Annotated in this window: 177 protein-coding genes, 3 tRNA genes and 3 pseudogenes (1 of these 183 cut by a window edge); 84 read left to right on the top strand and 99 right to left on the bottom strand. The window is 73.0% G+C overall.

All coding sequences use genetic code 11. From position 1 onward, the window contains the following. The 3 genes from AB0H12_RS25755 to AB0H12_RS25745 all read left to right on the top strand — a co-directional run. Window positions 1-280, top strand: partial view of an AAA family ATPase gene (locus AB0H12_RS25755; RefSeq protein WP_499625995.1) — the 3' portion only. 218 nt of this gene lie to the left of the window's left edge; the window shows 280 of its 498 coding nt (coding positions 219-498); the start codon falls outside the window, past its left edge; its stop codon occupies window positions 278-280. 165 nt (window positions 281-445) lie between these two features. Beyond that, window positions 446-685, top strand: a complete 240-nt coding sequence (locus AB0H12_RS25750; RefSeq protein WP_499625993.1) for a hypothetical protein — start codon at window positions 446-448, stop codon at window positions 683-685. Window positions 686-813: 128 nt separating this feature from the next. Continuing rightward, on the top strand, window positions 814-2745 hold the full coding sequence (locus tag AB0H12_RS25745; RefSeq protein WP_499625992.1) for a family 43 glycosylhydrolase: 1932 nt from the start codon (window positions 814-816) through the stop codon (window positions 2743-2745). A gap of 67 nt (window positions 2746-2812) precedes the next feature. On the opposite strand, the gene AB0H12_RS25740 is transcribed toward AB0H12_RS25745, so the two are convergent. From AB0H12_RS25740 to AB0H12_RS25730, 3 genes are read right to left on the bottom strand one after another with little or no spacing between them, the layout of a single operon-like run. Continuing rightward, entirely contained in the window at window positions 2813-3964 is a 1152-nt protein-coding gene (locus tag AB0H12_RS25740) for an SdrD B-like domain-containing protein (RefSeq protein ID WP_499625991.1), read from the bottom strand. Further along, window positions 3961-4521: a hypothetical protein gene (locus AB0H12_RS25735; protein WP_499625990.1), complete on the bottom strand. Its 561-nt coding sequence runs from the start codon at window positions 4519-4521 to the stop codon at window positions 3961-3963. The genes AB0H12_RS25740 and AB0H12_RS25735 overlap by 4 nt, the downstream gene beginning before the upstream one ends. Continuing rightward, window positions 4518-4949, bottom strand: coding sequence for a hypothetical protein (locus tag AB0H12_RS25730; protein WP_499625988.1), 432 nt, complete (start codon window positions 4947-4949; stop codon window positions 4518-4520). Before AB0H12_RS25730 ends, AB0H12_RS25735 begins: the two co-directional genes overlap by 4 nt. 131 nt (window positions 4950-5080) lie before the next feature. On the opposite strand from AB0H12_RS25730, the gene AB0H12_RS25725 reads away from it, so the two are divergent. Continuing rightward, window positions 5081-5857, top strand: a complete 777-nt coding sequence (locus tag AB0H12_RS25725) for a hypothetical protein (protein ID WP_499626010.1) — start codon at window positions 5081-5083, stop codon at window positions 5855-5857. Between the two features lie 336 nt (window positions 5858-6193). Here the strand turns inward: AB0H12_RS25725 and AB0H12_RS25720 are convergent, their stop codons facing one another. The 7 genes from AB0H12_RS25720 to AB0H12_RS25690 all read right to left on the bottom strand — a co-directional run bounded on the left by AB0H12_RS25720 (window position 6194) and on the right by AB0H12_RS25690 (window position 14343). Beyond that, entirely contained in the window at window positions 6194-7243 is a 1050-nt protein-coding gene (locus AB0H12_RS25720) for a LacI family DNA-binding transcriptional regulator (protein ID WP_499625986.1), read from the bottom strand. A gap of 198 nt (window positions 7244-7441) precedes the next feature. Continuing rightward, window positions 7442-8479, bottom strand: a complete 1038-nt coding sequence (locus tag AB0H12_RS25715; RefSeq protein WP_499625985.1) for a LacI family DNA-binding transcriptional regulator — start codon at window positions 8477-8479, stop codon at window positions 7442-7444. A gap of 155 nt (window positions 8480-8634) precedes the next feature. Beyond that, the gene (locus AB0H12_RS25710) at window positions 8635-9933 is read right to left on the bottom strand and encodes an MFS transporter (protein WP_499625983.1); all 1299 of its coding nucleotides are present in this window, start codon (window positions 9931-9933) and stop codon (window positions 8635-8637) included. 124 nt (window positions 9934-10057) lie between these two features. Then, entirely contained in the window at window positions 10058-10867 is an 810-nt protein-coding gene (locus AB0H12_RS25705; protein WP_499625981.1) for a class I SAM-dependent methyltransferase, read from the bottom strand. 36 nt (window positions 10868-10903) lie between these two features. Then, the gene (locus tag AB0H12_RS25700; protein ID WP_499625979.1) at window positions 10904-11575 is read right to left on the bottom strand and encodes a response regulator; all 672 of its coding nucleotides are present in this window, start codon (window positions 11573-11575) and stop codon (window positions 10904-10906) included. A 20-nt stretch (window positions 11576-11595) separates the two neighbouring features. Next, the gene (locus tag AB0H12_RS25695; RefSeq protein ID WP_499625977.1) at window positions 11596-13167 is read right to left on the bottom strand and encodes a sensor histidine kinase; all 1572 of its coding nucleotides are present in this window, start codon (window positions 13165-13167) and stop codon (window positions 11596-11598) included. A gap of 87 nt (window positions 13168-13254) precedes the next feature. Then, a complete protein-coding gene (locus tag AB0H12_RS25690) occupies window positions 13255-14343 on the bottom strand; it encodes a chymotrypsin family serine protease (RefSeq protein ID WP_499625975.1) in 1089 nt (362 codons plus the stop codon). Between the two features lie 269 nt (window positions 14344-14612). Between AB0H12_RS25690 and AB0H12_RS25685 the strand changes: the two genes are divergently transcribed. Next, window positions 14613-19766 (top strand): hypothetical protein, encoded by a 5154-nt coding sequence (locus tag AB0H12_RS25685; protein WP_499625973.1) that lies wholly within the window; start codon window positions 14613-14615, stop codon window positions 19764-19766. Between the two features lie 34 nt (window positions 19767-19800). Beyond that, the gene (locus tag AB0H12_RS25680) at window positions 19801-20079 is read left to right on the top strand and encodes a hypothetical protein (RefSeq protein WP_499625972.1); all 279 of its coding nucleotides are present in this window, start codon (window positions 19801-19803) and stop codon (window positions 20077-20079) included. Between the two features lie 308 nt (window positions 20080-20387). Here the strand turns inward: AB0H12_RS25680 and AB0H12_RS25675 are convergent, their stop codons facing one another. After that, a complete protein-coding gene (locus AB0H12_RS25675; protein WP_499625970.1) occupies window positions 20388-20849 on the bottom strand; it encodes an SRPBCC family protein in 462 nt (153 codons plus the stop codon). A 389-nt stretch (window positions 20850-21238) separates the two neighbouring features. On the opposite strand from AB0H12_RS25675, the gene AB0H12_RS25670 reads away from it, so the two are divergent. After that, complete coding sequence (locus AB0H12_RS25670) at window positions 21239-22405, top strand: serine hydrolase domain-containing protein (protein ID WP_499625968.1); 1167 nt, start codon at window positions 21239-21241, stop codon at window positions 22403-22405. Here the strand turns inward: AB0H12_RS25670 and AB0H12_RS25665 are convergent. Next, window positions 22363-23709, bottom strand: coding sequence for an alpha/beta hydrolase (locus AB0H12_RS25665; RefSeq protein WP_499625966.1), 1347 nt, complete (start codon window positions 23707-23709; stop codon window positions 22363-22365). The two genes, AB0H12_RS25670 and AB0H12_RS25665, sit on opposite strands and share 43 nt — an antisense overlap. Window positions 23710-24067: 358 nt before the next feature. Here AB0H12_RS25665 and AB0H12_RS25660 point away from each other — a divergent pair, with 358 nt between their 5' ends. Further along, window positions 24068-25441, top strand: coding sequence for a pectate lyase family protein (locus AB0H12_RS25660; protein WP_499626008.1), 1374 nt, complete (start codon window positions 24068-24070; stop codon window positions 25439-25441). 92 nt (window positions 25442-25533) lie between these two features. Next, a complete protein-coding gene (locus AB0H12_RS25655; RefSeq protein WP_499625965.1) occupies window positions 25534-26286 on the top strand; it encodes a hypothetical protein in 753 nt (250 codons plus the stop codon). A gap of 105 nt (window positions 26287-26391) precedes the next feature. Here AB0H12_RS25655 and AB0H12_RS25650 read toward each other — a convergent pair whose 3' ends face one another. The 5 genes from AB0H12_RS25650 to AB0H12_RS25630 form a co-directional block, all read right to left on the bottom strand. Beyond that, window positions 26392-26553 carry a hypothetical protein gene (locus AB0H12_RS25650; protein WP_499625963.1) on the bottom strand — a complete coding sequence of 54 codons (162 nt, stop codon included), beginning with the start codon at window positions 26551-26553 and terminating at the stop codon, window positions 26392-26394. After that, complete coding sequence (locus tag AB0H12_RS25645) at window positions 26550-26690, bottom strand: hypothetical protein (protein WP_499626006.1); 141 nt, start codon at window positions 26688-26690, stop codon at window positions 26550-26552. The genes AB0H12_RS25650 and AB0H12_RS25645 overlap by 4 nt, the downstream gene beginning before the upstream one ends. A 75-nt stretch (window positions 26691-26765) precedes the next feature. Next, window positions 26766-27926 carry a thiopeptide maturation pyridine synthase gene (locus tag AB0H12_RS25640; RefSeq protein WP_499625962.1) on the bottom strand — a complete coding sequence of 387 codons (1161 nt, stop codon included), beginning with the start codon at window positions 27924-27926 and terminating at the stop codon, window positions 26766-26768. Beyond that, window positions 27923-28369, bottom strand: a complete 447-nt coding sequence (locus AB0H12_RS25635) for a hypothetical protein (RefSeq protein WP_499625960.1) — start codon at window positions 28367-28369, stop codon at window positions 27923-27925. The genes AB0H12_RS25640 and AB0H12_RS25635 overlap by 4 nt, the downstream gene beginning before the upstream one ends. 217 nt (window positions 28370-28586) lie before the next feature. Beyond that, entirely contained in the window at window positions 28587-28766 is a 180-nt protein-coding gene (locus AB0H12_RS25630; protein ID WP_499625958.1) for a hypothetical protein, read from the bottom strand. Window positions 28767-29551: 785 nt separating this feature from the next. On the opposite strand from AB0H12_RS25630, the gene AB0H12_RS25625 reads away from it, so the two are divergent. From AB0H12_RS25625 to AB0H12_RS25595, 7 genes are all read left to right on the top strand, one after another. After that, entirely contained in the window at window positions 29552-36826 is a 7275-nt protein-coding gene (locus AB0H12_RS25625) for an SDR family NAD(P)-dependent oxidoreductase (protein ID WP_499625956.1), read from the top strand. After that, window positions 36823-38100, top strand: a complete 1278-nt coding sequence (locus tag AB0H12_RS25620) for a cytochrome P450 (protein WP_499625954.1) — start codon at window positions 36823-36825, stop codon at window positions 38098-38100. The genes AB0H12_RS25625 and AB0H12_RS25620 overlap by 4 nt, the downstream gene beginning before the upstream one ends. Next, complete coding sequence (locus AB0H12_RS25615) at window positions 38097-39068, top strand: SDR family NAD(P)-dependent oxidoreductase (protein WP_499625952.1); 972 nt, start codon at window positions 38097-38099, stop codon at window positions 39066-39068. Before AB0H12_RS25620 ends, AB0H12_RS25615 begins: the two co-directional genes overlap by 4 nt. Window positions 39069-39187: 119 nt before the next feature. Next, window positions 39188-39772 (top strand): DUF6230 family protein, encoded by a 585-nt coding sequence (locus tag AB0H12_RS25610; RefSeq protein WP_499625951.1) that lies wholly within the window; start codon window positions 39188-39190, stop codon window positions 39770-39772. Next, window positions 39769-40146, top strand: a complete 378-nt coding sequence (locus tag AB0H12_RS25605) for a DUF6114 domain-containing protein (protein ID WP_499625949.1) — start codon at window positions 39769-39771, stop codon at window positions 40144-40146. Before AB0H12_RS25610 ends, AB0H12_RS25605 begins: the two co-directional genes overlap by 4 nt. Continuing rightward, window positions 40143-40784, top strand: a complete 642-nt coding sequence (locus AB0H12_RS25600; RefSeq protein WP_499625948.1) for an SDR family NAD(P)-dependent oxidoreductase — start codon at window positions 40143-40145, stop codon at window positions 40782-40784. The genes AB0H12_RS25605 and AB0H12_RS25600 overlap by 4 nt, the downstream gene beginning before the upstream one ends. Window positions 40785-41310: 526 nt before the next feature. Further along, a complete protein-coding gene (locus tag AB0H12_RS25595) occupies window positions 41311-42390 on the top strand; it encodes a cellulose binding domain-containing protein (protein ID WP_499625945.1) in 1080 nt (359 codons plus the stop codon). 59 nt (window positions 42391-42449) lie between these two features. Here AB0H12_RS25595 and AB0H12_RS25590 read toward each other — a convergent pair whose 3' ends face one another. After that, window positions 42450-44684 carry a WD40/YVTN/BNR-like repeat-containing protein gene (locus tag AB0H12_RS25590; protein ID WP_499625943.1) on the bottom strand — a complete coding sequence of 745 codons (2235 nt, stop codon included), beginning with the start codon at window positions 44682-44684 and terminating at the stop codon, window positions 42450-42452. Window positions 44685-44798: 114 nt separating this feature from the next. Further along, complete coding sequence (locus AB0H12_RS25585; RefSeq protein ID WP_499625941.1) at window positions 44799-45695, bottom strand: S1 family peptidase; 897 nt, start codon at window positions 45693-45695, stop codon at window positions 44799-44801. Between the two features lie 113 nt (window positions 45696-45808). On the opposite strand from AB0H12_RS25585, the gene AB0H12_RS25580 reads away from it, so the two are divergent. Further along, the gene (locus tag AB0H12_RS25580) at window positions 45809-46654 is read left to right on the top strand and encodes a DMT family transporter (RefSeq protein ID WP_499625939.1); all 846 of its coding nucleotides are present in this window, start codon (window positions 45809-45811) and stop codon (window positions 46652-46654) included. Between the two features lie 41 nt (window positions 46655-46695). On the opposite strand, the gene AB0H12_RS25575 is transcribed toward AB0H12_RS25580, so the two are convergent. Beyond that, entirely contained in the window at window positions 46696-47145 is a 450-nt protein-coding gene (locus tag AB0H12_RS25575; RefSeq protein ID WP_499625937.1) for a hypothetical protein, read from the bottom strand. A 201-nt stretch (window positions 47146-47346) separates the two neighbouring features. Continuing rightward, entirely contained in the window at window positions 47347-47508 is a 162-nt protein-coding gene (locus AB0H12_RS25570) for a hypothetical protein (protein ID WP_499625935.1), read from the bottom strand. Between the two features lie 49 nt (window positions 47509-47557). On the opposite strand from AB0H12_RS25570, the gene AB0H12_RS25565 reads away from it, so the two are divergent. Continuing rightward, window positions 47558-48391, top strand: a complete 834-nt coding sequence (locus AB0H12_RS25565) for an NYN domain-containing protein (protein ID WP_499625933.1) — start codon at window positions 47558-47560, stop codon at window positions 48389-48391. Between the two features lie 52 nt (window positions 48392-48443). Here AB0H12_RS25565 and AB0H12_RS25560 read toward each other — a convergent pair whose 3' ends face one another. Beyond that, window positions 48444-49802, bottom strand: a complete 1359-nt coding sequence (locus tag AB0H12_RS25560) for a cellulase family glycosylhydrolase (protein ID WP_499625931.1) — start codon at window positions 49800-49802, stop codon at window positions 48444-48446. Between the two features lie 243 nt (window positions 49803-50045). Here AB0H12_RS25560 and AB0H12_RS25555 point away from each other — a divergent pair, with 243 nt between their 5' ends. After that, window positions 50046-51212: an ROK family transcriptional regulator gene (locus AB0H12_RS25555; RefSeq protein ID WP_499625929.1), complete on the top strand. Its 1167-nt coding sequence runs from the start codon at window positions 50046-50048 to the stop codon at window positions 51210-51212. 160 nt (window positions 51213-51372) lie between these two features. Here AB0H12_RS25555 and AB0H12_RS25550 read toward each other — a convergent pair whose 3' ends face one another. Next, a complete protein-coding gene (locus AB0H12_RS25550; protein ID WP_499625926.1) occupies window positions 51373-52134 on the bottom strand; it encodes an AfsR/SARP family transcriptional regulator in 762 nt (253 codons plus the stop codon). A 357-nt stretch (window positions 52135-52491) separates the two neighbouring features. On the opposite strand from AB0H12_RS25550, the gene AB0H12_RS25545 reads away from it, so the two are divergent. From AB0H12_RS25545 to AB0H12_RS25515, 7 genes are all read left to right on the top strand, one after another. Next, the gene (locus AB0H12_RS25545; protein ID WP_230568276.1) at window positions 52492-52668 is read left to right on the top strand and encodes a thiazolylpeptide-type bacteriocin; all 177 of its coding nucleotides are present in this window, start codon (window positions 52492-52494) and stop codon (window positions 52666-52668) included. Between the two features lie 63 nt (window positions 52669-52731). Beyond that, window positions 52732-55146, top strand: coding sequence for a lantibiotic dehydratase (locus AB0H12_RS25540; RefSeq protein WP_499625924.1), 2415 nt, complete (start codon window positions 52732-52734; stop codon window positions 55144-55146). Next, entirely contained in the window at window positions 55143-56219 is a 1077-nt protein-coding gene (locus AB0H12_RS25535) for a lantibiotic dehydratase C-terminal domain-containing protein (protein WP_499625922.1), read from the top strand. Before AB0H12_RS25540 ends, AB0H12_RS25535 begins: the two co-directional genes overlap by 4 nt. After that, window positions 56216-57799, top strand: coding sequence for a hypothetical protein (locus AB0H12_RS25530; RefSeq protein WP_499625920.1), 1584 nt, complete (start codon window positions 56216-56218; stop codon window positions 57797-57799). The genes AB0H12_RS25535 and AB0H12_RS25530 overlap by 4 nt, the downstream gene beginning before the upstream one ends. Next, window positions 57796-59466, top strand: coding sequence for a TOMM precursor leader peptide-binding protein (locus AB0H12_RS25525; protein WP_499625918.1), 1671 nt, complete (start codon window positions 57796-57798; stop codon window positions 59464-59466). Before AB0H12_RS25530 ends, AB0H12_RS25525 begins: the two co-directional genes overlap by 4 nt. After that, a complete protein-coding gene (locus AB0H12_RS25520) occupies window positions 59463-60557 on the top strand; it encodes a nitroreductase family protein (RefSeq protein WP_499625916.1) in 1095 nt (364 codons plus the stop codon). The genes AB0H12_RS25525 and AB0H12_RS25520 overlap by 4 nt, the downstream gene beginning before the upstream one ends. Then, window positions 60557-62092, top strand: coding sequence for a thiopeptide-type bacteriocin biosynthesis protein (locus tag AB0H12_RS25515; RefSeq protein ID WP_499625914.1), 1536 nt, complete (start codon window positions 60557-60559; stop codon window positions 62090-62092). Before AB0H12_RS25520 ends, AB0H12_RS25515 begins: the two co-directional genes overlap by 1 nt. Here AB0H12_RS25515 and AB0H12_RS25510 read toward each other — a convergent pair. Continuing rightward, on the bottom strand, window positions 62062-63081 hold the full coding sequence (locus AB0H12_RS25510; protein WP_499625911.1) for an ATP-grasp domain-containing protein: 1020 nt from the start codon (window positions 63079-63081) through the stop codon (window positions 62062-62064). The genes AB0H12_RS25515 and AB0H12_RS25510 overlap by 31 nt on opposite strands. A 256-nt stretch (window positions 63082-63337) precedes the next feature. Here AB0H12_RS25510 and AB0H12_RS25505 point away from each other — a divergent pair, with 256 nt between their 5' ends. The 8 genes from AB0H12_RS25505 to AB0H12_RS25470 all read left to right on the top strand — a co-directional run bounded on the left by AB0H12_RS25505 (window position 63338) and on the right by AB0H12_RS25470 (window position 67466). Beyond that, window positions 63338-63541 carry a hypothetical protein gene (locus AB0H12_RS25505; RefSeq protein ID WP_499625910.1) on the top strand — a complete coding sequence of 68 codons (204 nt, stop codon included), beginning with the start codon at window positions 63338-63340 and terminating at the stop codon, window positions 63539-63541. 18 nt (window positions 63542-63559) lie between these two features. Further along, window positions 63560-64078 (top strand): hypothetical protein, encoded by a 519-nt coding sequence (locus AB0H12_RS25500; RefSeq protein ID WP_499625908.1) that lies wholly within the window; start codon window positions 63560-63562, stop codon window positions 64076-64078. A gap of 95 nt (window positions 64079-64173) precedes the next feature. Next, window positions 64174-64605, top strand: a complete 432-nt coding sequence (locus tag AB0H12_RS25495) for an SRPBCC domain-containing protein (RefSeq protein WP_499625906.1) — start codon at window positions 64174-64176, stop codon at window positions 64603-64605. Between the two features lie 5 nt (window positions 64606-64610). After that, entirely contained in the window at window positions 64611-64952 is a 342-nt protein-coding gene (locus AB0H12_RS25490; protein WP_499625904.1) for an ArsR/SmtB family transcription factor, read from the top strand. A gap of 79 nt (window positions 64953-65031) precedes the next feature. After that, entirely contained in the window at window positions 65032-65739 is a 708-nt protein-coding gene (locus AB0H12_RS25485) for a DUF899 domain-containing protein (RefSeq protein WP_499625902.1), read from the top strand. Between the two features lie 184 nt (window positions 65740-65923). Next, complete coding sequence (locus AB0H12_RS25480) at window positions 65924-66370, top strand: FAS1-like dehydratase domain-containing protein (protein WP_499625900.1); 447 nt, start codon at window positions 65924-65926, stop codon at window positions 66368-66370. Next, window positions 66367-66768: a MaoC/PaaZ C-terminal domain-containing protein gene (locus AB0H12_RS25475; protein ID WP_499625899.1), complete on the top strand. Its 402-nt coding sequence runs from the start codon at window positions 66367-66369 to the stop codon at window positions 66766-66768. Before AB0H12_RS25480 ends, AB0H12_RS25475 begins: the two co-directional genes overlap by 4 nt. Next, window positions 66765-67466: an SDR family oxidoreductase gene (locus tag AB0H12_RS25470; protein WP_499625897.1), complete on the top strand. Its 702-nt coding sequence runs from the start codon at window positions 66765-66767 to the stop codon at window positions 67464-67466. Before AB0H12_RS25475 ends, AB0H12_RS25470 begins: the two co-directional genes overlap by 4 nt. Window positions 67467-67525: 59 nt before the next feature. On the opposite strand, the gene AB0H12_RS25465 is transcribed toward AB0H12_RS25470, so the two are convergent. Beyond that, window positions 67526-68173 carry a response regulator gene (locus tag AB0H12_RS25465; protein WP_499625895.1) on the bottom strand — a complete coding sequence of 216 codons (648 nt, stop codon included), beginning with the start codon at window positions 68171-68173 and terminating at the stop codon, window positions 67526-67528. Continuing rightward, the gene (locus AB0H12_RS25460) at window positions 68170-69339 is read right to left on the bottom strand and encodes a sensor histidine kinase (protein ID WP_499625893.1); all 1170 of its coding nucleotides are present in this window, start codon (window positions 69337-69339) and stop codon (window positions 68170-68172) included. Before AB0H12_RS25460 ends, AB0H12_RS25465 begins: the two co-directional genes overlap by 4 nt. 187 nt (window positions 69340-69526) lie before the next feature. Here AB0H12_RS25460 and AB0H12_RS25455 point away from each other — a divergent pair, with 187 nt between their 5' ends. Together AB0H12_RS25455 and AB0H12_RS25450 are read left to right on the top strand one after the other, a co-directional pair. After that, window positions 69527-69850: a hypothetical protein gene (locus AB0H12_RS25455; RefSeq protein ID WP_499625891.1), complete on the top strand. Its 324-nt coding sequence runs from the start codon at window positions 69527-69529 to the stop codon at window positions 69848-69850. Window positions 69851-69880: 30 nt separating this feature from the next. After that, window positions 69881-70090 carry a hypothetical protein gene (locus tag AB0H12_RS25450; RefSeq protein WP_499625889.1) on the top strand — a complete coding sequence of 70 codons (210 nt, stop codon included), beginning with the start codon at window positions 69881-69883 and terminating at the stop codon, window positions 70088-70090. Between the two features lie 76 nt (window positions 70091-70166). Here AB0H12_RS25450 and AB0H12_RS25445 read toward each other — a convergent pair whose 3' ends face one another. The 16 genes from AB0H12_RS25445 to AB0H12_RS25370 all read right to left on the bottom strand — a co-directional run bounded on the left by AB0H12_RS25445 (window position 70167) and on the right by AB0H12_RS25370 (window position 110063). Continuing rightward, complete coding sequence (locus AB0H12_RS25445) at window positions 70167-70967, bottom strand: ABC transporter permease (protein WP_123742034.1); 801 nt, start codon at window positions 70965-70967, stop codon at window positions 70167-70169. Then, a complete protein-coding gene (locus AB0H12_RS25440; protein ID WP_230568257.1) occupies window positions 70964-71917 on the bottom strand; it encodes an ATP-binding cassette domain-containing protein in 954 nt (317 codons plus the stop codon). The genes AB0H12_RS25445 and AB0H12_RS25440 overlap by 4 nt, the downstream gene beginning before the upstream one ends. Further along, window positions 71914-72522 carry a hypothetical protein gene (locus tag AB0H12_RS25435; RefSeq protein ID WP_499625887.1) on the bottom strand — a complete coding sequence of 203 codons (609 nt, stop codon included), beginning with the start codon at window positions 72520-72522 and terminating at the stop codon, window positions 71914-71916. Before AB0H12_RS25435 ends, AB0H12_RS25440 begins: the two co-directional genes overlap by 4 nt. Before the next feature lie 21 nt (window positions 72523-72543). Then, the gene (gene fabI / locus AB0H12_RS25430; protein WP_499625884.1) at window positions 72544-73368 is read right to left on the bottom strand and encodes an enoyl-ACP reductase FabI; all 825 of its coding nucleotides are present in this window, start codon (window positions 73366-73368) and stop codon (window positions 72544-72546) included. Window positions 73369-73371: 3 nt separating this feature from the next. Beyond that, window positions 73372-74346, bottom strand: coding sequence for a TauD/TfdA family dioxygenase (locus tag AB0H12_RS25425; RefSeq protein ID WP_499625881.1), 975 nt, complete (start codon window positions 74344-74346; stop codon window positions 73372-73374). A gap of 17 nt (window positions 74347-74363) precedes the next feature. Further along, the gene (locus AB0H12_RS25420; RefSeq protein ID WP_499625879.1) at window positions 74364-75137 is read right to left on the bottom strand and encodes a thioesterase II family protein; all 774 of its coding nucleotides are present in this window, start codon (window positions 75135-75137) and stop codon (window positions 74364-74366) included. A 30-nt stretch (window positions 75138-75167) separates the two neighbouring features. Next, complete coding sequence (locus tag AB0H12_RS25415; protein ID WP_498783558.1) at window positions 75168-75380, bottom strand: MbtH family protein; 213 nt, start codon at window positions 75378-75380, stop codon at window positions 75168-75170. Beyond that, window positions 75377-79255, bottom strand: coding sequence for an amino acid adenylation domain-containing protein (locus AB0H12_RS25410; RefSeq protein WP_499625877.1), 3879 nt, complete (start codon window positions 79253-79255; stop codon window positions 75377-75379). The genes AB0H12_RS25415 and AB0H12_RS25410 overlap by 4 nt, the downstream gene beginning before the upstream one ends. Further along, complete coding sequence (locus AB0H12_RS25405) at window positions 79252-90177, bottom strand: non-ribosomal peptide synthetase (protein ID WP_499625875.1); 10926 nt, start codon at window positions 90175-90177, stop codon at window positions 79252-79254. Before AB0H12_RS25405 ends, AB0H12_RS25410 begins: the two co-directional genes overlap by 4 nt. Further along, window positions 90174-101120 carry an amino acid adenylation domain-containing protein gene (locus tag AB0H12_RS25400; protein ID WP_499625873.1) on the bottom strand — a complete coding sequence of 3649 codons (10947 nt, stop codon included), beginning with the start codon at window positions 101118-101120 and terminating at the stop codon, window positions 90174-90176. Before AB0H12_RS25400 ends, AB0H12_RS25405 begins: the two co-directional genes overlap by 4 nt. 49 nt (window positions 101121-101169) lie before the next feature. Then, the gene (gene fabF / locus AB0H12_RS25395; RefSeq protein WP_499625872.1) at window positions 101170-102420 is read right to left on the bottom strand and encodes a beta-ketoacyl-ACP synthase II; all 1251 of its coding nucleotides are present in this window, start codon (window positions 102418-102420) and stop codon (window positions 101170-101172) included. Between the two features lie 28 nt (window positions 102421-102448). Beyond that, complete coding sequence (locus AB0H12_RS25390) at window positions 102449-104191, bottom strand: thiamine pyrophosphate-binding protein (protein ID WP_499625870.1); 1743 nt, start codon at window positions 104189-104191, stop codon at window positions 102449-102451. A gap of 29 nt (window positions 104192-104220) precedes the next feature. Then, the gene (locus AB0H12_RS25385) at window positions 104221-106911 is read right to left on the bottom strand and encodes an aldehyde dehydrogenase family protein (RefSeq protein WP_499625869.1); all 2691 of its coding nucleotides are present in this window, start codon (window positions 106909-106911) and stop codon (window positions 104221-104223) included. Window positions 106912-108202: 1291 nt separating this feature from the next. After that, window positions 108203-108583, bottom strand: coding sequence for a DUF4342 domain-containing protein (locus tag AB0H12_RS25380; RefSeq protein ID WP_499625867.1), 381 nt, complete (start codon window positions 108581-108583; stop codon window positions 108203-108205). A 41-nt stretch (window positions 108584-108624) separates the two neighbouring features. Next, window positions 108625-109596: a magnesium transporter CorA family protein gene (locus AB0H12_RS25375; protein ID WP_499625866.1), complete on the bottom strand. Its 972-nt coding sequence runs from the start codon at window positions 109594-109596 to the stop codon at window positions 108625-108627. 62 nt (window positions 109597-109658) lie between these two features. Next, window positions 109659-110063 carry a hypothetical protein gene (locus AB0H12_RS25370; RefSeq protein WP_499625864.1) on the bottom strand — a complete coding sequence of 135 codons (405 nt, stop codon included), beginning with the start codon at window positions 110061-110063 and terminating at the stop codon, window positions 109659-109661. A gap of 308 nt (window positions 110064-110371) precedes the next feature. Between AB0H12_RS25370 and AB0H12_RS25365 the strand changes: the two genes are divergently transcribed. The 7 genes from AB0H12_RS25365 to AB0H12_RS25335 all read left to right on the top strand — a co-directional run bounded on the left by AB0H12_RS25365 (window position 110372) and on the right by AB0H12_RS25335 (window position 120964). Further along, window positions 110372-111631 carry a LacI family DNA-binding transcriptional regulator gene (locus AB0H12_RS25365; RefSeq protein ID WP_499625862.1) on the top strand — a complete coding sequence of 420 codons (1260 nt, stop codon included), beginning with the start codon at window positions 110372-110374 and terminating at the stop codon, window positions 111629-111631. Window positions 111632-111818: 187 nt separating this feature from the next. Then, window positions 111819-113243 carry a glycoside hydrolase family 30 protein gene (locus AB0H12_RS25360; protein ID WP_499625860.1) on the top strand — a complete coding sequence of 475 codons (1425 nt, stop codon included), beginning with the start codon at window positions 111819-111821 and terminating at the stop codon, window positions 113241-113243. Continuing rightward, complete coding sequence (locus tag AB0H12_RS25355; RefSeq protein WP_499625857.1) at window positions 113240-116635, top strand: glycosyl hydrolase 115 family protein; 3396 nt, start codon at window positions 113240-113242, stop codon at window positions 116633-116635. Before AB0H12_RS25360 ends, AB0H12_RS25355 begins: the two co-directional genes overlap by 4 nt. Window positions 116636-116701: 66 nt before the next feature. Further along, complete coding sequence (locus AB0H12_RS25350; RefSeq protein WP_499625855.1) at window positions 116702-117973, top strand: SGNH/GDSL hydrolase family protein; 1272 nt, start codon at window positions 116702-116704, stop codon at window positions 117971-117973. 142 nt (window positions 117974-118115) lie between these two features. Continuing rightward, on the top strand, window positions 118116-119024 hold the full coding sequence (locus AB0H12_RS25345) for an ABC transporter ATP-binding protein (RefSeq protein WP_499626005.1): 909 nt from the start codon (window positions 118116-118118) through the stop codon (window positions 119022-119024). Window positions 119025-119255: 231 nt separating this feature from the next. After that, window positions 119256-119816 carry an ABC transporter permease gene (locus tag AB0H12_RS25340; RefSeq protein WP_499625853.1) on the top strand — a complete coding sequence of 187 codons (561 nt, stop codon included), beginning with the start codon at window positions 119256-119258 and terminating at the stop codon, window positions 119814-119816. Continuing rightward, a complete protein-coding gene (locus AB0H12_RS25335) occupies window positions 119816-120964 on the top strand; it encodes a streptophobe family protein (RefSeq protein ID WP_499625851.1) in 1149 nt (382 codons plus the stop codon). Before AB0H12_RS25340 ends, AB0H12_RS25335 begins: the two co-directional genes overlap by 1 nt. Before the next feature lie 102 nt (window positions 120965-121066). On the opposite strand, the gene AB0H12_RS25330 is transcribed toward AB0H12_RS25335, so the two are convergent. Further along, window positions 121067-121822, bottom strand: coding sequence for a class I SAM-dependent methyltransferase (locus AB0H12_RS25330; RefSeq protein ID WP_499625849.1), 756 nt, complete (start codon window positions 121820-121822; stop codon window positions 121067-121069). Between the two features lie 206 nt (window positions 121823-122028). Beyond that, window positions 122029-122970, bottom strand: coding sequence for an alpha/beta fold hydrolase (locus AB0H12_RS25325; RefSeq protein WP_499625847.1), 942 nt, complete (start codon window positions 122968-122970; stop codon window positions 122029-122031). Window positions 122971-123220: 250 nt separating this feature from the next. On the opposite strand from AB0H12_RS25325, the gene AB0H12_RS25320 reads away from it, so the two are divergent. The 4 genes from AB0H12_RS25320 (at window position 123221) to AB0H12_RS25305 (ending at window position 127140) form a co-directional block, all read left to right on the top strand. Beyond that, window positions 123221-123910: a response regulator transcription factor gene (locus AB0H12_RS25320; protein ID WP_499626003.1), complete on the top strand. Its 690-nt coding sequence runs from the start codon at window positions 123221-123223 to the stop codon at window positions 123908-123910. Further along, window positions 123907-125370 (top strand): sensor histidine kinase, encoded by a 1464-nt coding sequence (locus tag AB0H12_RS25315; protein WP_499625845.1) that lies wholly within the window; start codon window positions 123907-123909, stop codon window positions 125368-125370. Before AB0H12_RS25320 ends, AB0H12_RS25315 begins: the two co-directional genes overlap by 4 nt. 279 nt (window positions 125371-125649) lie before the next feature. Beyond that, window positions 125650-126147: a hypothetical protein gene (locus AB0H12_RS25310; RefSeq protein WP_499625843.1), complete on the top strand. Its 498-nt coding sequence runs from the start codon at window positions 125650-125652 to the stop codon at window positions 126145-126147. A gap of 183 nt (window positions 126148-126330) precedes the next feature. Beyond that, complete coding sequence (locus AB0H12_RS25305; RefSeq protein ID WP_499625841.1) at window positions 126331-127140, top strand: NPP1 family protein; 810 nt, start codon at window positions 126331-126333, stop codon at window positions 127138-127140. Window positions 127141-127179: 39 nt separating this feature from the next. On the opposite strand, the gene AB0H12_RS25300 is transcribed toward AB0H12_RS25305, so the two are convergent. Continuing rightward, on the bottom strand, window positions 127180-127614 hold the full coding sequence (locus AB0H12_RS25300) for a cupin domain-containing protein (protein WP_499625839.1): 435 nt from the start codon (window positions 127612-127614) through the stop codon (window positions 127180-127182). 70 nt (window positions 127615-127684) lie between these two features. Between AB0H12_RS25300 and AB0H12_RS25295 the strand changes: the two genes are divergently transcribed. Continuing rightward, entirely contained in the window at window positions 127685-128587 is a 903-nt protein-coding gene (locus tag AB0H12_RS25295) for a LysR family transcriptional regulator (RefSeq protein WP_499625838.1), read from the top strand. Here AB0H12_RS25295 and AB0H12_RS25290 read toward each other — a convergent pair. Continuing rightward, window positions 128565-129386 (bottom strand): peptidoglycan DD-metalloendopeptidase family protein, encoded by an 822-nt coding sequence (locus tag AB0H12_RS25290; protein ID WP_499625837.1) that lies wholly within the window; start codon window positions 129384-129386, stop codon window positions 128565-128567. The two genes, AB0H12_RS25295 and AB0H12_RS25290, sit on opposite strands and share 23 nt — an antisense overlap. A 136-nt stretch (window positions 129387-129522) precedes the next feature. On the opposite strand from AB0H12_RS25290, the gene AB0H12_RS25285 reads away from it, so the two are divergent. Further along, entirely contained in the window at window positions 129523-130035 is a 513-nt protein-coding gene (locus AB0H12_RS25285; protein WP_499625836.1) for a hypothetical protein, read from the top strand. 52 nt (window positions 130036-130087) lie between these two features. Here AB0H12_RS25285 and AB0H12_RS25280 read toward each other — a convergent pair whose 3' ends face one another. Together AB0H12_RS25280 and AB0H12_RS25275 are read right to left on the bottom strand one after the other, a co-directional pair. Beyond that, window positions 130088-131251, bottom strand: coding sequence for a histidine phosphatase family protein (locus tag AB0H12_RS25280; RefSeq protein WP_499625835.1), 1164 nt, complete (start codon window positions 131249-131251; stop codon window positions 130088-130090). Window positions 131252-131378: 127 nt separating this feature from the next. After that, entirely contained in the window at window positions 131379-132356 is a 978-nt protein-coding gene (locus tag AB0H12_RS25275; protein WP_499625833.1) for a cellulase family glycosylhydrolase, read from the bottom strand. Between the two features lie 197 nt (window positions 132357-132553). Between AB0H12_RS25275 and AB0H12_RS25270 the strand changes: the two genes are divergently transcribed. Beyond that, a complete protein-coding gene (locus AB0H12_RS25270) occupies window positions 132554-133096 on the top strand; it encodes a DUF6630 family protein (RefSeq protein ID WP_499625831.1) in 543 nt (180 codons plus the stop codon). A 302-nt stretch (window positions 133097-133398) separates the two neighbouring features. On the opposite strand, the gene AB0H12_RS25265 is transcribed toward AB0H12_RS25270, so the two are convergent. The 7 genes from AB0H12_RS25265 to AB0H12_RS25235 form a co-directional block, all read right to left on the bottom strand. Beyond that, the gene (locus AB0H12_RS25265) at window positions 133399-133710 is read right to left on the bottom strand and encodes a hypothetical protein (RefSeq protein WP_499625829.1); all 312 of its coding nucleotides are present in this window, start codon (window positions 133708-133710) and stop codon (window positions 133399-133401) included. A 260-nt stretch (window positions 133711-133970) separates the two neighbouring features. Further along, window positions 133971-134912, bottom strand: a complete 942-nt coding sequence (locus AB0H12_RS25260; protein ID WP_499625828.1) for a Gfo/Idh/MocA family protein — start codon at window positions 134910-134912, stop codon at window positions 133971-133973. Then, window positions 134909-137056 (bottom strand): alpha-galactosidase, encoded by a 2148-nt coding sequence (locus tag AB0H12_RS25255; RefSeq protein ID WP_499625825.1) that lies wholly within the window; start codon window positions 137054-137056, stop codon window positions 134909-134911. The genes AB0H12_RS25260 and AB0H12_RS25255 overlap by 4 nt, the downstream gene beginning before the upstream one ends. A gap of 53 nt (window positions 137057-137109) precedes the next feature. Beyond that, complete coding sequence (locus AB0H12_RS25250) at window positions 137110-138291, bottom strand: ROK family protein (RefSeq protein ID WP_499625822.1); 1182 nt, start codon at window positions 138289-138291, stop codon at window positions 137110-137112. A 50-nt stretch (window positions 138292-138341) separates the two neighbouring features. Beyond that, entirely contained in the window at window positions 138342-139208 is an 867-nt protein-coding gene (locus AB0H12_RS25245; RefSeq protein ID WP_499625820.1) for a carbohydrate ABC transporter permease, read from the bottom strand. Next, window positions 139205-140143 carry a carbohydrate ABC transporter permease gene (locus tag AB0H12_RS25240; protein ID WP_499625818.1) on the bottom strand — a complete coding sequence of 313 codons (939 nt, stop codon included), beginning with the start codon at window positions 140141-140143 and terminating at the stop codon, window positions 139205-139207. Before AB0H12_RS25240 ends, AB0H12_RS25245 begins: the two co-directional genes overlap by 4 nt. 10 nt (window positions 140144-140153) lie before the next feature. Next, the gene (locus tag AB0H12_RS25235; protein WP_499625816.1) at window positions 140154-141545 is read right to left on the bottom strand and encodes an ABC transporter substrate-binding protein; all 1392 of its coding nucleotides are present in this window, start codon (window positions 141543-141545) and stop codon (window positions 140154-140156) included. Window positions 141546-141739: 194 nt separating this feature from the next. Here AB0H12_RS25235 and AB0H12_RS25230 point away from each other — a divergent pair, with 194 nt between their 5' ends. The 5 genes from AB0H12_RS25230 to AB0H12_RS25210 all read left to right on the top strand — a co-directional run bounded on the left by AB0H12_RS25230 (window position 141740) and on the right by AB0H12_RS25210 (window position 146689). After that, window positions 141740-142531 (top strand): TIM barrel protein, encoded by a 792-nt coding sequence (locus AB0H12_RS25230; protein ID WP_499625814.1) that lies wholly within the window; start codon window positions 141740-141742, stop codon window positions 142529-142531. 4 nt (window positions 142532-142535) lie between these two features. After that, on the top strand, window positions 142536-143879 hold the full coding sequence (locus tag AB0H12_RS25225; RefSeq protein ID WP_499625813.1) for an MGH1-like glycoside hydrolase domain-containing protein: 1344 nt from the start codon (window positions 142536-142538) through the stop codon (window positions 143877-143879). Further along, window positions 143867-144937, top strand: a complete 1071-nt coding sequence (locus tag AB0H12_RS25220) for a zinc-binding dehydrogenase (RefSeq protein WP_499625811.1) — start codon at window positions 143867-143869, stop codon at window positions 144935-144937. The genes AB0H12_RS25225 and AB0H12_RS25220 overlap by 13 nt, the downstream gene beginning before the upstream one ends. 145 nt (window positions 144938-145082) lie before the next feature. Next, the gene (locus AB0H12_RS25215; RefSeq protein WP_499625809.1) at window positions 145083-145937 is read left to right on the top strand and encodes a poly(ethylene terephthalate) hydrolase family protein; all 855 of its coding nucleotides are present in this window, start codon (window positions 145083-145085) and stop codon (window positions 145935-145937) included. Between the two features lie 104 nt (window positions 145938-146041). Then, a complete protein-coding gene (locus AB0H12_RS25210) occupies window positions 146042-146689 on the top strand; it encodes a hypothetical protein (protein WP_499625807.1) in 648 nt (215 codons plus the stop codon). Window positions 146690-146764: 75 nt separating this feature from the next. Here AB0H12_RS25210 and AB0H12_RS25205 read toward each other — a convergent pair whose 3' ends face one another. From AB0H12_RS25205 to AB0H12_RS25185, 5 genes are all read right to left on the bottom strand, one after another. After that, the gene (locus AB0H12_RS25205; protein ID WP_499625806.1) at window positions 146765-147952 is read right to left on the bottom strand and encodes an NAD(P)/FAD-dependent oxidoreductase; all 1188 of its coding nucleotides are present in this window, start codon (window positions 147950-147952) and stop codon (window positions 146765-146767) included. Further along, the gene (locus AB0H12_RS25200) at window positions 147949-148149 is read right to left on the bottom strand and encodes a ferredoxin (protein WP_499625804.1); all 201 of its coding nucleotides are present in this window, start codon (window positions 148147-148149) and stop codon (window positions 147949-147951) included. Before AB0H12_RS25200 ends, AB0H12_RS25205 begins: the two co-directional genes overlap by 4 nt. A 29-nt stretch (window positions 148150-148178) precedes the next feature. After that, window positions 148179-149393 carry a cytochrome P450 gene (locus tag AB0H12_RS25195; RefSeq protein WP_499625803.1) on the bottom strand — a complete coding sequence of 405 codons (1215 nt, stop codon included), beginning with the start codon at window positions 149391-149393 and terminating at the stop codon, window positions 148179-148181. A 99-nt stretch (window positions 149394-149492) separates the two neighbouring features. Continuing rightward, on the bottom strand, window positions 149493-150176 hold the full coding sequence (locus AB0H12_RS25190) for a TetR/AcrR family transcriptional regulator (protein ID WP_499625801.1): 684 nt from the start codon (window positions 150174-150176) through the stop codon (window positions 149493-149495). A gap of 111 nt (window positions 150177-150287) precedes the next feature. Continuing rightward, entirely contained in the window at window positions 150288-150701 is a 414-nt protein-coding gene (locus tag AB0H12_RS25185; RefSeq protein ID WP_499625799.1) for a VOC family protein, read from the bottom strand. A gap of 136 nt (window positions 150702-150837) precedes the next feature. Between AB0H12_RS25185 and AB0H12_RS25180 the strand changes: the two genes are divergently transcribed. The 3 genes from AB0H12_RS25180 to AB0H12_RS25170 all read left to right on the top strand — a co-directional run bounded on the left by AB0H12_RS25180 (window position 150838) and on the right by AB0H12_RS25170 (window position 153001). Then, window positions 150838-151701, top strand: a complete 864-nt coding sequence (locus tag AB0H12_RS25180) for a sigma-70 family RNA polymerase sigma factor (protein ID WP_499625797.1) — start codon at window positions 150838-150840, stop codon at window positions 151699-151701. Continuing rightward, on the top strand, window positions 151698-152063 hold the full coding sequence (locus AB0H12_RS25175) for a VOC family protein (RefSeq protein WP_499625795.1): 366 nt from the start codon (window positions 151698-151700) through the stop codon (window positions 152061-152063). Before AB0H12_RS25180 ends, AB0H12_RS25175 begins: the two co-directional genes overlap by 4 nt. A 194-nt stretch (window positions 152064-152257) precedes the next feature. Then, window positions 152258-153001, top strand: coding sequence for an SDR family oxidoreductase (locus AB0H12_RS25170; protein ID WP_499625794.1), 744 nt, complete (start codon window positions 152258-152260; stop codon window positions 152999-153001). Between the two features lie 9 nt (window positions 153002-153010). Here AB0H12_RS25170 and mmuM read toward each other — a convergent pair whose 3' ends face one another. Next, window positions 153011-153910, bottom strand: a complete 900-nt coding sequence (gene mmuM / locus AB0H12_RS25165) for a homocysteine S-methyltransferase (protein WP_499625792.1) — start codon at window positions 153908-153910, stop codon at window positions 153011-153013. A 59-nt stretch (window positions 153911-153969) separates the two neighbouring features. Between mmuM and AB0H12_RS25160 the strand changes: the two genes are divergently transcribed. Together AB0H12_RS25160 and AB0H12_RS25155 are read left to right on the top strand one after the other, a co-directional pair. Next, window positions 153970-154569 (top strand): TetR family transcriptional regulator, encoded by a 600-nt coding sequence (locus AB0H12_RS25160; RefSeq protein ID WP_499625791.1) that lies wholly within the window; start codon window positions 153970-153972, stop codon window positions 154567-154569. Next, window positions 154566-156185, top strand: coding sequence for a CocE/NonD family hydrolase (locus AB0H12_RS25155; RefSeq protein WP_499625789.1), 1620 nt, complete (start codon window positions 154566-154568; stop codon window positions 156183-156185). The genes AB0H12_RS25160 and AB0H12_RS25155 overlap by 4 nt, the downstream gene beginning before the upstream one ends. Before the next feature lie 25 nt (window positions 156186-156210). On the opposite strand, the gene AB0H12_RS25150 is transcribed toward AB0H12_RS25155, so the two are convergent. Beyond that, the gene (locus tag AB0H12_RS25150) at window positions 156211-156810 is read right to left on the bottom strand and encodes a phosphoribosylanthranilate isomerase (protein WP_499625788.1); all 600 of its coding nucleotides are present in this window, start codon (window positions 156808-156810) and stop codon (window positions 156211-156213) included. A 92-nt stretch (window positions 156811-156902) separates the two neighbouring features. Here AB0H12_RS25150 and AB0H12_RS25145 point away from each other — a divergent pair, with 92 nt between their 5' ends. From AB0H12_RS25145 to AB0H12_RS25135, 3 genes are all read left to right on the top strand, one after another. Further along, complete coding sequence (locus AB0H12_RS25145) at window positions 156903-159677, top strand: ATP-binding protein (RefSeq protein ID WP_499625786.1); 2775 nt, start codon at window positions 156903-156905, stop codon at window positions 159675-159677. Window positions 159678-159734: 57 nt separating this feature from the next. Next, window positions 159735-160064, top strand: coding sequence for a hypothetical protein (locus tag AB0H12_RS25140; protein ID WP_499625784.1), 330 nt, complete (start codon window positions 159735-159737; stop codon window positions 160062-160064). A 349-nt stretch (window positions 160065-160413) separates the two neighbouring features. Next, complete coding sequence (locus AB0H12_RS25135) at window positions 160414-160779, top strand: Rdx family protein (protein WP_499625783.1); 366 nt, start codon at window positions 160414-160416, stop codon at window positions 160777-160779. 111 nt (window positions 160780-160890) lie between these two features. Here AB0H12_RS25135 and AB0H12_RS25130 read toward each other — a convergent pair whose 3' ends face one another. The 4 genes from AB0H12_RS25130 to AB0H12_RS25115 form a co-directional block, all read right to left on the bottom strand. Then, window positions 160891-162285 carry a cellulase family glycosylhydrolase gene (locus tag AB0H12_RS25130; protein WP_499625781.1) on the bottom strand — a complete coding sequence of 465 codons (1395 nt, stop codon included), beginning with the start codon at window positions 162283-162285 and terminating at the stop codon, window positions 160891-160893. Between the two features lie 153 nt (window positions 162286-162438). Further along, a complete protein-coding gene (locus AB0H12_RS25125; RefSeq protein WP_499625779.1) occupies window positions 162439-163047 on the bottom strand; it encodes a DJ-1/PfpI family protein in 609 nt (202 codons plus the stop codon). Then, window positions 163044-163700 (bottom strand): permease prefix domain 1-containing protein, encoded by a 657-nt coding sequence (locus AB0H12_RS25120; protein WP_499625778.1) that lies wholly within the window; start codon window positions 163698-163700, stop codon window positions 163044-163046. Before AB0H12_RS25120 ends, AB0H12_RS25125 begins: the two co-directional genes overlap by 4 nt. Next, the gene (locus tag AB0H12_RS25115; protein WP_230568186.1) at window positions 163697-164038 is read right to left on the bottom strand and encodes a PadR family transcriptional regulator; all 342 of its coding nucleotides are present in this window, start codon (window positions 164036-164038) and stop codon (window positions 163697-163699) included. The genes AB0H12_RS25120 and AB0H12_RS25115 overlap by 4 nt, the downstream gene beginning before the upstream one ends. 87 nt (window positions 164039-164125) lie before the next feature. Between AB0H12_RS25115 and AB0H12_RS25110 the strand changes: the two genes are divergently transcribed. Together AB0H12_RS25110 and AB0H12_RS25105 are read left to right on the top strand one after the other, a co-directional pair. After that, window positions 164126-164545, top strand: a complete 420-nt coding sequence (locus tag AB0H12_RS25110; protein WP_499625776.1) for a hypothetical protein — start codon at window positions 164126-164128, stop codon at window positions 164543-164545. 1 nt (window position 164546) lies between these two features. After that, window positions 164547-164816, top strand: coding sequence for a hypothetical protein (locus AB0H12_RS25105; protein ID WP_499625773.1), 270 nt, complete (start codon window positions 164547-164549; stop codon window positions 164814-164816). 52 nt (window positions 164817-164868) lie between these two features. Here AB0H12_RS25105 and AB0H12_RS25100 read toward each other — a convergent pair whose 3' ends face one another. Continuing rightward, a complete protein-coding gene (locus AB0H12_RS25100) occupies window positions 164869-166245 on the bottom strand; it encodes an endo-1,4-beta-xylanase (RefSeq protein ID WP_499625771.1) in 1377 nt (458 codons plus the stop codon). A gap of 575 nt (window positions 166246-166820) precedes the next feature. Beyond that, window positions 166821-167990, bottom strand: a complete 1170-nt coding sequence (locus AB0H12_RS25095) for a 4-hydroxybenzoate 3-monooxygenase (protein WP_499625770.1) — start codon at window positions 167988-167990, stop codon at window positions 166821-166823. A 124-nt stretch (window positions 167991-168114) separates the two neighbouring features. Between AB0H12_RS25095 and AB0H12_RS25090 the strand changes: the two genes are divergently transcribed. Beyond that, complete coding sequence (locus AB0H12_RS25090; protein ID WP_499625768.1) at window positions 168115-168897, top strand: IclR family transcriptional regulator; 783 nt, start codon at window positions 168115-168117, stop codon at window positions 168895-168897. An 88-nt stretch (window positions 168898-168985) separates the two neighbouring features. On the opposite strand, the gene AB0H12_RS25085 is transcribed toward AB0H12_RS25090, so the two are convergent. The 5 genes from AB0H12_RS25085 to htpG all read right to left on the bottom strand — a co-directional run bounded on the left by AB0H12_RS25085 (window position 168986) and on the right by htpG (window position 174731). Continuing rightward, the gene (locus tag AB0H12_RS25085; protein ID WP_499625767.1) at window positions 168986-170290 is read right to left on the bottom strand and encodes an MFS transporter; all 1305 of its coding nucleotides are present in this window, start codon (window positions 170288-170290) and stop codon (window positions 168986-168988) included. A 13-nt stretch (window positions 170291-170303) separates the two neighbouring features. After that, window positions 170304-170762: a MaoC family dehydratase gene (locus AB0H12_RS25080; protein WP_499625765.1), complete on the bottom strand. Its 459-nt coding sequence runs from the start codon at window positions 170760-170762 to the stop codon at window positions 170304-170306. Next, complete coding sequence (locus AB0H12_RS25075) at window positions 170759-171652, bottom strand: amidohydrolase family protein (protein ID WP_499625763.1); 894 nt, start codon at window positions 171650-171652, stop codon at window positions 170759-170761. The genes AB0H12_RS25080 and AB0H12_RS25075 overlap by 4 nt, the downstream gene beginning before the upstream one ends. Before the next feature lies 1 nt (window position 171653). Next, window positions 171654-172565 carry an SDR family oxidoreductase gene (locus tag AB0H12_RS25070; protein WP_499625762.1) on the bottom strand — a complete coding sequence of 304 codons (912 nt, stop codon included), beginning with the start codon at window positions 172563-172565 and terminating at the stop codon, window positions 171654-171656. Between the two features lie 345 nt (window positions 172566-172910). Then, window positions 172911-174731 (bottom strand): molecular chaperone HtpG, encoded by a 1821-nt coding sequence (htpG, locus tag AB0H12_RS25065; RefSeq protein WP_499626001.1) that lies wholly within the window; start codon window positions 174729-174731, stop codon window positions 172911-172913. Window positions 174732-174919: 188 nt separating this feature from the next. Here htpG and AB0H12_RS25060 point away from each other — a divergent pair, with 188 nt between their 5' ends. Genes AB0H12_RS25060 through AB0H12_RS25050 form a run of 3 tightly spaced genes read left to right on the top strand, consistent with a single transcriptional unit; the run spans window position 174920 to window position 179932 of the window. Beyond that, window positions 174920-176587, top strand: coding sequence for an RNA ligase family protein (locus tag AB0H12_RS25060; protein WP_499625760.1), 1668 nt, complete (start codon window positions 174920-174922; stop codon window positions 176585-176587). Next, a complete protein-coding gene (locus tag AB0H12_RS25055) occupies window positions 176587-179310 on the top strand; it encodes an RNA repair domain-containing protein (RefSeq protein ID WP_499625758.1) in 2724 nt (907 codons plus the stop codon). The genes AB0H12_RS25060 and AB0H12_RS25055 overlap by 1 nt, the downstream gene beginning before the upstream one ends. Before the next feature lie 34 nt (window positions 179311-179344). Beyond that, on the top strand, window positions 179345-179932 hold the full coding sequence (locus tag AB0H12_RS25050; RefSeq protein WP_499625756.1) for a nitroreductase family protein: 588 nt from the start codon (window positions 179345-179347) through the stop codon (window positions 179930-179932). A 47-nt stretch (window positions 179933-179979) separates the two neighbouring features. Here the strand turns inward: AB0H12_RS25050 and AB0H12_RS25045 are convergent, their stop codons facing one another. The 6 genes from AB0H12_RS25045 to AB0H12_RS25020 all read right to left on the bottom strand — a co-directional run bounded on the left by AB0H12_RS25045 (window position 179980) and on the right by AB0H12_RS25020 (window position 185568). Next, window positions 179980-180411: a PPOX class F420-dependent oxidoreductase gene (locus AB0H12_RS25045; protein WP_499625753.1), complete on the bottom strand. Its 432-nt coding sequence runs from the start codon at window positions 180409-180411 to the stop codon at window positions 179980-179982. Between the two features lie 67 nt (window positions 180412-180478). Further along, window positions 180479-180551 (bottom strand) — tRNA-Leu (locus AB0H12_RS25040). A 1-nt stretch (window position 180552) separates the two neighbouring features. Continuing rightward, window positions 180553-180629, bottom strand: a tRNA-Leu gene (locus AB0H12_RS25035). Window positions 180630-180923: 294 nt separating this feature from the next. Next, window positions 180924-182630 carry an ABC transporter permease subunit gene (locus AB0H12_RS25030; protein ID WP_499625751.1) on the bottom strand — a complete coding sequence of 569 codons (1707 nt, stop codon included), beginning with the start codon at window positions 182628-182630 and terminating at the stop codon, window positions 180924-180926. Beyond that, on the bottom strand, window positions 182627-184099 hold the full coding sequence (locus AB0H12_RS25025; protein WP_499625749.1) for an ABC transporter substrate-binding protein: 1473 nt from the start codon (window positions 184097-184099) through the stop codon (window positions 182627-182629). Before AB0H12_RS25025 ends, AB0H12_RS25030 begins: the two co-directional genes overlap by 4 nt. Before the next feature lie 125 nt (window positions 184100-184224). Then, window positions 184225-185568 (bottom strand): carboxypeptidase regulatory-like domain-containing protein, encoded by a 1344-nt coding sequence (locus AB0H12_RS25020; protein ID WP_499625748.1) that lies wholly within the window; start codon window positions 185566-185568, stop codon window positions 184225-184227. An 80-nt stretch (window positions 185569-185648) separates the two neighbouring features. Here AB0H12_RS25020 and AB0H12_RS25015 point away from each other — a divergent pair, with 80 nt between their 5' ends. Further along, the gene (locus tag AB0H12_RS25015) at window positions 185649-186305 is read left to right on the top strand and encodes a pentapeptide repeat-containing protein (protein ID WP_499625746.1); all 657 of its coding nucleotides are present in this window, start codon (window positions 185649-185651) and stop codon (window positions 186303-186305) included. Window positions 186306-186307: 2 nt separating this feature from the next. Here the strand turns inward: AB0H12_RS25015 and AB0H12_RS25010 are convergent, their stop codons facing one another. After that, window positions 186308-188032, bottom strand: a complete 1725-nt coding sequence (locus AB0H12_RS25010; RefSeq protein ID WP_499625744.1) for a sensor histidine kinase — start codon at window positions 188030-188032, stop codon at window positions 186308-186310. Next, on the bottom strand, window positions 188029-188694 hold the full coding sequence (locus AB0H12_RS25005) for a response regulator (RefSeq protein ID WP_499625742.1): 666 nt from the start codon (window positions 188692-188694) through the stop codon (window positions 188029-188031). Before AB0H12_RS25005 ends, AB0H12_RS25010 begins: the two co-directional genes overlap by 4 nt. 79 nt (window positions 188695-188773) lie before the next feature. Here AB0H12_RS25005 and AB0H12_RS25000 point away from each other — a divergent pair, with 79 nt between their 5' ends. Further along, window positions 188774-189577: a DUF3152 domain-containing protein gene (locus AB0H12_RS25000; protein WP_499625740.1), complete on the top strand. Its 804-nt coding sequence runs from the start codon at window positions 188774-188776 to the stop codon at window positions 189575-189577. A 120-nt stretch (window positions 189578-189697) separates the two neighbouring features. Here AB0H12_RS25000 and AB0H12_RS24995 read toward each other — a convergent pair whose 3' ends face one another. The 3 genes from AB0H12_RS24995 to AB0H12_RS24985 form a co-directional block, all read right to left on the bottom strand. Further along, entirely contained in the window at window positions 189698-191065 is a 1368-nt protein-coding gene (locus tag AB0H12_RS24995; RefSeq protein ID WP_499625738.1) for a serine hydrolase domain-containing protein, read from the bottom strand. Between the two features lie 96 nt (window positions 191066-191161). Next, window positions 191162-191737: an LOG family protein gene (locus AB0H12_RS24990; protein WP_499625736.1), complete on the bottom strand. Its 576-nt coding sequence runs from the start codon at window positions 191735-191737 to the stop codon at window positions 191162-191164. A 235-nt stretch (window positions 191738-191972) separates the two neighbouring features. Then, the gene (locus tag AB0H12_RS24985; RefSeq protein ID WP_499625735.1) at window positions 191973-192692 is read right to left on the bottom strand and encodes an SDR family NAD(P)-dependent oxidoreductase; all 720 of its coding nucleotides are present in this window, start codon (window positions 192690-192692) and stop codon (window positions 191973-191975) included. Window positions 192693-193054: 362 nt separating this feature from the next. Here AB0H12_RS24985 and AB0H12_RS24980 point away from each other — a divergent pair. Continuing rightward, a pseudogene (locus tag AB0H12_RS24980) lies at window positions 193055-193375 on the top strand (allene oxide cyclase barrel-like domain-containing protein); the annotation flags it as partial. Window positions 193376-193434: 59 nt separating this feature from the next. Here the strand turns inward: AB0H12_RS24980 and AB0H12_RS24975 are convergent. After that, complete coding sequence (locus AB0H12_RS24975; RefSeq protein WP_499625733.1) at window positions 193435-194700, bottom strand: RICIN domain-containing protein; 1266 nt, start codon at window positions 194698-194700, stop codon at window positions 193435-193437. Window positions 194701-194887: 187 nt separating this feature from the next. On the opposite strand from AB0H12_RS24975, the gene AB0H12_RS24970 reads away from it, so the two are divergent. From AB0H12_RS24970 to AB0H12_RS24950, 5 genes are all read left to right on the top strand, one after another. After that, window positions 194888-198328 carry a glycoside hydrolase family 3 C-terminal domain-containing protein gene (locus tag AB0H12_RS24970; protein WP_499625731.1) on the top strand — a complete coding sequence of 1147 codons (3441 nt, stop codon included), beginning with the start codon at window positions 194888-194890 and terminating at the stop codon, window positions 198326-198328. A gap of 97 nt (window positions 198329-198425) precedes the next feature. Next, the gene (locus AB0H12_RS24965) at window positions 198426-200522 is read left to right on the top strand and encodes a cellulase family glycosylhydrolase (RefSeq protein ID WP_499625730.1); all 2097 of its coding nucleotides are present in this window, start codon (window positions 198426-198428) and stop codon (window positions 200520-200522) included. A gap of 107 nt (window positions 200523-200629) precedes the next feature. Beyond that, window positions 200630-200947, top strand: a complete 318-nt coding sequence (locus AB0H12_RS24960) for a hypothetical protein (protein WP_499625728.1) — start codon at window positions 200630-200632, stop codon at window positions 200945-200947. Window positions 200948-201039: 92 nt separating this feature from the next. After that, the gene (locus AB0H12_RS24955) at window positions 201040-202266 is read left to right on the top strand and encodes a cytochrome P450 (RefSeq protein ID WP_499625726.1); all 1227 of its coding nucleotides are present in this window, start codon (window positions 201040-201042) and stop codon (window positions 202264-202266) included. 179 nt (window positions 202267-202445) lie between these two features. Beyond that, a complete protein-coding gene (locus tag AB0H12_RS24950; protein ID WP_499625725.1) occupies window positions 202446-203012 on the top strand; it encodes a DinB family protein in 567 nt (188 codons plus the stop codon). A gap of 4 nt (window positions 203013-203016) precedes the next feature. Here AB0H12_RS24950 and AB0H12_RS24945 read toward each other — a convergent pair whose 3' ends face one another. Continuing rightward, window positions 203017-205419 (bottom strand): glycoside hydrolase family 95 protein, encoded by a 2403-nt coding sequence (locus AB0H12_RS24945; protein WP_499625723.1) that lies wholly within the window; start codon window positions 205417-205419, stop codon window positions 203017-203019. A gap of 226 nt (window positions 205420-205645) precedes the next feature. On the opposite strand from AB0H12_RS24945, the pseudogene AB0H12_RS24940 reads away from it, so the two are divergent. Beyond that, a pseudogene (locus AB0H12_RS24940) lies at window positions 205646-207119 on the top strand (xanthine dehydrogenase family protein molybdopterin-binding subunit); the annotation flags it as partial. 27 nt (window positions 207120-207146) lie between these two features. Here the strand turns inward: AB0H12_RS24940 and AB0H12_RS24935 are convergent. Both AB0H12_RS24935 and AB0H12_RS24930 read right to left on the bottom strand, forming a co-directional pair. Next, window positions 207147-207264: transfer RNA gene (locus tag AB0H12_RS24935), tRNA-OTHER, on the bottom strand. Between the two features lie 70 nt (window positions 207265-207334). After that, the gene (locus AB0H12_RS24930; protein ID WP_499625722.1) at window positions 207335-209032 is read right to left on the bottom strand and encodes a cholesterol oxidase substrate-binding domain-containing protein; all 1698 of its coding nucleotides are present in this window, start codon (window positions 209030-209032) and stop codon (window positions 207335-207337) included. Window positions 209033-209187: 155 nt separating this feature from the next. Between AB0H12_RS24930 and AB0H12_RS24925 the strand changes: the two genes are divergently transcribed. Then, complete coding sequence (locus tag AB0H12_RS24925) at window positions 209188-210291, top strand: serine hydrolase domain-containing protein (protein WP_499625720.1); 1104 nt, start codon at window positions 209188-209190, stop codon at window positions 210289-210291. Here AB0H12_RS24925 and AB0H12_RS24920 read toward each other — a convergent pair. Further along, window positions 210278-211477 carry a cytochrome P450 family protein gene (locus tag AB0H12_RS24920; RefSeq protein WP_499625718.1) on the bottom strand — a complete coding sequence of 400 codons (1200 nt, stop codon included), beginning with the start codon at window positions 211475-211477 and terminating at the stop codon, window positions 210278-210280. The two genes, AB0H12_RS24925 and AB0H12_RS24920, sit on opposite strands and share 14 nt — an antisense overlap. Before the next feature lie 120 nt (window positions 211478-211597). On the opposite strand from AB0H12_RS24920, the gene AB0H12_RS24915 reads away from it, so the two are divergent. Further along, on the top strand, window positions 211598-212221 hold the full coding sequence (locus AB0H12_RS24915; RefSeq protein WP_499625716.1) for a hypothetical protein: 624 nt from the start codon (window positions 211598-211600) through the stop codon (window positions 212219-212221). Between the two features lie 115 nt (window positions 212222-212336). On the opposite strand, the pseudogene AB0H12_RS24910 reads toward AB0H12_RS24915, so the two are convergent. From AB0H12_RS24910 to AB0H12_RS24875, 8 genes and pseudogenes are all read right to left on the bottom strand, one after another. Further along, a pseudogene (locus tag AB0H12_RS24910) lies at window positions 212337-212720 on the bottom strand (MFS transporter); the annotation flags it as partial. 49 nt (window positions 212721-212769) lie between these two features. After that, complete coding sequence (locus AB0H12_RS24905; RefSeq protein ID WP_499625715.1) at window positions 212770-213444, bottom strand: ABC transporter ATP-binding protein; 675 nt, start codon at window positions 213442-213444, stop codon at window positions 212770-212772. Further along, entirely contained in the window at window positions 213426-214364 is a 939-nt protein-coding gene (locus AB0H12_RS24900; RefSeq protein WP_499625714.1) for an ABC transporter ATP-binding protein, read from the bottom strand. The genes AB0H12_RS24905 and AB0H12_RS24900 overlap by 19 nt, the downstream gene beginning before the upstream one ends. Further along, a complete protein-coding gene (locus tag AB0H12_RS24895; protein WP_499625713.1) occupies window positions 214358-215245 on the bottom strand; it encodes an ABC transporter permease in 888 nt (295 codons plus the stop codon). Before AB0H12_RS24895 ends, AB0H12_RS24900 begins: the two co-directional genes overlap by 7 nt. Continuing rightward, window positions 215238-216251 (bottom strand): ABC transporter permease, encoded by a 1014-nt coding sequence (locus AB0H12_RS24890; RefSeq protein ID WP_499625711.1) that lies wholly within the window; start codon window positions 216249-216251, stop codon window positions 215238-215240. The genes AB0H12_RS24895 and AB0H12_RS24890 overlap by 8 nt, the downstream gene beginning before the upstream one ends. After that, window positions 216248-217825 carry an ABC transporter substrate-binding protein gene (locus tag AB0H12_RS24885; RefSeq protein ID WP_499625709.1) on the bottom strand — a complete coding sequence of 526 codons (1578 nt, stop codon included), beginning with the start codon at window positions 217823-217825 and terminating at the stop codon, window positions 216248-216250. The genes AB0H12_RS24890 and AB0H12_RS24885 overlap by 4 nt, the downstream gene beginning before the upstream one ends. A gap of 245 nt (window positions 217826-218070) precedes the next feature. Beyond that, a complete protein-coding gene (locus tag AB0H12_RS24880) occupies window positions 218071-220080 on the bottom strand; it encodes an APC family permease (RefSeq protein ID WP_499625707.1) in 2010 nt (669 codons plus the stop codon). 472 nt (window positions 220081-220552) lie between these two features. Then, window positions 220553-220951, bottom strand: a complete 399-nt coding sequence (locus AB0H12_RS24875; RefSeq protein ID WP_499625705.1) for a hypothetical protein — start codon at window positions 220949-220951, stop codon at window positions 220553-220555. Between the two features lie 237 nt (window positions 220952-221188). Here AB0H12_RS24875 and AB0H12_RS24870 point away from each other — a divergent pair, with 237 nt between their 5' ends. Then, window positions 221189-222298 (top strand): glycoside hydrolase family 53 protein, encoded by a 1110-nt coding sequence (locus AB0H12_RS24870; RefSeq protein ID WP_499625703.1) that lies wholly within the window; start codon window positions 221189-221191, stop codon window positions 222296-222298. A gap of 21 nt (window positions 222299-222319) precedes the next feature. Here the strand turns inward: AB0H12_RS24870 and AB0H12_RS24865 are convergent, their stop codons facing one another. Beyond that, window positions 222320-223195: a hypothetical protein gene (locus tag AB0H12_RS24865; protein ID WP_499625701.1), complete on the bottom strand. Its 876-nt coding sequence runs from the start codon at window positions 223193-223195 to the stop codon at window positions 222320-222322. Window positions 223196-223429: 234 nt separating this feature from the next. Here AB0H12_RS24865 and AB0H12_RS24860 point away from each other — a divergent pair, with 234 nt between their 5' ends. After that, window positions 223430-224938: an IMP dehydrogenase gene (locus AB0H12_RS24860; RefSeq protein ID WP_499625700.1), complete on the top strand. Its 1509-nt coding sequence runs from the start codon at window positions 223430-223432 to the stop codon at window positions 224936-224938. Between the two features lie 40 nt (window positions 224939-224978). On the opposite strand, the gene AB0H12_RS24855 is transcribed toward AB0H12_RS24860, so the two are convergent. Next, window positions 224979-225722 (bottom strand): carbonic anhydrase family protein, encoded by a 744-nt coding sequence (locus AB0H12_RS24855; RefSeq protein WP_499625699.1) that lies wholly within the window; start codon window positions 225720-225722, stop codon window positions 224979-224981. Window positions 225723-226076: 354 nt separating this feature from the next. On the opposite strand from AB0H12_RS24855, the gene AB0H12_RS24850 reads away from it, so the two are divergent. Both AB0H12_RS24850 and AB0H12_RS24845 read left to right on the top strand, forming a co-directional pair. Beyond that, the gene (locus tag AB0H12_RS24850; protein WP_499625698.1) at window positions 226077-230168 is read left to right on the top strand and encodes an nSTAND1 domain-containing NTPase; all 4092 of its coding nucleotides are present in this window, start codon (window positions 226077-226079) and stop codon (window positions 230166-230168) included. Window positions 230169-230378: 210 nt separating this feature from the next. Beyond that, window positions 230379-230686, top strand: a 308-nt coding sequence (locus tag AB0H12_RS24845) for a polysaccharide deacetylase family protein (protein ID WP_499625696.1), incomplete at its 3' end; no start/stop codon positions are given.

Raw genomic sequence — 230686 nt, 5'->3', positions numbered from 1 at the left:
CGCGGGCACCGTGTGGAACCAGGGCGCGTTCTACCCGCGGTTCGACGAGGTCGTCCTGCTCAGTGCGCCCTTGGCGGTGGTGCTCGACCGCGTCGCCGGCCGTGGCACCAACCCCTTCGGGAAAGCGGCCGACGAGCGGGAACGGATCATCGAGGACACCGCCGGGGTCGAACCGCTGCTCCGGGCGTCGGCCACGATCGAGATCGACACCCGGCAACCGCTCGTCGAGGTGGTGGACCGACTGGCCGCGCTCGCCGGTCCACCGGCCTCCCCTCGCTGACCGTTCGGTTCGGAGCGGCAGGGCAACGTCGCCGCGCCGATTTACAACGTTGGAAAATGTCGCTGCGGCTGCTACGTTCGGTAGTGGTCCGCTGTCGCACGACCGGCCGGGGGTGAACGCGCCCCGGTCGCCGCACCCGCTCCGCCCTGCCCGGAAGAGGTGGTCATGACCAGCGCCCGTGAGCCCGACGACCTCGTCGGGCGCTCGTACTCGGACGGCGTCGTCGCGTTGCGCGGCGCGTTCACACCAGGCTGGGCCGATCGCTCCCGCGAGGACGTCGGGATCCACCCCGAGCGGTTGCCCGAGGAGGTCCGCGCGCACCTCGCGGGCCGGGTCGTCGACCGACTCGAACCGCTGGTGCAGAAGCACGCCGACGAGGGCCTCGTGATGGGTGCGGCCGAGTAGCCACCGGCCCGTGTCACCCAAGCGCCGGCCTCCTCGCGCCGGCGCGGCAGGTCCGCGGCTGCCTCGTCGGGCGCGATCACGGCGGCCCCTGGCGCCTTCCTCCATCCCTGCGACCCGGAGTTGCCACGATGACCGCACTTCCGTTCAAGCTCGCCACGACCGCCCTGACCGCGCTGCTCGCCGCCGGCGCCCTCACCACGGCCGCGCCCCGGGCGACCGCCGCCCCCGCGCCGGACCACCCGACCGCCGTGGCCGGCAACCCGTTCGCCGACGGCTGGTACGCCGACCCGGACACCATCGTCCACGGCGACACCTACTGGGTGTACCCCACGACGTCGAAGGCCTACGCGGAACAGACCTACCTCGACGCGTTCTCCTCCACCGACCTCGTGCACTGGACGAAGCACCGCAACGTGCTGACCACGGCCGCCGTCTCCTGGGCCGAGTACGCGCTGTGGGCGCCGGCGCCGATCGCCCGCAACGGCAGGTACTACCTGTACTTCGCCGCCAACGACATCCAGGGCGACTCGGCGCCGGGCGGCATCGGGGTGGCCGTCGCCGACCACCCGGCGGGTCCCTACCGGGACGCGATCGGCCGGCCGCTGATCGGGCGGTTCCACCACGGGGCGCAGCCCATCGACCAGGACGTCTTCATCGACGACGACGGTCAGGCGTACCTGTACTACGGGGGTTGGGGTCACGCCAACGTCGTCAAGCTCAACCCCGACGTGGTCAGCCTCGGCACGTTCGCCGACGGCAGCACGTACAAGGAGATCACGCCGGCGGGCTACGTCGAGGGCCCGCAGATGTTCAAGCGCGCCGGGAAGTACTACCTGATGTGGTCGGAGGGCGGGTGGACCGGTCCGGACTACTCGGTGTCCTACGCGATGGCCGACTCCCCCACCGGCCCGTTCACCAAGCTGGACAAGGTGCTCGCGCAGGACCCCGCGGTCGCACGCGGCTCGGGCCACAACTCGGTGCTGAACGTGCCCGGCACCGACATCTGGTACATCGTGTACCACCGCCGACCGCTGAGCGAGACCGACGGCAACCACCGCCAACTCGCCTACGACCGCCTGCACTTCAACGCCGACGGCACGATCCGGCGCGTGACGATGAAGGTCCAGGACAACTTCGCCGACGACAACTCCTACGGCTGGAAGACCTACGGCGGTTCGTGGACCGTCCCGGGTGGACGGTTGCAGGCGGCCGGCTCCGCCGGCGGCAAGGCGTTGCTGGACACGAACTTCGGCGACTTCACCCAGGACACCGACGTGACGATCTCGTCCGGCGGTGGTGACGCCGGCCTGGTGTTCCGGGCGAGCAGGCCGGTGGTCGGCGTCGACGGCTACGCCGGCTACTACGCGGGCATCTCGCCCGCCGGGCGGGTCGTGCTGGGTCGGGCCGACAACTCGTGGACCCCGCTGGGCTCCGCGCCGCTGGCGGTGAACGTCGGCGCCACCCACCGCCTGCGGGTCACCGCCGTCGGCACGTCGATCAAGGTGTACGTCGACGACATGGCCACGCCGAGGATCAGCGTCACCGACGCGACGTTCGCCTCCGGCGGCAACGGCGTGCGGGTGTTCAACGCGGCGGCGGCCTTCGACAACGTCGTGGTCGGTCCGGCGGTTGGCGGGGAGGTCAACCTCGCGCGAGGTCGCCCGGCCACCGGCTCGACGCCGTGCGCGCCGGGCGAGGGGCCGGAGAAGGCGGTCAACGGCACCGTGACGGGCGGGAACAGCGACAAGTTCTGCTCGTCGGTGTCCGGTGCGTGGCTGAGCGTGGACCTCGGCGCCACCCGGGCGATCTCCCGGTTCGAGGTCGCGCACGCCCAGGCGGGCGGTGAGGACGCAGGTCTGAACACCAAGGCGTTCGGCGTCTCGGTGTCCGACGACGGCACGACCTGGCGGAAGGCGGTCGACGTGACGAACAACGGCGCGGCCACCACGGTCCACCCCGTCAGCGGTGTGTCGGGTCGCTACGTCCGGCTCGACGCAAGCGTTCCCACGGGCAACGGCGAGATCGCCACCCGCATCTACGAGCTGCGCGCCTTCGGCTGAGCCCGAACCGCCCTGGGCGGCGAGTGGTCTGCCCGCCCGCGCGACTTCGCGGGCGGGCAGACGCGGGTCACTCCCGCCTGACCCGGCGTTTCCGGCTCACGAACGCGAGTGCCGCGCCCGTGCCGAGGACCAGGACACCGATGAGGACCACCCACGGCAGGCCGGCGGAGACACCGGTGTCGGCCAGCGAGCCCCCGGGCGGGGTGGTCGTGGTCGAGGCCGGGGTCGTCGGCGGCGCGGTGGTCGTCGGCGGTGTCGTGGTCGGATCGGGTTGGGGGATGTGCACGCCGGCGTCGATGGTGTGGTCGACTTCGCCGGGGTTGGCCGGCGCCGTGACGGGCGCGTAGCCGTTGCACAGCTGTCCGGTGGTCGGTGGTACCACGTTGGAGTCGTGCACCCGGTCGTCTCCGGTCAGCCCGACGGTGAACCGCAGGTCGGCGGCGGGTGGTTGTCCGGGGACCGTGTCGGTGTTCGCGGTGCAGACGTTGAACTGCACGGTGTACTCCGCGCCCGGCGTGAGCTCGTAGGCGGCGCCGACACCGCCGAAGTAGTACTCGCCGGCCGCGTCGGTCTTCGTCGTGGCGACCTGCTTGCCGTCGGCGTCCAGCAGGTTGATCGTCGCGTCCGGGAGCCGCACGTCCGCGGGGTCCTGGACGCCGTTGCGGTCGCCGTCGAACCACACCAGGTTGCCGATCTGGATCGGCGCGTTCGCCGCCTGGTACGCGATGGCGCCGAGCCCGCCCGCCTTGCCGAACCCGTTCCCGTCCGGGGCCCGACCGACGAACTCGTAGGCGTTGGCGGCGGGGTTGTTGCCGGGCCCCACACCGGTCTCGACGTGGTAGTAGCCGGTGCCGCTGGTGGCGGCGTTGATGGTCGGGTCCATCTGGGTGCTGATGACCCATTGCTGCTGCGGGATGTAGGCGACCGACCCGAGCGCGGCTTCCTGGTGCGGTCCGCGTTCGGCGGGACCGGCCGGGGAGAAGTAGTCGCCCGGGAAGTACTCGACCACGCCTGCGCTCTGCCGGCCGTCGTCGGTGTCGTCCGCGTGGTCGGGGCAGGTCCCCGTGCCTTCCCAGGTGTACCCGCCGGCGGGGTCGGCGCAGGCCATGGTGATGTCGCCGGCGGCGAAGCCGCGTTCGGTGTCGATCCGGCCCGGCCGCGGGTCCACCCCGTCCCAGCCGACCGCGTCCATGAACCGGTCGCGGAAGCCGAGGATCATCGACCCGTCACGCGCGAAGGCCAGGCTCGCCAGTTGCGGCTGTGGGTGGTCCCGGTCGCGTCGAAGCTGACCAGCGTGCGGGTCAACAGGTTCACCGCGTAGAGCGTGGACCCGTCCTCGGACAACGCGATGCCACCGATGCTCTCCTTGCCCGGCGCCTCGGTGAACCCGCCGTCCTTGAGCATGTTGCCGTCATGGGGCGTCACCGCGGCGCCCGGCACCTCCGCGAACAACGTCGGCGCGCCACCGCCGTCGACCGGCACGGTGTAGATCGCGTCGCCGCCCGCCGGCCCGTACGGGGCGTGCCGCCGGGCGAACGCGCTCTGGAACAGCCGCCGCCGCTCCTTGTCGTAGGCCAGCCCGAACGTCGTGCCCACCTGGGCCTGGGTGGCGAGCGTCGTCGGGCACGCGACGTCGTCAGGACACGTGCCGCGGGTGTTCACCCCGAACGCCACCAGCGCCCGGGTGTCCGTCCCGTTGGCGGCGACCTGGACCGGCACGAAGTACCGGGTGTCCGGCAGGGTGTAGTGGGCGGGGTTCCAGACGCCGGTGATCACCCGCCGTCGGACACGTCCACGAACGTGGTGAAGCTGTCGAAGTGGTTGGCCGCCGTCGAGGCCGGCACCGCCCTCAGGTAATCGCTATAGGGCTCCGGAACGGTGACGTCGACCCGGTAGTGACCGCCGTTCAACACGTCCGAAGGCGGCACCACGACCTTCCCGGTCGCGTCCGTGACACCGGTGACACGGTGGCCTTCGCGGTCGGAGACGACGATGTCCATGCCCTGCTGCGGCACGTCCATCGTCGTGTTGATCACACCGGTCCCGAAGAAGTCCCGCAACACCTGGACGGTCAACGTGCCGTCCTCCGCCGACGCGGCAGCCGTCCCGGCGGTCGCCCCCGTGATGCCGCTGCTCGCCATCAGCAGGCCGGCCAGCCCCACCCGCGCCAGTCCACCCGTGCGCGTCCGGGTTCTCCGGCGCATTGTCGTCCCCCTGTGTAAGTCGTCATGCACCGTGCACAGCCAACCAGAACCGCATCTCCCCCTACGCCATACGTTCGGGTGAATCAGAGTGGTGAACCAACGCACTGTTAGTGTTCCGCCGCGTGCGGAGCATGCGAGCCCAGCAACGCCTCCCGCGGCGCCGGTGGTCACGGCCGCGCTGGTTGGTCGTCGTCATCGGCGTCGTGGCCGTCGCGGCGGTGGGGGTAACCGCTTTCCTGATCGCCGACCCAGGTTCAGGGCGGCCTGCCGGTCCACGTGCGTTGACCTCGGACGAGGTGAACCGGCTGGCGATCGCGCGGTTCCGCAACTTCGAGGCGGGAGGCCGCGCGGTGACGATCACCGTGCCGACCACCGCCGGCGGGCTCGTCATCACCGGATCCATCGACTACCGAGCGAAGCTCGGTTATGGAGTGGTGCGCGGCACCGGGCGCGACACGTCCAGCGACGGGCTGATCCAGTGGAACTCCACCACGGTGTTCGTCCACCCGATGACGAACACCCCGGCGGAGGCTCCGGCCTCACCACCCGGATCCGACTGGCACCGCCGTCCCCTGCAGACGTCCGGCCACTCGTTGGACAGTTCGCTGCTCATCGCGCTCAACCTCGGCAGCGACCGGCCGGACAACGCCGCGCTGCTGCCGCAGAACGGCGCCGCCTGGGTGGGTCAGGACCACGTGGGCGACCACCACGTGGACGTCATGTCCGGACCGAGCGCCCGCGCCAAGCCCGACACCGCGGGCAACGTCCGCTATTGGATCGCCCAGGACGGCACCATGCACCGGGTCCGGGCCGACGTGGCTTCCGAACCGCAGCCGGTGGTCATCGACTTCGACACCCGGCCGTACGTCCCGGTGCAGCCCGCACCAGGCGTCACCGCGACGCCGTAGCCGCCGGAGGACCGGTGCGCCACCGTGTCCGATGTGGACACGCACCCTCCGTCGGGATGGCCGGGAGGAACCGCACGTGGTCGGAGGCCAACGCGCGTCCCTGGCCAGCCGCCGTGCCCGAGACCCACACCGCTCTTTTCCCACACCAGTTGCAGAGCAGCGCAGAATGACCTCGCACAAGCAGAAGGTCACCTACGGCCTGACCGAGCAGGCTGTTCAGCTGGTGCCCGTCCTCGTCCAGCTCGCGGTCCGGGGGCGTCCGGCACCTCCCGGTGACCGACGTGCACACCGCCCGCACGGAGGTTCTCGCCGCCGACCCGCGCCGCAGCTTGCCGATCACCCGTCCGCCGGGCGGGGCGCCGCGATGGACGAGCGGTCGCGCCGGGGCATGGGGACGCGGTGGACACCGGGCCGTTGCGGGTGGCGGTCGGCGAGGAGGACTTCGACGGCCTTCGCGCCCAGCTCGTAGCGCGGGACGGCGACCGTGGTCAGCGTGGGGCGCAGCCAGCCGGCGAGGGGGTGGTCGTCGAACGAGACGACGGAAACGTCGACCGGCACGGCGAGACCGGCGTCGGACAGGGCCTGGTAGGCGCCGAACGCGAGCCGGTCGTCGAAGCAGATCAGGGCGCGGGGACGTGCGCGTGCCAGCAGGTCCCTGGTGGCGGCGAAGCCGTGCTCCGGCAGCCACCACCGGCACTCCCGCGCGCCGGCGATCTCCACGCCGGCCGCGTCGAACGCCTCGCGGATGCCGGCGAGTCGCTCGGCCGCGGTGACCGAGCCGGGTGGCACGCCGTCCGGGTCGACACCCGCGCCGACGAGGTGGATGCCCTCGCGGTGCCCGGCGTCCAGCAGCGCGCGTGCCGCGGTCCGGCCCGCTTCGACCTCGTCGGGCACGACGACGGACAACGGGGACGGCCGGTCGGGCACGACGTTGAGCAGCACGGCGCGACCGGTCTCGATCCGGTCGGGCACGCGGACCTGCCTGGTCTGCGTCGCCGCGTACACGATCCCGTCGACCTCGCGGTCGAGCATGGCCCCGATCAGGCCCTGTTCCGCCGTCCGGTCGCCGTCCGTCTCGGCGACGATCAGCAGCGCGCCGTGCTCACGTGCCGCGTCGACGGCGCCCCGGATCATGTCCCCGGCCAGACCGGACGTGGCCACCGCGTCGGAGATGAACCCGATCGTGTGGGTCCAGTCGGTGCGCGGTCCGGTGGACGACCTCTTGCGGCGGTAGCCCACGGCGTTCACGGCCTGCCGCACGCGCAGTTCGGCCTCCGCGGAGATCCGCAGGTCGCGACCTCGACCGGACAGCACGAGCGAGACCGTCGTGATCGAGACGCCGGCCGCCTTGGCCACGTCGGCAAGCGTGACCCGTTGTCGGTTCACCGGGTTCTCCCGCACACGAGGCCCCGAAGGGCCTGTTCCGACACCGCTCCGCCGTCGGCTCGGCGCTCCTCGCATCGAGTGAATGTTTCGGCTTTACGACCTGAACTTTCGGGCAATGTAGCGCCGCACTCGTGGCCACGTCAACGCGGTGCGAGGGGGGAATGTGAACGCGCACATCCCCGGGCCGGCGCCGCGGGATCAGCGACGAGGGGCGGCGGTGCTGGCGCGGACGATGAGCTCGGTGGCGAGGACCAGGCGGTGCTGCGGCAGCGGCCTGCCGTGCGCCAGGTCGAGCAGCATGCCGGTGGCCGTGGCGGCCATGTCGCCCAAGGGCTGCCGGATGGTGGTCAGCGCGGGGATCATCCACTGCGCGGGCGGCAGGTCGTCGAAGCCCACCACGCTCAGGTCGTCGGGGATGCGCAGGCCCGCCTCGTAAACGGCCTGGTAGACCCCGTGCGCCTCGCCGTCGTTGCCGGTGACCACCGCGGTCGGCGGATCGGGCAGGCGCAGCAGCTGCCGGGTGTGCTCGAGGCCGTCGACGATCTGGAAGTGCCCCTCGCGGACCAGCTCGGGGTCCACCGGCACGCCGGCGGAGTCCATGGCCGCGTGGTAGCCGTCGAGCCGCGCCCGACCGGACAGCATCCGGGTGGCGCCGGTGATCACCGCGATGCGCCGGTGCCCCAGCTCCAGCAGGTGCCGGGTCGCCGCCAGGCCGCCGCTCCAGTTGTCCGCGCCCACCGACGGCACGCCGTGCGCGGGTTCGCCGGTCGGGTCGACCAGCACCACGGGGATGTCGCGGCTGCTCAGCTGCTCGTGCTGCGCGGGCGTGGGGCCGGAGAAGACGGCGACGACACCGGTCGGCCGCCGGGCCAGCACGCTGTCGATCCACGCCCGGTCGGCGATGTGCCGGCCTTCGAGCTGGCTCAGGGAGATGGTCAGCCCGTGCGCGGAGGCGACGCGGTCGACCCCCTTGACCACCTCGACGGGGTACGTGCCGGCCAACTCGTGGAACAGCACCTCGACCAGCGGCGCCTTGCTCACCTTCTTCTGCCGCCGGTAGCCCTGCTCGCGGAGCAGGCCTTCCACCAGGGCGCGGGTGTCCGCGGCGACCTCGACGTGCCCGTTGACCACCTTGGAGACCGTCGCCGCCGACACACCCGCCAATTCGGCGATCCGCGCGATGGTGACGCCGGCGTTGCCCACGGCACCGGAGGCCGCGTCACGGGTGGGTGCCATGGCGGGAGTCTAGCGGCCGGGCCACGTGTGACCGGGTGCCCGGGGTGACCGAAAGTTCAGGTCTTCGGACCGACTGATCAGGTCGCGGAGCAGCCTGGGCACGGCGTGTGCGCAGGCTCGACGGACCACCCGCGTCGACGAGGGGGCCTGAGGTCTCAGGCCGCCCTCTCCAGGCGGATCGAGCGCACCTCCGGCAACAGCAGGATCATCGCGCTGCTGAGCACCTGCCAGCCCGCGGCGGCGAGCAGCAGGGAGGCGGTGCCCACGACCTCGGACACCGGGCCGACCAGGGCGAGGCCGACGGGACCCAGCGCGTACGCGCCGAGCAGCTCATAGGCGCTGACCCGCGACAGCACTGCTTGCGGCACCAGCCTCTGCTCCGTGGTGCGCCACAACGCGTTGAACGCGCCGGCGCTGAAGCCGACGGCGAACGCGGCGGTCACGACCAGCGGCAGCGGGGCCCGCAACGCGAGCGGTACCAGCAGGCCGACCCACGCCAGCTGGATGAACGCGATGACCAGGAGGGTGCGGCGGATGTGCAAGCGGAGCAGGAGGACGCCCGAGAGGACGGCCCCCGCACCTTGCGCCGCGGCGATCGCACCCCAGGCCGAGGCGCCGCCGAGGTCGCCGCGCGCGATCACGGGTCCCAGCACCAGGAACGGCGCGACCACGAACAGGTTCCACAGCGCCAACTGCAGCACCCCGACCCACAGCCAGCGGCGGGAGCGGAACTCCACCCAGCCCTCGCGCAGGTCGGTGAGCAGCCGCGTGCGCGCGACGCCGGCGCGCGGTGTCACCCGCACGCCGGCCAGGAACAACGCGCTGACCAGGTAGCTCGCCCCGTCGATCACCAGCACGACCTCGGAGCCGCCCAGCGCCACCAGCACGCCCGCGACGGCCGGACCGGCCACGTCCGGAACCGCCTTGGCCAGGCCCAGGAACGAGTTGGCGCGCTGGAGCTGGTCCGCCGGCACGAGGTCCGCGGGCATGGCGGCCAGCGCGGGCTGGTAGAACGCGGACGCCCCGCCGCGGACGGCCGCCAGCAACGCCATCGACCACAGCTGGGCCGTGCCGGTGAAGACCAGCGCCGCGAACACGAACTGCGCGGCGGCCGAGACGAGGTCGGCGCCCACCATGACCGCCCGGCGCGGCACCCGGTCCGCCAGCACGCCGCCCGCGACCAGGAACACGATCGTCGACACGACGCCCGACGCGAACACCAAGCCGAGGTCGGTCGCCGACGCCCCGCTGTCCAGCACGGCGAACGTCATGGCCACCGGCGCCATCGAGGAGCCGATCAGCGACGTGGCGTAGCCCAGGAAGAAGCGCCGGAAACGCTTGTCCACCAGCAGCTCGCCCGCGTCGCGCCACTGACCCCGTCGTCGGCCGCCGGCCGTCCCGGGTTCGCCGTCCTGCCCTTGTCCAGCCTGCGTGGAGGGATCTTCTAAAGCCATGCGTTCCAACATAGAGCCACCCGGCGCCCTCGCCGCTGTCCCGCCGGCGGGCGACGGCGGACCGAACTGTCCACAACAGACAGCAGGCCCGCCACCAGCCGTGGGTGCGCCCTTCGGTCTCGCGCTAGCGCACCGGCTTGCGCGCCTCGATCAGGAAGCGGCGGGAGCGGGCGACGAACCGGCCGTCGGTCCGGATCCGCTCGTGCAGCGCTTCCAGGCGGTCGCGGTACTTCTCGACGGTGAAGTCCGGGACGAACCAGATGACCTTGCGCAGGAAGTAGACCATCGCGCCGACGTCGAAGAACTCCATCGTCGACTCGGCGGTCCGCAGGTCGACCACGTCCAGGCCGGCCGCCTCCGCTTCGGCCCTGGCCAGTTCCGGCTCGCGATCGCTCTGCCCCAGCGGCTGCGGGCCGAGGAAGAAGTCGTAGACCTCGTGGCCGCTGTCGGGGCCGACCTGCTGGGAGAAGTAGGCGCCGCCGGGCGTCAGGACGCGAGCGATCTCGGCCCAGTGGACCGTCACCGGGTGCCGGCTGGTGACCAGGTCGAACGTGCCGTCGGCGAACGGCAGCGGCGGCCGGTCCTCGTCGGCGACCACGACGACTCCCTTGTCCCGCAGGTTCTCCTGCGCCCGCGCGATGTTGGGCGGCCAGGACTCCGTCGCGACCATGGCCTTGGCCGCGCGCTGCGGTACCCCGGCCAGCACCTCGCCGCCGCCGGTCTGGATGTCCAGGCTCATCGTCGCGCGACCGACCCGTTCACCCATCAGCTTCTGGTAACCCCACGGCGGGCGCTCCTCGGTGGCCCGGCCGTCCAGCCAGGAGAAGTCCCAGCCGGTGACGTCGGCCTCCGCGGCCTCCGCGACCAGCGCGTCGAAACCCTCGTCCACAAGCGCCTCCCGCGCATGAGAGTACCGCAGCGCTGCTTTCGTCATGGCTGCCCCACGACGGGGGCGACAGCGGGGTCTTGCCTACGGTGCCTCGTCCACCAGGTCGGCGTGGTGGGCGATGATGGCGACTTCGACGCGGTTGCGGACGCCGAGGTGCCTGAACAGGGTGCTCGCGTAAGCCTTGACCGTTCCCTCGACCACGTGCAGTCGCGCGGCGATCTCGGCGTTGGACAGTCCCGCGCCGATGAGGCCCAGCACGGCCAGCTCGCGTCCGGTCAGTCCCGCGACCCGGTTCCTGGCTTCGGCGGCCTTGGTGGCACGTGAGCCCGGACGGGTGGTGCTGAAGGCGCTGATCACGCGTTTCGTCACGCTCGGCGACAGGTAGGCCCCGCCCGCTTTCACCGCACGTACCGCGGCCCGCAGTTCACGCGGGTCGCCGGTCTTGAGCAGGAAGCCGCCGGCGCCCGCTTCGAGCGCCTGCGCGATGTAGTGGTCGTCGGAGAACGTGGTCAGCACCAGCACACCGGTGTCGGGCGTGACCTCCACGATCTCGCGGGTGGCCGCGATCCCGTCCGACCCTGGCATCCGGATGTCCATCAGCACCACGTCCGGCCGGCGCGCCCGGACCACCTCGACCGCTTCCCGGCCGTCGCCCGCCTCGCCGACCACCTCGACGCCGGGGTCGCCGTCCAGGATGGCGCGGACGCCGGCCCGGATCAGCGTCTCGTCGTCCACCAGCACGATCCTGATCACCTCGGATGCCCTTCCGGCACTCACTCGCCCGCCCTCTCCCCCGTGCGCACCAGCACGTCCTTGCCCACCAACACGTCGTCGCGGAAGCACAGGCGGTACACGTCGAAGGCCTCGGGGAGGAACCCCGCGTCCGACCGGTAGTACTCGCAGGTGGAGCCCGGTGGCCGTGGCGGTTCGGGCTCGAAACCGCGTTCGGGCACCTGCCGATCCGGTAGCACGTCCGCGACGGCCGACCGCGCCGTTCCCAACGCCAGTCGCTGGAACGACTCCGACCGCAGCGTCGAGTTGCCCGTGTCGTAGGCGTAGACGCCCATCAGGACGACGACGAGACCCGCACCGAGCGCCACGGGCGTGAGCAGCGCCGCCGCCAGGCTCCTGCGGACACCGTCCCGCGCGCGGTCGAACTCGGCGGTCAAGTTCTCGTCCGGCGAGGCGTCGGGCGGATCGCCGAGCGCGCGCTCCGCCCGGGGAAGCCGCACCACCACTTGGTAACCGTCCCCGTGCGGACCGGCGCGCAACGTGCCGCCGGCGAGCCTGACCCGTTCCCCCAGGCCGGCCAGACCGCGGCCACCACGCGAGGGCGCGGACGGCACGGGCTCGGCGGGTGGGCCGTTGGTCACGACGACCCGGGCCTCGTCGTCCAGCCCGTGCAGCCGCACGGACACCCCGGCGCCCGGTGCGTGCTTGGTCGCGTTCGTGATCGCCTCCTGCCCGGTCCGGTAGGCGGCCCGGTACCGCAGGGGCTCCAGGTCCTCGACGTCACCGTCCACGGCCAGCTCGACGGCGACGCCCGCGGCCGAGGCGCGCGCCACCAGATCGCCGATCCGCTCGCCGTCGGGGGTCGTCGGCGCCGGGTCGTCCTCGTCGCGCAGCAGGTCGACGATGTCGCGCATCCGCTCGGTGGCCACCGCGATGATCTCGCGCACCGCGGTGGCCGTGGCCCGGTGCCGCTCGTCCAGGTCGGCGGCGACCTCCAGCGAACCCGCCGTGAGCGCGGCCAGGCTGAGCTGGTGGCCAAGCGAGTCGTGCATGTCGTGCGCGATGCGGGCCCGTTCGCGCAACCGCGCCTGCTCAGCCACGATCCGCTGCCGCTCCGCCAACCGCGCCGCCCGCTCCCAGCCCGACTCGACCAGCTGCACCTGCTGCCGCCGGTAGCGGCCGACCAGCCAGGGGAACACGCCGACCACGACCAGCCCGCCGACGCGCACCAACCAGGTGTACACGTCGGCCGACAGGGACAGCACCACCACCGAGCCGAGCACGGTCACGAGCGGGAACACCGCCAGGGCCGCCCGTCCGGCGGGAAGCCTGCGCCCGGCCAGGTAACCCGTCACCGCCACGGCGGGCAGGTACCTCCAGTCGACCACCGCCGCCACGGTCGCGACCGCCGGCGCCACGAGCGGCAGCCGGGCGGCGAGCGGGACCATCAGCGCGGTGGCCACGACCCCGATCACCGACGTCAGCCGGTCGAGGTCGACCAGGAACGGGGCCGCGAGCACCAGCCACGAGCCGGTGTCCACCAGGAGCCCGCGGACGGTGACCGGGCCTGCCGGCAGGGGTGTGACGATCGTCCGCAGCACCGGTTCCCTCACGAGCTCAGGTTACGCAAGGCCCACGACCGGTTCGTCGTCCACAGACGACCCCGGCGGAGGTCGGGGTCGACCGCGCCGGGTGATCGGTCAGAGCGGGATGTAGACGCCGAAGTCGCGGCTCGCGGTGCGGAAGTCCTGGAAGCCGATCCGCGCGCCCGCCGCCCTCGTCACGGTGCCCTTGGCGATGACGCCGCCCGACGACGAAGGGCCGTACACGGGTCCGCCGCTGTCACCGGCCCGTGCGGACGGCCGGCCGTTCACCTGCTCGCCCTCCACCAGGTCCTCACGGTCGGCGTAGAAGAACAGCACCTTGATGTTGCACACGGGCGCGCCGGTCACGCGGGCGCTGGTGACGCCGGACTGGCACAGGTACTCGCCGGTGTAGACGTCGCCCCAGCCGCGGACGACCTCGGTGGAGTTGCTGTCGCCGCCGCCGACGTACTGCTGGTTCACCACGTTGCCGGTGGGGATCAGCATGATGTCGTGGTCGCCGTGCTTCGCCCCCGCCGTGCCGATGTGCTCGCCGGTGGGGTCGGTGACGCGCACGCCGGGGTTGCCGCAGTGCCCCGCGGTGAGCAGGAACCGCGCGTTGTCGCCGTTGCGGACGGAGAACCCGGACGTGCACGCGGCGTTGCCCAGCACGATGGTCGCACCGCCCTTCCACGGCGGCGCGTCGTTCTGCCGGGACACCGGCGCGAGCGGCTCCTCGACCACGGTCCGCACCGGCACGTCGACGTCCACGGCGCGGGTCGCGAACTCCGACGTCGCGCCCAGGACGAGGCCGCTGCCGTCGGCGGGGAGCTTGATCGCGTGCACGCCGGGTCCGCGCTGCGCCTGCACGACCTTGGCGGCCTCGCGCAGTTCGGCGGCGGAGTGGCGGGCGGCCTCGAAGGTCACCGGCGCCTCGCCACGTGACGCGGCGTCGCGCACGGCGGCGGGCACGTCGCCCTTCCACCACAGCGCGACGTGGCCGTCTTCGAGGACCAGTCCGGCGAAGCCGGCGTGCCCGCCGCGCCGCACCTCCGCCTGGATCGCGTCGGCGGTGCGCACCAGCGGCTGCTGGGCGAGCATGCGGTCCCAGTCGGTGACCGGTCCGGCCGTGGCGGGGGTGGTGATCAGGGTGGCGGACGTGACGGCCGCGGCGGTCATGGCGGTGATCGTGCGTGCTGTCCTCACGAGCGGAACTCCTCTGCGTGACAGGGACGGACAGCGGCGGCGTCCGACCAGGTTATGGTCTGGACCAAACCGCTGTCACTGACACGACCGGACAAGAACGCACGGAGTCGAACAGGGTTGGTCGTCGGCCGTGCCGGAGCGCACGACGAGGCCGCCGGCGGTTCCCGGCCCGGCGGCAGATCGGGGCGCGAACCGCGCCGAACGGACCCGAACGGTCCGGTAACGTGGTCGACCACTCGCTTCGGGCACGTCGGACGGGGAGCTGCGGGGTGCGACAGGACGACCGGCCGGTGACCTCCAACCACGTCGGCGGGAACGTCCTCGGCCCGAGCGTGCAGGCCGGGGTGATCTCGGGCGACGTCCACATCCACCTGGGCACGCCGCCGGACGCCGCGCCGGGTGAGCTGCCCGTCGGTGAGCTGCCCGTCGGCGCGCTGTCGTTGATGCAGGCCCAGGTGAGGGCGGCGGACGAGCTGCCTTACCGGCTGCCCGGGGCACGGCGGCCGTCGTTGGCGACGGTGTACGTGCGGCAGGACTTGAGCACCGGCGCGGAGGAGACGCACACCGAGGCGTCCCGGCCCACCCCGATCCTGGACGGCCACGGTCGGCTCGTCGAGGTGCCCCGCCCGCCGACGCCCCGGGTCGCCGTGCGGCCTCCGGCGCGGGCCGTGGAAGCGGCGTTGGACGGTGACGAGCACCTGCTGATCACGGGTGGCGCGGGTCAGGGCAAGTCGACGCTGTCGCTGCGGCTGGCTGCGGACCTGGCCGCCGGGTGGTGCGGCGAGCCCGGTGGTGTGCCGATGAGCGAACCGGTCGTGCCGTTGCGGCTGACCGCCCGTGAGCTGGCAGCGCGGCTGGACCTGCCGTTCTCCCAGGCGTTGGCGGACAGCGCGCAGGCCGAGTACGGCGCGCTGTTGCGCGGTCCGATCACGGCGGACGTGCTGGGTGACCGGGTGGCGGGTCGGCGGTGGCTGCTGCTGGTGGACGCGTTGGACGAGGTCGCGGTGGCCGCGGACCGGGACCGGCTGGCGTCGGTGCTGGCGGCGTGGGCGTCCGGTGGGCCGTACCGGATCGTGGTGACCACGCGGCCGGTGGAGGGTGCGGCGCTGGCTCCGCTGTACCGGATCGGGGCGGCGCGCTACGAGCTGCTTCCGTTCGACGGTGAGGCGCTGCGGTCGTTCGCGCACAACTGGTTCGCCGAGGAGGGCGACGAGACCGCGGACCGGTTCCTGCGCGAGATCCGCGAGGCGCACCTGGACGAACTGGTCCGCGTGCCGCTGCTGGCGACCATTGCGGCGATCGTGTTCGCCCGGCAGGGTGACCGACCGCTGCCGGACAACCAGTACGAGCTGTACGAGGCGTACCTGGCGTTCCTGCGGTCGGCGCGGACGTCGGCGGGCCCGTTCGAGGCGTTCCGCGACGACCTGCTGGAACACCTGGGCCGCACGCGGTCGGAGACCGACACGTCGCTGGTGTCGGCGGCCCGGTCGTGGGTGGTCGACCACGTGCCGCCGACCTCGCTGCCCGTCGACTGGCCCGAGGCGCTGACGGCGTTCCTGGTCTTGGTGGGTCCGTTGGTGATCCGGGGCGACGACCTGCGGTTCCTACACCACAGTTTCGCCGAGCACCTCGCCGCGACCTCCCTGGCCCGCGAGTTCCCCGCCCGGTTCACGCCCGGGCACGACGGCTTCGTGCGCACCGTCCACGCGGCCAGGCCGAAGGAACGCGGCCGGTTCGCCCGGTCGGTGCTCCTGCACTACACACGCCTGCGGCCGACCGAGGCCGACCCGCTGGTCCGGTGGCTGCACGACGGCGACGCCGAGACCCACCTGCTGGCGGCCCGCCTGCTCGCCAAGCGGGTGCCGACGAGCCGTGAGGTGGTGGACGCGTTCCTGGGCGCGGTGTGGGGCTGGGCGATGACCACCCAGTACCCCGGCTCCGACATCCTCGCCCAGACCAGCCGTGCCACCCACCACCCTGGTCTGACGGACTGGCTGGTCGCGCTCGTGCGCACCGGCAACGCGCCCGCCGACTCCCGGACCGAGGCGGCGTCGGCGCTGGCGACCCGGCTGCGCGGTGAGCACGAGGCGGAAGCTCTCGGCTACCTGACCGCGGTGGTGGACGACCCGTCGGCGTCGGTGTCCGAGCGCTTGGCGGCCGGTGAAGCGTTGGCGGAGTGCGGCGCGGGTGAACGCGAGGCGTCCGCGCGCGGCCTGCGGGCGGTGCTGGCCAATCCCTTGGCCTCCGGTTACGCGTGTCGCACGGCGGCTGTCGTGCTGGCCGCGTTCGGACCGGACGACCGGGCGTTCGCGGTCGAGGCGCTGACCGGGTTGACGACCAGCGACGAGACCCCGTCGGACGACCTGGTCGAAGCCGCGACGGGTCTGATCGAGATCGGTGCGGAGTTCTACGAGCACGGCGCGGAGGTGTTCCGAGCGGTGCTGCGCGACCCGGTCGACAGCGTGACCGGTCGCCGTGACGCCGCGCTCGGTTTGGCGTCCCTCGGTCCGGACCTCGCCGCCGAAGCCGCCGAATCGCTCACCGCCCTGCTCACCGACCGGCGCCGTTCGGTCTTCGACCGGACGAGGATGGCGGCGACGCTCGGCGAACTGGGACCGCAACACCGGAGCGACGGCGCGGCTCGTCTGACGGCAATGCTGGAAGAGCCCGGCCTCGACGCGGTCGACCGGTGGCAATGTGCCATCCGGCTGGGCGAGTTCGGGCCGGAGGCCGCCGAGATAGCGGCTGGACAACTCCGGCGATTGATCGCGGACGGCCGCTCGACCGCGAACACCGTCATGTTGGCCGCTCATGCACTGGCCGACCTCGGCCCGGAGCACCACGCGGAAGCCGCCAGGGAATTGTGGGAGGTGGTCGGTGAACCGGGCAACACCGGGCTCGTCCCGATCAACGCGCTGTGGTACCTCACGGATCTGGGCGAACCGCACCGGGCGAAGGCGGTGGCACACCTGAGGCGACGAGTCGCCGACACGAGCCTGTCACCGCAGGACCGGGAAACGGCGGCGGATCGGCTGACGCTCCTGGGACCGCAATTCCACGACGAGGCCAAGGCCGCCCTGGTCGCACTCGCCAGGAAGCAGGCGGACAGCGAGGTGATCCTGCGCGCGTGGCGAGACTTGCTCAACCTCGACACGGCACACCACCAGGAGGCGTTGGCCGGGTTCTTGGACGCTGCGCGGTCAGTGGACCACCACATGTTCGACGGTGCCGCGACATTCGCGAAGTCGGATGTCGACCACTACCGGATCGCGGAAGCGCTGTTACCCGTCCTCACGTCCTCCGGACGCGGTTTCCGGGCTCGGACCTCCGCTGCCGAGGCTTTGATCCACCTCGGCCGAGCATTCCACACGGCCGCGGTCGAGCACCTGTGCGACCTGCTGCGCTCGGCAACCGCGCCGGAGTTGAACTTCGCCAACCTGATGGGACGGTGCCGCAATCTCGGTGTCGGCCATCGCGCTGCCCTGGCCCGCGCGCTGAGGGAGGCGCTCCACCGGGAAACCCGCTCGGCGACCGGTGTCTGGCGCGTGGTGAAAGCACTGGACCGGCTCGGCTTCGGTAGCGGGGAAGACGTTCTCGCAGCACTTCGATCCGTGGTCTTCGACGGCACGGCCGAGGCGCGCGTTCGCGGCGAGGCCGCCGTCATGCTGGCCCGACTCGCCGCAGACGATCACGCGCACATCGTCGCGGAGCTGCCCCTCGTTCGCGAGGCGGTGCTCGGGCTCGCCGGCGGAGGAGTCGAAGTCCTGCCTCGACTCTTGGCGGTCATGGCGGACCGCGACGCACTCGGCCACGTCCGCGAGACCGCCGCCGCCTTGGTGCACGAGCTCGCACCGGCTGAACCGGACCGCGCGCTCGGCGTGATCCGGAGCCGGGCGGAAGACGCGCTGCTGAACACCGCGCTGCGCGTCGACGCGTACCTGAACCTGGCCGAACGCGACCCCGACGCGATGGACGACGCCATCGCGTTCGACCGGGGTTTGTTCGATTCCGACGAGGAAACGCCCTTGCGACGGCAGGCCGCCGCCTATGGGCTCGCCAAACTCGACCGGCGTTTCACGTCCATCGCACTCGCATTCTTGCGGCGGTGCGGCGATGCCCCCGCCACCACTGCGGACGAACAGATCTCCAGCGTGAGATGGCTGGCGGGAATCAAGCCGTCGGCCGCGAAGGAGATCGTCCGTCACGTGGACTCGCTGATCCGGCAGTACAGGTCAGGGCCCGCCCGGCATCTGGTGTCCTGGCTGCCCAGGAAGGAGCGGACGGCGGTGGAACGCGTGCTGCTCGCCGATCGTTCGCTATCCCCGGATGGGCGGGTGCCCGTGGCGGATGTCTGGGACGACCTGCCGCTCGCCGCCGAGGCGGAGGCCGAGGTGCGCGACGCGCTCACCGCGCCAGAGACGTCGTCCGGGGAACGGGTCGCGGCAGCAGCGGCGTTGGCCGGGTTGTCGACCGAGTTGGTCCCGGAGGCCGTCCAGGCGCTGGAGGCCATGGCGTCACCCCGCGCGCGGAGGGCGTTGGCCCGGTCGACGCCCGCGTCGTGGCGTCGGGTGGTGGACGAGGCGCTGAGCAGGGTGGCCGACTCCACGCTCGCGACCACGGAACGGGTGCGGGCAGCTCGCCTCGTCGTGGAGGTCACCACGACGCTCCCGGAGCCCGTGGCGGAGCTCCTGCGCACGGTGATCGGCGAGCCGCGCACCTCGGACCGGGACCGGCTGGAGTTCCGGTACGCGTTGCGGCCGCACGACGGCCTCGATCCCGTGCGTGCGATGCGGGACGACGGTGAGCTGTCCCCTGCGATCCGGCTGCAAGCGGCCGTCAAGCTGGTCCCCTACGACGTGGACGACCGCGCCGCCGCCTTCCGGGTTTCGCACGACATCGCGACCGACCCGGCGGTACGGCCGGTGCTGCGGGCGCACGCGGCCTACGACTTGGTGCAACTCGGGACCGAGGGACGGGAGCGGGCCACCGAGGTGCTGCGTTCGCTCGTGGCCGACACAACCATGCCGACCACGGTGCGAATCCAGTCGGCGCGCACGCTGATCGAGTACGCGCCCGCGGCGCGACGTGCGGCGATGGCAGCCCTGCGCGGTCTGTCGGAAACGCCGGACCCGCTGCTGCGCGGGAAGGCGCTGAAGGCCGTCGGGCTGCTCGAACCGACCGAAGCGGCACTGGAACTGGTCGCCATGGCGCGCGACGAAGGGATCCCGGCGGTGGCGCGGGTGCGGTGCGCGGAGGCGGCGGTCGGGTTGTCGCCGGACGTTCGGGAGAAGGCGGCGGTGGCGGTGCGGGTGGTGGTGGCGGACGAGTGCCTGCCCCGGCACGTCCGCCGGCACGCCGCCGCGGACCTCGCCAGGTGGAGTGAGCTGTGCCGGGAAGAGGCCCGGGCCGTCCTCGCGAGGTAGCCTCGGTGGTCGGCACAGTGAACGGAGCGGGACGATGAGCGGGGACCAGGAACCGGTGATCGACGCCGAGATCGTGGAGTACGAGGCGGCCCCGGTAGTGGTGCCGCCCAGCGACTACACCGAGGACGGCGTGCCCACGTTCGAGCACGTCCGGGACCGGATCGAGAACCGGGTGGCCACCGGCATCGGCGCCGAGGAACTCGCCGAGGCCACCCCGGAGGCCAAGGCGGTCGAGGACCGGTTCGAGGCACGGCGACAGGCCGGTATCGACAAGCTCGAGGAAATCCGCCGTTCGATGCGCGGCGACGCCTAGTGGCACGTCGCAGGGGGTGACCCGGTAATTCCTGCTACCGGCTGACAGGTCTGGCTGGTCCCGCACGTCGAGTGCGGGAGGTGGTCGTGGCTCGTCGACCGGGTGTGCTCGTCCGGGCGTTGTCGATGGACGAGGGCCGGACGTTGCAGCGGGTGACCAGGACGTCGAGGGACCCGGTGCGATCGCCGCGGGCGATCGTGGTGTCGGTGCGGCCGGCCGTGCCCGGACCCGCGCGTCCGACTCCACCACGTCGCCCGCTCCCGCCAGACCCGCGATCGCCGCGCGGACGGCCCGGCCCGTCACCGTCGTCAGGCGGCGAAGTGCGCCTTCACGGTCGCGATCTCCTGGACGAAGAGGGCTTCCAGGTCGTCCAGGAAGCCGGCCGGCGCGCCGGGGACCACGCGGAACTCGCGCTCCCAGTCGATGAAGCTGCGGCCCGGTTCGTTCGTCACCGGCCGGACCCGGTAGGTGGCCACGTAGTCCACGATGAACAGCACCTGCGCGACCGAGCGGTAGGTGAGCGAGCGGTCGGTCTCCGAGCGGCCGACGACTTCCTCACTGGCCAGGTCGTGGTTGGGCAGGAGGGTGAACTCGAACGTCGACGGGACCTTCTTCGCCGAGCCGCCGTGGGTCCAGTGGGCGTTCTCGATGCCCTCGCCGAACACGATGTCGAGCAGCACCATCATGTCCCGGACCTTCGCCCACACCTCGTCGACGTCTGCGTCGAGGACGGCTGAGTGGTAGACGGAGTACTTCGGCGACAGGGCCATGGTCGGTCTCCTAGTGCGTGGCGAGCACTTCGGGGGAAGCGCCGCACGGGCGGGCCGCGGGGTGCGTGCCCAGTTCACCAAGTCGTCGAACACCGACGTCGTGTTACCGGACGCCGCCGACCACAGCCCGCCGAGCAGAACGCCGCCATCGCCTCGGGCCACCGCCGGCGCAACGTCCGAGCCGAACCCAGCCGGCTTCGCCACCGACTCACCCATCCGCACCTGAACGCATTATCCGGTCAAGGCTGCGTGACCTGCCACCAGCTCCGTCCCGACGCGGCGGAAGCCGAATATAGAGGACATATAGCGGGACAACCGGTTACCGGAACGGAATTCCCTAAGGTGCTCGGGGTTGGTCCACGACCCTGACGGATCCTGGGGGATCTCTTATGAATCGTGTTCTACGCCGAGCCGCCACCCTTGCCGTCGGCACGGTCCTGCTCACCGGTTCGGCGGTCATGTCGGCCGCGGCCACGCCGTCGCGGGTCGGGCTCCAAGCGGCGCTGGACGGTGCGGTCGCCGTCGGTGCGCCCGGCGCTCTCGCCGGTGTCCTCGACGAGGGCGGGCAGTGGTACGGCCACAGTGGAGTCGGCGACCTCGCCGACCGCAGCGCGCCCAAGCCGCGCGGCCAGTTCAGGGCGGGCAGCGTCACCAAGACCGTGGTCGCCACCGCCGTGCTGCAGCTGGTCGGCGAGGGCAAGGTCCGGCTGGAGGACCGGATCCAGGACCGGCTGCCCGGGCTGCTGCCGTACGCCGAACCGATCACCGTGCGCCAGTTGCTCCAGCACACCAGCGGTATCCCGTTCACCGAGCGGTGGGCCGGCCTGCCGGAGATCGACACGACGCGGTGGCAGCACCAGCCACCGGACGAGACGATCCGGAAGGGGACCGAGGGCAAGCCGTTGTCCTTCCCGCCCGGCCAGGGCGTGGAGTACTCCAACACCAACTACGCGGTGCTCGGCAAGCTCGTGGAGAAGCTCACCGGCCGGTCGTTGCACGCCGAGTTGCAGCGGCGCGTGCTGGACCGGGCGGGGATGCGGGACAGCTACCTCCCCTACCGCCACCCCCACGTCGACCGGCCGGCCGCGCGCGGTTACGAGAGGCTGCACGGCCCCGACGCCGCGCCGACCGACGTCACCGACTACGAGATGTCCCGGTTCTGGGGCTCGGGCAACCTGGTGTCCACGGTCGACGACCTGAACCGGTTCTTCCGCGCCCTGCTCGCGGGCGGGCTCGTGCCGGCGGCGCAGGCGGCCGAGATGCGCGCGACCGTGCCGAGCGGGATCCCGGGGCTGGAGTTCGGGCTCGGCCTGATGCGGATCCCGCTCCCGCCGGGCTGCGCCGCGCCGGAGATCTGGGGCTTCAACGGCTCCGTGCCCGGCTACCACACGTGGACGATGCACTCCCCCGACGCCCGGCGGCAGGTCTCCGTCGTCGTCACCACGAACCTGACCTCGGTCGCGGCCCAGGACGCCGCGCTCCAGGCGGTGTTCGCCGAGTTCTGCGGAGCGGGTCAGCAGGTCACGTCGCGCGCGGGCGCGGTGGCGAGCAAGTAGGAGTCCGCGGCGGCCCGGGTGCACGCGTTGGCGTGGTAGACGCCGTGGCCCGGGCCGTCGAACGTGACCAGGTGCGAGCCCTTCGCCTGCCGGTGCACGGCCTGCGCCCACCGGTAGGGCGTGGCCACGTCGTAGCGACTGGTGAGCAGGAGGAGCGGCGGCGCCTGGTCGACGTCGAGGCGGTGCGGCGGGTTGGTCGGGCGGTCGGTGAACCCGATGCACGTGGCGGCTTCCTGGTGGCCGAGGAACGTGCCGCGCAGCGTGGGCGCCGCGCGCAGTTCGGCCTCCCGCAACGCCCGGTACTCGGCGAAGTCCGCGAACCGCAAGGCGAAGTCCTGGCACACCACGGCGTAGCGCAGCGAGTCGTAGTTCGGCTCGAACGACATCCGCACGCCGCCGACGTCGGCGATGAGCGACGCCAGGCTCTCCCACGCACCGCCGCGGAGCTCGGAGAACGCGCCCTGGATCAGCCCGTCCCGGTCCCAGCCGATCTCGTCGGCCTTGTCCAGCGCCCGCTCCCAGGCCGCGTGGACGTCCTGGCCGTGCAACGCGCACGTGGCGTTCTCGGCGCACCACGCGACGAACACGCCGAACGCCTCCTCCACGGCCCGCGCCCGGTCCAGCAGCAACCGTGGCAGGTCGGCGCTGTGGTCGATGAGGCCGTCCAGCACCATCGAGCGCACCCGCGGGCCGAACAGCTCCGCGTACTGCTGGCCGAGCAGCGTGCCGTAGGAGATGCCGTAGAAGCTGATCAGCCGCTCGCCCAACGCCTTGCGCACCGCCTCCAGGTCCCGCGCCGAACGGGCCGTGTCCACGTGGTCGAACACCGGGTGGCGGGCACGGCAGTCGTCGCGCACCGCGCGGTTGTGCGCGGCCAGCGCGGCGAACGCGGCCTCGTCCGCCGGGTCGTCCCCGGGGTTGCGCGCCATCAGGTCGGACGAGCACCGGATCGCCGAGCTGTTGTTCGTGCCGAGTTGGTCGAAACCGACGACGTCGAACCTGGCCCGCACCTCGGCGCTCAGGTACGGTGCGCGCGCGAACTCCGCGGCGGACCCGCCGGGACCGCCCGCGTCCACGAACACCACGCCGATCCGGCGAGTCGGGTCGGTGGCGCGGACCCGTGACACGGCCAGGTCGGTCCGCGGGCCGCGCGGGTCGGTCCAGTCCAGCGGGACGGACACCGTGCCGCAGTCGGCCGCGGGCTGGTCCGGGCACGGCTGCCAGGCGATCGTCGCCTCGGCCTCGGCCCCGGGTGCGACCACCAGCAGGCTCGCGGCCAGCGCGGTGACGAGCAACGTCCGCATGGAGACCCCCAACCGTGAACGCAGGCGTGCAGTCTCGCGACGCCGCCGCGCCGGGCGCAACCCCCTGCACACGCCGGGCGCCGGACCTGACCTAATTCACATATCTGTCCGTCGGGCGCGCAAATGCAGGCAGCCGGTTCACGAGTATGACCACCAAGGACCGCATTTGTTCACAAGCATGACCAGCCCGCATTTTCACCGTGGTCCCGTTGACCTGCCGTTGCGGACCTCCTAGCATCCGACGGGAAAGTGGTTTCCCGTCCTACGGCGCAATGAAGCACCAGGGGGCATCGTGTCTTCCACTGCGTCGGAATCGGTATTCCCTACGCCACGGAGACGTATTATGCGCGTGAAACCCATGATTGCCTGCGTCGGCCTGTTAGCCGGCGCTCTGGTCGCGGTGGCGTCGTCCACCGCGCAGGCCGCGCCCACGCGGTACGAGGCGGAGAGCTCACCGGCGGTCTGCTCCGGCTCGATCGACACCAACTGGAGCGGGTACAGCGGTAGCGGGTTCTGCAACGGCGCCAACTCCACCAGCGGCTACCTCCAGTTCACCGTCACCGCCGCGGCCGCGGGCACGGCGACGGTGGGCGTCCGGTTCGCCAACGGGACCACCACGGCCCGGCCGGCCACCCTGCTCGTGAACGGGTCGACGGTCCAGTCGCCGTCGTTCGAGGGCACCGGCGCCTGGTCGACGTGGGCGACCAAGACGTTCAGCGTGCCGGTGAACGCGGGCAGCAACACGATCCGGTTGAACCCGACCACCTCGGGCGGCCTGCCCAACGTCGACCACCTCGACGTCGAGACCGGTGGAGAGCCGCAGCCGCAGCCGCCCGGCGGGCTCGTCGGCTGGGCCGCGCAGGCCGGTGGCACCACCGGTGGCGCGGGCGGCTCCACGGTCACCGTGAGCACGTTCGCCGACTTCCGCACGCAGGCGCAGTCCGCGGGCGCCAAGACCATCCTGGTCAACGGCATGCTCAGCGGCACGGGCACCGTCGAGATCAGCGCGGACAAGACGATCCGGGGCGTCGGCTCCAGCTCGGGCATCTCCGGGACCACCCTCAACATCGAGGACATGAGCCCGGCCAACGTGATCATCCAGAACATGAACATCCGCGGGAAGGTCGGCGGCGACGCGATCCAGATCGAGAGCGCCACGCACATCTGGATCGACCACAACACCATGTCCAGCACCATCGAGGACAGCCCCGACCACTACGACGGCATGCTGGACATCACCCACGCCGCGGACTACATCACCGTGTCGTGGAACGTCATCCGCAACCACTGGAAGACCTCGCTCGTCGGCCACTCCGACGGCAACGGCGGCGAGGACCGCGGCCACCTGCGGGTCACCTACCACCACAACTGGTTCGACCGCACCTTCGAACGCAGCCCGCGGGTGCGGTTCGGCGAGACGGTCCACGTGTTCAACAACTACTACAGCAACGTCGACAACAACGCCGACTCCTACGCCATAGCCTCGCTCATGGACGCCGGCCTCCTCGTGGAGGGCAACGTCTTCGAGAACGTGCAGCAGGCGTGCTGGTCGGCGAGCGGTTACGCGGACTCCGACCCCGGACGTCTGGTGGCCCGGGACAACTCCCTGACCAGCTCCGGCCCGTGCGAGGTCAACGGCACGGTGGCCGCCATCCCGTACAGCTACACCGCCGACCCCGTCGGCACGGTGAAGACCTCCGTCACGGCGGGCTCCGGCGCGGGCAAGCTCTGACCCCACGTCCTGGACACGGCGGCGACCGGCACCGGCCCGGTCGTCGCCGTTCCGGTGGCCGGCGCGACGTCCTGGATGTCACCCTGGACCGCATGGGGGATGTGCGGAGATCGATCGCGGTGGTCGGACTGGTCGCCTTGGTCGCGGCCGGGTGCGGCGGTCGTTCGGAGGCCGACTACGAGCGCGTGGCGAAGGGGCCGGAGGCCTCGGCGGACCGGATCGCGGCGGCGGAGTCGGGCCGTGCGCGGGTCGCGGCGCTGCGGGCGGCGGTGCCGTGGCACGGGTGGCCGGAGCACTCGCTGGACCAGTCGTGCGGTGTGGCCGATCACCGGCACATGTCGCAGGTGTTCGGGCCCGACAACGGTTATGTGAGCTGCTCGACCGTCGTCGTGTGGTACGCGGGTTTCGACGGGGACCTGGCCGAGGAGATCCGGCGGTTCGACGGTCTGGCCACCGGGGCGGGCTGGTCGGGCAGCGAGTCGGACGTCCACATGTCGATCGACTACTACGCGATGTACCGGGGCAGGCCCGAGGGTCCGCGCACCTACGACGCGAGCAACCTGCCCGGTCTCAAGTACAACGGCACGCGTGACGACGAACAGCGCGGTTCGACGTGCGGCGGGTCGCGCGACGACTGGACCCTGCGCCAGCGCTGGTTGGAGGCCGGACAACCGCTGCCCGCCCACGAACCGGACGGAGCGGACGCCCTGGTGCGCGACTCCCCGACCCTCCTGCACGACAAGCAGCCACTCGACCACGCGGCGGTGAAGACGGCTTTGCTGGCACAGCACCGCTACGTGGCCGTGACCACGCTGTCGCTGCACTGCTCCTACTCCCTCGACTGAGCCCCGCGCGCACAGGTCCTGCCCGGCGCGTGGCCGCCGTCCGATAGCGGGATGCCCGACTGGCGGACGCGGTCGACCACCAGCCGGGCAGCACCGCCGTGGTGCTCAGCCCAGGAGCGAGGCGAAGCGGGACAGGCCGTACTCGGCGACCCGCCGGCCGATGACGACTCCGGCCCCGTCCGCCGCGCGCGTGTGGATGCCGGACCAGACCCGTGCGTCCACGTTGTCCTTCGTGAGGTCGGCCCACCGCTGGTAGGTCCGCGTCACGCCGGGCGCGTGGGACTGGTGGCGGTGAACGGCGGCCGCGCGGACGGACCGGCGAACGCGGTCAGCACGGCCTCGGCCGCGCCGGCGTAGGTGTTGTGGCCGCTGGGGTAGTCCGGGTGCGCCGGCGTGTCGTGCAGCGGAGTCCGCTGTGGATCGGTCGTGGCCCGGACGGGGGCACGCGGCGCGGCGAACGGGGCCTGCGGCCGGATCGGTCAGGTTGCCGGGTTCGGGTGGAACTCCACGTGGGTCCGGATGGTGTCGACGGCGGAGATGCCGTAGACCTCCTCCACCGCGTTCGCCGCCGCGTGACAGGTGCGGAAGCGCTGGAACGGCGTCAGGCCGAGCCGGCTGATCTGGAGGTAGGTGCAGTTGAGCAGGAACCGGTGGCGGAGGAAGTCGGGGCTGCGGAACACGGCCTCGCGGTAGGCGCGGTTGCCGGGCATCGGCACGTGCGTCGGCCGGGTGCCGGGCCGGTCGGCAGGCGGTCCGGCCTGCGGTTCGATCGGCGGTTCGGCGGGCGGTTCGGTCGGCATCGGCGGGAAGACCAGGTCCTGCTCGATCAGCGGCTCGACGCGTCGGCCGTAGTCGTGGCACCGGGCGGCCCACCGGCGGGCGTACGGGGTCGGGTTCGCGCCGCCGGCCAGGGTGGCGAGCACGGCCCGCGTCCGGGCGACCAGGGTCTCGCGGTGCGCCTCGTAGTGGTCGTCGAACACCGCGCGGACGGCGTCCGGGTCGGCGCACGAGCTCAGGAACCCCTCGGCGTGGGAGCGGTAGGACGCGAAGCCCGTCGTGACGGGCGGGCACGCGGTCACCGTGGTGGCCAGCATCAGCTCCAGCGCGATCAGCTCCTTGGCGTCGGCGCCCGCGCGGGCCCGGTCGAGCATCCGGAACAGCAGGTTCGTGCTCTCGGAGGCGAACGAGGCCATCAGCTCGCCGGTCTCCGCGCTGCGGATCACGTGCTGCCTGGTGTCGTAGGGCTGCTCGTGGATCGAGTTGTCCGGGAACCACGGCACGAGCGGCCCGCGCTCCTGCTCGCGCCGGGCCAGGAGCCGGTGCTGGGCGAGGTCGTGCGCCAGGTCGGGCTCGGTGGTGGACGGGTGCGCGGCCAGGTACTCGCCGACCACGGCCTCGATGCGCGGCCGGACCACGCGCGCCCACGTCTCCGGGTCGGTCTTGGCGAACAGGCGCAGGTGCGGGCCCTGCCGCCAGTGCCGGGCGAGGTAGAGGCCGTCCACGCGCGAGCGCAGGTGCTGGAAGACGGGGCGGACCGCGTCGAGGATGAGCCGGTCCTTGTCCGGGTCGTAGTAGTAGACGTGCAGGCTGTGCCAGGTGGTGCGGGTGTCCAGGTCGGAGCGTTCGGTCTCGACGGTCACAGCGGTGCCACCTCGTCCTGGTGATCGGGGAGTTCGGACAGCGTTCGGGCGGCGGGGGAGGCCGGCCGCGCCTCCGTGGCCGCCGGGGGCCGAGGCGGTTGCACAGCAGGTGCGCGCAGCGCAGGACCACGGATCGAGAGCCACCACGCCGCGAGGCCGTCGGTGCGGGTGAGGTCGGCGGGGTCGGACGACGCGTGCGCCCACAGCCGCCGGGTCTGGTCGCGCGGGTCGTCACGGCGGTCCCGCCGGTCCCACTCGGCCAGGCGCTCGCCCTCGGCGCGGCGACGGGCGACGGCCTCGTGGTCGCCCTGGGACCAGCCGCCGACCTGCCCGGTCCGGGTCGGTTCCTCGCACAGCGGGGCCGTCTCCCGGGTGACGAGGAGGTCCTGGTCGCCGCGGCGGAAGACGTGCGCGCCGACCCAGTCACGAACCGGTTCAGCCATGCCGGTCCGTCGCGGAGGGCTCGAAGACGTGGGCCGGGATCGGCGCGGTGCAGCCGCAGGAACGGCGGTCGTGGCGTGCGGTCGATGAACGCGTCGCGCGGCACCGGTTCCCTCCAGACTTCACACCGACGCGGGGGCGCGGCACCGTCGAAGTCCCGCACCCCGCAGGTCGATCAGCTCACGCGGATCACCGTGGGACCACTGCCCGGGTCGGGGGTCAACCGACGGCCTCCCACCGGCCGCCGCGGTCCCACTCCTCGCCGCACTCGTCGCCGGACGCGCCGAGCTCGGTCTGCCCGTGTCCCTGCGTCAGCTCTTCCGGACCCACCGCCGGCACCACACCGATCATCCCGCCCAGGAGGTCGTCGAGGTTCCGCACAGGCTCGGGGACAGTCATGGGATCACTTCCAGGATCGGGATCGTGGTGCGCCCGAACGGTTCGCCCGGTCCAGTGCAGCACGGCCGATCCGGTATCCGGCGTGAAACCACTCGTGCGGGTTGCCCGGGCCGATCCCCCGGCCGCACGCCCCGTGGTCGGCGCCGGCGCGCCACGGCGGTTCTCCGTCACCTGGCCGTGGTCGGCTCGTGCCGCTTGGTGCGCCACCGGTAGTCAGCCAGGCGGTCCGGTCACCGCAACGCCGGGTCGAGGAGCCCCCGGAAGGAGGAAGGACGGCGCGTGCAGCGGACGGGGCAAGCCGAGGACGGCGTCGGTGGACGCGCGAGCGCCGTCGGAGTGGATGCGCGGTGAGGCGGCGCGGTGCACGACCGGTCCGCCTCGGCCTGCGGCAACCGGCAGTCGCCGAACGTGGCGCCGCCCGCCGTGCGGTCCGTCGCGCGCCCACCGGCAAGTCCCGGGTGTCGGTCCGGCCGTCGGCGAACCGCACCCGGACCGGGTCGCCGCTCGCACCTGGTGGACCGCGCTCGTGTCGGGTGGGGTGACTGCGTACGCGCACGAGAAGACGGCCGAACCACAGGCCCACCACCGGAGGTCGCCCGGTCGGGTAGGGCAGACCTCGACGCGACACGCTCGGCCCGCCAGTCCGCTGTGGACGGCACGGCAGCCGGAAGCGCCGTCCGCGTCGAACACCGGTCCGGGTGAACCTGGCGGTCTGCGTTGGCGGGGCCGTGCAGCGGCCGGCAAGGCTGGTGGCGGACCGGGCCGGCGGCGGCGAAGGGTGAGGCGTGCACACTGCGAACGATCACGAGGACCACTCCGTCGCCATCGTGGGTGCGGCCTGTCGGCTGCCCGGCGGGATCGACGACCTCGGCGGGCTGTGGCAGGCGTTGGTCGACGGCCGGGACCTGGTCGGCGAGGCGCCGACCGACCGGTTCGACCTCGGCCGGTTCACCGACCGGGACCTGCCGCGACCGGGCAAGGGCTACACCACGGCGGGCGGGTACCTGGACGACCTCGCGGGGTTCGACGCGGCGCACTTCGGCATCTCGCCGAAGGAGGCCGGGCAGATCGACCCGCAGCACCGGTTGCTGCTGGAGCTGGCGGCCGAGGCGCTGGACGACGCCGGGATCGCGCGCGAGGTCCTGGCCGGCAGCGACACGGCGGTGTTCGTCGGCATCTCCGACAACGCCTACGGCACCCTGCAGATGGTCGACACGCGCCGGATCAGCGCCTACACGATGTCCGGCGCCGCGTCCTCGATCGCCGCCAACCGCATCTCCTACTGCCTCGACCTGCGCGGACCGAGCATGGCCGTGGACACCGCCTGCTCCTCGTCGCTGGTGGCGTTCGACCAGGCGTGCCGGGCGGTGCTGGACGGCACCAGCCGCACGGCCTTGTGCGGCGGGGTGAACGCGTTGGTCAGCCCCTACCACTACGTCGGTTTCTCGCAGGCCTCGATGCTGTCGAGGACAGGCCGCTGCTCGGCGTTCTCCGCCGACGCCGACGGGTTCGTGCGCGCCGAGGGCGGCGGGTTGGTCGTGCTCAAGCGGCTCGCGGACGCCCGGGCCGACGGCGACCGGATCCACGCCGTGGTCCTCGCCAACGGCAGCAACAGCGACGGCCGCACCATGGGCCTTTCGCTGCCCAACGCCGACGCCCAGGAAGAGTTGCTCCGCGCGGTGTACGCCAGGGCCGGCGTACGCCCGGACGAGATCGCCTACTTCGAGGCGCACGGCACCGGCACTCCCGTGGGTGACCCGATCGAGTGCACTGCGATCGGCCGGGCGCTGGGACGCCACCGCACCGCCGGTCCGCTGCCGATCGGGTCGGTCAAGACCAACGTCGGCCACCTCGAACCCGCCTCCGGCATCGTCGGCCTGCTCAAGGCCGTGCTGGTGCTGCAGCACCGGCTGATCCCGCCGTCGCTGCACGCCGATCCGCCCAACCCGGACATCGACTTCACCGGCCTCGGCCTGGCGGTGGTCACCGCACCGCGCCCGATCCCCGGCGACGACCGGATCGTGGCCGGCGTCAACTCCTTCGGCTTCGGCGGCGCCAACGCCCACGTCGTGCTGGCCTCGCCGCCCGCGCCGGAGCCGGTCGAGCCGCAGGGCGACGAGCCGCGTCCGGTGCTGGTGTCGGCGAGTTCACCCGAAGCGCTGGAGCAGGCCACCGCCGACCTCGTCGACCACCTCGGCCGCTCCGAGGACTTCTACGACCTCGCCTACACGACGTGCGTGCGCCGCGGCCACCACCGGTACCGCCGGGGGGTGCTCGCCACCGGACCGGCGGAGGCCGCCCGCCTGCTGCCCGACGCGACGCCGGTCGAGGCCGTCGGCGAGGGCCGGATCGGGTTCGCCTACTCCGGCAACGCCTCGCAGTGGGCCGGGATGGGCGTGGACCTGTTGTCCGACAAGGATTTCCGGGTAGCCGTGGAACAGGTGGACACCGCGCTCACCGCGTACCTCGGCTGGTCCGTGCTGGACCGCCTCACCACGGTCACGGCGGACGAGCTGGCTGCCACCGAGATCGCCCAGCCGCTGCTGTTCGCCGTCCAGGTCGGCGTGACCGAGGTCCTGCGCGCCAACGGCATCGTGCCCGCGGCCGTGCTCGGCCACAGCGTCGGCGAGGTGGCGGCCGCCTGGGCCGCCGGCGCGCTGCCGCTGGACCAGGCCGCCTGGGTGATCGCTGAACGCAGCCGGGCCCAGGCCCCGACCGCCGGTGGCCGGATGGCCGCGGTGCCGCTGTCCGCCGACGACCTGCGCCGGCTGCACCCGGCGGCGGAGATCGCCGGGATCAACACGCCCAAGGACGTCACCGTCGCAGGCCCTGCCGACGCCGTCGCGGCCCTGGTCGCCGACCTCGAAGCACACGACGTCGCCTGCGCCGACCTCGGCCTGGACTACGCCTTCCACACCGCCGCGATGGACCCGGTCCGCGAACCCCTGTGCGCCGCGCTCTCCGGCCTGAGCCCGGCCGGCACCACCATCCCCCTGTTCTCCACCGTCACCGGCGCCGTGATCGACGGCGCCGAGCTGGACGCGGACTACTGGTGGCGCAACGTCCGCGAGCCGGTCCGCTTCGCCGACGCCGTCACGCACGCCCTGGCCGACGGGGTGGACGTGCTGGTCGAGATCGGCCCGCACCCCGTGCTGCGCGGCTACTTGCGCAAGCTCACCGCCGCACGACCGCAGACCCCGACCGCTGTAGTGCCGACCCTGCGCCGCGACGCCGACGGCCCGGCCGCCACCCGCGCCGCCGTGTCCACCGTGCTCGCCGCGGGCGGCCGGGTCGACCGCGACCGCTACTTCCCTACCCTCGGCCGCGTCACCGACCTGCCCGCCTACCCCTGGCAACGGGAGCGGCACTGGGAAGGCACTCCCGAGCAGTGGCTGCGCACCAGCGGCGACGGCCGCGTCCACCACCCGATGCTCGGCGAACGCCTGCCGTCGCCGCAGCCGTTGTGGCAGGGCCCGGTGGAACCGGTGCTCGTGCCGTGGCTGGTGGACCACCGGCTGGCGGGCTCGGTGGTGATGCCGGCCGCCGGGTTCGTGGAGATGGCTCTCGCCGCGGGCAACCGGGCCCTCGGCCACCCGGTGGAGGTCAGGCACCTGGAGATCAGCCGACCCCTGGTCGTGCCGTGGCCCGACGCGTCGAGCGCGCACACGCAGGTCTCGGTCGACCCGCGCGCCGGCACCGTGACCATCACCAGCACCGACGGCGCCGATCCGGATCCGCGTGCGCACGTCCGCGGCCGGGTCCGCCGGCTGATCGGCCGAGCGCCCGGACCGCAGGACCCCGAAGCCCTCCGCGCCGGTCTGAGCCGCCGCGTCGACGGCGCCGACCAGTATGCCGAGCTGGAAGGGCTCGGCCTCGGCTACGGCCCCGCGTTCCAGGTGCTCACCGAACTGCTCGTCGGTGACGGCCGGGTGCTCGCCTCCTACCGGCACGACGGCCCGGCGGACGACTTCGTGCTCCACCCCGTGCTGCTCGACGGCGCCCTCCAGGCGGGTGCGCCGCTCATCGCCCGGAGGCTCCGGGAAGACGCCTTCCTGCCCGCCGCGTTCGACGCCCTGCGGGTGTGGCGCACCCCGGCGAGCGAGGGCCTCGTGCACGTCCGAGAACGGATGCTCACCTCCAACGAGGCCTGTTGGGACATCACCGTGCTGGACCCCGACGGCACGGTGACCGTCGAGGTCGAGGGCGCCCGGATGCGCCGGATGGGCGGGACGGAACGGAGCGGGGTCCGGCGCGGGCACACCGTACTTCGCGCCGCCCCGCACCACGACGAGCCGGCGCCGCCGAGCCCGTTGCCCGGCGCGGACGAGCTGCTGGCCGCCGCACGGCCCAGGCTCGGGGAACTCCGGGAGACCTCCGAAGCCGGGCTGACCCGCGCCGGCGAGCTGCACGTGGAGCTCGCGGCGCACTGGATCGTCGAAGCGGTGCGTGACTCGCTGCCGGGGGCGGTGGAGTTCTCGCTCGGTGACCTGGTGGCCTCGGGCCTGCCGACCAAGCACCTCCGATTCGTGGAACTGCTGCTGCCGCGGGCCGAGGCGGCGGGTCTCCTGCGGCCGGTGGCACCGGGGCGGTGGCGGTTCTCCGGGACCGTTCCGGACTCCGACAAGCTCCTGCGCCAGGTGTTGGCCGAGGTGCCGTCGGCCGCCGTCGAGACACTCACCGCCCTCACCTTCAACCACGTGGTCGGGTTGCTCCGGGGCGAGGCGGACCCGTTGGAGCAGCTGGCCACCGACGAGAACCAGCGGCTGTTGGCCCAGTTCTACGACCTCGGACCGGTCAGCCGCTTCCACAACCTGGTGGTCCAGGAGTTGCTGCGGCAGGTGGTCCGGCGGTGGCCGGCGGACCGGCCGCTGCGGGTCCTGGAGGTCGGCGCGGGCACCGGCGGGCTCACCGCGGCGGTGCTGCCCGTGCTGCCCGCCGACCGGACCCGCTACACGTTCACCGACGTGTCGTCGTACTTCACCTCCCGCGCCGAACAGCGGTTCGCGGGCCGTGACTGGGTGGAGTTCGGCACCTTCGACCTGGACCGCCCGCCGGCCGAGCAGGGTTTCGCCGAGGGCGCGTTCGACGTCGTGCTGGCCGCCAACGCCCTGCACACGGCCAAGGACCTGACCCGGGCGCTGACGAACGTCGCGGCGCTCCTGGCGCCCGGCGGCAGGCTGGTCGCCCACGAATCGCACAACCCCGTCGTGCTCGCGCCGGTCTTCGGGCTGTTGGACAGCTTCTGGCACGCCGAGGACCGGGCGCTGCGGCCGGACACCGTGCTGCTCGACCACGACCGGTGGCCGGACCTGCTGCGCCGAACCGGTTTCACCGACGTCGTGCAGACCGGCGCCGAGACCACGCGGCTGCGCCGTGACTTCTCGGTGCTGATGGCCACGGCGCCGCACGTCGACCGCGACCGGCCCGCGCTGGCGCCGGGCGATCCGGACCTGCGCTGGACGTTGCTCCCCGAGACCGACGCCGAGACGCCGCTGGGCGAGCGGACCGCACGGCTGCTGCGCTCGGCGGGCTGCCCCGAGCCGCGGGTCGTGCCGGCCGCGGCGTGGACGCCGGACGGCACCGACCCCGTGCTGATCCTCGGTGAACCGGGAACGCCGCTCCTGGACCGGACCACGCGGTGCGCGGCGCTGCTGCGGTCGATCGCCGGACGACCCGGCGCGGGCGCCGTGTGGCTGGTGACCCGGCCTTGTGGCGCGATCCCGACCGAGGTCGAAGCGCCCGGCGACGCGGCGGTCTGGGGCGTGGCTCGCGTGGTCGCCAACGAGTGCCCCGACGTCGTGGTGCGGCGAATCTCCCTCGCCCGCACGGGCGATCCCGCGGAGAGGCTTGCCAGGGAGCTGCTCGCACCGGGCGCGGAGGACGAGATCGCGCTCACGCCCCACGGCCGGTTCACGCCGCGCGAGGTCGATCTGCCCGCCACGGTGCCCGATCCCGCCGCGTACCAACTGGAGGTGCGCTCACCCGGCTTGTCCTACGAACTCGGCTGGTGTGCGGTCGACCGTCCCGAGCCGGGGCCGGGCCAGGTGCGGGTCGCGGTGCGGGCCGCCGCGCTGAACTACCGGGACGTCATGCAGGCCACCGGGTTCCTGCCGGCGGAGAGCTACGAGTTCACCGGTCTGCACTCGCCCGGCCTGGAGTGCGCGGGCGTGGTGACGGCGGTCGGCGAGGGCGTGACCCGGTTCGCCGTCGGCGACCGGGTGGCCGGGCTGGCGCCGGGCTCGCTCGCCTCCGAGGTCCTCGCGCCGGCGCGCTCGTTGATACCGGTGCCCGGGTCGATGACCGACACCGAGGCGGCGACCATGCCGGTCGTGTTCGGCACCGTCGTCTACGGCCTGGGCAGGCTGGCCCGGCTGGCGCCGGGCGAGACGGTGCTGGTGCACGGCGGCGCGGGCGGTGTCGGGCTGGCCGCCCTGCAGTACGCCCGGGCCCGCGGGGCCACCGTGATCGCCACGGCGGGCAGCCGCGCCAAGCGGATCCTCCTGCACACCCTCGGCGTCGAGCACGTGCTGGACTCGCGCAGCCTGGACTTCGCCGACGAGGTCCGCCGGCTGACGGGCGGGCGCGGGGTGGACGTCGTGCTCAACTCGTTGGCCGGTCCGGCGATCGTCCGCAGCCTGGAGCTGTTGCGCCCCGGCGGCCGGTTCGTCGAGCTCGGCAAGCGCGACATGTACGAGGACAACGACCTCCCGCTGCGCCCGTTCGTCAACAACCTGGCCTTCTTCGGCGTCGACCTGTCCGCGCTGTCGACCGACCCGGTGGTCGCCGAGCGGCTGCTCGCCGAGGCGATGGACGGCCAGGCCTACCGCCCGTTGCCGCACACGGTCTTCCCGGCCGGGCGGATCGGCGAGGCGTTCCGGCAGCTCCAGCACTCCTGGCACGTCGGCAAGGTCGTGGTGTCCTTCGACCCCGGCGCCGAACCGGTGACGGTGACGGGCGCCCCGGCGGCGCCCGCCCTCGACCCCGGCGGGACCTACCTGGTGACCGGCGGGCTGGGCGGGTTCGGCGCGGCCACCGCGCGGTGGCTGGCCGGACGCGGCGCCCGGCACCTCGCCCTCGTCGGTCGACGCGGTGCGGACTCGCCCGAAGCGCCAGTGCTGCTCGCCGAGCTGGCGGCATGTGGGGTGCACGCCACGGCGCACGCCGCCGACGCCGCCGACCCGGAGGCCATGCGCCGGATCGTCACCGAACTGGATCCACCGCTGCGCGGTGTCGTGCACGCCGCGATGCACCTGGACGACGCGCCGCTCACCGAACTGGACGACGAGCGCTTCCGCGCCGTGCTCAGCCCGAAGCTCGGTGGCGCGGTCGTGCTCGACGAGCTGACCAGGGACCTCGACCTGGACCTGTTCGCGCTCTACTCGTCGGGCGCGGCGCTCGTCGGCAACCACCAGCAGGCGCCCTACGTGGCGGGGAACCTCTTCCTGGAAGCCCTGGCGCGACAACGCCGTGCCCTCGGCCTGCCGGGCACGGCGATCGCGTGGGGCGCCATCGGCGAGACCGGTTACGTCGCCCGCAACAACATCGAGGCCACGATGTCCGCGATCGGGATGGACCCGATCACACCGGCGGACGCGTTCGACGCGTTGGGGGAACTGCTGGCCGCGGACCACGCGGTGGCCTGGGTCGGCCGGTTCAACTGGTCGAAGTTCAGCGCCCTGGTGCCCGCCCTGCGCACGCCGCGGTTCGGCGCGCTGGCCCGACCATCCGAAGTCGCCGGCGGCGAGCGCCAGGACGAGCTGATCCGCCAACTCGGCCGGATGGCGCCGGAGGAGGCGGTGGCCACCATCTCCGAGCAGGTCATCTCGCTGCTCGGCGAGGTGCTGCGGATGGACCCGGCCGCCATCGACCACCACCGCCGCATCGACCACTACGGCATGGACTCGCTGATGGCCGCCGAACTGCTGGTCTCCGCCCGCCGCCGGTTCGACGTCGAGATACCGCCCCTGGAGCTCGCCCGGTCCGGCGGCACGGTCGCCGACATCACCGAGCTGATCCACCTGCGCCTCGGCCTGCGCCGTCCGGAAAGGATCTCCTCGTGACCGCGCGCCGACCGGCACGGGCCTCGCTCGTGGACACGATCGCGCTCGGCGCCCTGGTGCTCGTGCCCACGCTCGCCCAGGGCGCGATCCTGCGACGGCGGCGCATGGTCGGGCTGGCCGCCCGGTGGGACACCAACGACTGGGCGTGCCGCCTGCTGCGCCGGCTGCGCGACAAGCACGGCACGGGACCGTTGCTGGTCAAGGTGTTGCACCGCCGGGTGTTGCTGCTGCTGTCGCCCGAGGACGCCCGGCAGGCGCTGGCGCGGACCACGGTCTCGCTCACGGCCGCCAGCCGGGACAAGGTCGCCACCCTCGGCCACTTCGAGCCCGGCGCGGTGCTGCTCTCCCGCGGCCTGATCCGGGAGGAACGCCGCCGCTTCAACGAGTCCGTGCTCGACTACCCCAAAGCCGACCACCACCTGTGCCCGGCCTTCGACGCCGTCATCCGCGCCGAGGCCGCCGACCTGATCGGCCGCACGACCGGCCGCGGGGCGGAGCTGACCTGGGACGAGTTCGTGCGCACCTACCGGCGGATCGTGCGGCGGGTGGTCCTGGGCGACGCCGCCAAGGACGACGAGCAGCTCACCGCGCTGCTCGACACGTTGCGGGCCGACGCCAACTGGTTCCGGCTGCGCCCGCGGCGCGACGCGTTGCGGGAGCGGTTGTGGGACCGGGTGCTCCGCTACCTCGACGAGGGGTCCGGCGGGTTGGCCTCGTGCGTCGCCGAAGCGCCCCAGACCACGCGGACCCTGCCGCAGGCGCAGGCCCAGCACTGGTTGTTCGCCTTCGACGCCGCCCCGATCGCCACCTTCCTGGCGCTGGGCCTGCTGGCGGGGCACCCGGACCGGACGCGCACCGACCACGACTACCTGCGCGCGTGCGTGCGGGAGTCGTTGCGGCTGTGGCCGACGACCCTGGCCATCCTGCGCGACACCACCCGGCGCACGACCTGGTCGGACGGCAGCACCGTGCCGGAGGGGACCGCGGTCGTCTACTACAGCTCCTACTTCCACCGCGACGGCGACCGCCTGCCCTACGCGGACCGGTTCGAGCCGGAGGCGTGGCTGGACGGGCGGGCGTCGGAGGACTGGTCGCTCGCGCCGTTCAGCCGGGGTCCGGCCGAGTGCCCGGGGCAGCACCTGGTGCTCTTCACCAGCGCCACCCTGCTGTCCGCGTTGCTCGACCAGGGACTGCGGCAGGTCGGCGGCGTCCGGTTGACGCCCGACCGCCCGCTGCCCCGCACGGCCGACCACCACGCGCTGCGGTTCGCATGAGCCGGCTGATCGGGCGGCTGCTCTTCTCCCGGTCACGGGTGCGCCCGGCCCGGTTGCGCCGGGCGGTGCGGGACCGGGTCGTGGTCGTCACCGGCGCCTCGCACGGCGTCGGCAGGCAGACCGCGCGGCAGTTGGCCGACGCGGGCGCGACCGTGCTCGTCCTGGCCCGGTCGACGCACCTGCTCGACGAGCTGGTGGCACAGATCCGGGCGCACGGCGGGCGGGCCGACGCCTACCCCGTCGACCTCGCCGACTTCACCGCCGTGCGCGAGGTCGCCGAGCGGATCCTCGCCGAGCACGGGCCGGTCGACGTGCTGGTCAACAACGCGGGCAAGTCGATCCGGCGCTCGGTCGAGCTGTCCGGGCGGCGGTTCCACGACTTCCGGCGGCTCACCGACGTCAACTACCTCGGACCGCTGCGGCTGACGCTCGAACTGCTGCCCGCCATGCGCGCGGCCGGGCGCGGCCGGATCGTGTCGGTGTCCACCTTCGCCGCGCGGATGCCGCCGTTCCCCCGGTGGGGTGGCTACCAGGCGTCCAAGGCGGCGTTCGACGTGTGGCTGCGCGCGCTGGCGCCCGAGGTGGCCGGTGACGGCGTCCGGGTCGTGCCGGTCTACCTCGGGCTGGTGGACACCAGGATGAGCGCGCCGCTGCTGGCCACGGGCCGGGTGCCGGCGTTGGACGTGCGGGACGCGGCGCAGACCGTGTGCGCGGCGGTGTGCACGCGGCGGCACAGCCTCGGTCCGTGGTGGTGCCTGCCCGCCGAACTGGGCGCGGGGTTGGTCTCCCGGCCGCTGCGGGCGGTCCTGGCGTGGTGGTACCGCCGTGGTCGGGACACGCCGGCCGCGGTGCGCGCCGCCCGTGCGGCGGACTGGTCGAGACCGGAGTCGCTCCCCGTCCAGGCCGAGCGCCGGCCGTCGCCCGGACGGGTGCCCGTGTTCCGTCCCGACCGGTCCGAGCAGCCGTGACCACGCGGTGTGGGCGCCGGTCACGCGTCCGGGGAACGGCCGGTCACCCGAGCCGACGCGGATCATGGTCGCGGACCGCGGTGTCCCGGCCCCGACAGGCGCGAGCCGAGGGAGTGTCGATGGAGCTGCGTGATCGTCCGACAGGTCGCACGAGCCGGCCGCGGTTGGCCGCCGTGCTCGTGCCGACGGTGGTGGCCGGCGCGGTGGTCCTCGGTGGCATCGCCGAGGGCGTGATCGGGGTGTCGTTCACCAGCGGCAGCCCCTTCACCGTGACGGTGGACCGGGTGGAGTCCGACGGGTTGCGGATCGTGCCGGGCTCCTCGGCCGGTGATCCCGGCGTGCCCACCCTGCTGGCGCGGCTGCCCGCCGCCGAGCTGACCGGGCTGTGCCAGTCGGTGACGGTCGACCTGCCGGTGGCGGGTCGGGTGACGACGGTGCTGCGGGCGCCGCACGTGCGCACGACCGACCTCGTGCTGGAGGTGCGCGGCATCACCGGAGGTCTGGACGTGAGCCGACTCCTGCTCGGACCGCTGGCGGACGCGGGCGGCACGCCGGGGTACCAGGCGGCCAGGACCACGCTCACCGACCTCGAGATCAGCGCGGGCTCGGTCACAGCCGGCACGTTCACGGTCGCGGACCTCGACCTGAGCTACCACGAGGGCGACGGGGGCTGTTCGTCCACAACGGACGGACAGGGCCGGTGAACGGCTTCGCCCGCTTCCGGCGTTCCTGCCCGTTCTCCGCCGGATTGCTGACCACCGCCGCCGGGCTGGAGCTGGTCCTCGTGGTCGGCGCAGTGCCCGGTGCGCTGCGCTTCGCCGGCGCCGCCGCACCGGGGAGCTGGCTGCTCGGCGGCGTGCTGGTCGTCGCGGGCGCGACCCTGCTGCTCGACCCGGCCCGCAGGCACTTCGCGGGCGTGGCGGCCCTCGTCGCCGGCCTGCTCAGCCTGGTCGGCGCCAACCTCGGCGGGTTCCTGCTCGGCTTCCTGCTCGCGGCCTCCGGCGGCGCGCTGGCGCTGGCCTGGGTGCCCGACCGCGGCACGAGCCCGGCCGAGTCACTCGCGAAAGGCCCGGAATGAACGACGCCCGGCTCCGGCACGCCGTGTGCGACAAGACCGTCCTGCTCACCGGGGCGTCCAGCGACGTCACCGACGCCGCGACGCGTCACCTGACCCGCGCGGGCGCGCGGGTCCTCGTCGCCACGCACCCCGCCCACCGGCCGATCGGCGAGGTCTCGGTCTACCGCGCCGATCCGGCCACGCCCGCCGCCATGCGCGTGCTGGCCGAACGGCTGCTCGACGAGCACGACCGCCTCGACATCGTGATCCACACCGCGGGCACGCCGCCGCGGCAGCCGTCCTGCCGGGACCTCCAGGACACGATCAACACCCACTACGTCGGCCCGACGACGCTCATCCGCGGCCTGCTGCCCGCGCTGCGGACCGGCGGCTCGGCCCACCTGATCAACGTCTGCCCCGCGCACCTCCGCCTGCCCCTGCCGGCTCGCTGGGGCGGCCACCGCGCGGCGAAGGCCGCGTTCGACACCTGGTTCCGCGGCCTGGCCCTGAAAGGCCGCGATCGCGGCCTCACCACCACGAGCGTCTACACCGGACTCGTCGGGGCCGATGCGGTCACGCTGATCTGCGACGCCATCACCTCGCGACCGCGGCAGATCGCGCCCTGGTGGCTCGAGTGGACCCGCACCATCGGCCATTGAGCTGAAAGTCCCGAAACGAGACGTCGATCTCGCGGCCCGGCCGCGAGCCGGCGACTAGCCCGAACGGCTCAGCGCACGTGGGCGCGCGACCGTGCCGCCGACGTTCTGCCGCAACGGTTCCGAGGCACGGGCGTGCGGCCGATCGCGCAGTTCACCCAGCCGATCCGGGTGTTCGGCCGCGCGCCGACCCGGCCGGCGACGGGGCGCGGGCGCACCGGCAATCGGCCGCACGCGACGCATCGCGACCGGTCGTGCGCGCGTCTCGATTGCCTTGCCAAACGGAATGTTCCGACGGACACTCCTGAACGTTTCAGAGCCGGACACCGATGTCGGGCGCCGGGCAGCCTTCGCGCTCTCCGCCCTTGCCCTGGTCGTGGAGGAAGCTGCCCGATGAAACCCAAGAACGCGTGCCGTGCGCAGGCGAACCCTCCTCGTTCGCCCTCGACCGACACCGATCGCTCTGTCGCGTGACGACCGCCGCCGGCGTCACCACCCACCGAGTTCACCTTCTCCGGAGGTCCGGTCCATGAAACGAAGGCACCTGCTCGCGAGCGCGGCCGCCGCCCTGACCCTGGTGGCCGCCGCGGTCCTCGCCGTCGGCACCGCGCAGGCCGACAGCGGCGTGAAGGTCATGCCGCTCGGCGACTCGATCACCGACGGCTTCAACGTCCCCGGCGGCTACCGCGTCGACCTGTGGCAGAAGCTCGTCGCCGGCGGTCGCACGGTCGACTTCGTCGGGTCGATGACCAACGGCCCGACCAGCCTCGGCGACCGCAACCACGAAGGCCACTCGGGCTGGACCATCGCCCAGATCGACAGCAACATCACCAACTGGCTGCGCACCTACGCGCCGCGCACCATCCTGCTGCACATCGGCACGAACGACATGAACGGCAGCAACCCGGGCGGCGCGCCCCAACGCCTCTCCACCCTGGTCGACCGCATCACCACGCTGGCGCCGAACGCGGAGCTGTTCGTCGCGACGATCGTGCCGCTGTCGGGCCGCGACGCGAACGTCCGCGCGTTCAACGCCACGATCCCCTCGATGGTGCAGAGCAAGGTCAACGCGGGCAAGAAGGTGCACCTGGTCGACATGTACCGCGCGCTGACCACCGCCGACCTCGCCGACGGCGTGCACCCCAACGCCGGCGGCTACTCGAAGATGGCCACCGCCTGGTACAACGCGCTGTTGTCCGTCCCGGGCAGCATCGACGACCCCACCACGACCACGACGACCACCAGCCGGACGACCACCACGACGACGACGAGCACCACCACCACGACCACGAGCCAGCCCGGTGGCGCGGCGTGCGCGGCGACCCACCGCGTGGTCAACTCGTGGGGCGGCGGCTACCAGGCCGAGGTGAAGGTGGCCAACACCTCCACCGCGTCGCTCAACGGCTGGACGGTCCGCCTGACCCTCCCGTCCGGCCACGCCGTCAACAACCTCTGGGGCGGCGTGAACACCGGGACCAGCGGAGCCGTGTCGGTGCGGAACGCCCCGTACAACGGCTCGCTGGGCAGCGGCGCGTCGACCACGTTCGGCTACGTGGCCAACGGCCCGAACGCCAATCCACCGATCGAGATGACCTGCGTCAGCCCGTGATCCGGTGCTCGGGCGCCGCCGCGTGACGTCGACGCGGCGGCGCCCGGTCCCGCGGGTGATCAGGGCACGGTGGTCTCGTAGATCCCCCGGCCGAACGTGGCCGCCACGAGCCGGTGGTTGCGGCCGTCGTACTCGATGTCGTCGACCGCGACCCTCGGCATGCCGTGGCCCAGCCGGAGCCAGTGGCCGGGAGCGAGCGCGTTGCCGACGAACACGCCCTGGTCCGTGGCCACGTACAGCTGTCCGGCGCGACCGAGCACGACGTCGTTCACCGGCGCCGACGGCAGGTTGCCCGAGACGTCGGTCCACCGGGCGCCCGCCGAGCGGGTCATCAGCACGTGCGGCTGGTCGGAGCCGGACCGGTAGCCGGACAGCGCCACGTACGCCGTGGCGGGGTCGCGCTCGGACACCGCGATCCGGGTCACCCACGGTTGGCCGTCGAGCACCTTCGCCCAGGTGACGCCCAGGTCGCGGGTGACCCACACCCTGCCGTCGTCGGTGCCGGCCCAGATCGTGCGCGGGTCGGACGGCGCGGCGGCGACCGCGGTGATGGTGCCGTACGGGTAGGTGTCCTGGCCCGGTCCGCCGGTCAGGTCCGGGCTGATCGGCGTCCAGGTCACCCCGTTGTCGGCCGACCGGTTGAGCCGGTTGCCGCCGTAGTACAGGACTCGCGGGTCCGACGGGTCGAACTGCACCGGGGTGAACCAGTTGCGCCGGTCCGCGGTGGTGGCCGGGGTGAAGAACGCCATCGTCGTGCCGCCGTCGGTGGACCGGAAGCAGTTGCCGTACTGGTAGCAGGCGAAGACGTTCTCCTTGTCGCGCGGGTTGATGATGTTCTCCTCGCCGTCACCGCCGAGGTATTCGTTGAACGCCGGCCCGCCCCACGACCGCAGCGAGCCGTTGTCCTGGGTGCCGCCGGACACGCGCGTGACGTCCTGCGGGCTGATCGCCACGCTGTAGAACTGGGTCCACGGCTCGTGCTCGGCCTTGACCCAGCCGCCGTCGCCGTCGGCGTCCGACCGGTACACGCCGCCGTCGTTGCCCAGGTAGGCCCGCGCCGGGTAGCGGGGATCCCAGACCATGGCGTGGTGGTCGACGTGGATCGAGGCGTCGTCGGCGGTCCAGGTCGCGCCGCCGTCCTTGGTGGTCATCAGCGGGACGCCGGCGACGTGCACGTGCCGGGCGTCGTCCGGGTCGACCCAGACCTTGCCGAACCACCAGCCGAAGCTCGACTGCGAGGACTTCAGCAGGTCCGGTTCGGGCAGCCGCGTCCAGCTGTCGCCGGCGTCGGCCGAGGTGTAGAAGCCGGCGAACGGGCCCGCGGTGCTGTTGACGATGGCGTACAGCCTGCCCGGTTCGGACGCCGAGACGCCGATGCCCATGCGGCCGACCTCGGGACCGGCCGGCGGCAGCCCGCCCGCGAGCCGCTGCCAGGTCAGGCCGCCGTCGGTCGAGCGGTGCACGCCCGAGCCCACGCCGCCGTAGGTCCGCTTCACCGGGGTGCGGCGGTGGTCCCACAGCACGGCGTAAACGCGCTTCGGGTCGGTCGGGTCGATCTGCACGTCGACCGCGCCGGTGAACTCGTTCGGCACGTCGAGCACGCGCCGCCAGCTGCCGCCGCCGTCGGCGGACAGGTACACGCCACGGTCGCCGCCCGCGCTGTAGAGGGACCCGTTGGCGGCGACGAACAGGCGGTCGGGGTCGGCGGGGTCGATCGCGATGCCGCCGATCGTGCCGGAGTCGCGCAGGCCGACGTTGCGCCACGACGTGCCGCCGTCGGTGGAGCGGTAGACGCCGGTGCCCTCGTAGGTCACGCTGCCGCCGCCCGGGTTGGGCTCGCCGGTGCCGACGTACAGCGTGCCGTCACCGGCCGCCGCCACCGCGCCCATGGCCTGGGTGCCGTTGTCCGGCCACGCGGTGGCGAACGTCCGCCCGGCGTCGGTGGACCGCCACAGCCCACCGCTCGCGGCGGCGGCGTAGACGGTGTCGGGTCGGCGCGGGTCCAGCGCCAGGCTCACGATCCGGCCGCCGATGTTCGTCGGGCCGATCGACCGCCACGGCGCGCCGGCGGCCGGGATCCGGTCGGCCTGGGCGGCGGCGAGTTCGTGCGCGTGCCGGGGGATGGTGTCGCCGCGGACGGCTTTCTGGAGGAACCGGTGCTCGGCGGGCGCCGACGGACCGCGGACCGGGCGGTACTCGCCCGGCTGCCCGGTACCGGGTGGGTCGGCGAGGGCCGGCACCGGCGCGAGCAGCATCAGCGCGCCGGCGAGGACCAGCAGACGGCGGACTCTCACGGGAAACCCCCAGACGTGGACGTCGGCATGGCGTCGCGGACGCTAGGGGATGCGGTGGCCGACCGGACACCGACGATCGTGGGTCGTTATTGACAGTTGGTCGGGCTCGGGCGCTCAGCCCGTGTAGAGGGTGAGGCCGTACGCCGACAGCGGCTCGGCGATCGGCTGGATCCACGTCGTCCCGCCGGTGGAGCAGTCGCCGGACCCGCCGGAGACCAGGCCGACCGCGCGGACCGCGGTGCCCGAACCGGGGTTGGTGACGGCAGGCGCGCCGGACGCGCCGGGCTCGGGGCACGCGTTGGCGCGGATGAGCTGGCCCACGCAGCCCTGCGGGTAGCAGACCGTGTGGTTGATCCCGGTGACGCTGCCGCACCGCCACCCCGAGGCCGGGCTGGAGTAGCAGATCGACGAGCCGACGGGCGGGGTCGTGACGCCGCTGATCGTGACGTCCGGGCCGCTGCTGTGCCGGTCGACCAGCGGCGTGGACGCCGCGGCGGTCGACGTCACGCGGATCAGCCCGTAGTCGTTGGTCGGGAACGACGAACCGGCGCTCGGGCCGATGTAGCCGCCGACGCCGTGCCACTCGCTGCCCGCGCCGACGCAGTGGCCGGCGGACAGGATGTAGCGGGTGGCGCCCGAGCGGGCGTTGAAGCCCAAGGTGCACCGCGTGCTGCCGCTGTGGATCGCTTGCCCGCCGATGAGGTCCCACACCGGGCGGGGCGCTTCGGCGACGTGCTCGACGGTGATCGCGCCCGCGCCGAGCCCGCGTGCCCACTCGGCGACCCCGGTCGCGGCGCCGTGCACCGAGACCACCAGGGTTCCGGTCGCGGTGTCGACGTGCCACCCGGTGACGGTGCCCGGACGCGTGGCCGCGCCCCGGTCCAGCCGTTCCCCGGCGAGGGCGGGCCCGGCGAGGGCGGGCCCGGCGGTTTCGCCGGAGACCGGCCCGGCCGCGGTGAACGCGAGACCGGCCGCCAGCACGGCCGCACCCAGTCGACGCGCGAAGGTCATGGTGCGCTCCCTCCAGGATCTCGACGGTAGTGGCAGCGGGAGCGCTCGGGACAGCGACCGTTGGTGGACTTGGCGTCACCGCGCGTGACCCCGACGGCACCTACTCTGGTGAGGTGGGGATCGCGATCCTGTGCGCGCTGGCAGGTGCGGTGCTGAGCGCGGTCGGCGCCGCGCTCCAGCACGCGGGCGTCCGGGACGTCGGCGACCTCACCGTGCGCCGGTTCACCCGGCTGGCGGGCAACCGGCGGTGGCTGCTCGGGTTCGCGGTGCTGTTCGTCGCCGCGGTGCTGCAGATCCTGGCCCTCGCGATGGCGCCGGTGACGGTCGTCGCGCCGCTCGCCGTCATGTCGCTGCCGATCATCGCGGCGATCGGGGTCCGGCACGTGACGCGGGGGTTCGCGGTGGCCGTGATGGCGGCGACGGGCGGGGTGGCCACGTTCGTCGCGATCGCCGCGCGGTCCGCCGTGACGACGGACGTGGAGCCGGCGACGGTGCTGCGGGCCGGTCAGGTGGTCGCCGCCGCGGTGTGCGCGTTCGTCGTGGTCGGCGCGTTCCGGAGCGGAACGGCACGTGCCCTGGCGCTGGCCGCCGGCGCGGGCGCGGCGTACGGGCTGGTGGCCGTGCTGGTGCGGGACGTGACGACCTCGCTGCCGCGGCTGTCGTGGGTGTCGTTCACCGGGCTGGCGCTGGCTTTCCTGGTCGGCGCGGCGCTGATCCAGCTGGGGTACGCGAGCGGTCCGGCGGACCTCGTCGTGGCCGGCCAGACGGTCGTGAACCCGATCGTCGCGGCGTGGATCGGGATGGTGCTGCTGGACGAGACCCAGGGCGCCGGCCGCGGCACGGTGATCGCCTTGGTGACGAGCGCCGCCGTATCGCTGACGGGCATCGCCGCCATCGCCCGCTTCCACCACCGCCGCCTGGCGTCCTCACCGACCGACCACGCGACCACCCCGCCGTGACCGCGGGTCCCGGTGGACGGCGGTCCACCGGGACGGTGCGGTCAGTCCGTGAGGACCACGTCGTAGTGGTAGTCACCGCAGACGGTGTGCAGGCGTGGTGGGTAGCGCCACAGGGTGGTCGAGCAGGTGCGCCACTGGAGTGCGTGCTCGGTGGCGCCCAGCGGTGCGAGGGAGACGGTCTTCGGCTCGTCGCACGGCGCGGTGAGCTTGCCGTAGGTGGAGCCCCACTTGTAGTCGATGTGCCGCAACGGCGGGCAGTCGTCGACGGTGATCACGAACGAGTTCGGTCCGTGCTCGGGGGCCGTGTCGCCGGGGTGGTACCGGATCTGGGACGCCTCGGCGGCGGTCGGGACGGCGGGTGTGGCCGCGGCGAGGGTGGTCGGGGTGAGGAGCAGGACGACCAGCAGGGCGAATAATCGGCTTGGGGACACCAAGGCCTCCTCGGAGTCGGGGTACCGCCCGTCCGAGTGCCCGCTCCACCGGGTCGCCACACCTGTGAGGTTCGGTGAAGGCGGCTCGGTGCACCGGGCGTGTGAGCCGGGTGAGCCCGAAGGGCTCCGGTCTCCGGATCGCGCCCCGGCGGCGGAAGCGCCTGGGACGGTGGCACGGCCGGTCCGGGATGAGGTGGTGGTGCACATCGCGGTGGGACGCGTTCGCGGACCCGACGCGCACGGTGACGCGGAGGAGGTCCGCTAGTCCGGGTCCATCCCGCCGGCGCCGGCCGTGCCCTCGGGCGTCGACTCGTCCGGTGTGGTGTTGGCGGACCCAGCCTGCTCGTCGGCGTAGGTCGGGCGCGAGTGCTCGTCGGCGAAGTCCGGTTCCGCCGCGGCGGGGTCGGGTTCCGGTGTGGTCACGGCCATGGTGTATCCCTTCGGGTGACGACCCAAACCAGCAGGGGAGATCGTGCGCATCGGGGTGTTCTACGACGGGACGTGGTTCGCTTACCTGAGCGATTTCTACGCCACCGCGCATCCGCGTCGGGCGCGGATCTCGCTGGCCGGGCTGCACGACGCCGTGCGCTGGCACCTCCACACCCGGACCGGCGCCGCCCTCGACGACTGCGTGGTCCACGAGGCGCACTACGTGCGCGGGCGCATCGAGACACCGGCGGCGGCGTTCGACGCTGCCCTGGCCGCCGCCGGGGTCACGCGGCACGACCTGCCGCTGCACGGCGGCAAGGAGAAGGGCGTCGACGTCCACTTCGCACTCGAGGCGTGGGAGCTCGCGACCACCGCGCCGTTGGACTGGGTCGTGCTGATCACCGGCGACGCCGACTTCACGCCGCTGGCCACCCGGCTGACCGGTCGCGGCATCGGGGTGGTGGTGCCGGTCGTGGACGACCGGTCGGCTCCTGAGCTGCAACCCGCCTGGACCCCGCGCACGGCGGCGCCCCTGCGGGCCGCGGCGACCTCGACGCCCGCGTTCGACGACCTGTTCGCGCCCGCAGACCGCCTCGGCTACCCGTTGAGCCGCCCGTTCGTGCGGTCCACCGAGGTCGTGGCCTCGCCCGCGGGCACGCCGCGCGGTCGCCGTCGCGGCACCGTGACCGGGTGGAAGCCGGGGCAGCCGCACGGGTTCATCACCGACAGCCGCGGCAGCTCGTGGTACGCCTCCCGCGACGACCTGCCCACCGGCCTCGCCATGCTGCCCACCGGCACACCGGTGTCGTTCACCGGGTCACCGGTGCCGCCGCCCGGCCGGAAGTACCCGCGCGCGGAGTCGATCCGGTTCGAGTGAGCCACCGGGTGCGCGGACGCCGGCACGTCCGCGCACCCGGTAGGTCGAAGGGTCAGCTCGCGGTGCAGGACGCCGTCGGCGCGCTGTTCGCGCTGCCCGACGAGGCCGTGAACCCGAACGAGGCGCTCGCGCCCGCGCCGAGGTTGCCGTTGTAGCTCGCGTCGCGGGCCGTCACGGTCGACCCGCTGCTGGTGACCGAGGCGTTCCAGGCGTTGGTGACCCTCTGCCCGTCGGCGAACGTCCAGGTGACGGTCCAGCCCTTGATGGCCGACGTGCCCGCCGTGACCCGGACCTCGCCTTGGAAGCCGCCCGGCCACTGGTTGGCGACCCGGTAGGTCGCGGTGCAGGCGAGTCCGCCACCGGGCGTGGTGGTGGTGGTGGTCGTAGTGGTGGTGGTGGTCGTGGTGGTGGTGGTGGTGGTGCTCGTCGGCGGGGTGCCGCCGAAGATCGACGCTTCCTTGGCCGTGGCCTTGATTCCGTCGGCCCCGTTGAAGATGCGCTGACCCCAGGTGGTGAGCCGGGCCGGGTCGAAGTCGGTGGCCATGTCCAGGATCGGGTCGGAGTTGCCGCTCCAGGACCAGGCCAGGTAGCCGAGCCCTCGCCGCTGCGACTCGCTCAGGATCGTCTCGTGGTCGACCTCACCGCTCTTGAACTGCCAGCCGAACTCGCCGATGACCAGCGGCCACCCGTTGGCCTGGAAGCGGTTGAGGTAGTCGGTGATGCCGGAGGCGGTGTTGAACACCGAGTACATGTGGATGGACAGCACGGTGTTGCGCGCGCTGTCGGCGTCGAGGACCTTCTGGGCGTTGTCCCGCATCACGTACTGCCAGTCCTGGCCCCAGTTCGGCCCGTCGACCATCAGCAGGTGCTGGAAGCCGTTGGCGCGCAGCTCCTTGATCGCGTCGGCGGTCGCGTCGGTCCACTGCGCGGCGTCGACGTTGCCGATCGGCTCGTTGCCGATGTTGATGACGACGTAGTCCTCCTGGCCGACCAGGGCGTTCTTCTGGCTGATCCAGTAGTCCGCCGCCTCGTCCAGCGACGCCGCCGCGGCTTCCTCGCCGTACCCGGTGGTGTCGTGCACCTCCAGCACGCAGATCATCCGGTTGCGCTTGCACAGGTCGATCACGGCGGGCACGTCCGTGGACGGGCCCCACCGCTTGCCCGTGCCCAGCACGACCCGGACCGTGTTGGCGCCCAACGCCTTCACGTCGGCGAACGAGTTCGTCCGACCGGTGAACCAGACGTGCGGGTGGTTGACGCCGCGCATCACGAACGGCTGCCCGTTGGCCTCGACGATCTTCGTGCCGCTGATGTGCAGGCCGACCGCGGCCTGGGCCTGCGGCAGCACCGTCAGCCCGAAGCCCGCGCCGACGAGCAACGCGGCTGCGATCATGGCGATTCTGCTTCTCATGGCTCCTCGACACCTCATTGAGTCGACGTTCCCGCGCTCCGGCGGGCTGGGAGCGCTCCCAGAGAATCTCTCGCTCAGTGACGTCCGACTGGCACGTCATTAGTTTCTGAGCGGAACTTATGGGACCAAGCTACGGTCAACGCTGTCAGGACGTCAAGATCCGACCAGCGCAACATCGCGCTGGGTAATCGTCCGATGGGTCGACGACTGGGAGCGATCCCAGAACGCCGCTATGGTCGAGCGGTGATCTCCGACGCCGCCACCCGCCTCGCCACGTCCTCCTGGCCGAAGCTGCCCGAGGTGACGCGCGACGTCCTGCTGGAGGTGTTGATCCACGGGCCGCTGTCGCGGGCCGAGATCGCCGCGCGCCTGCGCCTGTCCCGACCGACCCTCACCCGGGTGACCAGGTCGTTGGTGGCGCAGGGACTGCTCGTCGAGGGCGACACGAGACCGCGCGCCTCGGCCGGCCGCCCGTCGGAGATGCTGCACGTGCGCGGCGCGGCCCACCGGTTCCTCGGCGTGAAGCTGACCGCCGAACGGCTCTTCACCGCGGTCACCGACCTGACCGCCACCACCGTCGCGACGGCCGAGGAGCCGTTGCGCTCCCGCGACCCGGACGAGGTGGTCGCGCAGATCGCCGCCGTGGCGCGCCGGTTCCCGGGCATCACCGGCATCGGCGTGACGCTGGGCGGGATCGTGCTCGACGGCCTGGTGGCCCGCGACGAGTTCCTGCGCTGGACCGACGTCCCGCTCAAGGCGGCGGTGTCCACCGCGACCCGCGTGCCCACCGCGGTGGACAACGACGTGCAGGCGCTCACCGCGGCCCAGCACTGGTTCGGCCCCGGCGCGGGGCTGCGGTCGCTGGCGGTGATCACCGTCGGCGCGGGCGTCGGCACCGGGCTGATCGTGGACGGCAGGCTCGTCGCCGGGTCGCACGGCCTGCCGCCCCACTTCAGCCACACCCTGGTCGGCGCCAACGGGCCGCAGTGCGGCTGCGGCCGGCGCGGCTGCATCTCCAGCTACCTGATGACGCACGTCGTGCTGCGGCGGCTGACCGGCCACCCGAGCTACGACGAGGCCCTCGACCGGGTCCGCGCCGGCGACCCGCAGGCCCGGCAGGTGTTCGACGAGGCCGGCTACGCGCTGGGCGTGCTCATCGGCACCGTCGCCAACGTCATCGACCCGCAGAAGGTGCTGCTCACCGGCGACGGCCTGCCGCTGTACGAGGTGTCGTCCCCGCTGGTGCACGACGGGATCGAGGACACCTACGAGGACGACCCGGACCTGATCGAGCTGGACGTGCGGCCGTTCGACTTCACCGAGTGGGCCCGGTCCGGCGCCGCGCTCGCGATCAAGGAGACGATCACCGGCGCCATCACCGAGAGGCCCGGGAACACCCGGCGGCGCTAGTGCCGTGGCCGGCAGCCCTTGCCCCGTGTTCCGACGGTCGGACGGGTGGATCGCGGTGCCGGGCCCGCGTCCTCATCCTGGTCGGCTGTGGGCGTGGGCCGGTGCCGCGAGGCGCCCTGCCGAGCGCCGGAAGACGCGGCGCAGGTTGCCGGTCACGGCGCTAAGCGTTGCTCAGCAACCCCTCGAACACCGCACGCGCCTCACGGCCGGGCCGGATGCCCAGGTCCGCGTCGAGCACCCGGCACAGCCGGCGGTAGGTGTCGATCGCGCCCACGCGGTCGCCCAGGTGGGCCAACGCCCGCATCAGCAGCACCTGCAACGACTCCCGGGTCGGGTGGGCGGACGCGTGCGGCACCAGGAGGTCGACCGCCTCCTCCCACGCGCCGAGCGCGACCTTGGCGGTCGCCAGGTGTTCCACGGCGGCGATCCGGCGTTCCCGCCACAACGCCGTCACCGCCGTGGCCGGACCGGAGGGCACCAGCCCGGCCAGGCCGTCGACCGGCCACCCCGACAGCGCGGCGGTCAGCGAGGTGACGGCGCCGTGCGGATCGCCCCGCCGCAGGCAGTCCACGCCGCAGCGGAGCAGCCCGCCCGCGTTGAGCACGTCCACCGCCTCGGGTGGCACGTCCAGCCGGTAGCCGTGGCCGACGTGGACCAGCAGGCGCGAGAAGCCCGCGTTCGCGGCGTCCAGGCAGCGGCGCAGCCGTGAGGCGTACAGCTGGAGGTTCTTGAGCGCGCTGCGCGGCGGCTCCCATTCCCACAAGTAGTCCATCAGGCGTTCGGTGGACACGGCCGAACCCGCGTCCAACGCCAACGCGGCCAACAACGTCCGCGACTTCACCCCTCCGGGCACGACCCCGGTCTTCTCCGGCCCGCTCACGGCGGGCCCGGCTAACAGCCTGATGTCGATCTCCTGCTGCACACGCGACGTCGAACAGGTCGACACCCCGGATCTCCCCACGTCCAACCCCTATCAGTCACCGCACACGGTAGGTCGTGGCGACGGGTGCGCGGCGGGGAGCCACCCGGCGGAACCCATCGACCACCGCGGCGCATACCGGACGTATACCGGCAGGTGAAAGCGTGCGGTCCGGCACCCGCACCGCGGAGAGGCACCCGATGACCCCGCAGGATCCCGATTCGGAGTACCGCAACGCCACGCGCGCGGTGCTCCGGTCGCCGCGACGGGGCCGGGGACGATCACGGGCGGGTCGACCGGCACCACCGACGCGGCGCGCCGACCGGCGCCACCGCACCTCCCCCAGAAAGGACGTGACCGATGGACCTGACCTTCGACGACTCGGAACTCGACCTCGGCGACCTGGCCGTCACCGCGATGCGCGACGCCGTCGCGCTGCCGGAGACCGGCGCCTCGGCGGCGGCGTGCTCGTGCAGCAGCACCTCGTGCTGCTGCTGTCAGCAGCCCCACCTGCCGACGGTGCCGACGCACAGCTGAGTCGAGCCGCGGCCGGGGGCGTCCGCACGCGGGCGCTCCCGGCCGCACCACGGGGAGCACCGGATGGCCAGTGACCGCACCACCACCGAACTCGCGCCGTACGCCTTGGTCCGGGTGGCCGCGCTGCCGCACCCCCGGCCGGTCGGCTCGGACTTCCGGGCGAACCTGGACGCGGTCGTCGCGGCCGAGGCCCGGATCGCCGCGCTGGCCCCGGACCTCGCCGACGCGCTGCACGACAGCGCTGACGGCCACTCCCCCGCGTTCCACCGCGCGGTCGTGCTGCCGTTGCGCCGCGACGTGCACAACGGCCGCGTCCCGCGCCCGGCGGCGTTGGGCACGTTGCCGGACCGGGTGCCGCTGTTGGCGCAGTGGCTGGCCGCCCACGAGGAGCTCGCACGGGCGGTGGACGCGGTGCTGGCCACGTGGCCGCACGACCTGGCCGCGTCACGCGAGTGGCTCGCGGAGGTGTGCGCGACCGACGCGCTGCGCCGTGCGAGCGCGCTGACCGGCCCGGACCTGTTGCACGGCCTGGACCGCACCGCGCGGGGCCGGGGCGAGCCCGACCGCAAGGCGCGCAAGGCCGAGCCGACCGTGCTGCGGTACGCGTTGCGGGCGACGTCCAAGACCAGTCCCCTGTCCTGGTACACGCACGTCGGCTGGGGTGTGTGGGGCGAGGGGCGGTGGCCGGCGGCGGAGCCGGTGTCGCACCCGGCCGTGCACCGCCTGCTCGTGACGAGGTTGGTCGACGCGCTGGGACCGAGGCTGCCGCACCGGCTCGCGCCCGCCGTGCGGGAACGCGGCGGACGCCTGCTGTTCCGCCGGGACGTCCCCGTCGAGGGTGTCGGGCGTGCGGCGGTGGTCCGCGAGGAGGAAGTCGACGTCGCGGCGACCCGACCCCTGCGGTTCGTGGTCGAGGTCGTGCGGGAGGCGGGCCCGGAGGGGTTGCCGTTGGACCGGGTCGCGACGGCCTTGGCGGCGAAGCTGGCCGGGCCGGACGCGGACCGCAGGGCGCACGGGTTCGTGGCCAAGACCCTGGACCTCGGGCTGCTGGTGCCGGTCTCCCCGATCCACCCGCAGGACCCGGACGCGGTGGGCTCGCTGGCCTCCTGGCTGGCGCCGGCCGACGGCGACACCGCCGGCCGGCTGACCGAACTGGCCACGGCCACCGCCGCGTTCGCCGCCGCCGGACCCGCGGATCGCGCGGCCGTGCTCGCGGACCTCTCGGCCGGCTGGCGCGATCTCGGTGAACGGGTCGGCGCGGACCTGACCGGCGTGACGCCGGTGGTCGAGGACGTGGTGCTGCCCGAGCCGGTGCCCGTGCCGCCGGGCGCCGCGCCCGCGTTGACCCGCCTGACGCCGCTGCTGGTGGCGTTCGACCAGCACGTGCTGCTGCGGCGGCTGATCCGGAGCAGGTTCGTGGAGCGGTTCGGCGAGGGTGGTGTCGCGACCCTGGCCGACTGCTCGGGGCCGCTGTCGCAGGCGTGGCAGGAGTCCATGGACACCAACTCCTCGGCCGACCCCGACGTGCGCGCCGTCGTCGAGACCCGCGACAAGCTGGCCGGGCAGGTGCACGACGGCGTGGTCACCGACGACGTGCTGGCCTCGGCCGCCGACCTGCTGCCCGCGTGGGCGACCCGGCGCACGGGCTCGTACGGCTTCTTCGCCCAGCCGACCCACGACGGCCGGCTCGTGGTCAACCGCGTCTACGCCGGGTTCGGCAAGTTCACCAGCCGCTTCCTCGACCTGCTGCCCGGCGCGCGCGACGCGGTGACCCACCAAGTGCGCCGCCACACCACCAACCCCGTGCAGTTCCGGCCGGTGCAGGGCTTCAACGCCAACCTGCACCCGTTGCTCGGCGCGCGCGAGGTCGGCGAGGACGCCCGGTGGGCCGACCTGGTGGCGGACGAGCTGGACGTGCGGCACGACCCCGTGACCGACGAGGTGCGGCTGACGCACCGCGGCGTCCCGCTCGACGTGCTGTACCTGGGCTTCCTGATCCCGCTGGCGCTGCCGGACCGGCAGGTGGCGCTGTACTCCGACCTCGCCTGCGGGTGGGTCGACCTCGACGGGCTGCGCTCCACCACCACCGACGGCGGGGTGACCGCCCGGGGTCGCCTGACCTACGGCGACGTCGTGCTGGCGCGCCGTTCCTGGGACTTCGCCGTGCCGCCGGCGATCGGCGCGGAGGAACGGGCGGCGCTCGACGTGGCCCGGTTGCGGGCCGTGCACGGGCTGCCGGAGCACGTCTTCGTGGGACCGGACCGGGGCCCGGTCTCGGCTGACGCCTACCGGCACGCGCTCACGGCGGGCAAGCCGCAGTACGCCGACCTGGGCGACCCGCTGCACCTGCGCTGCCTGCCTCGCCTGCTGGCGCGGTTCCCGGACGGCGTGCGGCTGGCCGAGGCGCTGCCCGTGCCCGGCGCCGGTGGCGGCCGGGTGGTCGAACTGATCGCGGAAACGTACTGGAGGGCCTCGTGATCGACGTCGTCTGCTACTACCACGACCCGGTGAAGGCGCCGTTGCTCCGCGATGCCGTCCTGCCCGCGCTCGCCGAGGCGGAGCGCTCCGGCGCGACCGGGCACGTGGAGCGGCACTGGTTGCACGGGCCGCACGTGCGGGTGCGGCTGGACGGGCCCGACGAGGCCGCCGAAGCGGTCGCGTCACGCCTGCGCGCGCACCTGGCCGTCCATCCGTCCACTGTGGACGTGGACCATGCGGCGCTGCTCGCGCAGGCACGGCAGAACGGGATCGCCGAGCTCGTGCCGCCGCCGTACGAGCCGATCCCCCCGGACAACACCGTGGTCGTCGAGCCGACGGACCTCACGGCCCTGCGGCGGCTGCTGGTCTCCGACGTGCTGGTCGACCTGCGCACCCGGTGCCTGCGGCTCGGCGTGCCGGCGATCCGGGAGGCCGTGGCCGTGGACGGCACGAGCCAGTCGCGCGTGCGGCTGGCCGTGGTGGCGATGACGGCGCACGCGAGCCGGTTCCCGGCGGGCCTGGTCAACGGCTACCACTCGTTCCTGTCGCACCTGGAGAGCTTCCTGCTGCACAGCGATCCCGACGGCGTGCTGCGCGGCCGGTTCGACGGCGTGTGGGAGCGCAACGCCGAGCAGCTGGTGGAGACCGTGCGCGGGGTGGCCGGGGGCACGGTCGCGACACCGTGGGTGGCGTGGACGGACGGCGCGCGTGCGTTGGTCGAGGAGGTGTTCGACCGCGGCGACCTGCCCACCGCGTACTCGGCGCACCTCGGCGAGCGCGCCCTGGAGATGGGCGAGGACGAGGCGATCCGGCGCTGGCACCGCGACCACACCGACCGGATCAGCGACTACCACGACCGGTTGCGGGAGGTCGACTTCGACCACCCCGACTACCAGCGGCCGGTGACCGTCTACCGCTTCGGGACCAACATGCTCTACCAACTGCTGGCCGTGTGCGACGTGACGCCCGTCGAGCGCTACCTGGCGGCGAGCCTGGTCGTGCGGGCGGTGCAGCGGATCACCGGGATCGACTGGCCCGAGCACGTCGCGCAGATGACGAAGGTGGCCCGATGAGCGGGAACTTGCTGCGGCTGCGGCCGATCGTGCACGCGACGCCGACCGAGACCGGCCTGCACGTGCGGGGGTGGCGTTCCAGCTTCTCCCTCGACGGCGGCAAGGGCTTGTGGACGATCTGGGAGCGCCTGGCCGGCCCGCTGGCCGACGGCGTGCCGCCGGGGGCGTTGGCGGTGCCGGAGAACGCGCCGCCGGCCGTGGCACGTGCGTTGGAGCTGCTCATCGGGCAGCTGCACGAGCACGACATGCTCGTGGAGGTGCCTGCCCAGTGGGGTCGTGACGCGCCGCCCGAGGACATCGTGAGCTGGCTGGAATCCGTCGCGCCGGCGCCGGTCGAGGCGTGGCGACGGCTCCGGTCGGCGACGGTCGTGGTGACCGGTGAGGGCGCGTTGGCCGCTCACGCGCACCGGGCGCTGGTCGCCGCGGGGGTGGACGTCTCGCCCGTCCGGCCCGGCGCCGGTCTGCTCCTGGTCGCCGGCGCGCACGCCGTCGCCGCCGGGTGTGCGGCCGACGTCGGTTTCGTGGTCGCGCCGGGCGCGGTCGCGGACGTCGGGGCCGACGCGGAGGCGGTGGCGGCGCGGTTGGCCGGCGCGCCGGGGACGCCGCCGGAGGTGTTGGCCGCGCTGGTCGGGTCGGCCGCGGCGCACCGGCTCGTGTGCGCGTTGGGCGGGCTGCCCGACCCGTCCACCGAGGTGGTCGACATGTGGAGCGACGTGCCGCCGACCGGGCCGCCGCACCAGGCCGTCCTGGTCGCGCGGGTCGACCCGCTGCACGCGGAGTACCACCCGTGGCTCTCCGCGGTCCGGCCGCGGGAGCCGAGCGGCGCCCTGCTGGAGGTCCTGGGTGACCGGGAGCTGGGGCCGGTGCCCACCCCGTTGCCGGGTGAGCTGCCGCAGTTGCCGGTCAAGCTGGCCGCGTCCGGTGACGTGGTCGGTTTCGGCGCCACCGAGCACGCCGCCCGGCTCGACGCCCTGGTCCGCGCCGCGCGTGCGCTCGCACCGGACGGTGTGGCGCTCGGCGCGGATCGGGCGCACGCGCTCGGTTTGGCCTTGCGCACGGCCGTGCGGCCCCTGGTCGGCACACCGGTCGCCGAGGAGGAGTGGGCCACCGACCCGACCGCCCGGCGTTGGTGGAAGGCCGTGACGCTCCGGTTCGCCCTGCCCGCCGAGGTCGAGGTGACCAGGCTCGGCCCGCGCGTGGTCCGCGCGGTGGTGCGGGCGGGCGGTGAGGAGCTGTCCTGGGCGGTCGAGGCCGAGCCCGCGGACGCCGTCGCGTTCGCCGCGATGGCCGCCGCCGGGCGGGCGCAGGCGGGGGCCGCCGGGCGCACGCGAGCCGGAACCACCGCCACAACCGCCGAACCCGTCGTGCTCTGCGGCGCGGCACCGTTCGCCGAGCCCGACGGGGCCGCGGCGCCGTGGACGAACCGGGACTGGCACTGGCCGTACGGGCTGCGCGATGGCGAGGAGGCGTTCCAGGAGGACCTGCGAGCGCTCGCGGCGGACGTCAAGCCGGTGCACCTCGGACCCGTGCTGGAGGCGGCGGGTCTGGTGGCGTTCGCGGTGTCGGAGGCCGGGCGGTGACCGTGCGGGTGGTGGAGCTGGCCGACTACGCGATCGGTGACCTGGACGGCGTCGGCGCGGACGGTCCGGTGTTGCCGGTGCGGTTCGACGGCGCGTTGGTGCTGATCGGCCCGGTGTCGGACGGCGTGTGCGTGAGCTGCGCCGAGGACGCGCGACTGGCCACGCTCGGCGCGTCCGTGCCGCGTGGTGATCGGCGGATGAGGTTGGGCGGCTTGGCGTCGTCGGCGTTGCGGCCGTTGATCGCGGTGCTCGTCGAGCGCGTGCGGGCCGATCCGGACTCCCACCGCGACAAGGTGTTGGCGTTGCGGACCGATCTGGCGACCGTCGGCGAGCACCGGGTCCGGCCCCGGCCCGGTGGCTGCGCGACGTGCGGCCCGGTGCCCCACGATTCCGCGGGAACGGTGGTGCGCGAGCCGATCCCGGTCGCGCCCGGCACGTTGCGCGGGCACAACCCGCTCACCGAGGGCGACGCGCTGCGGCGCGAGCTGCTCGACCTCCGGCACGGTCCGGTCGGCGGGATGCACCGCATCGGCGACCTGACCGTGGCGGCGGTCAGCGCAGAGCTGGGCGGCGGGCAGGCCGGGTTCGGCCGCACCGCCGACTACGCCGAGGCCGAACGGGTCGCGCTGTACGAAGCGGTGGAGCGGCACGCGGGCCTGCGGCCCCGGCGCGTCACCACGGTCCTGGAGGCGTCGTTCGCCGAGCTGGGCGATCGCGCGCTCGACCCGACGCGGCTCGGCCTGCCCGACCACGAGTCGCCGCACGTCGTGCCGTACCACCCGGACGTGCGGACCCGGTGGGTGCACGGCTGGTCGTACACCCGCGGGCGGCCGGTCGCCGTGCCCGAGCACGTGGCCTACTGGGGTCACGGCGACGGCGCGCGGTTCGTGGACGAGACGTCCAACGGGTGCGGTACCGGCAACAGCCTCACCGAAGCGGTGCTGTACGGGTTGTTCGAGGTCGCCGAACGGGACGCTTTCCTGATGGCCTGGTACCAGCGGACGCCCTTGCGGAGCCTGCGCGTGCGCGACGACGTCACCGCGCACATCTCGGACCGGCTGGAGCAGCTGGGCTACCGGCTGGAGCTCTACGACGCCACCAACGACCTGGGTGTGCCGTCGGTGCTGTCGCTGGCGCGCTCCCCGCGGCAGCCGCACGCGTTCTTCGCCGCCGGGGCCGGGCTCGACCCGGGCGCGGCGATGCGGTCGGCGGCGGCCGAGGTGGCGATGGACGTGGAGGCGGGCGCGAAGCGCTACCGCGTCGAGCCCGATGACTACGACGTGGACCGGCTGCGGGGCCTGCTGCGCGAGCCGCGGCTGATCCGGACCATGGACGACCACGTCAACGTCAACGGCCTGACCGAGGCCGCCGAGCGGTACGACTTCCTGGCGCCCGGTCCGGAGGTGGAGCTGGAGGTGCCCGACGTGCCGCGGGACGACCTGGACGCGGTGCTGGAGCACTACGTGCGCAAGTGGGCGGCGTTGGACCTGGAGGTGATCGCGGTCGACCAGAGCGACCCGGTGGTGCGGGACCGGCTCGGCCTGCACTCGGCGAAGGTGATCGTGCCCGGCGCCGTGCCGATGACGTTCGGGGAGCTGAACCGGCGCACGCACGGCCTGCCGCGGCTGCGCCTCGCCGGCACCCCGCTACCCCACCCGTTCCCGTGAGCGCCGAGGCCCTGCTCGCCGCGTACACCCACGGGCCGGGGCGGGTGGTCGAGCCCGGGGCGTCGCCGCGCACGGCCGCCCCGGAAGGACCGCGCGTGCCGCTGACGGCGTTGCGGGGACGCTTCGGCGCGGCGTTGGCGCGGCTGCTGGCGGACGTGGCGACACCGCTGCGCTGGGAGCCGTGGAACCAGTACAACGACCACCGGGCGTACCCGTCGGCACGGGCCGCGGCCACCGTCGACCTGGTGGTGGACGGGCGGTGGACGCTCGACCCGGTGCGGCGGGTGTTGGTCGGCGGCGGGACGCCGGTGGTCGACGGGCCGGTGCGGGTCGAGTTGGTCCGCCGGCGCGACCGCCTCTCCCCCGGCTACCGCGACTTCGGCGACGTGCTGACGGAGTTGGAGGTGGGGCACGTCGCGGCGGCGTTGGTCGAGCACGCGGCACGGCTCGGCCTGATGGCGCGCGTCTCGGGGCTGACGGTCACCGTGACGTTCGACGGGGTGACACCCGAGCCGGCTCCCGTGCCGCTGCGCAGTTCGGGGGTGGGTCCGCGGGGTATCGCGGCCGATCCCCGGCCGTTGCCCGAAAGCGCGCTGCGGGCGGTCGTGGCGGTGCTCAACGACCCACCGGCCGGGTCGCCCGTGCGTGACGACCTGCGGCACCGGCTGGCCGTGCGCAACGTCGAGGGCGTCGCCGACGGCTGGTACGCCGTGGACGGCGGGCTGCGGCTGGTGTCGCCCGGACCGGCGGTGGCCGGGTTGCGCCCGGTGTTCGGGCACCCGCCCGGGACGATCCACGTCGCCTCGATGAACATCGCGCTGGTGACGACCGGCGACCCGGCCGCCGCCGTGGCGTCCGGCGGTCCGGACGGCTACCGGGCCCTGCTGCGCGCGGCCGGCGCGATGGCGCAGCACGTGGGCACGGCCGCGGCGTCCGCCGGCGCGTTCTGCCGGCCGGCGCGCAGCACCGACGACGGCCCGTTGGAGGCCATGGTGGGCGCGCCCGCGTCGCACGCGCTGCTCTACCTGCTGCTGGCCGGGCGCTCGCGTGGCACGGGCTTCACCTACGACCTCACCCCACTGGAGACGTGATGACGTGGACCAGCCTGCACGTGCGGCTGTCGTGGTCGGTCGAGGACGTCGACGCGTTCATCGCCGGCGTCCTCGCGCCGGAGCTGGACGGGCACCGCGCGGCGGGACGTGTCGCCGACTGGTTCTACGTGCGGTACTGGGAGGCCGGACCGCACCTGCGCGTGCGGGTGCGTGACGCGACCGTCGACCTGGCCGGTCGGTTGCGCTCGCTGGTCGCGGAGGCCGATCACCCGGTGCGGGTCTCCTCCCCCGGGTGGCTGCCGCACGGCGACGTGCGGGAGACGCCGTACGAGCCGGAGGTCGAGCGGTACGGCGGGCCGGAGGCGTTGCCCGTGGCCGAGGACGTGTTCTGCCGCAGCACCGAGGTGGCGGTCGCCGTGCTGCGGTCGTCGGGGGTGCGGTTCACCGCGGCCGTGGAGCTGGTGATGGCCACGACGATCGCGCTGCGGATGGACCGCCTGGAGGCGGCGGCGTGGCTGCGTTCCCTGGCGACGGGGTGGCGGCAGGCGCTCGAGCCCGTCGCACCGCCCGGCCTGCGCTCCCACGTCGCCGCGCGGACGCTGCACGAGGCGCGTGCGGCCCACCTCGCCGCCCGGTGGGACCGGCTCGAATCGGGCGCCACGGGTGTGGTGGCGTACTGGATGGACCAGGTGCGGGCGGCGGACCTGCCGCGTTACGCCTGGGCCTCGCAGCTGCACATGCTCTGCAACCGCCTCGGCGTCGACCCGGAGGAGGAGCGCACGGTCTGCCGGCTGGTGGCGATGACGGCCGAGGCGCCGGACGGGCCCACCCCGTTCCACGAGGACGGTGCGACCGCGCCGGACCGGCGTTACCTGGCGGCCAGCAAGTTCCACTGGGGCGTGCCGGACCAGGGTGGGCGCCAGGGCGAGGTCACGCCGCCGACCACGCCCCCGTGGTGGCCGGACGTGCCGCTGCCCGAGGTCGCGCCGGTGGCCGGCGGCCTGGCCGACGCGCTGCTGACCCGGCACACCGCACGCGGCGCCGAGCTGTCCGGCCCGCTCGACGCCGGGCAGCTGGCGACCCTGCTGTGGACCGCGCAAGGCGCTCTCCCGGACGGGCGCAGGCCGTACCCGAGCGCGGGCGCGCGGCACAGCGCCCGGCTGCGGGTGGTGGCGTGGCGGGTCGCCGGGCTGGCACCGGGCGTGTACGAGGTGGACGAGGTGCGGCGGACGCTGGTCCACGTCGCGTCCGCGCCGCCGGTGGACGACGTGCGTGCGATCTCCATGTACTTCGGCGACGGGGAGACCAAGGTGGACCCGGCCACGATGCCGGCGATGCTGGCGCTCTACACGCGGGTCGGCGCGTTGCGCGAGGTGTACGGCCTGCGGACGCTGCGGCTGGCGTTCACGGAGGCGGGGCACCTGGCGCAGAACCTCGCGCTGGTCGCCGCGTCGTCGGGACTGGCGCTGGGCGTGATCGGCGGTTTCTACGACGACATGGCGCACGACGTGCTGTGCCTGGACGGGGTGGACGACGCGCTGGTCTACCTGATGCCGCTGGCCTCCGTCGGCTGACCGGTGGTCCGGCTGATCGCGGCGGCGAGGACGCGGAGCAGCTCGTGCGGCAGCGACCGGCCCGCCGCCGTGAAGAGGTCGGGGTAGAGCGCGGGACCGGTGTTGACGTCGACGACGATCGGTTCGCCTTCGTGGCGGATGACGTCCAGGCCGAGCAGCGGCAGGCCGAAGGCCCGGTGCGCCCGCAGCGCCAGTGCGGCGTGCGTGGCGGGCACTTCCCGGTGTTCGACGGCACCGCCGCCGCGTTCCGCGTCGTAGACCTTCCAGGCGAAGTCGTTCCACCGCACGTGGCGGTCGGGGGTCTTCCGGAAGCCGTACACCACCTCCTGCTCCGCCACGGTGACGCCCAGCCAGTCCTCCGGGCTGTTGGGGTAGAAGCGCTCGAGCAGGTAGCTGCGGGCCGGTCCCGACGACGGCACGCCGCGGACCCGGCCCTCGGTGGTCTCGGAGTCGATGTAGCCGACGACGTCCCTGAGCGTGGTGAAGCTGTCGATGAACAGCACTCCCCAGCCGAAGCAGCCACGCCGCGGTTTGAGGACGGCGTGGCCCCACTCCTCGATCACGGGCGCCGCCGCGTCCAGGTTGCGTTGGCTGACCAGCAGGTTGTCCGGGACGGGGACCCCGGCGCGGGCGAGCGTCAGGTACGACCAGTGCTTGTCGAACGCGACGGCGACCCGCTCGGGGTCCGGCACGACCGCGGTGTCGCGCTTCACGGTGAGCAACGCGTCCAGGTCGTAGCTGCCGGGCTTGCGCGCGAAGTCGACGTACCAGAGGTACAGGTCCAGGTCGTTCAGGCACACGTCACCGCAGTGCACGCGGCCCCGGCGGGTGTAGGAGTCCCGGAAGTCCAGCCCGTGCACGAACTCCACACCGGGCAGCTCCGACAGCAGCCCCATCAGGGTCTCGTGGTCGTCGGGCGGGATGACCCCGCCGTTGCCGGGCCCGCCGTCGGCCGGGCGCGCAGGCAGGAACGTCCCCACCCGGACCATGGCGCCACCTCCGGCAGTGGGATGGCACCCCGGCCGCCGGTCATGCGCACCCGGCCGCGATATCACCCGAAAGACTCGCGAACCGGCTCCTGCGCCGCGACTGGGTGACTTCGGACCGTCCGCGTCGGCGTGGGAAGGCCCGGTGGAACGCCCGACTCCCGAGTCGCGGACGCAGCGGGAGGTGTCCTCGGACGACGGTGCCCGGCCCGGGTGGCAGTCAGCCTTGCCGGACAGCGGAACTGGTGAGGGACGGCTGGTGGAGAACGTGGTGTCCGCGACGCACGACTCGCACAATTTCGGCTACACCGACCACCACACCGGCCGCCACCACGACGCGGTCACGCGCCACCAGCGGGCCCTTGGGATGTACCGCGACGGGGCCACCGCTGGCTCGCACGTTCGGTACACGGTTGGTAACGCAAAGCGAAAGGTGGCCGATGACCACCATGTACGCCGTTGAGACATCGGGAGGTCCCGGATGAACGCGAGCAAGGCCGCCGCCGCCGTCTGCCTGGCCGCCGCCGCGACGTCGGTCGGCGTGGCGCCGACGGCGAGCGCCGCCGTCGAGCAGGCCTGCCTGGTCAACGAAGTGGTGACGTTCAGCGAACCGGTGACCAACACGCCGAACACGGTCACCGTCACCGTCGAGGGCCAGCTCTTCAACTGCGCCAACGGCTCGGCGGCCACCGGTTCCTACACCGAGATCGCCACCCTGCCGGACTACACCTGCACCGCGCTGTTCTACCAGGGCGCCGGCACGCGGACCTTCACGTGGACCGACCCGGCCGTCGCGCCGAGCACGTTCTCCTACAACCGGACGTCCAGCCGGGTCGGCGCGAACATCGTCATCGTGCTGCTCGGTTCGATCAGCTCCGGCACGTTCGCCGCCCACCCCGCGAAGGCGCAGCTGACCGCGTTGAACCCCGACCCGATCAGCTGCGCCACCACGGGCGTCTCGCGGCTGTCCCTCGTCGGAGCCCTCACCGTGGGGCTGTGACCGCACCACCCGATCGTGGCCTCGGACCACGTGGACCACACGGTTGCGCTACGGTTGCAACCGTATGGTTGCTACTCACGAGAGGCCGTCCCGCCATGGGTTTTCCCGATCACATCGAGCGGGTCGTGGAGATCGCTCAACCGCCGGCCAAGGTCTGGGCGGCGATCACCACGGCCGAGGGGCTGGGCACGTGGTTCGGCAATGAGGCGACGATCGACCTGCGCCCGGGCGGCACCGCGCGGGTGACCTGGTCCGACGGGCCGACGGTCGAACTGCGCGTGGAACGGGTGGAGGAGCCCACCGTGTTCGCCTTCACGTGGCCGGTCTTCGGCATGCCCGCGGACGACCCGCGCCGCACGTACGTCGAGTTCACCCTGGAAGAGGTCGGCTCCGGCACGCGGCTCAAGGTCGTGGAGAGCGGGTTCGCGCAACTGCCGGAGGACGGCTACGGCAAGGGTTACGAGGCGCACAGCCAGGGTTGGACGAGCGAGCTGGGAGAGCTGGTCGACTACCTCGGACCCGCCTGACGCCGATGCCGCCCGACGTCGAAGCGGTCGCCGAACGGGTCTTCACCGCCCTGTCCGACCCGACCCGGCGCACCATCCTGGCGGCACTGGCGGCGGGCGGCCCGGCCACGGCCACCGACCTGGCCGACCGCCTGCCCGTCACCCGGCAGGCGATCGCGAAGCACCTCGCCCTGCTCACCGACGCGGGCCTGGTGCTGGCGGAGCCCGGCGAACGGCGCCGGGTGCGGTTCCGCCTGCGCTCCGCGCCGATGCGGGTGGCGCAGCAGTACCTGGCGGCGCTGGCACGCGACTGGGACGGACCGCTCAGCGCGCTGAAGGACCACCTCGACCGCGACCCCACCGGATGACCGCGGCCGATCACGGACCACCCACCTCAGCGGTGGGCTGCCGTGCACGTCAACCCGAAGTGGAAGGTGGACAGCCACGATGAAAACCCCTCCGATCGTGTCCGCGTCGGCGTGGGAGGACGCTCGCCGGGAACTGCTGGTGCAGGAGAAGGAGCTGACCCGGGCACGGGACGCGATGGCCGCGGCACGTCGGCGGATGCCGTGGTTCGAGGTGGAGAAGGAGTACGCGTTCGACACGCCGCGCGGCCGGCAGAGCCTCCTCGACCTGTTCGAGGGCCGACGGCAGCTGATCGTCTACCGGGCGTTCTTCGAGCCCGGCGTGCACGGCTGGCCGGACCACGCGTGCCCCGGCTGCTCCCTCGTGACGGCCGACCAGATCGGGCACCTCTCCCACCTCAACGCCCGCGACACCACCCTCGTGCTCGCCTCGCGCGCGCCCCAGGCCGACATCCGGCGGTTGAAGGAGCGGATGGACTGGAGGATGCCCTGGGTCACCATCCTCGACGAGTTCGACGTCGACTTCGGCGTCGACGAGTGGCACGGCACCAACGCGTTCATCCGCGAGGGCGACCGCGTGTTCCGCACCTACTTCATCAACGAACGCGGCGACGAGGCGTTGGGCAGCACGTTCAGCTACCTGGACATGACCGCGCTCGGCAGGCAGGAGGACTGGGAGGACTCGCCCGAGGGCTACCCCCAGACCCCGCCGTACTCGTGGTGGAGGTGGCACGACGAGTACACCGACACGGCACCCTCCGCCACCGACGGGTCTTCCGGGACGGGGTGAGCACCCACCGGCGGCGCGGAACGATCCGGTGCGCGTGGACCCGATCGTTCCGCGCGATCGGGCGGGTTGTCCGCACGGATCGGATAGCGCTCGAAAATACAGCGGAAATATAGATTTCGGAAAACCGTCGCGGTATTCACGTGCACCCTCGCGGTGCGGCGGCGAGCGCGGGTACGGTTCGCCGATGATTGATCCGGGGTTCGTCGGGAAACGGCTCGATCCCGTTGTGCTGCGCGTGCCGCGGGAGCGGGTGGTCGCATTCGCGCGGGCCATCGGCGAGGACGGCGCGGTGCACGTCGACATCGACGCGGCGCGGGCGGCCGGTCATCCCGAGTTGGTGTTGCCGCCGACGATGCTGTTCGGGTTGGAACTCGAGGCGCGTGGCGAGGAGTTGTTGGTCGACATGGGGCTCGACCCGTTGCGCGTGTTGCACGCCGAGCAGTCGTTCACCTATCACCGGAACGCGCACGCCGGCGACGAGTTGCGGTTCGAGAGCGTGGTCGCCGACGTTTACCAGCGGATGGGCGGGCGGTTGGAGTTCATCGTGCAGGAGACGTCCGTGCACCGGGGTGGTGAACACCTGGTGGATTTGCGGCAGGTGCTCGTGATCGAGGAAAGGGAGGCGGCGTGAACGCGCCCGCGGTCGGTGACCGGCTGCCCGTGACCGAGGTGCCCGCGATCACCCGGGAGAAGCTTCGGGAATTCGCAGTCGCGTCCGGCGACGACAATCCCGTGCACCTGGACGACGCCGCGGCGCGGCAGGGCGGGCTGGACGGGGTCGTGACGCACGGGATGCTCGTCATGGCGCACCTGGGCCGGCTGGTCACGTCGTGGCCGGCGGCGGGCGCGCTGCGGTCGTTCAAGGCCCGGTTCACCGCGCCGACGCCGGTCGGCGCGCGGGTGACGTGCGGCGGGAAGGTCGCGTCGGTCGACGTGGTGGCCGGGACGGCGCGGGTCCAGGTGACGGCGACCCGGGACGACGGCGTCGCGGTCGCACGCGGCGAGGCGGTCGTGGAGCTGGCGTCATGACGCGGTCGGTGCTGGTCGTCGGGGCGAGCCGGGGTATCGGCGAGGCGGTGGCGCGGGAGTTCCGGCGCGCCGGCGACCGGGTGGCGGGCACGCACCGCGGGTCGGGCGTGCCGGTCGACGGGGTGTTCGGGGTGGAGCTGGACCTGGCCGACGCGGACCGGGTGGTTGACGCCGTCGCCGAGGTCACCGCGCACCAGGGCGCGCCGGAGGTGGTCGTGCTGAACGCGGGCGTGACCCGCGACGGGCTGGTCGCGCGGATGCCCGAGGAGCACTACCGGGAGATCATCGAGGTGACGCAGCTCGGCGCGTTCCGCGTGGTGCAGCGGGTGCTGCCCGCGATGGCGAAGGCGCGGGCGGGGTCGATCGTGCTGGTCTCGTCGGCGTCGGCACGTGCGGGGTCACCCGGTCAGGCGAACTACGCGGCGGCCAAGGCGGCGTTGGAGGGGTTCGCGCGGTCGGTGGCGCTGGAGTACGGGCGGCGCGGTGTGCGGGTCAACGTCGTCGCGCCGGGCCCGGTGGACACCGACATGGTCGCCGTGCTGACGGACGCGCAGCGGCAGGCGTTGATCGACCAGGTGCCGCTGGGCCGCCTGGCGCGGCCGGAGGAGATCGCCGAGGTGGTGCGCTGGGTCGCGGGCTCCACGTACGTGACCGGTGCGACGATCCCCGTCACGGGCGGCGGCGCGCTCGGCTGGTGAGGCCCGGGCAGGCCTGGCGGGGCCCGGTGCGGCCCGGCGAGGCCTGGTCCGACCCCGCGTCACACCAGGTCGTTCTCCTGGGCGTAGATCGCCGCCTGGACGCGCGAGCGCAGGTCCAGTTTCGTCAGGATGCGGGAGACGTGGGTCTTCGCCGTCGCGCCGCTGATGAACAGCTCGTGCGCGATCTGGGCGTTCGACAGGCCGCGACCGAGGCAGCGCAGGACGTCCAGCTCCCGCTCGGTCAGCTGGTCGAGGCGGCTGTCGAGGACCGGCTGGGCCTTCACCGGCGCCTCGGCGTACGCCTTGATCAGCTTGCGGGTGATCTCCGGGCCCAGCACGTTCTCGCCCGCCGCGACCAGCCGCACCGCCTCCACCAGCCGCGGCGCGTCCACCGACTTCAGCAGGAAGCCCGCGGCGCCCGCGCGCAGCGCCGCGAACACGTACTCGTCCAGGTCGAACGTCGTCAGCACGAGCACCTGGGCCACGCTGTCGCCGTGCAACGCCTTGGTCGCGGCGATGCCGTCCAGGCCGGGCATGCGGATGTCCATCAGCACCACGTCCGGCCGCAGCGCCCGCGCCTGGCTGATCGCCGTCGCCCCGTCACCCGCCTCGCCGACCACCTCGATGCCCTCGGCGTTGCCCAGGATCAGCACAAGACCCGCGCGGATGGCCGCGTGGTCGTCCACGACCAGCACCCTGATGCTCACCGCTCCACCCCGGGCAGCGGCAGCACCGCGCGGACCTTCCACGACCCGTCGGACGGCCCGGCGGTGAGCGAGCCGCCGACCGCCGCCGTGCGCTCCCGCATGTTCAGCAACCCCGTGCCGAGCCCACCTCCGTCACCGCCCTCCCGCAGCTCGTTGACCACTTCCAGCACCATCTCGGTGTCGGTGCGGCGCAGTTCCAGGACGACGTTCGTGCGCGGTGCGTGCTTCATGGCGTTGGTCAGCGCCTCCTGCGCGATCCGGTACGCGGTCAGGTCGACCGCGGCGGGCAACGGCTCGGTGTCGTCGTACTCCACCCGGACGTCCAGCCTCATGCCGCCCGCCTGCGCCGACTCGATGAGCCGGGACAACTGGGCCAGCCGCGCGGGCGCGGTCGGCTCGTCCGGGTCGGTGACGTCGGCGCGCAGCAGGTTGATCATGGCACGCATCTCGTCCAACGCGCTGACGCTGTTCTCGCGCACGGACTTGAGCACCACTCGCGTCATCGGGTCGTCGTCCTTCAACGACAGCGCCGCCTCGGCCTGGATGGCTATCGCGGACAGGTGCCCGGCGATCACGTCGTGCAGGTCACGGGCCATGTGCGCGCGTTCGGCGGCGACCGCGGCGGTCCGGTCCAGCTGGGCGATCTTGGCCAGCTGCCGGGCGTTCGCCCGCTCCACCTCCGCCATCCGCTGGTGCTGCCGGACGTTCGTCGCCCACCACACCGGGATCAGCAGGAACGGCAGCACGGCGAACGCGGCCAGCACCGTGGCGCGCCAGCCGGGCACCAGCAGCACGGTCGCGGTGATCGTGCTGATCGACGTCAGCACGGCGATCGGCACCATGTCGCGGCTGAGCCGGCGCGGGCCGTAGAGCGTGGCCGCGTAGAGCAGGTCGGCGTACACGACGAGGGTGGGCGTGCTGACGCCGATGACGCAGTCCACGAGCAGGAACGCCGTGCCCACCGCGAGGGCCGTGCCCGGCGCGATCCGGCGGAACGCCTCCACCACGCAGATGCCGCCGAACAACAGCACCCGCACCCACAGCGGAATCTGGTCGTCCAGGCGGAACAACGGGTACAGGCCGGTGAGGAACAAGACCGAACCGACCAGCAACGAGCTGATCACGATGAGCGCGTCGTGCTGCCACTCCGGCAACTTCCGGAGCACGGAGACAGCGCGACTCAGTCCGGCCTGCACCGCGCGATCACAGCACACGCCACCGCGGCTCGCATCGGCCGAAGTGATGACCCGTGATCGCTCCGACCGCCGATGCCGCGCGAACGCCCGCTTCGCGATGATGTCCTCACGGCAGGCGCACGGGCCGCCGACCACACCGGGAGGAGCGGATGTCACCATGAAAAGCGTGGCGGTAGCACTGGCGGTGGTGTCGGTTTTCGCGCTGAGCGGCTGCGAACCGTCCGCGAACCAGAGTTCACCGGACAACACCGACGAAGGTCGGAAGACCTTGCTGTGCCACGTGGCGAACGGGTGGGTGTCCGCGGGTCCCGACGGCAAGAGCGAATCGGCCAAGACGTTGGCATCGGTAATCGACGACATCGCCGGGAACATGGACGAATCGTCGCAGACCGCCAAGGTGTTGACCGCGGCCCGGCAGTTGTTGTCGGACAACGCCCAGGACATCTCCGAGGGCGCCGCGAAAATCAAGGAACTGTGCTGAGGGTGTGCCCGCGCCCGACAAGGAGGACAAGTGGCTGAGGGCAAGGTGAACGACGGTCGGTGGGCCCCGTGGTGGGTGTACGTCGTCCTGATCGTCGGGTCCAACCTGATCAAGCAGTACTTCATCGGCGGCAAGGTGTCCGACGTGGCCAACGTCGCGATCACGGTGGCGATGGTCGGTGTGCTGATCTTCGTCATCACGGCGGTGTACCGGTCGATGTTCGCCACCCGGCGGCGGTGACGTCGACCGGGACTCGGCGGCCTCCCCTGGCCGCCGCACGGTAGGTGGGACGGGCGCCCGTCCCACCTACCGCTGTTCACCGGGCCGCCACGCGGCGGTAGGCGCGCATGCTCAGCGGCACGAACACCGCCACGATCAGCAGCGACGACAGCCAGGCGTAGGCCAGCGCGTGGTCGTCGGGCCACGAGCCGGACACGACGTCCAGCCCCGGCACGGTGTTGCCGAACAGCCCGCGCACCGCGTTGATCACGGCGGTCAGCGGGTTCCACTCGGCGATCACCCGCAGCGGGCCCGGCATCGACTCCTCCGGCACGAAACCGGACGACACGAACGTCAGCGGGGTCAGCCAGATCAGGCCGGCGCTCTGCGCGGCCTCCGGGCTCGGCGAGACCAGCCCGATGAGCGCCCCGATCCACGACATGGCGAACGCGAACACCAGCAGCACCAGGAACGCCAGCACCGCGTCCAGGAAGCTGCCGCGCACCCGCCAGCCGATGAGCAGGCCGCACAGGCACGTCACGAGCATCGCCACGACGCTCACCGCGAGGTCGGACAGCGTGCGGCCGACCATCACCGACACCCCGGACATCGGCAGCGACCGCAGTCGGTCGATGAAGCCCTTGCGCAGGTCCGTCGACAGGCCGATGACGGTGAACGCGGAGTTGAACGCCAGCGTCTGCACGAGGATGCCCGCCAGCAGGTACTCGCGGTACGCCGCGCCGCCGAGCAGGCCGCCGAACACGAACCCGAACAGCAGCACGAACATCACCGGCTGCACCACCGCGGCGAACGCCCAGTCGACGCTGCGCCGCACGTGCAGCAGGTTGCGCCAGGCGATCATCCAGCCGTCGACGGCGACCTTGGCCACTGCGGTCACGAGTCCTCCCCGTCGTCGGCGCGGTCGGTGAGCATCAGGAACACGTCGTCCAGCTTCGGCCGGTGCAGCGACACGTCGAGCACGCGCACGTCGAGCGCGTCCAGCCGCTGCAACGCCTCCATCAACGTCTTCGGGCCGACGTGCACCAGCACGTGCGCCCGGCGCAGGTGCTCGTCCACCACGGGCTCGGCCGCGCCGACCTCGGCGAGCACGCGGGTCAGCTCGGGCAGGTCCGCGTGGTCGGCGACGACGATCTCCAGGCGTTCGCTGCCGACGCGGGCCTTCAGCTCGTCGGACGTGCCCCGCTCCACCACCCGGCCGCGGTCGATCACCACGATCGAGTCGGCCAGGTGGTCGGCCTCCTCCAGGTACTGGGTCGTGAGCAGCACGGACGCGCCGTCGTCCACGAGCCGCCGCACCATCTCCCAGGTGTCGAGGCGGGACCGCGGGTCGAGGCCCGTGGTCGGCTCGTCCAGCACCACCACCGGCGGCCGGGCGACGAGCGCCCCCGCCAGGTCCAGCCGCCGTCGCATGCCGCCCGAGTAGGTGCGCAGCAGCCGGGACGCGGCCTGCTCCAGCCGGAACAGCGCCAGCAGCTCCCGGGCCCGCGCCCGCGCCGCGGCGGCCTTGTACCCGTACAGCCGACCGACCAGGTACAGGTTCTCGTACCCGGTCAGGCTCTCGTCCACGGCCGCGTACTGCCCGGACAGGCCGATGCTGCGGCGCACGTCGGCCGACTGCGAGACCACGTCGTAGCCGGCCACGCGGACGTCGCCCGCGTCGGGCCGCAGCAACGTCGTCAACACCCGCACCATCGTGGTCTTGCCCGCCCCGTTGGGGCCCAACAAGCCCAGCACCGTCCCGGTGGGCACGGTCAGGTCCACGCCGTCGAGGGCGCGGTGCGCCTTGTACGACTTGACGACGCCTCGCGCCTCGACGGCTGCGGTCACCGTTCCTCCTCTGTGTGGTCGTCCGCCCCGACCGGCGCCCTGGGCGGGAACAGCGTCACGCGCAGCGGCCGGCCGACCAGCCAGATCGCGGTGACCGCGGCGAGCTGGATCTCGAAGTTCCACAGCTCGACCGTGCTCGGCCCGCCGATCAGGAACATCACCAGCGTCAACGCCGACGAGATGCCCAGCGCGGCCAGGCAGCGCAGCCACATCGCCCACTCGTGCCGTTGCCGGGCGCGGCCGCGGCGGGGTGGGCGGGCCGGCTTCGGGCCACCGGCGAAGCGGTGCGCGAACCACGCGTCCGCCCGCGCCACCAGGTACGGGCCGAACGCCACGCTGATGCCCAGGTAGGCCGCGGCCAGGCTGTGGGTCATGCCCGGCGTGCCGCCCGTGCGCAGGTCGACGGCGCACGCCACCACCAGCACCAGGTCGACCACCGGCACGCCCGCCAGCAGCGCGCCGCCCAGCCGGGGCTTGCGCAGCGCGTACCGGGCGAGCAGGCCCGAGGCCAGCACCACCCAGAACGCGATCTCGCACGCCACGATCAGGTACAGCACGAACGGGTCCTGCCCCGTCGCCTGCGCTTGAACCGCTTGGACCGGCACCGGGAACCCCACGTCCCGTGATCACGATCGCGCCGACGGCGGCGGTGCCGTGGCGGGGACACCGGGCCGGTCGCCGACCACGTGCGCGCCGCCGTCGACGTGGACGATCTCGCCGGTCGTCGCCGGGAACCAGTCCGACAGCAGGGCCACGCACGCGCGCGCGACGGGCGTGAACTCCTGGTCGTCCCAGCCGAGCGGCGACTTGCCGTGCCACCGCAGGCCTTCGCGGCGAGCGGCTTCGTCACCGCCCGGCCCGATCGCGACGGCCGCGGTGGTGCGCAGCGGACCGGCGGCGACGAGGTTGACGCGGATGCCGTCGCGGCCGAGGTAGGACGCCAGGTAGCGGGCGCAGGACTCCAGCGCCGCCTTCGCCACGCCCATCCAGTCGTACTCGGCGTAGGCGTGCGAGGCGTCGAAGTCCAGGCCCACCACGGAACTGCCCGGTCCCAGCATCGGCCGCACGGCCCGCACGAGCGCCTGCAACGAGTAGGCGGAGACGTGCAACGCCGGCGCGACGTCGTCCCAGCGCGCGGTGAGGAAGTTGCCGCCGAGCGCTTCGGCCGGCGCGTAGGCGACGGAGTGCAGCACGCCGTCCACGCGGTCCGCGTGCGCGCCGATCCGGTCCGGCAGGGACGCGAGGTGGTCGGCGTCGGTGACGTCCAGCTCCACCACCGGCGCGGGCGACGGCAGGCGTTGCGCGAGCCGTTCCACCAGCCGCACGCGGCCGTAGGCGGTGAGGACGACGTTCGCGCCTTCCTCCTGCGCCAGGCGTGCCACGTGGTAGGCGATGGACGACGGCGTGAGCACGCCCGTCACGAGCAGCGTCTTGCCCTTGAGCAGGTCCACGGCTCAGCTCTCCAGCACGTAGCCGTCGCCGGGGCGGTGGCCCCGGGAGCGGCGGAGGTCGGCGAAGACGAACGTGCGCTGCAGCCAGCGGTCCGCGCCGTCGTAGCGCGGGGTGAACGCCGACCGGCCGTGCACGGTGACCCGGTTGTCCACGATCGCCAGGTCGCCCGCGGTCAGCCGCAGCGCGTTGAACGAGTTGTCGAACAGCTCGCCGAGCTCGGCCATCGCCGCAACCGCGCGTTCGGTGACGGGCCGGGTGGCCGCCTGGTCGACGCACAGGTCCGGGTCGTCCGGGTCGCCGTGCAGCACGGCGCGCGGCGGCACCTCGCCGGACGTCGCGCCGAACGAGGGCGGCGGCGCGGTGACGAACTCGGCCGACGACAGCGCCGAGCGGGCCTGCTCGCCCAGCTTCGGCAGCACCTGGCGCGAGCACACCAGCCGCAGCTCGGCGATCCGCTCGTGGTCCGGCCGCACGCACCCCAGCAGCACGAAGTCGGGCCGGTGCCGGTGGAAGGCGTTCTCGGTGTGGAACGTCAGGTGCGCCGACCCGACGTTGCCCTGCACCTCCTCCTTGCCCGGCACCGGCACCACGTTCTGCACCAGCGCGCCGGACTTCTCCGCGCGGAACGCGCCGGGGTCGCCGAGGCCGTGCGCCACGAGCACGAGCACGGCGGCCGACACCGTCGCCTCGCGCACCACGGAGCCCTCGGCCTTCGGCGTCGGCGGGAGGTTGTGCTCGTCCACGGGCAGGTTGCGCAGCAGCAGCGCGCCGCCCGCGCCCGAGTCGCGGCGGAACTCCTTGAGCGCGTGCCGCAGCGTCGCGGGCGCGTCCTCCCACGACCGGCGTGCGGCGGCCACCCACTCGGGGCTGTCGAGCCGCCCGCCGGCCACGTCCAGCAGGTCGCGGGCGATCCGGTCGAGCCACTCGTGCTCGACGGCGTCCAGCGTGGCGGTGGTCAGCGTGTCTTCGTTGGCCAACAACATTTCCCTCACCCTCAGTGAGTCGTCACCGGGCGGACCCGCCCGAGGTGCGCGGAGATCGCCCCGAGCAGGGCGGTCGGGTCGTGCCGGAAGTAGAAGTGGCCGCCGTCGAACGCGCGGTGCTCGCGCAGCTCGCCGGACGTGGCGAGGTCACGCCACGCCTCACCGCCGTCCGCGTCGACGTCCGGGTCGGCGTCGCCGCGGTAGACCACGAGCGGCGTGGCCACGGGCGGCGGCGCGTCAGGCGCGTACCGCTCGATGAGCCGGTAGTCGGCGCGGATCATCGGCAGCAGCAGTTCGCGCAGGTCGGGGCTCTCCAGCGCGGCGGCGTCGGCGCCGGACACGCGGGTGATCTCGGCGACGAGCGCGTCGTCGTCGCGGGTGTGCAGGTCGCCGGGCGCGCGGCGGTGCGGCGCGGTGAACCCGGAGGCCACGAGCAGGGCCGGCGGGTGGCCGCGCTCCTCGCACCGCCGGGTCACCTCGTACCCGATCGCCGCGCCCATGCTGTGCCCGAACAGCACGACCGGCCGGTCGGACAGCGGCGCGAGGACGTCGGCGAGGACGTCGGCCATCGCCGCCATGTCGTCGACCGGCTCGTCGACGAGGCGTTCCTCCCGCCCGGGGTACTGCACGACGCGCACCTCGACCGACGCGGGCAGCCGCACGCCCCAGTCGCGGTAGTAGCTCGCCGACCCGCCCGCGTGCGGCAGGCACACGAGGGTCGCCGCGGCCGACGGCCGGGGCGTGCGCGTGCGCAGCCAGCGGTCGGCGGTGGTCGTGGCCGCCATGCGCACCTCCTTTGTCGTGGACGGGTCTGCTCAGGCGCCCATGGCGTCGACGAGGCTCTTGGGGCGCATGTCTGTCCAGTTCGCCTCGACGTGGTCCAGGCAGTCCTGGCGGGACGCCTCGCCGAACACCACGCGCCAGCCGTCGGGCACGGGGATGAAGTGCGGCCAGAGGGAGTGCTGGTTCTCGTCGTTGACCAGCACGAAGTAGGTGCCGTTCTCGTCCTCGAACGGGTTGGTGCTCATCGCGGGTCTCCTTCGGGTCGCGGCGTCGCCACGGCGGCGTCGACCGCCCTGGCGACCTCGTCGAGGACGTCTCGACGAGTCATCTCTTCGTGGGGTGCGGGCACGTCGTGCACGCGGATGGCGCCGGTGATGTGCGGCGTCCACCGGCCCGGGTCGCGTTCCGGGTGGTCGGCGGCGTCGGTGGCGCGGAAGAGCAGCAGGTCGCCGTCGAAGCGGCGCGGCGCGTGGGCGGACAGGGCTCGGCCGTTGGCCAGGTACGTGGTGAGGACGGCGCGGGCCAGGTCGTCGGTGGTCTGCTCGTAGCCGCCGAGCTCGGTGCGCACCACGGCGACCGCGCGGGCGTGGCCCTCGGGTGTGGCGAGGTCCTCGGGGCTCAGGCCGGTGCCGGCGAACGCGTCGGCGAACACCTCTTCGGTGCTCAGCGGTGTCGCGTCGGCGCGGGGGTAGGAGTCGAGGACGGCGAGCAGGTCGACGGTCTGGCCGGCCTCCTGGAGGCGGACGGCGACCTCGTGCGCCAGGTGCCCGCCCATGGACCAGCCCAGCAGGCGGTACGGGCCGTGCGGCGCGACCGCGCGGATGTGGTCCGCGAAGCGGGCCGCCTGGTCGCCGACCGTGCCGGGGTCGGTCGCGCCGAGGTCGGCTTGGAGGCCGTAGAGCGGCACGTCCGGGTCGAGCGCGCCGAGCAGCCCGGTGTAGCACCAGCTCAGCCCGGAGGCCGGGTGCAGGCAGAACAGCGGCGGCGCGTCACCGCCCGTCCGCAGCGGCAGCACCGGGCCGAGCGCGTCCACGCCGGTCGCGGCCGGATCGCCGTCGAGGCGGCGGGCGAGCTCGGCCGGGCTGGGCGCCTCGAACAGCGTCCGCACGGTCACGTCGGCGGCGAAGCGCGACCGCACCCGGTCGGCCAGCGTCACGGCCAGCAGCGAGTGGCCGCCCGCGGCGAAGAACCCGCGATCCGGGTCGAACCCGTCCACCCGCAGCACCTCGGCGAACATGCGGCACAGCAGGTCCTCGGTCAGGTTGTTCGGCGCGCGTCCGGCGGTCGCGACGGCCCTCGGCGCGGGCAGGGCGCGGCGGTCCAGCTTGCCGTTGGCGTTGAGCGGCAACGCGTCCAGCGCGGTGAACGTGCCCGGCACCAGGTGCGCGGGCAGGTCGGCGGCCACGTGGTCGCGTACCACGTCCGGGTCCGGCGAAGCGCCGGGCTCGGGCACGTAGTACGCGGCCAGCCGCTGGTCGCCGGGCACGTCCTCGCGCACCGCGACGGCCGCGTGCGCCACGCCCGCGCACCGCGCCACGGCGGCCTCGACCTCGCCCAGCTCCACCCGGACGCCCCGGAGCTTCACCTGGTCGTCGGCACGGCCCAGGTACACGAGCGCGCCGTCGTCGTCCCACCGCGCCACGTCGCCGGTGCGGTACAGGCGCGAGCCGGGCGGGCCGTACGGGTCGGCGACGAACCGCGTCGCGGTCACGCCGGGGCGGCCGAGGTAGCCGCGGGCCAGCTGCACGCCCGCCAGGTACAGCTCACCCGGCGCGCCGGGCGGCACGGGCGCGAGACGGGCGTCCAGCACGTACGCGCGGGTGTTCCACACCGGCTTGCCGATGGGCACGCGCGGGTCGTCGGCGTCGCACTGCCACGACGTGACGTCGACGGACGCCTCGGTGGGGCCGTAGAGGTTGTGCAGTTCGGCGGAGTACGCACCCAGGAAGCGGTCCCTGGTCGCCGGCAGGAGCGCTTCGCCGCTGCACACCACCCGGCGCAAGGTCGGGCAGGGCACGGGCTCCACCAGGAAGGAGTCCAACATGGACGGTACGAAGTGGACGGTCGTCACCCCGTGCTCGTTGATCGCCCGCGCGAGGTACGCGGGGTCGCGGTGGCCGTCCGGCTTGGCGACCGCGATCGCGGCGCCGGTGATCAGCGGCCAGAAGAACTCCCACACCGACACGTCGAACGTGCACGGGGTCTTGAGCAGCACCCGGTCGTCGGCGTCGAGGCCGTAGCGGTCCTGCATCCACCGCAGGCGGTTCACGATGCCCCGGTGCGGCACGCCGACGCCCTTGGGCGTGCCGGTGGAGCCGGAGGTGTGGATGACGTACGCCAGGTCATCCGGCCGCGCGCGGCTCACCGCCACGTCCGGCACCTCCGCGCCGTGCACCGGGAGCACCGGCAGGCCGGGGAACGCCGCCGGGTCGTCGGTCACCACGCACACCGGCCGGGCCTCGTCCAGCAGCACGGCGCGCCGCCGGGACGGCAGGTCGGTGTCCAGCGGCAGGTAGGCCGCGCCGGACTTCAGCACGGCGAGCAGCGCCACCACGAGGTCGGCCGAGCGCGGCAGCGACACGGCCACCAGCGCGTCCGGCCCGGCGCCCGCGGCGACGAGCCGGCGGGCCAGGTGGTCGGCGGTCGTGTGCAGCTCGGCGTAGTCGAGCACCCGGTCGTGGTCGACGACCGCCGTGGCGTGCGGTGAGGAGGCGGCCTGCCGGTCCAGCAGGTCGGTGAGCGTGGCGTCCTCGACGGGCGTCGCGGTGGAGTTCCACTCGTGCAGCACGCGGTGGCGGTCGGCGTCGTCCAGCGGCGTGACCGCGCTCAACGGCCGGTCCGGGTGCTCGACCAGGTCGGCCACGATGCGCAGCAGCCAGTCCGCCAGGCGGCGGGCGGTGGCCGCGTCCACCAGGTCGGGCCGGTGGTCCAGCCGGAACGCCAGGTCCTCCCCCGGCACGCCGATCAGCGTCACCGGGTAGTGCGTGGCGTCGCGGGCCTCCACGTCGATCAGGAACGCGCCGCCGGCCAGCTCGGTGTTGTCGTCGTCGCCCGCCGGGTAGTTCTCGAACACCAGGGTCGTGTCGAACAGCGGTCCGCGCCCGACCCGGCCCTGGAGGTCGGCCAGGTTGACGTGCTGGTGCTCCAGCAGTCCGGTCTGCTGCGACTGCAGCGCGTCGAGCAGGTCCGCGGCGGTGTCGTCGGGCGACCAGGTGACCCGCACCGGCACCGTGTTGATGAACAGGCCGATCATGCGCTCCACGCCCGGCAGCTCGGGCGGGCGGCCGGACACCGTGCCGCCGAACACCACGTCGGTGCGGCCGGTGTGCACGCCGAGCGTGAGGCCCCACGCGGCCTGCACGACGGTGTTGACCGTCCAGCCGCGCTCACGGGCCCGCTCACCGAGCCGCCCCGTCAGCTCCCGGCCCAGCTTCGCCTTCAGCCGCGCGGGCGGCGCCTGCTCCCCCGGCCGACCGGCCCCGCCGACCAGCGTCGGCTCGGTGACGCCGTGCAGCACCGCGTCCCACGCCTTGCGGGACACCTCGTTGTCGCGCGCGTCGAGCCACGCCAGGTAGTCGCGGTAGGGCGCGACGGGCGCCATGCCCTTCTCGTCGCCGTGCCGGTCGTACAGCTCGAACAGCTCGTCCAGCAGCACGGGCAGCGACCAGCCGTCGACCACGATGTGGTGCACGGTGACGGCGAGCCGGAAGTCCTTGAACGGCATCCGGAACAGCACGCACCGCAGCGGCACGTCCTCGTGCAGCGCGAAGCGGCGCAGGCGTTCGGCGTCGTAGCGCTCCTGGAACCGGGCCTCCGCCTCCGCGACGGACAGCGCCGAGCAGTCCACCACCTCCCACGGCACGTCGACGTGGTCGAGCACGACCTGCACGGGCTGGTCGAGCCCTTCGTGGACGAACACCGACCGCAGCCCGGCGTGCCGCCGCACCAACGCCTCCACGGCGTCGCGCAACGCGTCCACGCCGAGTTCGCCGTAGAGGTCGACGGCCACCTGGACGGTGTAGAAGTCGAGGCCGTCGGTGTCGTGCAGGGCGTGGAACAGCAGGCCCTGCTGCAACGGGGCCAGCGGGAGGATGTCCTCGATGCGCGGTGCGGCGCTCATGATCGGCCTGCCTTCCTCATCATGGCCTCCAAGTGGTCGATGTTCTTCTGCGACAGGGGGACCAGCGCCACGTCGGAAGGCGTGAGGCCGCCGGCGCGCGGGTCGCGCGCGTGTGCGGCGAGCGCGGCCAGGGCGTCGCGCCACAGGCTGCCGAGCGCGGCCACGTCCGGTTCGTCGAGCAGGGCGGCGGGCCACGACAGGGCGGCGACGAGACGCGGTCCGCCCGCGCCGTCCTCGGTGAAGGCGTTGACCTCCAGCACGTGGGCGAACGGCAGCCCGTCGTCGCCCACCGCGCCGCCCGCGTCGGTCAGCGGTGTCCAGTCGCGTCCGGTCGCGCCGACCCTCGTGCGGCCCAGGTAGTTGAACCCGATCTGCGGCGGCGGGCAGGCGGCGAGCTTGCTCGCGGTGTCCGGGTTGAGGTGGCGCAGCAGGCCGTGGCCGAGGCCGTGGTCGGGCACCGCGCGCAGCCCTTCCTTGACCTGCTTGAGCGCCGTGCCCACGGGTTCGCCTGCCGAGAGCACGTCGTCCCACCGCAGCGGCGGCACGTCCACCCGCACCGGGTAGAGGTTGGTGAACCAGCCGACCGTGCGGGACAGGTCCAGGCCCGGTGCGACGGCGTCCTCGTGCCTGCCGTGGCCCTCGCGGTCCACCAGCAGCGCGTCGGGCAGCCGTTCGCCGCGTCGGGCCAGCCATTCGCGCACGGCCAGGCCGAAGCCGGTGAGCAGCACGTCGTCCACGCTGACGCGGAACGCGGCGGGCGCGGTCGTCAACAAGGCCGTGGTGACGTCCGGGTCGACCTCGACCACCGCGGTCCGCGCCGTGGCGAGGGTGTCGCGGCGCGGGTCCAGTGGACGGGAGCCGATCGCGGGCTGCGCGGTGTCGGCGGTGGCGAGCCAGTGCGGCAGCTGCTCGGCCCACCGCGGTTGCGTCGCCGCCTCGGCGAGGCGGGTGGCCCAGCGCCGCCACGACGTCCGCACCGGTGGCAGCTCGGGCGTGACGCCCAGGCGGGCTGCGGTCGCGGCGGAGGCGAGGTCGGGCAGCAGGATCCGCCACGACACGCCGTCCACGACCAGGTGGTGCGCCAGCAGGAGCAGCCGGCCGGGCGCGTCGGGTCCGGCGTCGAACCACACCAGGCGCAGCATCACCGCGTCGTCGGGCCGCAGGGCGCGGCGGGCGGTCTCGGTGTGCTCGGCGACCACCGCCGCCAGTTCGCCGTCGGCGAGTCCGGCGACGTCGACGCGCGCGACGTGCTCCTCGGCCCGCACCGCACCGTGCGGCAGGACTTCCAGCGCCCAGCCGTCGTCGTCGCGGCGCAGCCGGGTGCGCAGCGCGTCGTGGTGGTCGAGCACGACGGCCAGGGCGTCCACCAGGTGCTCGGTGGTGATCCCGGCGGGTGTGGCGACCACGTGCGACTGGTTGAACCCGTCGACCGGTCCGCCGCCGGCGCGCAGCCACTCCACGATCGGCATCAGCGGCACCCCGCCGACGCCGTCGGCCACCTCGTCCTGCTCCACCGGCGGCACGGCGACCTCGGCGAGGCGTCGGACGGTCTTCAGCTCGAACACGTCGCGCGGGGTGAACACCCAACCTGCCGTGCGGGCGCGGCTGACCAGCTGGATCGACATGATGCTGTCGCCGCCCAGGTCGAAGAACCCGTCGTCCACGCCGACCCGCTCCACGCCGAGCACGTCCGCGAAGACGCCGGCCAGGGCCTCTTCCACGGCCGTGCGCGGCACGGTCACCGGCGCCGCTTCCCGTTGCGGCGCGGGCAGCGCGCGGCGGTCGACCTTGCCGTTGACGGTCAGCGGCAGCTCCGGCAGCACCACGAACGCCGACGGCACCGAGTAGTCCGGCAGGGCGGCGACCGCGACGGCCCGCGCCTCGGTCACGTCCACGTCGTCGCCGACGAGGTACGCGACGAGCCGGCGTTCACCGGGCCGGTCCTCGCGGAGCACGACCGCCGCGCCCCTGACGCCCGCCCGGCCGGTCAGCGCGGCCTCGACCTCGCCCGGCTCGATCCGGAAGCCGCGCAGCTTGACCTGGCCGTCGGTGCGGCCGACGAACTCCAGCCTGCCGTCGCGGGACCACCGGGCCAGGTCGCCCGTGCGGTACATGCGGTCGCCGGGCGCGCCGTGCGGGTCGGGCGGGAACCGCTCGGCGGTGAGCCCCGGTCGGGCGAGGTAGCCGCGGGCCAGCTTGCCCCCGGCCACGTACAGCTCGCCCGTCACGCCCGGCGGCACCGGCTGGAGGCGGCCGTCCAGGACGCGCAGCGCGGTGCCCGCCATCGGGGCGCCGATCGGCAGCGGGCTCGCGGCCACGTCGCCGGGCAGCACCGCGTGGCGTGCGGCGAACGTGGTCGTCTCGGTGGGGCCGTAACCGTTGACCAGCACCAGGTCCGGGCAGGCCCGGCGCACGGCGGCCACGGCGTGCTCGGACACCACGTCACCGCCGGCCCACACCTCGCGCAGGCCCGCCAACGTCTCGGGAGCCTCCTGCGCGACCACCCGGAACAGGCCGGCGGTCAGCCACAGGGCGGTCACGCCGTGCCGGTGGATCGCGGCGGCGAGACCCGCGATGTCCACGTCGTCCGGCGAGTCCACGACGGCCGTGCCGCCGTTGAGCAGCGGCACCCACATCTCGTACGTGCTCGCGTCGAACGCGTAGGAGGAGTGGACGAGGACGCGGTGGTGCGCACCCGTGGTGAAGATCGAGTCGGTGGCCAGCTCCACCACGTTGGCGTGGGTGACGGCCGCGCCCTTCGGCACGCCCGTGGAGCCGGACGTGTGGATCACGTACGCCAACTGGTCCGGGTGCGGCGCCGGCAGCCCGGTGTCGGGCGCGGGGGGCGGCTCGGCCGTGAAGTCCACGACCTGCGCCGGAGCGGTCAGTCCCGCGGGCAGGTCGGCGCGGTCGGTGAGCAGGACCGCGGCGGAGGTGTCGGCGAGGATCAGGTTGTGCCGCTCGACGGGGTTGCCGTCGTGCAGCGGCACGTAGGCGCCGCCCGCGTAGAGCGTGGCGAGGGTGGCGACAACCCGCTCGGCGGTGCGTCGGGCGAGCACGGCCACCCGGGCCTCGGCGCGCACGCCGATCCCGACCAGGTGGTGGGCGAGCGCGCGGGCGCGGGCGTCCACCTCGGCGTAGGTCAGCTCGCGGTCGCCGTCGACCAGGGCCACGGCGTCCGGGGCCTTCGCGACCTGCGCGCGGAAGCGGCCGACGACCGTGCCGCGCGCCCGGTGGGAGGGGTTGCGACCCCACACGTCCAGCACGATGCCGCGTTCGCCCTCGCCCAGGACCGGCAGGGCGCTCACCGGGGTGGCGGCGTCGGCGGCGACGGTCCGCAGCACGCGCGTCAGGCGTGCGCCGAGGGCTTCGGCGGTGGCGCGGTCGAACAGGTCGGCGGCGAACTGGATGGTGCCCTCCAGACCCGCCGGCGCGCCGTCGCGGTGGGTCTCGCCCAGGTCGAACGACAGGTCGAACTTCGCCGGGCCCTCGCCGAGGTCCACCAGGTCCAGGCTCAGGCCGGGCAGCTCCAGGTCCGGTTCGGGCGCGTTCTGGAGCACGAGCATCACCTGGAACAACGGGTGCCGCGCGACGGACCGCTCGGGGTTGAGCGCGTCCACGAGCCGGTCGAACGGCAGGTCCTGGTGCGCGAACGCGGCCAGGTCGGTCTGCCGGACGCGGCCGAGCAGCTCCTCGAACGCGGGGTCGCCGGACGTGTCGGTCCGCAGCACGAGCGTGTTGACGAAGAAGCCGACCAGGTCTTCCAGCGCGGCGTCCGTGCGGCCCGCGACGGCCGTGCCGAGGACCACGTCCTCACCGGCGCCCAGCCGGGTCAGCAGCGCCGAGATCGCCGCCTGGAGCACCATGAACAGGCTGGTGCCGGTCCGGCGGGCCAGGGTCAGCAGGTCGGCGTGCAGGTCGGCGTCCACGTGCCACCGCACGAGGCCGCCGCGGTGGGAGGCGACGGCCGGCCGCCGCCGGTCGGTCGGCAGCTCCAGGGCGTCGGGGATGCCGTCGAGCTGCCGCCGCCAGAACTCCAGCTGCGCCGTGCCCGCCGAGCCGGGGTCGCCGTCCGCGCCCAGCACGTCGGCCTGCCACAACGCGTAGTCCGCGTACTGGACCGGCAGTTCCGGCAGCTCCGGGGCGCGTCCGGCGAGGCGGGCGCGGTAGGCGTGCCCGAGGTCGCGGGTCAGCGGCGTGAACGACCAGCCGTCGCCCGCGATGTGGTGCAGCACCACCAGCAGCACGTGCTCCGAGGGCGACAGCTCGAACAGCCACGCCTTGAGCGGCAGCTCGCGGGACAGGTCGAACGTGCACGCCGCCGCCTCGTCCAGGCGTTCCCGCAGCACGGACGCGTCCGTGGTGCGCACGCTGAACGCCCGGGTCAGCGCCTCGTCGGCCTCGGCGGCGGGCACCACGAGCTGGCGCGGCGCGCCGTCGGTGTCGGGGAAGACGGTGCGCAGCGACTCGTGGCGGGCCAGCACGTCGCCGAGCGCGGCGCGCAGCGCGGTCACGTCCAGGTCGCCGGACAGGCGCAGCGCGATCGGGATGTTGTACATCCCGTTGGCGTCCTCCAGCCGGTCGAGGAACCACAAGCGGCGCTGGGCGAACGACAGCGGCACCACGTCGGGCCGTTCGGCGCGGGTCACTCCCTTCCGGGCGGCGCCGGCGGCGGTGGCGCGGGCGGCCAGCAGCGCGGGCGTCGGCGCTTCGAACACCGCGCGCAGCGGCAGTTCCACGCCCATCGCCGCACGCACCTGGCTGATCAGGCGCGTGGCGAGCAACGAGTGGCCGCCGAGGTCGAAGAACCCGTCGTCCACGCCGACCCGCTCCAAGCCGAGCACGTCCGCGAACACCGCGCACAGCACCTCTTCGGCGGGGGTGCGCGGCGCGGCGTCGCCGATCACGGCGGCGTCCGGCGCGGGCAGGGCTCGGCGGTCGAGCTTGCCGTTGGCGTTCAAGGGGAACGCGTCGAGCACGACGAGCGCGGCGGGCACCATGTACGCGGGCAGGGTCGCGCGCACGGTGTCGAGCACGGCGGCCGGGTCGACGGGGCGGCCGGGCACGACGTACCCGACGAGCCGCTTGTCCCCCGGCCGGTCCTCGCGGACCACGACGGCGGCGCGGTCCACGTCGGCGTGCCGGGCGAGCGCGGACTCGACCTCGCCGAGCTCGATCCGGAAGCCGCGCAGCTTCACCTGGTCGTCGGAGCGGCCGAGGTACTCCAGTTGCCCGTCCACGCCCCAGCGCACGAGGTCGCCGGTGCGGTAGAGCCGCCCGCCGCGGCCGAACGGGTCGGCCACGAACCGCTCGGCGGTCAGCGCGGCGCGCCCGACGTAACCCCGGGCCAGGCTGTCGCCCGCCAGGTACAGCTCACCTGGCGTGCCTGGCGGCACGGGCCGCATGGCCGCGTCAAGGACGTAGGCGCGGGTGTTCCACAGCGGACGACCGGTGGGCGCGGGACCGTCGAGCGGGTCGGGCGCCGTGGAGCCCCACTGGAGGGTGTACACGGTGGCCTCGGTGGGACCGTAGATGTTGTCGATCCGGGCGGCCGGGAGAGCGGCGCGCACGTCGTTGTAGACGCTCGCGGGCAGGCCTTCGCCGGCCAGCACGACGGCCCGTGCGCGCAGCTCCACACCGGCCGCGAGGACCTGGGCGAACACCGAGGGCACGCCGCTGACCAGACCGCCCGTCCAGCCGCCGCGCTCCACGAGGGTGGTCAGGTTCTCCACGACCTCCACCCGACCGCCCACCGTGAGCGGGGTGAACAGCTCGAAGACGGACACGTCGAAGTTCAGCGAGGTGGACAGCAGCACCGAGGACAGCTCGTCGGCCGTGAAGTGGTCGGCGGCCCAGCCGACGAGGTTCGCCATGCCGCGCCGCGTCACGGCCACGCCCTTGGGCCGGCCGGTGGAGCCGGAGGTGTGGATGACGTAGGCGAGCGACCCGCCGTGCACGGCCGGGATCGGTGGCGCGACGGGCCAGGTGAGGCGTTCGGCGACGGCCGGGTCGTCGAGCAGGACGAGCCGGTCGGCGGCGGCGGTGAGGCGGGACGCCGTGGTGCGGTCGGCCACCACGCACACCGGTCGCGTGTCGTCCAGCACGAACGCCACCCGCTCGGCCGGGTGGCCGGGGTCCAGCGGCACGTACGCGCCGCCCGCCCTCAGCACCGCGAGCAGCGCGACCACGGCCTCGGACGTGCGGGGCAACGAGACCGCGACCACCGTCTCCGGCCGCACGCCGCGTTCCGCGAGCAGGGCGGCGAGCCGGTCGGCGCGGGCGTCCAGCTCGGCGTACGTGAGCACGCGGTCGGGCCCGACGACGGCGAACGCGTCCGGCGTGCGGCCGGCCTGCCGCGCGATGAGCTGCTCCACGAACACCTCGGGCACGGGCCGCGCGGTGTCGTTCCACGTGTGCAGCACGCGTTCGCGTTCGGCGGGGTCGAGGACGTCCACGTCGCCGAGCCGGATCGCCGGGTCGGCGACGACGGTCTCCAGCAGCCGCACCAGCCGCCGCGCGAGCACCCGGGCCGTCGACGCGTCGAACAGGTCGAGGGCGTGTTCGAGGTCGCCTTCCACGCCGACCGGCCGGCCGGTGTGGTCGTGGGTCTCGCGCAGGTCGAGCAGCAGGTCGAACTTGGCCGCGCCGCCCGGCACCTCTTCGAGGTCGATGGCGAGGTCCGGCAGCTCCAGGTCGGCCTCGGGCGTGTTCTGCAGCACGAGCATCACCTGGAACAGCGGGTGCCGCGCCAACGACCGGCGCGGGTTCAGCACCTCCACCAGCCGTTCGAACGGCACGTCCTGGTGCGCCAACGCGGCCAGGTCGGTCTGCCGCACCCGCTCCAGCAACTCCTTGAACGTCGGATCGCCGGACGTGTCCGTGCGCAACACCACCGTGTTGACGAAGAACCCGACCAAGTCGTCCAACACCTCGTCGGAACGCCCCGCCACCGCCGTGCCCAACGGGATGTCCGTCCCCGCCCCCAACCGCGTCAACAACGCCGCCACAGCGGCCTGGAGCACCATGAACACCGTCGTGCGGGTCTGCCGCGCCAGCGCCACGAGCCTGGTGTGCGTGTCGGCGTCCAGCCGCAACGGCACCCGCCCGCCCCGGTAGGACGCCACCGCCGGACGCGGCCGGTCCGTCGGCAGCTCCAGCACCTCGGGCAGGCCGGCCAACCGCGTGCGCCAGAACTCGACCTGCGCGGCGAGCGCGCTGCCCTCCTCCTCGTCGGACCCGAGCACGCGCCGCTGCCACAGCGTGTAGTCCGCGTACTGCAACGGCAACGGCGGCAGGTCCGGGGCCTCGCCGGCGAGCCGGGCGCGGTAGGCCGTGCCCAGGTCGCGCAGCAGCGGCGTCAACGACCAGCCGTCACCCGCGATGTGGTGCACCAGGAACAGCACCACGTGCTCGTCGGGCGCGAGCTCGAACAGCCACACCCGGCACGGGAGCTCGGCGGCCAGGTCGAACCGGTGGCCCAACGCCTCGGCGATGGCGGCGGGCAGGTCGTCCTCGTCCACCTCGACGTGCGCCACCGGCAGGACCGGCGCGTCGAGCACGAGCTGGCGCGGTTCGCCGTCGACTTCCGGGAACGTGGTGCGCAACGACTCGTGCCGGGCCACGACGTCGCGGAACGCCGCCGTGAGCGCGTCCCGGTCCAGCCGCCCGGTCAGGCGCAGCGGCAGCGGCACGTTGTACATGCCCGCCGCCTCCTCCAGGCGGTCGAGGAACCACAGGCGCCGCTGGGCGTGCGACAGGGGCAGCACGTCCGGGCGCGGCATCACCTCCACGTCGTGGCGGGTGCCCCTGGCGCGTTCGGCGAGAGCGGCCAGCGCGGCGGGCGTGGGCGCTTCGAACACCGAGCGGATGGACAGCTCGACGTCCAGCACCGACCGCACGCGGCTGACCAGGCGGGTGGCGAGCAGGGAGTGGCCGCCGAGGTCGAAGAAGCTGTCCTCCACGCCGACCGACGGCAGGTTGAGGACCGTGGCGAACACGCCGACCAGCACTTCCTCGGTGAAGTTGCGCGGGGCGCGGCCGGTCGTCGCCGTGCCGCCGACCACGTCCGGCGCGGGCAGGCCGCGGCGGTCCAGCTTGCCGTTGGTGGTCAGCGGCAACGCGTCGAGCCGCACGAACGCCGACGGCACCATGTAGTCCGGCACGGCGGCGGCCAGGTGCGCGTGCAGCGCGACGGGGTCGAAGTCGTGGCCCTCGGCGGGCACGATGTAGGCGACGAGCCGCTGGTCGCCGGGCTGGTCCTCGCGCACGACCACGCCGACCGGCCCGGTCGAGGGGTGCCGGGACAGCACGGACTCGATCTCGCCCAGCTCGACCCGGTAGCCGCGGATCTTCACCTGGTCGTCGGCCCGGCCGGCGAACAGCAGGTCGCCGTGCTCGCCCCACCGGGCCAGGTCGCCGGTGCGGTACATGCGCGAGCCGGCCTGGCCGTACGGGTTGGCGACGAACCGGCCGGACGTGAGACCGGGCCGGGCGACGTAGCCGCGGGCCAGGTTCTCGCCCGCGATGTACAGCTCGCCGACCACGCCGGGCGGCACCGGGCGCAGCGCGTCGTCCAGCACGTAGGCCTGCGTGTTCCACAGTGGACGGCCGAGCGACAGCACCTCGGCCGGGATCTCGTCGTCCGGCTCGATCACCAGCGACGTGCAGCCGACCGTGGTCTCGGTGGGGCCGTACTCGTTGACGACGCGGGCGCCGGGGTGCCGCTTGCGCCACACGTCGAGCTGCGCGCCGGGCAGCGGCTCCCCGCCCAGGACGAGCTCGGCGGTCGGCGAGTAGCTGTCCGGCAGCACGTCGAGCACGGACAGGTGGCTGGGCGTGCCCTTGAGGTATGCGAAACCGGCCGCGGTGGGGCTCCCCGGGTCGATGCCCCCGTCGGCCAGGTCGCCCAGGTGCACGGCGCCGCCGGAGATCAGCGGCGCGTACAGGCCGGTGACGGTGAGGTCGAACGTGACGGGCGAGTGCAGGAACGCGCCGGACCGCACCGACGGGTAGGCGTCGACCGACCACTGGAGGTAGTTCACGGCGGCGCGGTGCTCGACCAGCGTGCCCTTGGGCCGGCCGGTGGAGCCGGACGTGTAGATGACGTACGCGGCGTGCTCCAGCCGCAGCGGCGCGCGTCGGTCGGCGTCGGTCAGCGGTGCGGCGGACCGGGTGGCGTGGTCCGGTTCGTCCAGGACCGATGTCGGCACGTCGAGCGCGGCGAGGCGGGGTGCCAGGACCGCGTCGGTGACCAGCCGCACGGGCCGGGTCTCGCCGATCATGTCGGCGAGCCGTTCGGTGGGCTGGTCCGGGTCGAGCGGCAAATAGCCCGCGCCGGTCTTGAGCACCGCGAGCAGCGTCGTCACCAGGCGCGTGCCGCGCGGGAGCGCCACCGCCACCAGCGTTTCCGGCCCGGCGCCGTGCTCGACCAGCAGGCGGGCGAGGCGGTTGGCGTCGGCGTGCAGCTCGGCGTAGGTGCGGACGTCGAGCCCGTGCACGACGGCGGTCGCGTCCGGCGTGGCGGCGGCCTGCCGGTCGAGCAGGGCGGTCAGGTGCAGCGGCTCCACGGCGTGGTCGGTGTCGTTCCAGTCGACCAGGACGCGGTCCCGCTCGTCCGCGTCGAGCAGGTCGACGGCGTTCACCGGCCGGTCGGGGTCGGCGGCGATGGCGCGCAGCACCAGCCTCAGCCACTCGCCCATCCGCGCCACGGTCGCCCGGCCGAGCACGTCGGGCCGGTAGTCCAGCCGGAACGCCAGCCGCTCGCCGGGCAGGCCGACGAGGCTGATCGGGTAGTGCGTGGCGTCGCGGGCCTGGAAGTCGGTGATCCGCACGCCGCCGCCCAGCACCGGCGCGGTGTCGACGTCGACCGGGTAGTTCTCGAACACCATCGTGGTGTCGAACAGCTCGCCGTGGCCGGTGCGGCGCTGCACGTCGGCCAGGCCCACGTGCTGGTGCGCGATCAGCCCGGCCTGCCGGTCCTGCACGGCGGTCAGCAGGTCGCCCAGCGACTGGCCGGCGGTCCACGACACGCGCACCGGCAGCGTGTTGATGAACAGGCCGAGCATCGTCTCCACGCCCGGCAGCTCGGCGGGCCGGCCGGAGACCGTGCCGCCGAACACCACGTCGCGGCGGCCGAGGTAGCGGCCGAGCACGACGCCCCACGCGCCCTGGGCGAGGGTGTTCATCGTCCAGCCGTGGGCGCGGGAGGTGCGGGTGAGGGCGTCGGTCAGCTCGTCGTCCAGCTCGACCAGCACGCCGTCGGGCACCACGGAGGCGTTGGCCGCGGCCGACCCGACGAGCGTCGGCCCGTCGAGGCCCGCCAGCACCTCGTCGTAGGCGGACAGCGCGCCGTCCACGTCCTGGCGCCTGAGCCAGCCCAGGTAGTCGCGGTACGGGGTGACGCGGGGCATCGCCGAGTCGTCGCCCGCGTGCTCGTAGAGGGTGAACAGCTCGTCCAGGAACACCGGCGTGGACCAGCCGTCCATCAGGATGTGGTGCATGGTCAGCAGCAGCCGGTGCACCTGACCGGGCAGCACGACCAGCGCGAACCGCAGCAGCGGCGCGCGGGCCATGTCGAAGCGGCGGGCGCGTTCGGAGTCGACCAGCGCCGCGTACTCGGTCTCGGGGTCGGCGCTTCCGGTCAGGTCGACCTCGCGCCACGGCGCGCGCACCTCGCGGCGCACCACCTGCACGGGCCGGTCGAGGCCCTTGTGCCGGAACCCGACGCGCAGGTTCGCGTGCCGGCGCAGCAACGCGTCGGCGGCGGCGCGCAGCGCGGCCACGTCCACCGCGCCGGTCAGCTCGGTGGCCATCTGCACGGTGTAGACGTCCAGGCCGTCGCGGTCGTACAGGGCGTGGAAGAGGAATCCCTCCTGCAACGACGACAGCGGCAGGACGTCCTCGACTGCGGACTTCTTGCTCATCGGTCCAAGTCCTCGCTCTCGTCGTCTTCGTCGTCTTCCAGCAGGTCCAGCTCGTCCTGGCTGAGCGGGACGAGGTCGACGTCGGAGGGGGTGAGCCCGCCCGCCGCCGTGCCCCGGACGTGCTCGACCAGCCCGCGCAGCGCCTGCCGCCACGTCGTGCCGAGATCGGCGGCCTCGGCGTCGGCGAGCAGGTCGGCGGGCCAGGCGAGGGTGGCGGCCAGGCGCGGGCCGTCCGGTGTGTCCTCGGTGACGGCCGTGACCTCGATCGCGTGCACGAACGGCAGGTCGTCGTGCCCGACCGGGGCGGTGAAACCGGGCGCGGGCAACCACAGCCGGTCGCCGCCGGGTGCGGCGGTGTCGACGCGGCCCAGGTAGTTGAACGCGATCTGCGGCGCGCCCAGGCCCGCGAGCTTGCCCGCCGTGTCGGCGTTGAGGTGGCGCAGCAGGCCGTAGCCGACGCCCTTCTCCGGCAGCTCGCGCAGCTGCTCCTTGACCCGCTTCAGCGCCGTGCCTGCGGCGGGTCCGCCGGCGAGCAGCTCGGGCCAGCCGACCCGGCCGGGGTCCAACCGCACCGGGTGCACGCTGGTGAACCAGCCGACCGTGCGGGACAGCTCCGCGTCCGGCACGACGTCCTCGCGGCCGTGGCCCTCGACCTGGAGCAGCACGGAGGTCTCCGCGCCGCGGCCGCGGCGTTCCCGCCACCGGCCGACGGCCAGCGCGAGCGCGGTCAGCAGCACGTCGTCCACGCCCGCGTGGAACACCGCGGGCACCTCGGTGAGCAAGGGCGCGGTTTCCTCGACCGTGAGGGCGATTTCGCTCGTGCGCGCGGCGCCGATGGTGTCGCGCGCCGGGTCGAGGGGTCGTGCGCCGAGCAGCGGGTCCGGACCGTCGAGCACGGCGGTCCAGTACGGGAGCTGGTCGGCGCGGCCCGGGTCGTGCGCGGCGTCGTGCAGCAGGTGCGACCAGCGCCGCCACGACGTCCACACCGGTTCCAGCGCGGGCTCGCGGCCGGCCGCGAGGGCGTGCCACGCCTGGGCGAGGTCTGGCAGCAGGATCCGCCACGACACGCCGTCCACCGCGAGGTGGTGCACGACCAGCAGCAGGTCGCCGGGGTGCGCGGGGCCCGCGTCGAACCACACCGCCTGGACCAGCCGGCCGCGTGCCGGGTCGAGGCGCCGCCACGCGGTGTCGGCCTCGGCGCGGACGGCCTCGGCACGCGCGGTGTCGTCCAGTCCGGTGACGTCCACGCGGCGGGTGACGTCGGCCGCGCGCACCGAGCCGCGCTCGGCGATCTCGTAGACCCACTCCCCCTCCGCGTCGCGGTCGAGGCGGGCGCGCAGGGCGTCGTGGTGGTCCAGCAGCGCGTCGAGCGCGCCCAACAACCGGTCGGGGCCCAGTTCCGCCGGCACCGCGACGAGCTGGGCCTGGTTGAAGCCGTCGAGCGTGCCGCCGCTGGCGAGGAACCAGCGCACGACCGGCGTGAGCACGGCGGGGCCGCTGCCGGTCGGGTCGGCCACGAGGCGCGCGTCGGCGGGTTCGACGGCCACGAGGGCGAGTTCGGCCGCGGTCTTGCGCTCGAACACGTCACGCGGGGTGAACACCAGGCCCGCCCGGCGGGCGCGGCTGACGAGCTGGATGGAGCCGATGCTGTCGCCTCCGAGGTCGAAGAAGCTGTCGTCCACGCCCACGTCGGGCAGGCCGAGCACGTCGGCGAACACCGCGCACAGCGCCTCTTCACGTGCGGTGCGCGTGCCGTGGGACCGCGGTGTCGGCTCGGGCGCGGCGGGCGCGGGCAGCTCGGCGTGGTCGAGCTTGCCGTTGCGGCTCAACGGGAGGTCGTCCAGCACCACCACCGCGGCCGGCACCATGTAGTCGGGCAGTTCGGCGCGCAGCGCGGACCTCAGGGCCGCCGTGTCGAGCCGCTCTCCCGGTTTCGCGGTGACGTAGGCGACGAGCCGGGGCGTGCCGCCGTGGTCGGGGCGCAGCAGCACGGCGCACGTGTCGACGCCGTCGTGGCGGCGCAGCGCGGCTTCCACCTCGCCGGGCTCGACCCGGAAGCCGCGCACCTTGACCTGGCTGTCGACGCGGCCGAGGAACTCCACGTGCCCGTCGGGCAGTCGGCGGGCGAGGTCGCCGGTGCGGTACATGCGGGCGCCGCCGCCGGTGAACGGGTCGGCGACGAACCGGTGCGCGGTGAGCGCGGGTCGGTCGAGGTAGCCGCGGGCGACGTTCGGCCCGGACAGGTACAGCTCGCCGGGCACGCCCACCGGCACGGGCCGCAGCCACGCGTCGAGGACGTGCCCCCGGCTGTTGAGCACCGGCGTGCCGATGACCGGAGCCGGGTGGTCGGCCAGGTCGGCGACCATCGAGTCCACTGTGGACTCAGTGGGCCCGTAGAGGTTGAGCGCCACCAGTCCGGGCGTGCCGCGCAGCGTCTCCCACAGGTGCGCGGGCACCGCCTCGCCACCGAGCAGCACGACCGACGGGAACCGCTCCTCGCCGTCCAGCAGGCCGTGCGCGACGAGGTGGTCCACATAGGACGGTGTGGTCTCGACGACGTCGATCCGCTCCCGGCGGAGGTGGGCGACGAGGGCGTCCGGGTCGCGGCGGGCGTCGTCGCCGATGACGTGCAGCTCGTGGCCGGCGAGCATCCACAGCACCGGGTCCCACGACGCGTCGAACGCCACGGGCGCGGTCAGCGCGGCCCGCAACCGGTCACGGCCGAGGCGGCGCGCGACCGGGGCGAAGACGTGCTCTTCGTGGTGGCGCAGGAGGTTCGCCAGCGAGCCGTGCTCGACCACGACACCCTTGGGCCGGCCGGTGGAACCGGAGGTGTAGATGACGTACGCGGCGTCACGTGCCGTCAGCGGCCGGGTCCGGTCGGCGTCGGTGGGCGCCGTGTCCGGGGCGTCCGGCGCGGTGTGGTCGGCGACCGAGCCCTCGACGACCAGGGTCGGGCGGGCGTCGGCGAGGGTGGCGCGCCGCCGCTCCTCCGGGTGGTCCGGGTCGAGCGGCAGGTAGACGGCGCCCGCCTTGAGCACGGCGAGCAGTGCCACGACCGTGTCGACCGAGCGGGGCAGCACCACCGCCACCACGTCGCCGACCGCCACGCCGCGGCGCAGCAGCGAGTGCGCGAGCCGGTTGGCCCGCCGTTCCACCTCGGCCGCGGTGAGGCGGACGCCGCCCGCCACCAGGGCCCGCTGGTCGCCGTCGGCGGTGAGCCGCTCGAACGCGGCGAGCACGGTCTGGTCGGGCACCGGTCCTACGGGTCCGGCCGCGCCCCGGACCAGGTGGTCGGCCTCGCCGGGCGCGAGGAGGTCCAGCTCGCCGACGCGCCGCGACGGCTCGGCCGTGGCCTGGTCCAGGACGCGGGCGAACCAGCCCGCCACCCGGATCGCGGTGTCCTCGTCGAACAGGTCCCGGCTGTGCTCCAGGTCTCCGCGCAGGCCCGCGGGCTCGCCGTCGGAGTGCCGCTCGGCCAGCGTGAACGACAGGTCGAACTTGGCCGGACCGGCGGGCAGGTCCACCACCTCGGGCGTGACGCCCGGCAGGTCGAGGTCCGGGTCGGCGTTGTTCTGCAGCACCAGCAGCACCTGGAACAGCGGGTGCCTGGCCAGCGATCGTCGCGGGGCCAGCTGTTCGACGAGCCGGTCGAACGGCACGTCCTGGTTGGCGAACGCGGCCAGGTCGACGTCGCGGACCCGTTCGACCAGGTCGGCGAACGAGGGCTCGCCCGACGTGTCCACCCGCAGCACGAGCGTGTTGACGAAGAACCCGACCAGGTCGTCGAGCGCCTCGTCACGCCGACCGGCCACGGGCGTGCCGACCGTGATGTCGACGCCCGCGCCCAACCGCGTCAGCAACGCGGCCAGCGCGGCGTGCAGCACCATGAACGGGCTGGCGCCGTGCGCGGCGGCCAGTCGGACCACGCGGGCGTGCACGTCGGCGTCCAAGCGCAGCGGCACGGAGCCGCCCTCGTGCTCCGGCCGGTCGGGACGGGGCCGGTCCGTCGGCAGGTCCACCGTGTCGGGCAGGTCGGCCAGCCGGGCGCGCCAGTGGTCGAGCTGCGCGCGCAGCGGGCTGCGCTCGTCGTCGTCGGAGCCGAGCACGTCGTGCTGCCACAACGTGTAGTCCGCGTACTGCACGGGCAGCGGCGTGAACTCCGGCGCGACGCCCGCGTGCCGGGCGCGGTAGGCGACGCCGAGGTCGCGCAGCAGCGGCGCGAGGGACCAGCCGTCGGCGGCCACGTGGTGCAGCAGCAGGAGCAGCACGTGGTGGTCGGCGGCGAGCCGGTACAACCGGACGGCCACCGGCAGGTCGTCGGCCAGGGCGAACTTGTGCCGCACGGCGTCGGCCAGCTCGGCGGTCAGCTCGTCCTCGGTGGTGTCGACCCGCCTGGTCGCGGCGCTGAGCAGCGCGGTCGCCGCCGCCGGGTCCAGCACCGCCTGCCGCGGCGCGCCGTCGACCTCGGGGAACACGGTCCGCAGCACCTCGTGCCGGACCACCACGTCGGCCACGGCCGCGAGCAGCGCCGGGTCGTCCAACGCGCCGGTCAGCCGCACGGCCAGCGGCACGGAGTACATGCCGCCCGCATCGTCCAGCCGGTCGAGGAACCACAGGCGTTGCTGGGCGGCGGACAACGGCACCACGTCGGGCCGGGGACGCGGCGTCACGCGGGCACGTGCCGGCGCGGCGTCGTGCAGGGCTCTGGCCAGCCCGGCGGGCGTCGGGTGCTCGAACACCGCGCGGATCGGCGCCTCCACGCCCAGCACCGCGCGGACCCGGCTGATCAGCCGCATGGCGAGCAGCGAGTGGCCGCCGAGGTCGAAGAACCCGTCGTCCACACCCACCTCGGGTACACCGAGCACGTCGGCGAACAGCGCGCACAGCACCTCCTCCGCGCCGTGCGCCGCGCGGGACGGGGACGTGGCGGCGGTGGCCGGCACGGGCAGGGCGTGCCGGTCGACCTTGCCGTTGGCGTTGAGCGGCAACGAGTCCAGCTCCACCACCACCGACGGCACCATGTACGCGGGCAGCACGTCGCCGACATGGGCGCGCAACGCCGCCTGGTCCACGATCGCGCCTTCGGCAGGCACCACGTACGCGACGAGGCGACGTTCACCGCGGTGGTCGGCACGCACGGCGACGACGGCGTGCGCCACGTCCGGACGCCGTGCCAGCACGGCCTCGACCTCGCCCGGCTCGATGCGGAAGCCCCGCAGCTTCACCTGGTCGTCGGCCCGCCCGTGGAACGCCAGCCGTCCGTCCGGCAGTCGCCGCACCAGGTCGCCGGTGCGGTACATGCGGTCGCCGGGCGGCCCGTACGGGTCGGCCACGAACCGCTCGGCGGTCAGACCGGCCCGCCTGAGGTAGCCGCGCGCGAGCCCGGTGCCCGCCACGTACAGCTCACCCACCGCGCCGGGCGGCGTGAGCCCGAGGTCGGCGTCGAGGACGTGCACGCGCGTGTTGTCCATCGGCAGACCGATGGGCATGGCCTCCGGGTCGGGTTCGCCGGGCCGCAGGGCGAAGCGCGTGGCGAACGTCGTGGTCTCGGTGGGGCCGTAGCCGTCGACCACGGTCAGCTCCGGGCAGTGCGCGCGGACGCGGGCCACCGCGGAAGCGGGCACGACGTCACCGCCGGTCCACACCTCCCGCACGCCCGCCAGGCACGTCGGCGCTTCCTCCGCGACCAGCCGGAACAGGCCGGCGGTCAGCCACAGGGCGGTGACGCGGTGGTCGGCGACGACCCGGCCGAGCGTGACGATGTCCAGCACGCCGGGCGGCGCGACGACGACCGTGCCGCCGGACAGCAGCGGGGCCCACAGCTCGTAGGTGGCGGCGTCGAAGGCGTGCGACGAGTGCAGCAGCACGCGGGCGTGCGCGGGGGTGGTGAACAGCCGGTCGGTGGCGAGTTCCACGACGTTCGCGTGCGTGACGGCGACGCCCTTGGGCACACCCGTGGAGCCGGACGTGTGCATGGCGTACGCGAGCTGGTCGGGGTGCGTGCGCCGGTTCAGCGGACCCGCGGCCGGCGGCTGCTCGTCGGTGCGCACGACGTGCACGGGCGCGGTCAGCCCTTCGGGCAGCACAGGCCGGTCGGTGACCAGGACGGTCGCGTCGAGGTCGGCGAGCACGAGGTCCAGGCGCTCCACCGGGTACGACTCGTGCAGCGGCACGTAGTAACCGCCCGCCTTGAGCACCGCGAGGATCACGGCCACGAGCGCCGGCGACCGGTCCACCAGCAGCGCGACCGGCGTTTCGGCGTCGACGCCCGCGGCGGCGAGCCGGTGCGCCCACCGGTCGGCCTCGGCGTCGAGCTGCGCATAGGTGAGGGTGCCCTCGTCGGACACCACGGCGGGCGCGTCGGGCGTGGCGGCGGCCTGCGCCTCGAACCGCGCGGCCAGGGACGTCACGTCGACGCGGCGGGCGGTGTCGTTCCAGGTGACGAGTTCGGCGTGCCGTTCGTCGGCGGTGAGCAGGTCGAGGCGGGCCAGGGACGCGGTGGGATCGGCGGCGACGGCCTGGAGGAGCGTGCCGAGGCGGGTCACGAGGTGCCGCGCGGTGGCCTCGTCGAACAGGTCGAGTGCGTACTCCAGGGCGCCGGCCACACCGGTCACGGCGCCGCTGTCGTCGCGGGCCTCGTACAGGTCGAACCACAGGTCGAACTTGGCCACGGCCGTGCGCAGGTCGGCCACGGCGACGTCCAGGCCGGGCAGCTCGACGTCCGGGTCGGGGGTGTTCTGGAGGACCAGCATCACCTGGAACAGCGGGTGCCGCGCCAACGACCGGCGCGGGTTCAGCACCTCCACCAGCCGTTCGAACGGCACGTCCTGGTGCGCCAACGCGGCCAGGTCGGTCTGCCGCACCCGCTCCAGCAACTCCTTGAACGTCGGATCGCCGGACGTGTCCGTGCGCAACACCACCGTGTTGACGAAGAACCCGACCAAGTCGTCCAACACCTCGTCGGAACGCCCCGCCACCGCCGTGCCCAACGGGATGTCCGTCCCCGCCCCCAACCGCGTCAACAACGCCGCCACAGCCGCGTGCAGCACCATGAACACGCTGGTGCGCGTCTCCCGCGCGATGTCGGCCAGCCGTCCGTACAGCTCGCCGTCCACGGTCAGCGGCACGCGTGCGCCCCGGTGCGACGGCACGTCCGGGCGCGGTCGGTCGGCGGGCAGCTCCAGCACCTCGGGCAGGCCGGTGAGCCGGTCGCGCCAGAACCGGACCTGGCGGGCGAGCACGCCGTCAGGGTCGTCCTCGGCGCCGAGCGCGTCCCGTTGCCACAGCGCGTAATCCGCGTACTGCAACGGCAACGGCGCGAACTCCGGGGCGACGCCCGCGTGCCGGGCGCGGTAGGCCGTGCCCAGGTCGCGCAGCAGCGGGGCCAGCGACCAGCCGTCGGCGGCGATGTGGTGCACGACCAGCAGCAGGATGTGCTCCTCGGCGCCGGTCTCGAACAGCCACAACCGCCACGGCAGGCCGTGCGCGAGGTCGAAGCGGTGGCGTGTGGCGGTGGTCATCTCCGCCGCCGGGTCCGCGACGGCCACCGTCTCCACGTGGTCGGGCAGCAGGCGCAGGGCGTCGGCCGCGTCGAGCACGTGCTGGACGGGTTCGCCGCCGACCTCGGGGTAACGGGTGCGCAGCGGCTCGTGGCGGGCGACGACGTCGCCGAGGGCGGCCTCCAGCGCGGCGCGGTCGAGCGGTCCGGTCAGGCGCAGCGGCAGCGGCACGTTGTAGGTCCCACCGGTCTCGTCCAGGCCGTGCAGGAACCAGAGCCGGCGCTGGGCGGACGACAGCGGCACGAGGTCCGGGCGCGGCCGTGCGGCCGGACGGGAGCGGGCGACGGCGGCCCCGTCCACGACGAGCGCGAGCCCGGCCGGGGTCGGGTGGTCGAACACCGAGCGCAAGGACAGCTCCACGCCGAGCGCGGCCCGCACCTTGCTGATCAACCGGGTGGCGAGCAGCGAGTGCCCGCCGAGGTCGAAGAACCCCTCGTCCACGCCCACCCGCTCGACGCCGAGCACCTCGGCGAACACGGCGACCAGCAGTTCTTCCAGCGGCGTGCGGGGCGCGCGGCCGGCGGCGCCGGAGTCGGGCGCGGGCAGCGCGTGCCGGTCGAGCTTCCCGTTGGGCGTCAACGGCAACGCGTCCAGCGCGACGAACGCCGACGGCACCATGTACCCCGGCAGCCGGGACTCGGCGGTAGCCCGCAGCGCGGTGGTGTCGACGTCGGCAGGCGTCACGTACGCGACGAGCCGCTTGTCGCCGGGCCGGTCCTCGCGCACGACGACGGCGAGCGCGCCGACGCCGTCGTGCTCGGCCAGCACGGCCTCGACCTCGCCCAGCTCGATGCGGTGGCCGCGGACCTTCACCTGGTGGTCGCGGCGCTCCAGGAACACCAGCGACCCGTCGGGGCGGCGCACCACGTAGTCGCCGGTGCGGTACATGCGGCGGCCGGGACGCGGCGTGAACGGGTCGGGCACGAACACCACGCCCGTGCGGCCCGGGTCGCCGAGGTAGCCCCGGCCGACGCCCTCGCCGCCGACGTACAGCTCGCCGGGCGTGCCCACGGGCACCGGACGCAGCCGGTCGTCCAGCACGTACAGGCGGGTGTTGCGCAGCGCGCTGCCGATCGGCACGCCGTCGGACACGTCGGCGTGCGAGGTGATGAACGCGTGCGTGACGTCGTCGGCGCACTCGGTGGGGCCGTAGGCGTTCATCAGCGGGATGTCGGGGAACGCGTCGAGCCAGCGGGCGCACAACTCGGCGGGCAGCGCCTCGCCCGTGGCGACGAGCAGGCGCAACGAGGCCAACCCGGGCCGGCCGCCGTCGGCGTCCCACAGGTCCAGCGCGGCGCGCAGCAGCGACGGCACGACCTCCAGCACGGCCACGCGCTCGGCGTCGGTCCGGTCGAACAGGCCGCGCGGGTCGGCGGCGAGCTCCCGGGTGACGACCCGCGCCGTGCCGCCCGCCACGAGCGGGGCGAGCATCTGCCAGATGGAGATGTCGAACGTCAGCGGCGCGTTCTGCACCACGGTGTCCACTTCGGACAGCGCGCAGTCCTCGACCTTGGCGAGCAGGTGGTTCACCATGCCGCGGTGGGTGACCATGGCGCCCTTGGGCTTGCCGGTCGACCCGGACGTGAACAGCACGTACGCCAGGTCGTCGCCCGCGCCGACGGGCTCGGGCCACTCGTCGGCGATCTCGTCGGTGACGAGCACCGGCTCGACACCCAGGTCGGCGGCGAAGGAGGCGACGGCCGGCGAGGCGAGCACGAGCCGCGCGCCGCTGTCGGCGACGAGCGCGCGGCCACGGGCGATCGGCGCGTCGGAGTCCACCGGCACGTAGGCCGCACCCGCGCCGAGCACCGCCAGCACGGAGACCACGAAGTCGCGGCCCGGAGAGGTGGGCAGCGCGACGACGTCACCACGTTCGACCCCCGCGTCCCACAGCCTGCGGGTCAGCGCACCGGCGCGCCCGGCCAGCTCGGCGTAGGTGGTCGGCCCCTCGTCGTCCACCACCGCCACCGCGTCCGGGGTGCGGCGGGCGTGCGCCTGGACCCGCCGCACCACGCCGTCCGCGTCGTCCAACGGGGCGTCGGTGCGGTTCCAGCCGTCCAGCGCCTGGTCGCGTTCGGCGGCGTCGAGCAGGTCGAACGACGCCAGCGGCGCGTCCGGGTCGGCGAGCAGCCGGCCGAGCAGCCGCAGCAGCCGGTCCAGGTGCCCGGCCACCTCGTCCTCGGCGTACAGGAACTCGTTGCCGTCCAGGTCGATCCGCACGGGGTTGCCGTCGGACCGGTCGTAGGCGGTGATCTCCACGTCGTCGATCACGCCGTTGGACAGGTTGTGCGCGGTGACCTGGTGTCCGCCGAACGTGACGTTGTAGTCGAACGGCATGATGTTGACCACGACGTTCGCCAGCTGGCCCGCGCCGCGCACCAGGCCCAGGTCGCGCAGCACGTCCTCCTGCCGGTACCGCTGGTGCTTGAGCGTGTTCCTGGCCTCGACGGTGGTGCGGCGCAGCACGTCGACGAACGTCGCCGCCGGGTCGAGGTCCACGAACAGCGCGAGGATGTTGCTGACCATGCCCGGCGTGTCGCGCAGCAGCTTGCTCTTGCGGGCCATGACCGGGAAGCCCACGGGCGTGGTGCGCGCGCCGGTGACCAGGTGCAGGTAGACGGCGGTGGCAGCGGTCAGCGCCATCGGCCAGGTGGACGCGTTGGCCCGGGTGAGCTCCTTCATCCGGTCCATCAACGCGGGGTCGACGTGCGCGGTGGCGCGGGCGGGTCGGGCGCTGGCGGGCGCGGTGCCGGAGGTGAGGCCGACGGGCGCGGGCCGGTCGGCGAGGCGGGTCCGCCAGTGCTCCTGGTCGCGGCGGTAGGCGTCCGAGGCGCGGTACGCGGCGTCGTCGTCCAGGTACTGCTGGAGGGTGGCGAACGCGCCGGGCGGCGGCTCCTGTCCCGCCACCAGAGCCGAGTACACCGTGGCCAGGCGGTCGGTGAAGATGCGCCCGCTCACCCCGTCGGCGATCACGTGGTGGTTGCGCTGGTAGTACAGGTACCGCTCGTCCTCGACCTTGAACAGCGCGTCCACCGACAGCGGTCCCTTTTCCAGGTCCATCGGCCGGTACAGGTCGTCGTCCATCCACGCCACCGCGTCGCCCACGGGGTCGGCGCGGTCGGTGTGGTCGAAGAAGTGCAGGTGCGGGTCGGGTGCGAGGAACTGCCACACGCCGTCGGCGTCCTCGGCGAACCGGACCTGGACGGTCTCGGCCTCCAGCACGGTGCGGCGCAAGGCCTCCTCGAACAGCGCCACGTCCACCGCACCGTGGATCTCCAGGTACTCTGACATGACGAACACGTTGTCGGGGTTCAACCGCTGGCCGTACCAGATCCCCAGTTGTCCCGGGGAGAGCGGCCACCGCCGCCTGTCCTCGCTCACGTCCCTGGTCCTCCCTAGCCCTTGTCCCGTGGTCCCGGCCCGGGGATCCCTAGCCCTGCCACCGGCGCAGCACGACCACGGCGTTGTGGCCGCCGAAGCCGAAGGAATTGCTCATGACCACGTCCACGTCGTGCGCCTGCGCCTCGTGGGCGACGAAGTTGACCGCGCGGTCGATCGGCCGGTGGCAGTTGATCGTCGGCGGCACGAGACCGCGGTTGATCGCCATCGCGCCGACGATCGCCTCCACCGCACCCGCCGCGCCGATCATGTGGCCGGTCATGGACTTCGTGGAGCTGACCGGGATGCGCTCGGCGTGCTCGCCGAACACCGCGCGGATCGAGTCCAGTTCGGACTGGTCGTTGAACACGGTGCTGGTGCCGTGCGCGTTGACGTAGCCGACGTCCTCGGGCATGAGGCCCGCGTCGGCCAGCGCGCCGCGCATGGCGGCCCGCGCGCCCCGGCCCTCGGGGTGCGGCGCGGTCCAGTGGTGGGCGTCGGACGTGGCGGCGTAACCGGCGACCTCGGCGAGGATCGTCGCGCCACGCGCGAGCGCGTGCTCCTCGGACTCCAGCACGACCATCCCGGACCCGGAGGCCATCACGAACCCGTCGCGGTCCTCGTCGAACGGCCGGCACGCCTCGGCGGGCGCGTCGGTGCGGGTGGACAGCGCCTTGGCGTTGCCGCTGCCCGCCATGTCCACGCGGGTGAGGATGTTCTCCGCGCCGCCCGCGATCACCGCGTCGACCACGCCGTAGCGCACCCAGCGCGCCGCCTCGCCGATGGCGTCGGTGCCCGTCGCGCACGCGCTGCTCAACGCCCGGGTCGGCCCGGTGACGCCGAACGCCAGGCTGATCTCGCCCGCCGCGCTGTCGATGGCGCCGGTGATGGGCGCGAACGGGCTGACCGCGCGCGGCCCCTTCGCGTTGAGCGCCACCACGTGCTCACCGAGGGACCGCATGGGCCCGTAGCCGCTGCCGATGAGCGCGCCGACGCGGTGCGCGCCGTCCTCGGTGATCTCCAGCTTCGCCGTGCCGACGGCCTCCGAGGCGGCGGCGAACGCGTACTGCGCGTACGGGTCCATGCGGCGCAGCTGCTTGTGGTTCAGGTACTTCTTCGGCTCGAAGCCCTTGACCTCGCCCGCCAGGTCGGTCGGCAGGTCGGAGGCGTCGATGACGGTCACGTTCCCGATGCCGCTGCGCCCGGCGACCAGCGCGTCCCACGTCTCGTCGGCGGTGAGGCCGACCGGGGACACCACGCCCCAGCCGGTGATGACGACCCGCCTGCCGTGTCGTTCAGCCATGTGCTGCTCCTCGCTCCAGTCAGGGGGGTCAGTCGGCGACCGGGAAGGCGCCGCCGAGTTCGTGGTCGGCGAACAACGCGTCTTCCAGGCGTGTGGGGACGTTGAGGACGACGACCTCGCCCTCCTGCGCGCGCCGCCACGCGTCGGTCATGTCGGCGCGCAACGACTCCTTGGTGACGGTCACCTGGTGCACGCCGCGCAGTTGCGGCGCACGGGCCGTGACGGCGTCCGGGTCCACGAACGCCGTGCCCGCCAGGCCCTCGTCGTCAGGGCCGAGCTGGGAGTGCAGCCAGCCGTAGCCGCCGTTGCGCAGCACCACGTACAGCAGCCCGGAGCCGAGCGCGGCGGCCGTCGGCAGGTCGGCGTCGAACAGGCCGAACGCGCCGTCGCCGACGAACGCCACCACCGGCCGGTCGCCCGCCGCGGCCTTCACGCCGATCGCCGCCGCCGCGCCGAACCCGAGGCTGGTCTGCTCGGACGGCACGACCGAGCCGGCGCCGTGCGCGCACTCGAACCGGGGGAAGCTGTAGGACCACATGTCCTGCAAGCCGTTCTCCTGCACGAGGACGCGGTCGGCGGGCAGCTCGGCGTCGAGCGCGGCCAGCACCTCCACGACGTGCAGCCCGGGCTTCGCGGCGAGGTCGGCCAGCTCACGGCGGTGGTCGGCGCGCAGCCCGTGGTGCACCTCGTCCACGCGCTTGGACCACTCGACGGGCGCACCGTCCACGACCTGCTCGAGCCAGGCCGCGCAGACCTCCGCGCCGTCGCCGAGCACGACCGGTCCGGCGTACTGGGTGGCCACGCCCGCCGCGTCGACGTTGACCTGCACCACCGGCACGGTCGTGCCCAGGGCGGTCGGCCAGCCGTGGGTCGCGGTCTCCTCCAGCCTGCTGCCGAGCACGACCACGCAGTCGGCATCGACCCACAGCGCCTTGGCGCGGTCCGGCGCGTACAGGCCGGCGAGCCCGATGAACCGCACCGACGACTCGTCCACCACGCCGCGTCCGCTGGCCGTGCACGACAGGGCCGCGCCGACGCGTTCGGCGAACCGCTCGACCACGCCGTCCGCGTTGCGGTGCCGCATGCCGCCGCCGACCAGCACGATCGGGCGCCGCGCGTGGCGCAGCGCGTCCAGCGCCGCCGAGTCCCCGGACACCGTGACCGACGCCGGCCGTTCGACGGGCGGCGCGGGCGGCGGCACGGGCACGTCCACCTTCAGCAGGTGGTCGGGCAGCTCCACGTACACCGGACCGGTCGCGCCGGACGTGGCGACCAGGATGGCCCGGCGCACGGCGGGCGCGAGCCGCGCCGGGTGGTCGACCCGGGTCGCGGACTTCACCAGGGGCGCGACCACGGCCTGTTGGTCCAGCTCCTGGAACGCGCCGCTGCCCCGCCGCTCGGCCGCCGTGCCGCCGGAGAGCAGCAGCACGGGCGCGCCGGACGACGACGCCTCCAGCAGGCCCGTCACGGTGTTGGTCACCGCCGGGCCCTTGCCGACGAGCGCGACGCCGAGCGCACCGGACCGCAGGGCGTAACCCGTGGCCATGAACACGGCGTTGCGCTGGTCCCGGCACACGACCAACCGGACACCGGCGGCGTGCAGCGCGCCGAGGGCGTCCAGGTCGTCGTCGGGCAGGCCGAACACGACCTCGACACCGGCTTCGGCGAGCAGCCTGGCCACGGCGTGCCAAGCGCCCCGGACGTGGTGGCCCGGTGCGTTCTCGCCCGGACCGTGCTCGCCGGGGGCTTCCTGCGCGGACGGCGGTTCCATGTCGATCACACCCATCTGTTCGGCGGCCGTCAGGCCGTGCGGCCGGTGGCGTCGGACGCGGCCAGGCGGTCAGACCCGAGGTGGTCCGCGACGGCCTTCGAGATCAGCAGGGGCTCGGCGTGGCGCTTGCGGCCGAACGCGGCGTAGTTGGCGCGGATGCCCGTGCCGCCGAAGGGCGCGTTGCCGTCCTCGATGTCGATCACGGTCTCGTTCACGCTGACCGTGTGCCGCCGGCGCAGCAGCTCCACGGTGTCGGGCAGGTCGCCGTAGACCGTGGCGGCCATGGCCCGCTCCTGGAAGTACTGGTGGTCGAGCATCGGGTGCAACCAGTCCGTCGAGGTGAACGGCACCACGTTGAAGATCGGGGCGAACAGCTCGGGCGGGGTGATCTTGGTGTCGGCGGGCCGGATCAGCACGGTGGGGCTGAGGTGGTCGTCCACGAAGTTGACCTCGCCCCCGGCGGCCAGGTGCTCGCGGCCCGACCGGAGGTAGTCCAGCGAGGCGTCGAACGCGTCGAGGTAGAACATGTGGCTGTAGTCGGCGTTCGGGTCGTCGAACCGGCCGTAGCGCAGGTTGTCCACCCGGCGGCACAGCAGGTTGCAGAACTGGGCGCTGATCGAGGTGTGCACGAACACCACGTCCGGGCCGAAGCAGTCCTGGCCGGAGTTCAGCATCCGCACGCGCAGCAGGCCGTCGACGGCCTTGGGGATGTCGGCGTCCGCGCCGACCACGAACGGGTTCACGCCCTGGCCGAAGTAGAGGAACAGCTGGTCGCGGCGCAGCCCGGCGCGGATCTTCTCGGCGTTGTTGAACGTGCCGGTGAACACGAGCACGTCCGAGCGCGTGCCCTCGCCCTCCAGGAACTCCCGCTGGTCGCCGTCGTCGAGCACGATCGGCAGGTGGTGCACGCCGGACAGCAGCTCGTGCAGCTTGAGGAGCTGGTCGGAGATCCGCCGCGACGGCCGGAACACCACGCGCTCGCTGTAGAGGCTGGGGATCGCCAGGTACAGCACGTAGCTGTAGAGCGGGATGTTCGACGGCATCAGCACGCCGATCTGGCCGATCGCGGGCGGCCGGTACCGGGCGATCTCGGCCGCGGCGCCCTCCAGGGCGGCGATCGAGGCGTCGATCTCGCCGTACGCGGTCTTGTAGCTCATCACCTGCGTGAGCAGGGACATCACCTCGGTGCGGCGTTCGCGCAGCAGCTGGGCGAGATCGGTGAGCCGGGCCAGCCGGTCGGGAAACGGGATGGCCGACGGGTCGGCGTCGCCGTGCCCGCGGGGGAACACGCCCTTGACGCCTTCGAGGGCCACGGTCGAGGCGGCGATGTCGCGCAACGCCTGGAGGTCGACCTTGCCGTTGCCGTTGAGCGGGAGTTCCTTGAGCACGACCACGCGGTTGGGTTGCTCGTGCGCGGCGACGAACCGGGACACGGCGCGCTTCCAGTGCGCCACGGGCTGCTCGGCCGGGTCGGTGATCACGAACACGAGCTGGGTGCCGCGCTGCTCGTCCTCGACCGGGATCACGCGCACGGGCGCGCCGCACGCGCCCGCCTTCTCGGCGATGGCGTCGGGGTAGAGCGTGTGGCCGAAGCGGTGCACGGCCGACTTGCGGCCCAGCACGCGCAGCTGCCCGGCGGACGTGAGGTAGCCGATGTCGCGGGTGTGGAACTCCTGCCGCTCCACCTCGCGGACGCGTCCGCCGGGTTCGAGCAGGCCGACCATGATGTCGGGGGTGCGGACCACGACCTCGCCGATCTCGCCCGGCGGCACCCGGTTGCCGAGCGGGTCGCGAACCTCCACCGCGACGCCGTCCAGCGGCGTGCCGCAGTAGGTCGGGTCCTCGGTCGAGGACAGCGCGATGTTGCCCGCCTCGCTGCTGCCGTAGCCGTCCAGCAGCGTGGCGTCGAAGCGGGTCTCGAAGCGGGTGCGCAGCTCGTCGCGCAGCGGTTCGCCGCCGACGCACCACATCCGCACCGAACCCAGGGCGCGGGTGTCGCGGCGGGCGACGACGCGCAGCATCGTGTCGTAGGTGGCGGGCACGGCGTCCACGACGGTCACGCGCTGCCGGGCGATCACGTCCAACGCCTGGTCGACGCGCCTGCTCGGCGCGATGACCAGCGTGGCGCGGGCGTGCCACCAGAGCAGCAGCATGGACAGCCCGTACTGGTGGGTGAAGGGCAGCAGCGGCAGCAGCACGTCGGACTCGACGTAGCCCATGCGGGCCTGGGTGCGCTCGACGTTGCGCAGCACGGACGCGCCGGAGCGCACGACGCCCTTGGGCTTGCCGGAGCTGCCGGAACTCCAGACCACGAGCGCGTCACGCCGTCGGCCCCACTTGGCGAAGGTCAGCTCCGGGACCTCGGCCACCGGCAGGTCGCGCGCCGTCTTCACCAGGCCCCGCAGGTCGAGCAGGCCGGCCGCGATGCGGTCGAACGCGGGGTCGGCCTGGTCGGCGTCGGTGACGAACCAGCGGGCGCCGGAGTCGACCACGTGCTCGGCGGACTGCGCGGGCGGCAGGCCGGGGTCGACCAGGCCGACGGAGACGCCCAGCTCCATCAGCGCGAACAGCAGCACCACGAAGTCGTCGGAGTTGCGCGCCGACAGCACGACCCGGTCGTCGTCGCCGACCCCGCGTTCGCGCAGCACGCCGATGAGCGCGTGGCAGCGTTCGGCGACGTGGGCCAGGGGTGTTTCCCCGCCGTGTTCGTTCACAAGCATGGCTCTGCCCTCGTTCCTCGTTCATCGGACACCCACCGGGGCGTTGACTCGGAATGGACCCGGTCCGGCGGCACGGGAAAACCTCGTGCGGGACCGCATTCGCCACTACCGCCCGGACAGGCGTGGGCGGCTCACGAACCAGGACGTGAGCCGAGGCTTTCGGACACATTTCACCCGCGACGCACGCGGGGTGCCGGAATTCGCGCGGGGGCGCTAGGAGAAGGGTCGCGCCGCACGTGGCGCACGTGTCGAGCGCGACACGTGCCACGGGTGCGACCGCTGCGCACGACTCGGCGTGACGCCCGGTGGCGCGGTGTCGACCGCGCCACCCGAGTTACCGCCGGTAGTGCCCGCCTCACGTTTGTCCGCCCCGCGCACCGCGTTCCCGAATAGCTCGGGAACGGCGGTGAACGGGCCCCTGGGACAGGAGATCGTATTCACTGCCGTTGTCCTCGATGGAAGTTCGCGCGCGGCCGGCGGACCACGCGTCACGGTACTGCGCACACCGCTCCAGTACTGGAGGGTGTGCCGGAACCTCCCTGATCTGCGCAGATCTCGGAGGCTGCCGATCGTCGAACGGGCTCGTCAATCTCCAACAGGTATCGAGTCGTTCCCGTTCCTCAGCACCGACCACCTTGGCAACGCGGCTTGTCGATCACAATCAGCCGATTGGCGCAGCACGCTGACAAATCCGTCTCAAAACCCTGAACGAGAACGCTGTTCACATTGTCCGGCGCGGCAAGCTAGCGACCCCTTGAAGGGGTGTCAAATCGAGCCGAACGGGCCCGTGAACGCCGGTGAACTACCGGCGCGCGGCAGTGCCGCCATAACATGGAGATATAGAGGACATATAGAGGTCGCGGTCGACGGCCAACCGGACGATCTTCACGTTAACTCGGCCGACAGGTTCTCCACAGAGTGCGGTTAACGGTCACGCGCGCCGTCGGAGACGACACTCCGGAACCGCCCGGCCACGACCTGCGCACCTCCGAAGCACCGGACCCGAAAAGGGCGGCCGACCCCGCGTCCCCGCGCCACTTCGGTTGACTCGGCGCTCCGGCGCGCGCCAGGATTGCGCGGCTTGACCGGTCACATGAGACCTCGCGCCCACCCCCGCCGCCACGAGTCGACTGCCGACGACCGACCCGCCGCCGTCGTCCGTTGTGGACCTCCACATCGGACGCACTCCCCCGATGCCCCACCGCACCACGCGGCCCCGGAGTCGCCAGAGGCGGTGGACGACATCGCGCGGCCACCGCCTCTTGGGTCCAGGGTCGCCCTGGCTCGGTCCTCAGCCCTTCACGGGCGGCACGGTGTCGGTGCCGGTGTCGCTCTCAGTGGCGTCGACGGTCTCGGTCTCGGCGGCAGCGGCACCGGTGCTGTCGGTCGTGCCCGTGCCCGTGTCCGGTTCGGCTTCGGTCGGTGCGGTGGGCTCCGGGCGCTCCACGCCGACCGACCACGGGCCCGCGAGAGCCGCGAACGCCGCCACGGCCGTCACCATCGGCGCGGCCACCGCGGCCACCACGCCGGCCGTCACCGGGATGTCGAGCACCGGCTCGCCGTTGCCGTTGCGCACGACCACCCGGCGCGTGTTGCCCTCGTGCACGAGCTGCCTGATCTTGTCCGTCAACGCCTCGACACCCGGCGTCTGACGATCACCCTGCTCCGTCATGTCTACCCCCTTCGCCGACCATCCTCCCGCGCGCCGGTCGTTCAGATCCAGTCGCGTCGCTTGAACAGCGCGTACAGCCCGGCGGACAGCAGGAGCATGGTCACCGTGGAGACCCAGAAGCCCCACACCTCGTCGAAGCCCGGGTAGGGGACGTTCTGGCCGTAGAAGCCGGTCACGGCGGTCGGCACGGCGATGATCGCGGCCCACCCGGTCACCTTCTTCATGATCAGGTTGAGCCGGTTGCCCTGGAGGTTGAGCTGGATGTCGCGGATGGTGGCGACCATGTCCCGCAACGACTCCGTCCACTCCGACGCACGCAGCACGTGGTCGTAGACGTCCTGGTAGTAGGGCGTCATCCGGCTGTCCACCGCGGCGTGGTCGCGGCGCATCAGGCCGCTGAGCACTTCGCGCATCGGCAGCACGACCCGGCGCAGCGTCACCAGCGACTTCCGCATCGCCAACGCCCGCCGCTGCATGTCGGGGTCGTCCGGCCGCTCGGCGAACACCAGGTCCTCCAAGCCCTCGACGTGGTCGTCCAGCGCCTGCACGGCGTCGAAGTGGCTGTCCACGACGACGTCCAGCAGCCCGTGCAGCAGGAAGCCGACCCCGCTGCCGGCCAGGCTCGACGACTCGTCCCACCGCCTGGTCAGGGCGTCCACGTCGAACCGGTCGTCGTTGCGGACCGTGATCAACGCCCGCGGCGTCACGAACGCCGACAGCTCCGCCGTCGTCAACCGGCCCGACGCCTCGTCCAGGGTCACCGCGTACGCGTTCACGAGCAGGTGCGTGTCGTACTGGTGAAGTTTGGGCCGCTCGTGGTGCTCCAGGGCGTCCTCCACGGACGTCTCGTGCAAGCCCAGTTCGCCCGCTATGACCGCCAGGTCCGACTCGGTCGGGCCGCACAGGTCGAGCCAGACGACGGCGTCCTCGTCCCGCAGCAGCCGGGGCACGTCGGCGAGCGGGAAGTCCTCCTCCGCGAGCGTGCCGTCGCGGTACAGGCGGTTTCGTGGCACGTGACCCACAGTATCGACGGACGTCCCCGGCCGCGGTGCGAGGCCCGCGGCCGGGGACGCGATCAGGCGACCGTGCCCGGTTGCGCGGACAGCAGCACCTGCGACCAGCCCTGCGGGTCCACGGTGTCCGGGCCGCTCAGGTCCGCGCCGCTGCCGTCGTACGGGTTCGAGTCCCTGTAGCGCAGCAGCCCGCCCTCGGCGTTGTGTCCGAAGTAGACGCCGCCGTCCACGATCTCGCGGTAGCGCAACGCCCGGTAGTGCGACGTCGGGTGGCCCGAGAGCGACGACCGGCTGAACGACGCACCGGTGACCTTGTCGATCGGCGGCGAGCCGAAGCTGTAGCACCAGAACGAGGTCTTGGCCGAGTTCTCCCAGCCGCCGAACAGGATCGCGTGGTACGGGTGGCGCCCGCCGCCGTCGTTCACCCGGTCGTTGAGCAGGTCGCCGGGTCGCAGCCCAGGCGCCACGCCATGCCGACGTAGCCCGAGCAGTCGCGCCGGCACTGGCGCGTGCGGCCGACGTCCCAGGCCTTCGCGCCCTGGTCGTAGCTCGTGTCGGAGTCGTGGCGGCGGTCCCCGTCTCGGCGTGCGCGGCGTGACCGTAACCGTCGTGGGTGGTGGTTCCGGGCATGGTGCGTCCTCTCCCCACGGGTCCCACTGCGAGCCGAACCCTCTTAGGCGCGCTGACAAGTCGCCAATCCGGCGCGTGGAGAGCATCGATTCCGTGGAGCTAATCACCGGTCGCCGTGGAGCTATATTTTCGGTACCGTGGCTCCATGGGAACTCCCGGTGCACGGCGGCAGGCGCGTGGCGAGGTCGAACGGCTGCCGAGCGGGTCGTTGCGGGTGAGGGTGTACGCCGGGGTCGACCCCGACTCGGGCAAGCGGCGGTACCTGACCGAGACGGTGCCCGCCGGTCCCGCGGCCGACCGCGAGGCGGAGGCGGTCCGGACCCGGCTGCTCGACGAGGTGGACGCGATGCGGAAGCCGCAGGCCAAGGAGCGTCCGCCGGCGCACGCGCGACCGCGTGGGCGCAGGCGTGGCGAGCTGACCGTCGCGGCGGTCGCGCGGCTGGCCGGCGTGTCCGCGCCGACGGTGTCGAAGGTGCTCAACGGGCGTCCGGGTGTGGCGGTGACGACCCGGCGACGGGTGGAGGCGGCCCTGCGGGAGCACGGCTACCGGCGGCCGGAGGCGGTCGTGCGGGCGCCGAACGTGGAGGTCGTCTTCTTCGGCATGCAGAGCTACCTGGCGGTCGAGGTCATGCACGGTGTGGAGCGGGTCGCGGGCGCGCACCGGCTGGCCGTCGGCTTCACCGACGCCGCGCGCCAGTCGGCGACCGGCCGGTCCTGGGCGCACGACCTGCTGTCGCGGCAGCCGTACGGCGTGGTCGTCGTGCACCTCGGCTTCACCAGCGAGCAGCACGGCCTGCTGGCCACGAGCGGCATCCCGCTGGTGGCGCTGGACCCGACGGGCGAGCCGGAGCACTCCGTGCCGTCGGTCGGCGCGGCCAACTGGAGCGGCGGCATCGCGGCGGCCCGGCACCTGCTCTCCCTCGGCCACCAGCGCATCGCCGTCATCGCCGGCCCACCCGAGCGGATGTGCGCACGGGCCAGGCTCGGCGGCATCCGGGCGGCGATGGCCGAGCACGGCGTGCCGCTGGACGAGCGGTTGGTGCGCATCGGGCAGTGGTTCGCCTTCGAGGAGGGGTTCAACCACGCCCGCGAGCTGCTGCGGCTGCCCGACCCGCCCACCGCCGTGCTGTGCGGCAACGACCTCCAGGCGCTGGGCGTCTACGAGGCGGCCCGGCAGGCGGGCCTGCGCATCCCCGAGGACCTCAGCGTGGTCGGCTTCGACGACATACCGGCCGTGCGCTGGTGCGGGCCGCCGATGACCACCGTGCGGCAGCCGATGGTCGAGATGGGCGCCGCCGCCGCCGAGCTGGTCCTGACCCTGGCCGCGGGCCGGACGCCCGACCAGGCCCGGGTCGAGCTGGCCACCACCCTCATCGTCCGCGACAGCACCGCGCCGCCGAAGTGAGTCCACATACCGAAACCCGGCTGCGCCGAACGAGTGAAGTCCCGAAGCGTTTCCATAGTTGATCGAAAGCTTTCGACCTGCGGACTCGTCCTCTCGTCCCCGTTCTCCGCACTTTCGCCGTGGTTGCCCTCCTCCGTTCCGCGTCCCTAACTTCCGCAACGGGCGGGAGCGACTCGGAGGGACGACGATGTTCCAGACGATGTTCCAACGGCGACGGCTCCGCGCCGTCGCCGCGGCGCTGGTCGTGGCGGCGGCCGTGACGCCGGTCGGCGCGCCGGTCGCCTGGGCGGCCACCTCCGTCACGGTGGACACCGCGACCACGTACCAGCGCGTCGACGGTTTCGGCTTCTCCCAGGCGTTCGGTCAGGCCAAGGTGCTCGGCGGCGCGCTGGGCCTGTCGGCCGCCAACCAGCGCAAGGTGCTCGACCTGCTGTTCGACCGGAGCCGGGGCGCGGGTTTCAGCATCCTGCGCAACCTGATCGACTCCGGCGCGGCCAACACCGTCGCGCCGACGGCCCCCAGCGGCCCGAGCACCCCGCCGCAGTGGCGGTGGGACGGCACCGACCGGGGCCAGGTGTGGCTGTCCAAGGAGGCCATGGCCTACGGCGTGCGCACGATCTACGCCGACGCGTGGAGCGCGCCCGGTTACATGAAGACCAACGGCGACGAAACCAACGGCGGCACGCTGTGCGGCATGCCCGGCGCGAGTTGCGCCAGTGGCGACTGGCGGCGGGCGTACGCCGACTACCTGGTCAAGTACGTGCAGCTCAACCGGGACTCCGGGGTGCCGATCACGCACCTGGGCTTCGTGAACGAGCCCGAGCTGACCACCACCTACTCCAGCATGATCGTCAACGGCGCGCAGGCGGCGGACTTCGTCAAGGTGCTCGACTCGCGGCTGCGCGCCAACGGCCTCGACCTCAAGATCGTGTGCTGCGACGCCATGGGCTGGCGGCACGGCAACGACATGGTGAACACCATCGCCCGGGACGGCGCGGCGTTCTCCGCGCTCGACGTGGCCGGCGGGCACGGCTACAGCTCCCCGCCCACCACGCCGTTCACCCAGACGGCCAAGCCCACGTGGATGACCGAGTGGGCCGACTTCGACCCGTTCACCACCGCGTGGGACGACGGGTCGGCCGGGTCCGGCTACACCTGGGCAGACCGGACGATGACCGCGTTGACCTCGGCGAACGTCAGCGCGTTCCTGCACTGGTGGGGCGCGGCGAACAGCACCGCGAACTCGCCGCTGATCCGGCTGAGCGGCGACTCGTTCCAGACCTCGTCCCGGCTGTGGGCGCTGGCCAACTACAGCCGCTACATCCGGCCCGGCGCGACCAGGGTCGCCGCCACCGCCGCCAACGCCGACGTGAAGGTCGCCGCGTTCCGCAACACCGACGGCTCGCCGGCCGTCGTCGCGCTGAACACCACCCGCTCGGCCGTCTCCGTGCCCGTCACCCTGCGCGGCACGGGCACCGGCACGCAGGCCGTCCCGCACCTCACCAACGGCTCGAACAACACCGCCGCGCAGACCCCCGTCGCCATCAGCGGCGGCGCGTTCACCTCCACGATCCCCGCTCGCTCCCTGGTCACCTACGAGGTCCGCTCATGAGCCGCTCACCAGTCGTGTCCGCGATCCTCGGCTTGGTGGTCCTCGCGGCGGTGGCGCCGGCGGTCGTGATGACCGCCCGCGCGCCGGCCGCGTCGGCCGCTGCCGAAGGCGACTACCTCTCGTTCGCCCCGGTGGACGGCGGGTTCACGCTCGCCGCGAACGGCAGGGCCGCGCCGTTGTTCGTGAGCGGCGGCGACTTCCCGGGCGTGGTGCGGGTGGTGAACGACCTGCGCACCGACGTGGAACGCGTCACCGGCGTGCGACCGACCGTCTCCACGGGCACGCCGGCGTCCGGCGAAGTGGTGCTGGTCGGCACTCTCGGCCGCAGCGCGCTGATCGACGGGTTGGCGTCCGCCGGGAAGCTCGACGTCACCCGGATCCGGGGCAAGTGGGAGACCTCGCTGCAACAGGTGGTCGAGAACCCCGTGGCGGGGGTGAGCCGGGCGCTGGTGATCGCGGGCAGCGACCAGCGGGGCACGATCTTCGGCGTCTACGACGTGTCGCGGCGGATCGGGGTGTCGCCGTGGCACTACTTCGACGACGTGCCGGCCCGCAAGCACAGCGCCTTGTACGTCCGTCCGGGCAGCCACTCCCAGGGCACGCCGGCGGTGAAGTACCGGGGTGTGTTCATCAACGACGAGAACCCCTCCACCGGTCGGTGGGCACGGGCGACGTTCGGCCCCGGCCTCGCGCCCGGCCAGGCCGGTGGGTTGAACCGGCTGTACTACGAGAAGGTCTTCGAGGCCATGCTGCGCCTCAAGGCCAACTACCTCTGGCCCGCGGTCTGGGGCCGGGCGTTCGCCGAGGACGATCCCGAGAACCACGCCACCGCCACCCGGTACGGCGTCGTGATGGGCACCTCGCACGAAGCGCCGATGATGCGCGGCATCGAGGAGTGGAAGCGCAACCCCACCCGCTACGGCGGCAACGGCGAGTGGAGCTTCGTGCGCAACGCCACCGCCGTGGAGAACTACTGGGCCGACGGCGTCAAGCGCATGGAGCGGGAGAAGTTCGAAGGCGTCGTGACCCTGGGAATGCGCGGTGAGGGCGACACCAGCCTGCCGGACGGCGACGGCGTCGAGCTCATGCAGAACATCATCGCGAGCCAACGCCGGATCCTGGACCGCGAGAGCAGCGCACCGCTCGACCGGATCCCGCAGGTCTTCACGCTCTACAAGGAAGTCCAGCGCTACTGGGACCGCGGCATGCGCCCGCCCGACGACGTCACGGTGGTGTTCGCCGACGACAACTGGGGCAACATGCGCAAGGTCCCGGATCCCGCACTGGCGCCGCGGTCGGGCGGGTACGGCCTGTACTACCACTTCGACTACGTCGGCGGCGGTCGCAACTACAAGTGGGTCGACACGATCAACCTGGCCAACACCCGCGAACAGCTGGACCTGTCGTACCAGAGCGGCATCGACCGGTTGTGGGTGGTCAACGTCGGCGACCTGAAGAACGAGGAAGCGCCCACCCAGTTCTTCCTCGACTACGCCTGGAACCCCGCCGCCATCCCCGCCGACGGCGTCGAGGAGTGGACCCGGCAGTACGCCGCCCAGAACTTCGGCGAGCAGGCCGCGCCCGCGATCGCCGACGTGCTGCACGCGTACGGACAGCTCCAAGCGCGTCGCAAGCCGGAGGCGACCAACCGGCGTTACACCAGGAACGCGGCCGGCGCGATCACCACCGACGACGCGATGACGCCGTACAGCATCGAGAACTACGGCGAGCTGGACCGGGTCACGGCGGAGTGGGAGGCGTTGGCGGCCCGGGCCCAAGCGGTGGGCCGCACGCTGCCCGCGGCCGACCAGGACGCCTACCACCAGCTCGTGCTCTACCCGGCGAAGGCCACCGGCAACCTGTACGCCCTGCGCGAGGCGCAGTTCCTCAACCGCTGGTACGCCTCACAAGGCCGGGCGGCCACCAACGACCTCGCCGCGACCGCCGAGGCACGCCTCGCCGACGACGTGGCGATGTCCGACCACTACAACAACACCCTCGCCGGCGGGAAGTGGACCGGCTGGCAGACGCAGACCAAGTTCGGTTACGGCGACAAGGTCCGCTACGGCAACAACGCCAGTTGGCAGGAACCGCCGGAGCCCGACCAGATCTACCCGGCGGTGCAGCGCGTCACCGTGCCGGCGGCGGCGTCGATGGGAGTGGCGATCGACGGATCGCTGAACTGGTGGCCCAACGCCACCGAGCAGCCGGTGCTGCCCGAGTTCAGCCCGTACCAGACCCAGCCCGCCCAGCACGTCGAGGTGTTCAACCGGGGCGCCGCCTCGTTCACCTACCGGATCACGCCGTCCGTGCCGTGGCTGACCGCGACCCCGGCCAGCGGCACCGTCACCAAGCAGACCCGCGCCACGCTCGAGGTCGACTGGTCCCGGGCGCCCACCGGGAAGACGACGGTGCCGATCACCGTCACCGGCGCGGGCCGCACCGTCACCGTGCAGGCGGTGGTGAACAAGCCCGCCGCGCCGCCGTCGGGTTTCGTGGAGGCGAACGGCTACGTCTCCATCGAGGCCGACCACTACACCAGGGCCGTCGACGGCAACGGCGTCTCGTGGTCGCACCTGCCCGACATCGGCCGCACCGGGTCGGGCATGCGGCCCAGCCCGGTGACCGCCCGCGACCAGACACCGGGCGGCGCGGGCGCGCGCCTGGAGTACCAGGTCACCCTCACCACCACCGGACCGGTCACGGTGTGGGCCCACCTGTCGCCGCGCAACAACGTCCGGCCCGGCGCCGGTGTCGAGTACGCGATGTCGATCGACGACCAGGCGCCGAAGACGGTCAACACCACGACGGCGACCGGGTCCGACGACACGGCCATGAACAAGGGCTGGGAGATGAACGCCCTGGAGGCCGTCAACCGCACGTCGACCACGTTCACCGTCTCGTCCCCCGGCGTGCACACCCTGAAGTTCTGGGCCGTCGACCCCACGGCCGTGCTGCAGAAACTGGTGGTCGACACCGGCGGCCTGAAGTACAGCTACCTCGGCCCACCGGAAAGCCACCGGGCCTCGCCCGACGATCCGACGACGACCACCACCACGCCGACCAGCACCACGACCACGACCACGACGCCGGGCGGTCCGGCCGGGTGCACCGCGTCCGCGTCCCTGAACTCGTGGAACGGCGGTTTCACCGCCACCGTGAAGGTCACCGCCGGATCGTCCGACGTCGACGGCTGGACCGTGACGCTCACCCTGCCACCCGGCGCGACCGTCACCAACGCCTGGAACGCCGAACGCGACGGCGACACCGGCGCCGTCCGGTGGACCAACGTCAGCCACAACGGCCGCCTCGCCGCCGGCCAGTCCACCGAGTTCGGCTTCCAGGGCACGGGTGTCGGCACCGGCATGGCCCCGACCTGCACCACCCGCTGATCACCCCACGCCCGGTCGGCGGGAACCCACGCGGGTTCCCACCGACCGGCAGTGCGAAGGAGGATCATGAGCAGGACCTCGTCGACCATCGGCCTGGCCGCAGCGGCGGCCCTCGTGGTGGCGTCGCAGGCGATCGGCCCGGAGCCGTCGTCCGCCGAACGCTGGGTGCACACGTGGGCGTCGATGCCCCAGCTGACCGAGTCGTCCAACATGCCACCCGCGCCGTTCACCCAGAACGGCGTGGTCATGGCCAACGCCACCCTGCGCCAGACCGTGCGCGTGTCCGTCGGCGGCACCCAGCTCAGGCTGCGGTTCTCCAACGCCTTCGGCGGCGCGCCGCTGCCCATCACCGCCGTCACCGTCGCCCAGCCGCGCGGCGGCCAGGCCGGCGTCAACGCCATCGAGCCGGGCACATCACGCCAGGTCACCTTCCACGGCAAGACGTCCACGACCATCCAGAAGGGTGCTCAAACGGTCTCCGACCCGATCTCCTTCCCCCTCGCGGCCCAGGCGAACCTGACCGTGACGGCGTACCTGGCACAGGGACAGGCCTCCACCAGCATCACCTCGCACCCCGGCTCGCGCACCACCTCGCACCTGCTGGCCGGCGACCACGTCCGCGCCGACACGATGTCCGGCTCCACACCCACTGACCACTGGTACTTCCTCAGCGGCGTCGAGGTTCTGTCCGGTCCGACCACGGCCTCCGTAGTCGTGCTCGGCGACTCGTTGACCGACGGGCGGGGTTCCACCACCAACGGCAACAACCGCTGGCCCGACCTGCTCCTGGCCAGGCTCCAGTCCCAGCCGGACACGGCGGACGTCGCGGTGATCAACCAGGCCGCGGGCGGCAACAGCGTGCTCCGGGGCGGCCTGGGTCCGACCGCGCTGTCCCGCCTGGACCGCGACGTGCTGGCGCAGAGCGGGATCGGGTGGCTGCTGGTCTTCGAGGGCGTCAACGACATCGGCGGATCCCCTGCCACCGACGCCGGTCAGCGCCAGGTCGCCACCGAACTGATCGACGCCTACGACCAGATCATCGTCCAGTCCCGCGCCCAGGGCATCCGCGTCTACGGCGCCACGATCACACCGTTCGGCGGCAACGGCTACGACGACGCCGCGGGCCACCACGACCAGGCCCGGCAGGCGGTCAACACCTGGATCCGCACCAGTGGCCGGTTCGACGCCGTGATCGACTTCGACCAGGCGGTCCGCGACCCCGCCCAACCACGCAGGCTCCGGGCCGCCTACGACAGCGGCGACCACCTGCACCTCAACCCCACCGGCTACCGGGCGTTGGCGGACGCGGTGCCGGCACACCTGCTCACCACCACCTAGCGCCGACCGGTCCTGGGTGTTCCCTGTGAGTGCGCCGCGGCGACGGTGCGCGGCGCACGGTCGGGTGCGTCAAATTCCCAGGGTTCTCCCAGGCGCACCCAGGGTTCGGCCAGGCCGGCGCGCCAGGCTCGGACCCATGACGATGATCGACGTGCGGGGCCTGACCAAGCGGTACGGGCCCGACACCGTGGTGGACGACCTGTCGTTCACCGTCCAGGCCGGGCAGGTGACCGGGTTCCTCGGGCCGAACGGCGCGGGCAAGTCCACGACCATGAAGGTGATCCTGGGGTTGGCCGCGCCCACGAGCGGTTCGGCCACGGTCGGCGGACGCCGCTACCGCGACCTGCCCGTGCCGCTGACCGAGGTCGGCGCGCTGCTCGACGCGGGCGCCGTGCACGGTTCCCGCAAGGCGTACGACCACCTGCTGGCGCTCGCCGTGAGCAACGGCCTGCCCCGGCGGCGGGTCGACGAGGTGCTCGCCCGGACCGGGCTCGAAGGCGTGGCGGGCAAGCGAGCGGGCGGGTTCTCGCTCGGCATGCGCCAACGGCTCGGCATCGCGGCGGCGTTGCTGGGCGACCCGCGCGCGCTGATCTTCGACGAACCGGTGAACGGGCTCGACCCCGAGGGCATCCGCTGGATCCGGGACTTCATGCGGTCCCTGGCCCGCGAGGGACGCGCGGTGCTGGTCTCCAGCCACCTCATGAGCGAGATGGCGCAGACCGCCGACCACCTCGTCGTGATCGGCCGTGGCCGGCTCATCGCCGACACCGGCATGGGCGAGTTCCTGCGCGGCAGCGGCGAGGGCACCGTGCTCGTCCGCACGCCCGAGCCGGCCGCGTTCGCGCTGCGGTTGACCGCGTCCGGCGCCACCGTGCGGGAAGGGCCCGAATCCTCGCTGGTCGTGTCCGGCCTGACGAGCGAGGAGATCGGCAAGCTCGCCTCCTACCACGGCGTCGTGCTCAGCGAGCTGACACCGCAGCGGCCCTCTCTCGAGGACGCGTTCATGGAGCTGACCAGGGACAGCGTCGAGTACCAGGGGGCGGCGGCATGAGCGGGCTCGTGACCCGGGTGCGGTTCGGCCACGCCCTGCACGCGGAGTGGGTCAAGCTCCGCAGCCTGCGTTCCACCTGGTACGCGCTGGCGTGCCTGTTCGCGGTCGGGCTCGGCATCACGTTCCTCTCGATGGGCGCGGCGGGCGAGGAGTACGCGACCTCGTCCCGCCGCGGACCGGCTGGCGTGGGATCCGACGAACCTCAGCCTGACCACGTACGTCGTCGCCCAGTTGATCATCGGTGTGCTCGGCATCCTGGTCGTCACCTCCGAGTACGCGACCGGCCTGGTGCGGACGTCCCTGGCCGCCGCGCCGCGCAGGCGCCGGCTGCTGGCGGCCAAGGTGGCGGTGGCCGCCGCCGTCGCCGTGGTGGCGGGCCAGGCGCTGATGTTCGCCGCGTTCCTGCTCGGCCAGGCGCTGCTCGCCGGGCAGGGCGTGCCGCACGCGCGGCTCGGCGACCCGGGCGTGCTCCCCGCCGTGGCGGGCGGCGGGCTCTACCTCGCGGCGATCGCGCTGCTCGCGATCGGGCTCGGCACGATCATGCGCGCCACGGCGGGTGCGCTCGCCACTCTGGTGGGGATCGTGTTCCTGGTGCCCGCGCTGTCGGGGCTGTTCCCGTCGTGGCTCCAGGGCCTGCTCGACTTCTGGCCGAGCAAGGGCGCCGTCGCGGTGCTCGCGACGGCGCCCGACCCCGCCCACCCGCACCCCTGGCTGAACCTGGGCGGGATGTGCCTCGGTGTCGCCGCGGTGCTGGCCGCCGCGTTCGTCGTCTTCCACCGTCGTGACGTGTGATGGTCGCGTTGCGGGAGGTGTACCGGGGTGTGGTGGCGGCGGTCGCGGCACTGGGCGCCATGGCGGGGGTCGCCGCGGCCGGGCTGTTCCTGCTGGACGCCGACCGGGTCGGCGGGTTCGGCCGGCTGACGGCGGCCGTGGTCGCCCTGGCCGCGGGCGGCTCGGCGGAGTTCGGCGCGGTTGCGGCCGGTGACCTGCCGTTCGCCGTGCGGGGTGGCATCGCGGTGGTGCCGCTGGGTGTCTCGCTGGTGGGTGCGGTGGTGCTGGGGTGGCTGCTGCTGCGTCGTCGGGACGGCCTGCTCGGCCGCGGTGCGGCGGCGGTGGTGGCGTTCCCGGCGGGGCTGGCCGCGGTGGCGTGGTCGGCCCGGGGGACGGTGGCGCTGCCGGGCGGTGCGACGGGCGGCGGGTCCGGGGCGTCCGCCTGCGGGATGCCGGCGACGGGTCCGTTCGGCCGGGGTGGGGCCCTCGACGCGCTCGGCGCCGGGTTCGCCGTGCCGGTCTGGCCCGCCGCGGCGGGCGCGGTGGGCTGGGTGCTCGCGGTCGTCGGAGTGTGTTGGCTGGTCACGAGGTTCCGGGTGGCCGTGCGGGGCGTGGTGTGGACGATGGTCGCGCTCACGGTCGTGTGCCTGCTCGTCGCGTGGGTGTTCGCCGGGGCCGCGGCGGCCGGTGCGGTGCTGCTCGGGCTGCCGCTGGTGGTGCTCGGCGCGTTGTCGCTCGGGCTGGGCGTGCCGTGGACGTTGATCTCTGACGGCGCGCTCTCGTGCGTCCTGGACGCGGTCGGGCCGCCCACGCCCGGCGGGCCTCTGGCGTGGGTCGCGGTGGTCGTGCTGCTGGGTCTCGGCGCCGTCGCCGCGCGGTCGGGTGGTCGTGACGGCGGGCCGCTGCGCCGTGCCGCGCGCGTCTCGGTGTGGCTCGCGCCGGTGGTGGGAGCGGCGCTGGGCGGGGCGGCGCTGCTGTCGCGGGTGTCGGTGGAGCTGGACATCGCCGCGTTCGGGTTCACGTTCTCCGTCCTGGAGGCGCGGTTGGCGGCGGACCCGCTGGTCGCGCTCGGCCTGGGGCTCGTGGCCGGCGCCGCGGCGGGGTTCTCGGGCAGCCTGCTCGTCGACCTCCGCGCACGGCTCCGGCCGGTCGACCAGACCACGCGGTGACCTGTCGGCCGCGTCGAGCGGGCCCCGTGGCCGGACGCCCCGCACGCCACGACGCGGGGTGAAGGGGTTGCGGGGACTGAGGGACCGGCGGCTCACGGCCGGCTAGCCGGCCCGCAGGACGAAGAACAGGAAGGCCAGGAAGCTCGTGCCCGCGAACCGCTGGAACTCTTCGGGGAACAGGTCGCGGGCCGCGGGCGCGGGCGGCGGCTCGCTGATGACGTCGATGCGGAAACCAGCCGCGGTGAAGGCGTCGGTCATCGCGTGCAGCGGGCGGTCCCAGAAGCTCAGCCGCGCGGTCTGCCCGCCCATCGTCCACTCCTCGACCCGGTTGCGGGTCTGGAAGTAGTCGGGTTTGTCCCCGGCCAGGCGCTGCAGCAGGGTGATGGCGAACGGGTGCTCGACCGAGACGATGAGCCGTCCGCCGGGTGTCAGCACGCGTCGCAGTTCGGCCAGTGTCGGCCCCCAGTCCTCCAGGTAGTGCAGCACCAGGGATGCCATGACGTCGTCGAACGCGCCATCGGGGAAGGGCAGCGGGTCGGCCAGGTCGGCGATCCGCAGGTCCGCGTCGGCGCCCAGCCGCCGTCGGGCCAGCTCGAGCATGCCTGCGCTCGCGTCGATGCCGGTCACGGCAGCGCCCCGATCGCGCAGCGCCGCGAACAGGGGCCCGGAGCCGCAGCCGGCGTCGAGGATCCGCCGGTCGGTCACGTCCCCGGCGAGCTCCAGCATCGCGGGCCGCTCGTAGTACGCGTTCAAGAGGCTGGTCTCGTTCTCGGCCGCGTAACCCTCGGCGATGCTGTCGTACGCGTTGGACCGAGCCGGATCGGTGACGGACGCATGGCCTTCTGAAGTCGACGTCATGCCAACAGGACGCCCGAGCGGCGAAGGGGTTGGCCGAGAACAGCCCGACCAGCGTTCGCGGGACGGACACGGGCCGGGAGAGGGACGGGCAGGGTGCTGGGCTCCTGCCCGTCGCCTCCTGCCCGTCGCCTTTCGCCGGGTGGTTCACGCCCGGGTCCGGTGACGAAGAACAGCGGGGCGCGCCGGACCTCGGAACGCCCTCGGGCCTAGGAACCCTGCCGCTTCAGCCACGCCAAGATCACCTGGTTGGTTTCTTCCGGCTCTTCTTGCTGGATCCAATGACCGCAATCCAGGGTGACCACTTCCGCATCGGGCACGAAGTCGGTCAGGTTCGCGGATTTCGCGACCGGGTCCCGGTCGCCGTAGAGCATGAGGACGGGCCGGCGGATGATCGGGTCCACGTCCGCCAACAAATGCCAGTTGCGGTCGACGTTCCGGTACCAGTTCACACTGCCCGTGAACCCCGACGATTCGAAAGCGGAGACGAAGACGGCCAGTTCGCGGTCGCTCATTACGGGCTCGCCGAGCGGTGTCTCCGCCCTGGCGAGATTGATCAGCGCCATACCCGGTTGAGGTGCCGCGGGAGGCACGTTCTTCCGGTACAGGTTGCGGAGGAACCGGAGTGGGTTCTCGTCGAACACGGCGTCCGCAACGCCTGGCTGTCGGTTGAAGTGGACGAAGTAGAAGTCGCCGCCGAACACCTCTTCCAGGACCTCGACCCAGGGCTTCTCGCCGCGCTCGAGGTAGGGCAAGCTCAGGTTGACCACCTTGTTCACCCGGTCGGGGTGCAACAAGGTCAAGCCCCAGACGACCATCGCACCCCAATCATGACCGACGAAGGTGGCGTCGTCGTACCCGTAGTGGTCGAGAAGTGCGACGAGATCACCCGACAGGTGTTCGATGTCGTAGTCGGTCACTTCGGTCGGACGCGACGAGTTGCCGTAACCCCGCTGGTTCGGGACGATGACGTGGTAGCCCGCGGCGACGAGGGCGGGCACCTGATGACGCCAGGAAAAGGCGTGCTCCGGCCAGCCGTGACAGAGCACGATGGGCTCTCCGCCATTCTGTCCGCCTGCTTCGAAGACTTCGAGTTCCACACCGTTGACGGAAACAGTGGTGGGCTCGGGAAAATCGGTTGGGTTGAACATCGCGTTCCCTCGTCATCCATACGGGGTGGTGCGGCCTGATCGGCTGCCGCCACCGTAAGCGGCATTGCGGACAAGTCCGGCCCTCGATAAGGGGCGACGGAGGAAATGCGGAAGGATCCCACCGGTCGAGCGCTTCAGCACCCGAGCCGGCCAAGAGCGCGGCGACGAACACCCCGTCCGTGCACAGGACGGGACGGTTCCTCAGGTTGGCCTCCGTACCCTGGCCGGCGTGGGCGGACCGGATCGGGCGATGACGCTGCTGGTGGTGGACGACGAGGCGACCGTGCGCGAGCTGCTGTCCGCGACGCTGAGGTTCGCCGGGTTCCGGGTGACGTCCGCGGCGACCGGCGCCGAGGCGCTCGCCGCGGCCACCGCGGAGCCGCCCGACCTCGTGCTGCTCGACGTGATGCTGCCGGACGTGGACGGGTTCGAGGTGGTCCGGCGGCTGCGTGAGCGGCGCGCGAAGGGCCACCGCGGTCCGGTGCCCGTCCTCTTCCTCACCGCGCGGGACCGCCAGGCCGACAAGGTCACCGGGCTGTCGCTCGGCGCGGACGACTACGTGACCAAGCCGTTCGACCTGGAGGAGCTGATCGCCCGGATCCGCGCGATCCTGCGCCGCACCTCGGGCCACCAGGCCGGCGTGCTGACCGTGGGCGCGCTCGCGCTCGACGCCGAGGGGCACCAGGTGACGCGGGCGGGACGGCCCGTCCGCGTCTCGCCCACCGAGTTCCGGCTCCTGCGCTACCTGATGGAGAACGCCGGGCACGTGGTGTCCAAGGCGCAGATCCTCGACCGGGTGTGGCGCTACGACTTCGGCGGCGACGCGGGCATCGTCGACACCTACATCTCCTACCTGCGGCGCAAGGTCGACGTCGAGGATCCCAAGCTGATCCACACCGTGCACGGCGTCGGCTACGTGATGCGGGAGCCGGCGGGGTGAGGCGCGTGCTGGGCCGGTTCTCGCTGCGGGCCAGGCTGCTGCTGCTCACCTCGGGCCTGCTGCTGGCCGGGTTGGGCCTCGTCGGGGCGGTCGTCTCCGACCAGCTGGAGCGCTACCAGCTCGCCCGGATCGACGACCAGCTGCGCTCGTTCGCCGAGATCGTCTCCGGCGTGTCGACCACCGGGCCGCCCGAGGTCGTGGACACCGCCCGCCACCCCGAGCTCCTCGACCCGGCCCTCGAACTGGTCGGCACGCCGTACCTGGTGTACCTGGACGCGAACGGCGAGCCGGCGGGCGGAATCCACGCCAGCCGGCTCGACGGCGCGACGTTGCCCGCGCCCGACGAGCTGCGCGCCGTCCCGACCGATGGCGACGCCGTCGACCTGCGCACCGCGGGCGACTCGGCGCGGTGGCGCGCCGTCGCCCGGCCGATCACCGGCTGGGGCGGCACGGTGATCGCCGCCGCGCCGCTCGCCGAGGCCGACGCCACCGTCGCCCGACTCCGGACGACCAGCCTGGTCAGCGGCGGCGTGCTGCTCGTGCTGCTGACGGCGGTCGGCTGGTTCGCGCTCGGCCGCGGCCTGCGACCGCTGCGCCGGATCGAGCACACCGCCGCCGCCATCGCCGACGGCGACCTCACCCGGCGCGTGCCCGTCCTCGCCGCGCCGACCACGGAGGTCGGGCACCTCGCGGCGTCGCTCAACACCATGCTGGGCCAGCTCGAACAGGCCTTCGCCGACCGGGCCGCGGCGGAGACCCGCATGCGCACGTTCCTGTCGGACGTCAGCCACGAGCTGCGCACGCCGCTGTTCGGCATCAAGGGCTCGACGGAGCTCTACCGGATGGGCGCGATGCCCGGGCGCGCCGACGTGGACGAGGCGATGCGCCGGATCGACCGCGAGGCCACCCGGCTCACCGCCCTCACCGAGGACCTGCTGCTGCTCGCGCGGCTGGACGAAGCGCCCGAAGGCCAGCTCGACCCGGCCCCGATGGACCTGCGCACCCTCGCCAACGACGCCCGGCACGACCTGCGCGCCCTCGACCCGTCCCGGACGGTCGAGCTCACCGGCCCCGACGGCGCCGGACCACCCGGCCCGGCCCCGGTGCACGGCGACGAGGACCGCCTGCGCCAGGTGGTCGCCAACCTGGTCGGCAACGCCGCCACCTACACCCCGCCGGGCAGCACCGTCCGCATCGGCGTCGGCACGGCGGACGGCCGCGCCGTGCTGGAGGTGGCCGACGAGGGCCCGGGCCTGACGGCCGAGCAGGCGACCCGCGTCTTCGACCGCTTCTACCGCGCCGACCACTCCCGCAACCGCACGGGCGGCGCCAACGCCGGGCTGGGCCTGGCCATCGCCCGCTCCCTCGCCCGCGCGCACGACGGCGACATCGACCTGGACACGGCCCTCGGCGAAGGCGCTCGCTTCCGGCTCACCCTGCCGCTGCTCGACCACGACTGAGCGCCCCCACCGCTCTCCCCGCGCGTTGGCACAGCGGTATTCCGACGCGAAACGCCCCGTCGCGCGGCACGTCTTTGCGCAACGTTCCGCAACCCGGTCCACTCGTGCGAGCGCCGCCGGCTCTCGGCGGGGGCACGCCACTGCCACGAACAGGCCAACTTCACGGTTGCGCCTGGACAGCGGCTGGTGAGCGGGGAGGTTCGGCGTTCACCCTGCTCCGACCACCATCCGCCGCGTTCGCCGGGTGAGCGCGGCCCATCCTGATCAAGGAGTGCTCGTATGCCTCGGAGCAGCGGCTTGCGCAGACGCTTCACCACCCTCTTCGCCCTCACGTTCGCCGTGTTCCTCGGCGTTTCGTCGACGGCCACGCCCGCACAGGCGACCTACGGTCCCGCCCAGCCGGTCGACATCCAGCTCAAGGGCTACTCGCCGAGCGGCTACCAGACCCTGGTGGGTCGCCTGGTCGGCACGGTGCGGTTCGACGACGGCAACTCCCTCTACCGGCTGGACCTGACGCTGTGCCGCCAGTCCAGCTACACGAGCACCAGGCTGGCGGTCAACGTCAACGGCGCCCGCCACCGGTCGTACCTGCGCGAGGACGGCTACCGGCCGGAGGTCTGCGGCGGTGGGCACGGCCTCTCCGGCGTGGTGAGCGAAGACGTGCCGTACGAGGGCGTCGTGCGGAACATCGGGCTGGTCTACGAAGGACTGCACTTCTCCGGCTCGACCGCCACGCCGGTCTCCCGCAGCGCGTTCTACGACAACCCGTTCAACTGAGGGTCGCGACCCGGGTGGAGGCCTCCGCCACCCGGGTCCGCCGATGTTCGCCGCCTGTTCGCCTCGCCGCGACCATCGGCGGGTTGACGACGTCACGCCCCGGCCGGAACCCTCGGTGCCGGCCGATGATCTCCGCGACACCGGCCGCTCCGCCGCCGTGCCACTCGACACCGGATGGAGGGCATGGTCGTCGTGACCGCCCAGCTGACCGACCCGTCCCGCACCCCTTCCCGAACCAGGCGGACGACCGCGAGACTGCTCAGCGCGCTCGTGGGCGCGACCCTGCTCGCGGTGCTCGTGCCCGGAGCCGCGTGGGCCGAGCCGCCACAGGCCCTGCCCGCGAGCTACACCGCCGCCGACGGCAAGTGGCAGCCGGCGTTCGACTACGACACCGACGGCTGCTACCCGACACCGGCGATCTCGCCGTCCGGGGCGGTGGCCACGGGGCTGAAGAACTCCGGCGCCCTCAACGGCCAGTGCCGCGACCAGTCCGACCTGGACAACACGAACTCCTACTCGCGCTCCAAGTGCAACAACAACTGGTGCGCCTACCTCTACGACCTGTACTTCGAGAAGGACCAGGCGGTGGCCGGCTGGGACTGCTGCGGCCACCGCCACGACATCGAGCACGTCATCGTGTGGGTCAGCGGCGACCAGGCCCAGTACGTCTCCACGTCCGCGCACGGCAAGTACTCGACCTACCCGCGTTCCCAGGTCGCCTGGGAGGGCACGCACCCCAAGATCGTCTACCACAAGGACGGCCTGAGCACGCACTGCTTCCGCCTCGCGGGCGCGGGCGAGCAGCCGGAGAACCACTACGGCACCTGGCAGTACCCGGACCTGGTCAGCTGGGACCGCTTCCCCGTCGGCATCCGCGACGTCCTGGTGAGCGCGAACTTCGGCAGCGCGAGCCTGGCCACCAAGGACGGCGCGTTCAACTACAACCTCGCGCAGGCGAAGCCGAGCGGCATCCCGTTCGACCCGAACGCCTGACCCGGCGCGGGGACCCCGTCCGCCCGGGCGGGGTTCCCCTCACCCGGTGAAGTGGACGTCGTAGCGGTCCTGCTCCGACCGCAGGGCGTCGGCCGTGTCCAGGCCGCGCGCGATGCGGCCCAGGTGGCGGAAGTAGCCGAACCGCTCGACACCCGGAGTGAGGACGACGAGCAGGTCGGCGTGGTGTCCCGGCGCCGCGCCGAACGCGTGCGGCACACCCGCCGGCACGATGACCAGCCCGCCGCGGTCCACTGTGGTCGTAGTCCCGGCCCGGAACTCCAGCACGCCGTCGAGCAGGTAGAACAGCTCGCTGGACCGTGCGTGGAAATGGGGCTTCGCCCCGTCCGCCCCGACGTCGAGGGTGAGCCGGTTGACGCCGAACGCGCCGCCGTCGGCCAGGAGTCGGAACGCGCTGCCGCCGGACAGGGCCACGACCTCGGCGGCGTCGGCGGGGATGACGGTGATCGTTGACATGCCCCGAGTCAAGCGCGGGAACAACGCCCGAACCAGGAGCGGTTGACGATGGCGGGTATCACCGGACGTGATGGATCGAGGGAGCGTGGAGTTCCGGCAGTGGGAGGCCTTCCTGGCGGTCGTCGACGAAGGCGGGTTCGGGCGGGCGGCGCAGCGGCTGCACATCGTGCAGTCGGCGGTGAGCCAGCAGGTCAAGCGGTTGGAGCGGGAGCTCGGCGTGACCCTGTTCGACCGCGGCGGTCGCTCGGTGAGGCTGTCCGCGGCCGGTGAGCGCCTGCTGCCCGAGGCACGGGCCGTGCTCGCGGCCGTGCGGCGCACCCGCGAGGTGGCCGCACGGGTGGCGTCCGGCGCGGAGGGCGTGGTGCGGCTCGGCACGGTCAACGGCTCCGGCGAACGCCTCTACCGCGCGTTGGCCAGGCTGGACGACGAAGGGCTGCGGGTGCGGCTGGACCAGTCGCACCCGGCGCAACGGCTGGCCGCCGTGCGGGACGGTGAGCTGGACGCCGCCCTGGTTCGGGCGGCGACCGGCGCGCCGGGGCTGACGGTCGTGCCGGTGTGGACCGATCCGCTGTACCTGGCGCTGCCCGCCGCCCTGGCCGACCGCTGCGGACCGCACCTCGGCGACCTCGCTGACCTCGCCGACCTGCCGCTGCGGCTGGCTCCCCGCGAGCACAACCCGCCGTTCCACGACCTGATCACGACGGCGCTGCGGGCGTCGGGCCGCGTGCCGCCGGCCGGGCCGCCGTTCACCACGCTCCAGCGGACCCTGGCGGACATCGCGTCGGGCCCGCCGTCGTGGACGGTGGTCTACCGGGTGACGGACCTGCCGCCCGCGCCGGGCATCGCGTTCCGCCGGCTCGCCGACCCGGTGCTCACGACCTCGCTCGTCCTGCCCGCCACGCCCTCGCCGGTGCGACGGCGCCTGCTCGACGCGTTCGGCGCAGGACGGTTCAGTCGTACTGGCCCTGGTTGAGGAAACGCGCGAAGCCGCGCCACGAGTTCGGGCCCATCACACCGTCGATCGGGCCGGTGTAGCCCCACCGCGCCGCCAGCCGCTGCACCGCCGCCCACGTGTTCACACCGGGCGCACCGTCGATCGGGCCCGCGTAGCCGTGCGCCCGCATCGCCCGCTGCAACGCCGCGTACGTGTTCGTCCCCGGCACGCCGTCGATCGGACCGGTGTACCCCTGCTCGATGCGCAGCCAGTTCTGCGCCCGCATCCACATGGTCGGGCCGGGGACGCCGTCCTGCTCGGTGGTCGTCTTGGGCAGGCCGCTGCCGCTGCCGACGTAGAGCAGCGGGTTGATGCGGGTACCGCTCGGGTTGACCATGTGCCAGTGCAGGTGCGGTCCGGTGGACGAGCCCGACCCCGGCGCGCCGACCGCGCCGCCGGACAACCCCACGACACCGCCCATGCCGACCCGCGTGCCGTTGGCCAGCAGGAACTGCGACAGGTGCAGGTACTGGGTGCGGTAGCCGTTGTCGTGCTGGATGGTGACGGTGTGGCCGCCCGTGCCGTTGTTCGGGATGTTGGTCACCACGCCGCCGCCCGCCGCGGGCAGCCGGGTGCCGACGGCCATCCCGTAGTCGATGCCGCCGAGCGAGCCGCTGTTCAGGTGGTCCTGCCAGGTGCCGGTGATCCGATAGCCGCTGAACGGGTTGTAGAACCCCGGGACGGCGGCACCCGCCGTGCCCGCGCCGAACGCCGTGATGACGCCGGCCGCCACCGTGCCCCGCAACAGGGCACGCCTGCCGATCCAGTCGTTGGTCATCCCCCGAACGTAGGGACGGTGTGGCGCACTGACATCCTGTGTTCGACCGACGGCCATTCGGGTGGGTCGCCCGGTCGAGCGGGTGGTGCGCGCCGGGACCGGCTAACGGCGGCGCGACCGCGGCGAAGGTCCGACCATGAGACTGACACGACTCGTCCTCGCCCTGATCACGGTGCCGGTCGTCGGCCTGTCGGCCGTGCCCGCCCACGCCCTGACCGTCGAGCAGACGTGCGTCGGCACGGAGGTCACCACCTTCGACCCGCCGCTCACCCTGACCGCGCGCCCCGTCACGATCACCGTCAGCGGCATCTACCCCACGTGCACGAACGCGGGCGCGGTGACCGCGACCTACAGCGAGACGTTCAGCCTCACCGCGTCCTGCCTGGTGCTGTTCGACTCCGGGTCCGCGCTGCGCACGTTCACCTGGGGCGGGACGGTGGCGCCGAGCGAGTTCCAGTACAACGTCACCTCCAGCGCGGTGGCCGGTCAGGTCGTGGTCACGAACACCGGCGTGATCACCTCCGGTGGTTTCGCGCCCGCCGGCGCGGTGCAGGTGATCACTTTGGTGACGCCGAACATCGCCCAGTGCCTGGCCGGCGGGGTCGCGAACGTGGCGGGGCCGACCACCCTCACCATCCACCGACCGTGACTGTGGCGTCGTCCCACCGCGCCGTTGGCGCTCGACCACCCGTCCCCACTCGTCACACTGCGCCGAGTCGCCGATCGGAGACCACCGAGCCGGGCGGCAGGTTCATCGCCTCCAGTCGGGTCTGCCCGGCCGCCAGCGTGAACCGGCTGAAGCAACCGGTGTCCCAGCGCACTCGGCGCACGTCCCGCAGGTCGACGCCGACGGCCCGGCCCACCAGCCACGAATGCGGCCCGGCGTGGCCGACGACGAGCACGCGCCTGCCGCCGTAGAGCGCGGGCAGCTCGTCGAAGAACGACAACGCGCGGGCACGGGCCGCTTCGCAGGACTCCTCGGGCGCGTTCCCCGGCAGGTCGCCGTCGCCGTCCGGGGCTCCCTCGGCCCGCGGGCCGAGGGAGCCCCGGACGTCGTCGAACGACTTCCCGACCAGGCCGGGGAACACTCGTTCCCGCAGCGCCTCGGAACGCTCGACCGTCACGTCCAGTCCCGCGGTCGCGAGCCGGGCGGTGTCCCGGGCCACCGCGGCGTCCGAGCTGAACACGACGTCCGGCGCGAACCTCCGGACCGCCGCGCCCGCGGCCCTCGCCTCCGCCCGGCCGAGCGCGGAAAGCCCCACCTCGAACGGGGCCGGGTAGACGTCGCTCGCGTGGTCGGGCGCGCCGTGACGGAGGAAGAGCAGGTCGACCTCGTGGTCGCCGACCTCGACCGACGGGCCCTCGGTCCGTTCGAGGTCGATGATGTCGAGCACGTCGTCGCAGACTTCCTCGGGCAGCTTCCCCCGGATCTCCAGGGCCACGCCGACCGGCCGGAAAGCCGCGTGCAGCCGACGGATCCGGGCCTCGTCCATCCGCTGGAACGGGTCGCGGAGCGCGTTGCGGTGCAGCAGGTCCGCCACGTCGGCGGCCAACGAGATCGTGATCAGCTGATAGCCGCGCCGTTCGAAGCGCAACGCCTGGCTCGCCAGGAAGTCGACGTCCTCGAACACGCCGTCCACCACCGGCAGGAACCCGCTGTCGCAATAGGACAGCGCGAGGTCGAGGCACGCGAGCTCGGACGCCTCCAGGGTGAAGGCGGTGAAGTCGCGGGGGTGCGCCATGTACCTGACGGAGTCGTTCGACACCCGGACCGAGGGTGGCAGCGCGTCCCTGAGCAAGGCCGCTGTCGTCGTCTTCCCCGTGCCCGGGAGGCCGCGGATCAGCACGGCGAACCGCCGCCCCACCACATCACCTGTCTTCGCGTCGTCGCTGGTCGTCGCCGAATTCCACGTCAACCCTAGCGCAGTGGCCGCCATCACCCGCGACGTGACCGCACGTCGGGGGACCGCCGACGGCCCCCCGACGCGGTCCTCAGTAGACGGTGGCCTGCCGGGACGTCGACCTGATGCCGTTGCTGCCGTTGAAGATGCGGTTGCCCCAGTTTGTCAGGGCGGCGCGGTTGAAGCCGGTGGCCATGTCGAGGTACTCGACGCCGCCGCCGTTGCCGCTCCACGACCAGCCGAGGTAGCCGATGCGCTGCGACCGGGCCGTGGCCATGATCGCGTTCTCGTCGGGGTTGCCGTCGGAGTGGTTGTCGCCGAACTCGCCGACCACGATCGGCAGCCGGGCGTTGACGAACGCGGCGAGGTACGAGCTGACCTCCGACGCGGTGTCGTACACGCCGTACATGTGGACCGAGAAGACGGTGTTGCGCTGGGGGTCGGCGTTGAACACCGAGGACGCGTTGTCGCGCATGGTGTTCGACCAGTCCTGGCCCCAGTTCGGCGCGTCCACCATCAGGGTGTGGGTGAAGCCGTTCGACCGCAGCCGCGAAACGGCGTTGCGGGTGTCGTTGGTCCAGTTGCCGTAGTTGTTGTTGCCGTGCGGCTCGTTGCCGATGTTGATGATGACGTACTTCTCCTGACCCACGAGCGCGCTCTTGACGCCCAGCCAGTAGTCCACCGCCTGGTTCAGGGTCACCGCGCCGCTCTGCTCGCCGTAGCCGGTGGTGTCGTGCGCTTCCAGCACGCAGATCAGCCGGTTCGACTTGCACTGGGAGACGATCGTCGACACCGCCGACGTGCTGGTCCACGTCCAGCGCGCGCCCGTGCTCAGCACGACCCGCACGCTGTTCGCACCCAACGCCTTGACATCCGCCAGCGCCTGCCGCGTCCGGTCCGGGTACCAGGCGTGCGCGTGGTTGACCCCACGCATCACGAACTCGCTGCCGTTCGCGTCGTACAACCGCCCGTTGCCGACGTAGAACCCGTTCGCGGCCGACGCCGCCGGCACGCTCACCAACGGCGCGAGCAGAGCCGCCACCGCCACCAAAGCCCATCGCTTGACCACGTCCACCTCACCATGTCGTCGTTGACATCGTTGACATCCGAACCGACGGGACGGCGGGCGCATTCGGTTCGGAGGCGATGCAATCAGTTAACCGGTTAAGCGTCAAGACCACCCCACAATCGGACGCACCTACCCGCTACAAATGAATCGGTTAAGTTGTTGCTACGATCACCACTCCGCCACCAAGGAGGTCGAACGTGCCGTCAACCACGCGGGACGCACTGGTCGCGCTGGCCACCCTGCTGGCCCCCGACGTGCCGGCCGTCGCCGACCACGTGACCAACGCCCACGACGACCCCGACGGCTACCTCCGCACCCACGCCGACCGCCTCGACGAACGGGGCATCGACGAGACCGTGCCCGAGCTGGCGTGGATCGCCCTGGTCGACGCTCTCACCGACCACGACCTGCTGGCCGAGGTCGACTGGAAGGAGGCGGCCGGCGAGATCGTCGCCCAACTGCGGACCCTGCGCTCCAGTCCCGCCGACCCGGCGGCGTGGACCTGGTTCGCCGACCTCACCGACGACCAACCCGCCTACGACTTCCTGGACCGCGCGGGCGCCGAACTCCGCGCCACCGGCACCACCCTCGCCGTGCTCGACATCGAGTCCGACTGCTACCCACTCGTCCTGCTGCCGAACGACCACGCCGACACCGCGCGCGACCTGGCCACCGCAGCGGGCTTCACCGCCAGCCTCCTCGGCACCCCCGAGCCCACTCCCCAAGAACCGCCCCACTGAGCCCACCAGACCCCGCCCCGGTTGCCCGAACCGCACCACCACCGGGGGCATGTGCCCCGACTGCCGCAACCGTTCCCGCGCTCACCAGGTCGCGTCGGTGGTCCCCTCTCGGCAACCCTGTCGCCGAGTGGTGCTTCGACTCCGTCAAGGTCCGCCACCCGCCCGGCAAACCCGACTTCACGTCGGTCGTCCCGAGGTCGTCACGAAATGCATCGGACAAGTGGGACATCGTCCTCTCCTGCGAGATCGCAAGCTGACTGGCGCCGGCGACCTTCGCCGCGTCAGTTTTCCTGCTGAGCTAGCTACTCTCGAACAACTCTGCGCGGGTGCGCCTCCGGCGACTCTTCGATCTGCGCATGGCCGAGCCCGCCGTCGGCGAACGTCGGAGTCTTCTGCTCGAGGGCGTCGAGGATCGCCCGCAGGTTCTTGAGCAAGTCGGGGTTGTCATCTAGATGCTTGATCTGCTGCTCGGTAAGCACCTGAGAGATGACGCGACCGTCTGCCTTGACCAGAATGATGGAGCTAGGTCGGATCACCGCTTCTTCCGTCGTGTCGAGCGCGGCGATGAGACTGGCGACAGCGTTGGCTTCGCGCTCGTCGTCCGCTGACCGCACTTGTCCGATGTAGTGCGGCTCCGCCGCACGTTCCGGCGGGTGTGCGCCGTGGTCGCACACCCGTCGCCGAATCGGCTCGCGCGGGCGTGAGAAGCCGCGAATTCGACTGCGCTTCGAAAGGGTTGCGTTGCGACCGGGCGTCCGACGTGGTGCAACAGATGGCGCCCCAACGTAGGACTCACACGCCCCCAACGTAGGACTCACCCGTTCCGGACGTAGGACACGCGGGACCTGAGGGGTCGACACGCGGGACAGCGCGGTCAACCCCGGCCCGGCCGGTCGGCCACGTCGCGGACCCTGCAACAGAGTTCCTGCGTGAGCACCGCGTCGGCGTAGTCGCACACGAGCAGGCTCGGGTCCTGCTCCCGCACCGCGCTCAAGAACCGCTCATCCGCGATCACCAGCGGGTCGCGACCGATGGGCACCTCGTGGCTCCCGTCGGCGTCCTCCCGCCTCAACACCTTGCTCGTCAACGTCAACTTCCGCCCCTCACAGTAGAACTCGACCCCGGCATCCACGGTGCCGTGCAGCACGCACGTCGCCGTGAACACACCCACCGCCCCCGAGTCGAACGCGAGCGTGGCCGCACTGACCGTCGCCACGTCCACCCCGGCGTGGTCCACGAGCTCCGCACGTCGCGCCACCGCATGCACGACTTCCGCCTCGCCCACCAGAAAACGCGCCAAGTCGAACAGGTGCGTGGCCTGCTCGACCACCTGTCCCCCGCTCTCGGCCTCGACCCGCCACCACGGCGCCGGCGGCACCAGGCCGTGCCAGGCGGCCCGCACCAGGTGCGGCGGCTTCTCGGCGAGCATCCGGCGCAACTCGGGGATCACCTCCATGCCCCGCCAGTAGTAACCGGCGCACGCCATCACCCCGCTGTCGCGCAACGCCGTCTCCACCCGACGCGGCCCTGCCGAGTCCGTGCCGACCGGCTTCTCGACGTAGAACGGCACACCGCCCTCGATGAGCGTGTGCTCGATCTCGCCGTGGGCGGCCGGCGGAACGCAGATCCACGCCGCGTCCACCTCCTCCCGCGCCAGCAGATCCGCAGTGTCCCGGTACGCCCGACCACCCCACCGCGCCGCGGCCTGCTCGACCCCGGACCGGCCGACGTGACCGACGATCTCCACCCCCGATCCGGCCAACGCCGCCGCGTGCCGGCCGGCGATGTACCCGGTCCCGATCAACGCCACCTTCACCAGGTCGCCTCCTCCACCCCGTGCCAGACTTCGATCCGACTCCGCCAGTCCTCGGTGTGCCCCGGCGCGGGCGGCGGCGGGAACGCCGAAGGCAGACCCACGGCCATCAACGCGGCCCCGGTCGTCACTAGACCGTCGCCCGAACGCCGGTAACGCCGTTCGGCGTCCAACCCCCGCAACCGGATCCGACGCGGTCCCTCCCCCGCCACCCCGCGCACCTGGTACACGAACACCACGACCTCACCCCGGTCGCGGGACACGTACTGCACCGCGCACGGCCCGGTGTCCGACGGTGGCATGAGCCAGTGCTGGTCACCGTCCTGGATCGTCGGCCGCACCCGCTTGTACTGCGCGATCAACCCCGCGGCCCGCACCCGCTCCTCCTCGCCCCACCCCAGGATGTCGCCGGAGATCCCCAACACGCCCTGGATCGCGACGTGGAACCGGAACTCCGCCGGGCTGGTGCGGCCGGTGGTCGGCTCCGGCGCGTCGGTCACCCACCCGACCATCGCCCTCGGCGCGTAGGCACGGCTGAACCCGTACTGCATCCGCAACCGGTCCGACGGGTCGGTGTTGTCGCTGACCTGCGCCATGTCGGCCAGGCCGAGGATGCCCAGATCAGCCCGCCCGCCCCCGCCCGCACACGTCTCGATCATCAGGTCGGGGAACTCCGCGCGCAGCCGTGCGATCACCTCGTAGACACCGCGGACGTGACGCACCCACACCTCGCGCCGCCGTGCGACCGGCGCCTGGGGCCAGCCCACCTCCGTGTACGGCCGGTTGTGGTCCCACTTGACGAAGTCGATCCGGTGCCGGCTCAACAGCTCGCGCACCTGCCCGAGCACGCCCTCCCTCACGTCGTCCCGGGCGAAGTTGAGCACGAGTTGGTTGCGGGACAACGTGGTCTCGCGGTCCGGGAGGTGCAGCACCCAGTCCGGGTGGGCGCGGTAGAGGTCGCTGTCCGGGTTGACCATCTCGGGTTCCAGCCAGATCCCGAACTTCATGCCCAGCCGGTGCACCTCGTCGATCAGCTCGCCCAGGCCGCGGGGGAACTTCGCCGGGTCGACCACCCAGTCGCCGAGCCCGGCGTGGTCGTCGCTCCGCCCGCCGAACCAGCCGTCGTCCACGACGAACAGCTCGACCCCGAGTTCGGCCGCCCGCGTGGCGAGCCGGAGCTGGTGACCCACCTCCACGTCGAACGACGTCGCCAGCCAGGTGTTGTAGTGCACCGGCGGCGGGGTGTCGCGGTGCCGTGCGGGCAGCACGTGGTCGCGCTGGTACCGGTGCATCAGCCGGGCGGCTCCGTCGAGGCCGTCATCGCTGTGCCCGCACACCAGCGACGGCGTGCCGAGGCTCTCGCCCGGTTCGAGGTGCCAGGCGGAGTCGAACGGGTTCACGCCCGCGACCACGTGCAGCGCGTCGTTGCGCTCGGTCTCGAACACGATCGACCAGTTGCCGCTCCACGCCAGCGCGCCGAACCAGACCGGCCCTTCGTCCCCCACCCGGGTGAGCGCGAACCAGGGATTGGCCTCGTGGCTGGTGAACCCACGCCGGCTCTCCACCACCACCTTGCCCGGCGCCAGCTCACGACGGGTCAGCTGGTACTCGTCGCCCCACCGGCCGTGCAGCGTCCACGACTCGTAGCGCGCCGGGGGCAGGCCGAGCACGGCGCTGGCGATGCGCTCCACCCGCAACGGCGCCGCGCCCCGGTTCTCCACCCGCACGTCGCGCACCACGACGCCGTGCTCGACCGACACCGCGAACCGGTGCTCCACCACGAGTCCCGAACCCGGGTCCTCGAACACGAGCCGCAGTACGTCGTCCGAGACGTGGTCCTCGCGCAACGACAACCGCGACACCGACGAGCCGTCCTCCCGGACCACCACCAACCCAGGCTCCTTGAACGCCCGGTCGCCGTGCACCGAGTACGCCAGCGGGACGCCGTCGAGGAAGTGGGCCTGCGACGGCCGGTTCCACGGCGTGTGCGGCAGGTACGAGTCACCGCCGAGACCGCCGCCGTCGCCGCCCCAGTGGTCGAGCACCAACGCACCACCGGCCGCGACGGACAACAGCATCGCGTTCCACGCCGTCCGCACCAACCAGGCCGGTCGCCCGGCGCAGGTGGTCCGACTGATAGCAGGCATCGCTCCCCTTAGACCTCGAGAATCGCCCGGCCGGCCGACGTGCGGCCCGCGGGTCAGCCTTCCGGCGCGAGCCGCGCGTCGACCGCCTCGGCCGAGAAGACCTGGTCGATCACCATGTGCCGTGCGCCGTGGACGCCCGCCCGGTCGCCGAGCCGGCTCTGCACGACCGCCAAGCTGCTGGTCAACGCCGACACGGTCCGCTCGTACAGCCGCTCGCGGACGCCGACGAGGAGGTGTTCGCGGGTGAGCGCGAGGTCGCCGCCGATCACCACGACGGTCGGGTTGAGCAGCGCCACCGCCGTCGCCAGCACCTCGCCCAGCAGCCGTCCGGCGTCGCGGACCAACGTGATCGCGTCCGCGTTGCCCTCCAGCACGAGGCGCACGACGTCACGGCTGGTCCGCGCCTCGATCCCCCGTTCGTTGAGCTGACGGGCCAGCGCCGCCCCGCTCGCGTGCGCGGCCAGGCAGCCGGTCGCGCCGCACCGGCACCGCGCGCCGTCGACCGGTCGGGCGATCCGGATGTGGCCGATGTCGCCGCCCTGACCGGTCGAGCCCCGCTCGGGCCGGCCGCCGAGGATCACCCCGGCCCCGATCCCGGTCCCCACCTTCACGAACAGCAGGTTGTCCACGTCCGGGTAGCGCTCGCGGACCTCGCCCAGCCCCAGCAGGTTGGCGTCGTTGTCCACGAACGCCGGGCACCCCAGGGCGTCGGCGAGAGTCGTCGCCACCGCGGTCCCGTGCCAGCCGGGCATGATCGGCGGCTGCACGGGCCGCCCGGTCCGGAAGTCGACGGGCGCCGGCAGCCCCACGCCCACCCCGGCGAGCCGGTCCCGATCCCGGCCGGCGCCCTTCAGCAGCTCGCGGCACCGCCTGATCACGAGCTTCAGCACCACGTCGGGGTCCTGGCCGATCGGCAGGTCCTCGGTGCGCTCGCCCAGCATCCGCCCACCCGCGTCGGTCAGCGCGAACCGCGCGTGCGTGGCGCCGAGGTCGGCCGCCAGCACCAGCTTGTCGCTCTCCTCGAACGACAGCACCTCGGCCGGTCGCCCCGCCGTGCCGCGCCGCTGCTCGACCGTGCGGATGTACCCGGCGGAGATGAGCTGGCTGAGGCGCAACGCGACCGTCGAGCGCGACAGGCCGGTGAGCTCCTGCAGGTCCTTCCGCGTCTTCACGCGACCGGACCGGACCAGCGCGAGGATCTCGCCCGGTGACGCCGTGAACCCGCTGCGCCCCACCCGGGGTTCCCTCCTCGCCAGAGGTGTCGGACCCGCTGCCACCACCGCGTTCAGCCCTTCTCCGCGCCGCTGGTCAGCCCTTGTGAGAGTAGCCGTTCGGTCAGGAAGAACAGCAGCACCACCGGCGCCGTGATGACGACCGACCCGGCCATGAGCACGGTGGTGGGCACCTCGATGCTGCCCGACAGCTGCGCGAGCCCGAGCGAGACGGTCCAGCTGTCGCGCCGCTCGACCAGGAAGAGCAGGGCGAACAGGAACTCGTTCCAGGCGATCATGAACACGAAGATGCCGGTCGCGATCACCGACGGCATGGCCAGCGGCAGGCTGATCCGGCGGATGACGCCGACCCGGCTCAGGCCGTCGACCAGACCCGCCTCCTCGACGCCGGGCGGGATCGTCTCGAAGTAGTTCTTGAGCATGTAGATGGCCACGGGCACGGTCTGCGCGATGTAGACCAGCACCAGGCCGACCAGCGAGCCGCGCAGCTGCATCCGGGTGAGCAGCACGAACAGCGGAATGGCCAGCACGATGCTCGGGAACAGGTACACCACCAGGAACAGCGAGCTGACGTGCCGCCTGCCGAAGAACTCCAGCCTGCTGACCGCGTACGCGCCGGGGATCGCGATCGCCAGCGCCAGCGCCACCGAAGCCGTCGCCACGACCGCGCTGTTGCCCAGCAGGCTCAGGAACCCCTGACCGCCCTCCGCCACGGGCCGCAGCACGTCGACGTAGGTGGCCAGGGTCAGCTCGCCCAAGTCGACCAGCACCGAGTCGGGCCGCCGCAGCAGGTCCTCGATCGGCCGCAACGACAGCATCAGCATGTAGTAGAACGGCAGCAGCGTGGCGATCAGGAAGCACCCGATCACCACCGGCCGCAGCACGGCGAACACCGCCCGTTCGAACCGGTCGCGGGTCACGCCCCCGCCCCTTCCCGCCGCCGCAGCAACCACAGGTAGGCGCCCAGCAGCACGACCAGCACCGACGCCAGCAGCACGGACTGGGCGGCGGCGGCGCCGACGTTGCGCTGCACGGTCAGCAGCTCGTACACCCGGACGCTCACCACCTCCGTGCCCGCCGCGCCGCCGGTGAGCAGGAAGACGTCGTCGAACTCGTTGAACGTCCAGATCGTCCGCAGCACCACGAGCACCGCGATCACCGGCATCAGCTGCGGCAGCACGACGTGCCGGAACCGCTGCGTCGGCGTCGCGCCGTCCACGGTCGCGGCCTCCTCCAGGTCGCCCGGCAGGGCCGACAACCTGGCCAGCAGGAACAGGAAGGCGAACGGGAAGTACCGCCAGCCCTCGAACGCGATCACGGTGAGCAGCGCCGTGGGCACCGGCACGTCGAGGCCGAGCACCGTGACCTCGCCACGCGCCTGCGACAGGAACGCGATGGGGTCCTCCCACCCGAACAGCCGCCTGCCCCAGCTGTTGACGATGCCGAACTCCGGGTTGAGCAGCACGCGCCAGACGAACGTGACCGCCACTACCGGCGCCACGTACGGGATGAGCATCGCGGCGCGCACGAACGACCGGCCGGGGAACGGTCGCCGCACCGCCAGCGCCGCGACCAGCCCCAGCACCACGGCGACGGCGGTCGAGCCCGCCGTGTAGACGACCGTCGTCCGCAGGCTGTGCCACAGCACGTCCGAGGCGAACACGCGGGCGAAGTTGTCCAGCGTCAGCTTCTCGAACAGCCCCGTGCGGCCCACGTCGATCAGCCGCACGCGCTGGAACGCGATCAGCACCGACCACGCCAGCGGCACGAGCACGACCGCGAGCACGATCACGAGCGTCGGGGTGAGCAGCAGCAACCCGGTGCGGGCGTCGTGCCGCCTCAGCGTTCGCGCCACCGCGGACCCGCTACTCGCCGAGTTCCCGGGCGAGCGTGGCGGCCTGCTCGCTCGCCTTGCGCGCCGCCGCGGGCGCGTCACCGCCGCCGTTCACCGCCTCGGCCAACGCCTTGGGCACGACCAGTTGCCCGGCGACCGCGCCCGCGAGTTCCCCCTTGCCCTGCGTGAAGCCCCACCGGCTGAAGCTGCGCGGGCTCTCCTGCACCACCCGCAACGTCTCCGCGTCGTAGAACTGCGCCAGCGGCGCCTTGGTGTCCACGCCGACGTCGAGCCCCAGCCACGCCTCGACGTGCTGCCGCGGGTTGTCCCTGGTGCCCGCGCGGACCGGCACCTTGCCCTCCGGCGCGATGGCCAGCCAGTCCCGGTACCCGTCGGTCATCAGGTACTCGACCAGCTTCTTCGCGTCGTCGGTCGCGGCGTCCTTGAGCACGGCGAACGACGCGGTCTCGCCGAACGTGGTCGGCTCGCCGCCGTCGGGCCCGCTCAGCGCGGCCACCACTCCGGTGTTCTGCGCGAGGAACGTCGGGTCGGCCTGGCACTGCGGGCACGTCGGCAGCGCGTCGTTCCGCAAGCTGGCGAGTTCGTCGAGCAGGTACGACGACCAGATCACCATCGCCGACCTGCCCGCGAAGTACGTGGCGCGCGTGGTGTCGACGTCCTGGTTGCCCGCCACCGAGTGCCGGGTGACGAGGTCGGTGTAGAACTGGAACGCGCCGACGCACTCGGGGCTGTGCAACGCCACCTGCCCGTCGTCCCCGACGAGCCCGCAGCCGTTGGCGAGCGCGAGGTGCTCGAACGTCTGGTGGGTGAACACGTCGGCGGGCGTGGTGCTGACGGCGATCCCGGCGACGTCGCCCTGGTCGAGCCGTTCGGCGGCCTGCCGGATCGCGTCGTAGGTGGTCGGCGGCCGCAACCCGGCCGCGGCGAACAGGTCCTTGCGGTAGAACAGGAGTTGGGCCCACCCGTCGCTGGGCACGACGAGCTGCGCGTCGCCCTCTCGGGTCAGCTCCAGCGACTGCGGCGCGAACGTGTCCGCGCCGAGGCCGGCCACGACCTGCTTGGCCGCCTCGGTGTCGAGCAGGTCGTCGGTGCGCAACTGGCTCATGATCGGCAGCGAGATCGACCCGATCACGTCCGGCAGCTCGCCGGACGCGGCGGCCGAGGTCAGCACGGTCGTGAGCTGGTTCTCGGCGACCGCGACCACCTCGGTCTCGATGCCGGTCCGCTCGGTGAACCGCGCCAGGAGGCGTTCCTGGGCGCGCACCCGGTCGGCGGTGTCCTCGATGGTCCAGAAGACCAGCGGGCCGTCCGCCCCACCACCGGGATCGCCGCTGCCGCAGGCCGACAGCACGAGGGCGACAGGCGCCGCGGCGGCGAGCACGCGCAGTCCACGTCGGGTCATGGTTGCTCCCTTCCGGTGGTCCGCGACCTCTCACGGGCCAGGGCCGGGTGTCCGGTGGCGTCACTGAACACCCGGGTTTGTCCCGTGACAACCGCCAATCCGGACGTGACTTCGGGCCCGCAGCAGGGGTGTTGGCACGCCGTTCGCCGATCGGACCACACGGGGATCGGGATACCGCATTGTCGTTTTGACTGATGACGGGATTAATGTCGGCCATGCCGCAGTGGAAGATCGCCTGTCAGGAGCAGCTGCTGCCGGGCGCCTCGATCGAGCAGAAGTGGGAGTTCGCGCAGTCGGCGGGTTTCGCCGGGATCGCGCTGCGCACGCGGGGCGGCGAGGCGTTCGAGACCAGACGGGCCGGGCTGGAGCGCGCGGCCGGCAACGGTGTCGTGCTGCCTTCCGTGCGCCTTGACGTGCCGCCCCACGTCGGCGACGTCGATCGGCAGGTGTCCTCGTTCGCGGCGCTGGGCGCGCTGGCAGTGGTGGTGCCGGTGTCCGACGCACGCCGGGTGCCGCTGCCGCGCTCGTCCACACGGGACACCCCGGACCACGGCTCGCCGGCGCACGGCCTGCTGACCGACGGCCTGCGCCGCCTCGCCGAGCGGACCGCGCGGGAGGGCCTGTCGCTGTGCCTGCAACCGGTCAACCGCTACGAGGGCCAGCCCGTCAACACGCTCGAGCAGGGGGTGGAGCTGTGCCGCGCGCTGGGGTCCGCGCGGGTCGCGGCGGGCACGTTCCACATGAACATCGAGGAAGCCGACCCCGCCGGCGCGCTGCTGGCCGCCGGGCCGTGGCTGGGGCACGTCGAGCTCGCCGACTCCAACGGGCTCGAACCCGGCGCGGGCCACGTCGACTGGCCGTCGCTCTTCGCGGCGCTCGACGCCGCCGGGTACGAGGGGTGGGCGAGCGTCGCGTGCCGCCTGTCCGGTCCGGCCGACTCCGCGTTACCCGCGGCGGTCGGCATGCTGCGCCAGGCGGGCGGATGAGGTGGTGACCATCGGGACGACACCGGAGCCGCGCGCGCCGGACATCGCCGACCTGCGGCGCAAGGCCGCCGCGACCCTGCTGCGGAACTGGCGCGGGTCGGCCACCGTGCCGACGAGCGCGCTCTACCCGCACCAGTGGAGCTGGGACTCGGCGTTCATCGCCATCGGCCAGGCGCACCTGAGCCCGCGGCGGGCGTTCGCCGAGCTGACCGCGTTGCACGGCGCGCAGTGGGCCGACGGGAGGGTGCCGCAGATCGTGTTCAACCCCGCCGTGCCCGAGGACGCCTACTTCCCCGGTCCGGCGTTCTGGCGGCCGCTGCCGCCGCACGGGCCACCGGCGGGGGTGTCGACCACGGGCCTGGTCCAGCCGCCGGTGCACGCCGCCGCCGTGCTCGCCATCGCCGAACGCCACCCCGGTCACGCCACCGACGCGGCCGTCCGGCGCCTGTACCCGCGGCTCGCGCGCCTGCACGACTACCTGTTCGAACGGCGACGCGTGGCGTCCGGGCTGGTCGGCATCGTGCACCCGTGGGAGTCGGGGCTGGACAACAGCCCGGCGTGGGACGAGCCGCTCGGCGCGGTCGACCCCGGCCTGGCCGACGACATCGCGGTCCTGCGGCGCGACCTGCGCCACGCCGACGCCGGGCACCGTCCGACGGACGACGACTACGCGCGTTACATGGGCATCGTCGCCGCCTACCGCGACCGCGGTTACGCCGACGACGACCTGCTCAGCCTGCCGTTCTGCGCCGTGGACCCGTTGTTCTGCGCGGTGCTGGCCTGGTCGGAGCACGCGTTGGCGGCGCTCGCCCGGCGCGTCGGCGTCGACCCGGGCAGGCACACCGAGCGGGCGCGGGAGTTGGCGCACCAGGTCCACACGCGGCTGTTCGACCCGGCGCTGGGGTGCTACGTGGCGCTCGACGCGCGCACCGGACGTCGGCTCGCCAAGCGCACGGTCTCCGGCCTCGTGCCGCTGCTGCTGCCCGGGGGGCACCGGTCGGCGCTGCTGGCGACGCTCACCGGACCGGCGTTCGCGGCGCCGGGCGTGCGTGGGGTGCCCAGCTACGACCTCACCGCGCCCGACGCCGACCCGCGCCGGTACTGGCGCGGCCCCACGTGGCTGAACACCACGTGGTTGTTGTGGCGGGCGCTGCTCGCGCACGGCGAGACCCGCCACGCCGAACGGCTGGCGTCCGACATGGTCGGCCTGGTCTCCGGCGCCGGGTTCCGGGAGTACTTCCACCCGGTGACCGGCGAAGGTCTCGGCTCCGACCACTTCAGCTGGACGGCGGCGCTCCTGCTGGACGTCCTCGCGCGTGAACCGGAAGGGCGGCGATGGGAACGGTAGTGCGGCTGGACGCGCCCGGATGCGTCTCGATCACGGAGGAGCCCGACCCGCCGCTGCACGCGACCGGCGTCCGCCTGCGCACGCTGTACTCGGGGATCTCGGCGGGCACGGAGCTGACCCAGTACCGCGGCACCAACGCGCACGTGGTGAAGACGTGGGATCCCGACGCGCGCCTGTTCGTGCCGGGTCGGCCGGCGGTCGCGTACCCGGCGGTGGTGGGGTACGAGGAGGTCGGCGAGGTGGCCGAGGTCGGCGGCGCGGTCACCGCGGTCCGGCCCGGCCAGGTCGTGTGGGGCGTGTGGGGGCACCGCTCGACCACCGTGGTGGAGGAGGAGTACGCGGCGGCACGGGTGCTCGACCCGGCGGTGGACCCGGTGCTGGGGATCTTCAGCCACATCGGCGCGGTCGCGCTCAACGTCGTGCTGGACGCCGACATCCACGTCGGCGAGACCGTCGTGGTGTTCGGCCTCGGCGTGGTGGGGCAGATCGTCGCCCAGCTCGCCCGGCGCAACGGCGCGCGGGTGATCGGCGTCGACCCGCTCCCGGACCGCCTGGAGCTCGCCCTGGCGCTGGGCGCGGACGTGACGCTGGACGCCGGCGGGGGCGGGATCGCCGAGCAGGTCCGCGCGTTGACCGCGGGTCGTGGCGCGGACGTCGCCCTGGAGGTCAGCGGCAACCCCCAGGCGCTGCACGAGGCCGTCCGCACGGTCGCCTACAACGCGCGTGTCGTCACGGGCGGCTTCTACCAGGGCGAGGCGCGCGGCCTGTTCCTCGGCGAGGAGTTCCACCACAACCGGGTCGACCTGGTCTGCTCGCAGATCTCCGGCGTCGCGCCCGGCCTCGCGCACCGGTGGGACCGGGCGCGGCTCAACGCCACCGTCATCGACCTGGCGGTGGCGGGTCACCTGCTGCTGCCGCCGTTGGTGTCGCACGTCGTGCCGTTCACGGACGCCGCGTGGGCCTACGACCTGCTCGACTCGCGGCCGGACCGGGTGACGCAGGTCGTGCTGGAGTTCCCCGCGCCGGATGGGTACGACCACCCGCGTGGTGACGCCTAGCGTTCCGCCTCCTCGGCGGTGGCGCCGGTGGGACATCGGTGGTGTCGCCGGTCCCCCGCGTCCTCGCTGGCCGGCGGTGGGCCGGGTGCGCCAGATTCCGATTGCGCCGCACCAGTCCCACCTACGCCACCGATGGAGGAAACCCATGCGATTGCGCAGTGCGATCCTCACCGTCCTCGCCCTGGCCGGAGTGCTGACCGCGACGACCACCGGCCCGGTCCGCGCGGCGGCCGGAGCCGGGGCGCCGCCCTCGGTCACGGGCGGATCGGGCCCCTACTCCGCGGGCTACGAGACGACCTTGGGGCTGACCAACCACACGATCTACCGGCCCGACACCCTGCCGACGGGCGTCAAGCTGCCCATCGTCGCCTGGGGCAACGGCGCGTGCCGCGCGGACGGGACGTGGTTCGAGAACATCCTGACCGAGTGGGCCTCGCACGGGTTCCTGGTCATCGCGAACGGCCGGCCGGGCGGCAGCGGCTCGACCGACTCGGACATGCTCGTCGACTCCGTCGACTGGGCGATCGCCGAGAACTCCCGGCGCACGAGCAAGTACTACGGTCGGATCGACACCACCAAGATCGCCGTGATGGGCCAGTCGTGCGGCGGCATCGAGACCTACGAGGTGGCCGCCGACCCGCGGCTGACCACGACCGTGCTGTGGAACAGCGGCACGCTCAACGACTCGCAGAACTACCTGTTGCAGCGGCTGCGCGTGCCGATCGCCTACTTCATCGGCGGCCCGACCGACATCGCCCACGAGAACGCCATGGACGACTGGCGGCGGCTGCCCGCCGGGCTGCCCGCGTTCATGGGCAACCTCGACGTCGGGCACTTCGGCACGTTCGACCAGCCCAACGGCGGAGAGTTCGGCCGGGTCGGCGGGCACTGGCTGAAGTGGCACCTCAAGGGCGACCAGGCGAGCGAGGCGCGGTTCGCCGGCCCGAACTGCGGTCTGTGCGCCACCGAGTGGGACGTGATGCGGAAGAACCTGTCCTGACGTGAGCCCGGATGCCTGTGCCGTCCGCTGTGGCGGGTGGCACAGGCGCCTGTGGTGCGAACGGCCCACAGTCCGCCTGCCCGATCGCGGCTACGGTGCGGCCCATGCAGTCGTTCACGCACGTCAATCGCACGCTGGTCGCTTCCGTGGGAGCGCTCGCGCTCCTGCTGTCGGCCTGCGGCGACGCCACCACGGGCACCGCCGCGCCCGCCTTCACCACCGAGGTGACGACCGAGAAGACCACGTCGAGCGCCACGCCGACGAAGGGCTCGACCAGCGCGGCCGAAGACGCACCGGCCGGTGACGTCACCGCGCCCGGCACGAAGCTCAAGGTCGGCGAACGCGCGGTGATCCCGTTCAAGTACGGCACCGACAAGAACGGCACGATCGCCGTCACCGTCACCGCGATCGAGCAGGGCGCCAACGCCGACCTGGCCGCGTTCGGCGAGAAGGCCAAGGGCATCACGCCGTTCTACATCAGGGTCACCGTGGAGAACGTCGGCGGCACCGACCTGTCCTACAGCTCGCTGAGCCTGCGGGCGCTCGGCGCGGACGGCAAGGGCACCGGCGTCATCATCAGCGGCGACACCAAGCAGTGCGAGTCGGAGACGGCGAAGAAGGACTTCACCACCGCGGGCGCGAAGTACGAGACGTGCGTGCTGCAGGGAGCCCGCGAGGGCGCCGCCGTCGCGAGCGCGAGCTACGCCAACGGCGACGGCTACGACAAGTCCCCCATCACCTGGTCGAAGTGACCTCCGCTCGCCGGCTCGCGGGCAGCCCGTGGACGACGTGCGCGAACCCGTCGTGCTCGAAGTCGGGTCGCGCCGTCACGGTCGTGCTCCCGGGGTGGGGACCTGGCCCAGCAGGCGCTGCCGGAGTCGGCGCGCTTGTTTGGGCATGTTCCAGCCGAGGACGCCGACCGGCTCGCCCGCACGCTCGTAGAGCGCGACGAACCGGCGAGCGGTGACGTCACCGTCCACGACGGACACCTCCGCGTCGCCGGGCAGCAAGCCGAAGACCTGGAGCTTGGCGTCGAACTGGTCGGTCCAGAAGTAGGGCACGGGCGTGTACGCGCGGCCCGCGCCCAGGACGTTGTCGGCCACGACGGCGGCCTGCTCGGCGGCGTTGGTCCGGTTCTCCAGGCGCAGCGAGGCGCCCAGGTGTTCGTGGTGCCACCGCGCCACGTCGCCGACCGCGTAGACGCCGTCCGCGGCGCGGCACCCCGCGTCGCACACCACGCCGTTGTCGAGCCGGAGGCCGCTGCCGAGCAGCCAGTCGGTGTTGGGGATGGCGCCCAGCGCGACCACGACCACGTCGGCCGGCAGCACGTCGCCGGTGTCCAGCCGCACGCCGGTGACGCGCCCGTCCCGCCCGGTCAGGCCGAGCACGGCGGCGCCGAGCCGCAGCCGGACGCCGTGCCCGGCGTGCAGGTCGGCGAGCACACCGGAGGCGAGCGGTCCCAGCCGGGCGGCCAGGGGTGCGGCCTGCGGCCCGGCAAGGGTGACGTCCAGGCCGAGGCCGCGCGCCGTGGCGGCGACCTCCGCCCCGAGCACGCCGTCGCCCACCACCACGAGCCGTTCGGCGGCGAGCAGGTCGGCCCGCAACGCCACCGCGTCGTCCACGGTGCGCAGCACGTGCACACCGCCCAACCCGGCCTGGTCGGGCAGGGTCCTCGGCCGCACGCCGGTGGCGACGACCACGGCGTCGGCCCGCAGCACGGTCCCGGACGCGGTGCGGACGCCGCGCGCGGGCAGGTCCAGGGACACCGCCGGGTCGCCGGGCAGGTGCGTCGCGCCCAGCTCGTCGAACACGTCCGGGCCGCGCAGCCGGGCGCGTTCGGGCTCCCAGGCGCCGGAGAGGACCTGCTTGGACAGCGGCGGCCGGTCGTACGGCGGGTGCGCCTCGTCGCCGAGCAGGGTCAACCCGCCGGTGAAACCCTTGCGGCGCAACGCCTCGGCGGTGGCCAACCCGGCGGCGGAGGCTCCGACGACGAGCACGTCGGACACCGCGGTCACGCCCGGTCGCCCAGCAGGATCGCCGCCGCGGGGCACACCTCGGCGGCCTCGCGGACCGCGGCGCGCAGGTGCTCGGCGGGTTCGGGGTCGAGCAGCACGACCACGCCGTCCTCGTCCCGCTGGTCGAACACGTCGGGCGCGGCCAGCACGCACGAGCCCGCCCCGCAGCACTTGTCCTCGTCCACGGACACCTTCATCTGTCGCACTCCTCCGGTTCCTCGGGCCGTCACCAGCGGACGGGCAGTTCCTGGAGCCCGCCGACGACCAGGCCGTCGACGCGCGCCAACCCGGCCGCGGGCACGGCCAGTTCCAGCGTCGGCAGGCGGCGCAGCAGCACGTCGAGCACGGCCTGGAGCTCGGTGCGGGCCAACGACTGCCCGAGGCACGAGTGCGCGCCCGCGCCGAACGCCAGGTGCGTGTTCGGGGTGCGGGCCAGGTCGAGCTCGGCCGCGTCGGCGAAGGCGTTCTCGTCCCGGTTGGCCGCGGCCAGGTTGCACACCACCGTCGTGCCCCGCGGGATGACCGTGCCGCCGACCTCGGCGTCCTCGGTGATGTAGCGCGGGATGCCGAACCCGGGGTTGGCGTCGGCGCGCAACGCCTCCTCCACCGCCGTGCGCACCAGGGCGGGGTCGGCCACCAGCGCTTCCCACCGCGTCCGGTCGGCCAGGAGCATCCCGACCATCTTGCCGATCATGTTGGCCGTGGTCTCGTGCCCCGCCACCAGCAGGCCCTGCGAGGTCGCCAGCAGCGCCGCGTCCGGCATGACGTGCCCGGCGTCGACCGCGGCGGCGATCAGTTCGCTGATCAGGTCGTCGCCCGGGTCCTCCCTGGTCGCGGCGATGTGGGCGCTCATGTAAGCGGCGAACTCGGCCTGCGCGGCGTCGATCTCGGCCTGCGTGTAGCGGGTGAGGCTGAGCAGCGTGTTCGACCAGTAGGCGAACTTGTCACGGTCGCTCTCCGGCACGCCGAGCACGTCGCAGATGACCCACACCGGCAGCGGGAACCCGAGCGCCGCCTTCAGGTCGGCGGGCGCGCCGTTCGCCACCATCCCGTCGATCAACCGCTCGGCCATCGCCTCGATGCCCGGCCGCAGCGCCGTCATGCGCTTGGCGGTGAACCACTTGCCGACCAGGCGCCGCCACTGCTGGTGGTACTCCTCGGGCAAGGCGCTGCCCAAGCCGCTGTTGAACACGCCGCCGGACTCGTTCGCCGAGATCCGGGCCGCGTCCGGCGCGTCGAGGTTGCGGGTGAACCTCGGGTCGGACAGCACCTGCTTGACGTCGTCGTAGCGGGTCAGCAGCGACGCCCGGTCACCGCTGGGCAGGCGGACGTGGGCGACCGGACACCCCTGCCGCAGCTCGGCCCACGCCGCGGGCGGCTCCAGCGCGGCCGGACTCGGGATCGGGTAGTCCAGCACGTGGTCGGTGTCTCCGAGCGCCACGGCAACCGCCTCCTCAGACTTGAGTCAATCAACTGACTTAAGACTGCCGGCGATCGGGGTGCGACGCAACGTGGTGGTTCGACTGCGCAGTGGGAAGGGCTACGACCCGCGACGGTCGGGTTCGGCCGTGTACGGGGCCGTCCACAGGCCGGTGATCGCGTCGATCAGGCCGGTCGCGGCCTCGTCCCAGGTGGACCTCGGCGTCCCGGTCCCCTCGGCGAGGGCGCGCTCGCGCTCGGCGCACACGTGCACGATCAGGTGCCGGACCATGTCCGCGCGGTCCTCGCGCACGTCGGCGGGCAGGTCGGGCAGCAGCCCGATCAGGTTGTCCACCACGTGCCGCAACGAGTCCTCGGCCAGCGCCTCCTCCGCCAGGATCACCCGGAACGCGGGATCGGTCATGACCTGCGCGCTGAACCGGGCGAACCAGGTCGGGCCGCCCGACGACGCCAGGTAGGTGGTCACCGGGCGCACCAGGCAGGCCACCCAGTCCCGCACCTCGCGCGACCCGGCGACGGCGGCCACCGCGTCCTGCCGCAACGACTCGATGCGGGACGTGTGCCGACGCACGATCGCCCGGACGAGGTCGGCCTTGGCGCCGAAGTGGTAGCCGACGGCGGTGTTGTTCCCCTGCCCGGCGGCGGCGCTGATCTGCCGGTTGGACACCGCGTACAGGCCCTGCTCGGCGAACAGCCGCTCCGCCGTGGTGAGGATCTGCTGCCGCGTAGCTCCGACCTGCTCCGCGCGAGGGGTCCTGCCGACGTCCGCCACCACGGTCGACACGGTACCGGGACGCGCGTCACCCGACCCGTGGCCGCATGGGGTTTCGGTGCCGACGCGATCACGCGTCGACACCGACCCCTCGTCGGCGCCGGTCAGGGCCGCTCTCGGCGGCTACTCGGCGTAGTGCTGGTCCGCTCCCCTGGCGCTGTGGGCGACGCTCCAGACGTAGCCGTCCGGGTCCGCGAAGGTGCCGCCGTACCCTCCCCACGGCAGGGCGCCGGCGGGCTTGAGGATCGTGGCGCCTGCCTGCTCGGCCTCCACGATGACCTCGTCGACCCGCGACTGGGCGCGGACCACGTAGGTGAGAACCACCCCGCTGAAGCCGTTGCCCTCCGGGCTCGTGCCGACCTGCTCGGCCAGGCCGTCGCGCCGGTAGAAGCCGACGAGCGAGCTGCCGTCCGACTCGTAGAACACCGAGACGCCGTAGTCGTCCTTGACCTCCCAGCCGAGCCCCTCCCCGTAGAACCGCTTGGACCGGTCCATGTCCCCGACGCCGAGGAGGATCGCGGTGACGTGCGCTCTCATGCTTGTCTCCAGGTGGTTCCGCTGTGTCCGATGCCTGGACCGGCAGGCCTGGCGTCCCGGGCCCGGCCCGGGTGTCACATCGACGCTGCTCCGCCGGTCAATCGGTATGACAGGCCGAGAGCGGGGAGTGTGACGAATGGTCGAGCGGGACTGGCTGAGCGAGCGGTTCGCCGAGCACCAGGGCCGCCTGCGGGCGATCGCCAACCGGATGCTCGGCTCACCGGGCGAAGCCGAGGACGCGGTGCAGGAGGCGTGGCTGCGGGTCAGCCGCGCCGACACCGGCCGGGTGGAGAACCCCGGCGGGTGGCTGACCACGGTCGTCGCCCGGGTCTGCCTGAACGTGCTCGAAGCACGCCGGTCCCGGCGCGAGGAGTCGGCCGGCGCACTGCCCCCGGAGCCCGAGACGCCGCACGCGACCGACCGGGCCGGTCCCGAGGAGGAGGCGTTGCTCGCCGATTCGGTCGGTGTCGCGCTGACGGTCGTGCTGGACACCCTGACGCCCGTCGAGCGGCTCGCGTTCGTCCTGCACGACGTCTTCGCCGTGCCGTTCGGCGAGATCGGCCCGATCATCGACCGCTCGCCGGCCGCCGCCCGGCAGCTCGCCAGCCGGGCCCGGCGCCGGGTCCAGGGCACGGCCGAGACCTCCGCCGCCGCGCGATCGGGGAAGCGGGAGGTCGTCGCCGCCTTCCTCGCCGCCTCCCGGAACGGGGACTTCGCCGCCCTGATCGACCTGCTCGACCCCGACGCCGTAGCGGTCGACGACCTCCGCGGGGCCGAGGCGGTTGCGGCGTTCTTCGCCGGCCGGGCCCGGGCCGCCCGCATCGCGCTGGTCGAGGGCGAGCCGGGGGCCGTCTGGTCGCACCACGGCAGTCCGAGGGCCGTCTTCGCCTTCACCGTCGACAACGGGAAGATCACCCGGATCGCCGTCGACACCGACCCGGACCGACTGCGCGACCTGGACGTCGTCTACCTCGCCACCGGCCGGGACGAGCACCCGTGACCGGCGCCGACCTCAGGCTCGCGTCCTTCGCCCTCGCCGTTCGCGACCTCGACGAGGCGCTCGGCTTCTACCTCGACGTGCTCGGCTTCGAGGTGCGCGACGGCGCCGGAGGAGTGCGCCGGGTCGCCGTCGGCCCGCCGTCGCAGCCGGACGTGCGGATCGTCCTGCTCGAGTCGCCGGATGACGCGTGGACCGCCGAGGGCTGCCTGGTCTTCGCGACCGACGACTGCGACGCCACCTTCGAACACATCGAGGCGGCGGACGCAGAGGTGCTGCAGGAACCGATCAGCAGGCCCGGTGGCGTCCGCGACTGCGCCTTCCTCGACCCGTCCGGCAACCTGCTGCGCTTCACCCAGTCGTGACGGCACGTCCCTCGGCACGTGCCCGGCTAAGCTGCCGAGGTGCAGCCGGGTCACCCCCTCGTGCGCGACGTCCTCCCCGAACTCGTCGACGAGTCGGTCACCCTCCCGGAGGGAGCGGGGGACGCGAGTCGGCCGTCCGGATCCGCGACGTCCGCCTGCGGGTGCGGTGACGTCCCACTCGGGAGGAGAACACCATGGCCCCGGTTTCGGTGGTGACGGGCGCCGGTTCGGGTGTGGGCCGCGTGGTCGCCCGCGCGCTGCTCGACGCCGGTCACCGGGTCGCGCTCGCCGGACGACGTGCCGACCGGCTGGCCGAGACCGCGGACTGGGCGCCGGCCGGGCACGTCCTGGTCGTGCCGACCGACGTCACGGTGGAGGCGTCCGTGGACGAGCTCTTCGCCACCGTGCGCGACCGGTGGGGGCGGATCGACGTGCTGTTCAACAACGCCGGGACGAACGTGCCCCCGACGCCGCTGGAGGACTTCACCGCCGAGCAGTGGTCCACGGTGGTCGGCACGAACCTGACCGGCGCGTTCCTGTGCGCCCGCGCCGCGTTCCGGGTGATGCGCGAGCAGGACCCGCGGGGCGGCCGGATCATCAACAACGGCTCGGTCTCCGCCCACGCCCCTCGCCCCGACGCCGTCGCCTACAACGCGAGCAAGCACGCCATCACCGGGCTGACCAAGTCGATCTCGTTGGAGGGCCGCCGCCACCGCATCGCCTGCGGCCAGATCGACATCGGCAACGCCGCGACACCGTTGACCGAGCGGATGACCGACGGCGTCCGCCAAGCCGACGACTCGATCGCGGCCGAGCCGACCATGGACGTCGGGCACGTCGCCGACGCGGTCCGCTACATGGTCGGGCTGCCGTTGGACGCCAACGTGCAGTTCATGACGGTCATGGCGACCACGATGCCGTTCATCGGACGCGGCTGACCCGCCCGGTCAGGCCGTCACCGCGGCGGCCAGGTCCCGGATCGCGTCCGGACCGACCTGGCAGCAGCCGCCGACCAGCCGCGCGCCGCCCGCCACCCAGCCGGCCACGCGCTCGGGCCGGAAGGCCGGTTCGCCGGTCCAGCTCCGGGTGGTGGCGTCCCAGCCCTGGCCGCTGTTCGGGTACACCACGACGGGCTTGCCCGTGACCCGCCGCGCGATGGCCACGGCCTCGTCGACGTCGGCCGGGTCGCAGCAGTTGACGCCGACGGCGACCACCTCGGGCACACCCCGCACGGCCTCGAACGCCTCCGCCAGCGGCTGACCGGCGCACGTCCGCGTGCCCCGCGCGCTGTAGGACAGCCACAGCGGGACGCCCGACCCGGCGACCACCCGGAGCACCGCCTCGGCCTCCTCGACGTCGGGGATCGTCTCGACCGCGAGCACGTCGGCCCCGGTCTCGGCCAGCACCTCGACCCGGGGCCGGTGGAACGACTCCAGCGCGCCCGGCGCGAGGCCGTACCGGCCGCGGTACTCCGAGCCGTCGGCGAGCATCGCGCCGTACGGGCCGACCGACGCCGCCACCCACCGCGGTCCGTCCACTTCGGACGCGGCGCGGCGGGCGAGGGTCACGCTGTCGCGCAGGAGGCCGGCCGTGTCGGCGGCGGTGAGCCCACGCCGGGCGAAGCCCTCGAACGTGGCCTGGTAGCTGGACGTGATCGCGACCTCGGCGCCGGCCCGGTAGTAGGCCAGGTGCGCGGCCGTGATCGCGTCCGGGTCGGTGAGCAGCAGGCGGGCCGACCAGAGCGAGTCGGACAGGTCGTGCCCGGCGGACGTGAGCGCGGTCGACAGGCCACCGTCCACCACCACGACCCGGCGGGCCAGCACGTCGGACAACCGTTCCTCGGACACGGCCACGACCCTACAGACTTGACACTTGTCAATTTACTGACAGGCGTCATACTCGGTGCGTGGACCAGACGGCACGCCACCCGGACCGGAGGGTTCGCCGCTCGCGGTCCGCCCTCCTGGCAGCGGCCGTGGCGCTGGTCGCCGAACGGGGCACGGCGAACATCCCGATCTCCGAGCTCGCCGAGGCGGCGGACGTGAGCAGGCAGCTCGTCTACCAGCAGTTCGGCGACCGCGACGCGCTGCTGACGGCCGCCGCGCTCGACCTCGTGGAGACCGAGCTGCTGCCGGACGTCACGCGGGTCGCGGACCCGTCCGACGAGCACGCGCGGGCGCTGATCGCGGCACGGCACTTCGCCCGGCACCGGCCGTTCTACCGGGCGGTGCTGACCGGACCTTGCGCCTACCGGCTGAACGTGGCGTTGAGCGGCCTGCTCAGCCCGTTCAACCGGGAGCTCGTGCGGCTGCTGCCGGGCGTGCCACAGGCGCCGGACGTGCTGGACGACCTCACCGCGTTCGTGACCGGAGGGTGGGCGGCGGTGGTCAACACGTGGGTGGTCGAAGGGCCGGAGCCGCTCGACCCGGCGGCGTTCGCCGAACGCCTGATGGAGGTGTTCTCGGTGATCACCGGGGGCGCCCTGACCGAGGAGCGCGACCGGTGAACCTGAGCTGCCACCTCGTCCAACGCCTCCTGCGCCTGGACCCGCCGATCACCCGGGACCTCGTCGTCCAGCACGACCTGCGCACGCCCGTGCCCGACGGCGTCGAGCTGCTGGCGGACCGCTGGGCGCCGAGGGTCGGCGGCGAGTCGTTGCCCACCGCGCTGCTCCGCGGCCCGTGCGGGCGACGTGGCGTGATCGGGACCGCCCTGGCGCGGCCGTTGGCCGAACGCGGGTTCCAGGTGCTGGTGCAGAGCACGCGCGGCACCTTCGGCTCGGGCGGCACGTTCGACCCGGTGCGACGGGAGCGCGAGGACGGCCTGGCCACGCTGAAGTGGCTGGTGGAGCAGCCGTGGTCCGGCGGCTCCATCGTGCTGGTGGGCGCGAGCTACCTGGGACACGCGCAGTGGGCCGTGGCCGACAGCCTGCCGCCGCAGGTCAAGGCGATGATCCCGCAGGTGACCGAGTCGGCGTTGACGCTCGAGTTCCTGCGCGCGGACGGGTTCTCGCTGGAGGCGCCGTTCGCGTGGGCGGTCGTGGTCGCGGGCCAGGAGCGCCGCTTCGCCCTGCTGCGCAACGTGCTCCAAGGCCGGAGGACCCGCCGCGCGCCGGCCACGCTCCCGCTCGGCCGCGCCGACGTGGCCGCCATCGGGCGCCGCTCGGACTACTTCCAGGACCTCCTGAGCCACGACGCGGACGACGAGCGGTGGGCCGCGCTCGACCACCGGAGCCGGGTGGCGGGGACGACGGTGCCCGTCAGCTCGATCGCCGGCTGGTACGACATCTTCCCGCCCGGCCAGCTGCGCGACTTCCGGGCCTTGCGGGAAGCGGGACGTCCGGCGCGGCTCACCGTCGGGCCGTGGACCCACGTGTCCGGCACCAACACCGCGATCCGGGAAGCCCTGGGGTTCGGCCTCACCCTGGCCCGCGGTGAGGAGCCGCCCGAGCGCGCTCCGGTGCGGCTGTACGTGACGGGCGAGGAAGCCTGGCGCGACTTCGACTCCTGGCCACCGCACGGCTACGAGCCCCGGCGCTTCCACCTCCGGCCCGGCGGCGCGCTGAGCGAGCACCCACCCGTCGAGTCGACACCCGACCGGTACCGGTACGACCCGGCCGATCCGACGCCTGCCGTCGGCGGTGTGCGACTGGGGTCCGGCAGCGGCCGGGACGACAACACCGCGCTGGAGGCCCGGCCGGACGTGCTCACCTACACCACCGCTCCGCTGGCCGACGACGTGGAGGTGATCGGCGACGTGACGGCCGAGGTCTGGTTCCGCTCCAGCCTGCCGCACGCCGACGTGTTCGTCCGGCTGTGCGACGTCGACCCGCGCGGCCGTTCGGTGAACGTCTGCGACGGCCTGGTGAGCCTGTCCGGCGCGGACGCGACGACCCGCGCCGAGGTCGCGCTGTGGCCGACCGCCCACCGCTTCCGGCGGGGCCACCGCGTGCGGGTGCAGGTGTCCAGCGGCGCGTTCCCCCGGTACGCCCGGAACACCGGCACCGGCGAGCCGCGCGCCACCGCGACCCGGCTCCTGGCCGCCGAGCAGTCCGTCCACCACGACCCGGACCACCCGTCGGCGATCGTCCTGCCCGTTCGGCGGCGGCCGTCAGGCGGCTGACGACCGGAGGGCCGGCGGAAAGCGGTCAGGCGGCACGCGCGGCCGCGACGAACTCACGCATGAGCCCGTGGTCCTTGACCCCGCGGCTCGCCTCGATACCGCTCGACACGTCCACACCCCACGGCCGCGCGCGGACGACGGCCTCGGCGACGTTGTCCACACCCAGGCCGCCCGCGAGCAGCCAGTCGCCGTCCGGTCGGGCGCCGTCGAGCGCGGCGAGGTCCCAGCGGTGGCCGGAGCCCGCCCGGGGCGAGTCCAGCAGGAGCATCCGCTCGCCGTACGCGCCGACCCGCACGTCGGTGTCCGCCGTCAGCGCGACCGCCCGGACCAGCGGCACACCGACCGGCGCCACCTCGTCGAACGCGGCACGCGGGTAGTCGCCGTGCAGCTGCACCGCGCCGACGCCGGACTCCTCGGCCAGCCGGCGCACGTCCGCCGCCGCCACCCCGCTGAACACACCGATGGACAGCACGTGCGGCGGCACCTCGCGCACCAGCCGCCGCACGGTCTCGGGACCGACCTGCCGGACGCTCGCGCTGAGCACGAAACCGACCGCGTCGGCCCCCGCGTCCACGGCGGCGACGACGTCGGCCTCCGTGCGCAGCCCGCACAACTTCACGTACATGTCGCAGACATTAGCGATGAGCTTCCCGTGACCCCAGCGCGTGGTGATAGTGGGTGTGGCGCTGCGCCCACCGCGGCGGGGAGGTGGCACGCGTGCGGCACGCCGGGCGGGACCTGGTCGGGCGGGAGCCCGAGGTGGCGGTGGCGGCCGGTGTGCTCGACCGCGCCCGGACGGGCGCCGCGTGCCTGGTCGTGTCCGGCGAGGCGGGCATCGGCAAGACCGCGTTGTGGGAGCACGTGCTGCGGGACGCGGAACGGCGCGGGTACGCCGTGCTGTCCTGCCGTCCCGCCCAACCGGAGGCGCGGCTGTCCTACGGCGGCCTGATCGACCTGGTCGAGCGCGTGGACGACGAGCTGATCGCCCGACTGCCCGGCCCGCGGCGCTCGGCGTTGGACGTCGCGCTGCTGCGCCGTGACGCCGAGGACGGGCCCGGTGATCCGCGCGCGGTGCACGTGGCGGTGCTCGACGTCGTGCGGGCGATGGCCGCGACCGCGCCGGTGGTGCTGGCCGTGGACGACGCGCAGTGGCTGGACGAGCCCACCGCGGCCGTCCTGGAGTACGTGGTGCGCCGACTGACCGACGAGCACGTGGCGGTCGTGGTGTCGGTCCGCTCGGCCGACGTCCCGCTGGGCCTGGCCGGACGTGCCGACCTCGCGCACCTGCGGCTGTCCGGGCTGAGCGTCGGGGCCTTGCACCGGCTCCTCCGCTCGCACCTCGGCACGCCGCTGCCCCGGCCGACGCTGATCCGCCTCCGGCAGGCCAGCGGCGGCAACCCGTTCTACGCCTTGGAGATCGCCCGCGCGTTGCCCGATCCCGGCGAGGTCGGCGCGTTCGGCCTCCCGTTGCCCACCACGCGGGCCGTCGAGGAGCTGCTCGCCGACCGGCTCGCCGTGCTGCCCGACCACAGCCGGGACGCGTTGCTGTGCGCGGCGGCGTTGTCGCAGCCGACCGTCGACCTGGTGCGCCGGGCGTCGGAGGACCCGGGCCGCGCCGAGGACGCGCTGGTCGACGCCGAGGACCGCGGCGTGATCGAGATCGTGTCGGGCGCGATCCGGTTCACCCACCCGTTGCTGAGCTCCACGTTGTTCTCCACCGTGTCCGGCACCAGGCGCAGGCGGGTCCACCGCAGGCTGGCCCGGGTCGTGGACGACCCGGAGACCCGTGCCCTGCACCTCGCGCTGAGCACCGACGGCCCGGACCCCGCGGTCGCCGACGCGTTGGACGAGGCCGCGCGCAACGCCCAGTCCCGCAACGCGCCCAACGCTGCGGCGCGGCTGTGGGAGCTGGCCGGGGCGCACGCGTCCGACCCGCGGCGACGGGCCGTCCTGCTGGCCTCGGCGGTGGTGTGCCGGTACTTCGCCGGTGACGCGTCGGGCGCGCGGAAGCTGCTGGAGACGTTCGACGTCGAAGACGTCCCGGCGGGTCCGGAGCGGGCGGCGGTGCTGATCGACCTGGCGATCGTGGTGTTCTTCGAGGACGGCCCGGTCGAGGCGACGGCGCTGACCGACCGGGCGTTGGCGCAGGTCGGCGACGACCCGGTGCTGCGGGCCACCGCCTACCTGCGCCGGTCGTTGTTCTGCCAGCACGACACCCGGCTGCGGTGCCGCAACACCGAGCAGGCGCTGGAGGCGATCACGGGCCACGAGGACGCCGTGCCGACCGACCTGGTGGCGTGCATCCTGATCTCCGGCGCGTACTACCGGCTGCTGGCCGGGGTGGGGCTGTTCGCCGACGACGTCGAGCGCGGCGCGGCCCTGGTGTCGGCGACCAGCCAGACCCGTGAGGCGCGGATGGCCCGCAGCACCCTGCGCGTGCTGTCGAAGTACCTAGACCCGGTCCGCGGACGTGCGCTGATCGAGGCCGCGCACCGGGAGGAGGTCGCGCGCGAGGACGAGGCGGTGGCCGTGCACGAGCTGGTCCACCTGGCCGAGTTGGACGTGTGGCTGGGCGACTGGGCGCGGGCCGGGCAGCGGGCGGCGGAGGCCGTGGAGGCGGCGGAGCAGTCCGGTCAGCGGCCGTGGTTCGCGTACGCGCTCTACACCAGGGCGCTGGTGGACGCGCACCGCGGCCGGTGGGAGCAGGCGCACGAGGCGGCGACGCGCGGGCTGGACGTGGCCGCGGAGCTGGGTGACCCGTGGGTGTCGGTGCACCAGCGGGCCGTGTTGGGGTTCGTCGAGCTGTCCCGGCACGAGCCGGGCGCGGCGCGCGGGCACCTGACGGCGGCGGAGGCGCTGTGCGCGGAGGTGGGCATGGCCGACTTCCCGATCAGCACGCTGTACGGCGACCTGGTCGAGGCGGTGGTCGAGCTGGGTGAGCCCGTCGAGGCGACCCGGCTGCTCGCCGGGTTGGAGGAGCGGCGCGACCGCGCGCCCCGGCCGTGGATCACGGTGGTCACGGCCAGGTCCCGTGCGCTCGTGCGGATGGCGTGGGGCGATCCGGAGGGCGCGCAGGAGGCGTTGGCGACGGCGGCCGAGGCGTTGGACCGGCTGCCGATGCCGTTCGAGCGGGCTCGCACGGACCTGGTGCGGGGCCGGGTGTTGCGGCGGCGTCGGCTGAAGCTCGCGGCGCGGGAGGCGTTCCTGGCGGCACGGCGGGCGTTCGACGGGCTGGGCGCGCCGTCGTGGGTGGAGGAGGTTGACGCCGAGCTGGCCCGGCTCGGGTTGCGGCGCGGTGACGAGCACGAGCTGACCGCCACCGAGCTGCGGATCGCGCGGTTGGTGGCGGCCGGGATGAGCAACCGGGAGGTCGCGGGCGCGGCGTACGTGACCGAGAAGACGGTCGAGGCGCACCTGACCCGCATCTACCGCAAGACCGGCGTGCGCACCCGCCGCGAGCTGGCCCGCCTGGACTTCCTGCGCGGGCAGTAGCAACTGTGGGGTCGCTCCCCGATTCGCCGGCCGGTGGCGGGGGCCGAGAGTGGCGGCATGACCGTTATCGGAGTGGAGCGGCAGCCGACCAGGCTCTTCCTGGCCGAGTGCTACCTGCACGCGGCGAACCCGCGCGAGGTCGCCGCCGCGATGGCCGCGGTGCGTGCCGCCGCCGACCTGTGCGCACCGCCCGTCACCATGCGGTGCTGTCTCGCCGTTCCGGGTGACGACAGCTACTTCGGCCTCTTCGCCGCGGACGACGCCGAAGCGCTGGAGCGGGTCTTCGACCGGGCCGGGGTGTCCTTCGAGCGGATCGTCGAAGCCTCCGCCGTGCCACTCGACCGGGTCTCCGGGGCGCCCGGTTTCGAGTCGGCGCCACGCGGGTGACGCCGCACCCGGCGGTGGCGCTCAGGGAGAGCCCCGCACCCACCGCCGGGCCATGACCGGCGAGACCGGGACCCTCCGCCCGCTCTCGCTGCGAGGGGCCGGTGCCAAACCTGGGGGCTGGCACCGGCCCCGCGCCTGCCCAGCACGCGGTCGGGAAACCGCTTTCTTCCGCCGGGACCTGTCTACCACCCGACCCGGGTTCCCTTGGCCTGCTTCGATAGTTTGCGCAACGTCGAGGAGAACGGAGGCGGTGACGTCGACCGAGTGCCCGGGCCTTCCGCCCACCTCCTTCACCGTGACCGGCGCCACCGGGGTCGCCGCGACGCCGTCCGCTCGCGATACTGGGCCCGTGACCGCGAAAGAGCCCCGCCTGGAGATCGAGTACTGCACGCAGTGCCGGTGGTTGCTGCGCGCCGGGTGGACCGCGCAGGAGCTGCTGACCACGTTCGCCACCGAGCTGGGCGAGGTCGCCCTCGTCCCCGGCACGGGCGGTGTGTTCGACGTCCGGCTCGACGGCGAGACCCTGTGGTCCCGCAAGGCCCAGGACGGCTTCCCGGACCTGGCCGTGCTCAAGCAACTCGTGCGCGACCGGATCGCCCCCGACCGCGACCTCGGCCACACCGACCGCCACCGGAAGGCGTCATCCGAGCAGGTCGGCGCGCGACGGCGCAGTGCCGCGCCCGCCACCGATCACGTGCGCACCAGGTCACGCTGACGACGGGCACCGACGTTCCCGCCCCCTCCTCCGACCTGGTCTCCGATCGAGCGAGACAGAAAACGGGGCCCCGCGCGCGAACGCGGGACCCCGTCCTCAGTGGAGCGTGGTTCAGCTGGTCGGGAAGTTGTCCGTCGTGCTGATCCGGCTCTTCAGCAACGCGCCCGACTCGGTGAGCACACCGCTGCTGGAGTAGTCACCGCCGTTGCACGTGCCCGGGCGGAACGCGGCGCTGCTCTCGTTCGCGTCCGAGTACGTCCAGTTCGCGTAACCGATCTTGAGCTGGTCCAGCAGGTCCAGCCAGGCGGTGGTGCTCGCCCGGTCGAACGTGCCGCCACCGGTGGCCAGCACCGTGCCGAACTCCGTCACGAAGAGCGGCAGCCGCGACGCGGCACGGCTGACCGCCGCGCGGTAGTTGTCCTTGTGGCTCGCGGCGTAGAAGTGGAACGCGTACATGATGTTCGTGGCGTTGACCGGGTTGTTGATGACCTCGGTCTCGCTGGATCCCTCCGACACGCCCAGCGACGACCAGGCGCGCGTGCCGACGATGACGACGGCGTCCGGGTCGGCCGCGCGGATCACCGGGATGACCTGCTCGGCGTAGCTCTTGATCGACGCCCAGCTCACGCCGTTCGGCTCGTTCGCGATCTCGTAGATCACGTTCTTCTTGCTCGCGTTGCGCTGCGCCACGGCCGCGAAGAAGGTCTTCGCCCGGTCGATGTTGTAGTTCGGGTCACCCGGGGTGAGGATGTGGAAGTCGATCATCGCGTACATCCCGCGCGCCTCGGCCATGTCGACCAGGCTGTTGACGCGACTGGTGAACCCGGACGGGTTGGTCTCGTAGCCCTGTTCCTGCACGTACATCGCGATCCGGAACAGGTCGGACTTCCAGTCGGTCGCCAGCGCGTTCAGCGAGTTGTTGTTGTAGCACTTGTCGAACCACTGGATGCCGTGCGTGCTCATGCCGCGCAGCTGGATCGGCCGGTTGTACTGGTTGCACAGGTTGACGCCGCAGACCCGCAGCTGGCCGTTGATCTCGACCGGGGTGCGGCCGACCGGCGGGTTCGTGGTGGTCGTCGTCGTGGTGGACGTGCTCGTGGTCGAACCGGTGCAGGCGACGCCGTTGAGCATGAACGACGTGGGCGTCGGGTTGCTGCCCGAGTACGAGCCGACGAACCCGAGGTCGGTCGACCCGCCGGTGGACAGCGTCCGGTTCCAGTCGACGTTGGTCGCGGTGGCCGTGGAGCCCGACTGGGTCCACGTGGCGTTCCAGCCCTGGGTGACCCGCTGGGAGCTGTTCGGGAACGCGACGGTCAGCGACCAGCCGCTGACGGGGTCGCCGAGGTTGGTGACCTTGACGCCGGCCTGGAACCCGCCGGACCACTGGCTCGTGACGACGTAGTCGACCTTGCAGCCCTGGGCGGCGGCCACGGCGTTCGGCAACATCGTCGCCGCTGAGCCGAGGGCGACCGCGCAAGCCGCAAGCACTGCGGTGGAGCGCTTCACTGAGCCCCTCCTCATCTGGATGACTGTCTGGGAGCGCTCCCAGACCCGCCGGGAACGTACACCCGGATGGGCGCTCACGTACAGAGGCCGTCTCACACAATGACATCCCGCTGTGACGCTCCGTGTCGCCGGAACACCGCGCGGCCACCGCGATCACGGTCGGAAGAGCGGCTCCCAGCCGTAGTCCATCTGGCGTGCGGTGGCGACCGCGAGGTCGACGGTGGTCAGCCGGCCGACCAGGTGCAGGGACAGGTCCAGCCCGGCGCTGATGCCCGCGCTCGTGGCCAGGTCGCCGTGGTCGAGGAACCGGACGTCGTCGCGGACGTCCAGGTCCGGCCAACGGCCGCGCAGGTCGGCGACGTCCTCCCAGTGCGTCGTGACCGGCCGGTCGTCCAGCAGGCCGGCGGCGGCCAGCACGAACACGCCCGTGCAGACCGACGCGATCACCTCGGCGTAGCGGCGGGCCCGGCGCAGCCACGCCGCCACCTCCGGCATCGCCTCGACCTCGTCCACCACCCCGCCGGGCACGAGGACCACGTCGCACGCGGGCGCGTCGGCGAGCGCGACGTCGGGCGTCATCCGCAGGCCGCCCCTGGCGCGCACCGGCCCGCCGCCGGCGACGCCGATCGTGACGACCTCGAACGGCGCGACCGAACCGCGGCGCACGGCGACGCGGTTGGCCACGGAGAACACCTCGAACGGCCCGCCCGCGTCCAACACCTCGACCTCGTCGAACAACAGCAGCCCTACGCGCCTGGTCACCGCGCCCCCTCCACCGCCTGGGCGCACCGACGGCACTCGCGGGCCGATGCGGCGACCACGCCGTGCGCCGCGGTGGCCAGCACGCCGGCGAACGCGGTCAGCGGCCAGTCGGTGGACAGCGCCGACGTGACGCCGAGCGCCACGGCGGCGAGCGCCATGCCCACCGCGGCGGCGGTCGCCGTCCACGCCACGGCCAGCGGCAGCCGGTGCGGCGTGGGCAGCATGCGGGTGAGCGGACCGGTGGCCACCAGCGCCGTCACGGCGAGCAGGCCGGCGGCGGTGGCCAGCGCGGCCAGGTGGACGGCGAGCGCGCCCAGTCGCCAGTCGCCCGCTGCGGCGCGCACGAGGAGCTGGCACACCACGAGGACCGGCACGGTCACGGCGGCGACGCGGGCGGTGCGGCGGGTCTGGGCGATGGTCAGCTCGCGCTGGAACTCCGGCGCGATCTCATCCGCCGCGCCGAAGTCGCGCACCGCGCGGCGGGCCGCCTGGGCGTGCGGCACGCCGGAGCGGGTCTGCGCCTCGACCGCGTCGACCAGGCCGTCGCGCACCTCGCGCATCATCGCGGCCTTCGCCCGCGCCGGGCCGTGCAGGGACGCGGCCAGCGCCTCCAGGTAATCCTCGACCGGGTCGACGAGCTGCGCGGCGCTCACGTGGCGTGCCTCGTCGACGGGGTCAGGTCGAGCACGGCCCCGATCGTGGCGGCGAAGTCCCGCCACGTCGAGCGCGCGTCGGCCAAGCCGCGCCGACCGGCGTCGGTGAGCTCGTAGCAGCGCCGGGGCCGGTCGGACACCGGCTGCCAGCGGCTGCGCAGCAAACCCAGCCGTTCCAGCCGGTTCAACGCCGGGTAGACGGTGCCGGTGCGCAGTTCGAGCGCGCCCCCGCTGCGCCGCTGGACCGCGGTGATCACCGCGTAACCGTGCAACGGGCCCGGTTCGAGCACCGCGAGCAGCATCGCGTCCAGGTGCCCGCGCACCGCATCCGCCTTCATGGGTTGGCAGCCTACACACCACCTAGGTAGGTGTGGTACCTATTGGCAGCCGACATATGTTGGCTGTCTACGCACCAAGGAGCCCTGGTGACCAAGCTGCTGCTCTCGGTCCACGTGATCGCCGCGATCCTCGCCGTCGGGCCGATCGCGGTGGCCGCCTCGCTGTTCCCCCGCTTCGCGCGCGAGTCGCCGACCGGCGTCGCCGCCTTCCTGCACCGGACGTGCCGCACGTACACCGTCGTCGGGATCGCCGTGCCGGTCTTCGGCGTCGCCACCGGCGCGAGCCTCGGCGTGCTCGGTGACGCGTGGCTGCTGGTGTCGATCCTGCTGACGGCGGTCGCGGCGGGCCTGCTGGCGTGGGCGATCCTGCCCGCGCAGCGGCGGGTGCTCGACGGCGCCTCCGACGCCGCGAAGCGGCTCGCCATGACGACCGGCGTGTTCAACCTGCTGTGGGCGGTCGTGGTCGTGCTGATGATCGTGCGCCCCGGCTCCACCACGGGGGCGTGACGTGCGCGCGTTGCGGATCGCGTCCGGTGTGGAACTGCTGTCCCTGGCGGTCCTGCTGGTCAACCTGGTGACCGTGCACGCGAAGCCGGTGACGTCGCTGACGGGTCCGGTGCACGGCACCGCCTACCTCGTCGTCATCGCGGTCACCGCGCTGCTGCCGGGCGTCGACGCCGGCGCCCGGTGGCGTTCGGCCGTCCCCGGCGTCGGCGGGCTGCTCGTGCTGCGCCGCACCAGGTCCGCCGGCACACCCGAGGGTCACCGGGAGGGCTGAAAGCCCGGTGCGGTGGCGACGAGGTCACCGCACCGGGCTCTGCCCTGCGTGATCAGCTCGCGGCGCAGGTCGGCGTGATGCCCGACGCCGAACCGGTGCCCTGGAAGCCGAACTCGGTCGACATCCCGGCCGAGAGGCGGCCGTTGTAGCTGACGTTGCGCCACTGGACGGCGCCGGTGGTGCCGCTGCGCTCGGCGTTCCACGAGTTGGTGACGGACGCGCCCGACGGCAGGTTGGTCGTGACCGTCCAGCCGTTGGTGCCCGACGACCCGGCGGTGACCTTCACCGTGGCGACGAAGCCACCGTTCCAGGAGTTCAGCGACACCGAGGCGGTGCAGCCACCCGGGCCGGGGGTCGTGGTCGTCGTGGTCGTCGTGGTGCCGGTCGTGGTCGACGTGGGCACCGTGGTGCCGCCGCCGTTGAGGGCGTTGAGGGTCGAGGTGTACGCGGCCTTCTTGTTGCCCGAGCCGTCGAACAGCAGCGGGGTGCCCGAGGCACGCCACGAGTCGGTGTCGCGGATGCCCCACACCGTGATGCCCGTGCAGCGGGAGACGGCCAGGCACGCCTTCACGACGCGCTCGTAGTTCGACGCCTGGGCCGACCCGGAACCCTCGATGTCCAACTCGGTGATCTGCACGTCCACACCCAGGGCCGCGAAGCTCGACAGCGTGGTCTGGTAGTTGCCCGGCACCGGGCTCTGGCTGTTGAAGTGCGACTGCAGCCCGACGCAGTCGATCGGCACACCGCGCTGCTTGAAGTCCTGCACCAACCGGTACACCGCCTGGGTCTTCGCGTGCGTCCAGTCGTCGGTGTTGTAGTCGTTGTAGCAGAGCTTCGCACCCGGATCCGCCGCCCGGGCCGCCCGGAACGCCGCCTCGATCCAGTCGTTGCCGGTCCGCTGCAGGTTCGAGTCACGACGCGCACCCGAACTACCGTCCTGGAACGCCTCGTTCACCACGTCCCAGGCGTAGATCTTGCCCCGGTAGTAGGTGGCCACCTGCGTGATGTGGTTGAGCATCGCGTTGCGCAACGCGGTGCCCGACATGTTCTGCATCCACCCCGGCTGCTGCGAGTGCCACGCCAGGGCGTGACCGCGCACCCGCATGCCCTGCGCGCGGGCGTGGTTGACGATCCGGTCCGCGTTGCCGTAGCTGAACTGGTTCTGCGACGGCTCCGTCGCGTCCATCTTCATCTCGTTCTCGGCCGTGACCATGTTGAACTCACGGTTCAAGATCCCGACGTACGTCGAGTCGCTCAGCTTGTTCGCGGCGACGGCCGTGCCGAAGTAGCGACCCGACTCGGCCGCCGAGGCGCCGAGCGTGGTCCCGGCGCTGGCCGACGTCGCCAGGAGCACCGTGGCGCCCGCGGTGGCGGTGACCAACGTGGACACGAGTGCCGCTCGCAACACTGACCTCGATGTCAGCTTCATGTTTGCACCTTCTGGGAGCACCTGCGGGTTCGGCAGGTGGTGGTTGGTTGCTGGGGCGACCCGGACCGCCAGGGCGGGGGTGGTCCGGATCCGCACACTTGGCGACGGAGGACCCGGTGCCACGGAGTTCCTCCACGCCAACGACGGTTCGGTGAGTCGGTCCTCCAGAGCGTGCGCGGCGCAGGCCGGAAACGTCGGGGGCGGCACCCGACCGCATCCGGCCTGAAACTTTTAGAAGTATTAACCGAAACAGATCGGTCTGGCAAGCACCGAGAATCGGCAGCCTTGCGGGCACAGGCAGGTCCCAGTACGGCAGCCTGGCAGGTCAACGGGCAGACGAACTCATCCGAAACAGTCGGCCACAGCTCGACCGCACGACGCGTAAACCCTGTTGAGACCCCATATCCCGGACATCTGAACCGATACCGGCCACCGTCAACCGGCACGAGAAGCCAGATTCGGCAACCTTCGAAACTATTCGAAAGAAGATTCGCAACTTTATCGGCCCGCATGGTCCGATTACCGGCAGCCGGATTACGCCGATCGCACCTGTGCCGGCCCGTTCGCGGGGACCACTACAGCGGCCAGCCCGTGTACGCCTCGGCGAGGTGCGTGGCGGCGGCCGTGCTGGAGGTGACCAGTTCCAGCTCGCCCAGCTGCCGCTTCACGTCGAACGGCGAGCCGGCCGGGTCGGCGTGCAGCATCGACGTCATCCACCACGAGAAGTGCTGCGCCCGCCACACCCGACGCGACGCGGTCGGACCGTAGGCGTCCAACGACTCGGTGGACCCGGCGCCGAAGTAGTCCTCCAACGCCCGGGCGAGCACGACGACGTCCGCCACCGCGAGGTTGAGTCCTTTCGCGCCGGTGGGCGGCACGACGTGCGCGGCGTCCCCCGCCAGGAACAGCCGGCCGTGCCGCATCGGCTCGCACACGTAGCTGCGCATCGGGATCACACCCCGGTCGAAGATGCGGCCCTCCGCCAGGCTGAACCCGTCGCCCGCGACCCGCGCGTTCAGCTCGGCCCAGATCCGGTCGTCGCTCCAGTCGTCGGCGCGCTCGTCGGGGTCGCACTGGAAGTACATCCGCTGCACCTGGGGCGTCCGCGTGCTGATCAGCGCGAACCCGCGTTCGGAGTGGGCGTAGACGAGCTCCTTCGAGGACGGTGGCGCCTCGGCCAGGATGCCGAACCACCCGAACGGGTACGCGCGGAAGTAGTCGGTGCGCTCGCCGTCGGGGATGGAGCGCCTGCTGACGCCCGACGAGCCGTCGCAGCCGGCGATCACGTCGCAGCGCAGCTCCACCGGCGTGCCGTCGGCGTCGGTGAAGGAGATGACCGGCTCGTCGGACGTGATGCCGTGCAGCGCGACGTCGCTCGCCTCGAACCGGATGTCGGCCCCGGCCGCGAGCCGTGCCGCGATCAAATCCTTGAGCACTTCGTGCTGCGGGTAGAGCCAGACCGCCCGGCCGGTGAGCCCGGTGAAGTCGATCCGGTGGCCCTGGCCGCCGAACCGCAGCTCGATCCCCTCGTGCCGCGCGCCCTCGGCCAGCGCACGCGCGCCGACACCCATGGCGGTCAGCAACTCCACCGTGCCCTGCTCCAGCACGCCGGCGCGGATCGTCTGCTCGATCGCCGCACGGCCGCGCGTCTCGACCACCACGGAGTCGATGCCGCGTTCGGCCAGCAAGTGGGACAGCACCAGGCCCGCGGGGCCCGCGCCGACGATTCCGACTCTCGTTCGCATGCGTCAACCCAAGGGCGGCGTGCGGCCGTTCGCCAGGATCGACTTCCACTGGGTGAAAGTCGCGGCGATTCCGCGCCGGCCGGGCGGTTAGGTTCCGGTGTCCGGCGTTCGAAGGAGGACCTGCATGGCGGTCGACCGCGACGCGCCCCGGCGTTCGATGGCCGGGCGGGCGCTGGCGCTGCTCGGCGCGTTCGACACCGACCACCCGCGGCTCACGCTGACCGAGCTCGCGCGGCGCGCGGACCTGCCGTTGGCGACGGTGCACCGGTTGGCCCGTGAGCTGGTGTCGTGGGGTGCGCTGGAACGTGACGCCGGCGGGTGCTACAGCATCGGCCTGCGCCTGTGGGAGGCGGCCACGCTGACGCCGGTGGCAGGTCGGCTGCGGGAGGTCGCGCTGCCGTTCATGCAGGACCTCTACGAGGCCACGCGCGAGAACATCCACCTCGCCGTGCACGACGGCTTCGACGCGTTGTACGTGGAGAAGCTCTGCGGCCACCGCTCGGTGCCCATCATCTCCCGGACCGGCGCCCGGCTGCCGCTGCACTCGACCGGCGTCGGCAAGGCCCTGCTCGCCCGGGCCGACCCCGAGTTCGTGCGCGGCTACCTCGAACGGCCCCTGCGCCGCCACACCCGCTACACGATCACCGAACGGGCGCGGCTGGCGCGCGAACTGCGCGCCACGGCGGAACGCGGGTACGCGCTGACCAACGAGGAGATGACGCTCGGCTCGTGCTCGGTCGCCGTCGCCATCCCGGCGGAGGGCCACGAGCCGCCCGGCGCGCTGGGCATCGTGGTCCGCTCGGTGCGCACCGACCTGCACCGCCTCGTGCCGGACCTGCGTGCCGCCGCGGACGCGATCGCACGGCGGCTGGACGACCTGGCGCACCGCTCGGGTCGCGTGACCTGAGTGTTGAACTCGGGGCACCTGAACGTAGGACACGGTGGTCCTGAACGTAGGACTCACGCGGTGTGGAGGTAGGACTCACGCGGTCCGGTCAGGTGACGGCGGCCGGTTGCAGGTCGCGCGTGCCGGTTTCCTTCAGCGCCAGCACGCACACGACGGTGAGCACGCAGAACCCGGCGATGGTCGACGAGATCAGCGTCAGGCCCTGTCCCCCGCTCGCCCGCTGGATCTCGGCGAACAGCACCGGCGCGACGCCCGCGCCCAGCCCGGCGACCTGGTAGCCCAAGGACGCGCCCGTGTACCGGTTCTCCGTGCTGAACAGCTCGCTGTACAGAGCCGCGAGCGGCCCGTACATCATCGGGTGGATCACGCCCTGACCCAGCACCAGCGCGAGGGTCAGCAGCACCGTGTCACCGCTGTCCACCAACGGGAACAGCACGAACGCGTACACCGCCATCGCGATCGCGCCCGCCACCACGACCGGCCGCCGGCCGAACCGGTCCGACGCCGCCGCGAAAGCGAGGATGCCCACGACGGCGCAGGCGGAGGACAGCGTGAGCGCGTTGAGCACGGTCTGCCGCGCGTGACCGACCGCAACGCCGTGTGCCAGGACGAACGTCGTCAACGTCGACTGCGCCACGAACGCCGCCAACCCGACGCCGATGCCGAGCAGCAGCACGCGCGGGTGGTGGCGCAACACCTCCACGACCGGCGCTCGCCGCTTGACTCCCGCGTCGAGCACCGCCCGGAACGCCGGCGTCTCCTCGACCCGGTGCCGCACGAACAACCCGATGCCGAGCAGCACGATGCTGATCAGGAACGGGATCCGCCAGCCCCACTCCAGGAACGCCCGCTCCCCCACCACCGCGGCGGTCGCGGTCAGCGCCAACGTCGACAGCACCATCCCGCACGGCGCGCCGGCGTTGGTGAACCCGGCCCACAGCCCGCGCCTGCGGGTGGCGTGCTCGGCGGACATCAGCACCGCGCCGCCCCACTCGCCGCCGACCGCGATGCCCTGCACCACGCGCAGGGCGACCAGGCCGACCGGTGCGAGCCAGCCCACCTGGGCGTAGGTCGGCAGCAGTCCGATGAGGAAGCTGGCCGCCCCCATCAACGTCATGGTCAGCACGAGCATCCGCTTGCGGCCCAACAGGTCGCCGAAGTGTCCGAAGAGGACTCCGCCGAGCGGGCGGGCCAGGTAGCCGGTGGCGAACGTGCCGAAGCTCGCGATGGTGGCCACCAGCGGGTCGAGGGAGGAGAAGAAGACCTTGTTGAACACCACGGCGGACGCGGTGGCGTAGAGCAGGAAGTCGTAGTACTCGATCACGCTGCCGACGAAGCTCGACGCGACGGCGCGGCGGAGTTGGACGTTGGGTGCGTTCGGCGTGGTCGACATGGTGGTGGCCCCCTCAGGGGTAGTGCCGGTACACGGCGCGCGCGACGCACGCCGGCTTGTCCGAGCCGTCGATCTCGACGGTGAAGTCCAGCACCAGCTGGACGCCGCCGTCCGCGACCTCGTCCACCGAGACGACGCGGCCGGCAAGCCTGATCTTGTCCCCGACGCGCACCGGGCTGGGGAAGCGCACCTTGTCCAGCCCGTAGTTGACGCTCATCCGGACGCCGTCGACCGCCAGCAGCTCCCCGAACATGGGGATGATCAACGACAACGTGAGGTAGCCGTGCGCGATGGTCGTGCCGAACGGTCCCGTTGCCGCCCGCTGCGGGTCGACGTGGATCCACTGGTGGTCGTCGGCGGCGTCGGCGAAGGTGTCGATCCGGTCCTGGGTGATCTCGCGCCACCCGGTGTGCCCGAGGTCGTGCCCGGCCAGCGCGAGGAGTTCCGCCGGCCCGTTGACGGTGGTGGTCATGTGCGCTCCGAGTCCGTGGTGTCGAGGCCGAGCAGCCTGGCCGCGTTGTGCTTGAGGATCTTGGGGCGGACGGCGGGCTTGAGGTCGAGCGCCTCGAAGTCCGCCAGCCAGCGGTCCGGCGTGATCACCGGGTAGTCCGAGCCGAAGAGCACCTTGTCCTGCAACAGCGAGTCGGCGTAGCGGACGAGCTGCGGCGGGAAGTACTTGGGCGACCACCCGGACAGGTCGATGTGCACGTGCGGCTTGTGCGTGGCCACCGCCAACGCCTCGTCCTGCCACGGGAACGACGGGTGCGCCAGGATGATCCGCAGCTCCGGGAAGTCCACCGCGACGTCGTCCACCAGCATGGGGTTGGAGTGCTTCAGCCGGATGCCGCCGCCACCGGGCACGCCCGCGCCGATCCCGGTCTGCCCGGTGTGGAACAGCGCGGGCACGCCGAGTTCCTCCATGACCTCGTACAACGGGTACGCCATGGGGTCGTTCGGCGCGAAGCCCTGCAGGCTGGGGTGGAACTTGAAGCCGCGCACGCCGTGCCGCTCGACCAGCCCGCGCACCTCCCGCGCGCCCGCGCGGCCCTTCCACGGGTCGACGCTCCCGAACGGGATCAGCACGTCGGCGTGCTCGGCGCAGTTCTCCGCGACTTCCTCGTTCGGGATCCGCGGGTGGCCGGTGGCGTGCTCGGCGTCGACGGTGAAGACGACCGCCGCCATCCGCCGTTCCCGGTAGTACGCCGCGGTCTCGTCGACGGTCGGTTGGCGGTGGCCGTGCGCGCCGAAGTACTTCGCCGACGCGGCCAGCAGTTCGGGGCTCAACGAGGGGTGGCCGGCCCTCGACACCTCGGCGTGGGTGTGCACGTCGATGGCCACGAGTTCGTCCAGCGCGAGGACCACGTCAGGCCTCCGGCGGTTGCGGTGCGGGGATGCCGAAGGTCTCCGGTGCCGCGCCGACGCCGGTCGCCCACGACTCGGCGATGGCGTCCGCGGTCCACCCGCCGTCGGCGAGCGCCACCGCCTTCTCACGGGGGTGCGCCCACAAGGCGAGCCGGTCGCCGCCGATGCCGATGGCCTGGCCCGTGATCCGCCGTGCCGCGTCGGAGGCGAGGAAGACGATCAACGACGCGACGTCCTCCACCGTGCCGAGGCCCTCGTCGCGGCGCAGCCAGTCCGGGAACGGCGCGCCGGTGCGCTCGGCCTCCTCGATGACGGGCGCGAACGCCGGGATCGTCCGGGTCATCTCGGTCGCGGCGACGGGCACCACGGCGTTGACCGCGATGTCCGCGCGGGCCAGCTCCAGCGCCCACGTGCGGGCCATGGCGACGATGCCCGCCTTCGCCGCCGCGTAGTTGGTCTGCCCGAAGTTGCCGCGCTGACCGGCGGGCGACGAGATCAGCACCAGGCTGCCGCCCCGGCCCTGCTCCCGCAGCCGGACCGCCGCCGCGCGGGCGCAGGTGAACGTGCCGCGCAGGTGCACGTCGACCACCGCGTCGAAGTCGTCGTCGGACATCTTCCACAGCACCCGGTCGCGCAGGATGCCCGCGTTGGCCACCATGACGTCGAGCCCGCCGAACTCCTCGACGGCGGTCGCGACCAGCCGGTTCGCGGTTGCGGTGGGACCGACCGGCGCGACCACGGCCACCGCGCGTCCGCCGTCGGCCGCGATCGTCTTCACCACCGCGTCCGCCGCTTCGGCGTCCACGTCGTTGACCACGACCGCCGCTCCCGCCCGCGCCAGGGCTTCCGCGTACGCCCGGCCCAGACCACGGCCACTGCCGGTGACCACCGCGACCTTCCCCAGCAACTCCATGACGGCGAACATACGGCACTTTTGTGACGACGGTCCAGAGTCTGCCCCATATCGTTCTCACGAGGGACGCACCGCCTGTGCTCGGACACGTGAGGCTCACCGGCTTGCGGTTGAGCCCGGTGAGAGGGGCTCGATCGGCGGTGGTTGGGGCCGGCTCGATGTGACCTGGGGCCCGTACGGGCACTCCAGGCAGCCCAAAGCACCCGAACCCAGGTCACATCGGGCCCAGGTGCGGGTGCCGCGGGTCTGTTGTGTGGCGGTGGTCGAGTGGCCTCGGTGAAGGGGTCGTTTCGTCGGGTGGGCTCCCGGTCGCGGTGACCGGGAGCCCGCACCCGGATCAGGACCTCACAGGGCCCGCTCCAGGTGTGCCGACATCAGCCGGACGAAGCGGGACGGGTCGGGCAGGTCGCCGCCCTCGGCGAGCAGCGCCATGCCGTGGAGCAGCTCGGCCGACTCGGCGAGCGACGCGTCGTCGCCCCCGCGGTCGGCGAAGGCCTTGTGCAGGCCGGCGACCAGGGCGTGGTCGGGGTTGAGCTCGAGGATCCGCTTGACCGGCGGCAGCTCCTGGCCCATCGCCCGGTACATCTTCTCCAGGGTCGGGGTCAGGTCGTGCGCGTCGCCGACGACGCACGCGGCCGACGTGGTCAGGCGCGAGGACAGCCGCACCTCCTTGACCTGGTCGGACAGGGTGGTCGTCAACCACGCCAGGAAGTCGGCGAAGTCCTTCTGCCGCTCCTCCGCCTGCGCCTTCTCCTCGTCGGTCTCCAGGTCGACCTGCCCCTTGGCGATCGACTGGAACGTCTTGTCCTTGTACCCCGGCACGGCGTCGACCCACATCTCGTCGATCGGGTCGGTGAGGATCAGCACCTCGAAGCCCTTGGCCCGCAGCGCTTCCAGGTGCGGCGAGTTCTCCACCGTGGCCCGCGAGTCACCCGTCATGTAGTAGACGTGCCGCTGGTCGTCCTTCATCCGCTCGACGTACTGCGCGAGCGTGGTCGGCTTCTCCGGGTCGGCGGTGGAGGCGAACGAGGCGATGTCGAGGATGGCGTCGCGGTTGTCGGGGTCGGCGAGCAGGCCCTCCTTGACCGCGCCGCCGAACTCGCGCCAGAACGTCTCGTACGACTCGGGCTTGTCGGCCATCATCGTCTTGACGGTCGAGAGCACCTTCTTCACCAGCCGGCGGCGCACCTGCTGGATCTGGCGGTCGTGCTGGAGCAGTTCGCGCGACACGTTGAGCGACAGGTCCTGGGCGTCCACCACGCCCTTGACGAACCGGAGGTACTCCGGCATCAGCTCTTCGCAGTCGTCCATGATGAAGACGCGCTTGACGTAGAGCTGCACGCCCCGCTTGCGCTCGCGCATGAACAGGTCCAGCGGCGCCTGGGACGGGATGAACAGCAGGGCCTGGTACTCGAACACGCCCTCGCCGTGCATCCGGATGGTCTCGAGCGGCTTGTTCCAGTCGTGGCTGACGTGCCGGTAGAACTCGGCGTACTCGTCCTCGGTGACCTCGGAGGCGGGCCGCGCCCACAGCGCCTTGCGCGAGTTGATCGTGGTCGGCTCGGCGCCGTCCTCCTTCGCCATCCTGATCGGCCAGGTGATGAAGTCGGCGTACTTCTTGACGATCTCGGTGATCTTCGCGGTCGACGTGTAGTCGGCGAGGTGGTCCTCGGGGTCGGCCGGCTTGAGGTGGAGGGTGACGGAGGTGCCCTGCGGCGCGTCGTCGACGTCCTCGACCGTGTAGGTGCCCTCGCCCGTGGACTCCCACCGGACGCCCTCCGCGCGCGGGTGCCTGGTCACCAGCGTGACCTTGTCGGCGACCATGAACGAGGAGTAGAAGCCGATGCCGAACTGGCCGATGAGGTCCTGCGAGGCGGCGGAGTCCTTCGACTCCTTCAGCTTCTGCAGGAACTCGGCCGTGCCGGACTTGGCGATCGTGCCGATGAGCCCGATCACGTCCTCGCGCGTCATCCCGATGCCGTTGTCCCGGATCGTGAGCGTGCGCGCCTCCCGGTCCACCTCGATGGCGACGTGGAGGTCCGACGTGTCCGCGACCAGGTCCTTGTCCCGGAACATCTCCAGCCTGAGCTTGTCCAGCGCGTCCGAGGCGTTGGACACCAGCTCGCGCAGGAACGTGTCCTTGTTCGAGTAGACCGAGTGGATCATCAGCCGCAGGAGCTGACGCGCCTCCGACTGGAACTCGAGCGTTTCCACGTTCGTCCTTTCTCTTCGACCTTCGTCGAACCGGCATCGTATCCAGTCGCCCGGGCCGACCGGGACACCACCGAAAACCGGTCGATCACCGGGGTCGGCGATCTCTATCGTTCACCCGGCATCCAGTGGTGGGAGGGGTCATGCGCACGCCGTACCCGCGCACGCCGCACCTGCCGTGGTCGCCCGGCGCGTCGGCGGACGACGTGCGGGTCGCCGACCTGGACGCGCTGCGGGGCCGTGAGGTGGTGGTCACCGAGAAGCTCGACGGCGAGAACACCACCCTGTACGCGGACGGGGTGCACGCGCGGTCGCTCGACTCGGCGCACCACCCGTCCCGGTCGTGGGTCAAGGGACTCCAGGGGCGGATCGGGTCGCGGTTGCCCGGAGGATGGCGGATCTGCGGCGAGAACGTCTACGCACGTCACTCGATCGGGTACGCGGACCTGGAGAGCTGGTTCTACGGGTTCTCCGTGTGGGACGGCGACCGCTGCCTCGACTGGGACCGGACCGCGCGGTTCCTGCGCGACCTCGGCGTGCCCGTGCCGCCGGTGCTGTGGCGCGGGGTGTTCGACGAGCGGGCGTTGCGCCGGCTGCGCGTCGACGCGGCGCGACAGGAGGGGTTCGTCGTGCGGACCGTCGAGGGGTTCGGACGGGCCGAGTTCGGGCGGCGGGTGGCGAAGTGGGTGCGCGCGCACCACGTGCGGACCGACGCGCACTGGATGGCGGCGCCGGTGGTGGCGAACGGGCTCGGGCCCGGGTCCGTGCTGTGGGACGTGCGGTCCGGCGCGCCGTTCGACCTGTCCGTGCTGCTGGAAGCGGTCGGGCTCCAGGGCGACGAGGGTGACGTGGAGCCGACCGGGGCGGTGGCGGCGCAGTTGAGCGGGGAAGCCCGGTTGGCGGGTGTGCTGGCGGTGGTGGCGCGCCGGCTTCGGCGCGGGCGGGTGATGTCGTTGCTGGCGGGTCCGGCAGGGGTCGGAGTGGCGCGGCGCGTCGGTGATCTCGTGGGGCTGCACCGGCTGCTGCACGAGCCGTTCCCGGACGAGGCGCGGCGGGCCGGGTTGCTGCGCTTCTCGACCGCGGTGGACCTCGACGTGCTGCACGCCGTGTCGGCCGCCGTCGCGCCCGACGCGGACGCGCGCGACCACGTGGCCTGGTCCGCCCTGCACGCGGAGGACGTCGGGTCGTTCGACCGGCTGCGGTCGGGGTTGCGCGAGCGCTTGGGGCCGGCGGCCGACCGGTGCTGGGCCGAGGCGCGGGACGCGGGCATCCGGGCCGGACGGGTGCCGGACGTGGAGGAGGCCCTCGCCGCGACGTGGCGGTGGCGTGCCGGCGGGTTCGGGTCGTTGGTGCACCTGGTGGGGTTGTCGGGCAGCGGCAAGTCGACGTTCGCGGCCGGGCTGCCGGCCGACGTCCGGGTGTCCTTGGACGACCTGCGCGAGGAGGCGGGTGATCGGGCCGACCAGCGGGCCAACGCCCGGGTGCTGCGGGCTGGGCTCGACCGGCTCGACGCGGCGCTGCGCGCGCACCGGACCGCGGTGTGGGACGCGACTTCGCTGGTCGGGCAGCAACGGGCGTTGGTGCGCGCGGTCGCGCGGCGGCACGATGCGATGGTGACGCACGCGGTGGTGCTGGTCGACGAACGGGAGGTCGCCCGGCGCAACGGGTCGCGGGCGCACACCGTGCCGCCCGCCGTGCTCGAGGCGCAGGCCCGCCGGTTCAGCCCGCCCTACCCGTGGCAGGCCCACCGCACCTGGTACGTCGGCGCGGGCGGTTCCGCGGACTCCGCGGACGATTCCGGGGAGTCGTGATGCGCACGAGCGAGCAGGTCTACCACCAGGTCCGCTGGGATCCGCGCTTCGACCCGGCGAGGTTCGTGCTCGGCGTGCAGCAGCGCGGGGCGCGGCCCAAGCGGGTCGCGCTGCCCGCGTTCACGCCGGGCGGTGAGGTGCCGTGGCACCGGGTGCTGTTCGTGGAGGCGGACGGCGAGGTGGTGTGGGACCGGGCCACCGGGCTCGACCGGGTCGGCGAGTCGGCGGCGGGCCGGGTGCGCGCGCCGCGCCGCCTGCGTGCGCCGGTCTTCACCGCGAGCACCCCGCACTCCTGGGACCCGCTGCACGGCTGGACGCCCGCTCGCGAGGTCGCGTCGCCGGAGGCGGCGCCGTCCACCGCGGTCCTCACCTGGAACGTGCTGTGGGACCGCTACGACAGTGATCGCATCGACACGGCCCGCCGCCGTCCCCTGCTGTTCGGCGAACTGGCGGCGGCCGACGCGGACGTCATCGCGTTGCAGGAGGTCGAGCCCGACCTGCTCGCCGCGCTCATCGCCCAGCCGTGGGTGCGTGCGGGCTACGCGCTCGACGTCGACCCGACCGGACCGGACGTCGACCGCACCGGGCTGGTGGTGCTGAGCCGGCTGCCCGTGCTGGAGGCCGCCCGGTTCCCGCTCGGCGCGCACAAGGCCGTCGCCGCGATCGTGGTGCAGACCGCAGGTGGGCCGCTCGTCGTCGCGGCCACCCACCTGACCAGCGATCACACCGCGAACGGGCCGGCCAAGCGGCGGGCCCAGCTCGGGCGGGTCGCGGAGGCGTTCGCCGGGGTGGAGGGCGACGTGGTGCTGGTCGGCGACTTCAACGACGGTGGCCGGCGGCCGGCCGCCGCGCTCGGGATGCGCGACGCGTGGCTGGAGGCGCGTGACGACGAGCCGCCGACCTTCGACCCGGTGGTGAACCCGCTGGCGGCGGTGTCCTCGCTGTCCGGCCGCCGGTCGCGGCTGGACCGGGTGTTCGTGCGCGGGGGGTTGCGGTGCGCCGGCGCGGAGCTGGTCGGTGATCGACCCGTCGACGGCCGGTTCGCCTCCGACCACTACGGGGTGCTGGCGCGGTTGGCGGCCGTCGTGCCGTCCGCCGGCGCGCTCGACTCGCCGCCGACGCCGCGGACCGCCGTGGTGTGGCTGCCGGGGCCGTGGGAGGAGGTCGAACGGGTGCGGCGGGAGCACGACCGCCGGGCCGACCGGTGGCCACCGCACGTGACGCTGCTGTTCGGGTTCGTGCCGGAGGCCGACTTCGACCGGGCCGTGCCGCTGCTGTCCGAGGCGGTCGCCGAGGTGCCGCCGTTCCCGGTGCTGGTGGACGGCGTGCGGGAGTTCGGGCCGGACGTGGTGTGGCTCGACCCGGCCGCGGCCGGCGCCACGCCGTGGACGGCGCTGCACGACGCGGTGCGGCGGCGGTTCCCCGCTTGCCGGACCAGGGACGACTTCACCCCGCACCTCACCGTCGGCGGATCGCGGCAGGCGGCCGAGGGGGTCGGCGCGAGGTCGGACCGGGTGGACGAGGTGGTGGTGCTGTCGAGGCGGGGCGACGGGCCCATGCTGCCCCGCGCGGCGGTCGCGCTGGGCACCGGCGAGGTGCGGTGGTTCGAGGAGCCGGCCACCGCGCCGGGACCGTCGCTGGACGCGGTGGCCGACCGGGTCACGCGCGTTCTGTCGGCCGCGCTGGGCACCCGGACGTTCGACGACGCCCCGAAGCCGTCGCCGGCCGCAGACACCCGGTCGGACGTCGGCACCAGGTCGGTCGCGCCGGACGTGGTGCACGTCGTCGGCTCGCGGCGGATGGGGTGCGGGTTGCCCGATGCCGACCTCGACCTCGTCGCGGAGGTGGCGGATCCGACGACCGTGGCCGAGCGGGTCGCCGCCGCGCTGCCCGGGGTGGCCGTCCGGCCGGTGGTCGGCGCCCGGTCGCCCGGATTCCGCCTGGTCGTGGACGGGCTCGGGGTGGACCTCGCGGTGGCCGCGGGCGACGGGGTCGCGTTGAGCGCGGTCGGTGACGCGGAGGCGGTGTCGGCGGCGGTCGGTGGGCGGGGCGAGGACTTCGCGCGGCTGGCACGGGTGGTCAAGGCGTGGGCACGGGCGCGCGGCCTGGATTCGGCGCCGTTCGGTGGCGTGCCGGGGCTGGGGTGGTCGGTGCTCGCGGCGCGGACCGTGCGCGAGTGGGACGGGCCGGACCTGCTCGCCGGGTTCTTCGCGACCTGGGCGGCGTGGGACTGGCGTGACCCGATCGGTGTGGTGGCGTCGCCCGAGCGCACCGGCGCGCCGGTGACGATCATGACGCCGACCGCACCTGTGCGTTCCTGCACGGAACAGGTCGGCCCGGGGTTCCGGGACCTGCTGACGGCCGAGCTGTACCGGGCGTGGGAGGTCGTGGAAGCCGGTGCCCCCGGGCTGTCCGCGCCGCCCGACGCGCACCGCGCGCACGCCGCGTGGGCACTGGTCACCGTCCCGCACGAGCTGGTCGGCCCGGTGCGCGGCCGGATGCGGGCGTTGCTCACGGCGTTGGAGGTGGCCGGGACGCCGGACGCGCACGCCTGGCCGCGACCGGTCGAACGGAGGCCGGACGCGGTCCGGTACGCGATCGGGTTGGGCCGGCGCCCGGTGTCTCCCGCCGGGCTGGCCGATGTGGTTGCCTCGTGGCGGAGCGGGCTGCGCGGTGTCGAGGTCGTCCGGGTGGGCAACGGTGACGTGCCGACCCTGCGCTGAGCCGGGGTTCGGCCGAGGAGGAGGCGGGGTTCTCGTGGAGTTCCAGGACGTGGTCCGGCGCAGGCGGATGGTGCGGGAGTTCACCGACGAGCCGGTGTCGGACGAGAGCGTGCGGCGGATCATGCGCAACGCGCTGCGCGGTCCGTCGGCCGGGTACTCGCAGGGTCAGGCGTTCCTCGTGCTGCGCGGCGAGGAGACGGCGGCGTTCCACGGGTCGGTCCGCCGGCTGTGGACCCGGGACACGGCCAAGACCGCGCCGGTGGTCGTGGTCGCGTTCGCGGTGAAGGACGCCTACCTGGACCGGTACGCCGAGCCGGACAAGGGGTGGACCGACCGGAGCGAGGACCACTGGCCGGTGCCGTTCTGGTACATCGACACCGGGATGGCCGTGCTGCTGATCCTGCAGACCGCAGTCGACGAAGGGCTCGGCGCGGTGTACTTCGGCATCGCCGAGGACGACTTCGACCGGCTGCGCGCGGAGTTCGGCGTGCCCGCGAGCCACGTGCCGATCGGCGCGATCGCGATCGGGCACGCCGCGGAGCAGGGCGTCTCGGAGGGCGCGTCACCGTGGACGCGCCGACGTCAGCCGTTCGAGGAGGCCGTGCGCTTCGGGCGGTGGTAGCCGGCCGCGCTGCCCGTGCCGCGGGTGCCGCACGGGCAGCGCGCGCATCAGTCGGACTTCGTCCCGTACACCCGGTCGACCGTGATCGTCACGAGCACCCGCCGGTCGGACACCATGACCGCCCGGTACTCGTCCCAGTCGGGGTGCTCGCCCGCGGCGCGGCGGTAGTAGTCCACCAGCTCCTCGACCTCCGGACCGTGCGGGTCCGTGCTCGGCCCGGTGATCGTGGCCGTGCCCTCGACCGTGGCCCACTTCCAGCCGTCCTGGCTGGTGACCTCCAGCGCGACCCGCGGGTCGCGGCGCAGGTTCGCGACCTTGGCGGTCCCTGCCGTGGTCGACACCCGGATGACGCCCGCTTCCTGGTCGTAGGAGGGCATGATCGGGGAGAGCTGGGGACGGCCGTCGGCCTTGATCGTCGCGAGCACGCCGATCTTGCTCTGGGCGAGCAGCGCGTGCGGGTCGAATCCTGTCTCGGTCATGCACGCACCAACCTCCTGCCGACCGCCGCGTATTCCACGTGCCGACGCACGTTCAGGAGAACATCCGTGCCCCCACCAGGATTCGAACCTGGACTGGTCGCGTTCTGAGCGCGATGCCTCTTCCGTTGGGCTACAGGGGCGTGGTGCGGTTCCGGGGATTCGAACCCCGACTGGACTGGCCCTCAACCAGACGCCTCTACCACTTGGGCTAGAACCGCGAGCGGATCCGCTCCGCGAAACGACGAAGCCGCCCGGATCGGTCTCCCGATGGGCGGCTCCCGCAGGCCTGACGCGGTCACGTCACGGCGGGGAGTCCGCACAGCTCAGCAGGAGGAGGAGCTCGTGCTGCCGCATGTGCGCCATGACTTCCCGCCTTCCGCTGTGGGTGTGAGATCAGCTTGCCCTGACCCACCGGGCAGCGCAACGGGTTTATCGCGGAGCGCACCTGACCGTCCACTCAGGACACCTCCGTCGTCGGCAACCTGAGGTGGTGCCACGCCGAGGAGGCGGCATCACCGCTTCCTCGGCAAGGTCGAGAGCGAGACCGCCGACGTGGACAGGAGCAGCAGCATCACCGTCGGGGCGAGGGCCGCCCACGGCGCGCGCTCCAGGTACGGCAGCGACTCGGCCAGCATCAGACCCCACTCCGGCGTCGGCGGCGGCGCGCCGAGCCCGAGGAAGCCCAACGACGCCAAGGCCAGGGCGATACCCGGCAGGCGCAGCACGGCGTGCCGTGCGACCGGGCCCGCCACCGCGGGCAGGACGTGCCGGGTCAGGATCCAGGACGGTCCCGCGCCGAGCGCACGCAACGCGGTGACGTGCGTGGCCGCGCGGTTCTCCCGGACCAGGGCCGCCGCGTGGGCGGCCAGCGGTGGCCACGACACCAGGCCGACCGCGATGGTCGCGCCGACCGTGCCCGGGCCGACGGTCGCCGCGACCAGGATGCCCGCGATCACGGGCGGCACGGCGTTGGCGGTCTCGGCCGCGCCCTCGGCCAAGCCGGGCAGGAAGCCGACGACCACCGCCACCGCGAACGAGCACAGGCACACCAGCACCGTGACGCCGAGCGTGGCCGCCGCGCCGTGCCCCACCCTGGCCAGCACGTCACGGCCCAGCGCGTCCGCGCCGAACGGGTGCGCCCACCCCGGCGGCGCGAGCCGGGCCGCCGGGTCCACCCGCAGCGGCTCACCCACCAGTCCCCAGCAGACGACGACCGCCGGCACCACCGCGGCGACCACGACGACCACGCGGTGCAGCCGACCGACCGGGACCGCCACGGGCGGCGGAGCGGACAGCGCCGCGTCGCGCAACGCCTGCCCGAGCATCCGCCGCCGGACACCGGCCACGAGCGCGCCGCCCACCGACCCGAGCAGCACGAGCGCGAGCACGGACCCCTGCAGCAGCGGCAGGTCCTGCGCCTCGGCGGCGCCCAGCGCGGTCCGGCCCAGGCCCGGCACGGCGAACACCACCTCCACCGCGACCGCTCCCCCGGTCAACCCCACGGCGACCAGCCCGAACTGCGGCAGCACGGCGGGCAGCGCACGACGTGCCGCGGCCCGTCCGATCGCACCCGGCGAACACCCCCACGACCGCCACAGCACGACCCAGCGCTCCTCGAACACGGCGGGCAACGCGTCGTCCACCAGCCGACCCAGGATGCCGCCCGCCGGGAGACCCAACGCCAACGCGGGCAGCACCAGGTGTTGCGGCCCCTGCCAGCCGTAGGGCGGGAACCAACCGAGCCACACCGACAGCACCACCAGCAGCACCGTGGCCACCAGGAACTCCGGCAACGCGGCGAGCACCGCGGCCGAAGCCCCGGTGCGCGCACGTGCCGTCCCGCGGGCGCCGCGCACGATCGTCGACGCCGACAGCGCGGCGGCCGGCGCCAACGCCACGACCAGCGCCGCGCCCATCAACGCCAGCGAGACGCCCAGCGCCGACAGCACGGCGGGCAGCACCTCGTCGCCGCCGACCCACGACCGGCCGAGGTCGCCGCGCAGCACGCCGACGAGCCAGTCGCCGAACAACGCCACCGGACCGGCGTCCAGGCCCAGCTCGCGGCGCACCGCGTCCAGCGCCTCCGCCGTCGGCTCCTGCTCGGCGGAACGGGCGCGCAGCACCGACAGCGCCGGGTCGCGCCCGGACAGCCACGGCAGCAACCCGATCACCGCGACGACCGCGGCGAGCCCGCCGACGCGGGCGACCAGCGCGGTCACCGCAGCCGGGTCGCCGACGTGATCAGCGTTCGCTCGCGCGGGTCCTTGACCGAGTCGACCACCGACATCGCGTCGCCCTGGATCACGCGCTCGTGCAGCATCGGGATCGCCGCGTCGGTCCGCAGCACCGCCGCCTCGGCCGCCAGGATCGCGGCTCGCCGCTGGTCGCCCGCCTCGGTGGCGGCGGCGGTCCGCACCGCCGCGTCCACGTCGGCGTCGCACAGCTGGGCGATGTTGAACGAGCCCGCGCAGGTGAAGTCCGACTGCACGTACGCGACGGGGTCGCCCGAGTCCAGCACGGTCGCCCGGGACAGGATGAACGCGTCGAACTTCCCCGCCAGCGCGTCCTCCTCGATGTGCGCGTACTCGCGCACCACCTGCGTCACGGTGAACCCCGCCTCCTGCAACTGCTGCTGCAGCACGGAGGCGACCTCGGGTAGCTCGGCGCGGTCGGAGAAGGTGGCCAGGGTGATCGCGACCCCCTTCGGGTCGGCGGCCTTCGTGCGCTCGGCGAGCGGGGCGCGTCCGGCGGCGGCCCACGGCAGCGCGGGTCCCAGCAGCCCTTCGGCCACGTCGGCCCGGCTCTCGTAGACGCCCCGGACGATCTCGGCCGCGTCGATCGCCTCCCGCGCGGCGGCGCGCAAGCCCCTGTCCTGGAACGGTCCCGTCTTCGTGTTCAGGTACAGGGTGTTGGTGCGCGGCATCGGCACCTCGGTGATCGTCGCCTGGTCGAGCAAAGCCGCCTGCGAGACCGGCACGGCCTCGGCGATGTGCGCCTCACCGCTGCGGATCGCGGCGGCACGGGCGGTGCCGTCGGGGACGAACGACACGTCGATGCCCTCGGCGGCGGCCTTCGGGCCCCAGTAGCCGTCGTAGCGGTCGAGCGTGGCGGTCGTCGTGCCGTTCACCGCGACCAGCCGGAACGGTCCGGTGCCCGTGCCGACCGGGTCGACCTTGCCGTTCGCGCGGTACGCGCTCTCCGCGAGGATCGCCAACTGGGGTGACGAGAGCCGTTGGGGCACCAGGGGATCAGGTGTGCCGGTCGTGACGGTGACGGTGTCCCCCGCCGGCTCGGCGGTCAGCTCGACGCCGTCGAGGATGCGCGGTTTGGGCGAGGCGGTGGTGGCGCGGGTGAGGGTGTTGGCGACGGCCGCGGCGGTCAGCGCGGTGCCGTCGTGGAAGGTGACGCCGGGGCGGACGGTGAATTCCCAGGCGTGCTCGGAGACCCGCCGCCACCCGGTGGCCAGGCCGGGCCCCGCGTCGCCGTCCGCGTCGAGGGTGACCAGCGTTTCCGCGGTGGACCACCGCGAGAGCTTGAACGCGTCGTCGCTGAACGGGGTCAGGCCCGAACGCGGCGGTTGCAGCATGGCGAGCTTGATCCGCCCGCCGGTCGGTTCCGCGCCAGGGGCGAAGCAGCCGGTCAGCAGCAGGGCACACGCCACGAGGGCGGTGGAGGAGCGGTGGCGCACGGGTCGTCCCAGCGTTCGGCGACAGAACGCCGTGAACCTAACAAGATGATTATCGTTCCCAATAGAGGATGTGGGCACCGCCACGTGAGGCGGGCGTCGCGGGCCCGCCTCACGTGGTCGCGCGGTCAGGCGCGGTTCCTCCGGGCGCGCGTGACCAGGCCAAGGCCGGCGAGGAGCGTCAGCAGACCGCCCAGCGCGAGCCAGGCGACGTCCGCCCCCGTCGCCGCGAGCGTCGGCTGTCGACCCGGCCCGGCGCCCGGCGGTGCGGGCTCGGACGGGTCGCCGGGCGGTGGCGCGGGATCGGGATCGGGCTGGTCCGGTCCCGTGGTGACGTAGACGAAGCCGACGTCCTGGTACGGACCGACCCGGACGTGGAAGTCCTGGAACTGCCGGTTGCCGAGGGCCGCGTACGGTCCGACGACGCCGAAGTCGTGCACGCCCGCCGGCACGTCGCGGAACTCGAAGCGGCCCAGGGCATCGGTGATCGCGCGGGCGAGCACCGCGCCGGTGACCTGGTCCTTCAAGTACACCTTCACGTTCGGCAGCGGCGGGCCGGGCCGGGGACTGAACGTCGGCGGGCGGCTGGAGAACCCCACTTGGCCGACGACCAGGTCCGCCCTGCCGCCGGGCACCCTCGCGATCGCGCGGGCGAAGACGTACCCGTTGGAGTGCGGTGGGGAGCCGAAGGTGCAGTCGACCACCAGCGCGCCCCTGGCCACGGCCTCGGCGTTGATCGTGACCGGCGCGCTGGTGGTCCAGGTGGAGTTCGCGGGCACGGTGACGCCGGCTCCCACCAGGTCCTCGAAGACGGGCGTCCCGCCGGGCGAATCGCACGCCGCCGTGATCCCCGGGAGCGGGGCGGATCCGCTGTTGGTCAGGACCAGCGTCATGCGGGCGGTGTCACCGAGCCGGTAGCTCGGCCGGTCGAAGCTCGCGGCGGCGGTGAGCACCCGGTCCACCAGGTGCGCGCCGCGGATCACCACGTCCGGGTCGTCCACACCGTCCACGTGGACCGGTGGGACCTGGAACGACCAGTCGAAGTTGTGCACCGTCGTCCGGTACTCGCCGTGCGGCAGGTCGTGGAACGTGAAGCGGCCGGTGGAGTCGGTCACCGCGGAGTACGAGGCGTGGGGCACGCCCCCGGTCGCGCTGAGGTGCACGTCGACCAGGGCCTCGCCCGGGTCCAGCGCCACGTCGCCGTTCCGGTCGCCGTAGACGACTCCCGTGTAGTGGCCGCGCTGGACCTTGATCGGGACGGTGGCCGTGGCGGAGTCGGTGGAGGTCGGTTCGGTCGTGACAGGTTCGGTCGGGTCGGTGGTGGTCGGGCCTGTTGTGGTCGGGCCTGTTGTGGTCGGGTCGGTGGCGGCCGGGTCGGTGGCGGGGCCGGCGAACGCGGGGCCGGTCGAGGCCCCGGCGCACACGACGGCCGCCAGCAGCAGCGCGCCCGTGGATCTTCGTAATCGAGACATCGGTTGCTTCCCTCCTGCACATCCCCCTTCACCTATCGCCGGAGCACGGCGTTATTCGACAGCCGACTACCATCCCCCGCATGCCGGAACCCCGCACGCTCGCGGACCTGCCGTTCGCCGCCTACCTGGAAGACCACGACGGCGGGCGGCTGGAGTCGGGTGGCGACTACAACGTCGTCCACATCGCCGACCAGGAGTTCGACGAACTCGCCGCCGGCAACGCGCGGTTCAGCGAGTCGGCGCTGTCCACGGTCCGGTTCACCGAGGGATCACTGCGGCGGTCGCGGTTCAACGACGTGTGGCTGCACGGCGTGCAGGTGATCGGCACCGACCTGGCCGAAACCGGGTGGCTCGACGCGGAAGTCGTGAACAGCGCGTTCGCCGGGGTGGCGATGTTCGAGGCCGGGCTGAGCCGCGTCGCGTTCTTCGGCTGCAAGCTCGTCTCGGTCAACCTGCGCGGCGCCAAGCTGCGCGATGTCGCGTTCGTCAACTGCGTCCTACGCGACGTGGACTTCACCGAAGCCGAGCTGACCGACGTCACGTTCCCCGGCTCGACGCTCGAAGACCTCCGGTTCGAGGGCGTGGTGTTGAAGAAGGTCGACCTGCGCGACGCCGCCGAGTTGGGCATCCGCAACGGTTTCGCCTCGCTGCGCGGCGCGACGATCACCTTCACCCAGGCGATCGACCTCGCGCCCGCGTTCGCCCACACGCTCGGGATCACCGTCAAGGACAGCTGACCTCAGGGCGCGGGCAGGGTGATCCGGAACGTCGCGCCCGAGCCGGGTTCGCCGGCGGCCGTCACCGTGCCGCCGTGCGCCTCGACCAGGTGCCGGGTGATGGCCAGGCCGAGGCCGCTGCCGCCGGTGCTGCGGCTGCGCGACTTGTCGGCCCGCCAGAACCGGTCGAACACGTGCGGCAGGTCGTCCGGCGCGATGCCGACGCCGGTGTCGGCCACCTCGATCACGACGCCGCGGTCGAGCCGGCCCGTGACCGACACCGCGCCGCCGGCCGGTGTGTAGCGGATCGCGTTGGTGACCAGGTTCTCCACTGCCTGCCGCAACCGCACCGGGTCGGCGACCAGGAACAGCTCCCCCTCGGTCCGCCCGGTGACGGTGACGTCGCCGTTGGCGTGCGCGGCCACCACCTGCTCGATCACGTCGGCCGCGTCGATCGGCTCCGGGTGCAGGCGCAACGTGCCCGCATCGGCCTGCGCGAGGTCGTGCAGGTCGTCCACGAGCCGTTGCAGCACCAGGGATTCCTCCGCCAGCAACGCCACCAGCCGCCGGTCGGTCGCCGCGACGCCGTCCTGGGCCGCCTCCAGCCACCCGGTGACGTTGCTCAACGGCGTCCGCAGCTCGTGCGCGACGTCGCCGACCATCGCCTGGCGCTGCCGCTCGGTGTCGGCGAGCTTGGCCGACATGGCGTTGAACGACCTGGCCAGCTCGCCGATCTCGCCCTTGGCCGCGCTCACGCGCACCTCCCGGTCGCCCGCGCCCATCCGCTGGGTCGCGGCGGTGAGGGCGCGGATCGGCCGGACCAGGTGGTTGGCCGTCAGCCAGGACGCGAGCCCGGCCAGGGCGAGGATGCCGAGCGCCGTCCACGCGATGCGGGTGACGCCCGCCGTGGACAGGTCGACGGTCTCCGGTCGGGCGCCCGTCGGCTCGGTCAGGAACAGCAGGGCGGCGGGCGCGACGTGCGGCGCGAGCTGTTGCCGCCGGGCGGAGGCCAGGCACGCCTCCTCCCCCGGCGGGCTCTCCGCGGTCGGGCGCGACCAGTCGCCGCCGTCCCGCGACAGCCACGGCGTCAAGGCCGCCTTCAGACCCGGCGCTCCGGGACAGTCCTTGACCAGCTCGTACAGTTCGGCGCCCGCCTTCTGCTCCGTCTCCGTGGCCGTGAAGAGCGCGTCGTCCACCGGGCACTCGTCGTACCTGGCGGGCGGCACGGTGCGCTGCCCGCGCAGCACCGGGCGCCCGTTCGGCTGCACCACCACGGTCCGCCCGTCGCACGCGGCGACGGCCTCGGCCCGGACCCGCAGCTCCTCGCTCTCGGCCCGGGTGAGCTTGAACGGCCCGACCGCGCGGGGGTCGATCTCGTCCACCCCGCCCGGCTTGAGCACCGGGTTCACGTTCAGCGGGTCCACCACGACGGTCGGGTTCACCGGCAGCTGCGGCGAGCCCGCGTCACCGGAGTCCGCGATCGGCGTGCGGTCCCACGTGGTCAACGCGATCCGCCGGCCGGTCTCGCGCGCGATCGTGTCCACTGTGGACTGCACATCCGCCCAGGACGGGTGGTCGGCGGCGTACCCGAGAAGCCGGTCGTAGATCGACGCGTCGGTGGCCAGCGCCTCGCCCTGCTCCTGGCGGATGCTGCCGGTGGTGGCCTGGGTGGCGAGCCAGGCGGTGACCGCGATGGACGAGCCGGCGATCACCAGGGACACCGCGAAGATGCGGAAGAGCAGGCTCATACCAGCTTGTAGCCGATCCCGTAGACGGTCAGGAGCCGACGCGGCCGGCGCGGGTCGTGCTCGATCTTGCGGCGCAGCTTGACCACGTGCACGTCCACGGTCCGCTCGGTGGTGAAGCCGTCCTGGAGCAACTGGCCGCGGGTGAACACCCGGTGCGGCTGGGCGGCCAGCGTCGACAGCAACCGGAACTCGGTCGGGGTCAGCACCACCGGCTCACCGGCCAGCGTCACCTCGTGCCGGATCGGGTCGACCACGATGTCGCCGACCTTGAGCACGGCGGCGTTCGTGACGCGGGCACGGCCGGCGCGGCGCAGGATCGTGCGGACGCGGGCGACGAGCTGGCGCGGCCGGAACGGCTTGGTCACGTAGTCGTCCGCGCCGAGGTCGAACCCGAGCAGCACGTCGTCCTCCGCCGACCGGGCGGTGAGCAGCACGATCGGCACGTCGGAGTCGGCGCGCAGCACGCGCACCACGTCCAGCCCGTCCACCGCGGGCATCATCACGTCGAGCACCAGCAGGTCCGGGCCGCGGCGGCGCGCCTCGTCGATCGCGGACCGCCCGTCGTGCACGACCACCACCGAGTGCCCGTCGTGCTCCAGGTAGCGGCGGACGAGTTCGGCCTGGTGGGGGTTGTCCTCGGCGACGAGGATGTGGGCGCACACGACCGCAGTATGCCGACCTTCACCGCCATCGAGCAGGACGGCAACAGGTTCTTCACAGTTCGTCCCGATCTTGGGGACCATGAACGTCCGCGTGGTCCTGTTCGCCTGTGGCGTCACCGCCCTGCTGTTGACGTTCGTCCAGTTCGCGGGCGAGCGCACCGCCGCCCAGTCGGCCGCGACCACCACTCACCAGACCACGACCAGCGCCGCGGTTCGGACCACGTCGGCCGCTCCGACCACTACGGCTGCCGCTGAGCGGGTGTACGCGTCCAGCTCGGACCTGCCCGACGGCGGCCCGATCCCGACCGACGGCCACGGGACGTTCCACGCCGTGCCGGGGTCGTCGCCGGTCGTCGGTGCGGGGGTCGTGCGCACGTACTCGGTGGAGGTCGAGGACGGGGTGGTCTACGACGAGCAGGGGTTCGCCGCGTTCGTGCAGGAGACCTTGTCCGACCCGCGCAGCTGGACCGCGCGCGGTGACGTCGCGTTCCGGCGGGTGACCGGGCCCGCGACCATCCGGATCCGGCTGACCTCGCAGAACACCGCCCGTGCGGTGTGCGGGTACGAGATCCCGGTGGACGTGTCGTGCCGCAACGGCGGCTTGGTGCACCTCAGCGCGGCGCGGTGGGTGCGCGGCGCGGTCGCGTTCGACGGCGACCTGATCTCCTACCGCCGGTACGTGGTCAACCACGAGGTGGGGCACGCGTTGGGCGAAGGCCACCGGCCGTGCGCGGCGCACGGCGGGGTCGCGCCGGTGATGATGCAGCAGACGTTCAGCACGTCGAACGACGAGGTGGCCGCCATCATCGCGGGTGTGCCGCGGGGGGTGACGATTCCGACGGACGGCAAGGTCTGCCGCCCGAACGGCTGGCCGTTTCCCTGACGGCCGGCCGTTCTCCTGGCGGTCGGTCTTTCGGTGGCTGGTCCCTGGTGGCTGGTCCGCCTCGGTCGGTTCCTGGCGGTGGGCCCCCTTTCCCCGGCGCGTTCACCTGGTGCCGTTGCGCTAGAGGCGGGCCGTCCCCGTCCCTCTGGGCGTGGCGCGCAGGCTGAAGTGCAGGTACGGCGAGCCGTCCGGCAGCGTGTAGAACACCACCGGCACCCACGGCTCGTGCTCGTTGCGCCGTGCGGCGAACAGCCCTTCCTCCACCGGCACGAGCACCGCGTTGGTCACCGCGTTGATCGCGGCGAGCTCGCCGATGCTCTCGCCGCGCAGGTGCAGCACACCGTCCTGCTCGGTCACCTCGACGTCGTAGCCCTCGCGCACGTACGAGCCGACGTACCGGGAGACGTCCACCTCGGGCGGCTCGGCGGGTGGCTCGAAGTCCGGCACCTCGACCCCGGCGAGCTCGGCCAGCATCTCGGTGAACAGCCGCTGGTAGACCTCGGCGGGCACGCCGCCGTTGGTGAGCAGGGCGATCGCCACGTTCGACCCGGGCACGACCCGCAGGAACGCCTTCTGCCCGACCGTCGCGCCGTCGTGCCCGATCACCGGGCCGCCCGGCCAGTCGTAGACGATCCACCCGAGGCCCCAGCACATGTGGTGCGCCGGGCCCGCGGGCAGCTGCACGAACGGCCGGCGCATCGCGGTCACCTGCTCGGCGGGCAGGACCACCGTGCCGTCCGGGGCCCGGCCGCCGTCCAGGTGCAGCCGGGCGAAGCGGACGACGTCGGCCGCGGTGGCGTTGATCGTCCCGGCCGGGCCGGCGGACCTGGCCAGTCCCCACACGGGTGCGGGCACGGGCTCTTCGCCGGGTTCGCCGAGGTGGCCCAGGGCCGAGCGGAAGCGCAGCACGTCCTCGGCCAGGGTCACCGTGCTGCGCGCACCGAGCGGGTCGAGCAGGCGTTCGCGCAGGACGTCGTCCCAGACCTGGCCGGTGAGCACCTCGATGACCCGGCCGAGCACGGTGAACCCGCTGTTGCAGTAGGACATCGTGGCGCCCGGCGGGTGGTTCTGGCCGAGGCCGGCGCACGCCGCGACGTAGGCGGCCACGCAGTCGTCGCCGCGCCCGGTGTCGTGGAAGAAGTCGCCGTCGATGCCGCTGGTGTGCGACAGCAGTTGGCGGGTCGTCACGGTCTTGGTCGCCACGGGGTCGGCCACGGCGAACTCCGGCAGCACGGAGATCACCGGCGCGTCCAGGTCGAGCGCGCCTTCGGCGACCAGCTGCATGATCAAGGTGGCGGTGTAGAGCTTGGTGATCGAGCCGATCTGGAACAGCGAGTCCGTGGTGGCCTCGACGCCGGTGCCGCGGTGCAGCACTCCCGTCGCGCACTCGTGGATCTCGCCGTCGACCAGGACCGCCAGCGAAGCGCCAGGCACCTGGTGCGCCTCGCACAGCTCCGCCAACCGTCGCCCCCAGTGTTCGATGTCCATCGCCCGCTCCCCCCGGATGGCGCGAAACTTTGCGAAAACCCTTCGGGTTGAACCTTCACCGTACCGATTTCCCCGTGCCGTGGCAGGGGTTTGGGGCTATGACAGGGGGTTGTCGTCGGTCCAGGTGTAGTCAGGGGTCCGGTAATCGCCACACCGGGTGAGGAGCCGGTCGAGATCGTGGTCCACCAGCAGCATGTCCCGGTAGGGCGGCTTGAGGAACCCTTCCTCCACCATGTGGTCGATCATCTTGATCAGGTGCGTGAAGTAGCCGTCGACGTCGAGCAGCGCGACCGGCTTGGCGTGCAGGCCGAGTTGGGCCCACGTCCACACCTCGAACAGCTCTTCCAACGTGCCCGCGCCGCCCGGCAGGGTCACGAAGGCGTCGGCCAGCTCGGCCATCAACGCCTTGCGCTCGTGCATGGACTCGACGACGTGGAGTTCCGTGAGATTCTCGTGCGCCACTTCCCAGTCGACCAGGCTGCGCGGGATCACCCCGATGACCGACCCGCCCGCCGCCATCGCGCCGTCGGCCAGCGCACCCATCGTCCCGACCCGTCCGCCGCCGTAGACCACTTCGATGCCCCGTTCGGCCAACGTGCGGCCGACTTCCCGAGCCGCCTCGACGTGCCTCACCCGTCCGCTGGAGGAACCGCAGAACACGCACACCCGCATGAGCACACGGTAGGTCAGGTGGGGTCGGGGTGGGTGGCTCCGGGTCCGTTGTGGCGTGGTTGGGTCGGGGTCGCGGATCACCCGACTGGGCGAAGAGTGCAACCTGGGACAACCCGAACCGCATTTCTCACGTTAGCCGGATAAAGCGGCCGGCCGGCGGCGACCACGGGTGGGGCGGTGCGGTTCGGTGGACTCAGCGGGTCGGGCAGGGCAGCGATGGGTCGGTGGGCGGCGGTTAGCGGCCGAGGCCTGCGCCGCCGTTGACGCCGATGACCTGACCGGTCAGGTGGCCGGCTTCCGGTGAAGTCAGAAACGTCACCGCGGCGGCCACGTCGGTGGGTGTGCCGGTGCGGCCGTTGGCCGGATTGCCGACCAGCTTCCTGCGCCGCTCCTCGGACAGCGTGCCGCCGAAGAACTCGGTCTCCTCGGTGACGCCGGGCGACACGACGTTGACCGTGATGCCCCGCCCGCCCAGCGCGAAGGCCAGATCTGCGGTCCACGCCTCGATTGCCGCCTTCGCCGCGCCGTAGCTGCCCGAACCCCGCCGGGCGGCGATGGAGCCGATGGTGACCACCCTGGCGTCGTCGGCCAGGCGTGGCTCCAGGGCGGTCGTCACCAGGACGGCGCTGAGCACGTTCGACTCGAAGTTCGCCAGCCACAGCTCGCGCACGTCCGCCAACCCCTCGGGCGCGGGACGGCGGCGGGCCTGGTTGCCGCCCGCGTTGTTCACCAGGACGTCCACCCGTTCGGGCAGTTCGGCCAACGCCTCCCGCACCTGCTCGGGGTCGGCGGCGTCGAACACGACCGCCCGTGCGCCGATCTCGGACGCGGTGGCGGTCAGGACGTCCGCCCGCCTCCCGGTGACCACGACGTCCAAGCCCCGCTTGACCAGTTCGGCGGCCACCGCCTTGCCGATACCCGTCCCGCCACCGGTCACGACCGCTGTTCTCGTCATGCCTGGTTCCTATCAGCGGGATTCACCGGGGTCGATCCGCTTCTCGGCCCAATGATTGCCAAGAATGTTCACATTCATGACCCGCTTCTCATCTGTGATCAAAACTCACGGTCGAGTGGGGCGATGTCACACGTCGATGTTAATTTTTCAGCCGAACGTGGAGTTGACCCGACTGCGGCCGCCATTGCCGAACTACCTTCCGGCAGAACGGTGTGCCACACACCCAACCCGGAGGTGTCGTCGTGCGGGTCAACCCTTGGCTGGTCCTCGCGCTCGCAGGTGGGCTGCTCGCCACCGACCAGGTTCGCGCCGGGGAAACGACCCGCGAGGCGACGCTGGAAGTGGTGACGAAACGGACGCTCATGTCGGCCCCGGCCGCGCCCGCGGTCGGGCTCGGGTTCGTCAGCGGCGGCGAACTGCGCCAAGCCGACGGCGTCACGCCGATCGGGGAGGGCTATTCGCACTGCGCCGCGATCGCGGTTTCGACGGCGGCGCCACCCGAGGTGACCGCGCACTGCACGTCCACGTTCCGGCTGCCCGACGGCGAGCTGCACCTCTCCGGCATGCGGAAGTACAAGTCGATCGCCGCCGGTTTCGAGGACACGTCCGTGGCCATCACGGGCGGCACCGGCGTCTACGCCAACGCGCGCGGCGAGGGCAAGGTGACGCGGACCGGTTCACCGGAGGTCGGCTACAGGTTCGTCTTCACCATCGCCGACAGTGCCGGTCCGCGGTCGGCGGCTCAGGTCGGGGCGATGTCCCAGAGCTGGTCGGCCGACGAGGCGACCGGGCGTTGCACGACCGGCGCGCCCGCGTTGCCGGTGATGGACAGCGCCAGCCCGGAATGCGCGAACACCAGCCGGTAGCCGGCGGTCGGGTTGCCGCGCACGCGCAACGTCTGGTTGACGCCGCTCAGCCGCTGGAACTGGATCGCCTGCACGCCGGGCGCCAGGCTCGACTCGGGCAGGTCGATCGCCTTGCCGCTGTGGCTCGCGACCAGCTCCCACCCCTGTGGGTTGGCCTCGAACCGCCACCGCTGGTTCGGCGTCCCCGTGTGCGGCCAGCCGATGATCGGCGCCAGGTCGGCCGTCGAAGCGTCCGTCACGGCCAGTTCCAGCCCGGTGGCGCGGTTCCGCACGGTGTGGTGCGTGCCCATCACGAGACCGTGCTCCGCCGCCGGCAGCGGCACGACGAGGTCGCCGGCCCACGCCGGACCGGCCACGTACCGGCGGCTCAGCAGGTCGTCGTAGAACCCGCCCACCGGCGGGCAGTCCACCGCACCGTTCGGGCAGATGTCGCCGTCGTGCACGGCGTAGGTCCGGAACACGGCCCGCTTGAACGCCGCGTCGGCCGCGTCCAGGTTGGCCGGCTCGTCGCGGATCGTGTAGTCGCGGTAGTAGACGACCTCGGGGTTCGACGGCACGTCCGGCAACGCGGTCCGCACGAGCCGCGCGGTCGCGACGTGGTCGCGGTGGAAGTAGAAGTCCTCCAGCGGCCGACCGGCCGTGTGCAGGCCGTGCAGGTCCGCGGTGGGGTCGGTGGTGCGGACGACGTCCGGCGCGAAGTCCGCGATCACCGCGCGCAGGTAGGCGATCAGCCTGCCGCGCCCGGTGGTCTGGGCGGGCGCGTGGTCGAGCGGTCGGCCGGTCAGCGACTGGTCGCGCGCGTACAGCTGCCACAGCCGGTTCGGTGGCGCGGTGGCGTTGTCCGGCAACCGGTTCTCCAGGATCGAAACGCGCGCGCCCAACGTCCAGAGCGTCGCCGAGAGGTTCGCGCACGAGTACGCGTACGACCTCCACGGCGTGCCGGTCAGACCCGCGGCGTGCGCGTAGGCCGCCCGGACGCCGAGTTCCCGTTGCTCCATGTACGTCGGGTACGTGTGGTAGTCCGACGCCACGAGGAATACCGTGCGCACCACCGCCCCGTCACGGAGGTCGTTCACCAGATCAGGGCTCAAGAACAGCAAGTCGTCGTCGTGGTGCGCCACCACGTTCAGCACCCTGGCCATTGCCCACTTCCCTTCGCCCGTCCCACTGCTGGATGTCGTTCGAATGGCGGTCGGTGTTAAAAATCCCTTGCTCTACCGTGGTTCCGGGGCGCATCGGCAGCAGTGGGCATGCGCCGACGCGGTCGCATCGGCGCGAGGGGGCGTCATGCGGTGGAGGGGAAGTCGGACCGCGGTTCGCGTCACGGCGGTGCTGGTCCTGGTCATGGCGGCCACCGCGAGCACGGCTGCCGAGCGGCAGCCGGCGTGGCGTGACGCGGCCGTTCCGCTGGAGCAGCGGGTGACCGTCCTGCTCTCGCAACTGACGTTGGACGAGCAGGCGCGGCTGCTGCTAGGGGTGACGACGCCCACCGGCGAGCACGCGGTCGGTCACGTGCCCGGCGTGCCGCGGCTCGGCATCCCGCCGCTGCGGCTCACCGACGGCCCGGCCGGCGTCCGCGACGGCCTGCCCGCCACCGCGATGCCCGCGCCGGTGTCGCTGGCCGCCACGTTCGACCGCGCGGTGGCCGCGGAGGCGGGCGGGCTGGTCGGCCGCGAGGTCAAGGCGCGCGGCTACCAGGTGCTGTACTCGCCGATGGTCAACATCGTCCGGGTGCCCCGGAGCGGGCGGAACTTCGAGACCTACGGCGAGGACCCGCACCTGGCGGGACAACTGGCCGCGAGCTACGTCGCCGGCGTGCAGGGGCAGCGGGTCGCCGCCCAGGTCAAGCACGTCGCGGCGAACAACCAGGAGGAGGGCAGGCTCTGGCTGTCGTCCGGTGTGGACGACCGGACGCTGCGGGAGGTCTACCTGCCGGCGTTCGAGGCGGCCGTGCGGCAGGGGGGCGCGTGGTCGGCGATGTGCGCCTACAACCGGGTCAACGGCTCGTGGGCGTGCGAGAGCTTCCCGCTGCTCAACGACGTCATGCGCGACCGCTGGGGCTTCGACGGCGCGGTCGGCTCGGACTACCCGGCGACGCACTCCGGGGTGACGTCGGCGTTGGCGGGGCTGGACCAGGAGTTCGGCGGCTCGACGCACTACGCGGGCCTCGCGGACGCCGTGCGCTCCGGCGCCCTGGCGCGTCCGGCGTTCGAGGACAACGCGCGGCGGGTGCTGCGGCTGATGATGCGCACCGGCCTGCTGGACGGCGATCCGCGTCCGGTGGTCGACCCGGCCGCGCACGCGGCGGTCGCGCGCAGGCAGGCCGCGGCGGGCATGGTGCTGCTGCGCAACGACCGCTCGCTGCTGCCGTTGACCGCCGGGACCGGCACCGTCGCCGTGTCCGGCTGGTACGCCGGTGTCGCGCACACCGGCGGCAAGGGCAGCTCGCACGTGACGCCGTACCCGGAGCACACCGTGACACCGCTGGACGGTCTGCGCGCACGGGTCGGCGCGGGCCTGACGTACACGGCGGGGTCGCGCCCGTCGCCGTTCGCCGTGCCGCCGGAGTCGTTGTCGGACCTGCGTGCCGACTACTACGCCAACCGCGACCTCGCCGGCACGCCGGTGGCGTCTGCCGCGCACGCCTCGATCGACTTCGACTGGGCGGGCGGGTCGCCCGCGCCGAACGTGCCCGCCGACAACTGGTCGGCCCGCTTCACGGCGACCCTGTCCGTGCCCGCGACCGGCGCGTACGACCTCGCCGTCACCAGCGACGACGGCAGCAGGCTCTACCTCGACGGCGTCCTCGTCGTGGACAACTGGGGCGATCACGCCACGCAGACCGGGTCGACCCGCATCCCGCTGCGAGCCGGCGCCCGGCACCAGGTCCGGGTCGAGTACTACGAGGCGGTGGGTGACGCCGGGCTGCGCTTCGGCTGGTACACGCCGGCCGGAGCCGATCCGGAGCTGCGCCGGGCGGTCGACGCGGCACGGGCCGCCGACGTCGCCGTGGTGGTGGTCGGCGACGACAGCACCGAGGGTGCCGACCGGCCGTCGATCGACCTGCCCGGCAACCAGGACGCGCTGGTCGCGGCGATCACCGCGGCCAACCCGAACACCGTGGTGGTGCTGGAGACCGGCGGGCCGGTGACCATGCCGTGGCTGCCGGCCGCGCACACCGTGCTGCAGGCGTGGTACCCGGGTGAGCAGGGCGGGCACGCGGTGGCGGACGTGCTGTTCGGCGCGGCGGAGCCCGGCGGGCGGCTGCCGGTGACGTTCCCGACCGGCCTCGACGCGACCCCGATCACCTCGCCCGCGCAGTACCCCGGTGAGGGCGGCGTCGTGCACTACGCGGAACGGCTCCGGGTCGGCTACCGGTGGTACGACGCCACCGGGACCACGCCGCTGTTCCCGTTCGGGCACGGCCTGTCCTACACGACGTTCCGCTACGCGAACCTGGCCGTGACGCCGTCCGCGGGGCAGGCGGTCACGGTGTCGTTCGACGTGGCCAACACGGGTGGACGGGCGGGTTCGGCGGTGCCGCAGGTGTACGTGGGCTACCCGGACGCGGCCGGTGAGCCGCCGCGGCAGTTGCGCGGGTTCGCCAAGGTCTCCCTGGCCGCCGGCGCCACCACCCGGGTGTCGGTCGAGCTCGACCGGCGTGCCTTCGCGGTCTGGGACGAGGCCGAGCGGTCGTTCCGGGTGCCGTCGGGGACGTTCGCGGTCACGGTGGGCGCGTCGTCCCGGGACCTCCGGCTCACCGGGACCGTGGCCCGGCAGGCCGAGCGGATCCCCGAGGGCGCCACCGGTCAGGTGGTCAACGCGGGGTCGTGCCTGGACGTGGCCGACGCGAACGACGCACCGGGCACGCCCGTCCAGCTGTGGGCGTGCAACGGCACGGCCGCGCAGCGGTGGACCGTGACGCCGGAGGGCGCGGTGAAGGCGATGGGCCGGTGCCTGGCGCCCGCCGGCGACGCCGTCGTGCTGGCCGACTGCGCCGGTCAGCGCTGGGCGGTGGCGGACGGTGGTCCGCTCGAGTCCGGTGGCCGGTGCCTCGACTCGTCCACCGGTGCGCCGCGGCTCGCGCCGTGCACGGGCGGCGCGGCGCAGACCTGGCAGCCGCCACGACCGGCCGACCGGGTGACCGGTATCGCCGGCCAGTGCGTCGACGTGGACGGCGGCAGCACGGTGAGCGGGACGGTCGTCTGGCTGTTCCGGTGCAACGGCACGGGCGCGCAGGACTGGAAGCTCGACGCGGACGGGTCGGTGCGCGCGTTGGGCAAGTGCCTCGACGTGGCCGACGGAGTGCCTCACGCCGGCACGCCGGTGCAGCTGTGGGACTGCAACGGCACGGGCGCGCAGCGGTGGCGCGCGAGTCCGGGTGGCGCGCTGGTGAACGCGCTGTCCGGCCGGTGCCTGGACGCGCGCGACGGGATGTCGGCCGACTTCACCCGGTTGCAGATCTGGGACTGCAACGGCACCGCCGCGCAAACGTGGGTGCTGCCCCGCCGACGACCGCGCGAGGCCGCGTCCCGCGGGCCGACGTCGAATTCATTCGATGGTTTCGTCGAACGGCGGACGAAGTGCGCGTCGAATGATTTCGACTTCCGGCGGCGATTCCGAATTGGCCGGGGACGCCGCCGGAGTCGATTCCCGTCGAAACCCTTGCGTCACCCATCCGTTACCGCCAACATCATGGCGAGGCAGCGCCGGAACACGCCGCCGCGCCCGGTACCACGGTCGTGGCGGTGCGGGTGCGCCGGGCGGTGACCGGCGCACCCGGATTCCCCACTGCGGCCGGCTCCACCGCCCGCGCGCGTTTCGGTTCCCACCCCTCCCGCTGCCGCATGCGATTACGAGGAGCGTCATGGCCGATATGCGAGGCAAGCTGAGAAGAATCCGTTGGCGGGTCGGCCTGCTGGCCACCGGAATGGCCTCGTTGCTCGCGAGCGTGGGTGTTGTCGCGGTGACCGACGCCCAGGCGGCGGCCGGCTGCCGGGTCGTGTACTCGGTGCCGAGCCAGTGGCAGGGCGGCTTCAACGGCAACGTCGACATCACCAACCTGGGCGACCCGATCAGCGGCGGGTGGCGGCTCACGTGGGCGTTCCCGTCCGGCCAGACGGTCACCCAGGCGTGGAACGCCACCGTCACCGCGTCGGGCAGCCAGGTCACCGCGGCCAACGTCAGCTACAACGCCAACATCCCGACCGGCGGCTCGGTGGCGTTCGGCTTCAACGGCACGTGGACGGGCGCGAACACGGCGCCGTCGTCGTTCGCGCTCAACGGCGTGACCTGCACCGGCAGCACGACCACGACCACCAGCACGACGACGACGACCACCACCACCACCACGACGACGACCCCGCCGGCGGGCGACGCCATGGCGCGGGTCGCGGAGATGCAGCCGGGCTGGAACCTGGGCAACTCGCTCGACGCCACGGGCGCCGACGAGACGTCGTGGGGCAATCCGCGCATCACGGAGGCGCTGCTGGACAACGTCCGGGCGCAGGGCTTCAAGAGCATCCGCATCCCGGTGACGTGGAGCGCGCACCAGGGTGGCGCGCCGGGCTACACGATCGAGGCGGCCTACCTGGCGCGCGTCAAGGAGGTCGTGAACTGGGCGTTGGCGGACGGCTTCTACGTCATGATCAACATCCACCACGACTCGTGGCAGTGGATCAACGCCATGCCGACGGACCGCACGAACGTGCTCGCCCGCTACAACGCGGCGTGGACGCAGATCGCGACCGCGTTCCGGGACGCCTCGCCGAAGCTGATGCTGGAGAGCGTCAACGAGCCGCAGTTCGCCAACAGCTCGGGTGACGCGCAGAACGCGCAGCTGCTGCACGAGCTGAACACGTCGTTCCACCGGATCGTGCGCGGCTCGGGCGGCAACAACGCCACCCGCCTGCTGGTGCTGCCGACCCTGCACACGTCGTCGGAGCAGGCGCGGGTGGACGAGCTGATGGCCACGTTCAACTCGCTGGACGACCCGAACCTGATCGCCACGTTCCACTTCTACGGCTACTGGCCGTTCAGCGTGAACGTCGCGGGCGGCACGAAGTTCGACGCCACCGTGCAGAAGGACCTGACCGACTCGTTCGACCGCGTGGCCAACGCGTTCGTGGCGCGCGGCATCCCGGTCATCCTGGGCGAGTACGGCCTGCTCGGCTTCGACCGGCACACCGGCACCATCCAGCAGGGCGAGAAGCTGAAGTTCTTCGAGTTCCTCGGCCACTACGCCCGCACGAAGAAGATCACCACCATGCTGTGGGACAACGGCCAGCACCTCGGCCGCACCTCGTTCGCGTGGAGCGACCCGGAGCTGGCCGCGCAGATCAAGTCGAGCTGGACGACCCGGTCCGGCACGGCGTCGTCGGACCAGGTGTTCAGCGCCAAGGCGTCGGCGGTCACGGACAAGACGCTCACGCTCAACCTGAACGGCACGTCGTTCGTCGGGCTGCGCCACGGGTCCACCGACCTGGTGCGCGGCACGGACTACACCGTCAGCGGCGACCAGCTGACCGTCAAGGCGGCTTTGATCACCCGGTTGAGCGGGTCGCGGGCGTACGGCACGAACGCGACGCTGTCGGCCCGGTTCTCGGCGGGCGTGCCGTGGCGGATCAACCTGGTCACCTACGACGCGCCGGTGCTGTCGAACGCGACCGGGACGACGAGCGCGTTCGCCGTCCCGACCCAGTTCCGCGGCGACCAGTTGGCCACGATGGAGGCCAAGTACGCGGACGGCAGCAACGCCGGCCCGCACAACTGGACCTCGTACAAGGAGTTCGACGTCACGTTCGCGCCGAACTACACCGCGAACACCACGACGGTGAAGCCCGAGTTCTTCGCCGAGGTCACGGACGGTTCGCGGGTCACGCTGACGTTCCACTACTGGAGCGGCGCCAAGGCGACCTACTACGTCACCAAGTCCGGCACGTCGGTCACGGGCACCACCGCCTGACCCGTCGCGCGGCGCACGCCGGCGGCCCGGAGCACCCCTCGCCCCGGGCCGCCGGTTCGCGTAGTCGTACTCATGCGCGGCTCCCGGTGGTCGGCGAGACTGGCCGCGTGATCGACGTCGAGCAGCGCAGACGACCCGGAGTGGCGTTCGCGGGTTTCCTGGTGCCGTTCGCGCTCCAGGTCGCGGTGGTGGCCGCGTACCGGTCGCGGTACTTCGCGGGCTGGCTCGGTGGCGAGTACGCGTACGCGTTCATCGGGGTCGCGATCGGCTCGATCGTGCTCGGGTGCGTGGCCAAGTTCTTCCGGCCGCCGTGGAACTCGGTGGGCACCGGCCTGGTGCTCGCCGGCGTCCTCGGCTTCGTGGTCGTCCTCGTGGTGTTCGCGGTCATCGTCGTCGCCCTCTCACGGTGGGGCTTGTCCCCGTAGCCCTGGTGTCAGAACCGTGTCAGGCCCGTGTCAGCGGCATGTCCGACCCCTCGGCGATCGTGGTCGCAACAGCCACCACGAGAGGAAAACCGATGAGTCGAGAGGTTCCCATCCCGCACGGTCTGCCGATGGAGCGCGATGCGGGCCCCTTCGACCCGCCCAGCCGGATCACCGCGCTGCGGGAGGCCCACCCGGTCAGCCCGATGCTGTTCCCCGACGGTCACGAGGGCTGGCTCGTCACCGGCTACGACGAGGTCCGCCGGCTGATGGCCGACACCCGCTTCAGCTCGCGCCAGGACCTCGGCGTCATGCACGTGCCGTACGAGACCCCCGGCATCCCGGCGGCCACCGAACCGTCGCCGCAGCTGCCGGGCCTGTTCATCAGCATGGACCCGCCGGAGCACACCCGGCTGCGGCGGATGCTCACCGGTGCCTTCACCGTCAAGCGGATGAAGCAGCTCGAAGAGCACATCGCCGACATCGTCGAGCGGCAGCTGGACGAGCTGGCGAGCCTCGCGCCGCCGGTCGACCTGGTCACGGCGTTCGCGCTGCCGGTGCCGTCGCTGGTGATCTGCGAGCTGCTCGGCGTGCCCTACGAGGAGCGGGACACCTTCCAGGTCAACTCGGCCAAGTTCCTGGAGAAGGACGTGGTGCTCGAGGAGAAGATGGCCGCGTTCGGCGCGATGAACGCGTTCCTGACCGAGCTCGTCACGCGCAAGCGCGCCGAGCCCGACGAGGACCTGCTGTCGGACCTGGCCCGCAACGACGACCTCGCCATCGAGGAGCTGACCGGCATCGCGTTCCTGCTGCTGCTCGCGGGCCACGAGACCACCGCCAACATGCTCTCGCTCGGCACCTTCGCGCTGCTGGAGAACCCCGAGCAGTTGGCGGCCCTGCGCGACGACCCGGAGCTGCTGCCCGGCGCCGTCGAGGAGCTCATGCGCTACCTGTCCGTCGCCGACATCTTCTACCGCTACGCGACGGAGGACATCGAGCTCGGCGGTGAGACGATCACCGAGGGCTCGACCGTCGTCGTCTCGCTGCTGGCCGCCAACCACGACCCCCGGCGCTTCGACGACCCCGACACGCTGGACGTCCGCCGCCAGGCGCGCGGCCACCTGTCGTTCGGCCACGGCATCCACCAGTGCCTCGGCCAGCAGCTCGCCCGCATCGAGCTGCGCGCCGGTTTCGGCGGCCTGCTGCGCCGCTTCCCGACGCTCGCGCTCGCCATCCCCGCCGACGAGGTGAAGCTCAAGACCGACATGAACATCTACGGCGTGCACGAGCTGCCGGTCACCTGGACGGGGACGGCCCGGTAGGGCGGTCGCCCTCGAACGCCGTCGTCGGGCAGGCTCCCGGCAACGGCCGGTTCCACCGCCCGGCCGACTCCCGCCAGGCGGCGGACGACCGCGTTCGGAACGGGCGTGACCGGCCGTCGGGCACGGGAGCGGCGTTATCCGGTTGCGCCGGCCGGGCCGGGGCGTCGACCATCGCCCCCATGACGGACGACGGCGCGGTCCTGCCCGAGCGGACGTTCGGGTGGTCGGACATGTGGGCCCGCCCGGAGGACGACCCGCGCGAGGTGGGCGGACCGTACTCCGGCGAGCGCCAGACCCTCGTGCGGCACCTGCGCGACCAGCGGTTGACGGTGGAGCTGAAGTGCGCCGGGCTGGACGCGGAGGGCCTGGCGCGACGCTCGGCGCCTCCGTCGGACATGTCGCTGCTCGGGCTCGTGCGACATCTGGCGGAGGTCGAGCAGTACTGGTTCCGTCGGGTGATGGCCGGCGAGGACGTCACACCGCACTACACCTCCGCGACCGTCGCGTTCGGCGAGGCGACGGCCGATCCCGAGGTGGTCGCCGACGCGTGGGAAACTTGGCGGACCGAGGTCGCGTTCGCCGAGCGGTTCGTGGCCGAAGCCCCGGACCTGGACGTCCTGGGCGACAACGACCAGACCCCGATCCCGTTGCGCGACGTCCTGGTGCACATGATCGAGGAGTACGCCCGGCACAACGGCCACGCCGACCTCCTCCGCGAGCGGATCGACGGCCGGGTCGGCCAGTAGGGGCTCACCGGGCCGTGGCCACGTAGCGGTGTCCGGCACGTGCGCTGAAGGTGATGGACTCGCCGTCCGCGCGTGACGGCACATCCCGGCCGGTCCGGGCGTCCACGAGCCGGTAGCCGCCGCCGAACAGGGTGCTGCGCGCCGTGACGGGTCCGTCCCGGCCGGCGGTCAGCGCGATCTCCCGGGCCACGCCGTCGGACCACCGCACGTCGACCGTGACGTCACCGCGTGCCCGCAGGCCCGCGTACGAGCCGTCGCGCCACTCCCCCGGCAGGGCGGGCAGCACGTGCACCACGCCGTCCTGGCTCTGCAGCAGCATTTCCGCCACGCCGGACGTCGCGCCGAAGTTGCCGTCGATCTGGAACGGCGGGTGGGTGTCCCAGAGGTTCGCGGTGGTGCTGCCGACCAGCTGCTCGGCCAGCATCTCGTGCGCGTGGTCGCCGTCGAGGAGCCGCGCCCAGAAGTTGATCTTCCAGGCCTTGCTCCACCCGGTGCCGCCGTCGCCGCGCGCCACGAGCGAGGTCCGTGCGGCGGCGGCGAGTTCCGGGGTCGCGAGCGGGCTGATCCCGTTGCCGGGGAACAGCGCGAACAGGTGCGACACGTGCCGGTGGGTGCTGGACGGGTCGTCCCAGTCCTCCTTCCACTCCTGCAACTGGCCCCACGCGCCGATCCGCGTGCCGGGGTCGAGGCGGTCGAGCGCCTTGCGCACCTCGGCCCCGAACGCGGTGTCGCCCACGTCGTCGGCGGCGGAGACGACGTGGGCGAACAGCTGCCGGACGATCTGCTGCGACATCGCCGCGCCCGCGGAGAAGTCGCCGTGCTCGGGCGAGTAGCTGGGCGTGACGACGAGCGTGCCGTCACGCGGGTCCACCTTCAGCCCGTCGAGCCAGAACCGGGCGAGCCCCTTCAGCACCGGGTACGCCCGCTCTCGCAGGAACCGGCGGTCACCGGTGAACAGGAAGTGCTCGTAGTAGTGCTGCGCCAGCCACGCGCCCGCTTCGGGGAACCAGAACGCGGTCGCCCAGTCGTGCACGCCCGTGAAGCCGAACGGGTTCGTCTCGTTGTTGACGACCCAGCCCCGGCCGCCGTGCATCTGCCGGGCCGTGACGGCGCCGGGTTCGCGCAGCTCGTCCACGAAGTCGAACAGCGGCCCGGTGGTCTCGGCGAGGTTCGTCGTCTCGGCGGGCCAGTAGTTCATCTGCAGGTTGATGTTCACGTGGTAGTCGGCGCTCCACGGCGGCGTCACCGAGTTGTTCCACACGCCTTGCAGGTTCGCGGGCAGGGAACCGGGCCGTGACGAGGAGATCAGCAGGTAGCGGCCGTACTGGAAGTAGAGGGCTTCCAGCGCGCGCCGGGCCGGTGCGGGCGCGGTGGCGTACCCGCGCAGGAGCTCGTCGGTCGGGACGTCGACCGCCTGCTGACCGAGGTCGAGGCGCACCCGGTCGAACAGCGCGCGGTAGTCGCGCAGGTGGGCGTCGAGGAGCCGGCGCCAGCCCTTCGCCGACGCGGCGTCGACGGTCCGCTGGACGCGGTCGTGCGGGTCCGGGCCACGGTAGGTCGGGTAGTCCTCGGCGTAGTCGGTGCCCGCGGCGAACACCAGCACCACGCTGTCGGCGCCGGCCACGGTGAGCGAGCCGTCGGCGTTGTCGGTGCGCGTGCCGCCGCGGTTGAGCAGCTGGAGCTGCGATTCGAAGCGCAGGCCGTTGTCGTGCAGGGCGCCGGTGAAGGTGGAGCGACCGCCGTTCGCGGTGCTCCGCTTCGAGCGGTTGTCCGGCGCGGTGATCGAGGCGGTGAACCCGATCCGGCCGGGCCGGTCGGCGGAGAGCCGGGCGACGATCACGCCGTCGGCCGCGGTGGCGAAGTACTCCCGCGCGTACCGCACGCCGTCCACCTCGTACGACACCGAGGCGACCGCGCGGGACAGGTCGAGGTCACGCCGGTAGTCCGTGACCTCGGTGGGCGGGTCGGTGAGCGCCAGGCCGAGCTCGCCGAACGGCTGGTACGCGCCGAAGCCGCGCCGCGGTTGGCCCAACGCCGCCGCGACGGTGTCCGGCGCGACCCGGTGATCACGCTCGATCAGCTCCTGGACGCCGGCGAGCGCGTCCGGTCGCGGGCTGGTCCAGTTGCCGAAGTCGTAGCCTTGTGCGGAGCCGGGGCCGCCGGTCCACAACGTCTTCTCGTTGAGCTGGATCCGCTCCGTCGCCACGGTGCCGAACACACCGCCGCCGAGCGCGCCGCTGCCGATGGGCAACGACTCGCGTTCCCAGTCGGCGGCGGGCTCGTCGTACCAGAGCGTGAGCGCCCGTTGGTCCACCCCGGCCACCGCCTCATCCGTATCGGGGACGGCGACGCCGAACGCCAGCCCCACCGCAACGACCGCTGCCACACTGCTGCGTGCCCGTTCCATGCGTCCTCCACGACCGACGGCGGCACCCGCAGGCGGCGGTCGCGGCTGGAGGCGACGATAACAAGACATCCGAGCTGTCGGAACCCTCCGGTGGGACAAGGCCGGACATTCCGCGGCGAGGAGGCTCCAATTGCTACGCGCAGTGACGTCGAGGCAAGTCGAGCCGACAATACATCGGATGGCTCTCCGACCGGTTATGACGCCTTCCTCTCCTCCAGCCATGCCGCGGGGCGCGCACACCACGCGTGCGGCGATGGCGGAGGTCTTCGGGCTCGAACCCGAGCGGGTGCACGTGATCGCGCCGCACGTCGGCGGCGGCTTCGGGTCCAAGGGCACGCCGCACGTGCACTCGGTCATCGCCGCCATGGCCGCGCGGGAGCTGCCCGGCACGCCGGTCGAGCTCGCGCTCACCCGGCCGCAGATGTTCTCCCTCGCCGGCTACCGGACGCCCGCGGTCCAGCGGGTCCGGCTGGGTTGCGACGCGGACGGGCGGCTGGCCGCCATCGCGGTCGACGCCGTCTCCCAGACCTCCCGGATCGAGGAGTTCGCCGAGCAGACCGCCGTGCCCAGCCGCATGATGTACTCCGCGCCGAACCGCGCCACGACCCACCGGCTGGCCGCGCTGGACGTCCCGGTGCCGTCGTGGATGCGCGCGCCCGGCGAGTGCCCGGGCATGTTCGGGCCCGAGGTGGCGGTGGACGAGCCGGCGAACGCCTGCGGCGTCGACCCGGTGGAGTTCCGCGTGCGCAACGAGCCGGACGTGGAACCGGAGTCGGGCAAGCCGTTCTCCAGCCGCAACCTGGTCGCCTGCCTGAGTGAGGGCGCCCGGCGGTTCGGCTGGCAGCACCGCGATCCGACGCCGCGCGCCCGTGCCCGAGTCGGGGTGGTTGATCGGCACGGGGGTCGCGGCGTCGACCTACCCGGTCAACCGGATGCCGGGGTCGGCCGCCACGATCCGCTGCACCGGCCCGCGGCGCTACCTGGTCCGGATCGGCGCGGTCGACCTCGGCACCGGCACGTGGACGTCGCTCGCGCAGGTCGCGGCCGACGCGCTGGGCGTGGACTTCGCCGACGTGGAGCTGCGGATCGGCGACACGGCGTCGCCCGAGGCGTCGGTGGCCGGCGGCTCGTCCGGCATCACGTCCTGGGGCTCGACCGTGGTCGCGGCGGCCGAGGCGTTCCGCGAGGAGTTCGGCGACGACCCGGACGAAGGCGACGAGGCCGGCGCGGAGGTGCCCGAGGACGACGCGGGCGACGCGTACGCGATGTCCGCGTTCGGCGCGCAGTTCGCCGAGGTGCGGGTGCACGTCGACACCGGCGAGGTGCGGGTGCCCAGGCTGCTCGGCGTGTTCGCGGTCGGCCGGGTGGTCAACCCGCGCCTGGCCAGGTCGCAGCTCGTCGGCGGCATGACCATGGGCCTGTCCATGGCGCTGCACGAGCACAGCGTGCCGGACGCGCGCTTCGGGCAGGTCGTCAACCACGACCTCGCCGAGTACCACATCGCCGCCAACGCCGACGTGCCGCGGGTCGAGGCCCACTGGGTCGACGAGCACGACCCGCGCACCAACCCCATGGGCGCCGAGGGCGTCGGCGAGATCGGGATCGTCGGCACCGCCGCCGCCATCGCGAACGCGGCGCACCACGCGACCGGCGTCCGCGTCCGCGACCTGCCCGTGACGCTGGACCACTTCCTGGCCTAGGGACGGACGGCCGGGAGGGGTCGGCTGCGGCGCCGACGGGATTCGAACCCGCGGACGGTGGGGAGCAGGTCCGCTCTCCCCCATCACTCGGCGTGGCGGGGACCGCCACCACGCCGATCGCATCGGGCCGCTCCGCCACAGCGCCGCAGCCTGCGGGACCGCGCGATCCCGTTGCGGTGAGGGTACGCGGCGGAAGGCGAACGGCCCCCTGGGTTTCAGGGCAGCAGCACGTCCAGGAACGGGTTGCTGAACACCCGGTGCGGGTCGTAGGCGTTGAGGGTGGACAGGGCCGCGTCCCAACTCGGGTCCGGGCCCTGCCGGTAGCTGTCCGGCACGGTGGACGTGAGCACGGTGTGGTCGGCCCAGGCCGCTTCGTCCGTGTAGGCCCAACCCTTGGACCACTCGGCCCGGGTCGTCGCGTACGCGCCCGTGTAGTTGGTGAAGAAGAACTGCTCCAGCTCGCGGTAGAACGCCGCCGCGCCGGGCGCGGTCGGGAACGTCAGCACGTCGAACCACACCGCGACGTCCCACTCGGGGTGGTCCTCGCGTGGCCGCACGGCCGACAGCGCGGGCTTGCGCGCGCCGGGCACGCCCACGTGCGCCGGGTCGTCCAGGCCGCCGACGCGGATCTCCACCTGCCCGGTGACCGGGAACAGGCCGCGGTTCTTGTAGGAGTGCAGGAGCTCTTCGTAGAACGCGGCGAAGTCGCTGACCACGCGCTGGACCTCCGCCCGGCTGGTCAGCACCGCGTACCCGTTCGCGGTCTCGCGCAGGGTGGTCGGCTTGACGTAGAGCAGCAGGTTCTTCGACGCACCCCACAGGTCCGAGGTGAGCGTGGCGGTCAGCCCGGTGGCCGCGGTCGTGTACTGCAACTGGCCGAACGTCGGCGTGAGCGCCCACGCGCCGGTGATGAGCAGGTCGGCGAGATCGGAGACGGGCTTGGGCACGTTGTCGGAGAACACGTAGTTGTACGGCGTGACGACGTGGCGCGAGGTCGGCGGCTTGGTCGGCGCGACGCTCCACGTCTTGAGCCACGGGCGGTCGGTGAAGACGAACCAGATCGCCTCGACCCGGCCGGCCTGGTCGAGGAAGCTCGCGAACGTGCGGGTCGCGCCGCTGCCCGGCGGCGCGAACAGCTCGCCGGCGGGGATGTCGACCCGGCTGACGCAGCGCAGGTTCTGGTTCGCGCCCACGCGGAGGGTGACCTCGGTCAGGAACGCGCGGCCCACGTGGGTCAGCAGCGCGGCGCACTCGGGCTCGTCGCGCTGGAACGTGCGCAACCGGTACTCGCCGCCGTCCCACACGACGGCCGTCAGCGACATGATCATGTTGCTGAGCGAGCCGTAGGTGTGGCCCGGTGGCCGGGTCTCGCCGACGGCCGGGACGGACGTGCCGTGGCCGTTGATCGCGAGCACGCCGCCGACGGTCAGGTCGCCCGGCGCGGGCGTGTTGGTCACGCCGAGGCCCGCGTCCTCCAGGAACGCCAGAAGGTCGTCCATCGACGCGCCGGTCTGCACGCGCACCGCGTTCGGCAGCGCGGTCATGGCCTTGAGGTGCCGGGTGGTGTCGACCAGCACGACGCGGTCGGCGCCGGTGGTGTCCGCGGTGACGGTGAGCGGCGCCCACCCGTGCCGGAAACCCCGTGGCCGCAGGGTGAAACCCCGGCCGTGCGCCCAGTTCGCGAGCAGCGCCACCTCGGCCGGGGTGCGCGGCGCGCACGTCCACAGGTCGTCGGTGCGGATCTCGCCCGCCCAGTTCTGGTACGCCTGCCGGTACAGGTCGATGCCCGCCGGGAACCCGGGCGGGGGGTCGCCCGCGACCTCGCCCGCCGACAGGACGCCGACCGGTAACCACGCGACGGCCGAGGCTCCGAGGAAGCGGCGGCGGGACAGGGCATCGCCGAAGTGGCTCATGGACCGACCATAAGTGCGCTGGTGACGCCCTGCGCGTCGCGGCGGGGAGGTTGGGCCGAACAGGGCAGCGGGACCGTCTCGGTTGGGGTGGATCACCGTGCGGCAGAGCAACAAAGCGGTCGCCGGGCGCGGGCGGGTGGCGCTACGTTCCGGCGGTGGCGGAGATCCATGGCACGTGCGACGACCGGTTCGGCAGGGTGCGCGACACCTTCGCGGCGTCACTGGACGAGGACGACGTCGGCGCGTCGGTCGCGGTGTACGTGGACGGCGAGCCGGTGGTCGACCTCTGGGGCGGTCACGTCGACGCGGCGCGCACCACGCCGTGGGAACGCGACACCATCGTCAACGTCTGGTCCACCACCAAGACGATGGTGGCGCTGTGCGCGTTGATGCTCGCCGACCGGGGCGTGATCGACCTGGACGCGCCGGTCGCCGAGTACTGGCCGGAGTTCGCCGCGGCGGGCAAGGGCGGCGTGCGGGTGCGGCACGTGCTCGGCTACACCGCCGGCCTGCCGACGTGGACCGAGCCGATCACCGTGCCCGAGCTGTTCGACTGGGAGGACGCGACGGCACGGCTGGCCGCGCAGCCCGCCCGGTGGGCGCCGGGCACGGTCGGCTGCTACCACCCGTTGACGCAGGGGTTCCTGATCGGCGAGGTGATCCGCCGGGTCACCGGCCGCGGCCTCGGCGCGTTCTTCGCCGAGGAGGTCGCCGGACCGCTCGGCGCCGACTTCCACATCGGCCTGCCCGCCGAGCACGACCACCGCGTCGCCCCGGTGATCCCGCCGCCGGGCCCGTCCGACGTCGCGGCGCCGGGACTGGACGGCGAGGAGCCCAACCCGGTCATCGTGGCGCAGGACGCCAACTCCGCCGCGTGGCGCCGTGCCGAGATCCCGTCCGCGGGCGGGCACGGCAACGCGCGCTCGGTCGGCTTGGTGCAGTCGGTGCTGGCGTGCGGCGGCGCGGTCGGCGGCGTGCGGCTGCTGTCGGAGGCCGGCTGCCGCCGGGTGCTGGAGGAGCAGTTCCGGGGCGTGGACCACTACTTGGACGTGCCGATCCGGTACGGCCTCGGCTACCGGGTCGAGGGGCGGACGTGCTCCTGGGGCGGGTGGGGAGGTTCTGTCGTGGTGGTCGACCTGGACACCCGGCTGACCGTGGCGTACGCGATGAACCAGATGCTCCAGCAGGGCACGATGGGCGACAACCGCGGCCTCGGCATCGTGCTGGCCGCCTACAGCGGGCTCGCTACCTCAGCCTGACCGGCAGGGTCGAGTGGCCGTTGGAGATGAACGAGTGGACGGGCTCCAGCTCGTCGGCGGGCACGGCGAGCGCGAGGTCCGGGAAGCGGTCGAACAACGCCCGCAACGACACCTCGGCCTCGACGCGGGCCAGCGGTGCGCCCAGGCAGTGGTGGACGCCGTGGCCGAACGACAAGTGCGTCTTGTCCGCGCGCGTGAGGTCGAACTGCCCGGCCGTGTCGCCGTGGACCGCCGGGTCGCGCCCGGCGGCGGCGTAGCCCGCGAGGATCGCCTCGCCCTGCCGGATCGTCACGCCGGCCAGCTCGATGTCCTCGACGGCGTAGCGCAGCGGCAGGTTCGCCACCGGGGCCTGCCACCGCAGCGTCTCCTCGATCACGTCACCCCAGGCCCGTTCGCCGGAGAGGACCAGGCGGAGCTGGTCGGGGTGGGTGAGCAGCGCGGTGATGGCCTGGTCGAGGAGGTTGACGGTGGTCTCGTGGCCGGCGGCGATCATCAGGATGAGGGTGTCGACCAGTTCGGCCTCGGTCAGCCCCGCGTCGCCCTCGTCGCGGGCGGCGATCAGGCCGCTGGTCAGGTCGTCGCCCGGCGCCGCCCGCTTGGCGGCGACCACGTCGTCCAGGATCTCGTAGAGCCGGACCTGGTTGGCCATCGCCTCCTCGGGCGTCGTCGTGGTGGCGAAGAGGCTGTCGACGATCCGGCGCAGCTCGGGGCGGGCGTCGTCGGGCACGCCCATCAGCCGGCAGATGACCTCGATCGGCAGGGGGTAGGCGAACCCGGCGCGCACGTCGACCACGTCCGGTCCGGCGGCGAGCCGGTCGATCAGGTCGGCCGCGATCTGTTCGACCTGCGGGCGCAGCGCCTCGGTCCGACGGGCCGTGAACCCCTTGGCGATCAGCAGCCGCAGCCTGCGGTGCTCCGCGCCGTAGGCGGTGAACATGTTGTGCGCCGTGACCCAGAGGTACAGCGGCCAGTCCTGCGGTATGCCCGCCAGGGCGGGCCAGTGGCGGCGGGCGTCCTTGGAAACGCGCGGATCGGTGAGCAGGCCGCGCAGCAGGCCGCGGTCGCCGACCGACCACGCCTGCACCCCACCCGGGAGCGCGACCCGGGTCGCCGGGCCGCGGGCGCGCAACTCCGCCGCCTCGCCCTGGATGTCGCGGCCGGCCGGGTCGAGCACGTAGGTTTCCATGCACTCATCGCTACCGCATGATCACTATCCGTACAAGGCGCTGTGCGGGTTGTGCAGCGGATGTGTCCCGCCGAGCAACGGGTTCACGCGTTCGCCGCACGTGCCCCTTAGGTTCGGCGCATGGCACTGGTGTGGCTTCCCCTGGACGACCGGGCGGTCGACGGGGTCGTGGCGTTGGCGGGCTCGTCGTGGACGCGGGCGGGGTTGGACGACGCGTGGGTGGCGGCGGGGTGGCCGTTGCCCGAGGGGCGGTCGGTGGCGGAGGGGGTCTACGGCGCGGCCGAGTACCGGTTCGACCTGGACGACCACCGCTGGGTCAGCGTGGCGATGCGGTTCGACCCGGACGAGGTGATCGGCTTCTTCCTCGCGTTCGCCACCTACCTCGACGAGCACGACCCCGACGACCAGGACGTGCGCGACCTCGTGTCCGCCTGCGGCGCGCCGTGGTCGGCCGACGCGCTCGCGACGCGCGCCTCGTTCGACGCGCGGCACGACGAGGCCGTGGCGCGGCTGACCGACCGCCTCGGCGAGCCGCACGTCGTCGGCACGCACGACGACGAGTGGCACCACGCGGTCTGGCGGGTGGGCGACTGCCTGGTGGTCCTCGCCCAGGGCGAGAACTTCGACAGGTACGGCATGGCCGACGACGCGTGCCTGTGGCTGGTGCGGCACGAACCCGGCCGGCCGGTGCCGACGGGCGACGCCCTGTACGCGTTCCTGTGCGGCGACACGACGCCCGCCTGACGTCGCCGGCTCGTCAGCCGCGGAACGGTTGCCAGGTCAGGCGGCCTTCCTCGACGTGCGCGAGCAGCGCGGAAGTGCCGGGCGGGCCCGTCCGCACAAGCCTCCCGGTGCGTCGGAACCCGGCCTCCGCGACGCCGAGCAGGAACCGCAGGACCACCAGGGCAGCCGCGTTGGGCACGAAGGCCATCGCGGTGGCCACCACGCCCCAGCTGACCATGATCCGGGCCGGCCAGCGGCGCGCGCCGAACCGGTGCAGGGCGAGGTTGCTCGGCACCTCCAGGAGCAGGTGGCCGAGGAAGAAGATGCCGGAGGCGAACCCGAACGCCGTCGCGCTGAGCCCGAGCACGTCGTTCAGCCCGTTCGGCGCGGCGAACCCGATGTTGACGCGGTCGAGGTAGTTGACGAAGTAGAGCAGCGCCAGGAACGGGAGGATCCGGACGGCGACCTTGGCCGGCACCCGGTCGCCCCACCGCGGTCGGCCGCTTCGACGTGATCGGATCCAAGCCGGGCGTGAGGCCGTTCGTCAATCCGACGAAGGCCGGCGGGCCTCAGCTCGTGGCGGCGGAGCCGGGCAGCGTCACGACCTCGTCCGCCCAGTGGCGCAGCAGCACGGCGTCGTGGGAGATGGCCAGGACACCCGCCCCGGTCCGCCGCTGGTAGTCGCGGATGACGGTGACGAGCGCGGCGGTGGTGGAGGCGTCCAGCATGGTGGTCATCTCGTCGCAGATGAGGTAAGCCGGGCGCAGGGCCAGCGCTCGCGCCAGGCAGGCCCGTTGGAGTTGGCCGTCGCTGACCTCGTGCGGCCGGCGGGTCAGCAGTTCCGGGGTGAGCATCACCCGGTCGGCCAGCTCGTCCACGACGTCGACCGGGCGGCCGTTGGCGCGCAGGGGCTCGGCGATCGCCGTCCGCAGGGTCATGCGCGGGTCGACAGACAGGCGTGGTTGTTGGAAGAGGACGCCGATGCGGGTGCGCTGCCGCCGCGGTGCGCGTTGGCGGTAGGCGGTCACGGGAGCGCCGTCCAGCTGGACGGCGCCGGCGAACGGCTTGTGCAGCAGGGCCAGGACGCGGGCGAGCGTGGACTTGCCGCTGCCGCTCGGGCCTGCCAGGCCGACGGTCAGTCCCGGTGGGACGGTCAGCGTGAAGTCGGTGAGGACGGGGTGCGCGGGGTCGTAGCCGGCGGTGATCGCGTCGGCCGTCAGCCCGGTCAGCACGGCAGGTGGCACGCGACGGCGTGCTGCTCGTCGGCGAGGGTCGGGCGCTCGGCGCAGACGGGGGCCGCGCGGTGGCAGCGGGGTGCGAAGGCGCAGCCGGGCGGCAGGTCGGTGAGCAGCGGCGGCTGGCCCGGGATCGGGGTGAACGCCCGGTCGGGCAGGGCGTCGACCAGGCCGGCGCTGTACGGGTGGCGCGGGGCGTCCAGCACCTGGTTCGTGGGACCGGTTTCGATGATCCGCCCGGCGTACATGACCGCGATGCGGTCGGCGACGCGGTGGGCGGCGGCCAGGTCGTGGGTGATGAGCAGGACGGCGCGGCCGTCGGCGACCATGCGGCGGAACTCCTCGGTCAAGCCGTCGACCAGGTGCCGGTCCAGGCCGGTGGTGGGTTCGTCGGCGATGAGCAACCACGGGTCGCCGACCAGGGCCAGCGCGTTCGCGACGCGCTGCGCCATGCCACCGGACAACTCGTGCGGGTAGCGGTCGAGGTCCTCGGGCACGAGGCCGGCTCGGGCGGCGAGGCGGTGGACGTGGTCGCGCGGCGCCGCGCCTCCGGGGTGGTGCACGCGCACCGCCTCCTCCAGCTGGGCGCGGGCGGTGCGCACCGGGGTGAGGTGGGACGCCGGGCTTTGCGGGATGAGGCCGATGCGACGGCCTCGGACGGTGGCGGCCAGCACCGCGTCCGGCGCGGTGAGCAGGTCGAGCGGTGGCCCGTCGCCCGTCAGGGCCGCCGTGCCGGAGGTCTGGGCGTTGCCGGGCAGGAACCCGAGCAGCGCGTTGGCCAGCACGGTCTTGCCGCAGCCGCTCTCGCCGACGAGCGCGACGCACTCTCCCGGCCGGACCCGCAGCGACACGTCGTTGACCGCGGCCACGGTGGCGCCGGGCAGGCTGAACCGCACGGACAGCTGGTCGAGCACGAGTTCGGTCACCACGTCAGCTCCGACCTGCGCCGGGGGTTGAGCCGGTCCCGCCAGACACCGCTGAGGCCGGCGACCGACAGGGTGGCGGCGATCAGCACGACGCCGGGCGCGAGCGACATCCACCAGCCTCCGGACAGCAGCGACCGCTGCGCGTCGTTGATCATGTTGCCGATGCTGGCGGCGTGCGGCGGCAGACCCAGCCCGAGGAAGGACAGGGCGGTCTCGTGCCACACCGCGTGCGGGATCATCAGCGTGGTGGCCAGCAGCACCTGCGGTGCGGTGTTCGGCAGCAGGTGCCGGACGAGCACGCGCGTGCGGGACGACCCGCCGACGACCGCGGCGTCGACGAACGGGCGGCTCCGCAGGGAGAGCACCTCGGAGCGCACGATCCGCGCCGAGGTCAGCCAGTGCGTCAGCCCGATGGAGATCACCACGGCGGTCAGGCTCGGCCGCAGGACCGCGACGATCACGATGCCGAGCAGCAGGTGCGGCACCGACGCGACGGTGTCGACCAGCCGCATCAGCACCCGGTCCGGCCAGCCGCCGACGGCGCCCGCGAGCGCGCCGACCGCCGTGCCGACCACGGAGGAGATCAGGGCGGCGAACAGCCCGACGCCCAGCGACACCCGCAGCGCGTAGACGCACCGCAGCAGGACGTCGCGGCCGAGCTCGTCGGTGCCGAACGGGTGCGCCGCCGAGGGCGGCCGGTTGGCCGAGGCCAGGTCGACGTACTGCTGGTTGAGGTCGACCACGAGGGGCACCACCAGCGCCGCGGTCACCATCACGCCGAGGACCACCGCGGCCGGGACCAGCCGCCGGCGCGCTGATCGGGCGGTGCTCACGGCCGCGACGCGGGAGCGCGGCACGGGCCGCCAGACCGGGCTGTCAACCATCCAGACCCACCCTCGGATCGGCCAGCGCGTAGAGCACGTCGGCGAGCAGGTTGCCCACGAGCACCACCGCGGTGGCGAGCACGGTGAGCGCGCCCAGCAGCGCGAAGTCCACGTTGAGGGCGGCGTCGACGGTCGCCCGCGCGATGCCCGGCCAGGAGAACACGGTCTCCACCAGCAGCGCCCCGGTGATCAGCTCGGGCAGCCGGGAGCCGAGCAGGGTCAGGAACGGCAGCAGCGACGTGCGCAACGCGTGCCCCGACACGACGAGGTGATCGGGCAGACCGCGGGACCGCGCGCCGACCACGTGCTCGGAGGTGAACGACTCGAGCAGGCTCTGCCGGACGAACAACACGTACCAGGGCGCGTGGGACAGCGCGAGCACCGACACCGGCAGGACCAGGTGCCGGGCCACCTGGCCGACACCCGGCTCGGCGCCGGGGTCGGTCAGCCCGCCGCCGGGCAGCCACCGCAGTTCGAGCGCGAACACCGACAGCGCCGCCAGCCCCAGCCAGAACACCGGCGCCGCTTCCAGCGCGTAGGCGGTGGCGGTGACCGCCCGGTCCAGCCAACCGCCCTGGCGCCAGGCCGCGACGGTGCCGAGCACCAGCCCGAGCAGCAACGCCAGGACGAAGGCGACGGCGGCGAGCAGCACCGACCAGCCGAGCCGCTCGCCGATCACCTGCGACACCGGTTGCCGCATCGACAACGAGTCGCCGAAGTCGCCGGCGACCGCGTGCCGCAGCCACGCGAGGTACTGCACGACCACGGGCTGGTCGACGCCCCAGTTCTCCCGCACCTGCGCCACCCGTTCCGGGGAGGCGCCGATGACGCGCACCCCGAAGTAGCGCTCGACCGGGTCGAACGGCGACGCCTTGGCCAGCACGAACACCGCGAAGCCGACCAGCAGCACCACCGGGACCGCGAAGGTGAGCCTGCGCAGCACGAGGAGGGCGAGGGCGCGGCGACGCGCGCGGGTGCGCGCGGTCGCCACCGGGGTGGCGGTCACGGCTTCGGCGTCCAGCGCTCGAGGTTCCACCACACGGCGTGCACGAGCCCGTGGTCGTGCGGCTCGACCTGCTGCACCTGGCCGTCCCACTTGTCGCGCAGCACGTAGGTGTGGTCGAGGAACACCAGGAACGCCCAGCCCGGGTCCGCGGTGTAGGCCCGCTGGAAGTCGGTGTACGCCTGCTTGCGCGTGGCGGGGTCGAGACTGCGGCGACCGGTGTCCAGCGCCGCGTCCACCGCGGGGTTGCGGTAGTGCGTCATGTTCAGGTAGCCGGGTCGACCGGCGTACCGGGAGTGCAGCAGCGTGAAGGCCGCGGTGTCCGGGTCGTACGGGTCGCCGCCGCCCCAGACGCTCGCGGCCTCCTCCTGCCGCTGCAGCATCAGTTCGAACGTGGTGGACTCGACCGGCGCGTCGATGCCCAGCTTGGCGATGTCGCTCGCCGCCGCCAGCGCCAGTTCCTTGCGCAGCACGTCCGCTGCCGGGTACAGGATCGGCAACCGGGCGGGCTGCCCGTCCCGGAACCGGGCGCCGTCCGCTCCCCTGCGCCAGCCCGCCTCGTCCAGCAGCCGTTCGGCCTCGGCGGTGTCGTGCGCGAACGTGGCGCCCGGGTCGTGCCAGTCCCGCAGGTGCGGCGAGATCGGGGTGGCGGCCGGTGTCCCGGCGCCCGCGAGGACCGTGTCGATCATCGCCTGGCGGTCCAGGCCCAGGTTGATCGCCCGCCGCACCCGCGCGTCGGAGGTGAACGGCAGTTCGGACGGGAGGCCCAGGCCGCGGTAGTCGGCCGACGGGTTGCGCACGACCCGGTAGCCCGAGCGGTCCGCGTGGGACTTCGCCAGCTTCGGCGGCAGGACCGTGCCGTCGAACTCCCCCGCCGCCATCCGCGTGGCGCGGGCGTTGTCGTCGGGCACGAACACCACGGTCACGGACTTGATCGCGGGCGCACCGCCCCAGTAGTCCTCGTTGGCCTTGAGGACCAACCGGTCGCCCTTGCGCCACTCGGCCACCGCGTACGGCCCGGTGCCCACGGGCGCGGTGTTGAAGGGCGCGCTGTTGACGTCGACGCCGTCGAGGGCCTTGCGGGGGACGATGCCCAGGGTCAGCTGCTCGGCGAACGGCGCGTAGGGGTGGGTCAGCCGGAACACCACCGTCCGCTCGTCCGGCGCGGTCACGTCGGCCACCGCGTCGAAGCGCGAGGCGATGGTCGAGTCGGTCTTCGCGTCCAGCACCGCCTTGTAGGTGAACACGACGTCCTGCGCGGACAGCGGCGTGCCGTCGGTGAACTTCACGCCCTCGCGCAGCGTCGCCGTCCAGGTCAGACCGTCCGCCGACGCGGTCGGCAGCTCTCGGGCCAGTGCGGGAACCAGGCGCAGCCGCTCGTCCCGGGACACGAGCCCGTCGAAGACCTTCGACGCGCCGTCCGGCGCGTAGCCGAGGACCGGGTTCAGGTTCTCCGGCTCACCGCCCGCGCCGATCACGATCGACCGCCCCGCGTCGCCCGCGACGTCACCATCCGGCGAGGTGCAGGCCGGAGCCAGCGCGACCGCCACCACGACGCCGATCAGCAGCCGCCGCACGCACATCACCTCAGCAGGGAAGGTCAACTATTGCCAAGTGCAGCTAACAGCAAGGGACTTGCAACAGCAAGGGAGACCTCCGTCATGCGAAGCGGACGTCTCCCTTGCTCGACGAAGGCCGATCCGCCGACGGCCATGATCATGACCGAGGTCACGGTTGACGACGGTCACCAAGTGTGGTCACCGGTGCGAATCGCGGTCCCGACCAGCGCACGGGCGCGGACTGTCGTGGTGGCGCAGGCGCCTCAGTGGTCGAGTTCCTCGTTCTTGGCGTCGAGGCCGCGGCGGATCGCTCCCGGCGCGGGCACGAGGCGGTCGCGGACCTTGGCCGAGGAGGCCAGTTGCCACGGCACGCTGGTCACCATGACACCGGGCTGGAACAGGAGCCTGCCCTTGAGGCGCAGCGCGCTCTGGTTGTGCAGGAGTTGCTCCCACCAGCGCCCGACGACGTACTCGGGGAGGAAGACGGTGACGACGTCGCGGGGGTTGTCGGTGCGCACCCGCTTGACGTAGTCGAGGACCGGTTTGGTGATCTCGCGGTACGGCGACTCGATCACCTTCAGCGGGATGGAGAAGTCCTGCTTGTTCCAGAGGGCGACGAGCTCCCTCGTGTCCTTGTCGTCGACGTTGACGGTGACCGCTTCGAGCCGGTCCGGGCGCACCGCCTTGGCGTAGGCCAGCGCGCGTTTGGTGGGACCGTGCACTTTGGACACCAGCACGATCGCGTGGTTGCGGGACGGCAGCCGGATCGGCGAGTCGTCGTCGTCCTCCCGCAGCTCGTCGGCGACCCGCTGGTAGTGGCGGCGGATCGCGGCCATCAACGCGTAGATGGCGGCCATCGCGGCGAGCGAGATCCAGGCGCCCTGGGTGAACTTCGTGATCAGGATGACGGCCAGCACCAGGGCGGTCATCGCGAAGCCGAACGCGTTGACCGCCTGGGAGCGCCGCATCCGCCGCCGTGCCGCCGGGTCGGTCTCGGTGCGCAGCAACCGGGCCCAGTGGCGGATCATGCCGCTCTGGCTGATCACGAACGACATGAACACGCCGACGATGTAGAGCTGGATCAGCCGCGTCACCTCGGCGTCGAACGCCACCACGAGCACGATCGCGAACCCGGCGAGGAAGACGATGCCGTTGGAGAACACCAGCCGGTCGCCGCGGGTGTGCAGCTGGCGCGGCAGGTAGCGGTCCTGGGCCAGGATCGAGCCGAGCACCGGGAACCCGTTGAACGCGGTGTTCGCGGCCAGGACCAGGATCAGGCCGGTGAAGAAGATGACGTACCAGGTCGCCGGCGGGAACCCGGCGAACACGGCGTTGGCGAGCTGGGCGACCAGGGTCTTCTGCTCGTAGCCGGCGGGCGCGCCGATCAGCTGGTGCGCGGGGTCCTCGGCGACCTGGGCGCCGGTGAGCCGGGCCAGCATGATCAGACCGAGGAACATGGTGACGGCCAGCACGCCCATCATCAGCAGGGTCATGGCGGCGTTGCGGCCCTTGGGTTTGCGGAACGCGGGCACGCCGTTGCTGATCGCCTCGACCCCGGTCAACGCGGCGCTGCCGGAGGAGAACGCGCGCAGGACCAGGAACGCGAACCCGAGCCCGGCCAGGCCGCCGTGCTCCTGCACGAGGTCGAAGTCGGCGCTCTCCGCCCGCACGTCGTCCCCCAGCACGTACACGCGGACCAGCGACCACACGATCATGGCGAGGATGCCGACGACGAAGGCGTAGGTCGGGATGGCGAACGCGGTGCCGGACTCCCGCACACCGCGCAGGTTCATCGCGGTGAGCACGACGATGGCGCCGACCGCGAACTCGACCTTGTGCGTCGCCACGAACGGCACGGCCGAGCCGATGTTGGCCGCGGCGGACGCGATCGACACCGCCACCGTCAGCACGTAGTCGACCAGCAGGGCGCTACCGACCACCAAGCCCCACTTCGGGCCGTGGTTGACCGTGGCCACCTCGTAGTCCCCGCCGCCCGAGGTGTAGGTGCGGACGTTCTGCCGGTAGGAGGCCACCACGGCGGCCATCACCACCGCGACCAGCAACCCGATCCACGGGCTGAAGGCGTACGCCGACGCGCCCGCGACCGAGAGGACCAGCAGGATCTCCTCGGGCGCGTACGCCACGCTCGACATCGGGTCGGAGGCGAACACCGGCAGCGCGATCCGCTTGGGCAGCAGGGTGTGCGACAGGCGGTCGCTGCGGAACGGCCGCCCGACCAAGAGCCGCTTGGCGACGGTGGCGAGCTTGGACATGGAGGCAGGGCCTAGGGGGTCTCGGTCCGGCCTGGTGTGGCCCGGAGTTGCCGGAACAGCGTGTGGTCGACGGCGACCGGTGGCGGAGGGCCGGGTCACTCCCGACGCGCCGGGACCTCCACCCGGGCCCCGGGTCGACCGCTCGGGCGACCGCGCACCGGCAGACGTGCCCCCGACCACCGGGGCGACCCTAAAGGGTGAACCGCGCCATCGGGCCCGGCTGCGCGGTTCCTTACGGGATCTTGACGGCGGTCACGGTCCACGCCGGTGAGGCGCGGCTACCGCCGCCGGCGGGCGTCGACGGCTTCCGGCGCGGCGCATGCCCGGACCTGACGCGCAACGCGGTGAGGCTCGTTCCGGCGTCGGGTCGCGAGGAGCCTGCCGGTGCGCGAGCAGGAGGTCCGCCAGGGCGAGTACGCGTTCGGCCGGCTCGAACTCGTCGGCACCGGCGCGAGCAGCGTGCCCAGCCCGCTCAGCCGGCACGCCGCAGGTGCACCCGGGCGACGAGCAGCGCGGTGACGGCGGCCACCCCGGCGAGCGCGGCCACCGCGGCGTGCCACGGCTTGCCGTCACCGTGGAACATGCCGTTCGCGACGACGAACACGTGGATCGCGCCGAGCACGAGCGTGAGGGTCAGCAGTGCCGTTGCCGCACCGGCGCCGCGCCGGCGTCCACGTGGTGTGCCGCCCAGGACGCCCGCCAACCCGACGGCCAGCACGGCGACCGACACGATCACGTAGCCGTGCCAACCGAACCGGCCGAGTTCGACGAACATCTCGTTGCCGTGCCGCGCCCCGCGCACGTCCGGCCGGACGAGCAGGCCGGTCACCGGCATCCCCAACGCCCCTGTCACGAGCAGCACCGGCACCATGGCAGCACGCTACCCACCCGCCCGACGCCGGGACCGGCCGGACGCCCGGACCTGACAACCCTCCAGTCGACCACTCCCGATCGAGGTGACCGGCTCGGCCCACGGACGCGCCCCGAGCTGTGCACGTTCCCGGCAGAACAGGTTCCGCGATGGCTTGAGCTGCTCACCGATCTGCGCTTGCATGTTGTGCACGTACACAACCCGCCGCCGCTCCGTACCTCGATCAAAGGAGATCGGATGTCCGGACCCACCCGGGCGGCCAAGGCCGTCCTCGCCCTGGCGACCGCCGTGCTCCCGCTGGCCACGCTCACCCCGGCCGTCTCCGCGGCCGGTTCGCTGAGCATGCTCGGAGCCGACGTCTCGACCGCGCAACGCGCCCTCGACCTCGGCGCGAAGTACTACGACGCGTCCGGCACGGCGCGGGATCCGCTCGACATCCTCAAGGGCGCGGGCGTCAACTACGTCCGCCTGCGCGTCTGGAACAACCCGCGCAGCGGCTACAACAACAAGGCGAAGGTCCTGGCCTACGCCAAGACGGTGAAGGCGAAGGGCCTCAAGCTGCTCATCGACTTCCACTACTCCGACACGTGGGCCGATCCCGGCAAGCAGTACAAGCCGGCCGCCTGGTCGAGCCACGGCATCGGCCAGTTGCAGACCGACGTCTACAACTACACCCACGACGTGTGCACCAGCCTCAAGGCCCAGGGCACCACGCCGGACAGCGTGCAGATCGGCAACGAGATCAACGTCGGCATGCTCTGGAACGACGGCAAGGTCGTCAACAACGACTTCACCAACCTCAGCCTGCTGCTGAAGGCCGGCTACAACGCCATCAAGGCGTGCGACAGCGGCACCAAGGTCATGATCCACACGGCCAACGCCGACAGCCTCGACCACGCCCGCTGGTTCTACGACGGCATCAGGTCCAAGGGCGTGGCCTGGGACATCACCGCGTTGTCGTACTACTGCATGTGGCACGGCACGCTGGCCAACCTCTACAACGTCATCGCCGACGTGCGCTCCCGCTACGGCAAGGACGTCGTGCTCGCGGAGACGGCCTACCCGTTCACCAGCGGGAACGCCGACCGCACCGGCAACTCCATCACCTCCGGCTGCACGGACTACCCGCTGACGTGGGCGGGCCAGGCGAAGAACTTCGCCCACGTCCAGAACACCGCGCGCAACGCGGGCGCCATCGGCGTCTTCTACTGGGAGCCGACCTGGTACGCCGTCCCCGGCAACGGCTGGGACCCCGCCGACATCGACAACAGCGGCAACGGCTGGGACAACATGGCGACCTTCGACTGGAGCGGTCGCATCAACCCCGGCATCCGCTGGACCCCGTGACCCGACGCCGTGGGGGGACCGTCACACCGGCGGTTCCCCGGCGTCGTCGGCCAGGTCCTCGAGACCGGACCGGTCGAGCACGTCGATTCGCTGCTCGTCCGGCGTGCCGGAGCGCTTCACCAGGCCCTTGCGCTCCAAGTGACCCAACGTCTTGCGGAGCTTCTCGGTCACCAACGAGCCCTTGCCCTTGGCCGCGAACTCGTTCTTCTGCTCGACGGCCAGCATCGGCGCGACCTCCCGCTTCCACGCGGTCAGCAGCGCGGCGCGCGGCACCGACGTCTCGTCGCCCGCCACGTCCAGGATGATCCCTGCCAGCACGCGCCCGAAGTCGTCCTGCCGCGTCGAGTGCCGCCGGACCAGCTCCTCCACCGACGTGCGCCCCTCACCGGTGGACGTGTCCGGCACGTCGAGCGTGGCCAGCCGCGCCCACAACGCCCGGTCGGCCTCGGTGGGCTCCGTCCCGCCGGCGAGCACGGCGGCCCGGTGGGCGTCGATCGCGGAACCCAGGGCGAGCACGAGGTCCGTCAGCTCGTCGCGGACGTCGTCGCCGCGCAGCCTCCGGGCCGCCGCCGCGATCAGCCGGTGGTGCTCCCGCACCAACGTCTCGAAGTGGGCGGTCTTCGTGGCGCGGTTGGCGTCCTCGGCGGCGTCGCGCTGGTACTCGGCCTGGCTGATCTCACCGTCGAGCGCACGTGACCGTGCGGCGGCGCGCTCGGCCGTCCGGTGCACGCGCGTCGCCGCGATCCGGTCGAGCATCGCCCGCAGCACCCGGTCGGTCTGCTCGACGTAGGCGTCGGAGGCCAGGAGTCGCCAGGTCTCCTCGTCACGGCTGCGCAGCGCGTTGTTGACGAAGCGGTCGGCGGCGTGGTCGTCGTCCGACCCGTAGGGCAAGGTCACGTGTTCCGATCCTCGATAGTGGGGGTGTGATCCCCCGACCGGGGGACAAGAGGGACCGGCTCGAACGGCCGGTCGACGGGGTGCTGCACGCGGCACGACCGGCAGGTACGGCGCGGCGGGGATCCGTCCAGCATAGGCGGCGGGCGGCGCGCTCGCGACACGGCGTGCCCGTCGCGGTGTGGGAGGCTGCGGGCACAAGGTGGAGCCGGGACCGCCCGGCGTGGTGATTCGGAGATGCTGCTCGTGGTCGAGATCGTGCCCGGTGTGTCGCGGACGTTCAACGAGTTCCTGTTGCTGCCCAACCGGACCACCGCGGAGTGCACGCCCGCGAAGGTCGACCTCGGCACGCCCCTCGTGCGGCACGCCGTCGGCGCGTCGTCGCCGATCCGGCTGTCGGCGCCGTTCACGTCGGCGATCATGCAGGCGGTCAGCTCGCCGCGGTTGGCGGTGGCCCTGGCCCGGTCGGGCGGTCTGAGCTTCCTGCACCACAACCAGTCCGTGGAGAACCAGGCGGACGCGGTGCGGTTCGTGAAGAACTTCAAGGCGGGTTTCGTGGTCAGCGACACCACGGTCCGCCCGACCGACTCGCTGCGGCACCTCGTCGGCTTGATGAAGACCACCGGCCACAACACCGCCGCCGTCACCGAGGACGGCACGCCGCACGGCCGGTTCGTCGGCCTGGTCACGTCCCGCGACTTCCACTCCGACCGGCACGACCTGGACCTGCCGGTCGCCGACCGGATGCGCACGGCGGACGCCCTGACCTGCGGCAAGGAGGGCATCACCCTGTCGGAGGCCAACACGCTGCTGTGGGAGGACCGCCTCGACTGCCTGCCGGTCGTCGACGGCGCCGGGCACCTCCAGCACCTCGTGTTCCGGTCGGACTACGCCGACCACAAGCAGTTCCCCGGCGCGGTGGTGGACGCGGCCAAGCGGTTCCGGGTCGGCGCGGGCGTGAACACGCACGACTACCGCGACCGCGTGCCCGCGCTGGTCGCCGCCGGCGTGGACGTGCTGTGCCTGGACTCCTCCGACGGCTACAGCGACTGGCAGGCCGAGGCGCTGCGGTGGGTCGAGCGCGAGTTCCCGGAGGTGCCGATCGGCGCGGGCAACGTCGTGGACGGCGAGGCGTTCCGGTTCCTGGCCGACGCGGGCGCGGACTTCGTGAAGGTGGGCATCGGCGGCGGCTCGATCTGCATCACCCGCGACCAGAAGGGCATCGGCCGGGGCCAGGCCAGCGCGGTCATGGACGTCGCCGAGGCCCGTGACGCCTACGCCCGGCGCACCGGCGAGTACGTGCCGATCTGCTCCGACGGCGGCCTCCTGCACGACTACCACATGGCCCTGGCGCTGGCGATGGGCGCGGACTTCGTGATGATGGGCCGCTACTTCGCGCGGTTCGACCAGTCGCCGGGCAAGAAGGTGCGCATCGGCGGCTCGATCTTCAAGGAGTACTGGGGCGAAGGCTCCAGCCGGGCCCGCAACTGGCAGCGCTACGACCAGGGCGAGGACAAGCTGCACTTCGAGGAGGGCGTGGACGGCTACGTGCCGTACGTCGGCGACCTCGGCGACGCGCTCGCCCTCACCGTGGCCAAGATCAAGGCCACGATGGCGTCCTGCGGCGCGGCGACCATCCCGGTCTTCCAGTCCACGGCGCGCGTGACCCTCGTGTCGGAGCAGAGCTACCAGGAGAACGCCGCCGCGGTCGCCGTGCGCGACAACGCCGACACCACGCTGGACTGAGTCGACGGTGGCGGCGCGGGCGCCGCCACCGCCACCGGCGTCAGATGTGCGGCAGCTCGATCTGGACGGTCCGGCCGTTCAACGGCTGCACGGGGCGCGCGTTGCCCTCGTAGAACAGGCTCTGGAAGCGGGAGACGGTGGCCTGCGTCACCGTCTTCTCGCCCATCAGGAACCACTGCACGCCCTCGGTGAACGGCGCCGTGGTGAGCGAGCCGGTGTAGCGGGCCGTGGCGCGGTTCACCGGCAGCAACGTGTTCAGGTCGATGTCGGCGAGGTGCACCTCCTCACCGCACTCGGGCGCGAGGCGCGACAGCACCTTGTCCACAGTGGACGCCGCGCCGACGCGCAGCGGCACGCCGATCACCAGCAGGGCGCCCGCCGCGCTGCGGTGCACCAGGTGCATCTCCAGCGGGTCGGCGTGCCCGGCGAACCGGTGCTCCGACGGGGTGTGGAAGTGGAACTGCACGAGGTCGTACCGGACGCCGGAGAGCGTGACGTGCCCGGCGCCGGGCTCGACCTCGAACTCCTCGGTCTCCTCGTGGTCGCGCACGGCGCAGCCGTCGGCCGCCGCGGCGTCCTTGCGGACGTAGTGCAGGTCGCCGGCGATGTGGTGGCCGTAGGAGATCAGCAGCGGGGGCAGGTGCGGGTCGAAGCGGATCGACGACGGCGTGATGTCGATCGGGCTCTGCGCCGACACCTGCGACCGGGCCGGTGCGACGCCGGCGGTCAGCAGCGCGCTGAGGACGACCGGGACGGCGATGGCGACGATGCCTTTTCTTGCCACGTGGTGCAGCCCTTCGGGAACAGGGACCGGGCGGGGATCGACCCGCTCGGCGGGACCGCACCATCATTGACCCGTTCGGGTGATAATCAATAGGTCAACAAATCACCCGAAAACGCCGGAAACGACATAACAGCCTGTGCCATTCGTCACAGAGCACCATATCGGACAATTCCTCCGCGGTCCGGGGAACAGCCGAAATCGCCCAATTCGAAGAAAGCATTCCGAGGCGCCGAGCCCCGGCCGCGCCGGCGTCGGCCACCCGGTCCGGGAACCGGAAAGTTCCGCGTCCTCCGGCGAACCCGGTCCGGGGCGGCGCCGGGCGCGGTTGACTTCCGGGAGGACACGAGGAGGGGCATGGCGGAGCGATTCGGGCCGTACCGGGTGGGCGAGTTGCTCGGCCGCGGCGGCATGGGTGTGGTGCACCGCGCCCACGACACCGTCCACCACCGCACGGTCGCGCTGAAGCGGCTGCTGACCGGTGACGAGGAGTTCGAGGCGCGGTTCCGCCGCGAGTCGCGGATCGCCGCCGCTCTCACCCACCCGCACGTGGTGCCGGTGCACGCCTACGGCGAGATCGACGGGACGCTGTACCTGGACATGATGCTCGTCGACGGTGTCGACCTGCACCGGCTGCTGGCCGACGGCACCGCCCCGGACGACCTGCTCGCCCTGCTGGGACAGGTCGCCGACGCGCTCGACGCCGCGCACGCGGCCGGGCTGGTGCACCGCGACGTCAAACCGTCCAACATCATGGTCGACCGGGCGGGTCACGCGTACCTGGCCGACTTCGGCATCGCCCGCCCGGTGTCGGCGGCGGCGACCGCGATCACCCGCACCGGCCACTTCATCGGCTCGCTGGACTACATCGCGCCCGAGCGCCTCGGCGGCGAGGCCGACGGCCGCGCCGACGTGTACTCGCTGGCGTGCGTGCTCTACGAGGGTCTGACCGGGCGGCTTCCCTTCGGCGGTGCGGAACCGGCCGCGAAGCTGGCCGCGCACCTGCTGGAACCGCCGCCCGCGCCGTCACGGCTGGACCCGCGCATCGGTCCCGCCCTGGACGCGGTGCTGGCCCGCGGCCTGGCCAAGGACCCCGACCGCCGCTATCCCACGGCGACCGCGTTGATCTCGGCGGCCGTCGACGCCCTGCGCGCCAACGGCGCCGCGACGGTCGCCGCGGCCACCGCCGACCGGGAGCGGTTCGTCGAGGCGATCATCCGGTCGGCCGCCGGCACGGCCGTGGTCGCCGGCGGCGAGGGCTGCCCGTACCCGGGGTTGCGCGGGTTCACCACCGAGGAGGCGGGCTGGTTCCACGGTCGCGGGCACGTGGTCACCGACCTGCTCGTGCGCTTGGCCGACCAGCTCGTCCTCCCGGAGCCGACGGTGCTGGTGGGCGCGTCGGGCTCGGGCAAGTCGTCGCTGTTGCGGGCCGGGCTGCTGCCCGCGACGGCGGACTGGCCGGCGGTGGTCCTCACCCCCGGCCCGGACCCGGTCGGCGCGCTGGCCGCGGCCCTCGCCGAGCGGACCGGGCAGGACACCGCCGCGCTCGCCCGGCGGATCCGCGCGGGCGGGCTCGGCCTGACCGCACGCGTGCTGATCGTGGTCGACCAGTTCGAGGAGCTGTTCACCCACGACGTCGGCGAGTCCGACCGCGCGGCCTTCGCCGCCGCGCTGGCCGATCCGGGGCTGGGCCTGGTGGTGCTGGCCGTGCGCGCGGACTTCGTCGAGCAGTGCATCGGCCTGCCGCCGCTGCGCCGCGCGCTCGCCCGGTCGGTGATCCTGGGACCGCTCGGCGTCGACGAGCTCAGCGAGGCGATCACCGCGCCCGCCGCGGCGGTGGGCGCCGCCGTCGAGCCCGGCCTGCCCGCCAGGCTGATCGCCGACCTCGGCGGAGGTGACTACGACCCGGGCGCGCTGCCCCGCCTCGCGCACGCGCTGCGCGAGACCTGGCACCACCGGCAGGGCGACACGCTCACGTTGGCGGCGTACCTGGCCACCGGCGGGATCGACGGCGCGGTCGCGCGCACCGCCGAGCAGGTCCACGCCAAGCTGTCCGCGGCCGACCGGGCGGTCCTGCGCGCCACCGTGCTGAGCATGGTGAGCGTGCACGACGGCGGCGCGGTCACCCGCCGCCGCGCGTCGCCGCCGCCGGGTCCGGTGCTCGACGAGCTGGTCGCGGCCCGGCTCGTCACCGTCGACCGGGACGGCGCCCAGCTCAGCCACGAGGCGCTGCTGTCGGCCTGGCCGCGGCTGCGGGCGTGGGTCGACGAGGACCGCGACGCCCTGCTGGCCCGTCGCCGCCTCGCCGACGCCGCGCAGCGGTGGGCCGACGCGGGCCGCGACCCCGGCGACCTGCCGCGCGGACCGCGCCTCGCCGCGACCCTGGGCCTCGCCGACGGGCGCACCGACCTGACCCTCGTGGAACGGGACTACGTCGACGCGGGCCGACGGGCGCTCAACCGCTCCCGGGCCGGGCGGGCGGCGGCGACCGCCGGGGCGTTGGCGGTGGTCGCGGTCGTGGCCGTCGCCGCCACCGTGGCCGTGCTGGCGCGCGGTGAATCGACCCAGCGGCTGTCCCGGCAGCTGGCCACCGAGTCGCTGACCACCGAGGACCCGGTCGCGGCGGTGCGCGACGCGCTGCGCGCCTGGCACGCGGACACCACCCCGGAGGCGCGTTCGGCGCTGCTGTCGGCGGTGACCCGCGTGCCGCCGGCGGTCCTCGCGGAAGGGGACCACCCGGCCTTCGCGAGCGCGCTCGCGATCGACGTCGATCCCGCGGGCCGCCGCGTCGCCGTGGGCGGGCACGACGGCGAGGTGCTGGTGTGGGACGTCGCCGAACGTCGCGCCGTCCTGGCGGCCGAACGCGGTTCGGGTGAGGACGTCAGGGCCGTCCGGTTCTCACCCGACGGCGCCCGGCTCGCCGTCTCCGGCAGGGGAACCAGGGTCTGGCACCTCGGGTCCGCCTCGGTGGAACGGACCGTCGACGGAGGCAACACCGCGGCGTGGAGCCCGGACGGGACGCTCGCGGTCGCGGTGTCGGGCGGGGTCGAGCTGTGGCGCGACGGCGCCCGCGTGCGGGCGTTCGCGTCCGGCGAGTGGATCTCCGCCCTGCGGTTCCGCCCCGACGGTCGCAGGCTGGCCATCGGGCGGTCGGACGGCGTCGTGGAGGTGTGGGACCCGGCGGGCGAGCGCGTAGCCCTGCGCACCGAGCACCGCGACGAGCTGCCCGGCTCGCACAACCTCGTCCACCTCGCCTACGCCGCGTCGTACCTGGTGTCCTCGCGCGTGGACGAGGCGATCCGGCTCTGGCACCCGGACACCGCCGAACCGCTGCGCGAACTCGCCCGTGCCCGGGGCGAGGTGGCCGTCCTCGACGGGGGCGAGCGCGTGCTGGCCGCCAACGGCGCCGACCTGTTCACCCTCTCCCCCGCCACCGGGGAGGTCATGGCCGAGTACGCGGGCAACCAGGACATCGTCTACGCGCTGGCCTCGGCGGGCGGCACGGTCGCGGCGAGCACGTCGTCAGGCGACACGGTGGTCGTGTGGCGGCCGAACCCGGCCCGCTCCGACCGGCTGCTCGGCCCCGCCGCCGGCCTGGGCGTCGATCCCGCCGAGGGCACGGTGTGGGTCGCGGGCGCGGGCGGCGTCGTGCACGCCGGGGACGGCCGATCGGTCGCCGGGGAGGACGTGCGGATCGGGCCGCGCGGGCACCTCGCCGTGGTCGAGGACGAGCGGATCACCGTGACCGCGCCCGGCGGCGCGCGGCGGGCGGTCCCGCTGCCGCGCGACGCCGACGTCCGGAGGTTCGCGGTGTCGGCGGACCTGATCGCCGTCTGCCTGAAGACCGCCACCGGCTACGAGATGGGCGTGTGGGAGCTGGACACCTTCACCGAGCGCAAGCGGTTCGAAATCCCCTACCAGGCGCGCGACCTCGTCTTCTCGCCCGACGGGGCGTGGCTGGCCGGCGAGGTGCTCGGCGACGTGAGCTTGTGGTCGCGGGTGTGGGACACCGCGTCGTTCACCCAGCAGGAAGGGCGCGTCGAGGACCGGCACGACGTCGCGATCGGCTTCCACGACGGCTCGCTGGTCGTCGCGGCGGGTGGCGTCGCCAAGTTCGTCGACCCGAGCACCGCGCACGTGCGGCGGGAGATCCCGGTGGGCGCCGAGGTCACCGCCCTGGCGTTCGCCCCCGACGGCGAGACCCTGGCCACGGTCTCCACCGACCGGCCCGACGTGCGCCTGTGGGACGTCGCCGCCGGCGAACCGCTGGCCTCGATCCAGGGCCACCGCTCGCCACCGACGCGCCTGGCCTTCACCACCGACGGGGTGGTCAGCGCCGGCGACGAAGTGCTGCGGATCCCGACGGACCCGGCCGAGGCGGTGTCCCGGCTGTGCGCGGTCCTCGCCGAACACCCCGAACCCGACCCCGACGACACCGGGTGCGTGTGACCCGCCGACCCCGACACTTTCGAATCCTCCGGCCGCTACTGCTATCAGCTGCGGCGGAGCATCTACCTGCGGACATGCGTCTCTATAGGTGAGTTCAACGCTTGACTCCGGCGATCATCCAGCCTTGACTGTCCGAAATAGCTCAGTCTCTGCATCGCAACTTTCGGACGCTACTTCTCGTAGCCCGGTTCGACTCCCTTGGAGGAAGTGATGTCCAGAACTGCCGCCACCGATGCCGGCAGGCCGGTGGCACGTGGCGTGCGGCGGCGCGTCGCCGCGCTGGCCGGCGCGGTCGGGTTGCTCGGCGCGTTGGCCGTCGTGCTGCCGAACGCGGCCAGCGCCGCCGACTGCTCCAGCGGCTACGTCGCCCTGACCTACGACGACGGCCCGATCGCGGGCACCACCACCGCGCTGCTCAACGCGCTGCGGTCGGCGGGTCTGCGGGCCACGTTCTTCAACCAGGGCAACAAGGTCACGTCGAACCAGGCGCTCGCCCGCAGCCAGCGCGACGCCGGCAT

The sequence above is a fragment of the Actinosynnema sp. NPDC023794 genome (genome assembly GCF_040639675.1).
Classification (GTDB): Bacteria; Actinomycetota; Actinomycetes; order Mycobacteriales; family Pseudonocardiaceae; genus Actinosynnema; species Actinosynnema luteola.
The sequence above is the reverse complement of the archived record's forward strand: the minus strand, read 5'-3'. Positions and strand labels throughout refer to the sequence as shown.

Coding starts and splice junctions, on each gene's coding strand:
- AB0H12_RS25360 (WP_499625860.1), top strand. CDS start 111,819: ATGTTCCAGACGATGTTCCAACGGCGACGGCTCCGCGCCGTCGCCGCG.
- AB0H12_RS25665 (WP_499625966.1), bottom strand. CDS start 23,709: ATGCGGACGTTGCTCGTCACCGCGCTGGCCGCGAGCCTGCTGGTGGTC.
- AB0H12_RS25300 (WP_499625839.1), bottom strand. CDS start 127,614: ATGTCAACGATCACCGTCATCCCCGCCGACGCCGCCGAGGTCGTGGCC.
- AB0H12_RS24880 (WP_499625707.1), bottom strand. CDS start 220,080: ATGTCCAAGCTCGCCACCGTCGCCAAGCGGCTCTTGGTCGGGCGGCCG.
- AB0H12_RS24990 (WP_499625736.1), bottom strand. CDS start 191,737: ATGCGGGTGTGCGTGTTCTGCGGTTCCTCCAGCGGACGGGTGAGGCAC.
- AB0H12_RS25410 (WP_499625877.1), bottom strand. CDS start 79,255: ATGAGCGCCGCACCGCGCATCGAGGACATCCTCCCGCTGGCCCCGTTG.
- AB0H12_RS25150 (WP_499625788.1), bottom strand. CDS start 156,810: ATGTACGTGAAGTTGTGCGGGCTGCGCACGGAGGCCGACGTCGTCGCC.
- AB0H12_RS25480 (WP_499625900.1), top strand. CDS start 65,924: ATGATTGATCCGGGGTTCGTCGGGAAACGGCTCGATCCCGTTGTGCTG.
- AB0H12_RS25090 (WP_499625768.1), top strand. CDS start 168,115: ATGGCGGTCGACCGCGACGCGCCCCGGCGTTCGATGGCCGGGCGGGCG.
- AB0H12_RS25010 (WP_499625744.1), bottom strand. CDS start 188,032: ATGAGCCTGCTCTTCCGCATCTTCGCGGTGTCCCTGGTGATCGCCGGC.
- AB0H12_RS25390 (WP_499625870.1), bottom strand. CDS start 104,191: ATGGAACCGCCGTCCGCGCAGGAAGCCCCCGGCGAGCACGGTCCGGGC.
- AB0H12_RS25560 (WP_499625931.1), bottom strand. CDS start 49,802: ATGAGAAGCAGAATCGCCATGATCGCAGCCGCGTTGCTCGTCGGCGCG.
- AB0H12_RS25235 (WP_499625816.1), bottom strand. CDS start 141,545: ATGACCCGACGTGGACTGCGCGTGCTCGCCGCCGCGGCGCCTGTCGCC.
- AB0H12_RS25470 (WP_499625897.1), top strand. CDS start 66,765: ATGACGCGGTCGGTGCTGGTCGTCGGGGCGAGCCGGGGTATCGGCGAG.
- AB0H12_RS25180 (WP_499625797.1), top strand. CDS start 150,838: ATGGTCGAGCGGGACTGGCTGAGCGAGCGGTTCGCCGAGCACCAGGGC.
- AB0H12_RS24850 (WP_499625698.1), top strand. CDS start 226,077: ATGGCGGAGCGATTCGGGCCGTACCGGGTGGGCGAGTTGCTCGGCCGC.
- AB0H12_RS24975 (WP_499625733.1), bottom strand. CDS start 194,700: ATGGCCAGGGTGCTGAACGTGGTGGCGCACCACGACGACGACTTGCTG.
- AB0H12_RS25345 (WP_499626005.1), top strand. CDS start 118,116: ATGATCGACGTGCGGGGCCTGACCAAGCGGTACGGGCCCGACACCGTG.
- AB0H12_RS25055 (WP_499625758.1), top strand. CDS start 176,587: ATGCGCACGAGCGAGCAGGTCTACCACCAGGTCCGCTGGGATCCGCGC.
- AB0H12_RS24895 (WP_499625713.1), bottom strand. CDS start 215,245: ATGGTTGACAGCCCGGTCTGGCGGCCCGTGCCGCGCTCCCGCGTCGCG.
- AB0H12_RS25305 (WP_499625841.1), top strand. CDS start 126,331: ATGGTCGTCGTGACCGCCCAGCTGACCGACCCGTCCCGCACCCCTTCC.
- AB0H12_RS25600 (WP_499625948.1), top strand. CDS start 40,143: ATGAACGACGCCCGGCTCCGGCACGCCGTGTGCGACAAGACCGTCCTG.
- AB0H12_RS25510 (WP_499625911.1), bottom strand. CDS start 63,081: ATGGTCCGGGTGGGGACGTTCCTGCCTGCGCGCCCGGCCGACGGCGGG.
- AB0H12_RS24930 (WP_499625722.1), bottom strand. CDS start 209,032: ATGAGCCACTTCGGCGATGCCCTGTCCCGCCGCCGCTTCCTCGGAGCC.
- AB0H12_RS25140 (WP_499625784.1), top strand. CDS start 159,735: ATGACCGTTATCGGAGTGGAGCGGCAGCCGACCAGGCTCTTCCTGGCC.
- AB0H12_RS25020 (WP_499625748.1), bottom strand. CDS start 185,568: ATGTCTCGATTACGAAGATCCACGGGCGCGCTGCTGCTGGCGGCCGTC.
- AB0H12_RS25545 (WP_230568276.1), top strand. CDS start 52,492: ATGGACCTGACCTTCGACGACTCGGAACTCGACCTCGGCGACCTGGCC.
- AB0H12_RS25745 (WP_499625992.1), top strand. CDS start 814: ATGACCGCACTTCCGTTCAAGCTCGCCACGACCGCCCTGACCGCGCTG.
- AB0H12_RS24995 (WP_499625738.1), bottom strand. CDS start 191,065: ATGGACATCGAACACTGGGGGCGACGGTTGGCGGAGCTGTGCGAGGCG.
- AB0H12_RS25490 (WP_499625904.1), top strand. CDS start 64,611: ATGCCGCCCGACGTCGAAGCGGTCGCCGAACGGGTCTTCACCGCCCTG.
- AB0H12_RS25085 (WP_499625767.1), bottom strand. CDS start 170,290: ATGTCGACCACGCCGAACGCACCCAACGTCCAACTCCGCCGCGCCGTC.
- AB0H12_RS25380 (WP_499625867.1), bottom strand. CDS start 108,583: ATGACGGAGCAGGGTGATCGTCAGACGCCGGGTGTCGAGGCGTTGACG.
- AB0H12_RS25740 (WP_499625991.1), bottom strand. CDS start 3,964: ATGATCCTCGGCTTCCGCGACCGGTTCATGGACGCGGTCGGCTGGGAC.
- AB0H12_RS25060 (WP_499625760.1), top strand. CDS start 174,920: ATGCGCACGCCGTACCCGCGCACGCCGCACCTGCCGTGGTCGCCCGGC.
- AB0H12_RS25290 (WP_499625837.1), bottom strand. CDS start 129,386: ATGACCAACGACTGGATCGGCAGGCGTGCCCTGTTGCGGGGCACGGTG.
- AB0H12_RS25385 (WP_499625869.1), bottom strand. CDS start 106,911: ATGCTTGTGAACGAACACGGCGGGGAAACACCCCTGGCCCACGTCGCC.
- AB0H12_RS25295 (WP_499625838.1), top strand. CDS start 127,685: ATGGATCGAGGGAGCGTGGAGTTCCGGCAGTGGGAGGCCTTCCTGGCG.
- AB0H12_RS25200 (WP_499625804.1), bottom strand. CDS start 148,149: ATGAAGGTGTCCGTGGACGAGGACAAGTGCTGCGGGGCGGGCTCGTGC.
- AB0H12_RS25710 (WP_499625983.1), bottom strand. CDS start 9,933: ATGGCTTTAGAAGATCCCTCCACGCAGGCTGGACAAGGGCAGGACGGC.
- fabF (WP_499625872.1), bottom strand. CDS start 102,420: ATGGCTGAACGACACGGCAGGCGGGTCGTCATCACCGGCTGGGGCGTG.
- htpG (WP_499626001.1), bottom strand. CDS start 174,731: ATGATCCACTCGGTCTACTCGAACAAGGACACGTTCCTGCGCGAGCTG.
- AB0H12_RS25455 (WP_499625891.1), top strand. CDS start 69,527: ATGAAAAGCGTGGCGGTAGCACTGGCGGTGGTGTCGGTTTTCGCGCTG.
- AB0H12_RS25000 (WP_499625740.1), top strand. CDS start 188,774: ATGAACGTCCGCGTGGTCCTGTTCGCCTGTGGCGTCACCGCCCTGCTG.
- AB0H12_RS25500 (WP_499625908.1), top strand. CDS start 63,560: ATGAACGCGAGCAAGGCCGCCGCCGCCGTCTGCCTGGCCGCCGCCGCG.
- AB0H12_RS24965 (WP_499625730.1), top strand. CDS start 198,426: ATGGCCGATATGCGAGGCAAGCTGAGAAGAATCCGTTGGCGGGTCGGC.
- AB0H12_RS25675 (WP_499625970.1), bottom strand. CDS start 20,849: ATGGCCCTGTCGCCGAAGTACTCCGTCTACCACTCAGCCGTCCTCGAC.
- AB0H12_RS25680 (WP_499625972.1), top strand. CDS start 19,801: ATGAGCGGGGACCAGGAACCGGTGATCGACGCCGAGATCGTGGAGTAC.
- AB0H12_RS25325 (WP_499625847.1), bottom strand. CDS start 122,970: ATGTTCAACCCAACCGATTTTCCCGAGCCCACCACTGTTTCCGTCAAC.
- AB0H12_RS25215 (WP_499625809.1), top strand. CDS start 145,083: ATGCGATTGCGCAGTGCGATCCTCACCGTCCTCGCCCTGGCCGGAGTG.
- AB0H12_RS25670 (WP_499625968.1), top strand. CDS start 21,239: ATGAATCGTGTTCTACGCCGAGCCGCCACCCTTGCCGTCGGCACGGTC.
- AB0H12_RS25485 (WP_499625902.1), top strand. CDS start 65,032: ATGAAAACCCCTCCGATCGTGTCCGCGTCGGCGTGGGAGGACGCTCGC.
- AB0H12_RS25230 (WP_499625814.1), top strand. CDS start 141,740: ATGACGGGATTAATGTCGGCCATGCCGCAGTGGAAGATCGCCTGTCAG.
- AB0H12_RS25285 (WP_499625836.1), top strand. CDS start 129,523: ATGAGACTGACACGACTCGTCCTCGCCCTGATCACGGTGCCGGTCGTC.
- AB0H12_RS25530 (WP_499625920.1), top strand. CDS start 56,216: ATGAGCGGGAACTTGCTGCGGCTGCGGCCGATCGTGCACGCGACGCCG.
- AB0H12_RS24860 (WP_499625700.1), top strand. CDS start 223,430: ATGCTGCTCGTGGTCGAGATCGTGCCCGGTGTGTCGCGGACGTTCAAC.
- AB0H12_RS25335 (WP_499625851.1), top strand. CDS start 119,816: ATGGTCGCGTTGCGGGAGGTGTACCGGGGTGTGGTGGCGGCGGTCGCG.
- AB0H12_RS25070 (WP_499625762.1), bottom strand. CDS start 172,565: ATGGAGTTGCTGGGGAAGGTCGCGGTGGTCACCGGCAGTGGCCGTGGT.
- AB0H12_RS25045 (WP_499625753.1), bottom strand. CDS start 180,411: ATGACCGAGACAGGATTCGACCCGCACGCGCTGCTCGCCCAGAGCAAG.
- AB0H12_RS25515 (WP_499625914.1), top strand. CDS start 60,557: ATGACGTGGACCAGCCTGCACGTGCGGCTGTCGTGGTCGGTCGAGGAC.
- AB0H12_RS24945 (WP_499625723.1), bottom strand. CDS start 205,419: ATGGAACGGGCACGCAGCAGTGTGGCAGCGGTCGTTGCGGTGGGGCTG.
- AB0H12_RS25330 (WP_499625849.1), bottom strand. CDS start 121,822: ATGACGTCGACTTCAGAAGGCCATGCGTCCGTCACCGATCCGGCTCGG.
- AB0H12_RS25615 (WP_499625952.1), top strand. CDS start 38,097: ATGAGCCGGCTGATCGGGCGGCTGCTCTTCTCCCGGTCACGGGTGCGC.
- AB0H12_RS24950 (WP_499625725.1), top strand. CDS start 202,446: ATGACGGACGACGGCGCGGTCCTGCCCGAGCGGACGTTCGGGTGGTCG.
- AB0H12_RS25630 (WP_499625958.1), bottom strand. CDS start 28,766: ATGACTGTCCCCGAGCCTGTGCGGAACCTCGACGACCTCCTGGGCGGG.
- AB0H12_RS24870 (WP_499625703.1), top strand. CDS start 221,189: ATGTCCGGACCCACCCGGGCGGCCAAGGCCGTCCTCGCCCTGGCGACC.
- AB0H12_RS25350 (WP_499625855.1), top strand. CDS start 116,702: ATGAGCAGGACCTCGTCGACCATCGGCCTGGCCGCAGCGGCGGCCCTC.
- AB0H12_RS25655 (WP_499625965.1), top strand. CDS start 25,534: ATGGGGGATGTGCGGAGATCGATCGCGGTGGTCGGACTGGTCGCCTTG.
- AB0H12_RS25660 (WP_499626008.1), top strand. CDS start 24,068: ATGATTGCCTGCGTCGGCCTGTTAGCCGGCGCTCTGGTCGCGGTGGCG.
- AB0H12_RS25355 (WP_499625857.1), top strand. CDS start 113,240: ATGAGCCGCTCACCAGTCGTGTCCGCGATCCTCGGCTTGGTGGTCCTC.
- AB0H12_RS25715 (WP_499625985.1), bottom strand. CDS start 8,479: ATGGCACCCACCCGTGACGCGGCCTCCGGTGCCGTGGGCAACGCCGGC.
- AB0H12_RS25585 (WP_499625941.1), bottom strand. CDS start 45,695: ATGACCTTCGCGCGTCGACTGGGTGCGGCCGTGCTGGCGGCCGGTCTC.
- AB0H12_RS25015 (WP_499625746.1), top strand. CDS start 185,649: ATGCCGGAACCCCGCACGCTCGCGGACCTGCCGTTCGCCGCCTACCTG.
- AB0H12_RS25095 (WP_499625770.1), bottom strand. CDS start 167,990: ATGCGAACGAGAGTCGGAATCGTCGGCGCGGGCCCCGCGGGCCTGGTG.
- AB0H12_RS25750 (WP_499625993.1), top strand. CDS start 446: ATGACCAGCGCCCGTGAGCCCGACGACCTCGTCGGGCGCTCGTACTCG.
- AB0H12_RS25415 (WP_498783558.1), bottom strand. CDS start 75,380: ATGAGCACCAACCCGTTCGAGGACGAGAACGGCACCTACTTCGTGCTG.
- AB0H12_RS25495 (WP_499625906.1), top strand. CDS start 64,174: ATGGGTTTTCCCGATCACATCGAGCGGGTCGTGGAGATCGCTCAACCG.
- AB0H12_RS25730 (WP_499625988.1), bottom strand. CDS start 4,949: ATGCGCCGGAGAACCCGGACGCGCACGGGTGGACTGGCGCGGGTGGGG.
- AB0H12_RS25365 (WP_499625862.1), top strand. CDS start 110,372: ATGGGAACTCCCGGTGCACGGCGGCAGGCGCGTGGCGAGGTCGAACGG.
- AB0H12_RS25595 (WP_499625945.1), top strand. CDS start 41,311: ATGAAACGAAGGCACCTGCTCGCGAGCGCGGCCGCCGCCCTGACCCTG.
- AB0H12_RS25220 (WP_499625811.1), top strand. CDS start 143,867: ATGGGAACGGTAGTGCGGCTGGACGCGCCCGGATGCGTCTCGATCACG.
- AB0H12_RS24920 (WP_499625718.1), bottom strand. CDS start 211,477: ATGGAAACCTACGTGCTCGACCCGGCCGGCCGCGACATCCAGGGCGAG.
- AB0H12_RS25635 (WP_499625960.1), bottom strand. CDS start 28,369: ATGGCTGAACCGGTTCGTGACTGGGTCGGCGCGCACGTCTTCCGCCGC.
- AB0H12_RS25610 (WP_499625951.1), top strand. CDS start 39,188: ATGGAGCTGCGTGATCGTCCGACAGGTCGCACGAGCCGGCCGCGGTTG.
- AB0H12_RS25420 (WP_499625879.1), bottom strand. CDS start 75,137: ATGGCGGCCACGACCACCGCCGACCGCTGGCTGCGCACGCGCACGCCC.
- AB0H12_RS25540 (WP_499625924.1), top strand. CDS start 52,732: ATGGCCAGTGACCGCACCACCACCGAACTCGCGCCGTACGCCTTGGTC.
- AB0H12_RS25705 (WP_499625981.1), bottom strand. CDS start 10,867: ATGACGAAAGCAGCGCTGCGGTACTCTCATGCGCGGGAGGCGCTTGTG.
- AB0H12_RS25310 (WP_499625843.1), top strand. CDS start 125,650: ATGCCTCGGAGCAGCGGCTTGCGCAGACGCTTCACCACCCTCTTCGCC.
- AB0H12_RS25210 (WP_499625807.1), top strand. CDS start 146,042: ATGCAGTCGTTCACGCACGTCAATCGCACGCTGGTCGCTTCCGTGGGA.
- AB0H12_RS25080 (WP_499625765.1), bottom strand. CDS start 170,762: ATGACCACCACCGTCAACGGGCCGGCGGAACTCCTCGCGCTGGCCGGG.
- AB0H12_RS24955 (WP_499625726.1), top strand. CDS start 201,040: ATGAGTCGAGAGGTTCCCATCCCGCACGGTCTGCCGATGGAGCGCGAT.
- AB0H12_RS25405 (WP_499625875.1), bottom strand. CDS start 90,177: ATGAGCAAGAAGTCCGCAGTCGAGGACGTCCTGCCGCTGTCGTCGTTG.
- AB0H12_RS25185 (WP_499625799.1), bottom strand. CDS start 150,701: ATGAGAGCGCACGTCACCGCGATCCTCCTCGGCGTCGGGGACATGGAC.
- AB0H12_RS25170 (WP_499625794.1), top strand. CDS start 152,258: ATGGCCCCGGTTTCGGTGGTGACGGGCGCCGGTTCGGGTGTGGGCCGC.
- AB0H12_RS25115 (WP_230568186.1), bottom strand. CDS start 164,038: ATGAAGGCGGATGCGGTGCGCGGGCACCTGGACGCGATGCTGCTCGCG.
- AB0H12_RS24915 (WP_499625716.1), top strand. CDS start 211,598: ATGGCACTGGTGTGGCTTCCCCTGGACGACCGGGCGGTCGACGGGGTC.
- AB0H12_RS25320 (WP_499626003.1), top strand. CDS start 123,221: ATGACGCTGCTGGTGGTGGACGACGAGGCGACCGTGCGCGAGCTGCTG.
- AB0H12_RS25255 (WP_499625825.1), bottom strand. CDS start 137,056: ATGCCTGCTATCAGTCGGACCACCTGCGCCGGGCGACCGGCCTGGTTG.
- AB0H12_RS24985 (WP_499625735.1), bottom strand. CDS start 192,692: ATGACGAGAACAGCGGTCGTGACCGGTGGCGGGACGGGTATCGGCAAG.
- AB0H12_RS25100 (WP_499625771.1), bottom strand. CDS start 166,245: ATGAAGCTGACATCGAGGTCAGTGTTGCGAGCGGCACTCGTGTCCACG.
- AB0H12_RS24875 (WP_499625705.1), bottom strand. CDS start 220,951: ATGGTGCCGGTGCTGCTCGTGACAGGGGCGTTGGGGATGCCGGTGACC.
- AB0H12_RS25725 (WP_499626010.1), top strand. CDS start 5,081: ATGCGAGCCCAGCAACGCCTCCCGCGGCGCCGGTGGTCACGGCCGCGC.